Below are 174,986 nucleotides of genomic sequence, written 5' to 3'. Positions count from 1 at the left end.
GGTCGATGTATCTTACAGCAATTGTTGCCAATCGCCCGCAAGGACACCGCCGCCTACGCTTCTCTTCCCCTCTCAACAATGTCAAAGAGCATGTCTCAGTAGAGACTGGAAAGAACCTCACGCACCCCGGCTCTCCTTGTAGGAGACCAGAGCCTGAAGCTTTCCCGGCAGCAACTCCTCAGAACCGCGCCGTCGATGAACCCTATTTAGGCGAAGTCAGGACCGATGTCAACAGCATTCGACAAGAATTTGAGAGCTCTTCTCGAACCAATACTGCAGCCGCACAAGTACAGACACAGAATTCCCGTTCACAGAAATGACATCATCTCTGCGCTGACCTTGCTGCCAGGCTCAACACCCGCAGCCCATGCCGGACAAGAACCGCCAGAGGAGCCGAAAAGCGGCTTCGAAAACCTTCGAACCACCGATGCTCATGGCAAGGCCGGAGAAACCCTCCAGGCCACACACCAACACGACCAAAACCCGGAGCTTCACGCTCCAGGTCGAACAAACCCGCCATGCTGGAAAACAACCCCTCAGACCCAAACAGCCCAAAGGAAGCGCCGATATAAACAACCCCAGACAGTTTGCAAGACCTTTGTCAAAAATGGCCCTGATGCAAACAATCTCATAGAAGGAGAGTGAGATGTTCCCGTCGGAATTCCCTTAAAAGATATGGTGTTTCTTTCAGCAGTTGCAAGATGCAGCCCCATAGCTGACGCCGTGCCGAGCTTCTAAATGTGAACAGGAGTATCTTGCTGGCTGCATCGCGGGACAGTGCAAGGCGGATGATGTGTTTGTTATATGAGCGAGGCAGTAATGGCTGCTCGGGCGCAGCTAAAGAGTTATACTGGGCACCCCAGGAGATGAGGCTTCCTTGACATATAGCGTTCCACCAACTGATCACCCTGCACTGAATAGCACAATCGCTGAGCTTCTCGTCGAAGCGATCACGGACATTGCTCTTGCTGTTCTCGATGCCGATGGGCTCATTGCCAGTTGGAACAAAGGAGCAGAGCTTATCTATGGCTGGAGCAAAGAGGATGCTGTCGGGAAGCCGGTCACCCTTCTTTATGGACCTGACGCCCCATCGCACGAAAAACTACCCCAGGAGCTTCAGTTGGCCCGAGAGAGAGGACGCTACGAGGCCCAGGGCATAAGATCACGCAAGGATGGCTCCACCTTCATGGCCAGAGTCACGCTCACTCCAATAGAAGGGCCCAACGCCACGAATAGCGGCTTTGCCATGGTCACCCGCGACATTACGGAGTGGATCACGGCCGAAGAAGCCCTCAGAACACGGGAAGCCCATCTGCGGTCCATCCTGGAGACGGTTCCGGATGCTATGGTCGTTATCGATGAGCAGGCTTGCATTCAGTCGTTCAGCGCAACGGCGGTTCGTCTCTTCGGCTATGAGCCGGACGAGCTTATTGGCGACAATATCAAGATCCTCATGCCGAATCCCTATCGGGAACAGCACGACAGCTACATGCACCGTTATCTGAGGACGGGGGAGAGGCGGATCATCGGAATCGGGCGCGTTGTCGTCGGACAACGTAAGGATGGCTCTACCTTCCCCATGGAGCTAGCCGTAGGCGAGATGCGCTCCGGAGGGATCCGCTACTTCACGGGCTTCATCCGGGATCTGACCGAACGACAGCAGACAGAAACGCGGTTACAGGAGCTTCAATCCGAGCTCGTCCATATGTCCCGCTTTACGGCGCTGGGCGAGATGGCTTCTACACTTGCACACGAAATCAACCAACCTCTGACAGCAATCACCAACTATCTGAAAGGCTGCCGCCGGATCCTGGAACGCATGGAAGGAGATGCGGTTCCCACGCTCCGTGACGCGGTCAACGAGGCTGGAGAACAAGCCCTGAGAGCAGGGCAGGTGATCCGGCATCTGCGCGAGTTCGTCGCCCGCGGCGAGAGCGAGCGACATGTCGAGAACCTGCCCAAACTGATTGAGGAGGCAAGCGCACTTTCCCTCGTGGGAGCCAAGGAACAGGGCATCCGGGTCGCCTTTCAGTTCGACCCGGATGCCCCCTACGTTTTAGCCGATCGAATTCAGGTTCAGCAAGTTCTGCTCAACCTGATCCGGAATGCCATAGAGGCCATGCAGGAAAGTACGCGTCGGGAGTTGAAGATTGCGACTGCAGTCGTTGATGATACTCATGTCGAGCTGATCGTCGAGGATACGGGCCCAGGGCTTGCTCCTGAGGTTGCCGCGCAGCTGTTCCAACCCTTCGTGACAACCAAGAAGCACGGGATGGGCGTTGGCCTATCGATCTGCCGAACCATCGTGGAGTCGCATGGCGGAAAGATCTGGGCGGATTCAAAGCAGGGTGAGGGAACGACTTTCCATTTCACCCTCAGAACGATCAAACGGGAGGAGTTGGCGAATGACGAGTGATGTGGCCGTGCACGTGGTCGATGATGATGTTGCGGTACGCAAGTCACTAGCCTTCCTTTTGGCATCGGAGGGACTTCCTGTGCGCCTGCATGAATCGGCTTCCGCCTTCCTTGATGAGGTCTTGAGCGCCGAGGGAGGCTGCATTGTCACGGATGTGCGCATGCCTGGGATCGACGGCATCGAGCTGATCCGGCGCCTGAAAGAGCGTGGCATCACGCTGCCGATCATCGTGATTACCGGTCATGCCGATGTTCCGATGGCTGTCGAGGCTATGAAGGAGGGCGCCATCGACTTCCTGGAGAAGCCATTCGGAGATGAGGTTTTCCTGACAACCGTGCGCGAGGCTCTCTCCCGGCACGAGAAGAGCAGCCACCAAGACGCTCAGGTAGCACAGATTAAGGCCCGTTTCGAGGCGCTCTCGGAGCGGGAGCGGCAGGTTCTCAATGGCCTCGTAGCCGGCAAGGCCAATAAGGTCATCGCATACGATCTTGGCATCAGCCCACGCACGGTGGAGATATACCGGGCTAATGTGATGGCGAAGATGCAGGCGCGAAGCCTGTCGGAACTCGTCCGTCTGGCATTGCTCATAGACGCGAGCTAGTCCCTTAAGGGATATTTCTGAATATAGTTTGGACCCGCATTGTGCATAATCCGCATGTTGGCAGGTTGCGCTCAGCCCCAGCCACATCCAAGGGTCAAGCAGATTTAACGATGTCTCAGCTCACGGGACCTGTCATCGTCGTGGACGACGATGCGGCGGTCCGCAACTCACTGAAGTTTGCCCTGGAGCTAGAGGGCCTGTCCGTGCGCCTCTTCAAGGATGGCGCCGAACTCCTGGCCGCGACCGATCTGCCTCAGAACGGATGCTTCGTCATTGACTATAACATGCCGGGGATGACTGGAATTGAGCTGGTCGACAAGCTTCGGCAGCGTCACATCGAGAACCCTGCGATCCTTATCGCGTCCCAAGTCAGCGATGACCTCCATGGCCGAGCGGCGCGGTCCGGCTTCCGCAGTGTCCTTGAGAAGCCTCTCCACGACAGCGACCTGCTCGACAGCATCCATGCTGCTCTGGCGTAATCCCTAGAAATAAGCCTTAGCGTTTGCCGTCTTGCTCGTACGGGCAGAGCGCCTTTTCGCGCGAAATCCTACCCATTACGAAAACCCTTGAGCCCTGCAACTCTTCACAGCTGTAGGGCTCAAGGACTCGTTCGTGCCGCATTAGATAGTTAGAGAACCACGCCTCGACTATACGTTCAGACGCTCCAAAGCCGCCTTGTTGCTCAGCACCACGTGGCGGGCTGAGGGAAGCTCGATGACGCCTTGACGCTCGAGCTGTGTGAAGGAGCGGGAAACGGTCTCGATCGTCAGACCAAGGTGGTCGGCAATGTCGGTGCGCGACATGGGCAAATCGAGAGCGTCGTCGTCAGCCGTACGTTCGGCCATATCGAGGAGGAAGGTGGCGATTTTTTCGATAGCCGACTTGCGACCCAGCAGCAGCATGTGGTTCTGGGCCCGGACGAGGGAGCGCATCATGCCCATCGTGATGTCCTGGACAAGCTGGGTGTCACTGCACATCAGAGCGCCTAGGTTGCTGCGCCGGTAAGCAATGACGACGCAGTCCCCGACTGCTTCGGCACAGAACCGAACGCGCAGCCTTGGGTAGGGCAGCCAAAGCCAGGGCAGGGGTGTACATGGCCACGACGTGCTAGGCGACAGTTCCAACCACGGCCTCCGACGGGCGCATCCGATGTCTTGCGAATCTGAGGAGACTTGCCAGGGTGTGCTGGTTCTCTTGCAGGTGCCGCTGCTCTATGTTTCCCGGTGAGGTGTTGGTCCTCGAACTTGGGAGCCGGGCATGAAACCTGTTGTCATTGCCGTCGCGATCACCGGATCGGTTCCGCGCAAGAAGAACAACCCTGCCGTACCGATCACGCCGGCCGAGCAGATCGAGTCGACGCGCCAAGCCTATGAGGTCGGTGCCACGCTCGTGCATATCCATGTACGCGACGACGACGAGACGCCCTCATCCGATCCGGAGCGCTTCGCCGCTGTCAAGGCCGGGATCGCCGAGCAGTGCCCTGGGATAATCATCCAGTTCTCCACCGGGGGGCGAGGTCGAGATCCGAGCCAGCGCAGCAGCGCCCTGTTTCTGCGCCCTGACATGGCATCCCTGTCCACTGGGTCGGTCAACTTCCCGACCATCGTGTATGAGAACCATACGATTCTCGTCGAAGAAATGGCCGGGAAGATGAAGGAGTTCGGGATCCGGCCGGAGATCGAGATCTTTGACCTGTCCCATCTCCATGCCGCAAGGCGGCTGGCCGACAAGGCGCTGTTGGACGAGCAGCCACATATCCAGTTCGTCATGGGCGTTCAGAACGCGCTACCTGCCGAGGAGCGACTGCTCGATGTGCTCCTGAAGGAGGCCAAACATCTATTCCCAACCTGCACCTGGACGGCTGCGGGCATTGGCCGGCATCAAGCCAGGGTCATGGATTGGGCTCTCACGCGAGGCGCCGATGCGGTCCGCACTGGGCTTGAGGACAATATCCGTATATCCAAGGATCGTCTTGCCGTCAGCAACGCCGAACTGGTGGAACATGCGGTGCTTGCGGTTGAGAGGCACGGGCATCGCATCGCCACGCCGGATGAAGCGCGTATGCTCCTCGGCTGCCAGCCACTGGCTGGCAGCTAGAGCATATAGCGCAGCGTCTCACTACTAGAGCGCAACAAGGGCAGGAACCGCCCCTCCATGTCCTCAGCCGAGACGCGCCCGGCCTGCGCGCTGAGATTCAGCGCAATCGTAACCTTGCCGTTTCTGTGAACGACCGGAACGGCGATAGAGCGGAGCCCGTACTCAAGTTCCTCGCTCACCAGGGCATAGCCTTGGGCGCGGGTCGCTTCCAGGACAGCCCTGAAGGCCGCCTTGTCCGTGATCGTCTTCGGTGTGCGAGCCTCCAGCCGAACACGCTGTAGATACGCATCGATTACGTCATCCGGCTGATGCGCCAGAATTGCGCGGCCCAGGGCAGTACAATGGGCAGGGAGGCGACTTCCGACCCCCAGCCCGATTGACATGATCCTGCGGGTAGCCGAGCGAGCGATGTAGACGATGTCGTCCCCATCGAGGATTGCCGCCGAGCTCGATTCCCCAGTTTCTTCGGAGATCCGCTCCAGGAAGGGCTGTACCTGAGCCGAGAGGGAGGCAGAGGAGAGATAGGCGTAGCCAAGCCTTAGGATCCTCGGCGTGAGGCTGAAGTATCGTCCGTCGAACTCGGCGTAGTTCAGCTTTGTGAGTGTCAGCAGATAACGCCGCGCAGCCGCGCGGGTGATCCCGGTCAGCTTCGCCACATCGGATAGAGTGAGCCGCGGCCGGTTAGCATCGAAGGCTTCGATGACCAGCAGGCCTTTCTCGAGGCTTGCAACGAAGTCACGGTCTCCGCTGCCCTGATCTACGATCAACTCGTCCTGCATTCTCTACTCCGGGAAGTGTTCTGGACTTTGGTAGCCTTGACACGCTGTGGGAGAACCGTACTACATGTGCGATATGAATTTCAATGTGCGCTATGCGAACATAGCTGTAGACGATGAGATGAGGCCTCAACCCTGAACAGAGTTGAGGCGTCCCGAGAAGACTGTAGCTTGTGGTAAAAGGCGGAGTCTGCGCGCTGATCATGGCCTTCCGGGCCTAGCGTCGACGCCGGCTCGCTGCATTAAGGTGAGGCATGGCATTTGCACGTGTGAACGGCATCGTTCTCCATCATCAGGTGCTCGGACTATCTGAGAGCCCAGTTCTCGTCTTCATCAACTCTCTCGGAAGCGATCTGCGGATCTGGCAGGAGGTCGTTCCGGCGTTCACCGAGCGGTTTTGGGTCATCCTCTACGACAAGCGGGGACATGGCCTTTCGGACGCGCCGCCCGCGCCGTACAGCATCGACGACCATACGGACGATCTTCTCGCGCTCCTTGATCACCTTGGAATCGTGAAGGCGTCCTTCGTCGGGCTCTCGGTTGGCGGCATGATCGCGCAGCGCATGGCCGTGCGGGTGTCTGAACGCGTGCAATCCATGACCCTCTGCTGCACGGCAGCGAAGATTGGTACGGCGGAGCTTTGGGCGGACCGGATCAGCGCCGTCGAGACGGGCGGCATCGAGCCGATCGCTGACAATGTCCTCCAACGCTGGTTCACTCCCCAGTTTCATCAGGCGCGACGGGACGATCTCGCCGGATGGCGCAACATGCTGGTCCGCACCCCAACCCATGGCTACGCAGGCACCTGCGCGGCGATCCGCGATGCGGATCTCAGGCCGGATGCAGGCCGAATTGCCGTACCGACCCTATGCGTGGCAGGCGACCAGGATGGCTCCACGCCTGCGGACGTGGTCAAAGGGACCGCCGATCTTATCCCGAATGCCCAGTTTGCGCTCATTGGAGGGGCAGGGCACATTCCCTGTGTCGAGAGACCCGCTGAACTGTCGGGGCTTATCAAACAGCATCTTCGGGAGGCGGGACTTGGCTGAGAAGAACGGGAGCGAGCGCTACAAGGCCGGCATGGCAGTTCGCCGCCAAGTGCTTGGCGACGCCCATGTAGATCGGGCGACGGCCCAGATCACGGATTTCGACGCCGACTTTCAGACCTTCATTACCGAAGGGGCCTGGGGATCAGTCTGGTCGCGGCCGCATTTCACCAAACGGGAACGCTCCATCGTCACCATCGCGCTCCTTGCTGCTTTAGGCCAGGACGACGAGGTCGCCATGCATGTCCGCGCGACCCGGAATACGGGCGCGACGAAAGACGACATCAAGGAGGCGTTAATGCACGTGGCCGTCTATGCCGGTGTGCCCGCGGCCAACCACGCCATCAAGATCGTCAAGAAAGTCTACGCGGAAATGGAAGCAGATCCCGAGCCTCGCAAGTAGCAGGTCGGGTTTGGGCGCAGAGCCTTGTCGGGCGCTGCAGGGAGAGCCAGGAATGTCGGATCAAGGATCATTCTATCAGCGGGATCGGAGCTGGCATCCGGCCGCGTTCACGCCTCAGTACAAGACGTCGGTGCTGCGCTCGCCGCAATATCCGCTGCTGTCGCTCGACAATACCATTTCTGAAATGACCGGCCCCCGGTTCGGCCACAACAAGATCGGGCCGCTAGACAACGATCTCATCCGCAACTTTGCGAAGACGGGCGATCCTATCGGGCAGCGCATCATCGTCTATGGCCGCGTGCTGGATGAGAATACCCGCCCGGTTCCAGGCGCACTGGTTGAGTTCTGGCAGGCCAATGCTGGAGGGCGCTACCGGCACAAGAAGGAAACCTATCTCGCCGCCATCGATCCCAATTTCGGCGGTTGCGGGCGCGCCATCACCGATGAGGAAGGTCGCTACTGCTTCCGGACCATCAAGCCTGGCGCCTATCCCTGGCCGAATGGCGTCAACGACTGGCGCCCGGCGCACATTCACTTCTCGATCTTCGGCCACGCCTTCGCCCAGCGACTCATCACGCAGATGTATTTTGAAGGCGATCCGATGATCTGGCAGTGCCCGATCGTCTCGACCATTCCCGACAAGGCAGGCATCGAACAGCTGATCGCCGCGCTCGACCGCAACGCCACACTGCCTATGGATTCGATGGCCTACAAGTTCGACATCGTGCTGCGCGGGCGCCGCTCGACCATGTTCGAGAACCGGATGGAGGGTAACTGATGGTTCAGAAGCTCACGACGTTGAAGGAATCGCCCTCGCAGACGGCCGGCCCCTACATCCATATCGGCGCCATCCCGAACTGGGTCGAGATCACGGGCGTCTGGGAGGAGGACCTTGGCCTCGTCCTCGTTGGCCCGGATACGAAGGGCGAGCGGATCATCATCAAAGGGCGCGTGTTCGATGGCAGCGGAACGCCGCTCAAGGACGCGCTGATCGAGATCTGGCAAGCGGATGCCGACGGACTCTACAACAGCCCTGAAGAGAAGCGCGGCAAGGCTGATTCGAATTTCGTCGGATGGGGGCGCCAGCCGACGGACGGCATCACGGGCGAGTACCGCTTCGAGACGATCAAGCCCGGCCGCGTGCCCTACAAGGATGGGCGCCCGATGGCGCCGCACATCACGTTCTGGATCGTCGCCCGCGGCATCAATATCGGCCTGCATACGCGTCTGTATTTCAGCGATGAAGAGGCTGCCAATGCGGAATGCCCAGTCCTCGCCCGCATCGAGCACAAGCACCGGGTTCAGACCCTGATCGCCACCCGCGGCGACGAAAGTGGGCTGCCTACCTACACCTTCGACATTCACCTGCAGGGTGAGAAGGAAACCGTGTTCTTCGACATCTGATCATCGACCTGAGAGCGCATCATGGCCAAGTTTCAGAGCCTCAAGGAGGCTATCACTGAGAACCTGCGCGACGGCGACACCGTCGCGTTCGAGGGTTTCACTCATCTCATTCCCCATGCCGCAGCCCATGAGGTGATCCGGCAGGGGGTCAAGGATCTCACCCTGATCCGCATGACACCCGATATCATCTATGACCAGGTAATCGGCATGGGCTTGGCGAAGAAGGTGATCTTCTCCTATGCGGGCAATCCGGGTGTCGGCCTCCTGCGCCGGATGCGCGATGCCATTGAGAACAGCTGGCCCCGGGCCATTGAGACCGAGGAGCATAGCCACGCGGCCATGGCCAATGCCTATGAGGCCGGTGCGGCCGGGTTGCCCTGCGCCGTCTTCCGCGGGTATCGCGGAGCGGGCCTGAAGGAGGTCAATGCGTCGATCAAGAGCATCACCTGTCCTTTTACCGGCGAAGAACTCGCCGCGGTGCCGGCCCATCGTCCGGATGTGGCTGTCATCCATGCCCAGAAGGCCAATCAGCGCGGCGACGTGCTGGTCGAGGGCATCATCGGGGTGCAGAAGGAGGCCGTGCTCGCCTCCAAGCGTTCGGTGGTCACGGTCGAGGAGATCGTGGAGGATTTCGACGACCTTCACCCCAATCTCTGCGTGTTGCCGCATTGGACCGTCTCGTCCATCGCTCACGTTCCAGGCGGTGCACATCCATCATACACGCACGGCTATTACGACCGCGACAACGCGGCCTATCTCGAATGGGACAAGATCTCCGCCGACCGCGATCTCTTCACGGCCTGGATGAAGGAGAACGTGCTGGACGCAGGGCCTGAGGCCTTCGCTAACCGGGTGAAGGGATTGTAAGATGACGAGCCTCTCCGACTTCACCCCCAATGAGATGATGACGATTGCGGCGGCGCGCTTCCTGTCCAACGACGACGCCTGCTTCGTCGGCATCGGGGCTCCGTCGGCCGCCTGCAATGTCGCGCGGCTCACCCATGCCCCGGATATCACGCTGATCTACGAGAGCGGCACCATCGGCACCGCGCCCAACGTGCTGCCGCTCTCCATCGGCGACGGCGAACTCTGCGAGACGGCAGTGACCACCGTATCGGTGCCCGAGATGTTCCGGTACTGGCTCCAGGGCGGACGCATCTCCATCGGCTTCCTGGGAGCCGCCCAACTCGACCGCTTCGGCAATATCAACACCACGGTGATCGGCGACTATCATAAACCGAAAGTGCGCCTGCCCGGCGGCGGCGGTGCGCCTGAGATTGCCACCTCCTGCAAGGAGGTCTTCATCACCATGAAACAGGCGACCCGCGGCATGGTGGAAAAAATCGACTTCTTCACCTCCTTCGGGCACGGCGAGGGTGGCAACCATCGCGAGCGTCTCGGCATCACCACCAAGGGCCCTACGCTCCTAATCACCGATCTGGCCATCTGGAAGCCGGACCCGGAGACGAAGGAATTCACGGTGGTGTCGATGCATCGCGGGGTGACCCGCAATATGGTTCAGGAGACCTGCAGCTGGAAGGTGCGCTTCTCCGACCGACTAGAAGAAACACCTCCGCCGTCCGATCTCGAACTCACCACCCTGCGCGAGCTTCAGGCCAGAACCGAGCGGGCCCATGGCGGCAAGAAGGGATCTTAAGATGCGTGAAGCCTTTATCTGCGCCTATGTGCGCACGCCCATCGGCCGTTATGGCGGCTCCCTGTCGAGCGTGCGCGCTGACGACCTCGCCGCAGTGCCCCTAAAGGCGCTTCTGGAGCGCCATGCCAACCTCGATTTCGAGGCGGTGGACGACGTGATCTATGGCTGCGCCAACCAGGCCGGCGAGGACAACCGTAACGTCGCCCGCATGGCAGTTCTGCTGGCAGGTCTTCCTGGGTCCACAGGCGGAACGACCATGAACCGCCTCTGCGGTTCCGGCATGGATGCCGTCATTGCCGCTGCCCGCGCGATCAAGGCGGGCGAGGCGGAGATCATGATCGCCGGCGGCGTCGAGTCCATGTCGCGGGCACCGTTTGTCATGCCCAAGGCAGATTCAGCTTTCTCCCGCAATGCCGAGATTTTCGACACGACCATTGGCTGGCGCTTCATCAACCCGCTGATGAAGCAGCAATACGGCGTCGATTCCATGCCGGAGACGGGCGAGAACGTGGCGGCCGATTTCGGCATCTCTCGCGAGGACCAGGACGCCTTCGCCCTGCGCTCACAGAGGAAGGCCGCCACCGCTCAGGCGAATGGCCGCTTGGCACAGGAGATCGTGCCCGTCACAATCCCTAAGCGAAAAGGCGATCCGGTCATCGTCGACAAGGACGAGCACCCCCGCGGTGACACCACGCTTGAGCAATTGGCAAAGCTACCCACGCCGTTCCGCAAAGAGGGCACAGTGACCGCCGGCAATGCCTCCGGTGTAAATGACGGTTCGGCCGCCTTGATTGTCGCCTCCGAGGATGCGGTCAGGAAGTACGGTCTCGAGCCGATTGCCCGCGTGCTCGGCGGAGCGACGGCTGGTGTGCCGCCACGGATCATGGGCATCGGACCGGCGCCATCCACGAAAAAGCTCTGTGCCCGCCTCGGCCTCAAGCCTACCGACTTCGACGTGGTGGAACTGAACGAGGCTTTCGCCAGCCAGGGCCTCGCCGTGCTTCGCGAACTCGGAATCCCGGAGGATGCCGAGCATGTGAACCCGAACGGCGGCGCCATTGCGTTGGGGCACCCTCTCGGCATGTCAGGAGCACGCATCACAGGCACAGCAGCGCTTGAGCTGAAGCTCCGCGGCAAGAAGCGCGCCTTGGCCACCATGTGCGTTGGTGTGGGGCAGGGCATTTCCATTGCCCTCGAGGCTGTTTAAGCTTCCAGGCCATGATGACACAGACGCTCCCATATCCTTTGCTGCAGGCCCTCGTCGGTGACGAGGAGGTAGGGGCGCTGTTCTCCAACGAGGCTGAACTCTCGGCGATGCTGCGCACCGAGGCCGCCCTTGCTGAGGCCGAGGCTCGGGTGGATCTGATCAGCGATGAAGCGGCAAGGCGAATTGCAGAAGCCTGCGGCTCTTTTCAACCCGATTGGACCGGGTTGGCCGCGGGTCTGGCACAGGACGGTGTCATCGTTCCAGCCTTCGTCAAGCAGCTTCGAACCGCTGTGGGCGAAGCTCACGCCAAGGCAGTGCATTTCGGCGCGACAAGCCAGGACATCATCGACACGGCTCTCATGCTTCGCCTGAAGGGCGTGGTCGAGATCTTTAGGCATCGGCTCGATGTGCTGACCCAAACCCTGCGGGGCCTAAAGGATCGCGATGGTGCGACGCCCCTGATGGCGCATACGCGCATGCAGCAGGCACTTCCTTTTGCGGCCGCCGACAAGATTGATACCTGGATCCAGCCGCTGGAGCGGCACAGGGAGGTTTTGGACGTCCTTGTGCCGCGGCTCCTTGTGGTGCAACTCGGCGGTCCTGTCGGCACCAGGGCCGAATTAAAAAGACGTGGCGATGCCGTTTCCAATTCCATGGCCGAGATCCTCGGTCTCGGCTCAGCGCCATCCTGGCATTCCCAGCGTGATCGGATCGGCGAGTTCGCGGCCTTCCTCTCGCTTCTCTCTGGAACCCTGGGAAAGATCGGCCAGGACGTTGCTTTGATGGCACAGAATGAAGTGGGCGAGGTGCGGCTTGCGACGGGCGGCGGCTCCTCGGCCATGCCGCATAAGTCTAATCCCGTTCCGGCAGAAGTGCTCGTGGCGCTGGCCCGGTTCAATGCAGGTATGCTCGGCACCCTTCATCAGGCGCTCGTTCATGAAAACGAGCGGTCCGGCGCCGCTTGGACCCTCGAATGGATGGTGCTGCCGCAGATGGTCGTCGCAACCGCTGCGGGCTTGAGAAGCGCTCAGGCTTTGGTCAGCGGGATGAGTTTCTGTGCCTCGAAGATCAGGAGTTAACTCCCTTCAAGCATCTCCGACGATGGCAGTGATCCGGCCTGAACCGCCGCAATCCGAACAGGTCTTCTCTCCGAGACGACCGGATCCGCTGCAAGTCGGGCAAATGTTCTCTCCGGTCTGCTTGGTGCCCGGTGCATCCTCGTCGCCAGGGTTCTTTCGGTCTGTGTCGGACATGGGCGCCTCCTTGCGAGTGTAACGTCATGTTGCCTGGGAGGTTTCTGCTATCGTGCTTTGTAAGGACGAGCTTTGGGTCAGTTGAGGCTGTCAGGTCTCAGCCAAAGCGTTTTCATATTGTCCGTTGCACAGCCGAGGTCCATTCTGTCCAGAAAGGGCCGTGGCAGCGGCCATCAGGAGGAGACCGCCATGCGTACGAAGGTTGCCATTATCGGCTCGGGTCCGGCCGGACTCCTGCTGGGACGGCTCCTGGAAAACGCTGGGATCGAAACCGTCATCCTGGAGCGCCGAAGTCAGGAATACGTCCTGGGGCGCATCCGTGCCGGCGTTCTGGAACAGGGCACGGTCGAACTCCTGGACAGGGCGGGCGTCGCCGAGAAGCTGCATGCGGAAGGTCTCGTGCATGAGGGCGTCGAGTTATGTTTCGATGGCGACCGTCATCGCTTCAACTTCCAGGAATTGATCGGCTGCACGGTCACCGTTTATGGACAGACGGAGGTCACCCGCGACCTCATGCAGACCCGTGACCGTTCAGGCCTGACGACCATCTATGAAGCAGAGAACGTCTCCCTCCATGACTTCGACGGCGATGCGCCGAAAGTGCGCTACGTCAAGGATGGCGTCGAGCACGAGCTTGCCTGCGATTTCATTGCCGGCTGTGACGGCTATCATGGAGTGTCTCGCGCCAGTGTCCCTCAGAATGCGCTGCGAACCTTTGAGCGGGTCTATCCCTTCGGCTGGCTCGGCATCCTCGTCGACAAACCGCCGGTTTCCGACGAACTGATCTACGCCCATCACGAGCGCGGCTTTGCGCTCTGCTCCATGAGGTCGCCCACCCGCAGCCGCTACTATGTCCAGGTGACTTCCAGCGACAGGGTAGAGGAGTGGTCCGATCAGCGCTTCTGGGACGAACTTCGGCGACGCGTCGACGAACAAACGGCTGACAAACTGATGACAGCTCCGTCGATTGAGAAATCCATTGCACCCTTAAGAAGCTTTGTGGCCGAGCCTCTCCGTTTCGGTCGCCTGTTCCTTGCAGGCGATGCGGCTCATATCGTACCGCCAACCGGAGCCAAGGGCTTGAACCTCGCCGCCAGCGATGTTGCCGCCTTGGCGGAGGCTCTGGTCGAATACTATGCCGAACGGTCCTCAGCCGGAATCGATGGCTATTCCGCGCGCGTCCTGTCCCGGATCTGGAAGGCTGAGCGGTTTTCCTGGTGGATGACGTCGATCCTCCACACCTTCCCGGATACAGATTCCTTTGGCAGGCGCATTCAAAGAGCGGAATTCGAGTATCTCAGAAGCTCCACGGCCGCGGCACGCTCTTTGGCCGAGAATTATACCGGACTGCCATTCTGAACTCGCTCTCCATGGAAAACCTGTATGAGAGCCGCCGAAGGCCTCATGGAAAGCCGGATAAGGGCAGATATTTAGGCCCCGCATAGACAGGTGGCGGAGGGGGTGGGATTCGAACCCACGGTGGGCTTGCACCCACGGCGGTTTTCAAGACCGCTGCCTTAAACCACTCGGCCACCCCTCCTGATAGCCCGAGGCGGGCTCGGGACTGTGGCAACCTCTAAGGCTGCGAACCCGAGGTCGTCAACTCGTATCGATTCCTATGCAGCGGGGACAGTCTCAAGAAATAACAGGTCTAGCACCTGATTCATTAACTACGTCACGTCGTGCAGGCTGCAGGCCGTGAGTATGGCCAAGCCAGTTGGCCCTACATAGATACAGCGCATCTAAAAGCGCGCCCTTGAGCCAAAATACTGAAATTATTAATTTTTTTTCATGGGTAGGGCCGAATTAGGTCGCATATGGAAGCGAGGCCTCATAGATGACGGCTTTCTCAACTTGGGGCCATCGGAGAATGCAAATAGCTGAAACCGTTGTCTTTTCACGCTCATATGATACTCAGTATCAAGATCACTAGCTTTGCCATTGACAAGCGCGGCTGTTTAACTTTCCTTTAAGGGCTGAAAAGCAGTTTAGCTTGATGTCTGGGGCAAACGTGGACTGGGCCATGCTTCGTGCTGACAACAGGATGCGAGACGACATGCGTTGCAACCGCGCTGAAGCGAACACCGGGCTGAGGGGAACGATCTCATCCTCCACTCAGCGGAATCTGCTCCGCGTTGCAGGCGTTACGGCCATTGCCCTGATGGCGGCCAACTGCTCCTCGAATGTCAGGGGAGGGGTCGATCCGAAGTACGGCGTTGCTCCGAGCCCAAAAGTGGTTGCCGATGGGCAGCCTGTTCCGAAGGGCGGCGGCCGTGACATGGTCGGCAAGCCTTACACGGTTGCTGGCCGCACCTACGTTCCCGATGCCACCCCACGCCCGACTGAGGGCCTAGCCTCGTGGTATGGAGCGAATTTCCACGGACGCATGACGGCGAATGGTGAGGTGTTTGATCGCGCCTCGATCGCAGCTGCCCATACGACAATGCCGCTGCCGAGCTATGCCCGTGTCACGAATCTCCAGAACGGTCGATCCATGATCGTTCGCGTCAACGATCGCGGGCCTTTCCATGGCAACCGGGTGATCGATGTCTCCGAACGCGCCGCCATGGCTCTCGACTTCAAGCAGCAGGGGACGGCCCGAGTGAAGGTGGAGTATGTCGGCCGGGCGTCCACCAACGGGAGCGACGACCGCATCCTGATGGCGAGCCTCAGGACGGACGGCCAGCCCGCCAGTCTCACCAACACGGCTCCGACAATGATTGCCCAGGCGGCTCCGCAGCCGAACGCTCCGCGTCAAGCCATCGCCCTGCGCAGCTACGAGCCTGACAGTGAGGCTTACCAGTCTCCCGCCCGGGCCTCCCAGTCTTCAGCGATGCCCAGTGCGGTCGCCGTCAATGCACCGTTGCCGCCCGAGCGTCCCTTCGATCTCGGCACGATTCCCGGTGCGGCAAGCCCGGTGGCCAGAATCAGCTCGGCAGCTCCGAGCCAGCAGCCGGCCTCCCGCCCGGTGGTCGCCAGCCTTTATGAGACACCTTCCAGCACGGGGCCGTCTGGCTTCCAGAGAGGCGGCTCATCCACAGGTCCCGCTGCGCAGAACTTCGTGCTCCGCTAAGCCGGAAAAACTGTCTCTCCTGAGCTTCGCGCCTCCGCGCACAGCCCAGCGTGGCTGAATGTTGATTTGTTGTTGACGCGCCACAGATTCGGGATCTCCTAGGGGAAGAGCCTGGAGATTTCTAGCTATGCGTCAGCCTCAAGCCGCCCGAATCCTTGCGGCCTTTGTGTTTGTAGTCAGTGGTTTGTCCTTTTCGTCTCACGGGACGCAGGAAGCGCGGGCCCAGGAGTTCCAGACGGCAGCCCCCACGGCCATCCTGATGGATGCCGGAAGCCATGCGGTTCTTTTCGAGAAGAACGCGGATGAGCCGACGGCACCGGCCAGCATGGCGAAGGTCATGACGGCCGAGGTCGTTTTCAACGAGATCAAGAACGGCCGTTTGAATTTCGACAGCGAGTTCGTGGTGTCGGAGAATGCCTGGCGGAAGGGCGGAAGCGGCTCCGGCGGCTCGTCCATGTTCGCCAAAGTGAATACCCCTGTACGCCTTGAGGACCTCCTGCGTGGCCTGATCGTGCAATCGGGCAACGATGCCGCCATCGCCCTTGCCGAAGGCATTGCCGGAACCGAGGAAAACTTCGCCCGCATGATGAACGAGCGGGCCAAGCAGATTGGTCTCTCGAAGTCCACCTTCCGCAACTCGACGGGCTACGGGCACCCCGAGCAGAAGGTCACCGTTCGCGACCTCGCCAAGCTCGCCCTCTATGTCATCGAGACTTACCCGGATCTCTACAAGATGTTCGGTGAGCGCGAGTTCACTTGGAACAAGATCCGCCAGCAGAACCGTAATCCTCTGCTCTTCGCGGATATTGGCGCGGACGGGCTGAAAACCGGTAATATCGACGAAGCTGGCTATGGCCTCATCGGCTCCGCTGTTCAGAACGACCAGCGCCTGATCGTGGTGGTGAACGGCCTGAAGACGGCCAAGGACCGAGCGACGGAATCCAGAAAGCTCCTGGATTGGGGCTTCCGGGCCTTCGAGGCCCAGCAGTTGTTTGCGGAAGGGCAGGTCGTTGGCGAGGCTCAGGTTTTCGGTGGGAACATGCGCTCGCTTCCCCTTGTGGCGAAGAAGCCTGTTCGTGTACTTGTGCCCCGTGGCGACGGCGAGCGGGTGACCGCACGCATCGTTTATACCGGTCCTCTGAAGGCTCCCATCCAGAAGGGAGCCGAGGTGGCCCGGCTTCAGGTCAGCCGTGGTGACATGCAGGCGCTCGATATGCCGCTCTATGCCAACGAGGATGTCCAGCAGGGCACGCTGAGCCAGCGGGCACTCGATGGCTTGCTTGAATTCAGCACGGGTTGGGTTCGCCGCGCATTCTCGAGCCTCGTCGAAAGCATTTAATGGTAGGTTGCTTCATCACCTTTGAGGGCGGGGAGGGCGCAGGCAAGTCGACCCAGATCGAGCGGCTCAAACAACGGCTGGGGGAACTGGCCCAGCCGGCTCTCGTGACGCGCGAGCCGGGCGGATCGCCTCATGCGGAGGAGATCCGCGCATTCATTCTGGGAGGGCACGCCAAGCATCTCGGCCCCTTCGCGGAAGCCCTACTGTTCGCCGCCGCCCGCATCGACCACCTGGACAGGACGATCATTCCGGCCCTTAACCGCGGCACTCACGTCCTCTGCGACCGTTTCGCGGACTCAACCAGGGCCTATCAGGGTTCGGCCGGGAACATCGACACGGCGCTCATCGACCAACTCGAGCGGGTAACGCTTCGGGGCGTCAAACCCGACCTGACGTTCATCCTCGATCTTCCGGCTGAAACCGGCCTCGCCCGCGCCCGGGAGCGCCAGGCGGGCAGGGGCGAGGGTGCGGACCGGTTTGAAGGGGAGGAAGCCTCCTTTCATCACTCCTTGCGCCAAGCCTTTCTATCCATCGCCCGTTCCGAGCCGAAACGATGCGTGGTCATCAATGCCGACCAGGAGCCCGACGAGGTCGGGGCGGCGATATGGGCTTCCTTACGTGAGAGGCTGCCTCAGCTCGCCCAGAACCGCTTGTCGGACAATGCCTTGAGGTCGCTCGATGTCGCGTGACGCTCAGGACGTGGTCGAGCCGGATGGGTTCGAGGGAGCGCCGCATCCCCGGGAGCAGTTCGCCTTCTTCGGCCATCGGGAAGGCGAGGACGCTTTTCTGGAGGGGCTCCAGAGCGGTCGCCTGCACCATGCCTGGCTGATCGGCGGGGCCCAGGGCATCGGCAAGGCAACGCTCGCGTATCGCGTTGCCCGAGCCGTCCTCGACTCCCAGAAAGCGGGCGACAAGTCGCTCGCCAGCCTGGACGTGCCGCCTGAATCCCAGGTGGCGCGTCAGGTCGCAGCCCTGTCCCATCCCAATCTGGCCGTGCTGAGGCGGTCTCCGCCGACAGACAAGAAGGCGGCATCGACAACGATTCCCGTGGACGCGGTGCGTCGGGCGCTCAACATGTTCGGCTCCACAGCCGCTAACGGAGGTTATCGGGTCTGTATCGTGGACAGCGCCGAGGATCTCACCATCTCGAGCGCCAACGCCCTGCTCAAAGTGATCGAGGAGCCACCCCCGCGCTCGCTCTTCCTGATTGTGAGCCATGCCCCGCAACGGGTTCTGCCGACCATACGCTCCCGCTGCCGACGCCTGCTCCTGCGCCCCCTGGAGAACCAGGAGATTAGGGCAGCCATTACCTCGCTTGGCTCACCATGGTCGGGCATTCCGCAGGACGTGGTCGATCAGGCGCTCCGCTATGGAGAAGGGTCCGTCCGCCGGACCCTCGAGCTGCTCGATGCCGAGAAGGTCGCCTTCATCGATCAGGTCACGAAGCTCCTCGACGGGCTGCCAAAGACCGACACCAAGCAGGTCCTCGCCCTGGCGGAGGCTCTCGCCCGGCGCGACGCGGACGACAGCTACGAGCTGACCCTGGAAACCGTCCAGCGCTGGGTGTCCGAGCGTTTGCACGACAGAGCAGGGCTCGGAGCCTCCCGCCTTGCACCTTTGGTGGAGGTATGTGAGAAGATCGGCCGTTCGGCGCGCGAGATCGACGTGTTCAACCTCGACCGCCGGCCCTTCATCCTGACGATGTTCGACGATCTTGCCGAAGCTGTTCGGCGAGCGGCCTGAAGCCTCCGCCGTCCGCAGGAGCCGAAGGGTATTATAGGATCAGGGATTCGACATGGCTGACAAGCAGAAGTTCTACATCACCACGGCTATCTCGTACCCGAATGGGGCTCCCCATATCGGTCATGCCTACGAGGTCGTCGCCTCGGATGCGATCGCGCGGTTCAAGCGCATCGACGGCTATGATGTGTTCTTCATGACCGGCACGGACGAGCACGGGCTCAAGATTCAGCAGACCGCCGACAAGAACGACACCACGCCGAAGGACTTCGTCGACGAGATGGCCGCCAAGTTCCGCGCCATGGCGGACCGGCTCGACTGCTCTTACGACCGCTTCATCCGCACCACCGATGCGGATCATGTGCCTTCGACCCAGGAGCTCTGGCGCCGGATGCAGGAGAAGGGGGACATCTATCTTTCCAAGTATTCCGGCTGGTACTCGGTCCGGGACGAGGCCTATTACGACGAGGCCGAGCTGACCAAGCAGCCCGACGGCAGCTGGCGTGCGCCCACGGGAACACCTGTCGAATGGATCGAGGAGGAGAGCTACTTCTTCCGCCTTTCCGCCTATCAGGACCGCCTGCTCGCCCATTACGAGGCTCACCCGGACTTCATCAGCCCGGAGACCCGCCGGAACGAGATCACCAGCTTCGTCAGGTCTGGCCTGCAGGATCTCTCGATCAGCCGCACGACCTTCAACTGGGGCCTGCCGGTGCCCGGCGATCCGAAACACGTGATGTATGTGTGGATCGACGCGCTCAACAACTACATGACCGGATGCGGCTTCCCGAACCAGGACGATCCGCGCTGGCATTACTGGCCGGCCGATGTGCACATCATCGGCAAAGACATCCTCCGCTTCCACACGGTCTATTGGCCGGCCTTCCTGATGTCGGCCGAGCTGCCGCTGCCCAAGCGCGTCTTCGGTCACGGCTTCCTGCTCAACAAGGGCGAGAAGATGTCGAAGTCGGTCGGCAACGTGGTCGATCCTTTCGACCTCGCCGACACCTATGGCGTCGATCAGATCCGCTACTTCTTCATGCGCGAGGTTCCCTTCGGGCAGGATGGCAACTACTCCCACGAGGCCATCGTCAACCGCATCAACGCGGATCTCGCGAACGATCTCGGCAACCTGGCGCAGCGCTCCCTGTCCATGATCGCCAAGAACTGCGACGCTTCCGTGCCGCAGCCGGGGGAGCTCACCCAGGCCGACCAGGACATGCTCTGGCTCGCCGATGCCCTGCCGGCGAAGACACGGGCAGCCATGAAGGATTTCGCCCTGCATACGACGCTGGCGGAAATCTGGGCCGTAGTGGCCGAGGCCAACCGGTATTTCGCCTCCCAGGAGCCCTGGGTGCTGCGCAAGACCAACCCTGAGCGCATGAACACCGTGCTTTACGTAACGGCTGAGATCCTGCGCGCGGTCGGTATCCTGGCTCAGCCTTTCGTGCCGAACGCCGCGGCCAAGCTGCTCGATCTGCTGGCTGTTCCGCAGGAGGGCAGGGGTCTTGCTGCGGTCGGGCCGGAGCATCGTCTGGCAGCCGGGACGGCCCTTCCGCAACCGGCCCCGATTTTCCCGCGTTATCTCGAAGCGGAGGTGTCCTGACGCTTCCGCTTTGACTGGCCCGAAAGGGCCCCAAGCGGAAGCGTTCCATGTACACCACCTTCATGTTCGCCACCGGGATCGAGAACAGCATCCCGACGATCAACAATGGCCGCACTCGCATCGATCAGATGGAGAAGTGCGGCCATTACAAGCACTGGCGGACCGACTTCGACCTCCTGGACGAGCTCGATATCCAGGTCCTGCGCTATGGGCCGCCGCTTCACACGAGCTTTCTCGGTCCTGGCCGCTACGACTGGTCCTTTGCGGACATGACATTCGGCGAGATCCATCGCCGCAACCTCATCCCCATCGTTGACCTGTGCCATTTCGGTGTTCCCGACTGGATCGGCAACTTCCAGAATCCAGATTTCCCAGATCTCTTCGCAGCTTACGCGGAAGACTTCGCGCGTCGCTTTCCTTGGGTTCAGCTCTATACCCCGATCAACGAGATGTTCATCTGTGCCCAGTTCTCGGCTGCCTATGGCTGGTGGAACGAGCAGATGCGCAGCGAACAGGCATTCGTGACGGCGCTCAAGCACATCGTGAAGGCCAATGTGCTGGCCATGGAAAGGATCCTCAAGGTTCGCCCGGATGCCCTGTTCATTCAGAGTGAGTCATCAGAGTATTTTCACGCCGAGAACCCGGCTGCCATCAAGCCAGCCGAGATCATGAACGCCCGCCGCTTCCTGTCCCTCGATCTGAACTATGGCCGGCGGGTCGACTCGGAGATGTACGAGTTCCTGATGGATAACGGGATGACGCGGGACGAGTATCATTTCTTCCTCAGCCGTTCATCGCTCCGTCACCACTGCATCATGGGAAACGACTATTACGTCACAAACGAGCATAGGGTCGCGGCGGACGGACTGACGAGGGCCGCCGGTGACGTGTTCGGCTACGACGAGATTACCCGACAATATTATGATCGTTACAAGCTGCCGGTCATGCATACCGAGACGAACCTCATGGAGGGTCCAACGGGCCAGGAAGCCGTGGATTGGCTCTGGAAGCAGTGGGCCAACGTGCTTCACGTCCGCAATACCGGCGTGCCGATTGTCGGCTTCACCTGGTACTCGTTGACCGATCAGGTGGATTGGGACGTGGCTCTCCGAGAGGAAAACAACCGCGTCACGCCCGTAGGCCTCTACGATCTCGACCGCAATATCCGTCCCGTGGGGCGCTGCTACAAGCAACTGATCCATTCCTGGTGCGATGTTCTGCCGGCCCAGAGCGTGTGCCTCACTGTTCCCGTCGTTCGGCCACAGGAGTATGATGAGGTTGCAGTTCGCAGACACCAGGAGCGGCTGCGCAAGATGCGGCGCAAGGAAACAAAAGAGGACGATGAGCCTGTGGCAACCGCCCAGGGCGGGCATCGGTAGACGAGAGCGCTGATCCAATTTATGCAGCCGTGCCGCTAGCCGCAGAGGAGGGCTCCTTTACCCATGTTGGTCGACAGCCATTGCCACCTGGATTTCCCGGATTTCCAAAGCCGTTTGCCCGAGGTGTTCTCTGCCGCCACGGCGGCGGGCGTCGGCCGGATGGTGACTATCTCGACCCATGTGGCGCGCTTCGACATCTATCGGGCTCTGGCGGAAGCGCATGAGAGCGTTTTCTGCACTGTCGGCACCCACCCCCACAATGCAGCGCTGGAGCCGGACGTGCCTGCGGAACGGCTTATCGAGTTGTCGCACCATCCACGCTGCGTCGCCATCGGCGAAGCAGGCCTTGACTATCACTACGACAAGAGCCCGCACGACGTGCAACAGCGGGTCTTCCGCACCCATATCGAGGCGGCCCGTGAAACCGGTCTGCCGCTGGTCATCCATGCCCGGAATGCCGACGAGGACATGATCCAGATCCTATCTGAGGAAATGAGGCGAGGGCGCTTCGATGCGGTTCTCCACTGTTTCTCATCCGGCGAGAAACTCGCCCAGGTTGGCGTCGAACTGGGGCTCTACGTCTCGTTTTCCGGGATCCTGACCTTCCGGAACTCGGAGGAGATCCGCCGGATCGCGGCGTCCGTTCCCCACGACCGACTGCTGGTCGAAACCGATGCGCCCTACCTGGCTCCGGTCCCGCACCGGGGCAAAACCAACGAGCCGGCCTTCGTGGCTCATACGGCCCGCGTCCTCGCCGAGGTGATCGGCGTGACGGAACAGAAGATCGCGGAGCTGACGACGGCCAATTTCTACCGGCACTTCGCCAAGGCGGCTGCTGCCGACGCTCGGTACAGGCAGGCGCTCGCATCATGACCTTGCGCCTGACGATCCTCGGCTGCGGATCTTCCGCCGGCGTGCCGCGCGTGGGTGTCGGCTGGGGCGCTTGCGATCCAGCCAATCCCAAGAACCGGCGCAGGCGCTGTTCCGTACTGGTGGAGCGGTTCGCCCCGGGTGGCGCCGTTACCACCGTGCTGGTCGATACTGGTCCGGACGTACGCGACCAGCTGCTCAGTGCCAATGTCCGCCGTCTGGACGCGGTTCTCTACACCCACGAGCATGCCGACCACATTCATGGGATCGACGATCTGCGCCCGCTCGCCCTCGTCCAGCGACACCGGATCCCGGTCTATGCCGACCGGATGACCAGCGAACTGTTGATGATGCGTTTCGGCTACTGTTTCGATACCCCAGCCGGGAGCAGCTACCCGCCAATCCTGAAGATGCACCATCTGCGGCCTGGGGTCTTGACCTCGGTGCCAGGGCTTGGCGGCACCGTCGAGGCGATGCCGTTCAGAATGATCCATGGGGACATCGATACCCTAGGATTCCGGTTCGGGAGCATCGCCTATGCTCCGGACGTGAGCGAGATGCCTGAAGAGAGCTTGCGGTATCTGGAGGGTCTGGACGTCCTGATCCTCGATGCCTTGCGCTACACGCCGCATCCGACGCATTTCTCCGTATCGGAGGCCCTGGGCTTCATCGATAAGATGAAGCCCAAGCGCGCCATCCTGACGAACCTGCATACGGATCTCGACTACGAGACGCTGCGGAGCGAACTGCCGTCGCATATCGAGCCGGCCTATGACGGGCTTCAGATTGAAGCGCCATGACGGGGCGACGTACCGGTCAGTATCCGCACACACCGGATGGTCGCTATTTCGTGGTTCGCGGTCGATTGTGGCGCCTGAGCAATCCAGATCTCGAGCCTCAGGAGCGCGAGCGCCTCGTACACGAGTTGATGTCAGCGCGCCGGGCAGTCCGCAGCGTCAAGGATGATCCTGAGGCCCTGGCCGGAGTTCGTGGCCTGGTTGATGCCGCAAAGCGGGCGCTCGGTGAGCGTGGTCCGGTTTGGTGGAGTGACGGAGCGCCGGATTACAATCGGCAGCTGGTCAGAGACACGCCGTATGCGGAATGGTTTGCCTCGCTCAGCGCAAAACCACATATCGACCAGGAGCGAGAGAGGCCAGGCAATCTACCTATTTAAGTTCCATAATATATCTTATGCGAATTAGATATTGAGCAATGCCAGCCTCTCCCCTCGGATTGGGAGCAGTCTATTCGGAGTTCTTGGCGAGGATTTTGCGGTTGGTGATGAGCGGCTCATCAATGCCGCTCATCGCATGGCGCCAGTCTGAGCATGTTCGATCGAACAAAGTCCGAATGCCGAGCCATCCGAACTCAGCGCCTTAGGATGCCGCCTCCGGCTCTGCCACTTCGTCCAGAGCTGTCCAGCTATGGGTGATATCGGCTACGGCGCCGAGCATGATCGAGGCCGAGCAGTACTTCTCCTTAGACAGTTGGATCGCCCGCTCCACCTTCGCCGGCGCCAGATCCTTGCCAGCGACGCGGTATTCCAGATGGATCTTCGTAAAGACCTTGGGATCGGTCTCGGCACGCTCTGCCGTCACCTCGACCTCGCAATCCGAGACCTGCTCTCGGCCCTTCCTGAGGATCTGCACCACGTCGAAGGCCGTGCAGCCACCAAGGCCGATCAGCAGCATCTCCATGGGGCGGATCCCCAGATTGTGCCCGCCGTATTCAGGTGCGCCATCCATCACGACGGCATGCCCGCTGCCGGACTCGCCCACGAACATCATCCCATCGACCAGTTTGACCCGTGCCTTCATCGTGCTCTTCCCCAATCCTCTCAAAGAGTTCGGCTCTATTCATACACCGCTACACAAGGGACATGGCGCAAATCCCGCTAGCCGCGTGTTTTGTCCTCAGGCTATGAGACTGGCGGAGCGAGCAGGAATTAACCATGAAGCCTTCGACCGACATCACACGCCTTTTGGAGATCATGGCAGCCCTGCGCACACCCGGAACAGGCTGTCCTTGGGACCTCGAGCAGGATTTCGCATCGATTACACCTTACACGCTCGAGGAGGCTTACGAGGTCGTGGATGCCATCGAGCGCGGCGATCTGACGGACCTGCGAGACGAACTCGGCGATCTGCTGCTTCAGGTGGTTTTTCATGTCCGCCTGGCCGAGGAGCAGGGTGCCTTCGCCTTCGGCGATGTTGTCGAGGCAATCACGAAGAAGCTTATTCGGCGGCACCCCCACGTCTTCGGCAGCACCAGGGATCTGTCTCCCGAGGATGTGAAGCACCTTTGGGATTCGATTAAAGCCGACGAGAAGGCGGAACGAAAGGCAGAGCGCGCAAAGATGGGCTTGGCGCCGGAAGCGAATGAGGCCGGTTTTCTCGGCGGCATACCGACAGCCCTGCCCGCCCTGACACGAGCCCAGAAGTTGACGGCCAAGGCCGCCAAGGTCGGCTTCGACTGGCCTGACGCCACTCAGGTGATCGACAAGATTCATGAAGAATTCGATGAGGTTAAGGAAGCTGCTTCATCTAAAGAGAGAGACAGAATCGAGGACGAGATCGGCGATCTGCTCTTTTCCGTCACCAATCTCGCCCGGCACTACGGAATCGATCCGGAGCGGGCCCTGCGCCGCACCAACGCCAAGTTCGAGCGCCGCTTCAGGGCTGTCGAGCAGGGCCTTGTCGAGCAGGACCGAAGCCTCGACGAAGCCACGCTCGAAGAGATGGAACGTCTATGGGTTGCTGCCAAGATGGCCGAGCGGGAGCCCGGCGCGCCCTCATAGGACGCGGGCTTCGGGAAACCGATTCAGGAACCGAGGCTCTTTGCCGGCGACGAGGCGCACCTGAAGCACGGTGTGCCCATTGTCCTTCGTCTGGCGATCGAGGATCTCGGTGTTCTCATGAAGCCATGCGAGCCCCTGCCCGTCTTCCGCCGCAACGTTGACCTCGTAGGTCAGCCGTCCCAACGCCAGATGCTGCTCGATGGTGGCGAGCAGCTCGGGGATGCCGTCTCCGGTCAAGGCCGAGATGAGGATCGGCCGCCTCTCCTCGCCGGTTCGCTCTGAGGTCGCGGCGAGTCGTTCCCGATCCTCCTTGGAGAGAAGATCGGCCTTGTTCCAGACCTCGATGATACGCCGCGTGTCATCCGGATCGATCCCGAGTTCCCGCAGAACCACGGCCACGTCGCCTGCCTGGGCCTCCGTCTCCCCATGCGAGACGTCACGGACGTGCAGCAGCACGTCGGCCTCGACGACGTCCTCAAGAGTGGCCCGGAAGGCCGCCACGAGCATGGTGGGCAGATCCGAGATGAAACCGACGGTGTCCGATAGGATGGCCTTCTCGCCGTGGGGCAAGTCGATGGCCCGTGAGGTGGGATCGAGCGTCGCGAACAGCATGTTCTCCGCGAGGACGTCCGCCTGCGTCATGCGGTTGAAGAGCGTGGATTTGCCGGCGTTAGTATAACCGACCAGCGCGATGATCGGATAGGGCACCCGTCGACGGCTTGTTCGATGCAGGGACCGGGTCTTCACGACGCCTTCGAGATCTCGCTCGATCCGGCTCATCCGTTCCTGGATCATGCGCCGGTCGGCTTCGATCTGTGTTTCGCCAGGGCCGCCGAGGAAGCCGAAGCCGCCGCGCTGACGCTCAAGGTGGGTCCAGGAGCGGACCAGCCGACCCTTCTGGTAGGACAGGTGCGCCAGCTCAACCTGAAGGGTGCCCTCCTTTGTCCTGGCACGTCGCCCGAAGATTTCGAGAATCAAGCCAGTCCGGTCGATGACCTTGGCACCCCAGGCTTTTTCGAGATTGCGCTGCTGCACGGGACTCAGCGCGCAGTCCATGACGATGAGCCCGATCTCCTCCGCTCGGACCATTCCCGCCAACTCTTCAACCTTGCCGCTCCCGATGAAGGTGGCAGGACGGGGCGAGGACAAGGGAGCGATGAACGAGTTGACGATGGCCAGGTCAATGGCAAGAGCGAGGCCCGAAATCTCGTCGAGACGAGCTTCCGGGGGGCGAGGATTGCCCCCCTCGCCATCGGTGCCCGTGAGAACACGCCGCTTGCGCGTCAGGTATGGCCCAACAACGAGCGTCCTTGTCCCCGCCGCGACCTCTTTCTCAGGTTCGGCAAGCTGAGCGAGACGTTCTTCCCCCGGCGTGCGTGGTTCGGTCACCTCAAGCCTTCTCGCCAGCCTCGTCGATCTGGTCAAACAACTGAACGGGCTGTCCCGGCATGATGGTGGAAATGGCGTGTTTGTAAACCAGCTGTGAATGACCATCCCTGCGCAGCAGAACGCAGAAATTGTCGAACCAGGTGACCACTCCCTGGAGCTTCACTCCGTTCACGAGAAATATCGTCAGGGGTATTTTCTGCTTCCGGACATAGTTGAGAAAGGTGTCCTGAAGATTCTGCGCGCGATCGCCCGCCATTGAAGTTGCCTCGCCAGCCCATCGCCGCCGGTCTTGGCTATGGGGCCGCCTGAATATGGTTGTCCGCTTTCGTGCGGTCGGTGACCGGCGTTCTTATTACAGGGCGAACAGCCGCGTTCGGCAAGGGGGACGCAACGGTTCTACCCACTCGGAGCGCATTTTCCCGTGGATTTGTAGGTTTTAGTTCCGGACTCGACGAAGGTGCCAAGCCTTAGGACCATCGCCAGCGGGTGTCAGCCGCCGATGCCCAGGGATTTCAGCTTCCGGTGCAAGGCCGAACGCTCCATGCCGATGAACTCAGCCGTCCTGGAAATATTGCCGCTGAAGCGGGCAATCTGCGCCAGGAGGTATTCACGCTCGAAGATTTCACGGGCGTCGCGGAGCGGCAGGCTCATGAGCTTCTCGCCCCCTGCCCCGCCAGGCGTGCTCGGAACGAGCGCGCCGATCTCGGAGGGCAGCATGTCGGCCGTGACCTCTGCGTCGGGATCGCCGGACGTTAGGATCATCAGGCGTTCGACGTTGTTCCTCAACTGACGCACGTTTCCGGGCCAGTCATGCGACTGCAGCACCGCCATGGCGTCCTCGGCGATACGCCGCCTTGGCAGGCCTGTGGTCGACGTGATCTGCTCCATGAAGAACTCGATGAGTTCCGGCACATCCTCCCGGCGCTCGGCCAGGGACGGAACCCGAATCGGAATGACGCCAAGGCGATGGAACAGATCTTCGCGGAATCGACCGGTGGCAATCTCGGCCGGCAGATCGCGACTGGAAGATGAGACAATTCGGACGTCCACATGCACCCGGGTCGTTCCGCCAACGCGCTGGAAGTTCTGGTCCACGAGAACGCGCAGAATCCGGTTTTGAGTCTCCCGCGGCATGTCGGCGATCTCATCGATGTAGAGGGTGCCGCCATGGGCTTCCTCCAGCGCGCCAACGCGACGTCCCCCGCCTGCGCCACCTTCCGTACCAAAGAGTTCAGCCTCCATGGTGTCCGGCGTGATGGTAGCGGCCGAAAGCACCACGAAAGGGCCATTAGCGCGGGTGGAGAGGCCGTGAAGCGTCCGGGCCGTCAGCTCCTTGCCGGAACCAGGCGCCCCAGTGATCAGGATGCGAGCATTCGTCGGAGCTGCCCGCTCAACGGCTTGCCGAAGCTGGTTGATCACGATGGATTTACCGGCAATGCGGCTGGCCTGAACGGAACGAGTGCGCAGGTCGCGCACCTCACGCTTGAGACGAGACGTCTCGAGGGCCCGCTCGGCAACCAGTACGAGCCGATCTGCCTTGAACGGCTTTTCAATGAAATCGTAAGCGCCGGCCTTGATAGCCGAGACTGCGGTCTCGATGTTACCATGGCCAGAGATCATCACCACGGGCAGGTCGGGATGCTGGCTCTTGATGATCTCAAGCACCTGGAGGCCATCCAAGCGGCTTCCCTGCAGCCAAATATCCAGGAAGACGAGGTGTGGACGCCGCGTCTCAATGGCAGCCAGGGCCTCATCGGACGTTCCTGCCGTGCGTGTTCGGTGCCCCTCATCCTCAAGGATGCCGGCCACGAGTTCGCGAATGTCGACTTCGTCGTCGACGACGAGAATATCAGCGCTCATAAGCTTGCCCTGCGAGAGTCATTTCGGTTGGAAATGGCCGATGCCTCTTCCGATGAAATCTGTTTCGTCTTTGGGATCCACATGCGGACTTGGCCACCCCGTCCAGCAGGATTGTCGGCCAGTTCCATGCCACCCCCATGATCTTCCAGGATCTTTGCGACGATCGGCAGCCCTAAGCCGGTTCCACCCTCGCGGGTCGTCATGTAGGGCTCCAGAAGGCGTTGCCGCCCTTCGACCGGAAATCCCTTGCCGTTGTCGGTGACGGCCAAAATCAGATAATCTGGATGCGTATCGTCCAGAAGGACAGAAATCTGCCCCTGCCCTCTCTCAGAGTCCGGCACCGCTGCAACGGCTTCCGTGGCGTTCTTGACGATGTTGGTCACGGCCTGAGACACGAGCCGGCGGTCGAACGGCGCCACAAGGGGGCCTTCCGGCAGCCGATCGACAAACTCGATCTCAGGATGGGCGATCTTCATCATGAAGACCACCTGCCGGATTGTCTCGGCTAGGTCTTCATTGCCGATGGTTGGCTTGGGCATGCGGGCGAAGGATGCGAACTCGTCGACCATGCGCTTGATGTCATCGACCTGCCGCACGATGGTGTCCGTGCATTGATCGAACACCTCGCGATCGGTGGTGATCACCTTGCCGTACTTCCGGCGGATCCGCTCGGCCGAAAGCTGGATCGGCGTCAGAGGATTCTTGATCTCGTGCGCGATCCGGCGCGCCACATCGGCCCAGGCGGAGGTCCGCTGCGCCAGCACGAGATCCGTGATGTCATCGAGGGTGATCACGAGATCCCTCTTTTCGCTGCGAGTCTGCTCGCTGGTCACGCGGACGTTGATGGTGCGCTCCTTGCCCCTGCGCGCGATATGGATCTGCTGCTGCATCAGCCGCTGGCGCCCATGGCTCATCTCCTCAACGAGCGCAGTGACCTCCGGCAGAATCGTGGTGATCGGCTTGCCGAGCAGCTCCTCCCTGGAGGCTCCGAGCAGGGCCTCCGTCGAGGGATTAACGATGGTGATGACACCGCGCGCATTCACGCCGATCACACCGGCCGAGACACCGGCGAGAACCGCTTCGGTAAATCGGCGCCGTCGATCCATAAGCTCGCTGGCCGTGGTGAGGCCATCATGCTGGCGGCGCAGCTCCGAGGTCATCTTGTTGAAGGTCTCACCCAGATGGCCGAGATCCCCCTCGCCCCTTTTGACTGGAACCTGGACGTAAAAATTACCGGTGGCCACCTGGTCCGTCGCATGGATGAGGCGTCTGATCGGCGCCACGAGGCGGTTTGCGAAGTTCAACCCGAACCAGACTGCGGAGAGCAGAACGATCAAGGCGATGAGCGCGAACATGGACGCGAAGGCGATCTGGATGCCTGCCTTCTTCTGATCGAGCGCCTCATAGAAAGCCACCCCGGTCTCAGCCACCTGGGGGAACTCGATGGCGCGCGGATCCACTTCTCTGGCCACATAGAGGATACGCCCGCCATGGGCATCAAGCTTCAAGGCGGAGCGGAAGATGTTGCCGCTGGCCCGCGTGAAAAGGCACAGGGCCTCCTGGGAGCTTGCCTCCTGAAGGTCTGCCTGGGTTGGCTGAGGGATGTTGTCAATCTTCTTCACTTCGATCCGCTCGACCACCGTACCATCCGGATCGACGAGCATGGCGAGCGGGAAGCCCAGGAAGACCGCCCGGGAGTTCATGAACTCCCGGAACAGATTGCGATCCGCGTCGAAGAGAACCTTCGCGCGATTGAGATCCGCCGCCATCAGCTGGGTTTCGCGCGCGAGTGTCCGGCACTGCAGCTCTCTATAGGAGCGGGCGATGGACACCGTGTTGTTCATAATGTCCTTGAGCGCTCCCGTAAACCAAGGGTCCAGGCCGCGCTCCAGCGTTACCGTCGCAACACCGGCAACGAGAATGGCCGGCAGGACGGCCACCAGGCTGAAGAGCCCGACGATTCGCACGTGGAGGCCGGCAGCTGCAGCCCCTGCCCTGCGTTCCCGCACCAGCTTTCGCGTCTGCCAAGCCACAATCCCAAGAAGGACAGCAATGAGGACGCCGTTCAGCGTGAACACCCACACGACAACGTTGTGCGTCGGCAGGATGGGCGTGGCGCCGGCAAGGATCAGGAACGTGGCAAGAGCCGACGCCAGAGCCGACAGAACGGCTCCGTAGCCCAGCCAGCCGAGACCGGTCTGGGACGGTTCGACCGCCTGACGCTGTGCAATGGTGTCCTGGTTGATCAAGACTGAAGCCCCGCGAGATCGAATGCCCTAAGAATGGCACTCTGTCGTGGGGTGATGCACCAACACAACACTGTGGTCAAATTATTACAGCTCAGGCCAGTCAGGTTCTATTCGAGCGCACAACCATGAGATCGAGGTCCCGTACCTTCTTGCGCAGGGTGTTGCGGTTGACCCCGAGGAGCTCCGCTGCCCGGATCTGATTACCCCGGGTCGCCGCCAAGGCCGCGCCGATCAGCGGGCCCTCGATCTCGCGCAGAATCCGGTGGTAAAGGCCGGGAGGCGGAAGAGAATCCCTGAATCCGGAGAAGTATTCGTTCAGGTGCCGCTCGACGGCATCCGACAGGCCTTCCGACGCCTGCAGCGCAGACTGGTTGGATTTTCCAGCAGGCTGCGGTGTCAGGAGGGGCTGGGAGTCGAGTTCGGCATCTATGATCGCTCCGGTGATCATGTCCTGAGGGTAGAGTGCAGCCAAGCGCCGCACCAGATTTTCCAACTCACGGACATTGCCCGGCCAGCGGTAGCGCTTCAGCCGGTCCATGGCTTCCACGTCGAGCTGCTTGCGGCCGAGCCCCTCCTTCTCCACCAGCACGAAGAAGTGACGGACGAGGTCCGGGATATCCTCGACACGTTCGCGCAGGGGCGGAAGCCGCAGCGGAACCACGTTCAGGCGAAAGTACAGATCCTCGCGGAAGAGGCCCTGCTGGATGAGAATGCGCAGATCCTTGTTCGTGGCAGCCACGATACGGACGTTGGTCTTGATCGGCACACGGCCGCCGACCGTCGTATACTCGCCCTGCTGGAGAACCCGCAGAAGGCGGGTCTGAGCCTCCATCGGCATGTCGCCGATCTCGTCGAGGAAGAGTGTCCCCCCTTCGGCCTGCTCGAAGCGCCCCGTGCTGCGGGCGGTTGCTCCGGTGAAGGCACCCTTCTCGTGGCCGAACAGTTCGGATTCGATGAGCTCCCGCGGGATCGCGGCCATGTTCACGGCCACGAACGGGCCCTGCCGGCGCTTGCCGTAATCGTGGAGCGCCTTGGCGACCAGCTCCTTGCCCGTGCCGGATTCGCCCGTAATCATCACGGTGAGATCGGTGGGCATGAGGCGGGCCAGTGCCCGGTAGATCTCCTGCATCGCCTGGGAGCGTCCGACGAGCGGGATGTCCTCGTTTTCCGGCGCTGGCTGCGCGCCGGCGGGCACGCTGCGCGGGCGGGAGAGCGCCCGCCCGACGACGGCCACCAGCTCCTTGAGGTCGAAAGGCTTGGGCAGATACTCGTAGGCGCCGCGCTCAGAGGCCTTGATGGCCGTCATGAATGTGTTCTGGGCGCTCATGACAATGATCGGAAGCTCCGGACGTATCTTCTTGATGCGCGGCAGGAGATCGAAAGCATTCTCGTCGGGCATCATCACGTCGGTAATGACGAGATCGCCCTCCCCTTGAGACACCCAGCGCCAGAGGGAGGCCGCATTGCTCGACGAGCGGACCTCATAGCCTGCCCGCGAGAGCGCCTGGTTCAGAACGGTGCGGATGGCCGCATCGTCATCGGCGAGGAGAATCTGTCCGCTCGGCATGGGTCAGCCCTATAAATCGGCCCCGCGTCCGTCGCCGGCGCGGTGCATGGGGAGGAGAATCCGGAAGGTGGTCCGCCGGGGCGCCGGCTCGCATTCGACGATGCCCCCGTGGTCGCCCACGATCTTGGCAACGAGCGCAAGCCCAAGGCCGCTGCCCTGGACCTTCGTGGTCACGAATGGGTCGAAGAGATCGCTCATCAGTTCAGGCGGAATCCCAGGGCCGTTATCCATGACGCTCAGTTCGATCGGCAGACTCAGCCGCTCCTGCGAGCCGGGCACCTGGAGCCTGACGCCGGTGCGGAACGCCGTCGATAGAATGATCTCCCCGTCCGACGCATCGATGCCGATGGCCTCGGCGGCGTTCTTGACGAGATTCAGGATGACCTGGATCAGCTGGTCCCGATTGCCGAGCACGGGCGGCAGCGATGGATCATAGTTTTCCGCGAACCTGATGTGGCGGGCGAATCCCGATTGCGTCAGACGCTTCACATGGTCCAGAACGCCGTGGATGTTGACGGGTCCCCGCTCCACGGGCCGCTCTTCGCCAAACACTTCCATGCGCTCCACGAGCTTCACGATGCGGTCGGTCTCGTCGCAGATGAGCCGGGTCAGCAGCCGGTCATCCTCGTTCGCCGATTGCTCGAGCAACTGGGCGGCGCCGCGGATGCCCGACAGTGGATTCTTGATCTCGTGTGCCAGCAGGGCGCCCAGCGCCGTGATGGACCGGGCGGCTCCGCGATGGGTGAGCTGACGGTTCATCTTGTCGGCGATCGTCCGCTCCTGGAGCATGACGATCACGTTGTCGCTGTCGTCACCCAGAGGGCATGCTGAGACGTCCACGATGCGCTCCGCGCCGAGGCGCGGGCTGCCGATATCCACCCGGTGCTCGCTGACGCTGGAGCCCCTGTGGCGAACATCCTCGACCAGCGCCATCACCGGCGAACCAAAGGGCAGTAGATCGCTGAGCTTCTGGCGCTGCATCATGCGCAGGCTCATCTCGAAGAACGACTCGGCAGCCGCATTGGCGTGCGCAATCCGATGCTCCGGCCCGACCGTGAGGACCGGTATCGGCAGGGCATTCATGATCAGGTCGTTGATGGGAAGAGCCGTCATGCCGCCTCTCGCTCCCGCCGGCTGTAGAGCGAGCGCAGCAAGGCGATCACCGTTCCGGGCTCCTCCGATGTGACGAGCGCCGTGCGAGCCCCGGGAGCCACCTGGAACCCTGAGGCCATCGCCACATCCGCATATGCCGCAAGGTGCTTGCGGGCGTGGCGAATGCCGGTCTTTTCCCCATAGAGGGAGAGCAGTCCCTCATAATGCTCGATGGCAATGGCCGTCATCTCCTCCGGCGATGGGTCGGGGATGGTACGGCCCTGCAGGGCGGCACCGATCTGGCCGACGAGCCAGGGGCGTCCGACAGCCGAACGTCCGATCATCACGGCAGCGGCCCCTGACGCGGCCAGACAGCGCCGAGCTTCCTCTAGGGTGCCGATGTCGCCGTTGGCGATCACCGGAATGCCGACCGCCTCCACGACCGGCGCGATGGCGCTCCAGTCAGCCTGTCCTTTGTAGAATTGCTGGCGGGTGCGACCATGGACCGTCACCGCCTTGACACCGAGAGCCTCGGCCCTGCGGGCGAGTTCCGGCGCATTGATGCTCTGGTGATCCCAGCCGAGCCGCATCTTCACCGTCACGGGAACGCTGGCGGCCTGCACCGTCGCCTCGATCAGGCGGGCCGCGTGATCGAGGTCGCGCATGAGCGCGGAACCGGCATAGCCGCCGATGACGCGCTTTGCCGGGCACCCCATGTTGATGTCGATGATGCGGGCCCCTGCTCCTTCGGCCACGCGGGCAGCCTCAGCCATCCAGCGTGGCTCGCAGCCGGCGAGCTGGACGACATGGGGCTCGATTCCCGCGCCCTCGGCACGCAGCTGCGCTTCCTCGGAACCTTGAACCAGTTCGTCGGAGGCCACCATCTCGGATACCACGAGACCAGCCCCCAGGCGCTTGGCGATGCGCCGGAAGGCGACATCCGTCACGCCGGACAGCGGGGCCAGGATGGTATTGCATCCGACTTGTAACGATCCGATGCTGAAACCAGGGGAGCCTATTTTTTGATCAAGTTTCATTATGCCTATTTAATAGCCATTTCGAACTGAGGCGCAAGGTCTTCAGCGCGGGTATTTGTCTTCTCCCGCCGCCGCGCTAAGGAGAGAGCCTGTTGCGGAGAGCCTTCCCTATGTCAGTTGCCGCCCTCATCGTTGCCGCAGGACGTGGATCGCGAGCGGGAGAAGGGACCCCGAAGCAGTACAGGGATCTCCAGGGACAATCGGTCCTGACTCGGACTATCGCTGGTTTCCTTTCGCATCCGGGTGTCGATCGCATCCTCATTGTGATCCACCCCGACGACCGGGATCTCTATGAGGCAAGCATTGCGGCCTTTGCACCCCTACCATCAGCACTTCTGCCATGCGTTCACGGCGGCGATACGCGCCAAGATTCGGTGCGGAACGGCCTTGAGGCTTTGACCATTTCAGACCCCGACATCGTTCTCGTCCATGACGCAGCCCGTCCCTTCGCGAGCCCGGAACTCATCGACAGGGCTATCGAGGCAGCCAGGCGCTGGGATGCGGCCGTTCCCGGAACACCCGTGACCGACACGATCAAGGTGATCGGGCCCCAGTCCGAGGTTGTCTCGACCCCTGACAGGGCCACCCTCAGGGCCGTGCAGACACCGCAGGCCTTCCGGTTTGCCTCGCTGCTCGATGCACATCGCAAGGCCGCTTCGGCTGGTCTCCACGACTTCACCGACGATGGCGCTCTTGCGGAATGGGCCGAGCTGCCGGTTCACGTGTTCGAGGGCGAGAGCGGCAACATCAAGCTCACCCATCCGGCCGATTTCATGGAGGCCGAGCGGCGACTGAAAGGCTCACCGATGAGATATATCACCAAGCTGGGCACAGGGTTCGACGTTCATGCCTTCGGAGATGGAGACCATGTCTGGCTCGGCGGGATCAAGGTGCCCCACGACCGGGGCGTGATCGCCCATTCGGACGGGGACGTGATCCTGCATGCCCTCACCGATGCGATCCTCGGCGCCTTGGCCGATGGAGACATCGGCACCCATTTTCCGCCGAGCGACCCGCAATGGCGCGGCGCCTCCTCCGACCATTTCCTGGCCCATGCGGTCAACTTGGTGCGGGAACGCGGCGGCATCGTCGACCATCTCGACACCACGCTTCTCTGCGAGAGGCCACGGCTCGGGCCCCATCGGGAAGCCATGCGCCAACGCATCACCGAAATCGCTGGGCTCCGTCTCGATCAAGTCTCGCTCAAGGCCACTACCACTGAGAAACTGGGCTTCACCGGCCGCAGCGAGGGCATTGCCGCCCAGGCCGCAGCAACCATCCGCCTGCCGGAGGTGAACCCATGATCCCGGACCTGAGAGACCGTGCCGCCGCTCTACTCAATGCGTACCGCCAGAAGGGGCTGAAGATCGCCACAGCCGAATCCTGCACCGGCGGCTTGGTCGCCGCCTTGCTGACCGAGATTTCCGGTTCCTCAGCCGTGGTGGAGCGAGGCTTCGTCACCTATTCGAACGAGGCCAAGACGGAACTTATCGGCGTGCCCGCCGACCTGATCGCCGCCCATGGGGCGGTGAGCGAGCCGGTCGCCCGCACCATGGCCGAGGGCGCGCTCGCTCATTCGCTCGCCGATGTGGTGGTGGCGATCACCGGTGTGGCGGGTCCGACCGGCGGAACGGCAGCGAAGCCCGTCGGCCTTGTTCATTTCGGCTTGGCGCGGAAAGGAACCTCGACTGTTCACCTGGAGCGCCGCTATGGCGATCTCGGGCGGGAGAATGTGCGCCGCCGGGCGGTTGAGGATGCTCTGTTGCTGCTGGAGCAGGCCATCGGCTGATCAGGCGCGCGCCCTGGAGGGCACGCCATAGATCTCGTCCGCCCGCTCCTCGAAGGCCTCCGTGAACTTGCGGAAGGCCTTGTCGAAGACGTTGCCCATCAGGAGCCCGAGGGCGAAGCTCTTGAACTCGTAGTTGATATAGAACTCGACGTCGCACCCTCCGGGGATTTCGCGGAAGGTCCAGCGGTTCTCTAGGTACTTGAACGGTCCGTCCACATACTCGACCGTGATCTTCCGGCGGGGATCGTCCAGGGTCACGCGGGTGGTGAAGCTCTCGTTGATGGCCTTGTAGCCCACCGACATGGTGGCCACGAGCGTCTCGATGCCCTCCCCGCTCTGGACCCGGCGCATGACCCTTAAGCTCTCGCACAGGGGCAGGAACTCCGGATAACGCTCCACATCGGCCACAAGGGCAAACATCTGATCGGGCGTATGCTTCACGGTCCGGGTGGTGCGGAAGGTCGGCATGGCTCAGGCGGCCTCTCTGAAGGTTGCAAGCTCGGCCTCCAGGGCCGGAATGTCGGAGCGGGAGCGCAGAATGTAAACGCGCTGGTCCGGACGCAGGCGCTCCAGCATGTGGGCGGTCTTCGGTCGCATCTTGCTCGGATAGGACCAAATCCAGCGCATGAAAGACCAGTCGAAGCGCTCCGGTCCGGCGGAACCGAGGTCGAGCCGCGGTCTCCTGTAATATCTAGCCACCCGCCAGAGCACGCTCAGCATGCATTGCCAGCGCGGCAGGTCGAGCCAGACGATGACTGTTGCACGCGGCACGCGGATGTCGAAGGTGCTGGCGTAATTTCCGTCCATAATCCAGGCCGGGCGTGCGGCGAGCGCCTTAACGCGCTCGCGCCATTCGGGCTTTGTCGGCGTGGTCCAGCCGGGCCCGAAATATTCCCGGTCGAGGTGGATCAGCGGCAGGCCAAGACACTCGGCAAGGCGGCTCGCCAGCGTGCTCTTGCCCGCGCCTGGGCTGCCGATGACCAGAATGCGCTGCATGCCTCGTCCGGTTCGTTAGCCGAGCTTCGAGAGACGGGCCGCCTTCAGCTTGGCAAAATCCTCGCCTGCGTGATGCGAGGAACGCGTCAGCGGGGTCGAGGAGACGAGGAGAAAACCCTTGGCATAGGCCGTGGTTTCATAGGCCTTGAACTCGTCCGGCGTGACGAAGCGGATCACTTGATGGTGCTTCTTCGTTGGCTGCAGGTACTGGCCGATGGTCATAAAGTCCACATCCGCCGAGCGCAGGTCGTCCATGAGCTGGAGCACCTCGTTCCGCTCTTCACCCAATCCAACCATGATACCCGACTTGGTGAAGATGGTCGGGTCCAGATCCTTGACCTGCTGCAGCAGGCGGATCGAGTGGAAATAGCGGGCGCCAGGGCGGACCTTCAGGTACTTGGACGGCACCGTCTCAAGGTTGTGGTTGAACACGTCGGGCTTGGCCGCGACCACGATCTCAAGGGCGCCGGGCTTCCTGAGGAAGTCGGGGGTGAGGATCTCGATGGTGGTCTTAGGGCTCCGGGCGCGGATGGCGTGGATGACATCGGCGAAGTGCTGCGCACCGCCGTCGGCAAGGTCGTCCCGGTCGACGGAGGTGATGACCACGTGCTCCAAGCCGAGCTTCTCGACCGCAATCGCTACGCTCTCCGGCTCGCTGGGGTCGAGGGCCTGCGGCAGGCCGGTCTTGACGTTGCAGAAGGCGCAAGCTCTCGTGCAGGTGTCGCCCATGATCATGAAGGTCGCGTGCTTCTTCTCCCAGCACTCGCCGATATTGGGGCAGCCGGCCTCCTCGCAGACCGTCACGAGCTTGTTCTCGCGCACGATCCGGTTGGTCTCGGCCCATTTGGGCGAGCCCGGCGCCTTCACGCGTATCCAGTCGGGCTTGCGCTGCTGAACCGGCTGGTCCGGCCGGTGCGCCTTTTCCGGGTGGCGGGGGCGCTGATCCTTGTTCAACAGGTCGAGAACGACGGCCATGAAGCTAAACCTTTGGGGCGAAGGGATCCCGCCCCTTCCTGACATGCGCCTGATTTAAGGCTTCCGCGGCTCAATCGCAAATGCTCAGATTGCGGGACAGGCTTTCCTTTCGATGTGCGATGTCTCCGCCTCGCGGGGCTCAGAAACAGCAGATTCCGCGATTATTTGACAAAGTCGGTCAGGTATAGGAGCCTCGATCCATCATGTTGAGCTTCGCATATCACCGTCGCGGCCTGCACAGGGCAGGCAACCTCATCGCGGGCAAGTAGCCCCGGGCTCGACGTGCATCCGCACCCCGAGTCCGGGGCGCTCCAAGATCGCTAGACCATCCACTGGACATCTTGTGAGGCCGGATGCTTGAGCATCCGGAGCGGCGACATGCTTCGTGACATCTTCAAACATGTATTCGGCTCGGCAGGACCGGAATCGGCTCAGCCCAACCGTTCATCGGGAAATCTGGATCTACTCGGGGCGGACCCAAAGCCAGAGAATCCATCACCAGAGCTTCTGGCTCGGATCCTCGGCTCAGCCTTTATCGTCAATAGCATCCTGAAAAATCGGGGAGCAGAAGCGAGCCTGCCATCCCACGAGCCCATGGCACAGAACCACCAAGCTGCAGACCAGGCCGGCGGGACCGTCGTCTACCTGAACCAGCGCCGCCGGCTGCCCAGCAAGACCCATGCCCAGCAGGGCATTGATGACGACACAGGGCCGACTGCAGCCTGAATGCTGCAGCGCCTTCATGAACAGGAGACATGACATGGCCAAGAGAACGCTCTCTGCCGTAAAACCGCGGATCACCCTGACCGCAACTGACTACGAGAAGCTTTCGGCACTCGCCGACGCCGCGGCGCATACGATGCCTGACGTGGCGGCGGAACTCGCCGATGAACTCGACCGTGCACACGTCCTGCCGCGAGGCAAGCAGCGTGCCGATGCGGTCCACATGGGCTGCGAGGTGGATTTCCGCGGCGACGTCACGGGACGAGTGCAGTCGGTGACCCTCGTCTATCCCAACGAAGCGGATATCTCGAAGGGAAGAATCTCCGTGCTCACGCCGATCGGGACCGCTCTCATAGGCCTCCCGGTCGGGCAGTCGATCGACTGGACCACGCGAACGGGAGAGTCGAAGCGCCTGACCGTCCTTGGGGTCCGTGAGCCGGCCGCGATGGAGCATCAGAGTGCTTGACTCATGAAGTCCGTCTCATCGGGCATCCGCGCATGATATCCTTCGATTCAAAGGCGCGGATGCGCTGACTGGCGCGCAAACTCCGTTACCAACTCCATAAACCGTTCATCCGAAGGATCCGTCTCAAAGCTGTGAAGTGCCGGGGTTTTGGCCCACGGCAGCGCCTCGCTGGTGTAGGACTCGATAAAAGGGCTGAAGCTTTTCGTATCGTCCATCATCGTGGCGCGCACGTTGACGAACTCGTCCAAGCCTTCAGGACGTGTGAAGAGCCAGCTCATGCAATGCGGGCAGAAGAAATGCCGGGTAGGTCCGTGAAGCCCGCCGATGACTGGCTCACCCTGCCCCACTTCGAACCTGTCGCTCGGATAAAGAGCACTCAGGGAAAAAGCACTGGAGGTCATGCGCTGGCAGCCAGTGCAATGGCAGGCCATGGTCATGAGAGGCGCGCCGGTGACGCGAATCCGCACCTGACCGCAACGGCATCCGCCCTCATGAACGATATCCTGATCGGCCATTGCTTCCTCCCTGGCGCACGTTCTCTGAACGCTCTCGCGGTCATGCGAACCTGTCAAGGCGAGGACTGTAAAGCATCCTATTGCAAGACGCCTCTGTCGAACGACAGGAACTTGTCAGGCTTTCCCGATGCTGTGATGGGAACCATCAGGCCTTCTGGCGGCGCGTTCTCGCCAGCGCTGTCGGGATCGATGACGATGCGCACTGCACCCTCCCCGGCCGCTTCGACGGAGCGTGGGACCGGAAAGGCATCAGCTGTGAGAAATCGTATGACCCCGCAAGGCATGAGGGCCTAGGCGGACGGTATAGACACCTGCCGTCGTTGCGCCGCAGCCCTGACGCTCGATGGACCAGACAAGGCTGCGCCCTGCGAGAACGCCCTGCCCGGTCTTTTCCGACGCGCACATCAGTCCTGAGAAGGCAGCGACGAGACCAACCGGGATGGCGAGCGCTCCTGCCACCACGCCAACAAGAAAGCTCAGTCGGCCATAGGGACGACTGAGCTTTCGGGAAACCAGCAATGCCACAGAGGCCACAAGGCAGCAGAGAAGGAAGAGTACACCCCACATGGCCGATGTGGCCTCAAATGTGAATCACGCGCCCGTAGGCATCCATGACGCTCTCGTGCATGGTCTCGGAGAGGGTCGGATGCGGGAAGACCGCGTGGATCAGCTCCTCTTCCGTGGTCTCCAGGTTCATGGCGATCACGTAGCCCTGGATCAACTCGGTCACTTCCGCGCCGATCATGTGGGCGCCGAGCAGCTGGCCGGTCTTCTTGTCGAAGATCGTCTTCACGAGGCCTTCGGGCTCACCCAGCGCAATCGCCTTACCGTTGCCGATGAACGGGAACCGGCCGACACGGACGTCGAAGCCCTGTTCCTTCGCCTTCGCTTCCGTGAGGCCCACGGAGGCGATCTGCGGGTTGCAATAGGTGCAGCCAGGGATCTTCGCCTTGTCCATGGCGTGGGTGTGCATGCCCTTGATGGTCTCGATGCAGATCACGCCCTCATGCTCGGCCTTGTGCGCCAGCATGGGAGGGCCTGCCACGTCGCCGATGGCGTAGATGCCCGGCACGTTGGTGCGGCCCAGACCGTCCGTCACCACGACACCACGCTCGATTGTCACGCCGATCTTCTCAAGGCCGAGATTCTCGATGTTGCCGACGACACCGACCGCAGAGATCATCCGCTCGGCAGTGATCGTCTGCGTGGTCTTGCCGTCGTCGATGGTGGCGGTGATGGAGTTCGTTCCTTTCTCCACCTTCGTGACCTTGGCGCCGGTGAGGATCTTCATGCCCTGCTTCTCGAAGCGCTTGCGGGCTAGCCCTGCAATCTCCGCGTCCTCGACGGGCAGGATCTGCGGCATCACCTCGACCACCGTCACCTCAACACCCATGGTGCGGTAGAAGGAGGCGAACTCGATGCCGATGGCGCCCGAACCCATGACGATGAGGGATTTAGGCATGGCGGGCGGCACCATGGCCTCGAAATAGGTCCAGATCAGCTTGCCGTCCGGCTCAATGCCAGGCAGCGCACGGGGACGTGCGCCGGTGGCCACGATGATGTGCTTCGCGCCATATGTGCCGGGCTCCAGCACGCCCTTCGGCACCGGATTCTGCGGCTGCATGGCGGGCTTCTTCGGCGCCGTCACCACAACCTCGCCGGGCTTGGAGATCGCCGCCTCGCCCCAGATCACATCGACTTTGTTCTTCTTGAGCAGCATGCCGACACCGCCGTTGAGCCGGCCCGAGACGCCGCGCGAACGCTGCACGATGGCGGCCGCATCGAAGCCGATCCCTTGCGCGGAGAGGCCGTAATCCTTGGCATGCTCCATAAAGTGGTAGATTTCCGCCGAGCGCAGCAGCGCCTTGGTCGGGATGCAGCCCCAGTTGAGGCAGATGCCGCCGAGATGCTCGCGCTCCACGACCGCAGTCTTGAACCCGAGCTGCGCCGCACGGATCGCGGCCACATAGCCCCCCGGCCCGCCGCCGATGACGATGATGTCGTATTGGTTTGCCATTGAAATCCCCCGTCATGCCCGGGCTTGGCCCGGGCATCCACGTCCTCGTGGAGCGGGCCGTTGAAAGACGTGGATGGCCGGCACGAGGCCGGCCATGACGATCGATTACACCAGCATCCCCATCGGACTCTCGATGAGCTGCTTGAAGGCTGCGAGCAGTTCCGCACCCAGCGCTCCATCGACCACGCGGTGATCGCAGGAGAGCGTCACGGTCATCGCCTGGATGACGGCGGGTGCGCCGTTCTTCACCACAACGCGCTGCTCGCCGGCGCCGACCGCCAGAATCGTGCCCTGGGGCGGGTTGATCACCGCCTGGAAGTTCTTGATGCCGAACATGCCGAGATTCGAGACCGCCGTGGAGCCGCCCTGGTATTCCTCCGGCTTCAGGCGGCGGTTGCGGGCGCGGCCCGCCATGTCCTTCACCTCGGCCGAGATGGCGGTGAGGGTCTTGGCTTCAGCCTTGCGCACGACCGGCGTGAACAGGCCGCCCTCGATGGCAACCGCCACGCCCACATCGGAATGCTTCATCTTCAGGATGCGGTCCTCGGCCCAGACCGCATTGGCGGCGGGCACGCGCTGGAGCGCGATGGCAAGGGCCTTGATGACGAAGTCATTGACCGAGAGCTTGTAGGCGGGCTTGCCGTCCTTGTCCTTAGCCGCAGCCGCATTGATCTGCTCGCGCAGGGTCATCAGCGTATCGAGCTCGCAATCGAGCGACAGGTAGAAGTGCGGCACCGTCTGCTTCGATTCGACCAGGCGCTTGGCAATGGTCTTGCGCATGCCGTCGAGGGGTACTTCCTCGTAAGAGCCGGCCTCGAACATGGCCTTGACCTGCTCTGCCGAGGCGCTCTGGGCGAGCTGAGGAGCTGCAGGCTTCGCCGCAGGTGCAGATGCTGCAGCCGCAGGAGAAGCCGGAGCAGCCGCAGGCTTCGTGCCACCGCCCTGGAGGGCTGCGCGCACGTCCTTCTCGACGATGCGGCCATGGGGGCCGGAACCCTTGACCGATCCGATGTCTATGCTGGCCTCACGGGCAATGCGCTTGGCAAGCGGCGAGGCGAAGACGCGGTTGCCGCCACCCTGCGACTGCCCTGCCCCATTGGGCTTTGCTGCCGTTGCAGGCCCCTGAGGAGCCTGATCGACGCGGGCGTAGGACATGTAGGCGTTAGGGGCACCCTGCACGGTGTTGGCCTGCGGCTGCGGCGCGGCTGCGGGAGCAGCCGGAGCCGGAGCGGCTTCCGCCTTCGGTGCAGCCGCCGAGGTGACGCCGGATGCCGGAGCTGTGACGCTCTTCGGATCCTCGCCCTCGGCGGCGATCAGCGCGATGAGTTCGTTGACGGGAACGTCCGCCGTTCCTTCCGGCACCACGATCTTGGCGAGGATGCCTTCATCCACCGCCTCCACTTCCATGGTGGCCTTGTCGGTCTCGATCTCGGCGATGACGTCACCGGACTTTACCGTGTCGCCTTCCTTCTTCAACCACTTGGCAAGGTTGCCCTTTTCCATGGTGGGAGACAGGGCGGGCATCAGGATGTTGATGGGCATGGCGTTCTGGAATCCTGACTAGAGGGAATTTAGTTGATGGCCTGCGTCGAGCCGGGATCGCTCGGATCGTCTAGCTCGGCCTGAATGCCGGCGGCGATCTCGGCCAGAGCCTCCTCCTCGGAGAACTCCGTTTCCATGGCGTAGACCCGCGCAGCGTGGCGGGCGAGATCCACCAGGAGCACGCCCCAGGTGAACGGATCGTCGAAGGCGCGGCGCAGCGCGATGCTCACCTCGCCCTCGACCACCGAAGCCCTCAGGATCTCAACGCCGCCCTTTTCGAGGACGTCAGGCGGAACGTTGAGAGCTTCGAATTTCCGCTCAGTCATGCGTCACCTGTAGCAAACGGACTTGGCCGCCTGCACGACTTCGGCCACGTTCGGCAGCGCGAGCTTCTCAAGGTTGGCCGCATACGGCATCGGCACGTCCTTGCCGGTGATGCGGATCACGGGCGCGTCGAGATAGTCGAACGCGTTCTCCATGATGCGCATGGCGATCTCGACGCCGACGCCCGATTGCGGGAAGCCCTCTTCCACCGTGATGCAGCGGCCGGTCTTCATGACCGAGGCGATGATGGTGTCCGTATCCATCGGACGGATCGTGCGCAGGTCGATGACCTCCGCGTCGATGCCCTCCTTCTCCAGTTCCTGGGCGGCCTTGAGCGCGTAAGTCATGCCGATGGAGAACGACACGATGGTGACGTCCTTGCCCTCACGATGAATGCGAGCCTTGCCGATCGGCACCGTGAAATCGTCGAGCTTCGGCACCGGGAAAGATTGCCCGTAGAGGATCTCGTTCTCCAGGAACACGATTGGGTTCGGATCGCGGATGGCGCTCTTGAGGAGGCCCTTCGCGTCGGACGCCGAGTAAGGCGCGACGACCTTGAGCCCCGGAACGTTGGAGTACCAGGCCGAGTAGTCGTGGCTGTGCTGAGCGCCCACGCGAGCCGCAGCGCCGTTGGGACCGCGGAACACGATAGGGGCGCCGAGCTGACCGCCGGACATGTAGAGGGTCTTGGCCGCCGAATTGATGATCTGGTCAATCGCCTGCATGGCGAAGTTGAAGGTCATGAATTCGACGATGGGGCGGAGGCCTGTAAACGCCGCACCGACGCCGACGCCGGCAAAGCCGTGCTCGGTGATCGGCGTGTCGATCACGCGCTTTGCGCCGAATTCCTGCAGCAGCCCCTGGGTCACCTTGTAGGCGCCCTGGTACTCGGCCACCTCTTCGCCCATCACGAGGACTTTGTCGTCCCGGCGCATTTCCTCGGCCATGGCATCGCGAAGAGCCTCGCGCACGGTCATGTTGACCAGCTCTGTGCCCTCGGGGATTTCCGCCATGGCGTTGTAGCTGATGCGGTTGGTAATGACCGAAGGAGCCGCCGGGGTGGAAAGGTCCGCCTGTCCGGGTAGCTCGGCGGGAGCCGGGCGGTCTGCCAATCCTTCCGCCTGCATGTCAGGCGTCGGTGCCGGTTGGGATTCCGGTGCAGGAGCGGCGGGCGCCTTCGCTGAAGAGGCTGCAGCCGAGACGTCCTCGCCCTCGCCTGCGAGAATCGCGATGGGGGTGTTTACGGCCACATTGTCGGTGCCGTCGGAGACCAGGATCTTGGCGAGGACACCCTCGTCGATTGCCTCGACCTCCATAGTCGCCTTGTCGGTCTCGATCTCGGCCAGCACGTCGCCGGGCTTGACCTGATCGCCCTCTTTTTTCAGCCACTTGGCCAGTTTGCCCTGCTCCATGGTGGGCGAGAGGGCAGGCATGAGAATATCGATCGCCATTAAAAGACCTGTTTTGATTGTCGCAGCGGCGAGATTCAGGGAGAAGCGGCGCGAGCGCGCTGCTTAGAGAAGGATGTCGGTGTAGAGCTCGGACGGATCGGGCTCGGGATCGTGCGTGGCGAACTCGGCCGCCTCGTTGACGATCGCGCGCACCCGGCTATCGATGGCCTTCAGCTCGTCTTCCGACAGCTTCCAGCTCTCCAGCAGACGGCGGCGCACCTGCTCGATGGGATCGTGCTCCTCGCGCATGCGGGCCACCTCGTCCTTCGTGCGGTACTTGGCCGGGTCGGACATGGAGTGGCCGCGATAGCGATAGGTCTGCATCTCGAGGATGTACGGCCCCTTGCCGGAGCGGGCATGCTCGATGGCGCGCTGGCCGGCGGCGTAGACCGCGCGGATGTCCATACCGTCCACCTGCTCGCCCGGAATGCCGAAGGACACGCCGCGCTTGGAGAAGTCGGTCTGCGCCGATGCGCGGCTCACCGACGTGCCCATGGCGTAGCGGTTGTTCTCGATCACATAGACAACGGGCAGCTTCCAGAGCTGCGCCATGTTGAAGCTCTCGTACACCTGACCCTGGTTAGCGGCGCCGTCACCGAAGTAGGTCAGGCAGACATTGCCGTTCTCGCGGTAATGGTTGGCGAACGCGATGCCAGTGCCCAGCGACACCTGCGCACCGACGATGCCGTGGCCGCCATAGAAATGCTTCTCCTTGGAGAACATGTGCATGGAGCCGCCCTTGCCTTTCGACAGGCCACCGCGGCGTCCGGTCAACTCAGCCATGACTCCCTTCGCGTCCATGCCGCAGGCAAGCATGTGACCGTGATCACGATAACCGGTGATCACCTGGTCGCCATCCTTCGTCGCCATCTGCATGCCGACGACGACAGCTTCCTGGCCGATATAGAGGTGGCAAAAACCGCCGATCAGGCCCATGCCGTACATCTGACCGGACTTCTCCTCGAAGCGGCGGATCAGAAGCATCTCGTTGTAGGCAGACAGATCCTGGTTCTTGTCGAATTGTGGAGAATTGGGAGCAGCTCCGCGCGTGGAGCCTTTAGTGGAAGTGGTCTTGTTAGCCGCGCCTGCAACAGCACGGCCCGCCTTGCGGGCAGCAACAGCCATCGAGTCCTCCGAAGGGTTTCCTCGACGAAAGTTGTAGCGCAGACGCCACGGGAAATCGAGTGGGCCAAAAGCCGTTTTGCGTTGCACAATGAAACGCACAAGCTAATGATAAGATTATATAATTAAAGATTAACTCGAATTCAGTTAAGCAGAACTTTCGGGCTATGCTTAATTATGGGCCTGTGATGATGATGAGGTCGTTCTTATGCACACGTCCTAACATTACGCGTGCTCTTTCCTCGAGCAGATCCCGGTCGATCTGGTCGCTCCGCAGCAGGGCGATGCGGCGCTCCCAATCGGAGCGCTGTGTCTTTAAACCCGCAAGCTCGCCGGAAAGTTCGGCCACCTGAGCCTCATATTTCTGTCGGGCCTCGATACCCCGCGCGCCGCTATGAGCATGATGCACGAAGTAGCCGGCCACAGCCGCCGAAATGCTATAAAGCACCAGCGGGATCAGGAATCGTCGTGCGCGTCTGCGGATTACCATGCCCTTGAGTCCTACAGCAGCATGGTTAAGGAGACGTTGAGGATCGCAAGCGCGATGCTGCTGCCATCCTCGGCGTCATGCCCGGCCGTGTGCCGGATACCCACGTCCTGAACCCTCTAAAACGTGGATGGCCGGGACAAGCCCGGCCATAACGTAGAGTGAAGACTCACTGCTCGATCAAATCAAGCCAAGGCCTTCAATGCCGCGCGGCCTGCGTATCTCGCCTGCGGGCCCAGCTCCTCCTCGATGCGGATGAGCTGGTTGTACTTAGCCAGTCTGTCCGAACGGGCGAGCGAGCCGGTCTTGATCTGTCCGCAATTCGTCGCGACGGCGAGATCCGCGATAGTTGAATCCTCCGTCTCGCCCGAGCGGTGGGACATGACGGCGGTGTAGCCGGCGCGGTGGGCCATATCGACGGCGGCGAGCGTCTCGGTGAGCGAGCCGATCTGGTTGACCTTCACCAGGAGCGAGTTGGCCACCCCCTGCTTGATGCCCTGCGAGAGGCGGTTCACGTTGGTGACGAAAAGGTCGTCGCCGACGAGCTGACACTTGGAGCCTACAAGATCGGTCACAGCCTTCCAGCCCTCCCAGTCGTCCTCGGACATGCCGTCCTCGATGGTGGCGATGGGGTAGGCGGAGACGAGCTTCGCGAGATACTCGGCCTGCTGCTGTGGGTTCAGCTTCTGGCCGGTGCCCTCATAGACATAAGTGCCGTTCTTGAAGAACTCGGTGGCGGCGCAATCGAGGCCAATCACCATGTCCTTGCCGGGCTTGTAGCCGGCCTGCTCGATGGACTTCATGATGAAGTCGAGGGCCGCTTCAGCCGACGGCAGGTTCGGGGCGAAGCCGCCTTCGTCGCCCACATTGGTGTTATGGCCGGCATCCTTCAGCGCCTTCTTGAGGGTGTGGAACACCTCGGCGCCCATGCGCACGGCTTCGGCCAGGGTCGGCGCGCCGACCGGCAGGATCATGAATTCCTGGAAATCGATAGGGTTGTCCGCATGCGCTCCGCCGTTGATGATGTTCATCATCGGCACCGGGAGAACACGGGCCTGTGTGCCGCCCACGTAGCGGTAGAGCGGCAGGGTCGAGGCTTCCGCCGCAGCCTTGGCGACGGCGAGCGACACGCCGAGAATCGCGTTGGCGCCGAGGCGGCCCTTGTTCGGGGTGCCGTCGAGCTCGATCATGGCCTCGTCGATGGCAACCTGCTCTTCCGCATCCATGCCGCCGATGGCGTCCAGGATCTCGTTGTTGACCGCATCGATGGCCTTGAGCACGCCCTTGCCGAGATAGACCGACTTGTCGCCGTCGCGCAATTCGACCGCCTCATGAGCGCCGGTCGAGGCACCGGAAGGCACGGCCGCGCGGCCCATGGAGCCGTCTTCGAGGGTGACATCCACCTCGACGGTGGGGTTGCCTCGGCTGTCGAGGATCTGGCGGGCGAAGACGTCGATGATCGCTGTCATAAAGCAGGCTCCTGCTGGCTGAAGTGCGGCCGGGGCAGCCCGGGAGCGGGTGCGGCCTCAAGTCATGGATTGGCTTATTGACCGAAATACCCAGGTGAGCAAGGACGGCAAGAGCCCTATTCTATCGATCCAAGGCGAAATCATATGACGGAAACCACTCTCCAGCTCGGACAGTCGAGCGCCCTCCCCGACTCGCCTGAGACGGCGCAGCTCGATCGGGTGCCGAACCCGCATCCCGACACCGACTACCTGGCGCGCTTCACCGTGCCGGAGTTCACCTCGCTCTGCCCAGTGACGGGCCAGCCGGATTTCGCGATTCTCGTGATCGATTACGTGCCCGGGACTTGGCTTGTCGAATCGAAGTCGCTGAAGCTCTACATGCACAGCTTCCGCAACCACGGCGCCTTCCATGAGGACTGCACGGTCGCCATCGGCAAGCGCCTCGCCGACCTGCTGGAACCCCGCTATCTGCGCATCGGCTGCTATTGGTATCCGCGCGGTGGCATCCCCATCGACGTGTTCTGGCAGACAGGCAATTTGCCGAAGAACCTCTGGCTGCCCGACCAGGGCGTAGCCCCCTATCGGGCGCGCTGAGCGGCTGGTCGCGTCAGCATGATGGACGCGGCAAGGCCGACGCCAAGGATGATCAGGGCGGCAACAGATGTTGCCCCGGTCAGTCCGATGTGGCGCAGGCCGAACCCCATCAGAACGACACCGAGCGCTTGACCGCAGAAAAACGAGAAAGCGTGGAGCGCCACGGCCGATGCGCGGGCGCCCGGCGCCACCTCGGTCACCTGGGCCTGGAACGTGTTGTGGAGCATGTAGAAGCCGAGGCCCATGAGGAGCATGGCAGCGGCATCGAGTGTCCAGTCGCCGCCCAACCCAAGCATGACGTGTGCAGCGCCCGCGAAGAAACCGCCGCCCAAGAGAATGCGGCCGATGCCGAGCCGCTTCAGCATCCAGGCGACGAGCGCGGAATAGACGAGCCCGCCGATGGCAAACCCGCCAAGGGCAAAGCCGGCCTCAGCCGCCCCGCCCCCGCCCCGTTCCTCGAGCAGGGGCGCTACATAGGGGAAGATGCCGAAAATCGCGATAGCCTCGACGAAGACGAGGCTGAAGAGGGTGAGCGCCCGCGGGTTGGAGAGGATGTCCCGATAGCGCAGGAGCGCGCTGCGCAGATCGAACCGGCCTCCCGGCAGCGCTCCCCTGAACCCGACGACAGTGGCGGCAAGAGCCAAGGCGACTATGATGGTGGACAGGGTGAAGACACCGCGCCAGCCGATCCATTCGGCGAGCAAGCCCGCAAAGGACGAGCCCGCCAGCTGGCCGATGATGACGGCAATGAAGTAGCGGCTCAGGGCCACCTGGCGCTGCGCCATCTCCACCCGGTCGCCGATCAGCGCGATAGCGAGCGGAATGGATCGGCCGGCAGCGGCGCCAGCAATGACGCGAAGCGTGAAGAGCGTCGAAGGATCGGGCGCGAAGATCGAGCAGGCCAGGGCCAGGAAGAGCACGGCCAGGGCGACCTTCATCACACGCTCCTTGCCGAGAGCATCACCGACAGGCCCGAGGACAGGCTGAATGAACGCATAGGGCAGCGCGAAAGCAGCCGAGAGCAGCGCAATGGTCTGAGGCGTGGAGCTCAGGTCCCGGGCGATCACGCCGACCATAGGCTCGACGGCGCGGCCGGAGAAGGTGCTGGCAAAGCCGCTGGTGGCGAGAATCAGGATCAGGTTGCGAGACGACATGGGCGCCTGACGGAGAAACCGTGGAGAAAGCTTCTGCTTCCTACCACGGACACCCCGTTATGCGAGCGGCACGGATGCAGACCTGCCCTCGCGCTGGAACATGGACCGGATCAGACCTTAAGCCTGCCGGTTCTTGGCCAAAGCATCGAAAGTCTTGAGCTGGGCGAGCAGCGCCTCAAGCTCTTTCAGCGGCACCATGTTGGGGCCGTCGGAGGGCGCTTTGTCCGGATCCTGGTGTGTCTCGATGAAGACGCCGGCAACGCCCACCGCAACGGCCGCACGGGAGAGAACCGGGACGTATTCCCGCTGACCGCCCGAGGTCGAGCCCTTGCCGCCGGGCTGCTGCACGGAATGCGTCGCGTCGAAGATCACCGGAGCGCCGGTCTCGGCCATGATCGGCAGGCTGCGCATGTCGGACACGAGGGTGTTGTAGCCGAAGGAAGCGCCGCGCTCGGTGAGCATGACATTCGGGTTGCCCGCCGCCTTCACCTTCTCGGCGACATTCGCCATGTCCCAGGGAGCGAGAAACTGGCCCTTCTTCACGTTGACCACCCGGCCGGTCTTGGCCGCCGCAACCAGAAGATCGGTCTGGCGGCAGAGGAAGGCCGGAATCTGGAGGATGTCGACGACCTCCGCAACGGCAGCGCAGTGGTCGTTCTCGTGAACGTCGGTGAGCACCGGCAGCCCATATCTCTCCTTGACCTCGGCAAAGATGGCAAGCGCCTTGTCGATTCCGATGCCGCGAGCGCTGGAAATCGAGGTCCGGTTCGCCTTGTCGAAGGAGGACTTGTAGACGAGCCCCAGGCCCAGCCTGCCGGCCATCTCGCTGAGGGCAGCGGCCATTTCCAACGCGTGGTCGCGGCTCTCCATGGCGCAGGGCCCGGCGATGATGCTGAGCGGCAAGTGATTCCCGAAGCGGACGGAGCCGGCCTCGACGACGGCAGGGTGCTGTTTGGTATCGGTCATGCGTCGTCACTAGCCGTTTTGGCGCCAAAGGCAAAGTGTCGATGTGGCTTGCCGGCCTCGGAAGCAGCGAGACGGGTCAAGCTGCCAATGCCGAGTGCTTAACTAAAGCATCAACACGGCCTCATTGATCAACAGGAGTAACTTTACTTTAGGTAATTAGCTAAAGAGTATAGAAGAACCAACAATCGTTAAGAAAAATTGCCTGCTGGCAATCAATAAAGAACGACAAGTTATACTGAACGGCGCGCGGGAGGCGCTTTGATGTCAGATCAGGATAAAATGCAGGAACTCGTAGCTATTCGAACTGCCCTTGGATTCACCCAGAGCCGGATGGCGCACGAGATCGATATGAACCTGCGGGACTATCAGGCCTTCGAGTGGGGCGAAACCGAGATTCCGGATCTCTATCTCAGGGCGATCGAGCGGATCGCGATGCTGTACGCGGTCCGCCACAAGAACCCGATGCTGGTTCCACCCTCCATGCGAGCAGAAGCCCTGCAATTCGCCCGACTTGTCGAGATGGAGGTCTGAACCTTAGAACGTCATGGCGGCGGCATTGATGATGCCGGCCGAGAGTGATGAGGCGCCGAGAAACAGGGCAGCGGCCATCTCGCCGGCGGCGATGCGCTGCGAGAGATTGGGCATGACGATCCGCACGAGCCAATAGACGACGATCTGCACGGCAAGCGCGACGAGGCCCCAGACGAGACAGTCGACGATGGTCTGGGCGTGCACGATGGCGCTGGCGAGCGGCAGGGCGAAGCCGACCAGGCTGAAGCCCAAAGCTGTGGCCGCCGAGATCACGTTCTCCCGGATCAGGGCGAACTCGTTGTGCATGGTCGCGAGGGTGTAGATGGCGAGATACAGCCCCACCAGAAAGACGGCGAGCACGAAGAAGATCAGGAAATCGGGCAAGCCCGCGAGAGAAGTAGCCACAGGTTCAAGTCCCCCACCGGTTGGTTATCTTTCAACCGCTTAACGGGACATGGTTAATATTACGTTGGTTCGAACGCGATCGCGACGCCGAAGGCGGCGCTGGCCGGAACGATGAGCCTGCTGCCGATATGCTGGTAGGGGATCTCCGCCGCATCGAGCCACCTCGCCTGCCGCTGGATGTCCTCGACACGGATGGCAAAGGCCACGAGGGACGGCTGGTCGAGTTCGGCCTCGATCGAGCCGTATATCTCGGCGGCATCGTCGGGCGTCAGGACGTCGATATGGTCTTCATTCAAGCGGAAAGACAGGTCGTCTCCGTCCGGGCTTCCGGGCTGCACGCCCGTGAAGGCGGCAAGGAAGCCGCGCAACTGCTCCGGCTCAGGAGCAGCCAGAGTAACGGATGAGATCCGGGTCGCCTGATTGTCGTGGCGTTGGAACTCCGGGTTCCAGAAATTCTCCGGATAATGCTGCTGGCAAACGAAGAAGGCTGCCTTGGGAGAACGCTCGGCTGACGTGAAAGCCAGCGTGAAAGCGACCTTGGTCTCGCTGCCGTCGGGCCGGCGTCCGGTTCGCTCGAAATGGAACGGCTCGAAGGATCCGATGCCTTTCGCAGTGAAGAGTACGGCGTCAGCCTTTGCGTCCTGACTGTCGAGGACCAGCATGGCCAGACCTTCACGGGCCCGCAGGTAGTCCTGAACAAAGGCCCCGAAGCTGAAGGCGCTGGCTGTATGGGGTGCGATGGCCGCGCCCTCGCCCAGGCTGATCAACTCGATGAAGGAGCCGGGAAATTGGATGATCCGGTTCTCGGTGCCCCAAGGGTGTCGGTTGCGCGATCCCACCTGGAAGCCGAGGCGCTGGTAGAAATGTCCGGCCTGGTCAAGATCCTGAACGGCAACAACGAGATGGTCGATCCGGCGGGTCATAGAACTCTTCCCTGTCGGTCGCACCCATGAAATCCGGACGCGACGGTTCAGGTTAACATCAAACCAGCCGGCTTTGCTCCACGGCCGCATGGATGAAGCTCTTGAAAAGCGGGTGCGGCTCGAACGGACGCGACTTCAGCTCAGGATGATATTGCACGCCGATGAACCACGGATGGTCCTCGTACTCCACGATTTCGGGCAGGATGCCGTCCGGCGAGACGCCGGAGAAGCGCAGGCCCTTGGCTTCCAGCTGGTCGCGGTAGGACATGTTCACTTCGTAGCGGTGACGATGGCGCTCTGAGATTTCGGTGCCGCCATAGATCTCCGCCACCTTGCTGCCGGACTTGAGAGAGGCCTGATAGGCGCCGAGTCGCATAGTGCCGCCGAGATCGCCGCTGGCATTGCGTTTCTCGAGTTCGTTGCCGCGCAGCCACTCGGTCATGAGGCCGACGACCGGCTCCGAGGTCGGGCCGAACTCGGTGGAGCTGGCGTCCTGGATGCCGGCAAGGGAGCGGGCCGCTTCGATGACGGCCATCTGCATGCCGAAGCAGATGCCGAAATACGGCACCTTGCGCTCGCGGGCGAAGCGAGCTGCCCGGATCTTGCCCTCGGCGCCGCGCTGGCCGAAGCCGCCGGGCACCATGATGCCGTGTATGCCCTCCAGGAACGGAGCCGGATCCTCGCTCTCGAAGACCTCGCTCTCGATCCATTCCAGGTTCACCTTCACCTGATTGGCGATGCCGCCATGGTGCAGCGCCTCGATGAGCGACTTATAGGCGTCCTTGAGGCCGGTATACTTGCCGACCACGGCGATGTTGACCTCGCCCTCGGGGTTGTGGACGCGCTCGGAGATGGTGGTCCAGCGCGACAGGTTCGGAGTTTTCGCCGTATCGAGGCCGAAAGCCGCCAGAACCTCGCTGTCGAGTCCCGCCTGGTGGTAGGCCAGCGGCACATCGTAGATCGAGCGGGCGTCCCGCGCCTCGATCACAGCCGTTTCGCGCACGTTGCAGAACAGGGCGAGCTTGCGGCGCTCGTCCTTCGGAATCTCGCGGTCGGTGCGGCACAGCAGGATGTCGGGCTGGATTCCGATGGAGCGCAATTCCGCCACGGAGTGCTGGGTTGGCTTGGTCTTCAGCTCGCCGGCGGAAGGGATGAACGGCAGCAGGGTCAGGTGCACATAGATCGCCTGCCCTCTCGGCAGATCGTTGCCGAGCTGACGGATGGCCTCGAAGAACGGCAGGCCCTCGATGTCGCCCACCGTGCCGCCGATCTCGACCAGGACGAAATCGAAGCCGTCATTGCCCGTGAGCACGAAGTCCTTAATGGCGTTGGTGACGTGCGGGATCACCTGGATGGTCGCGCCGAGATAGTCGCCGCGGCGCTCCTTGGTGATGATGTCGAGATAGATGCGTCCCGTCGTGATGTTGTCGGCCTTGGTGGCCGGCACGCCGGTGAAGCGCTCGTAATGACCGAGATCCAGGTCGGTCTCAGCGCCGTCGTCAGTCACGAAGACCTCGCCGTGCTGATAGGGACTCATCGTCCCCGGATCAACGTTGAGATATGGGTCGAGCTTGCGAAGCCGGACCTTGTAACCGCGTGCTTGGAGAAGCGCTCCCAGAGCTGCCGAAGCCAGCCCCTTGCCGAGCGAAGACACCACGCCGCCGGTGATGAATACGTACCGCGTCATGGACCCCTATCCATAAGTATCGGGCTCCGATTCGCAATCGCGAACCGGACCACCCGAAAGCCATCCACAAAAAGAGAGGGCCGGAAGCACCGGCCCTGGTATCATTTACTGCTGAGGCGCTGCGGGCGCCGGCGCCGGGGCGCCTGGAGCGGGAGCCGCCGGTTGATCGCCCTGGAGACGCTGCAACTGCTCGAGCACGTTGCCGCCCTGCGGAGCCGCCGGAGCCTGCTGGCCCGGAGCCGCCGGCGCGGTGCCGTCGAGAATCGAGCGCGGAGCCCGGGTCGAGGTCGCCATGACGGTGAGCGCGATGCTCGTCACAAAGAAGAGGCCGGCCAGAATTGCGGTCGCACGGGTGAGTGCATTGGCCTGGCCGCGCCCGGTCATAAAGCCGGAGACACCGCCGCCACCTCCACCGCCACCGAGGCCCATGCCGCCGCCCTCGGAGCGCTGCAGGAGAACCACGCCGATCAGGGCAAGCACGATGATCAGGTGGATGATGATGAGAACTGTTTGCATCGTTTCCAAAAACCTCAAGCGGCTGCGCACAGGGCGACAGCCGCTCGCAATCCGTTCGTTGCGGCGGCCTGTAGCATAGGTGGGCTCAGGATCAAAGACCCGCAAGCCGCCTTTTCGCACTTACCCCAGATAAGCCCCTGCAATGCCCAGGAAATCGGCTGCCACGAGGCTGGCGCCTCCGACGAGGGCGCCATTGACGTTGTCCACCGCCATCAGCTCGACGGCATTGGAGGGCTTCACTGAGCCGCCGTAAAGGATGCGGACCTTGGGGGCATCCGCCTTACCGACGAGGCGCTTCAGCTCCTCACGGATCGCGGCATGGACCTCTGCCACGTCGGCGGCCGTCGGGGTTAGGCCCGTGCCGATGGCCCAGACGGGCTCGTAGGCGACGACGAGGTTGTGGCTGTTCGACTCGACCGGGATCGAGCCGCGCAGCTGCTTCTTGACCACCGCAAGAGCTTTGCCGGCTTCACGCTCCTCCCGAGTTTCGCCGACGCAGACGATGGCTGTGAGGCCGGCCCGGTGGGCCGCCATGGCCTTGGCGCAGACATCCGCGTCTTTCTCCCTGTGGTACTGGCGGCGCTCCGAATGGCCGACGATCACGTAGGTTGCCCCGGCATCGGCCAGCATCTCGGCCGAAAGGTCACCGGTGAAGGCGCCTGATTCCTTCGCATGGCAGTCCTGCCCGCCTATCGCGACCCGGGAGCCGACCGAGGCTTGCGCGAAATGGCCGACCAGGGTCGCGGGCGGACAAACGGCCAGCTCGACCTTTGCCTTGAGGCCTGGGGTATATCCTGCGTGAATCTCCTCCAGCACCCTGGCCGAGTTCCTCAGACCATTCATCTTCCAGTTGCCCGCAACCAGCGGGCGTGGCCTATCGACGCTCATATCGGGCACTCCTGTCACGCTTGATAACTTGGCACTAGCAGAGGCTTGAGCCTTCTTTCAACCAGACTTGCCCTTTTCGTAGAGCCCATGATCGTTTATCGGCAGGTTTAACGAATTTTTGGGAAACGGGTTCACGATGCTTCGGAACATGCGCAAGGCTGGGCAGACAATCGTCGGCAAAGTCATCGCCACCATCTTTTTCGGCGCCCTCATCGTCAGCTTCGCCATCTGGGGCATCGGCGACATCTTCCGCGCAACGCCCGCTTCCACAGTGGCCGAAGTCGGCGACACGACGATCACGGTCGACCAGACCCGCAACGCCTACACCAACGAGCTGCAGCGGCTCGGGCGCCAGTTCCGCACGGTTATCAGCCCCGAGCAGGCCCGCGCCTTCGGCCTCGACCAGCAGGTGATCAACAACCTGGTGACCGATGCCGTCCTAGCCGAGAAGGCCAGAGAAATGGGTCTCTCCGTCTCGGACCAGCTTGTTGCCGCGGCGATCATGAACAACCCGGCCTTCAAGGGTGCCGACGGCCAGTTCAACCGCGCCCTGTTCGATCAGGCCCTGCGCAACGTCAACCTCTCCGAAGCCGGCTTCGTGCAGGAGCAGCGCTCCGCCATGGCGCGCCTTCACCTCGCCGAGGCCCTTGCCGGGGACATCAACGTGCCCCTGGCCGCCAAGGAGGCCTTGAACCGCTATGCCACTGAGCGCAGGGCCGCATCCTACCTTCTCCTGACGGCAGCCATGGCGGGCGAGGTTCCCGCTCCCACGGCTGAACAGCTCGAGACCTTCTTCAACGAACGCAAAAGCGCCTTCCGCGCCCCTGAGTACCGGGCCGTGTCGGTTATGGCACTTGATGCCGCGGCCCTCGCCAAGCCCGACACCGTCTCAGAGGCCGACGCCCGCCAGCGCTACGAGCAGCAGAAGGCGAGATACGGCACTCCCGAGCGCCGGACGATCCAGCAGATCACCTTCCCGTCTCAGGCCGAGGCCGAGGCTGCCGCCATCAAGATCAGGGAAGGCGCAACCTTCGAATCCGTCGCAGCGGAACGCAACGTGTCGCCGCAGGATCTTGAGCTCGGCACCTTCACCAAGGCCGAGATGCTGGATCCGGCCGTGGCGGATGCTGCCTTCGGCCTGGGGCAGGGAGCGGCAAGCGCTCCGGTCGCCGGCCGTTTCGGCCCTGTGCTCCTGCGGGTGACGCAGATCCAGCCGGAAGCCGTGCGGCCGTTCGAGGAGGTTGCCGCGGAACTCCGCCAGGAGGTCGCAACGGAGCGGGCCCAGGGACAGATCGAGCGGATCCATGACGAGATCGAGGATCTGCGCGCCGGCGCCAAGCCTCTGGCGGACATCGCCAGGGAGAAGGGCCTGATCCTAGTCCAGGCCCCGGCGGTTGATGCCAATGGTCTCGACAAGGCCGGCACCCCGGTCGACCTTCCCCAGAAGGATGCGGTGGTGAAGGCCGCCTTCGCGTCGGATATCGGCGTCGACAACGAGGCTTTGCGCACCGGCACCGGCTATGTCTGGTACGACGTGACCGGCATCGAGGCCTCCCGCGAAAAGAACCTCGACGAGGTTCGCGATCAGGTCGCTGCCCAGTGGCGTGAGGATCAGGTCGCCCAGCGTCTCTCTGAGAAAGCCCGTGGGCTGACGGAGCGCCTGGAAAAGGGCGAGGCCATCGAAGCCTTGGCCCAGGAGGCCGGCGCAAATGTGCAAACCGCCACCGACCTTGCCCGGAACGCTGCCAAGAACGACCTGACCACTGAAGCCGTGAACCGCATCTTTGCCGTTCCGGTCGGCAAGACAGGAAATGCGGCCAATGGCCCGGATGCACGCGCCGTGTTCAAGGTTACCTCCGCGACGGTCCCTCTCCTGGTCACTTCCACCCAGCAGGCACAGAACACCGAGAACCAGCTCCGCACAGGCCTCGGCGACGACCTGATCGGCCAGTACATCGCTCAAGTCAGGCAGGATCTCGGCGTCACCATCAACCAGCAGGCGTTGCGTCAGGCCACAGGCGGTGAACTGTAAGCCATGACGCTCACGCCCGATTTCGACACGTTCGCCACAGCCTATGAGGCTGGCGAGGCGGGCGTTCTGCGCGCCACCCTGGTGGGCGATCTTCTCACCCCTGTCGCAGCCTTCCTGAAGCTGCGGCACGGGCGGAAGGGCTCGGCCTTCCTGCTGGAATCGGTCGAAGGCGGGGCGACCCGCGGCCGCTTCTCCATGATCGGGCTCGATCCGGATCTCGTCTGGCGCTGCCAGGATGGTGTTGCGTCCATCGACCGACAGGCGCTAAGCCGGATGCAGGAATTCAGGGTGGAGGACCAGCCTCCTCTGGAAAGCCTGCGGGCCCTGATCAAGGAAAGCGCCCTGCCCCTCTCGGACGACCTGCCGCCCATGGCGGCCGGGCTCTTCGGGTATCTGGGGTACGACATGGTGCGGCTCATGGAGCGCCTGCCCAAGCCCAACCGCGACGTGCTGAAGGTGCCGGACGCCATCCTCATCCGGCCCACCGTGATGGTGGTGTTCGATGGGGTAAGGGACGAGATCTCGCTCATCACACCCGTGCGCCCTCAGTCGGGCACCTCCGCCAAGGCAGCCTATGAAACGGCATTGGCGCGCCTCGACGAGGTGACCGCGGCGCTGGAGCGCCCGCTGCCCATGGATGACCGCACAGACCCCACTCACATCCACTTCGAGCCGCCGGTGTCCAACACCACGCCGGACGAGTTCGAGGCAATGGTCGCCAAGGCGAAGGACTACATCCGCGCAGGCGACATCTTCCAGGTGGTTCTGTCCCAGCGCTTCGAGGCAGCCTTCCCGCTCCCTGCCTTTGCGCTCTATCGCTCCCTGCGCCGGGTCAATCCGGCGCCGTTCCTCTGCTATCTCGACTTCGAGGACTTCCAGATCGTCTGCTCAAGCCCTGAGATCCTGGTGCGGGTCCGCGACGGCAAGGTTACGATCCGCCCCATCGCTGGCACCCGCCCGCGTGGCGCCACGGCCGCCGAGGACCGGGCCCATGCGGAGAGCCTGCTGGCCGACCAGAAGGAACGCGCCGAGCACCTGATGCTGCTCGACCTGGGGCGCAACGATGTGGGCCGTGTGGCCGAGATGGGCTCCGTGCAGGTCACAGATTCATTCTTCCTCGAATACTACAGCCAAGTGATGCACATCGTTTCGAACGTGGAAGGCCGCCTGGACTCGAGCTTCGATGCCCTCGACGCTCTCATCGCGGGCTTTCCGGCCGGCACCGTTTCAGGCGCGCCGAAGGTGCGCGCCATGCAGATCATCGACGAGTTGGAGAAGGACAAGCGCGGTCCTTATGCCGGGTGCATCGGCTATTTCGGCGCCAATGGCGAGATGGACACCTGCATCGTGCTGCGCACCGCCGTCGTGAAGGACGGCCGCATGGCCGTGCAGGCAGGCGCCGGGATCGTCTACGATTCAGATCCGGCCTCCGAGCAGCAGGAATGCATCAACAAGTCGAAGGCGCTCTTCCGAGCCGCTGAAGAGGCCGTGCGCTTCGCCAGTCAGGCGAGGGTTGGGCAATGAGCTTCCCGTCAATGCTTCCCTTGACCAGGGGCGGCGCATACGCGAACGTCGGCTCGCCATGACCCGCGTTCTCGTCATCGACAATTACGACAGTTTCACTTGGAACCTGGTGCATCTGCTTGGTCCTCTTGCCACGTCGGTAGACGTGGTCCGCAACGACGCCATCACTACGGATGAGGTGATTGCCTCCCGGCCGGATGCGATCGTGCTCTCCCCCGGGCCTTGCACTCCGAATGAGGCGGGGATCTGCCTTGATCTCGTGAAGCGGGCCTCACCTGAGATCCCGACCTTCGGCGTGTGCCTCGGCCTGCAGAGCATCGGTCAGGTCTTCGGCGGCACCGTCTCGCGGGCGCCGCTTCCCATGCACGGCAAGGTGTCCGAGGTTGAGCACAGCGGACAGACGATTTTTCGTGGCATCAACGGCTCGTTCAAGGCCACCCGTTACCATTCCCTGATCGTGGATCGGGAGACCTGCCCGGACGACCTTCTCGTGACCGCGGAGACGGCAGACGGCCTCGTGATGGGCCTGTCCCACCGATCATTGCCGGTCCACGGCGTGCAGTTCCACCCCGAGAGCATCCTGTCGGAGCATGGGGTGACGATCATGCGCAATTTTTTCGACCTCGCGGCGGATTGGAACGCCAAGCACCGCGCGACTGGCGGCGCAGCCGCACCAGCAGGACAGTAAAAGCGATGGAATCCTTTAAATCGTACCTCGCCAAGGTCGCCACCGGCGCGTCGCTGACGCGGGATGAGGCACGGGATGCATTCGACGACCTGCTCTCCGGCGAGGTGACGCCAGCCCAGGGCGGTGCCTTCCTGATGGCCCTCAGGGTTCGGGGCGAAGCGCTCGACGAGATCGTCGGCGCCGTCACCGCCATGCGCGGGCGCATGCTTCGCGTTAACGCTCCCGAGAATGCCGTCGACATCGTCGGCACCGGCGGCGATCACAAGGGCAGCTACAACATCTCGACGCTTGCCTCGATCATCGTGGCATCCTGCGGTGTTCCCGTTGCCAAGCACGGCAACCGGGCGGCGTCCTCCAAATCAGGAACGGCCGATGTTCTGGCAGCGCTCGGGGTGAAGCTCGGCCTCGATGCGACCGGCCTGGAGCGCTGCCTCGCCGAGACCAAGCTCTGCTTCATGTTCGCCCAGACGCACCACGCCGCCATGCGCCACGTGGCGCCGGTCCGCGTCGAGCTTGGCACAAGAACGATCTTCAATCTGCTCGGGCCTCTCGCCAATCCGGCCGGCGCCAAGCGGCAGCTTCTCGGCGTCTTCTCAGAGTCTTGGCTCGAGCCCCTCACGCAGGTTTTGAAGGAGCTCGGCTCCCACAAGGTCTGGACCGTGCATGGCTCGGACGGGCTCGACGAGATGACCACCACAGGCCCGACCTTCGTTGTCGCGTTGGAGAATAGCGCCATACGCCGGTTCACCGTCACACCCGATGAGGTTGGCTTGCCGACAGCATCGCTGGACGAGCTTCGGGGCGGAGATCCCGAGCACAACGCGGCCCAGTTGCGTGCTGTATTGGACGGTGCCCGCACGCCCTATCGCGACGTCGCATTGCTCAATGCCGCTGCCTCCCTCGTGGTGGCTGACGAGGCTGCCAATCTGCGTGACGGCTTGGAGCGGGCATCGCGTGCCCTCGACAGCGGCGCCTCGAAGGCGACTCTCGATCGCCTCGTTCAAGTATCTAACAGTTGAGCGGCTAAGCCATGAGCGATGTTCTCAGCCGGATCGAAACCTATAAACGCCAGGAGATCGCAGCCGCAAAGGCCGCCGTCCCGCAAGCTGAGATCGAGCGCCGCGCCCGTGAGGCCTCACCGCCCCGCGGCTTTGCCAAAGCCATCGAGCGTCACCTCGCTGCAGGGCGGCCCGCGCTGATCGCCGAGGTCAAGAAGGCAAGCCCCTCCAAGGGGCTGATCCGCGCCGATTTCGACCCGCCGAGCCTCGCCCGCGCCTATGCCGAAGGCGGCGCCACCTGTCTGTCGGTTCTGACTGACGAGCCATCTTTCCAGGGCAGACCCGAATATCTCGGCCAAGCCCGCGATGCCTCAGGCCTTCCGGCCCTGCGCAAGGACTTCCTGTTCGAGCCCTACCAGGTCTACGAGGCCCGCGCCTGGGGCGCGGACTGCATTCTTGTGATCATGGCGAGCGTCACGGACGATGAGGCTCGCGCCCTGATCGACACTGCCCACACCCTCGGCATGGACGTGCTCATTGAGGTGCATGACCGGGAGGAGCTGGAGCGCGCCCTTCCGCTCAACACGAAGCTAATCGGCATCAACAACCGCAATCTTCGCACCTTCGAGGTCTCGCTCGGGGTCAGCGAGGAGTTGGCGCCGCTGATCCCATCCGACCGCATCATCATAGGTGAGAGCGGCATCTTCGCCCTCCAGGACATCGAGCGTCTGACGAAGGTGAACATCCACACCTTCCTCGTGGGCGAAAGCCTGATGCGCCAGGCGGACGTGGCGGCAGCCACCCGCAGGCTCCTGTTCGGCGAGGCCGCATGACGAGGCTCACGCATCTCGATGCGGCGGGCGAGGCCAACATGGTCGACGTCTCGGACAAAGACGTCACGAGCCGCACGGCGGTCGCTGAAGGATGCGTGGTCATGCTGCCTGAGACGGTGGCCCTCATTCGCCAGGGCGATGCCAAGAAGGGCGACGTGTTGGGAACTGCGCGCCTCGCCGGCATCATGGCCTCGAAGCGCACACACGAACTCATCCCCCTCTGCCACCCTCTCCTGATTTCGAAAGTGAAGGTGGACTGCACTCTCGACGAGAGCCTTCCCGGCGTGCGTGTGAGCGCCGAGGTGAAGGTGTCGGGTCAGACCGGCGTCGAGATGGAGGCGCTGACCGCTGTCTCCGTCGCGTGCCTGACGATCTATGACATGGTGAAAGCCGCCGATAAGGGCATGCGGATCGAGAACATCCGCCTGCGCCGGAAAAGCGGCGGACGATCTGGAGACTTCGAGGCGCCATGAGCCTGATCTCGGTTGAGGATGCCCTGTCGCGGGTGTTGGCGAGTGTGGAGAAACCGCTCGAAACCGAGCATGTCCCCCTCGCCTCCTGCGCCGGGCGCACTCTCGCCGAGGATCTCAGCGCCCTGCGCGACCAGCCGCCCTTCCCGGCCTCGGCCATGGATGGCTATGCAGTGCGCAGTGCCGACTGCACCCAAGCTCCCGTAACCCTGCAGGTGGTCGGCACCAGCGCTGCTGGGTCACGGTTTACTGGAACTGTCGGTACCATGGAGGCTGTTCGGATCTTCACGGGCGCACCCATGCCCGATGGCGCCGATGCGGTGGTGCTGCAGGAGGATACTGAGCGCGAGGGCGATCAGGTGACGGTGAAGGAGGCAGCTCGCCCTAACCGCCATATCCGGCCGGCGGGTTTGGACTTTCGTGCCGGCGACATCCTTCTGCAAGCAGGCCTGCGCCTCGATTCCCGTCATATCGCCCTTGCGGCAGCCATGGGCCACGGGAGGCTCCCTGTCCATCGGAAACCCAAGGTCGCTATCCTTGCCACTGGTGACGAGTTGGTGCGGGCTGGTGAGACGGCTGGTTCCGACCAGATCTATGCATCAAGTCTCCCGGCTACCATCATGATGGTGGAAAAGGCCGGTGCCGAGGCCATTGATCTCGGCATTGCCCGCGACACGCTCGAATCCCTCGACGACCGGATTCAGGTGGCTCGCGATGCAGGCGCCGATATCCTCGTCACCCTAGGAGGAGCCTCGGTAGGCGAGCACGACCTCGTTCAGAAGGCTCTCAGCCGCCAGGGCATGGATCTCGGCTTCTGGCGCGTGGCCCTCCGACCTGGCAAGCCGCTCATGCACGGGCGCCTCGGCTCGACCCTCCTCCTGGGCCTTCCTGGCAACCCTGTCTCTTCCCTCGTCTGCGCCGTCCTGTTCCTCGTGCCGGCCATCCGTGCCTTCCTGGGCGACCAGCGGGCCTCAGAAGATCCGGCGGAGGATGCGATCCTCGGGGCGGATCTGCCGTCCAACAAGGAGCGGCAGGATTACATGCGCGCCTCGCTTGCCCTGCAGGACGTGCCGTTAAGCCTTGCCCAAGGCACTGCGCGGCTGATGCTGCCTGTTGCGACGCCGCACCTCCTGCAGGACTCCTCCATGCTGAGCATTCTTGAGCGCTCCGACGCCCTGCTTGTCCGACCTCCCCATGCCCCCGCGGCGACAGCGGGGGAGCCTTGTCGAATTATTCGGCTGGAGCGGTTTTGCTAATGAAAACATAGCGGCTCTTTCAAGCCCTACCCCTCGGCAATATCAGAGGCCTTTGGATTCAAGCGATATTAGCTCCCGGCGCGAGAACTATTATTGCAAGCTGCAAGTGTGCCTCCGAGACAATGTCAGTTGCCTGATTATCGATCTTGTGCAACTATATACCATTAAGTAATGCTAAGCCTTTTCAGGCTTCTAGGGGGTTAAAAGTGGCAGTCGAAATTATCAATGGCACTGAGAATGGCGAGCAATTCAATGTTGTCGCCCTCATACCGGGTCAAGACGGTCTTATCTACAATGGGTTGGGTGGCAACGATGTCTTCGTTGTCAACGCAGGTGTGTCGCAAACCAGCATTTATGGCACGAATGGCGCTGGCGACTTCGCGGACGCGCAATTTGATACCATCCAGCTTTTAGGCTCTGCTCATCTTAATTCTGTTGTCGGAATCGACGAACTAAGATTTGCGTCCCTGAATCTTGCGACGACGCTCAGCTACAATGCCAACAGCTCCTTTGGTGTATCGAAGGTTGTCGGATCTGCCGCTGGCATTGACACCATTCACTTCAGCAGCGCTTCGGAACCTGTCGACCTCGACCTTTCTAAGACAGTATTTGAAAACTGGGGCCGCGCCAATCAGACCATTCTGGTCGAGATGAACACCGACGCTACGAGGATCAACGATGACCGCTTCGTTGGCAGCACGGCTGGCGAGCGCGTCACAGCAGGCGTGGGTCGCGATCTTCTCTATGGCAATGCTGGCAACGACTATCTCGACGGCGGCGACGGCATCGACGTGCTCGACGGCGGCGAAGGCAATGATACCCTGATCGGTGGCGGCGGCGAGGGCCCGAATATCCTCAAGGGCGGCAACGGCAACGACGTCTACAAGTTCAACGAGAAGGTCGATATCATCATCGATACGGGCGGTCTCGACAGTCGTATGGTGTCCAAGACGACGGCGATGTCATCCAAGGATAAACTTGAAGGGTTAGCCGCCGACGAGGCCGTTGGAGGCAAGTCGATCAATCTGACCGGAAATGACAAGGCTAACCTGCTCGTCGGTCACGCTGGGAAGAACATGCTGAAAGGTATGAACGGCAACGATATCATCGAAGGTCGGGGTGGCAATGATCAACTCGATGGCGGCGCCGGCAACGACCAACTCTTTGGTGGACAGGGCAATGACAAACTCACCGGCGCCGCAGGAAGGGACACCTTCCATTTCGATACGGCTTTGGGCGGGAATGTAGACAAGATTGTCAGCTTCTCGGCCAAAGATGACCGGATCGCGCTCGACAGGGACATTTTTACCGCCCTCAGTGGGAGCAAGCTATCCACTTCAGCCTTCTATATTGGAGCGAAAGCTAAAGATGCTGGCGACCAGATCATCTACAATAAGGCATCGGGCGCGCTTTATTACGATGCGGATGGTACTGGCACCTCTGCGGCAGCCATTAAGTTCGCTACGCTCGATAAGAACCTCAAGCTGTCAGCTTCTGACTTCATCATAATCTAGGAGCTGGCAAGCACTACTCCTTGAAACCCGCTGCGGCTCGAGCCGCAGCGGGTTTCTTTGTTTTTCATCAGGGGGCTGTGCGTATGAACACCCTTTTGACGGGGTAATTCACTTGAAGCTTGGCACCATCGAGGTGGCTCTTCTCACCCATGATAATATCAATATGCCGTACAAGGCAGAGATGAACCTCGATCATAAGCCTTGATGACGCAGGTACATGCTTGTGCGCCGGAGCTTTCATTACAAGAGGCCATTAAAAAACCGGCTTCCCAAAGAGAAGCCGGTTTCTTTTCTATTATAACGTGTCAGCGCTTAGATAAAGAACAGCTCTGTAACCTTGAAGTTCTTCAATGCCGTATTGTTGGTAAAGGTTGCCATCTCGATCGCAGCCTTCGAACCCGAACCGTCGGCATCATAGTACAGCACGCGCTTCTTGGCATCATAAACGAAGTAGTCGTCGCTATCCTTCGCCTTGTCATTGACTGTGAAGAACTTGCTAGCCAGTGCCTTAGGCCTGGCCTCCGTTCCGCTCTTGATTGCGGCATAGAGCGTCTTGTTGCTCTTGAACAGGGTGTTCTCGAGCCAAATCGAGTCGTCCTTGACGCTGTAATCCTTGATCGTATCGAAGTTTACTCTCCGATCAGTCGAGGATGTCCCCAGCTTCCCGTCGAACACGAACTTGTCCTTGCCTGTGCCACCCCACAGGGTGTCGTTGCCATAGCCGCCCCAGAGCTTGTCGTCTCCAGCACCGCCGTAGAACGTGTCCTTAAAGTTGCCGGTGTTGCTACCCTTGATAACGTCATTGAGCGGGCTGGCGCTACCAAACGCCATCGTCTCAACCGCTAGGTCGGAGACGTTAATGGCGAAGGTCTGCCGCGAGGCCCCGCCCCTGCCGTCGCTGACCTCGATCGTCACTGAGTGCTGCTGGGCCTGCTCAAAATCGAACAGCACCCCGTTAGCAACCTGAAGCTGATTGCCGACGACTTGGAAACGGCCATCGTTTTCGACGAGCGCTCCACTCGCCGACACAATCTTATAAGTTAGCGCGTTGCCATCCGGATCGGCAGCAGAAAGCGTACCAACTGGGGTGTTATTAAGAGCGAGTTCTTGAATTGTCGGATTGCTGAGCGTAGGCACGCTCGGAATACGATTGGGAACGTTCTCAGCAACATCGTCGACCCTGATCGTGAAATCCCGAGTCGAGGAACCGCCCTTACCGTCAGTCACGATAACCTTCACCACATGCTGGTGATTGGGTCCTGAATTCTCATAGTCGAGGCTTGCACCAGCCCGGAGCTTCAGAACCCAGACATCTGGATTCGTTTCGACAATCTCAAACTTCCCGCTTTGATCACCGTTCGGAGCGATTGCAAATTCTAGCTGATCGCCTGGATCTTGATCCTTTGCCTTGAGGATCCCCAAGACGCTTCCCGCCGTGTTCTCAGCGATTGCAGATGTTGCTGTTCCATCTGCAAATTCCAGATCATACGGATCATGATTCCCGGGCGTCTTGGCGGTGATCGTCGTCTCGACCTTGATCTGCCTGTTAGTGACGGGCGTGGTGCCATCATCCACTACGATGCGGAATTCGGTCGTCTTGATGCTGGGCTGCGTAGCGCCTGGACGATCTGTCGGATTAAACTCGATACCCTTCAGAATGAGGTTCAGGAAATCTTTCGACCCACTGAACGTATACGTCCTGTTCCCGAGTTCGTCTTCGAACGTTGGATTGGCGCCAGTTGGGAATGTAAGGGCACCATCATCCTTTGCAAATGTGATCTTGACGGTCAGATTGTTAGTATCTTCGTCACTGACGGTGACACCGGCAAACGGATTGACAACGGATCCTGTATCTTCGGCTGGGAATTCCGTGGTTCCAGTGACCGTTATGACCGGTGCCTTGTCTACGTTATTGACGATAATAGAGACTGCCGTAGGGGTGCCTGACTGCAATGAGCCGTCGGTGGCTTTCACTTCATAGCTAAAGGTCTTGCTGGTGCCTGAGGTGACCTGAATCTTGGTCGGGTCGTTCACCCGCACCTGCCAGACACCATTCACCAGTTCGATCTTGAACGCGCCGTCACTGCTGACACGCCCGCTCGAGCCGGTCTGAGCGTTGACGAACTCAAAGCTTGGCGTCGTGCCGTCGGGATCGGTGGCCGCAAGGGTACCCACGACTGCATTGAGTCCGGCATTCTCGTTGATCGGATTGCCAGCCGTGTACGTTGCGGTGTTGGGCGCCTCATTGACGTTGTTCAGGTAGACCTTGATCGTGGTCAGGCCTGACTGCAGACCGCCCGTACCGGCTTCGGTCGCCCGCACCGTCAGGGTGAAGAACTTGCCGCCCTGATCGCTGCCCAGGTTCGGGTTGTTCTCGAAGTCCTGCGCCGAACCTGTGAAGGTGATCTGACCGTTGCCGCTGTTGATCGAGAACAGGCCGCCTGGATTGCTGGCCAGAGAATACTGCAGCGTGGCCGTGCCTTCCGGGTCGGTCGACAGCACAGTGGCCACCACCGTGCCGGCGGAACCGGCCTGGTTCTCGTTGATCGTCGCCACCTGCCCCTGCACCACGGGGTCTGACGGCGGCTGGTTCACGGCAACCGGATTGACGGTGAAGGTCACCTGTTCGCGGTGGGAGCCGCCGCTGCCGTCGCTGACCCGCACATAGACCGTCACCTGGGTCGGAGTAGCGACATCCGGCAGCCCGCCCGGTCCGACCGTGATCACGCCGGTGGTGGCGTTGATCTGGTAGTTGGTGCCCGTGTAGGTCGAGCCGTCCTGGTTCACCAGGGCATAGCTGAAGGTGCGGAACGCTGGATTGGTGTCCGGATCTGTGACGTTGGCGCCAGTGGCGATCACCGCGCCCTGTGCGGCATTCTCATTGACGGTGTTGATCGTGGTGTAGGACAGGTCCGACGGCGCCTCGTTTACGTCGGTGACGTAGACCTTCACCGTCGTGGTGGCGGACTGAGCGCCCGGCCCGTCGGTAGCGCGTACCACCACCTCGAAGTACTTGCCGTTCTGGTCGCTCTTCAGGTTCGGGTTGGTCTCGTAATCCTGAGCCCCGCCGTTGAAGGTGATCTGGCCGCTGCCGCTGTTGATCGAGAACAGGTTGCCTGGATTGCCGCCAGTGACAAACGAGTACGAGACCGAACCACCACCGATGCCATCGTCATTCGACAGCACGGTAGCGACCACCTTGGAGGTGCCGTCGTTCTCGACAATCGCCGTCACCTGCCCCTGCACCGCAGGCGCCGACGGAGGCTGGTTGACCGGAGCCGGGTTGGTCGAAGTCACCGTGATCGTGTTGTCGTTGGTGTCGCTCAGACCGGCAGAGTCCGTTACCCTGACCGTGAAGGTCGTATCCACGGACCCATAGGTGGTGCCGCGGTCGGCCGGGTTGAACTGCAGCGCACGGATGGCGGTATTCACCTGAGCCACTGTGCCGCTCACCGTGTACACACCAGTGGCGGGATCGAAGCTGCCGGCCACACCCGCCGGAATGATGATCGCACCCTCAGAGGCTGTGTCGAGCGTGATTGTCACCGTTACAGTCGCACCGTCATCGGCAATCGTCACGCCGCCAAACGGCGTCGGCAGGCCCGTGGTGGCATTGTGCGCGATGCTGCCAGTAAAGACGGCGTTCGTTACCGACGGCGCCTGGTTGACTGGACCTTCAGGCTCAAGATCATTCAAGGCCACGTCATAGATGCCTGTATGAACGACCCCACCAGTTGAGTTAACTGCTTCTATCCAGATCTGCTGGTGAAAATTGCCGACCTCGGTTTCATCCTCATAATCAAACAAGGTACTGCCGCCGTTAGCGACGGCAAGGTAATAGTCATTGCCGACTTTCACGATCTTGTAGCGTCCGCCGATGTTCTGGTCCACGCCACCCTCTTGGTGGAACTTGAAGGTCACATTTGGGATACCTTCCCATCCTGTGATCTTCCCGACGAGAGTGTCGGCTCCAACGTTTTCGTTGATGCGGACAGTGAAATCGTCGATCTGCGCTCCACCATTCGTAGAAACAGCCTCAATCTTAAGGGTAGCCATGATAAAACCTCACGTATTAGCTCTGATATAATATGTCTTTTAGGGCTGAGTAAAGGCCTCGTATCAGCTACTTCAGAGAATGAAGAAGCTTTGATTGGTGAGGTTAAGACCAGCGCTTAGTGCGGTGATCTCTCTCGCTCCAGCTGAACCTGTGCCGTCAGCGTCGTACAGAAGCACTCCGCGGGTTGCGTCATATATGATACGATCCGTGGCGTCATGAGCTGCAGATCCAACCCAGAAAGCCTCTTCCGCAAGTATCCCTGACGATCCTAGTGCCTGATAGGCAACTACGGTCTTGATGAAGCAGATCCGATCACCCTCTTGCACATTGAAGTCGACGATCTGATCCCGATGGAGCGCCAACGGATTTTGGTTGAATTCGAACACATCCGCTCCGGTGCCACCAGTCAGCCTGTCAACACCGGCGCCTCCATTGAGCGTGTCATTTCCACCCCCGCCGCTGAGCCTGTCACCTTGAGCACCACCAACAATCTTGTCGTTGTCCGCTTGCCCGTTTACGTTGTCGATATAGGCATTCCTGATCTCGATGGTGAAGTTGGCTGTAACAGTCTCATATCCATCAGAGATCTGCACTGACACTGCCCAATCCCGTTTCTGCTCGAAATCAAGTTTGAGACCACTCTTGACCTTAAGCTCGTTAGTGGTCGCATCTATCCAGAAGACATCATTGGCAGCACCGAGGAGCGTATAAGTTAATACGTCTCCATCCGTATCCGTCCCAGAGAAGCGTCCAATCGGAGCGTTGTTGACCGACGCCTCTCGGATGCTCGTACCGCTGAGAAGGATGCTAGTCGGGGCATGGTTGTCAGCAATAACGATGTTCTCGATCCCCTGAGTGCCTAGGAATGTCTTGTAGGCGCGGAGCTCATCCGTCGTCGCGAAGTCCGAGCGGTAGATATAAGCTGTATCTGTGCCTCCAATAGCCTCACTGGCATCTTCAATGATCTGATGCCCGTTCTCGCCAGCGATGTAGCGGATGTAGTAAACATCGTTACCCGCTCCACCTTCCAGCACGTCACCAGCATCCGAGCCGCCGTGGAGAGTGTCGACGCCTTTACCGCCATCGAGCCAGTCGCTGCCGGTGCCGCCATCGAGGAGGTCGTCATCCTCGCCGCCATTGAGCCAGTCTTCGTCGCTTCCGCCAAGAAGGACATCGTTACCCAAACCGCCGAAAAGGCTATCCTCTCCTACTCCACCATCGAGCAGGTCGGCGCCATTTCCGTCGGGCACACCATCCGCCTCGTCATCGGAGATGAGATCATTGCCCGCACCGCCTCTGAGTGTGTCATCACGAAGGCTGCCGTAGATGGTGTTGTCCTGACCATTGCCGATGATCTCGACATTGAAGTCAAGCCCGTCAGCCACCGAGAGGATTTCTACGCCGACAGTGTCCTGAAGCGTGTAGCTTGCGACGTGGATGTTCGCTCTATCGATGCCACCTTTACTCTGATCCAGATCCTCGACGATGGGCGTGCTGTCTGGGAAGACATCGTAGATGTGATCCTCCCCCTCACCCTGGCCGCCGTCATAAAGCACGCCATCGACATAAACGCCCTCGATGCCGTTATCCCAAAGTTCGGCGACGTAATCTTGAAGCGCCTCCTCATCGAGCACACCGCCAACCAAGAAATTGGCTGAGAGAATGTAAGCTTTGTCCAACAAGCCTTCATCCTTGGCTCCACCGAAGTCGATCACATCACCCGCGTCGACGAGGTAATAAGTGTCATTACCTGCGCTGGCACGAAGCGTATCGGCTGCCCCGTCGCCGATAGCGTTATCGTCGTTATCGAAAGTACCGCCATTCAGGATGTCGTCGCCTTCGCCGCCATCGAGCCTGTCGCTACCATTCCCGCCAACGAGTACGTCGTTGCCGGCGCCGCCATCGAGAGAGTCATTCTGATCGCCACCGTCAAGGATGTCATCATCGTTGCCGCCGCGAAGGATGTCGTTATTGCCACCACCTAGGAGCGTATCATTACCAATGCCACCCTCAAGAAGGTCGTTGTTGATACCGCCATCGAGATTGTCGTTGCCAGCACCCCCGTAGAGAGAGTCGTTGCCGAACTCCCCTTGCAGAACGTCATTGCCTTCACCGCCGACAAGTGAGTCAGCGCCGCCTGCACCCTTAAGGGTATCGTTGCCGTCTCCACCAGAAAGTGTATTGGCAGCACTGTTGCCGGTCAGCTCATTGTCAAGACCGTTACCAATCAGACTGACCGCGCCTGCCTGCCCTCCTGCTTTAGCATTCTCGATATCGCTTCCCAGCATGTAAACTCCGGAAACCCCGGCCGACATAACGACCACTGTATCCGTGTCTTCCGTGCTACCTGAATCGCTGACCGTATCGTTTTCATCGATATAGTAAGTGTCGTTACCCGCGCCGCCGTCCATGACATCGCTGCCGAGGCCGCCGTCGAGCGTATCGTGGCCACCGTTGCCGGTAAGGTTGTCGTTGCCATCGTTACCATTCAGCGCGTCGTTGCCGGCGCCGCCGATAATTGTATTGGCTAGGTCGTTTCCTTTGATGGAGGCGCCGTTATCGTTCTTCACCTCGAGAATTTCTACGCCAACCTCGTTGAGCAACTCGTACTCATCGATGAAGATGTAGGCTGTATCGATCCCGCCTATTGCAGGGTCGCGATTCTCTATGATGACGTCGCCTTCATCACGGATGTAATAAAGATCGTTACCAGGGCCACCATCCATGGTGTCGTTACCAGGGCCGCCATCAAGGGTGTCGTTGCCTTCACCACCGGACAGTGTGTCATTCCCGTTGCCGCCATCGAGCGTATCGTTGCCATCGCCGCCGGTCAGCGTATCGTTACCATCACCGCCGGTGAGAGTGTCGTCACCTTCACCACCATCGAGCGTGTCATTGCCTTCACCGCCATCAAGAGTGTCATTACCATCACCACCGGTCAGTGTATCGTCGCCTTCACCACCGGTCAGTGTGTCGTTGCCCTCCCCACCATCGAGCGTGTCATTGCCGCCACCTCCGTCGAGCGTGTCGTTGCCGCCTCCGCCGATGATCGTGTCGTTGTCCCCACCGCCGTTGAGGGTGTCATCTCCAGGAGTTCCTTCGATGACATTCTCCACGTTGATGCGGATGGTCTGCGGCTTGGAGGTGCTCGTGCCGTCCGTCGCCGTGATCACCAGGTCGAGGTACTTGGTGTTGGCACCCAGAGCCTCGTAGTCCAGCTCCTTGCCCGCCTTCACCCGGATCACGAATGCCGTGCCATTCCAGTGCACCTCGAAGATGCCGGTCGGATCACCGCCCGTGATCGTGTAGCCGGTGATCGGATGGCCATCGTCATCGTGCGCGCTCAGCGTGCCGATCACGAGCGTGTTCTCGCTCACCGTCACGACTGTCTCACCGTTCAGGCGGATCGTGTCCGGCGCGTCGTTCACGTTCTCGACGTTGACGCGGATGGTCTGCGGCTTGGAGGTTGCGGTGCCGTCCGTCGCCGTGATCACCAGATCGAGGTACTTGGTGTTGGCACCCAGAGCCTCGTAGTCGAGCTCCTTGCCTTCCTTCACCCGGATCACGAACGCCGTGCCGTTCCAGTGCACCTCGAAGATGCCGGTCGGATCGCCACCCGTGATCGTGTAGCCGGTGATCGGGTGACCATCATCATCATGCGCGCTCAGCGTGCCGATCACGAGCGTGTTCTCGCTCACCGTCACGACTGTCTCACCGTTCAGGCGGATCGTGTCCGGCGCGTCGTTCACGTCATTGATGGTAACCGTGATGTCCTCTTCCCGCTCGAGTCCATCGCCATCCGTGACTTTTACCTTAAGGACGTACGATCCTGTGTCTTCGTGGTCGAGAACAGCACCGTCGTTGACGCGGATTTCCCAGACGCCATTGCTGTTGCGGACAATCCGGAAGAGACCGGTCGAGTCGACGAGTCCATCAGGGGCTCGGCCATCAACGAAGCTAAACGTGAAAGTTTCACCCTCCGTATCGACAGCGCCCAGGCTGCTGACAAGTTCTCCGGGTTCTGAGTTCTCATCAACGGAATTCCCACCAAAGGTGATATCCGTTGGCGCCTTAATCAGCTTCCCGTCGATATAAACATTGTCAATGCCTTTGGAGTACAGATCTTGGGCGACTGTTACGGCTGCAGCCCTATTTCCTCCATAGACGGAGAGCTGCAGATGCGCCGTATCATCGGTGCCACCAGTATCAGTAACAACAACGTCGCCAGCATCCGTGATGTAGTAAGTGTCGTTGCCGCCACCACCTTCGAAGATGTCGTTGCCGCTGCCGCCCCTCAAGATGTCGTTGCCGGAACCACCTACCAGGGAGTCGTCGTCTAGACCGCCCTCCAGGATATCGTCGCCGCCATTCCCTTTCAGAGTGTCATTGCCGCCACCGCCAACAAGGGAGTTGGCGCCGGAATGACCGGTGAGCTCGTTGCGGTCTTCGTTGCCAGTCAGGTTGACCTGCTGCGTGGGGTCAACACTGGCATCGACCGCTGCATCCTCCACGGGCTTGCCGACCAGCGTATAGTCGATGGTGGTGATCACCTTGTCCCGGCCGCCCGCATCCGTGATCTTGTCGCCGGTGCTGTCGACATGGTAGGTATCGTTGTCAGCGCCGCCTCGCATGTCATCGTTGCCGAGGCCGCCTTTGAAAACGTCGTTGCCGCCACCGCCGATCAGCGTGTCGTTGCCATTGCCGCCGTCGAGCAAGTTGATACCGGCATGCCCTGTGAGAATGTTAGCAAAACCGTTACCTGTCAGATCAACCTGATCTTTGGAGGCAACGCTGGTATCAACCTCCATATCCTCCACGTTTGTGAACGCGATCGAATAGGTGGCTGTGGTAATCACCTTGTCCTTATCTTGGTTACCACCAGTATCAGTGATCGTGTCGCCGGCGCTGTCGACATAGTAGATGTCGTTGCCCGAGCCAGCCCTCATGTCGTCGTTGCCGGTGCCGCCGTTGAAGACGTTGTTGCCGCCACCGCCGATCAGCGTGTCGTTGCCCGCGCCACCGTCCATGGCGTCGTTACCGGTGCCACCCACCAGAGAGTCGTTGCCAGCGCCACCTTCAAAGAGATCGTTGCCGCCGCCACCAACCAGCGTGTCATCGTCGGCGCCGCCCCTCAGGGTATCGTTGCTGGAACCGCCGACCAGAGAGTCGTTGCCGGTCCCGCCATCGAGAGTGTCGCTGCCGCCGTTGCCGATCAGTGTGTCGTTGCCGCCACCGCCGACAAGCGAGTTGGCGCCCGCATGGCCCGTGAGCTCGTTGCCATCTTCGTTGCCAGTCAGGTTGATCTGCAGCATGGAGTCCACGCTGGTATCAACCGCTGCATCCTCCACGGGCTTGCCGACCAGCGTGTAGTTGATGGTGGTGATCACCTTGTCCCGGCCGCCCGCATCCGCGATCATGTCGCCGGTGCTGTCGACATGGTAGGTGTCGTTGCCGGTGCCGCCTCGCATGTCGTCGTTGCCGGTGCCGCCGTTGAAGACGTTGTTACCGTTGCCGCCGATCAGCGTGTCGTTGCCATCGTCACCCTTGAGGTTATAGGTGCCGGTACCGCCCACCAGAGAGTCGTTGCCGGCGCCACCTTCGAAGACGTCATTACCGCCGCCACCGATCAGCGTGTCGTTGTCGGCACCGCCTCTCAGGGTGTCGTTGCTGGAACCACCTACGAGGGAGTCGTCGCCGGTGCCGCCGTCAAGGGTGTCGCTGCCGCCGCCACCGATCAGCGTGTCGTTGCCGCCACCGCCAACAAGCGAGTTGGCGCCCGCATGGCCGGTGAGCTCGTTGCGGCCTTCATTGCCGGTCAAGTCGATCTGCAGCTTGGCGTCCACACTGGAATCGACCGCCGCATCCTCTAGGGGTTTGCCGACCAGCGAGTAATGGATGGTGGTGATCACCTTGTCCTTGGTGCCACCGGAATCCAAAATCGTGTCGCTGGTGCTGTCCACATAGTAGGTGTCGTTGCCTAAGCCGCCATCCATGGCGTCGTTGCCGGTGCCGCCCACCAAGGTGTCGTTACCGCTGCCGCCATAAAGGGAATCGTTGCCGGCGCCGCCGGCAAGGCTGCTCACCGCCGTCAGGAAACCATAGAGCTTGTCGTCAAATCGTGTGCCGATAAGGCCCTCAATTCCGTAGTACTGGTCGCCCGCAGCCCATCCCGTATTAGTTGCCCTGGTGCTATCCAAAGATACCGTGAGGCCCTCTCCGAGGCCAGTGTAGTCTTCATAGGAAGCCATATCGAAGCCGGTGTCGGGCCTCGACGGGTCAATTAGATGAGTATGGCCACCGATCAGAACATCGGCACCGCTGCCGCCGATCAGAGTATCGTTACCTGCATCACCCCTGAGATAGTCGCTAAAATTCCCTCCTCCGCCAAAAGCACCCGCACCATCACCACTCAGAACGTCATCTCCATCGTGACCGTAAAGCTCATTAGCACGGCTGCCACTTCCGTAGATCGTGTCGCCCAATTTCGAGCCTTCGAAGGCGTTGACACTGATATAGACGTCACCCCGGGCTTCACCGGTGCTCCGGCTCGTGTGTAAAGGATCGTCCCTGAGATCAATGACAAGACCAGTCGTCGCCTTGGAGTACCAGTAGGTGACCATGTCCCAATCACCGCCGCCATCCAGCGTGTCACCACCCTCACCTCCATAAAGGCGATCAACGCCGTCGCCGCCTTCAAGGCTGTTGGCATCGTCGCTGCCGATCAGGGTGTCATTGAACTTCGAGCCGCGAGCATACTCGATAGAGATGAGGGTGTCGTCTGCGGCGTCACCTGTGCTCTCAAGCTTGTCCCGCAGGCTGACGATAATGCCTGCATTGTCTGGACCAGTTGAAGCGGCACTGGTGTAATCGACCATGTCGTTGCCGAAGCCGCCATCCAGAATGTCACTTCCGCCGCCGCCCTCAAGGGTATCGTCGCCGCCTCGCCCTTCAAGCCTATTGGCACCTGCATTGCCGACGAGCCTGTTGTTCGTCAAACTGCCAGCAAGGTTGATCGGGGCCGTGCCGGGAGCTGCGACCAAGTTCTCGATACCGTTGTCGACGAACGCGTCCAACTCATAGCTGAAGGTCGTGACGATGGTGTCGGACTTATCGGAGCCGGTTTCAACAACGACATCCAAAGCCGAGTCGATATGATAGGTGTCGTTACCCGACCCGCCTTCCATGCTGTCGGCGCCACCGCCGCCATCGAGCGTGTCGTTGCCCCCTGCACCAATCAGCGTGTTGTTGCCGTTATTGCCGATCAGAATATCGGTAGCGCCACTGCCGATGATGCCTTCGATGCCGCTGAATGTGCCGCCGCGGCTATCGGAATTGGTTGCAAGGCTTGCCGTGACCCCAAACTGCCCGCCTTCGCCACCGCCGTAGCTCACAAAGTCGTTGCCGGCACCTCCGTGAAGTTGATCGCCATCACCACCTGTTAAGACGTCGTTTCCGTCTCCACCCCGAAGAACGTCGTTTCCGTTTCCACCATCAAGAGTGTCATCGCCCTTGTAGCCATCCAGGGTGTCGTTCCCATTATTCCCGTCTAGGTCGTCCCTTCCCGTCGTGCCGATATATTTGTCGCTATTAGAGGTTCCGCCCCATTGGAAGTATCGATTACCGGTAGGCTCATCTAACGCATTGGTAGTGCGCGAATCCAAGGTTTGGGTGATCAGAGCATTATTTTTATGCCAGGTGATCGTATAGCGCCCGTCGCCAAGTGAAACAATATTCGCGGCCTTCTGATCGACATTTGTCGCAACGACGAATTCATTGATAATTGAATTCGCAATATTACGCACTTGGACGCGGAGGTTATTCTGTCCGTTCGAAACATCTATCCAAGATGTAACAACTGTGTAGTTGATGAGATGCGTTGTAGTAGGGAGAATTTCTGTTCCTGTATTTTCTGGGCTTATTAGAAACCCTTCTCGCTGACTAGGATCATCGAAGGAAAACACACGGCCGCGCATTTGGCCGTTCTCAGACCATGTAAAATAATAGCCCCCATCTAGAAGAGCGGCAACAGCGGCACCGGTCGTGACCACATCTGCTCGCAGGGTGAACGCCTGACCAATCGTGCCATCGGTATTGATGAAGCGATAAATCAGCCCGGAGGTTTCAAAGTCGCCGGTCTCGGGATCGTTGACCTGCGCGTCGTACCGGTACAGCATGATGCTGCGCCCGTCGCTGAGCTTCGTGATGACGAGCCCGCTCTCCTGGGTGCTGGTGATCTGCGAATCTACGGGCGTGTTGACGCGGAATTCGGTGCCTATCTTGTTCCCGTCTGCCCCATAGGCCTGCCCCTTGACATCGCCTTTGCCTTCCCAGAACACGGTGTAAGCACCGTTCAGGTTGTAGACGATCTTAGAGTTTCCAGGCGATCCGGTGACAACATTGTTCACCTGGTGCTCGGACCCTACGAAACCGCCACTCTGGTTTAAGTGGGTTCTGTAAACACGCCCGTCAGTCGAGGTGCCGCCAGTATACGTAACAACATAAGTTGACCCCACCCAGGCAATCGAGGGGTTTTCGAGGCCGGAACCGACGTTGGTGCTGCTGATGATGAAGGTATCCTTCACAATCGCCCCGAACTGATCGACAACCCTGCCTTTGATGACCTTGCGACCGATATTGTCCAACTCGGACCAGACAGTGATGTAAGTGCCGTCCGGTCCAGCCGCTGAAACGGGGCCTGCCTGTGCGCCGGACGAGGGAGCGAGAGGCGCCGCATCGTTCCAAAAGGTCAATCCGCCAGACATGGTAGTCTCCAATCAGCATGGTTACTAAACGTTATATTAGATCGTTATGCCATCAATCTGGAGGAGAATGCAACACCTTATCAATTCGAATCGTCAGAATGGTTTACGCGCTCGAATAGATGAGGGCCATAATCAAAAGGAAAATATTCGATAAATAACACTAAGCATAAAAAATCGCCCTATATAGATCTGCCGATATTACCTCTTCATATGGGTAGTATTTACTAGCGAACTTTAGCTGCTCATCCTTTGACTTGTCTACGAGAGCGTCCCGATACATTCTTTCCTAACGGAAGCTATCAATTCAAACTCTCGCAATCTCTACGCATCGACTAAATCGCTCTTCTGAAATCTTTTCATTCCTGCATGTCCTGAATAGGATTCTTTCATTATTGATCCCCTATCCCTTCCATGTCGTACCTTGACGGTAGTTGTCGCTTTCGCGGGATTTCAGGGGATGCCGGGGGATCTCGTGGGATAGTGGGCATAAGCCCCGCTCTACCGGTGCGGGTGGGACCTTGGCCATTCTCCTAAAACGCGAAAAGCCTTAGAATTACTATGTTTCAGACGTGATCTGATTCGGTAGCTAAGGAGTTCTTATTGAGCAGTTCGGAAAAGCCTCACAATTCTAACCTCCCCGGCCGGAAGTATACGCGGGTCAAGATCCCCAACCTTTCCGATACGGAACTTCGTGAACGCTCGTTTCGGATCCCAGATCCTCTGCTCTTACCCAACTTGATTGAGCGGCAGCACCCGCCCCTCGACCAGGAACTCACCTATGAAGGGAACTACGAAGTAGGAACCAAGCTCCCTTGCGCTTTCGGTCACCCTCACAAGAAGGGGTATGTGTTCTGTGACGAAGGCGGACAAAGGTATCTCATCGGCCATCAATGTGGCGCTTCTCACTTTGGCCTAGGTGATTGGGCGGTCTTCACGAAAGGTCTGAAGCAGCTTGAGGACAAGGCCTCTTACCTGCGCAACATCAAAACCTTAAGAGAGATCCTATCACAGCATCGCGAATGGATCGCCGGACTGGAGCGGCACAAAGCCTTTAAAGCCTTTGACCAGCTGCGGCAGGAACTCCGCTGGCGTTACCCTCAGCTCGTTACAGCTTGTGATCAAGTGTTCCACCGGGCAGACGGGCAGCTGACACTTAAAGGAAGAATGAGGGATATCCAGGCCGAAATCCGCCGTGACGAGCGGGAGGAAGTCGAGGCCGAGCGGCAAGGTCGTCCCGCTCGGAAGTTCGATAGTCCCATGTTCAAGCCCATCTCTATCGACGGCGGTCGGCTCGTCGGAAAGGCACTCTTCATAAATCGTGCCCCTGTAGTCTCGATGGTGCGAGATACAGTTAGAAATATCGACACCTTCCTCGCCAGCGATAAGATTATCACCCAGGTGGGGCACCTAATCGCGGTTTCTCGGAATGCTCGCCAGCTTGTCACCAACTTGGCTGAGGCTCGCTATTCCGTAGCGGAAGCGGTTGCGTTCTTTCAGCAGGATAATCTCGAGCTTTTCGCTCGCTGGGCAAACGAAGGAGCCTTTGATCGGAAGTCTTTCAAGGCCGAAGTAGGTCGGGTCAGGATTTCTGACGAGGTTAGCAATCCCTACGTTCTTTCACGGCCCGATGCCTTAGAACCTATCGAGGACGAACGGTTCGACGAGATCCAAGCCGCCGTCGTCAGCTTCGACAGCCAGTTCAAAGGTGCTCGGAAAGGCCAAAAGCGCTAAGCCGAGACCTTCTCTAAGAGGGCTCTGAGAGGTGTCTCAGAGCCCTTTGATTCTGCTCTTAGGCGCTGCCAGAACCTGTGAACGGAAGACCGGGATGGTGCCCGCTCGGCGCCGAAAAGTGTACGGCATTCGAGAACAATGTCCCGGAGGGGCTGCTTACCAAGGCGGCGGATCAAGAAAACGGCAAGCTCTTCGTCCCTCTCGATGGGTGAATGAGGAAGCGGAGAAAAGGGTTCTCCCTTCATCAGTTGCAGGGCCTTCAATCGGTCCCGGCATTCACACAGCTCCGCATACTCGGCGACCGATATTGTCACGACTGGATCAGTCATTCACACGTACTCACGATGTCAAAGATCGATACTGCTTGATTGTTCGGCTGGAGGTTGCCGCCCCTCACAGGGCAGCAACCTCTAGGTTCTTCTTGCTGTCGGCAAAAGCCTTGGGATCTAAGCCCATCAGCGTACAGACGTTGAGTTCGTCTTCCGTCAGGCCGTGGTGGGCGTCTTTTCCTCCTGATGGCTGTCGCGTCAGGCCGCCCGCATGAAGGGACGGCAGCTTGCCCATCGCCTCTGTCGCACCCTTGGGATCCTTGAGGTGAAGCTCGATCCAGAAATCCCGCGTTGGCTTGATCGGCCGGCCAGCCTCGATGGCCTCGTCCACAGCCCGCTCGGCTTCCTTACGGGCTTGCTCGGACTGCATAACGCTCATCTGGGATTGCAGCGTGACCAGCTGCTCCAGCAAAGGGGCGGTGCCGCCGATCCCACGCGACTGGAGTTCCGCGACCGCATCCTCCGCCGTGTCCGCCTTGGTCAGGCCGAACGCCTTCCTGATCGTCTCCAGGGCGGCATTGTGAGCGGTCTTTGCTTTTCCGGCGGTCAAAGCCTCCGCCAGGATCACCGCTTCGTCGGCGTCCTCATTCAAACCCAGCGCCTGGCGCAGCTTGTCCAGGAGCGCGGCGTTCGCATCCTTGGCATGGAGCGAGGTCAAGGGCAGGTTCGGATCGTTAGTCAGGGACACCCGCAGGATCTTCATGATGCGTCCAGTCCCCTTCTCGGACATGATGACCGGCGACAGTCCACGATAGGCCTTGTCATCGAGCAGAGATCGGCCCGCCGCGTTCCATTCGACCTTGGCCCAGATGCCGTCCTGACGCGCTTCCATCTGGGTAACCCAGCCTCGTGCCGGGGCCGGGTGCCCGGCCGGAGCAGCTTTATCGGTCGAATGGCTCTCATCGACCGGGATCTTGCCGCCGTCGAGCGAGGCCTTGATGACGCCGTTCGGATCGGCGAGCTGGAAGGGGCCGCGCCCATCGGCTCCGGTGAAGGTGCCGGCCGGGCAAATGTGGATCCATTCCGGCGCACCCATGCCGTCAGGCAGGGAGGAGAATAAAGTAAGAAACGTGTTCATGTGTCGCCTCAAAAAGGAAAGGAGAGCCGGCCCGCCAAAAGCAGCCTGCCGGCTCCAGTGAGGATCAGGCCAGCCACGGCACGACGAGCACGTCCGCCGTACCCTTCCAGGGATTGCTGGTCGCGACAGGAGCGCCGCCGACAACCTCGCTGATCATGTCGTTCGACACGATGGCGCGGGCTGCTCCCTCAAGAGCCGGCGGCACCACCAGCAGGCTCGGCATGACACCAAGCGGACGGCCATGATCGCCTTTCATGCCCATCAGCGCCGCGCGAGCGGTGCCATAGCTCTCGGCGTTCAACGGCTGCTTCGATCCAAAGGCCAGCTGCCACAAGCCGAAGCCGACATTGAAGCGGCCGTCGATGCCATAGACGTACTCTTTGCGGTCAAAGACGTTGCCATCGGTCGGCTGGTTCTTCGCCACAAACTTCCAATCCTTGCGCTCTTGGAGGAGGATGGGCTTCAGAGCGCGTTTGTCGTCGATGAGGAACCACGGGGCTCCTGCGCCACCGTTAGTGTTGGCGACGGATTGCTCGACGCCATTCTCATCGAGCACCTTGTGATCGGTGTCGAAGAAATACTGCCCATCGTAGCAGTTGGTAGCCCAACCCTGCTTCAAGAGGCCGAAGGCCAGCATGTCTTTCTTGGCACCTGCCGTTACGCCCATCTCGTTGAACAGCGGCCTGTAGACGCCGATGTTGTCGTCTTCGATGTCGTTGCGGTCAACGCCGATGGTCAGCTCCCAATCCTTATTGCGGATCGTATAGTCGTGGAGCTGGAGGCCGTGGACGATGCGGTCACCGATCCACTCGCGAACGTTCGGCAGCTTGCCGAGCCAGCCATACTCATTCTCGCGCGTCGTTGACGGCACGATGGTCGCGATGCGCTTGTACTGCGAGGGGCTCTGAGACAACCCCTCCTGAAACGCTGCATTGAACCCGGTGTAGAGGGTTTGCAGGTTAGTTCCGTTGATAATCAAATGCGTTCTCCTAGAGAGGTGTTGGTGCGGTCCTGTCTCCTTGACCCCCGGTTGTGATCCGGCAGGAGGGAGGAGACTTTTCGTTGTTGGGCTGACCGCTTCGCCCTCATCTGAGCCCTGCCGGACATCTCGTTAGACCCTGCCCACGACCATTCCCCGGTTCGGCGTGATCGGCACGGCCGGGTTGTCGGACTGCACGTTCTTGATCGTCGTACCGGGAGCGGCTTCGACCGTGATCTTGCCGCCGACCGTCTGCTCTTTCGCCCCAAGGGCGGTGGGAACGAAGCCTTTGCTGCCGCCGACCGGAGAGATCGGTTTGAAGCCATTGTTCTCACCTCCGGGAGTGATCGGTCCGGCCGGTGCGCCGGCGCCCGCTGCGGGCGGGTTAGCGGCCGGTGATCCGCCCATGCCGAAGAAGCTCTTCACGCCGTCGATGGTGCCCTGGATCTTGGCGATGCCTTCCGTCACATAGGCGATGAACGCATCGAAGGGCGCGCGGATCTGTGTCCACAGTTCGGTGAAGAAGCCGACGAGGCCGCTCCATCCCTGCTTGACCGCTTCGACTGCGCTACCTGCCCAGGCCGTGAGCCAGCCGATAAACTCGCTGCAGCTCGCCTTGACCTGTTCCCACACCTGCACCCATCCGGCCGGGAGGTTGTTGGTGATGAGGTTGTCGAGGCCGGTGACGGCGATGCTGAAGACGTTCTTGATGATGTCCCAGGCAGCGGATGCTGCCGTGGAAAGCCCGTTCATTGTTGCCTCGAAGCCCGCCTTCATGCCGGCGAAGTCACCGGAGAACAGGCTTGAGAAGAACTGCACGACGCCGCTGAACGTCTGCTTGATACCGTCCCACAGCTGGGTGAAGAACGGCGCGAAGGTGCTCCAGTTGGTGATGATAATCGCAGCAGCACCTACCAGCAGCGCGACCAGTATGCCAATGGGCGAGAAGATCGCAGCGATGACACCACCCAGCACACCGAGCGCCGATGTGATGATGCCGAACCCAGCCCCAAGGATGCTGAACACAGGTCCCAACACGCCGAGCCCGCCCGCGAGAAGCAGCGCTCCACCGGCCAAGGACAGGAAGCCGTCAATCGCGCCGGGGAAGTTCTGATCGACCCAAGCAACACCTGCGAGAACGGCTTCGAGCGTCTGCATCATCCACGGAAGGTTGGTCGCGAAGGCGAGACCGACGCGCCGCATGGCCTGATCGCCGATCTCGGCAAAGCGCTCCAGTTTCTTTTCGAGGCCGGCCATCCGGGAGGCGAAGTCGTCATCGACCACCTTGAGGGTGGAGCGGTTGATCTCGCCTTTCAGGTCCTGATACTTCTCCAGGTTGGCGAGCATCGGGAGCAGGAAGCCGATGACCTGCTGGTCCTGGAACAGCTCGCCAATCTTCGTGCCGCGCGTCACCTGCTCGATGCGCTGGCGCACCTGGTCGAGAGCCTCGGCATCGTTCGCGCCGCCGGCCTTGGCCTTCCTGATGATGCCGTCCACTTCCTTCCGGGAGACGCCGGTCAGCCGGTTGATCTTCTCGACCACCGCTTCCATCGGGTTGATGCCCTTGGCGGTCGCGTCCTGCATCACCTTGGCGATGTCCACGCCCATATCGGCGAAGTTCTTCTTTGCCTCAGGTGAGGCCATCTTGGAGAGGAAGTTCTTCAAGTTGTTGGCGGCCGCCTTCGGGTCCGAGGTGCCCTTCATGGCAATCTGCAAGGCGGCCCCTAAGCTCTCCACCGCCTCCATGCCGGTGACACCGAGCGCCGCCATCTGCTGGGTCAGCTCCGGGAACTCACCGGCCATGTTCTTGAACTCGAACCGCCCGAGCTTGCCCGCCGTCACCAGCTTGGCGAGGGCCAGCTCCATCTGATCCGGCTTGATCTTCAGGGCGTCGTTGAGGGCAAATGCCGTCTGAGACACATCGGCAACGGCGGCGTTGGCCGCCGTCGAGATCCGGCCGATGGTGGGCATGAGCCGGTCGATAAGACCCTGCTCCATGCCGGCCGCGACGAGGAGCTGACCGCCGGCCGCAAGATCGCGCGACCGCTGACCGACTTCCAGGGCAAGCTTCTGATAGCGCTTGGCCTGCTCGGCAATCGACAGCTCCACGGCCGCCCCGGTCCTGCCGGCCGTGATGGCGATGTCCCTGAGCTGACTATCGAAGGCGGCGGCCGATTGCAGCGGCGCGGCAAAGGAGAGAGCCGCCAAGGCTCCACCCAGTACACCGACTTCACGGCCAAACTTGCCGATGGAGGAACCGAGCGCCTTGAGCCGCCCACCCATGTTGGACAGGCTGCGCAGCCGGTTGATCAATCCGCCGATGCCGGAGGAAAACATGTCCTTCAGCCGCACGACGACGGAGACGGCCATGGAGCGTCCGTTCATGGGCTTGCCTCCGTTGTAGTCTGTTTGGCGGCTTCAATATCCTCCTCGGACATGCCGCCGATCCGCGCGGCCTGCGCGATCTGGTAATTGCCGATCTCGATGCAGTCGCTCTCATCGGCTCTGTCGAGAGCAGTCACAAGCGCCGTTGCCGACTTCCGATCCAGGCGGAGCATCAGGGCTACCGCCAGCAGCGAGGCTCCATCGCCGTCACCGGCCCGCGACAGGCGCACGACGGCCGCGATGTCGGCATCCCGCAGCGGCTGGAACCGTAATTCCTCAAACCGCGTCGACCGTTTGCGCATGAACCGGTCGCGGATCTCTACAGACACCACTTTGCGCAGAGGCAAGGTCACGGATCCATCGGTATGGATGACGGTTTGAGACGGAAGGGCGGCCGTCATCGGGCACCGCCGCCGCGATCCCGCTCGCTGCGAACGGCGATGCTGGCCATGTCGATGGGCGGCTTTGGGCCAAGGGCGTTGAGAACGCCTTGTTCGGTAATGCGGACTGCCTTGGCAATGGCACCAATGCTCTGCCCCTCGATCCAGTAGAGGAATTCGATGCAGAACCCTCGTGCGATGGGCATCTTGATGTAATTGCCGCCGAACTCGTCAATGAGCGGCTTCAGTTCCTCGTCCGTCAGGAACGATGACAAGCGCCCGCCGATGCCCAATCCAACTCTGACGGGCACGTAATGGCGCAGGCCTCCCAGCTCCATGACGATCTCGTAGGCGCGGCGCACGCCATACCACTCGATAAGCAGACCAATGGTCGGATTGGAAAGTCGGTTCTTCACATGTGCCCCCGTAGCATCCTGACTGTTGACCAGTTAGGATGCCCGCATTGGTGAGCATCATGCCCGAGCCTACGGGTATGGCGTCATGCCCCATAAGTGGGGCGTGGGAGATGGTTGAGGTGGCAATGATGAAGGAAGCTGACGGCATCATGTACGATCCGCCGCATCTGGCCTCGCCGACCGATGCTCTGATCGAGGCCGTCCGGGAGCTGAAGTCTCTGCCACAAACGTTCGGCCGTCAACAGGCTTTGGCAGAGATTGAAGAGGAGCTGCGGCTCCGCGAGAGCGGCGATCTGACCGCCGTCGTCTCAGGGTCAGGCAAGCGCCGCTCCGTCTGACGGGGTACTCCTTCGGACTAGTATGGCCATTGAGAGCGTTTAAGAGCCCTAAGAGCGGCCTTCGGCCTGCCGCCCCTACCACCGGAGCCCTCAGGCGGCCGCGCCCTTTCTCCGGCGCACCATGGCGCGAAGGCCGGTGATAGCCTTGCCGGCCTCATTCTGCTTCAGGAAGCGCAGGGCGGACACTCCATAGCTCTTCTCGAGCCAGCGGCCGAGGGCGGCTGCATCGTCGGACCCGTTCCAGTCCCGCCAGAGCCCCTGGATCAATTCGACTTGGGCCGGAGTCGCCATGCCCTTACGATGGCCGAAGCCGGCCTGCGGCTTCGCTGGAGATTGCCTCTTGTTGGGGACGAACCCCATCACCTCGAAATAGACCAGCAGGCGGTCGAAGCCGCGCTGGTCGAGATCGGCCGCACTCGCAACCCCGCCGCCATAGGTCCGCAGCGCAGCCGCGAAGCTCACGTCGTTGAAGTCCAGCTCCCGCTTGGCGACGTGGAGCAAAGCGAGCTGCTTGCGGGTCATGACGGACCTTGCAAGGCTCGTTCTGCTCCCACAGCCGTTCATCAGGAAGAAGTTCACCACTCTGCCGAACGAGACGCCATCCAGCTCCTCCGGCTGCCGCACGAAGCCGCAGGCAAAGAGCAGCGCCTCGAAGGCCTTGTCCTGCATGTTCATGCTCATCTGCCAGCGCCGCAGCAACGCGATGTAGTCCGATGAGATCAGCGGCAGCCGCCGGTCGCGAAAACCCGCCACCGACAGGAGATCCAGCAGCCGGACGGCCGCGCTTCTGTCCAGCTCCTCAACTGTCCCGACATTGCAGAAGCGGTAGAGAATGTTCTTCCACTCGGCAGGATCGACGAAGCAATGCAGCCGGCCGCACTCGATCAAATCAAGCTGCTCTCGCGTCAGCATATCGTTCTCCTCAGCTCTTAGCAGGCGTGGTCATCCGACGCTCGGCTTCGGCCTCCAGGTCCTTCATGCAGCGATCCACGTAGTCCAGGACCGCAATTCCGAGATCGATGAGAGCAAGGTTCTGGCCGGCATCGGTCGTGCTGGCGGCATCCCGCGCAATCCGCTCGTAAGCCCAGGCCATGCCCCTGACCCGGCGGGCCAGGTCGAAGCATTCTGTGTTCATGTCGCTGGCCGACCCCTCGAAAGGTTGCGCCATGCGACCCGCCCCGGAAGATGTGTCGGGGTTGGCGCTGCGGTCGGATGCGGGATGGAAGCACATAGGAAAACCTCGTTCGTCTCTTGGGTGCGGAAAAGGGTTTTTGCGGTTACGCAGGTACGCGGTCGAAAATTCTTGCGGGATGCAGGGCGGGACTGCTCTCCTGAGCATCGCCCCGCCGGACATTACTGGACGCTCTGGCCATCCCGGCCGGAGACGAGATCTGAGACGAATGCAGTCACCTGATGGTCCAGTTGGTTCAGGTGAGCGCTCCACTGATTGACGATATCCCGCACCTCATTACCGACCTTGGCGCTCACAAGAGCAGCAACGAGAAGGTTGTTGGCCACATTGATCTGGTCGGTGAACCCCCACAGGCTGACGCACAACGCTTCCAGCCGCTCGCGGCTCAAGGTGGACAGGTCGAATGGGATAGCTTCGTTGGGATTTGACATCATGACCTCGCGATGAGTTTGCGGCGGCCTTGGCCGGTGAGGGCCGCCTGGAACTGTGGAAAGAGATTGAGAGAAGCCTTCAGGTGCTCGATCCTGATGACGCCCTTATCGCCAGCCTGGGAGCGGGCTTCCTGGAGAAGCGTCACGACCCCATCGGCATGGAAGGCCTCACCCACGGCGCGGCACAGGGCAAAGGCGTCATCGTCTTTGATGCCGAAGGATCTGGCGAGCAGGTCGGTGTCGTCATCCAGGATGCAGCTCACCGTCTCCCGGATCGGCAGGCGGCGGCCGATCTGCTGGATAGCCGCCTGCCCGGAGTTCACCAGCTTGAGCACCTCGTCATTGCCGCAGAACATCATCCGCACTTGCGCTTCCTCGCTGATGTGGAGCAGCTCGCGAGCCGCCTTGAGGGTCAGGTTCTGCGCCTCGTCGATGATCACGACCGGTCGGAACATCGCCTGCTTCGACAGGCGGCGCAGGGTGGCCGCGATGCTCGTCGCGGGCTGGACGCCCAGGTGCGGGCACATCTCCTCGAAGATCGCCATCACGGACGCGCCGATCACGCCCGTGATGGTGATGAGCGCAGCCTCCGGTCCTTCCAGGTGCTCAGAGCGCCGGACGATCTCTCTCAGGGTCTTTGTCTTGCCGACGCCCGCCGCGCCGATGACGAGGCCGTTGCGGCCGGTGCGCCACACGCGATCAAAGACAGCGAAGATCAGCCGGGAAACCGTGGTCTCCACGAAAGGAATGTCGGCCACTGTCGGCGGCTGCGGCCGGTGGTAGTTGGCATTGCTTGCCATCATACCCATAGCGGCTTTGAACGCGGCCTGCTGCCGTTCCTCTTCCGTTTCCAAGAAATCGCCGATCATCAAACAACCCCCTTCTTATCCAAGCCGAGCTGCTGCAGCCGCTTCAGGTGCGCCCGCTGGGCTTCCGTGATCTTGCGGGCACCCCGCTCCTCGGATGTTTCCTTGACCTCGCGGCCCATGAAGGCGGCTTGATCGCTGGCGCCGATGATCGCGCCTGTTGGCGGGATGGGTCCGGGATCGAACTTCGCGCCGGATGCGATGATGCGGTCGGTGAGATCGATGGTCTCGACTTCCTTGGAAAGGACATGAACCGAGCGCTTGGCGACCTTCTCCAGCCGCGCGGCCTCTCGTGCGCCGCTCGTGTCGTCGAAACCAAAGATGCGCTGCGGCTTCGCAGTGCCGAGATAACGCCCATCCTTGGACAGCACCGGAATGACATTCCATTCCTGGTACTTCGGGATGACCACCTGAACGGTCTCGCCGTTGACGACCGCCAGAACGTCGTCGGTGTAGGTGATGCCTTCGACCTCGATGCAGCCTTGGCGGACCTTGCGGGTGGCGCGGGTGCTGAACGCCATCACCAGGGCATTCTCATCGACCGTAATGCGCTCCCATCCGGCATCGGCGGCACGACGGAACATCTCCAGCGGTGAATGCCCCTTGAGTTCTCCATGCTGCGGCTGCGTGTTGTAGTACTGGAGCAGCCCTTGGGCGCGCTCGCAGAAGTCCTCGAACGTGCCGGGGAACGGAGCGACCGAGCGGCCGACATTGGCCGTCCGCTTGCGCATTCGGTTGCCGCCGATATATCCCGGCATAGCCGAGAGAACGGTTCGCTCGAAGACCCCGAAGAAGCCTTCGATGCTCTTGGCCGGAGCGTTGTATGGGCGGGCGCGCTGGATCGGAGACTTGCGGTCCAGATATTCCACACGGCCACCGAGCCGCGTCAGGGCAAGCGCATCGGCAACGAAGTCGGCCCAAAGGTATTCCGAACCGTTGTCGATGTAGAGGGTGCTCGGAACGCCCCAATAGGGGTCCTTCGACATGGCGATGAAGCTCTGGATCAGATGGACGTTCTTGATCATCTCGCCCTTATCCATGAGGAAGATATCGAACCGCACCCTCCCCGTTCCGACATCCATCCAGGCCACCGCCTTCGGCGTCGCCGTCGTTCCGTCCGGCCGCCGGACCTCCACGTCCATGTGATGCACGTCGCCGAAGACGATCTGCATGGGCGCGATGCCCGCGATGGTGCGCTTGATGCGCGGCCGGTTGTCTTCGAAGGTCTTTCGATCCGTGCGGAACTCGTGGACACGTCGGTATTGGCTGAACTGTCGGATCAGGTTCTCCGGGAGCCGGCAGATGTGCTTGAGCTGTTCCGCGCCGGGGTCGAAGCCGGCTGCCCTGGTCCAGTCGGCAAGATCCTCGGAGGCCAGCCGCTGCACGACCGAGAAGGCGGCACCGTTGCCCCACAGGTTGCGCAGGTTCTGATGAACCTTCTGCACCAGGCGGGCCTTGGTCTCGGGATCGAACGGCACAGCCCGGTCCCACTCGGCGGACAGCAGGACTTTTGCCTGACCGGCATCGACGCGCTTGCGGCGGGTCAAGCCACCCAGGCCGTTGCCCTTCTCGTAGGCTGCGAGCTTGCGCTGGATGGTCCGTTCCGTGATCTCCACCCAGCGGCCGTCCGGCCGCATGTGCTTACGCTCGGCAATATCGCGGACGGCTTCACCGCGTTCACGGGAGTGGCGTGGATGGGCCAAGGCCGGTTGGATGATGCCGTACCACCACTCCCGTTCGATGCGGGCCGGATCGTCCGTTCTAAGACGGTTCTCAGAGATCTCTGAGAGCGCTCTGAAGCGCTCTTGAAGATCGAGAGGGAGGCTATCGACGCGGACCTCAAAGCTGACGCCACCTCGCCCTCCACGCCCGCGAACCTCTCGGACCATGAGGACTGCATCACGCCACGTATGGGTTTGTGATGTGGTGGCGATGCTGGCACTCTTTCGAGCTGCGCGCCTGGTGATACCAGCTAAGACGGCAAGCTCATCGGTTTTGATCCACGCGCTTGTCATCAAGCAGCTTTCGCGAGGATTGTGTCTATGATCCGCTGCCGAAGGGCTTGCGCAGTTGGACCATTCCGCTGGCCGGTGAGAACCGCAGTTACCCACTGGCGTGAGACACCGTTTTCACTACACCACTTCGATAATGAGCTTCCTTGTTCTACAAGAGAGGCTCGAATTGTCCTGAGCAGATCCTGCGAAGGCACGTCCATACTTTGTGACCATAAGGGTTGCAGTCAGGTTGCAATCTAGATTGCAACCTGACTGCATGTCAAGAGCAATGACGAGTACAATCGCGGGCGCGTACATAGATAAACTCAAGGCACACTTCTCCGTAAGAAAAGACGAAGAATTGGCTCAAAGAATTGCTGTTGGCAAAAGTACAATTGCGTCTTGGCGACAAAGAGGGACAATTCCTCTTACATCGAGGATGAAGTTAGAAGAACTAACTGGGGTGTCCTACCAGGAAACACAGCGTGAATTTGTTGCTGATGTCGGCGAGATATCTCATTTAATTGAGGCAGGTCTCAATCTTGCTCTAATCAGGCTTGGTTCAAAGCTCTCGCCTGACTCTTACTCGGCATGGGCAATCTGGCTTTCACTCAACAGGCGAAAGCTTCTTGATCTGATATTTGAAGACCAGAACGAAGGATCAGGGGAACGAAATATGGAGGGTGCGGTCACACGGACCTTCCTAAGAATAGCCAACAATCAACTCCTAACCCCTGAGCAGTTGCTTCAACTCCGAGCATCCGCATCAGAAGACTAGTTCCCCAATCAGTTCCCCAATCATTGGCGGACGCTGGAGATTGAGGAACTGAGTTCCCCATTCCACATGGCTGAAATTCAACGGGAGAAAGGACCTTCGGTGAGTGCTAGTTAGAAATTTGTCGTTTTTAGCCGGAGCCGCTTTTGTCGTCTGATTGGGCAACCGAGTTTTGCTTAGTTTATAAGGGTTTGTGAGCCAAACTCCGACAAATATCGATACCAGCGCTCCGACAAATATAAATTCGCCCCCCATTATCAATAGCTGAGCAGCAGACTTGCGGAACACAGCAAGAACAGCTACCTTGTTCTTGATTTGTTTCAGAATCGCCTTTTTCAAGGCAGTAAGGGCCAGCCATGCTGACGCGCAAACAGCACGAATTGCTCCGCTTCATTCATGAGCGGCTGCGTGAAACCGGGGTTCCGCCGTCCTTCGACGAGATGAAGGACGCTCTGGATCTCAAGTCCAAGTCCGGCATCCACCGCCTGATCACTGCGCTCGAGGAGCGCGGCTTCATCCGCCGCCTGCCGAACCGGGCCCGGGCGCTGGAAGTGATCCGTCTGCCCGAGAGCACCAGCGGGGCCGGCACCCAGCGGCGCTTTACGCCGAGCGTGGTCGAGGGTGGCTTAGCTGGCAAGGCCAAGGCTGCGCCCCAGCCAGCTTCGGATCCGCGAGATCGGGAAATGTCAATTCCGGTCATGGGCCGGATCGCGGCCGGCACACCGATCTCCGCGATCCAGACCCGCAGCCACTCCATCACACTCTCGGGCGACTTCCTGGCCCAGGGCGATCACTTCGCTCTCGAGGTCCGTGGCGACTCGATGGTGGAAGCCGGCATTCTCGACGGCGACCTCGTGGTGATCCGCCGGCAGGACAATGCCAATACGGGCGACATCATCGTGGCTCTCATCGACGATGAGGAAGCGACCCTGAAGCGCTTCCGCCGCCGGGGCTCCTCTATCGCTCTGGAGGCCGCCAATCAGGCCTATGAGACCCGCGTGCTTGGTCCCGACCGGGTCAAGATCCAGGGCAAGCTCGTCAGTCTGGTTCGCCGGTACTGATCTCGTCTTCGGGAAAATCCTGCTCAGGGACAGGCCTTGCAGGCCTCGGCCTCCCCTGAGCGAGAACCCCATCAGTCGGGATTGACCGGCTATCAGGCCAAGCCATCGCCTCGCGCCCTTTCCTTACGGATGTGACTTCGACCGTGTCGGGGCTGAAGCGCAGTGTCGTTGCTCCGCGCTCCTTCAGCGCAGCACCGTCCACAATGAAAGGCCGGCGGCATGTCGGCGGGGCTTGCAGTCGCGTGACGATCACGTTCGCCCGACGGCAATCCTCCTCGAATGCCGCGTAGTCCTGAACGAAGGCAATCCGCCGTCCATCTCCGGCAATCACAATGCAACCGGCGCTGTCGCAGCGTGCCTCGCGCCTGAGGCTGGCATCATCCGCATTCCTTGCATCGCCATCGGCGCGCATCCATTGCTCGGTCACGAAGCCCGATGGCCGCCCGACAAGGGTGAGCTGTCCTCGAGCGCCGCGAATGGCAGCCCCTGCCCCCTCCCGGTCGATGAAGATGTCGTAGCGATCCGGGACAGTCGTGAAGGCAAGCCCAATTCCGGCCGGCAGCAGAGCTATCCATCGCAGCGACGAGGCTGGGATGGCCATAACGAGCAGGCTCAGGCTCAGGAACGCCAGTGCGCCGATGCTCAGCGCCGGCACCACCATGGTCGAGCCGCTGAAGGATCCGACCCAGGTCGAAACCGCAAGCACCTGCTCGACAGCCGCTCCCATCACCTGCCAGATGGGTCGGTCGAGGCCGAACGGATAGGCCAGCACGCCCAGAACGGCCGAGGGCATGACCACAACCGAGACCAGCGGCAGGGCGAGCGCATTGCCGATGAGACCGTATGGGTTGAGCGACTGGAAGTGATAGGCGGCAAAGGGCGCCGTAGCGATGCTGGCAACCAGGGTCGTGGTCACGAGCCCGAGCATCACCCGTCCGACCCAGCGGAAACCTCGTTCGAGAATAGTTGTAGGTGTCCCGTCGCCAGGTTTTCGCTGCATCAGAGGCACCAGGGCCATCATGGCGGCGACTGCTCCGAACGACATCTGAAAGCTCGGACCCAGCAGCGCCTCGGGCTCGCGGGCGAGAACGATGAGAGCGGCGATCGAGAGATTGCGGATGCTCAGCGCAGGACGGTCCACCAGCACCGCGCCGAACATCACGAGGGTCATGATGAGCGAGCGCTCGGTCGCCACATCGGAGCCCGAGAAGATGCAGTAGATCGTCGCGCCGATCATCGCCGCCACGGCGGCAATTTTCTTCACCGGCCAGAGCAGCGCAATTGTCGACCCCAGAGACAGAAATGACCGAACTAGCCAGAAGAATGTGCCGGCGGCCAGCACCATGTGGAGACCGGAGATGGACACGATGTGATAGATCCCGGCTCCGCGCAGGATGTCATTCGTAGCCTCCGGAATGAGCCCGCGCTTACCGGTCACCAAGGCGGCCCCGACACCACCGGCCGCACCGCCGATGGACGTTGCAATGCGTTGGGTCAACGCATTGCGAGCTTCGTCCACTTGCGCTGCTACCTGCAGCGACCAGTCCGGCAGCTTCGGCGGATCGACGACCCGCCGCACCTGCCCCACCATCGAGCCGACGGCACCTATCCCCTTGTAATAGGCGTCTCGGGCGAAATCGTAGCCGCCGGGCCACGCCGCTTCCGGTGGCGGCAGCAGGCGAGCGGTGCCGGTGACGAACTGCCCGGCCGTCAGCCCTGCCCCGGCGCGCACCGACACGCGCACGAGACGCGGACGCTCAGTCTCCGCAACATCCTTCATCTCAATGATCCGGATGAGAAGCCTCTGTCCCTCCTCCCGGTCCTCCACAGCCTCGACGGAACCTTTGATCGTCGTGATGGTGATGCGGGTGAGAGCCGGAGCCGCGACGATCCGGGTACGGATTACGCCAGCCGAAAAGCCTGCGAAGACGGCAGAGAGAGCGATCATGGCGACCAGCACCGTCATGTTCCGGCGCAGGGCGATGCCTGCCACACCGCAAACGGCAAAAGCTCCCAACGGCGCCCAAAGGGCGGGTGCGCCATCGGCTTGGAAGAACAGAAGGATGCCGACGCCGAAACAGACGGGGATCCAGGGGAAAAGCCGGCGCTGCTCGATCTCGTGAACGACGGCCTTCAACAGCCAGCCGCGCCCATCGAGGAGCCTCCACTCGATGCTGGCGTTCCAGGACCGGTGCAACGCCATGGCCCGCGCCGTGCTGCGCGGGATCCTCACGGGTTCTCCTTGGTTGTCTTCCATCATGGCTTCGGCTTAACGCGGGTTCGGTTGCATGCTAGACGACCGCACGCTCCGGCCCAAGCCGCCCTGTGGATTGAGTCGGACGGCCGCGGATTGAAACGCGCCCATTCAAGATTTCTTAGTCAAGGTTCCCCTGCGATGACCGTCGTCACCCGCTTCGCCCCCTCTCCCACCGGCTTTCTCCATATCGGGGGGGGACGCACGGCCCTGTTCAACTGGCTCTATGCCAAGCGGCATGGGGGCAAGATGCTGCTGCGCATCGAGGACACGGACCGGGAGCGTTCAACGGACGCGGCCATCGCGGCCATTCTCGACGGGCTGCAATGGCTCGGCCTCGATTGGGACGGTGACGTGGTCTATCAATTCTCCCGCGCGGCCCGTCACAAGGAGGTGGCCGAGAGCCTGCTGGCCCAAGGCCGCGCCTATTACTGCTTCGCCTCCCAGCAAGAACTGGAAGAGATGCGCGAGTCCGCCCGCAAGGAGGGTCGGCCCCTGCGCTATGACGGCCGCTGGCGTGATCGGGACCCGTCCGAGGCGCCGGCTGGCGTGAAGCCGGTAATCCGCCTGAAGGCGCCCACCGAGGGCGAGACGGTGGTAGAAGACGAAGTTCAAGGCCGCGTGGTTTGGCAGAACAAGGATCTCGACGACCTCGTGCTCCTGCGTTCCGATGGCACGCCCACCTACATGCTTGCCGTGGTGGTGGACGACCACGACATGGACGTCACCCATGTTATCCGAGGTGACGATCACCTGACCAATGCGGCGCGCCAGACGCAGATCTACCAGGCGCTGGGCTGGGATGTGCCCAAGATGGCGCATATCCCGCTCATCCACGGGCCGGACGGGGCCAAGCTCTCCAAGCGCCATGGCGCATTGGGCGTCGAGGCGTATCGCAGCATGGGTTACTTGCCCGAGGCTATGCGCAACTATCTCGTGCGCCTCGGCTGGAGCCATGGCGATCAGGAGATGTTCTCCACCCAGGAGATGATCGATGCTTTCGATCTCGGCAGTATCGGCCGTTCCCCGGCCCGCTTCGACTTCGCGAAGCTCGAGAACCTCAACGGGCATTACATGCGCCAAGCCGATGACGAGCGGCTGGTGCAGGCTTTGGAGGATCTGCTGCCGGAATTGGACAAGGACGAGCACCATCTCGGCCGCACCTTCAAGCCTGCTCTACGGCAGAAGCTGATCGCCGCGATGCCGGGCCTCAAAGAGCGCGCCAAGACTCTCGTGGAACTGCTCGACAGCGCCTATTACCTCTATGCCCAGCGGCCGCTTCATCTCGACGAGAAAGCCGCCAGCCTGTTGGCTGATGGCCGCACACGCCTCGATGGGATTGCGGAGAAGCTTGAGGCTGTTTCCGGCTGGTCGGCCCAGAGCGTGGAAGCCGTCGTGCGCGAGCATGCGGAAGCTCTCGGGGCGAAGCTCGGGCAAGTGGCGCAGCCGCTCCGGGCGGCACTGACCGGGCGCGCGACATCGCCAGGGCTCTTCGACGTGATGGCGGTTCTTGGCAAGGATGAAACCCTGTTGCGACTGCGCGACCAGACCAAGGATGCACCCGCTGCATAGCGGGCAAATCTCACCTTTAGACGTGCTTGCCCCCTCCCTATGGATAAGCTACCGAAGGCGCCATAAACCGACCGACCGGCAAACCCTGGTTCGGCAACCCCGAGGGTCTACTCCGCTCCCCCGGTTGCTCTAGGTTCTGCCCGGCCTCCTTTTGAAAGGGCCATGACGCATGAGTTCCAGCTCCAGCACCATTTCTGTCGACGGGAAGTCCGTGGAACTGCCGGTAAAAGAAGGCACCATCGGCCCGAGCGTCGTCGATATTTCCAAGCTTTATGGCCAGACGGGGATGTTCACCTACGACCCCGGCTTCACCTCCACGGCGGCCACAGAGTCGAAGATCACCTATATCGACGGCGACAAGGGCATTCTGCTCTATCGCGGCTACCCGATCGATCAGCTCGCCGAGCATGGCGACTTCCTCGAGACCTGCTACCTGCTCCTCTACGGAGAGCTGCCGACCGCCGCCCAGAAGGCCGATTTCGATTACCGCGTCACGCGCCACACCATGGTGCACGACCAGATGAACCGGTTCTTCACCGGCTTCCGGCGCGATGCGCACCCGATGGCGATCATGGTCGCCTGCGTCGGGGCCCTGTCGGCCTTCTACCACGACTCCACGGACATCTCGGATCCGCACCAACGCATGATCGCGTCCATGCGCATGATTGCCAAGATGCCGACGCTGGCTGCCATGGCGTACAAGTACTCCATCGGCCAGCCCTTCGTGTATCCGCAGAACGACCTGGACTACACCTCCAACTTCCTGAAGATGTGCTTCGCGGTTCCGGCCGAGGAGTACAAGGTCAACCCGGTGCTCTCGCGGGCGCTGGACCGGATCTTCATCCTGCACGCCGATCACGAGCAGAACGCCTCGACCTCGACCGTGCGTCTCGCCGGCTCTTCGGGTGCAAACCCGTTCGCCTGCATCGCGGCCGGCATCGCCTGCCTGTGGGGACCTGCCCACGGCGGCGCCAATGAGGCGGCCCTCAAGATGCTGGAGGAGATCGGCACGCCGGATCGCATTCCGGAATACATCGCAAAGGCGAAGGACAAGAACGATCCGTTCCGCCTTATGGGCTTCGGCCACCGGGTCTACAAGAACTACGATCCGCGCGCGCGCATCATGCAGAAGACCACCCACGAGGTGCTCAACGAGCTCGGCATCAAGGACGACCCGCTCCTCGACGTGGCCGTGGAACTCGAGCAGATTGCCCTCAAGGACGAGTATTTCGTCGAGAAGAAGCTCTACCCGAACATCGACTTCTACTCGGGCATCACCCTTAAGGCGATGGGATTCCCAACCTCCATGTTCACCGTGCTGTTCGCGCTGGCCCGCACGGTCGGCTGGATCGCCCAGTGGAGCGAGATGATCGAGGATCCGTCCCAGCGCATCGGACGTCCCCGCCAGCTCTACACGGGTGCGGCAGAGCGCGACTACGTGACGGTCGCCCAGCGCGGATAAGAACTTGTCCGAGATGAACAGAAAAGGGGCCGAAAGGCCCCTTTTTCATGTCTGACGGCAGGTGTCAGCATTGTCCCCGCTCGCTTAGAGCAGCTCAGATGCGAGTGGACAGAACCTCTTCCACGATCCGGGCAGCCCGTTCGCTCGGTACTTCATCGCCAATCTTCATGAGAGTATCGAGCTTGCCGAATGCTTCGATCTGCCTTTGGCGTTCCGGCGTATCGCTAAGCAACGGCAGGAGCGCCTCGGTCAGCTTCTCCGGAGTGCAGTCCCACTGGATGAGTTCCGGAATGACGCTCTCACTGAGCACCAAGTTTGTAAGCACGATGGAAGGCGCCTTGATCAGATATTTCAACACTTCCTCGATCTTCGAAACCCGGTAGGCCACCGCCATCGGCACGCCAGAGAGCCCGAGCTCCAGCGTGACGGTGCCTGAAGCGGCCAACGCTGCATCGGCCTGCCGGAAAGCAGCCCATTTGGCCGCTTCTCCCTCGACGATCTGCGGCTTCACGCTCCACGACTCCGCCCGCGTTCTAATCTCATGAGCGAGATGGGACACAGCCGGAATGGTGACCTCGAACGGGCGCGGAGAATGCTCCTTCAGCAGGGCCAGGGCTGCACCGAACGGCTCCATGAGACGGCTCACCTCGGAGCGGCGGCTGCCAGGGAGAACGAGCAACTTGATCGGTTCGCCCGCACTGCCACCGCGCTCCCCAGGAGCGGGCCTGATCTCGGCAAGGCGCTCGATGAGCGGGTGGCCGACATAGGTTGTGGGAGGGCCGCCAAGACGCCGATGCGCCTCAGGCTCGAAGGGCAGCAGGGCCAGGAGGTGATCGACATAGGCGCGCATTTTCGGAGCGCGTCCCGGACGCCATGCCCAGACGGAGGGGCTGACGTAATCGACAATGGGAATGTCGGGCGCGCGCCGGCGCACGGCTTTGGCGACACGGTGGGTGAAATCCGGGCTGTCGATGATGACCAGCATGTCGGGCTTTGCCGCCACCGCTGCATCTGCCGTCATCCGTATGCGTTTGAGAATAGCAGGCAGCCGCGCAATCACGGCGGAAAAGCCCATGACGGCGATCTCCTCCAGGGGGAAGAGAGAGTTCAGACCTTCTTTCGCCATGGCGTGCCCACCGACGCCGCCGAAGCGCAGGCGCTCAGCTCCGAGACGCGCCTTGAGGGAGCGCATCAGCTTGGCTCCGAGCTGGTCGCCTGACTCCTCGCCCGACACGATCCAGATCGTCAGCGGCTTCCTGTCAGCCAAGAGGCTTCTCCATCCAGGGCAGATCGACGGCAACGACGAAGAGACCGAGGCGGTCGGCCGTCTGCAGGGTGTCCTCCTGCTCCAGCACGAAGGTGGATCCCGCGCCGATGGCAATGCCGGCAAGTCCTGCCTTCGCCGCCTCTGCAATGGTGCGTGGGCCAATGGTCGGCATGTCGACACGTAGATCCTGACCGCGCTTGGCGGCCTTGATCAGCACACCGCCTTCCTCGCGACGGCGAAGGCCGAACCAGGACTGGCGCAGGCCCCTCACCCGGCGGATCATGCGGTCGGTGCCTTCGGGTCCCTCGATGGCCAGGACATGCCTGCGGTCGACGACGGCTCCTTGCCCAATATCGAAATCCGACAGGGAGGCGAGAAGCTCTAGCCCGAAGGCAATGGCCTCATGATCATCGATTCCCGGCTGCCGCGCACCGGAGAGCGTATTGGAGGCCACGAGATCAGGGGCAAGCTCGTGGGCACCCACGACCCGGTGCCCTCGCTCCTCCAGGAGCATCACGGCACCGCGCAGCACCTGATCGTCCCCGCGGGCGATAACCTCCCTCACCTCATGCCTGTTGCGAAGCAATGAGTAAGCGCTCAGCAGCGCGGAGAATCCGGGTCGACGCACAGCTCCGACGAGGGAGACGGCCTGCGGCCGCCAGCTCTCGAGGGTGCTCATGATGGTCTTGAGATCGAGAAGATCGACAGTGGCGTTGGCGCGGCGCTGCAGCTCGGCCTCCGCAAAGCCGCGAAAGGCCAAGACTCGGACTTCCTGCCCCGTCCGCTCCAGATGGCTCAAGAGCTGGATGGGAAGCTGCCCGGCCCCGGCGAGGATTGCGATGGGGCCTTGGGGCATCATCCGGCTGAACTAACGGGATCCCGCGGCGTGCAGACCGCCCTGTCGCCACCCGCACGGATGAAATCGAGAATCTCGTGCACGAAGGGGTGGCTTTCGAACTCGCCGGCAACGTCCTCGACACGCTCGGCCAGGGTTCCTTCATCCGCGAAGAGAAGCCGGTAGGCGCGCCGGATCTCGTGGATCTGCTCGCGGGTGAAGCCGCGACGGCGCAGGCCGATGATGTTGAGGCCGGCGAGATGCGCCCGGTTGCCCATGGCCATGCCATAGGGGATCAAGTCGTTCTCCAGGCCCGACATGCCTCCCACAAAGGCGTGGGATCCGACGCGGGCGAACTGGATCACCGCGGAGGCGCCGCCGAAGATCACGAAATTGCCCACCGTCACGTGGCCCGCGAGCATGACGTTGTTGGACAGGATGCAGTCGTTCCCGACCTTGGTGTCGTGACCCACATGGGAGCCGGCCAGGAAGGCGCAGCGATCGCCGATAATCGTACGAAGGCCGCCGCCCTCGGTGCCGGGATTCATGGTCACGCCTTCGCGGATCATGCAATCGGCACCGATCTCAAGCGTCGAGGCTTCGCCCTTGTATTTCAGATCCTGCGGGATGTGGCCAATTGAGGCGAACGGAAAGATCCTGGTCCGGGGACCGATGGTGGTGCGTCCTGCCAGAGCCACATGGCTCAGGAGCTGGCAGCCCTCGCTGAGTTCCACCTCGGGACCTACCGTGCAGAACGGGCCGATCTTCACGCCCGGACCGATCTTGGCGCCGTCCTCGATGACAGCGCTCGGATGAATCACTGTTTCCATCAGTCGTTCACCAGCATGGCGCTGACTTCGGCCTCGCAGACAAGCACACCATCGACCTTTGCCTCGCCCCTATACCACCACATGTTGCGGCGGTTGTTCAGCTTGCGCATGTGGAACTCGACCCGGTCCCCCGGCTCCACCGGCTTGCGGAACTTCACCTTGTCGATCGTCATGAAAAACACCTGCTTAGGCTTGGCCATCTGGGCCATCTTGGCCTTCACGCAGATGGCCCCCGCCGTCTGAGCCATCGCCTCGATGAGAAAGACGCCCGGGAAGATCGGACGCGAGGGGAAATGGCCCGTGAATTGTGGCTCATTGAAGGTGACATTCTTGATGCCGATGCACGAATTGTCGCCGTCGATCTCGATGATCTTGTCGACTAGGAGAAAGGGATACCGGTGCGGCAGCAACTCCAGGATCTCCATAATATCGGCGGTTTGAAGCGTGGTGGGCGCTTCGGACATGACGGGAACTCCGAACGGTAAGAAATGCCTTCAAAAAACGTTATGAAGACGCGTCGTCGTCTTTGGCGGAATCGCCCTGGGATGCAAGCTTTTTCAGCGCCGTGATCTCGCGGAACCACTCTCGCATGGGCCTTGCGGGAATGCCCCCCCAGCGGGCTCCCGCCGGGACATCACCGTTGACGCCGCTGGTGGCCGCAATCTGGGCGCCCATGCCGATCCGGACATGGCCCTTCACGGCCACCTGGCCGCCGATGGCAGCATAATCCTCAACGGTGGTCGAGCCGGCGATGCCGACCTGAGCCACGATCACGCAATGACGGCCGATCACTACGTTATGGGCAATCTGGACAAGATTATCGATCTTGGTGCCCTCGCCGATCACCGTATCGCGGCTCGCACCCCGGTCGACCGTCGTATTCGCCCCGATCTCCACGTCGTCCTGGATGATGACGCGCCCGACCTGCGGCACCTTCAGATGCCCCTGCGGCCCCATGGCAAAGCCGAAGCCATCCTGACCGATCCGGACGCCCGGATGGAGAATGACCCGGTTGCCGAGATAGGCATGAGTAACGGTCACGTTCGCCGCGATGGAGCAGTCCCGTCCGATCCTCACGCTGGGCCCGATCACCGAATGGGCGCCGATCAGGGTGCCCGATCCAATCTCAGCATGCGGCCCGATGACGGCGCCCGGATCGACGCGCACGCCATGCTCGATCCTTGCGGAAGGGTGGACAAAGGAGCCGGGAGACACTCCGGCCGCAGCAAAGGAGGATTCCGGCTTCATGGCGGACGGGAACAGAATTGCCAGGACCTGAGCAAAAATCCGATAGGCCTGAGGTGTGACCAGAGCAACCGTGCCGGGCGGCACCTTGGAGGCATAGCGTGGCGTCACCAGGCAGGCTGTGGCTCGGGTTGCCGCCAGAGCCCCAACATAAGCAGGGTTATCCATATAGGCGAGATCGCCGGGACCTGCATTCTCGAGAGGGGCGACTCCACGAAGCAAAAACTCCCCGTCGGTGCCGTCGGGGAGCGCTACATTGGCCATCTCCGCCACCTGACGCAGGTTCAACGTCTGGCTTTGCGGGAAGAAGTGCGATTCAGCCATGAAAATTAAGTGAGGGCGCCATTCGGCGCCCTCCCCGATTAGAAGCGCGTGCCACCCGTGAAGCGGAAGGCCTGGGTGCGGTCGCCGCCGATCCTGGTGCCGTCCGCAAGGGCGATACCCTCTTCCTTGGTGAGGGCGAACGCATAGTCGAAGCGGATCGGGCCAAGGGGCGAGGTCCACAGGATCGAAGCACCCACCGACGAGCGCAGCTTGCTGCTGTCGAAGACATCGATGGATTCATCGTCGAACGTGGTTGGGCCGTCATAACCGAAAAGCGTGCCGGCATCGGCGAAGACAGCACCTCTCAAGCCCAACTCACGCGGCAGAGCGGGAATTGGGAACTGCACTTCAAGCGAACCACCGAAATAGGTGGTGCCGCCGAGCGCATTCGCCTTGCTGTCAGCGGTCGAGATGTCACGTGGGCCGATGCCGTTCGGTGCGAAACCACGCACCAGGGATGGGCCCATGAAGAATTGGTCGATGATGCGCAGATCACCACCTTCACCACCATTGTCGCCGAAGCCCATGATGTGACCGCCCTGAACGCGGGCAATACCGACCACGTCCTCATAGAGTTCGCGGTAGTAGCGAGCGTCGCCGGTCACACGGAAGTAGTGGGAATCACCGCCGAGTCCGGCAAAGTCCGTCTTGACCTCGCCATAGAAGCCGTTGCGGGGATTACGGGTGCTGTCGAGGGTGTTGTAGTTGAAGGTCAGGCCCGCCAGGGAGGTAATCGTCTCGCCCTGCGCGTCCTTGATAGCGAGGGATGCCTCACCATTCCCCTCACAGAATGAACGAACAGGATTACCGGCGCCGTCCACTTGGGTGTAACCGGGGATCGGGAACGAGCAGTCGTTATACGGACGATCCTCATCGTTCGGGATCGTAATTTCCTGCTGGTAGAGCGAGTACCGGGCCGTGACCGTGAACTCTTCCGTGATCGGAAGACCCAGGCGCAGCGTGCCGCCGGTCATGCGATTTTCGTAGCGGGAGTACTGAGTTTGGTCGCTGAACTTCGAGAACAGGTCGATACCCGCCGACATGCGGTAGCCCAGGAAGTACGGCTCGGTGAACGAGAAGTCGACACCGTGGGCGCGCTGGCCGAGCTGGCCTGCAAGGCGCACAAACTGGCCGCGACCCAGGAAGTTGGTCTCGGTCACGGAGACTTCGCCGATGAAGCCGTCGGCCGTCGAATAGCCGCCCGAGATCGAGAATGCGCCGGTGGACTGATCCTCCACATCCACGTTCACGACGACGCGGTCAGCCGACGAGCCAGGCTCGTTGGAGATGCGGACCCGCTTGAAGTAGCCGAGATTGTTCAGGCGGCGCTCGGCCCGGTCGACAAGAACCTGGTTATAGGCGTCGCCCTCGCCGAGCTCGAACTCGCGGCGGATGACATAGTCGCGGGTGCGGCTGTTGCCACGCACGTTGATCCGCTCGATGTAGATCCGCGGAGCCTCCTCGACCACATAGGTGAGGCTGATCGTGCGGGTCGACGGATCGCGGGCGCCGACCGGTCGCACTAAGGCGAAGGGATTGCCCTGACGTGCGACATTAGCGGTAAGATTTTGAACCGACTTCTCGACGGCGTCAGCATTGTAAACAGAACCTTCCGAAGTCGAGACTCCCCGGCGAATAGCCTCGGGATCCACTCCGGGAAGCCGGGGATCGACACTTACGCTGCCGACCCGGTACTGCTCACCCTCTTCCACTGCAATGGTGATGACATAGCCACCGCCATTGGCGTCGAACGCGACGTCGTTGGAGACGATGCGGAAATCCGCATAACCGTTCTTCAGGTAATAGCGGCGGACCAGTTCCAGATCGTTCGCGAGGCGGTCCGGATCATAAACGTCAGTGCTCTTCAGGAAGCTCAGGAGGTTCGTCTCGGTCGTCTGCATCACGCCGCGCAGGCGGCTCGACGAGACCTGGTTGTTCCCGACGAACCGGATTTCCTTCACGCCGGTCTTGTCACCTTCGACGACCGTGTAGACCACGTCCACCGTGCCGTTGGGGAGATCGACCACACGGGGCGTGACCTGGGCAAGTCCCCGGCCCGACTGCCGGTAAATCTCAAGAATGCGCCCAACGTCGGCATCCACGGCGGCCTGGTTGTAGGGAGCTCGGGCACGGGCCTGGAACTGATCCTGGAAGGCTGCGCTCTCGATCTTTTTGTTCCCTTCGACCACCACGCGGTTGACGATAGGGCCCTGCGCGGCCGAAGCACGGCGATTCCTTGGGGCCACCTGCTGCGCGAAGGCGCTCTCCGCGACAGTAACTCCGGCCATCAGCGCGCTGATGGCGATAACGGCAGTGGTGGCCGGCTTCTTCCGGCGAGGCGTGGTCGTCGACATCATCAACTGGCCCGTTCTTTGTCTTTAATCCCTAGCGAGGGTATCCCCGCAGGCTGGAGACGAGTGCCCCCAACCTTATCCATGTGAAGCGCTTGTACAAACTTTCGCCGCTATTGCAAACGGCGCGTCCACAACAGAGTAGCGATTTTTATCCTGCGTGGCGTCCTTGTCACGATCCCGGGCTCATAAAACTGGTGCCAAGGTGAACAAGATCATTCCAAGTGGCGAACAGCATGAGCATCGCCACCAGGGCAAATCCGATTCTGAAGCCAATTTCCTGGGCTTTCTCACTCAGAGGACGGCCGCGCACGGCCTCAATGGCATAGAACAGAAGGTGGCCGCCATCCAGCAGGGGAATGGGAAAAAGGTTAATGAGACCGATGGAAACCGACATGAAGCCGATCAGGCTGACAAGGCTGTAGACCCCGCCGATGTCAAAAGCGGTTCCGGAAGCCCTGGCGATTCCAATGGGCCCCGAGAGCTGATCGGCCGATTCCACCCCCATCACCAGACGGCGGATAAAATTGATTGTCCGCTCGACGAGGTTCCAGGTCTCGACCACGGCAGCCTTCACGGCACCCCAGGGAGAATAGGTCAGGCGCTTGACGGCCGAAGGGTCTCGGGACACCTCAACGCCTAGGAGGCCAATCCGCTGCTTGCCGAAAGGACTGGTCCGTTCGACGAAGTTCGGCGTTGCCGTCAAGGGAACCGTTTGCCCATTGCGCTCCACCGTGAACGCGAGCGGCTCGCCCCCGCTGGAGCTCACGATGAGCTGCATGTCGGCAAAGGTCTGGATGACCCTGCCGTCGACGGTCAGAATCAGGTCCTTGGGCTGAAAACCAGCCTTCTCGGCCGCGCTGCCAGCCTGAACCGCCTCGATCCGCGGCTCCAGAACCGCCCGTCCATTGAAGTAGTTGAAGCCCGCAAAGATCGCGATCGCCAGGATGAAGTTGGCGATCGGCCCCGCCGCCACGATGGCAGCCCGCTTAGCGACATTCTGGTGAGGGAAGCTGATGGCACGCTGCTCGACCGGCATCTGATCGAGCTGGCCCTGGTCCGGCACGCTGGCGGCGTTGAGATCGCCAACGAACTTCACGTACCCTCCCAGAGGAATGGCACAGAGCTTCCACCGCGTCCCCTTCCTGTCCGTCCAGCCTGCCAGTTCGGGTCCGAAGCCGATGGAGAAGGCGGTCACGCCAACCCCGCACAGGCGACCGACCCAGAAATGGCCGAACTCGTGGACGAAAACCACGACCGTGAGCACGACGAGGAAAGCGATCAGAGTCAGGAACAGGGAGCCTGTTGCACCACCGATCATCGAGAGAAAGTCCATCTGTGTTCCTTTCGCGCCCTATCGAAGCTGCACGGCTTCGACAGGGGCTGGAATGAGCCTGCGCGCCATCGCCCGGGCCTCCTGATCGATAGCCAGGGCCTCCGCGACGGTCGACAGGGTTGAAATCTGTCTTCCGGAAAAAGTCGAGCAAACCCGCTCAACAATTTCGGAAATATCGTAAAATCCGATTGCGCCCGCCATATAGGCCCCGACGGCGATCTCGTTGGCGGCATTCAAGACCGTGGGCATAGCCCCTCCGGCCCTGAGCGCCGCCTTTGCCAAGGACAGGCACGGGAAACGGTCGTCATCGGGCCGCTCGAAGCTTAAACGGCCAATCGCGGCAAGATCGAGACGAGGCAGGTCCATTCTCAGGCGCCCGTCGCCCCGCAGAGCATTGGCAATCGGTACCTTCATGTCGGGCAGGGCGAGCCCTGCCGTCACGGCGCCATCGGTCCATTGAACCAAGCCGTGGACGATGGCCTCCGGGTGGACAAGCACGTCGAGACGGTCTGCGCCGAGACCGAACAGATGATGAGCCTCGATCAACTCGAGGCCCTTGTTCATCAAGGTCGCGGAGTCGATGTTGATCTTCGAACCCATGGACCAGACCGGATGGGCCGAGGCCTCTTTGGCACTGGCCTTGGCAATCTGCTCTCTCGGGGTGTTGCGGAACGGCCCGCCTGTCGCGGTGATGATTGCCTTTTCCACATCGCCATTGCGGCCGGCCGCAAGGGCTTGGTCCAGGGCGTTGTGCTCGGAATCGACCGGCATGATCTCGGCACCGACGCGGCGCGCATCGGCCATGAAGGCGTCGCCGGCACAGACGAGGCTTTCCTTGTTGGCGAGGGCAATCCGCCTCCCCGGCTTCAGAGCGGCATGGGTCGGGGCGAGGCCTGCGGTTCCGCTGATGGCAGCGAGAACAATGTCCGCCTCGCGCTTGGCAGCCTCCAACACGGCCGTCTGCCCTGCTCCACTGTCGATTCCGGTGCCGGAGAGTGCCTGTCGCAGGGCTTCACCGCCGCGCTCGTCGGCAAGGGCTGCAAACTTTGCTCCGAGCCGACGGGCGACCTCCGCCAGGGCTAGGGCATCGCGGCCGCCCACAACAGCCTCAACCCTGAACGCGTCGCGGTGAGCCAGCACAACATCCGCCGTCGAACGGCCGATCGAGCCGGTTGCTCCAAGGATCGTGAGGGAACGGGTCATCAAGGCCTATACGGTGGGATCAAGGGTCAACAGACCAAGGGCGACGATGAGACAGACAGCCCAGAAGCCATCAAGTCGATCCATGACTCCGCCATGGCCCGGAATGAGATGGCTCGAATCCTTGACCTGGCAATGGCGCTTGAGTGCCGACTCGCCTAGATCGCCAACCTGACTGCAAATGGACGCAACAATGGAAAGAGCGGCAATGCCAGGAAACGTCAGAGGCAGGGTGATGTCATAACGCTGACCGATCCAGGCTACGAGGAGCCCGCCTGCCGTTGCCGCAACGACCCCGCCGATGAAGCCCGACCAGGTTTTCTTGGGGCTGATTGGAGGGCAGAGCTTCGGCCCCCCTAAGGTACGACCCGTGAAATAAGCCGCGATATCGGTGGCCCACACCACGGCGAACATCCAAAGGAGACCGAGGATCCCAAGATCAGGATGAGCGCGCACGATGGGTGGGATGAGGACAATCGGGGCTGCATAGATAAAGCTGGAAACGGTCCATATTCGCTTCTGAGCACCGGACACCACAAAGGCGCCGATGGCCAGGAAGGCGAGGCTTACGGCAAGGGAAAGCCACAACCTGACATCGAGCAGGAACAGAAGTGTCATGGCTGCAAGGCCGAGACCGAGAATGACCTGAACAAGCCGCCGGGGCTCAATCCCCGTCATATCGGTCCATTCCACCACGATGGCGATCCCAGCCGCCAGCCAGAACAGGGCAAAGGCCCAGCCGCCAAGATAGGCCGTGAGGAGCGCGGCAGCCACCATGACGAGAGCGGACAGAACTCTGGTCGTCAGCTCCTTGGAGGGGACCGGCTTGGGGTGAGGCGGCGATGAGCCTTCGTCCACAACCATCGTCAGACAGCCCGAGCGCTCAGCCCGCCAAACCGGCGGTCGCGCCTGCAATACTCGTCAATGGCGGATTGGAAGGCGGTCTCGTCGAAATCAGGCCAGTAGCACGGCAGGAAGACAAACTCGGAATAGGCTGTCTGCCAAGTCAGGAAGTTCGAGACCCGCTGCTCGCCGGATGTCCTGATGACGAGATCCGGATCCGGTATGCCATGGGTATCGAGAGCCGCCTCGACGGAATCCATATCGATATCGGCTGGATTGAGGCTGCCGTCCTTCACCCTTCGGGCCAGCGCCCGCATGGCGCTCACGATCTCCTGCCGCCCACCATAATTGAACGCGATCACCAGGGTCAGACCCGTGTTGGAACGGGTGAGCTGTTCGGCCTCGTCCAGGAGGAGGCGGATGTCCGATGCCAGGCCCTCTCGCTCGCCGATGATCCTGACCCGGATGTTGTTGGCGTGAAGCTCGGCCAGATCGTGCCGGACGAAGCGCTTGAGGAGGCCCATGAGATCTGAGACCTCTTCAGCCGGGCGCCGCCAGTTTTCAGCGGAGAAGCTGTAGACGGTCAGGTACCGGATCCCCAGGGCTCCCGCCGTACGGACGGCGCGGCGGATCGCCTCGACACCGCGCCGGTGCCCCTCAAAGCGCGGCAGGCCCCGTTGAGCAGCCCAGCGGCCATTCCCATCCATGATGATGGCAACGTGGGCCGGCATCCCCTCGCCTGCTTCCCTGCAGGCAAAGGCTGGATCCAACCGTTTGGCTTCGCCGCTCATGATGTCCTGTTCCGATGCACGCCTTAAGGATCAGACGTGCATGATTTCCTTTTCCTTGGCGACCAAAATGCTGTCGACCTCGGCCACGAACTGATCCGTTGCCTTCTGCACCTGGTCGGCATGACGCGTGCCGTCATCCTCGCTGATCGCGCTGTCCTTCTCAAGCTTCTTGAGGAGGTCGAGACCGTCGCGGCGCACGTGCCGAACGGCGATCTTCGCCTCTTCGGCATATTTGTGCGCGACCTTCACCATTTCCTTGCGGCGCTGCTCGTTCATCTCAGGGATGCGCAGGCGGATCACTTGGCCTTCCGTCTGGGGATTGAGGCCAAGATCCGACTCGCGGATCGCCTTTTCCACGGCGGCGACCATGCCTCGGTCCCAGACCTGGACGCTGAGCAGGCGCGGCTCCGGCACGTTGACGGTGGCCACCTGCGAGATCGGCATCGATGCGCCATAGGCATCGATCTGGATCGGATCGAGCAGGTTCGGGGAGGCGCGTCCCGTCCTGAGACTGGCCAAGTCGTTCTTGAATGCGTTGATGGCGCCCTGCATGCGGCGCTTCACATCGGCGATATCAAAGGTCGTAGCCATCGGTTTTGTCCTTACGCGAACTATCTAAACGGGCTTACGCCCCCCAGGGTCCAGCATCAAGACCCTTGGATCAAGGGGCGACAACCGTGGAGGGCACTTTCCCCTGGAGAAGAGCCGTCACGGAGCTGGGAGCATGCACCGAGCCCACAATAATCGACAATCTGCTCTCGCGAGCCAACGCGAAGGCGGCCGTATCCATCACCTTCAAGTCCCTGGCGATCGCCTCGTCATGGGTCAGGCGGTCGAATCGCACCGCATCCGGGTCCTTCTTGGGATCGGCCGAGTAGACGCCGTCCACCTGTGTCGCCTTGAGCACCGCATCGCAGCGCAGTTCCGCGGCACGCAGGACAGCGGCGGTGTCGGTGGTGAAAAACGGGTTGCCGGTCCCGCCGGCCAGAACCACCACCTGGCCTTTGTCCAGGTGGTGCAGGGCGGGCTGGCGGGCATAGGTCTCGCAGATCGTCGGCATGGAAACCGCCGACATGGTGCGGGCCGGAACGCCGGCGGCGTTCAGGGCCGTCTCGACGGCGAGAGAGTTCATGACCGTGCCGAGCATGCCCATGGAATCGGCGGTGGGACGGTCGATCCACCCGGCGGCGCTCATGCGGGCGCCGCGAATGATGTTGCCGCCGCCGATGACGACGGCGATCTCGAAGCCGGCGCGTGTGGCCTGGGCCAGATCCTCTGCCAGAGAGGTCAGGATCTGAGGATCGAGCCAGTAGCCGTCGGGGGCCATGAGGGCCTCGCCTGAGAGCTTCACCAGGATGCGCCGGAACGTTGCCATCATCAGACCTTTCTTTTCGAACCCTCTCATGAAAACGGCGGCTGAGGAGCCGCCGTTTTGCTTAAGGTCGACTTAGGCCTTGAGACCGGCCTGGGCTGCGACTTCCGCCGCGAAGTCCGGAGCCTCTTCCTTCTCAATGCCCTCGCCGAGGGCATAGCGGACGAAGGCCTTCAGGGTGACCGGCTTGCCGGCCTTGGACTCGGCTTCCTTGAGCACCTGGGTCACGGTCTTGGAAGGATCGTGCACGAAGGGCTGCTCAAGGAGCGTGACTTCCTTGAAGTAGCTCTTCAGTCCGCTCTCGATGATCTTCTGCATGACATTGTCGGGCTTGCCGGCATTCTTGTCACGCAGAATGGCGCTCTCGCGCTCGATGGTGGTTTGATCAACGCCGGAAGCGTCAAGAGCCAGCGGGCTGGTGGCAGCCACGTGCATGGCGATCTGGCGACCGAGGGCGCCGAGAACGGTCACGTCACCTTCAGACTCAAGTGCCACGAGCACGCCGATCTTACCGAGGCCCTCGGTGACAGCGTTGTGGACATAAGTGGCGATCACGCCCTTCGAGACTTCGAGCTTGGCGACGCGACGCAGGGTCATGTTCTCGCCGATGGTGGCGATGAGCTCCTGCAGACGGTCCTTCACGGTCGTCTGCGAACCCGGGAAGTGGGCAGCCTCGAGCGACTCGATGGTGCCGTTGCCCATGAGGCCGATTTTGGCGGCTTCACGGACGAAAGCCTGGAACCCGTCGTTGCGGGCAACGAAGTCCGTCTCGGAGTTCACCTCGAGGATCGTGGCGGTGTGGCCCGACGATTCGACGGCCACAAGGCCCTCCGCGGCCACGCGGCCAGCTTTCTTGGCAGCCTTCGAGAGGCCCTTCTTGCGGAGCCAGTCGATCGCGGCCTCCATGTCGCCATTGGTCTCGGCGAGGGCGGCCTTGCAGTCCATCATGCCGGCGCTGGTCGTCTCGCGCAGCTCTTTCACCATCGCAGCGGTAATGTTCGCCATGGCTGTTCCTTTCAAAGGTTTCTGCATAGAGGGAGCCCGGCGCTCGTGGAACGCCGGGCTCGGTCAATCGTTCAAGCGGCGCTGCAGGGTGCGGCGCCGTAAGGCTTACGCAGCAGCGGCTTCGATCATGGAGCGGGCCTGGTTGATCCAGCCATCGCGCTCGAGGCGGCCGTTCAGCTTCAGGTCCTTGTCGAGCTGAGCGGAATCGGCCGGCTGCATGGCGGCAAGCTGCCAGTAGTGGAAGATGCCGGCTTCGTTGAGCTTCTTCTCGAGCTGCGGGCCAACCCCGTTGAGCTTGGTCAGGTCGTCCGGAGCGCCGCGGGGAGCCGCCAGACGTTCGAACTGCTCACCCTCATAGGCAGGAGCCGGCGCCGGAGCCGCAGTGTCGTTGGCCGGGAGTTCCTCGGCCATCGGGTTCTCGGAAGCACCGATGTCGATACCCATGTCGCCGGCACCGCGAGAGATGCCGTCAAGGGCAGCACGGGCAACCAGATCGCAATAGAGCGCGATCGCACGGCCGGCATCGTCATTGGCCGGAACCGGGAAGGTGATGCCGTCCGGATCGCAGTTGGTGTCGACGATGGCCGCCACCGGGATACCGAGGCGCTTGGCCTCCTGGATCGCCAACTGCTCCTTGTTGGTGTCGATGACGAAGATCAGGTCGGGCGTGCCGCCCATGTCCTTGATGCCGCCGAGAGCGCGCTCGAGCTTTTCCTTCTCGCGGGCAAGCATGAGGCGCTCTTTCTTCGTGAGGCCCTGGCCGCCGCCGGCGAGGATCTCGTCGACCTTGCGCAGGCGCGAGATCGAGCCGGAAATCGTCTTCCAGTTGGTCAGCATGCCGCCGAGCCAGCGAGCGTTCACGTAATACTGCGCCGAGCGCTTAGCCGCATCGGCGACAGCATCGGCTGCCTGACGCTTGGTGCCGACGAACAGCACGCGGCCGCCCTTGGCCACGGTGTCGCTGACGGCCTGAAGGGCGCGGTGCAGCATCGGGACCGACTGAGCGAGATCGATGATGTGGATGTTGTTGCGGGTGCCAAAGATGTATTGACCCATCTTCGGGTTCCAGCGGTGGGACTGGTGGCCAAAGTGAGCGCCAGCCTCAAGAAGGCTGCGCATCGAGAATTCAGGAAGCGCCATAGTCTATTCTCCGGTTAAGCCTCCGCGGAACAGTGGACCGGACTTTCCGGCCACCGGGGGTTCCTCATGGATTCATGAGGGGATTCCGCGTGTGGGATGCGGGCGCATATAGGCGGAAAGTGGGAGGAATGCAAGCGCGACTTCCCCCTCTCCCGCAATGGGGAGAGGGGGGAGGCGGCTCAGTTCATATGCACGTCCACAACCCCCGGCACAGCCCGGAGAGCTCCGGCGATCTGAGGCGAGGCCATGTATTTGCCGGGAAGCTTGACCTCGACCTCCCGGTCGCCGTCGTCGAGAATCAGGACCAGGGAGACCTCGCCCTCTCCTCTCGCCTTCAGGCGCTCCTGCACGCTCGAAATGGGCCGCTCGTCCCGCAGAAAGATCCGCATGCCCTTCTGGTGCTTGGCGAGAGCCTCTTCGAGCGGCTCAGCAATGCCGATTCGCGCCCTCACCTCCTCGCCCTCCATCCCGGCCTGCAGCATCAGGACCACGGCGGCGCCGGGCTCGAGCACTTCGCGGAACCGCATGAGGCCTTCCGAGAAGATGATGGCTTCGAACTGCCCCGTCTGATCGGAGAGGGTGAGGATGCCCATCTTGTTGCCGGTCTTGGTCCGCCGCTCCTGACGGTCGAGCACGGTCGCGGCCACCCGCCCGACGGAGTTGCCGGCCTTCACCGAACGGCAGAACTCAACCCAGGTCTGAACCCGCAGCTTCTTGAGAAGGTCGCCGTATTCGTCGAGCGGATGGCCCGAGAGGAAGAAGCCGACCGCGTCGTATTCACGCTGCAGCCTCTCGGCCGCCGGCCAAGGCTCGTACGGTCCGATGCGCAATTGGACATCGGCCGAGGCGACGCCCCCGAACATGTCGGCCATGCCGCCATTGGCTGCCTCATGGGATTGCTGGGCAAGGCTCATCATGGCGTCGATGGACGCACAGGCCCTGGCCCGGTCCGGCTCCAGCTCGTCCAGGGCGCCGGCGGCGATCAGGTTCTCCAGCGTGCGCTTGTTGAGCATGCGCGGATTGATGCGCCGGGCGAAGTCGGCGAGATCCTTGAACGGCTTGTCCCCGCGGGCCTCGATCACGCTCTCGATGGCATGCCGGCCGACGCCTTTGACGGCGGCCAGCGCGTAGAGAATCTGCCCCTGGCCGTTCTCGTCGTACTGCACGTCGAACACCACGCCAGACCGGTTGATGGACGGCGGGATCACCTTGAAGCCAAGGCGCTGGGCCTCGCGGCGGAATTCCGACAGCTTGTCGGTGTTGTCGAGATCGAGCGTCATGGACGCGGCCAGGAACTCGACCGGATGATTGGCCTTCAGATAGGCCGTCTGGAACGCAACGAGCGCGTAGGCCGCCGCGTGGCTCTTGTTGAAGCCGTAATCCGCGAACTTGGCGAGCAGGTCGAAAATCTCGTTGGCCTTCGCCTTGTCGAGACCGCCCTCCTTCGCACCGGACACGAAACGCTCGCGCTGGGCGTCCATCTCGGCCTTGATCTTCTTGCCCATGGCGCGGCGCAGAAGGTCCGCGTCGCCGAGCGAGTAGCCGGAGAGGACCTTTGCCACCTCCATCACCTGTTCCTGATAGACGATGATGCCGAAGGTCTCGCGCAGGATCGGCTCGAGCTTGTCGTGGGAATACCAATCCTTCTTGTTGCGCTCGTCCTTTCCGAGCTTGCGCGCGCAATAGACCGGGATGTTCGCCATCGGGCCCGGACGATAGAGCGCCACGAGGGCGATGATGTCCTCGAAACGGTCCGCCTCCATCTCGACGAGGGCTTTCCGCATGCCCGCCGATTCCACCTGGAACACGCCGACCGTCTCGCCGCGCTGGAGCATCTCGTAGGTCTTGCGGTCGTCGAGGGGCAGTGCCGAGAGGTCAACTTCGATACCCTTGCGGCGAATGAGATCGATCGCCGCGCGCAGGACGGTGAGCGTCTTGAGCCCCAGGAAGTCGAACTTCACAAGGCCTGCCTGCTCGACCCATTTCATGTTGTACTGGGTCACGCGCATACCGGTCTTCGGGTCTCGATAGAGCGGCACCAGTTCCTGCAGCGGACGGTCGCCGATCACAACGCCGGCCGCGTGGGTCGACGCGTGCCGGTGCAGGCCCTCGAGCTTCTGCGCGATATCAAGCATGCGCTTGACGACGGGCTCTTCGTCGATGGCCGCCTGCAGCTTCGGCTCGCCTTCGATGGCCTGGGCGAGCGTCACCGGATTGGCCGGGTTCTGCGGCACGAGCTTGGTGAGTTTGTCCACCTGGCCGTAGGGCATCTCTAGCACGCGACCGACGTCGCGTAGCACGCCACGGGCGAGCAGCGTACCGAAGGTGATGATCTGGGCGACCTGCTCCTCGCCATAGCGCTGCTGCACGTATTGGATCACGCGCTCGCGCCCATCGACGCAGAAGTCGATGTCGAAGTCCGGCATCGACACGCGTTCCGGATTCAGGAAGCGCTCGAAGAGAAGGCTGAACCGCAGGGGATCGAGGTCGGTGATGGTGAGTGCATAGGCAACGAGTGAACCCGCACCGGAACCACGGCCCGGGCCCACCGGGATGTCGTGATCCTTCGCCCACTTGATGAAGTCGGCCACGATCAGGAAGTAGCCGGGGAACTGCATCTTGCGGATGATGCCGACCTCGAAGGCAAGGCGGTCGCGATATTCCTGCTCCGTCAACCCAGGCGCTGGGCCATGGGCGGCAAGGCGCTTGGCAAGACCTTCTTCCGCCTGACGCTGCAACTCCTCCCCTTCGTCGAGAGTGGCGGCATCGGGGCCAGTGCCGAAACTCGGCAGGATAGGCTTGCGGGTCTTCACGCGCGTCGCGCAGCGCATGGCGATCTCAACGCTCGCCTGCAGCGCATCCGGCAGGTCCGCGAACAGTTCCATCATCTGCTGACGGGTCTTGAAGTGGTGCTCCGGCGAGAGGCGGCGGCGATCCGGGTTGGAGACGATCTGCCCTTCCGCAATGGCGAGCAACGCATCATGCGCCTCGTAGTCCTTCGTCGCCGAGAAGAAGGGTTCGTTGGCGGCAACGATGGGCAGACCATTGCGGTCCGCAAGCGTCAACAACTCGCCCTCGATCAGGCGCTCGTCTTCCAATCCATGACGCTGGATTTCGACATAAAGCTGATGGCCGAAAGCTTCCTTCAAGATATCGAGCCGAGCCTGCGCCAGATCTTGACGTCCACCAGTGCGCAGGGCGCTGTCGAGGGGGCCCGTGAAGCCACCTGTTAGCGCAATGATTCCTTCGCTGTGAACTGAGAGGGCGGGGGCGGCAACGCGCGGGTTTTCTCCCAGCGGCACACCGAAATAGGCGTGGCTCACGAGGCGCATGAGGTTGCGATAGCCCTCCTCGTTCTGCGCCAGCAGCACGATGTTGGCGGGCTGGGGCACCACGCGAGCCGCCGGGTCCGCCTCCTCGAAGCAGACCGAGAGCTGAACGCCGGCGATGGGTTGGATGCCGGAGCCCGCCATCTTCTCGGAGAACTCGAGGGCGCCGAAGAGGTTGTTGGTGTCGGTGAGCGCCAATGCCGGCTGCTTGTCGGCGGCAGCAAGTTTCGCCAGTTGCGCGATCTTCAGGGCACCCTCGAGCAGCGAATACGAGGAGTGGACGTGCAGATGAACGAAGCCAATATCGTGAAGAATGCGCGCCATGAAACTCTACTCACTCAATGGCACGCATAGTGACACGATTCTTGCTAAGGAAGCCTAACCCTGGACGTTGAGGAACATGTTCCTGTGAATCAGCGTGGGTTGTTGTGGATTCCGGGTATCAAGCGATGGGAGAAAGAACCAGAGCCCAGATTGCCACGGCCGATCCGAACATAGCTAGCGAAGCGATTTCGGCGGTGGTCTCGATGATGAAGCGAAGCATGGTTTGATCTCCGTGTTCCCAATATGTTCATATTTGTTCATTGGATGTTCTGTGTAAAGCCTGTGCAGAGCCCGGCTTCGGGACGGAGTCAATAAAGCGTAAAGGCGCGATCAAGCGCAGATAGGCGCGCTTAGAAGACGCCTATTCCGATCTCGGAATGAGAGAGTGAAAACTCAGGGCAGCTGAACGATCAGCCCATCGCGGATGGTTACGCGCCGATCCATGCGGGCGGCGAGATCCATGTTGTGAGTGGCGATGAGGGCCGCGAGCTTCGAGGCGCGAACGATGGCCACGAGGGTCTGGAAGACCCGGTCGGCTGTGTTCGGGTCGAGGTTGCCGGTGGGTTCGTCTGCCAGCAGCAGGCGCGGGGCGTTGGCAACCGCGCGGGCGATGGCGACGCGCTGCTGCTCGCCGCCGGAGAGTTCGCCAGGGCGGTGGTCGAGGCGTTTGCCCAAACCCAAGAAGGTCAGGAGCTGCCTGCCCCGATCCTGTGCTTCAGACTTTGACAGGCCGCGGATGAGCTGCGGGATCACCACGTTTTCCAGAGCAGAGAACTCCGGCAGGAGGTGATGGAACTGGTAAATAAAGCCGAGTTCTTCACGCCTGACGCGGGTGCGGTCCTGGTCGTTCATGGCGGCTGTCTGCTTCGAGCCGACGGAGACCTCGCCGCCGTCCGGCTTTTCAAGGAGGCCTGCCACATGAAGCAGGGTCGACTTGCCCGTGCCGGAAGGCGCCACGAGCGCCACGATCTCGCCCGGCCAGATTGCAAGGTCTGCGCCGCGCAGCACTTCAAGGAAGCTGTCCCCTTGCGGGTAGCGGCGCTCGACTTTCGACAGGAACAAGGCGGGTTGGGACTGGACTGGCGACATACTCAACCGTAACGCAACGCTTCGACGGGATCGAGTTTGGCGGCCCGCCAGGACGGATAGAGGGTCGCGAGCAGCGACAGCACCATAGCCATGATTAGGATGGTCGCCACTTCAGTCGGATTCACATCAGCCGGAAGGCGGCTCAGGAAGTAGAGTTCGGCCGGAAAGAGATTCGTGCTCGTGAGCCGCGAGATGACATCGCGGATGGTCTCGACATTGAGCGCCAGCAGAAGACCGAGGCCGAAACCTGCGATCGTTCCCACGATGCCAATGGAGGCGCCCGTGATGAGGAACACGCGCATGATGGAGCCACGTGTGGCGCCCATCGTCCGCAGAATAGCGATGTCCTCAGACTTGTCTTTCACCAGCATGATGAGACCGGAGATGATGTTGAGCGCCGCCACCAGCACGATGAGCGTGAGGATCAGGAACATAACGTTGCGCTCGACTTCGAGGGCGCCGAAGAACGTGCGGTTGCGCTGGCGCCAGTCGGTCATCAGGATCGGGCGGCCCGCCGCCTCATCGATGGCCATGCGTGCTTCGTCCACCCGGTCGGCATTCTCGAGGTAAACCTCGATCAGTTGCACGTCGCCCTGGCGGTTGAAGTAATTCTGCGCTTCCGTGAGCGGCATGAACACGAAGGTGGAGTCGAACTCCGACATGCCGATCTCGAAGATCGCCTTCACCGGATACCCCTTCACCCGCGGCGCCGTGCCGAAGGGCGTGGAGGCACCACGCGGCGTGATGAGCGTAAAGGTATCGCCCGCCTGGAGTGACAGCGCATCGGCGAGACGCCGGCCGATCGCAACCCCCTCGCCTTCCTCGAAGTTCTCGAGCGTGCCTTGGCGAATGTTGCCGGAGATATGCTCGATCTTCTGCAGGTCCTCAGGGCGAATGCCGCGCACGAGAACGCCGCTGCCGTTGTACTGCGACGAGCCGAAGGCCTGCCCCTCGACCAGCGGAATGGCGCGCCGGACACCCGGCACGGCGGCAATGCGCGCAGCCACCTCCGGATAATCGGTCAGCGGGCTTTCTATCGGTGCCACGAAGATATGGCCGTTGATGCCGACGATCTTGTCGAGCAGCTCCTTGCGGAAGCCGTTCATGACCGAGAGCACTACGATCAGCGTAGCGACCCCGAGCATGATCCCAAGAAACGAGAAACCGGCGATGACCGAGACGAAGCCTTCCCGCCGACGCGTGCGCAGGTAACGCCCGGCGAGCATCCACTCGAAGAGTGAGAAGGGTTTTGTCCCTGACGGTGTTGCTTTGGCTTCCGGTGCCTTGGCCATGGGGGCTTATTTATGTCCGCCTAGGCGGGCGGCCACATCCTCAAGGGAAAGTGTCTCACGCTCGCCGGTGGCGCGGCGCTTCAGTTCTACCTTGCCTTCCGCAAGCCCCTTAGGCCCGATCACCACCTGCCACGGCACGCCGATGAGGTCGGCGGTGGCGAACTTGCCGCCGGGACGTTCGTCGCGGTCGTCATAGAGCACGTCGCGACCGGCGGCGGAGAGCTCGTTATAGAGCTTCTCACAGGCGGCATCAGTGCCGGCATCGCCAGCCTTCAGGTTGAGAATCGCTACCTCGAACGGCGCCACACCTTCAGGCCAGATGATCCCGTTCTCGTCGTGGCTGGCCTCGATGATCGCGGCGATCAGGCGGCTGGGACCAATGCCATAGGAGCCCATATGGACCGACCTCTCCTGGCCGTCCGGCCCCATGACCTTCGCGCCCATGGGCTCGGAGTATTTGGTGCCGAAATAGAAGATGTGGCCGACCTCTATGCCGCGCGCGGACATTTTCTTGTCGGCAGGCACCGCATCGAAGGCACCCGCATCGTGCATCTCCGATGTGGCTGCATAGAGCGACGTCCACTTGTCGACGGTGCTCTGGAGGCCAGAAATGTCGTCGAAATTGGTGTCGGCCACCGGGATGTCGAAGTTCAGGTAATCCGCGTGGCAGAACACCTCGCTCTCACCCGTCGAGGCCAGGATGATGAACTCGTGGCTCAGGTTGCCGCCAATGGGGCCTGTATCTGCCCGCATCGGGATAGCCTTCAGGCCCATCCGGGCGAAGGTGCGCAGGTACGCTACGAACATCTTGTTGTAGGAATGGACGGCGCCGGCTTGATCGAGATCGAAGGAATAGGCGTCCTTCATCAGGAACTCGCGGGAGCGCATGACGCCGAAGCGCGGGCGCACCTCGTCGCGGAACTTCCACTGGATGTGATAAAGGTTCAGAGGCAGATCCTTATAGGAGCGCACATAGCCCCGGAAGATCTCGGTGATCATTTCCTCGTTGGTGGGGCCGAACAGCATCTCGCGCTCGTGGCGATCCTGGATGCGCAGCATCTCCTTACCGTAGGCGTCGTAGCGGCCCGACTCGCGCCATAAATCCGCCGACTGGATCGTCGGCATGAGGAGCTCGACGGCGCCGGAGCGGTTCTGCTCCTCGCGGACAATGGCATTGATCTTGTTCAGGACCCTCAGGCCCAGCGGCAGCCAAGCGTAGATGCCGGCCGCTTCCTGGCGGATCATGCCCGCGCGCAGCATCAGGCGGTGGGAGACGATCTCCGCCTCCTTCGGCGTCTCGCGAAGAATGGGGAGGAAGTAGCGGCTCAAACGCATAGGACGCCTTTAAAAGTCTCGATCTGAACAGAAGCTGAGTAACGACTCGTTTCCAGCACACAACACAGGCCCTGGGTAAAAGACAAGCTGTCATCAGTTCGCAGGGCCTGCGGCGAGATAAATTAGACCAAAGATGAATACCTGAAATGCCGAAATTTGCACCATCGGCTGCCTAAGAAAGGTGACACCCCAACGGAAGGTGACTATAAACAAAGTCCTAATGTCTTAAGGCCTTCAAAGGTCAGAGACTGCGGTCCGAGTTTCGGGAGGAACAAGATCCCCAAGCGCCAGACAGAGGCGCTGGCCTGAGAAAGCCAGGGATTAAAAATTGCCAAAAGGCAGTTCAGGCAAGGCGAAAGCCTTGCTTTTTCTTTTGGGGCTTTCGTCGGAGACTCTTCAGAGCCCCGCCAGTGGGAAGACAGCAGCGACAATCACCAGCACCACCGAAGCGACCAGTGTGGTCCAGATAGCCTTTTCACGCAGGGCGGGAAGCGCAGGCGCTCCCGGCTCGCTCCCCCGGACCACCTCGCCGGTCTCCACCTGGCTACGAACGCCGAAAGGCAGAACGGCAAAGAGCAGGATCCACCAGATCACGAAATAGAGGGCCAAGCCGCCGCTGACCTGCAGGCCGAAAGCATTGACAGCCACAGCAATGGCGATCGCGGAGATGACGACGACTACGGCCAGGGTCGACCAGAATCCTCCGGAGAGGGCTTTGACTAGGTTTATCAACAGCTTGTCCTCAGGCTTGTTCGAGTTCGATGAGGGTGCCGTTGAAATCCTTGGGATGCAGGAAAAGCACGGGTTTTCCATGCGCTCCGATCTTCGGCTCACCTGAGCCGAGGACCCTGGCCCCGGATTTCACAAGCTGGTCTCGGGCAACGTTGATATCGTCCACCTCATAGCAGATGTGATGCATACCGCCGTCCGGGTTCTTCTCCAGAAATCGGGCAATTGGAGACTCCACGCCGAGAGGCTCCAGCAGCTCGATCTTGGTGTTGGGCAGGGAGATGAAAACCACCGTGACGCCGTGCTCCTCGAGTGGCTCAGGGGCAGACACCTGGGCCCCGAGGCTGCTGCGGTAGAGCTCGGAAGCCGCCGCTATATCGCGCACGGCGATGGCGACATGATTGAGACGTCCGATCATCATGGTCCCCTTTACCCTATGGCGTCTTATGCCTCGATAACGAGCACGTGGCAGGCCGGCTTCTTGCCCCATTCCTGGTTCACGGAAGCGCGGACTGCCCTATGGACGGCATTCTCGACTGCCTCCGGATCCCGGCGCTTGGCTTTCGAAAGGCCATCAAGCAGGTCAGCCACCGTATCTGCAATGATGTCGGTCAAGTCACGACCCTGTCGGTTCTTGTCCGGCAGGCCCATGGCATCGATGACCGGATCGCCCACGAGTTCGCCCCGGTCGTTGATGGCAATTGCGACCGTCACGATGCCGGCGAAAGCGAGCTTGCGACGCTCCGGGAGTGCCCGATCACCGGCCCCGGTCACGATGTTACCGTCGCGATAGAGACGTCCTGCCGGAATTGTGTCGACAATCTCGGCGGGACCAGGAGCAAGGCGAACCATGCTGCCGTTCTTCGCACGGACAACTTCCTGCACGCCCTGCTGGCGTGCGAACTTCGCGTGCTCGCTCAGGTGCAGAGGCTCGCCGTGAGCCGGGATTGCGATGCGAGGGCGGGTCCACTGGTACATCTGGGCGAGTTCGCCCCGGCGAGGATGGCCCGAGACGTGAACCAACTCCGTGCGATCCGTAATGATCTCGACCCCCTGGTCGATGAGGTTGTTGATGATGGAGCCGACCGCCTTCTCGTTCCCTGGGATGGCGCGGGAAGAGAAGATGACCCTGTCGCCGGGGGAGAGCGCGATATCCGGGTGCTCGTCCTGGGCGATGCGAGCGAGAGCGGCACGGGGCTCTCCTTGAGACCCTGTGAGAATAGCGACGATTTTATCGCGCGGCATGTAGCCGAAGTTCTCAGCCGAGCGGAATTCGGGCAAATCATCGAGGTAACCGCATTCCTTCGCCACATCGACGACGCGATCCATCGCACGACCGACAACCACCACTTCGCGCCCGCATTCCCGTGCGGCCTCAGCCACGGAGCGGATGCGGGCGACATTGGATGCGAAGGTCGTGACGGCAACCCGGTGCGGTGCATCCTTGATCAGTGCAGCCAAATTCTTGGAGACGTCCGCCTCGCTCGGGCTCGTACCCTCGCGCACCACGTTGGTTGAATCGCACACAAGGGCGAGAACACCTTCGTCGCCAAGAGCGCGGAAGGTCTCCTCTGAGGTCAGGCTGCCGAGATAAGGCGTGCTGTCGAGCTTCCAGTCGCCAGTATGGACCACGAGGCCGTGCGGCGTCCGGATGGCAAGGGCATTGGACTCAGGGATCGAGTGAGCGACGGGCACATACTCGATGTCGAAGGGGCCGAGCTTCAGGCGCTGGCCTGGGGCAATCTGGTTGAGGTCGACCTTGGGCGCGTTGGGCTCCGACAGGCGGCGCGTTTCCAACAGCCCGATGGCGAATTTCGTCGCATAAACCGGCGCGTTAAGGCGAGGCCACATCTCGACGAGGGCGCCGATATGGTCCTCGTGGGCATGTGTGATGAAGATGCCTAGAAGATTGTGGCGCTCCTCCTCGATGAAGCGCAGATCCGGATAGACGACGTCGATGCCAGGCAGGTTCTCCTCACCGCCGAACCCCATGCCGCAATCGACGAGAATCCACTGCCGGTCCCTCTCCGGCCCGAAGCCATAAAGGGCAGCGTTCATGCCGATCTCGCCGAGTCCGCCGAGAGGGAGGAAAATCAATTCGTCCTGGTGGGAAGCCATCAATGTTGAGACCTTTTTGCGCCAGCGCCGGGCTTGGCTATATCGTGCAGCAAATTGGGAAAATAAAGGTCGCCCGCATCGATGAGTTCCACGCCGGCGGCGCCCTTGAGTTGCAGGCGCCCGAACCGGTCGAGCCCTTCGAAGACGCCACGCGTCTCACCAGAGGGTAGCCGGAGGGTGACCTCCTGCCCTATTCCGGCGGCGCGCTCGAGCCAGAGCTTGCGAATGGCGCCAAAGGGATCGGACATATTCATGCGGGACGATGCCCGCCAGGCCGCGAACGTCCTGGCAAAGGCCGAAGAGAGAGCAAGGAAAACCTCATTGCGGGTCAGGTTCGCCTTCACCTGCTGCAGGCTCGTTGCAGGATATGGCGTACCGGACGGAGCAAACGACACGTTCACGCCGAAGCCGATCACTATGGCGAGCGCTCCCTCGGACTTAAGCCTGTGCCCTTCAAGGAGAAGGCCCGAGACCTTGGCTCCGTCGAGCAGAAGATCGTTCGGCCATTTGAGGGCGAGACGTGGGGCGCCGAGACCTGTGACGGCCTCGACCGCCTCGTGCAGGGCAAGTCCAGCCACGAAGCCGAGTTGTGGCGCGGACGCCACTTCACAAGGATCGATCAGCAATAGGCTGGCATAAAGATTGCCGCGCGGCGACGACCATTGCCGGCCGTGGCGCCCCCTGCCCGCAAGCTGCTCGCCGGCGGTGATCCAGATCTGGCCCGGATCGCCCGACCGGGCTGCCTGGAGGGCGTCGTCGTTCGTCGAGCCTGTCGCCTCGAGGGAGAGCAGCCTGTATCCGGCAGACTCGGTCTCAGGCGACAGCTGCACGATCAGAACAGTGAGCTTGCGGCGGCGCGTGCCGCCGCCACCAGCGGCGCCGGAACGATGCCGAAGAGGACGACGAAGATGCTGCAGAGGGCGAGCACAAACTTCACACCCGCGGGCATGGCATCGTAGCGCTCAGCAGGCTCGTCGAAGTACATCACCTTCACGATACGCAGGTAATAGTAGGCGCCGACTACGCTGGTCACGACGCCGATGATCGCAAGCGCCACCAGATTGGCCTCGATGGCTGCGTTGAACACCGCGAACTTGGCGAAGAAGCCGGCGAGCGGCGGAATGCCAGCGAGCGAGAACATCATCATGCCGAGGCAGAAGGCGAGCACCGGATGGGTGCGTGCCATCCCGGAGAGATCGTCCACCGTCTCGTACATCACGTTGCCGCGGCGCATGCCGAGGATAACCGCGAAGGTGCCAAGCGTCATGGCGAGATAGATCGCCATATAGACGATGACACCTTGGATACCCTCGGCTGTGCCGGCTGCGAGGCCGATCAGCGCATAGCCCACGTTGCCGATGGAGGAATAGGCCATCAGGCGCTTGATGTTGCGCTGGCCGATCGCCGCGAAGGAGCCGAGCACCATGGAGGCGATCGAGATGAAGACGATGATCTGCTGCCACTGCACCAGGATGCCCGGGAAGGCATCGATGAACACGCGGGTCGCCATGGCCATGCCGGCCATCTTGGGAGCAGCGGCGAAGAAGGCGGTGACCGGCGTCGGCGAGCCTTCATAGACATCGGGCGTCCACATATGGAACGGCACGGCGGAGATCTTGAAGGCAATACCAGCGGCCACAAAGACAAGGCCGACGATGGCGCCGATGCTCACGTTGCCCTGAAGGACCGTGGCGATCACCGGGAATGAGATGCTGCCGGAGAAGCCGTAGACCAGGGACGAGCCGTAGAGCAGCATGCCCGACGAGAGCGAGCCGAGCACAAAGTACTTCAGGCCGGCCTCCGTGGAGCGGACGTTGTCCCGGTCGAAGGCGGCGATCACGTAGGAGGACAGGCTGAGCAGCTCAAGGCCGATATAGAGGGCGATCAGGTCGTTGGCCGAGATCACCATCATCATGCCGATGGTCGAGAGCACGATCAGGATTGGATACTCGAAGCGGCTGATGCCCTCGCGGCGCATGTAGTCCAGCGAGAGGATGACGCCGCCGGCAGAGGCGATGAGCGTCAGGGCCTTCATGAACTTGGCGAACCCGTCGATCACGAAGGAGCCGCCCATGGTCTCAACACGCTCGCTCGGCAACATCAGTACCGCCACGAAGGTCGCGGCCAGAAGCGCCAGGGCGATGATGTTCATACCGTAGCCCGGCCGCTCGTCGCGGATGGCGCCGAACAGGACCATGACGAGGGCTCCAGCCGCCATAAGAATCTCTGGCAGCAGGGGACCGAAATCAGGAATGGTGAAGGCGGGGTTCATCATGACCTCAGTGTGCAGCGGCAGCGGCCGTTTTCACGGTGGCGAGCGCGGCCTGAACGTTGTTGAGAAGCGACTCCGTCGGCGCCGCGAAGGCGTCGAGGATCGGACCGGGCTGCACGCCGTAGTAGATGATGAGCAGGATGAGCGGCGCGAAGGTGATGATCTCGCGGCGGTTCAGGTCCGTGATCGTCTGAAGCGCCGGCTTGTCGAGCTCTCCGTAGACCACCCGACGGTAGAGCCAGAGCGCATAGGCGGCTGAGAGGATCACGCCCGTGGTCGCAAAGAACGCCACCCAGGTGTTGGACCGGAAGGCTCCCATCAGGGTCAGGAACTCGCCGATGAAGCCCGAGGTGCCTGGCAAGGCCACGTTGGCCATGGTCAGGATCAGGAACACCACGGCATACATGGGCATCCGGTTTACCAGGCCACCATAGGCCTTGATCTCGCGGGTGTGCATCCGGTCATAGATCACGCCCACACTCAGGAAGAGAGCGCCAGAGATAAGACCGTGGGAGATCATGGTGAACATGGCGCCCTGGATGCCCTGCTCGTTCATGCTGAACAGGCCCATGGTCACGAAGCCCATATGCGCCACGGAGGAATAGGCAATGAGCTTCTTGATGTCCTCCTGCATCAGGGCGACCAGCGAGGTGTAGACGATCGCGATGACCGAGAGGGCGAAGACCAGGGGAGCGAAGTACTCAGAGGCCTCCGGGAACATCGGCAGCGACACACGGATGAAGCCGTAGCCGCCCATCTTCAGCAGAACGCCAGCCAGGATCACCGAGCCTGCCGTCGGAGCTTCCACGTGGGCGTCTGGCAACCAGGTGTGAACCGGCCACATGGGCATCTTCACCGCGAAGGAGGCGAAGAACGCCAGCCAGAGCCAGGTCTGCAGGTTCGACGGGAACTTGAACGCCAGAAGCGTCGGGATGTCCGTGGTGCCGGCCTGCCAGTACATGGCCATGATGGCGAGCAGCATCAGCACGGAGCCGAGCAGCGTGTAGAGGAAAAATTTGAAGCTGGCATAAATGCGCCGCTTGCCACCCCAGATGCCGATGATGAGGAACATCGGGATCAGACCCGCCTCGAAGAACAGGTAGAACAGCACGAGGTCGAGGGCGCAGAAGACGCCGATCATCGTGGTCTCGAGGACCAGGAAGGCGACGAAGTATTCCTTCACCCGATGCCCGATCGATTCCCACGAAGCCAGGATGCAGAACGGCATCAGGAACGTGGTGAGCAGAATGAGCGGCATGGAGAAGCCGTCGACGCCGAGCTTGAACCGGATGGTGTCGGTCAGCCACACATGGCTTTCCACAAGCTGGAAAGACGCCGTAGCCGTGTCGAACCGCGACCAGGCGACGAGCGAGAGCAGGAAGGTCGCAATCGTCGTGGCAAGCGCAGCCCAGCGGGCGTTGGAGCGAGCAGCCTCGCTGTCGCCGCGCAGGGTCAGGATGAAGGCCGCACCGACGAGCGGGAGGACGAGAAGGCCGGAGAGGATGCCGAAGCCGAGCATTAGTGGGCTCCCCTGAAGAGATAGAAGGTCACGAGAGCCGCAACGCCGATCAGCATCGCGAAGGCGTAGTGATAGACATAGCCCGTCTGAATCCGAACCACCCCACGCGTCACGTCGAGAACGCGGGCGGAGATGCCATCGGGACCAAGGCCGTCGATGATGCGCTGGTCGCCCATGCGCCAGAAGAACCGGCCGATGGCCATGGCGGGACGCACGAAGATCGCGTCGTACAGCTCGTCGAAGTACCACTTGTTGAGCAGGAAGCGGTACAGGATCGGGTGATCGGCCGCGAGCTTCGCCGGCTGCTTGGTATCGACGATATACATATAATAAGCGAGTGCCAGGCCAAGGGCCATCATGATGGACGGCAGGAGCGGCACCCAACCCGGGAGATGATGCATCGCCTCCAGGATGTGGTTCTCAGGCCGGGTGAACAGGGCGCCCTTCCAGAATTCCTGATAGCCTTCGCCGATGAAAGCATCGTGGAAGACGATACCGGCAACGACCGCTCCAATGGCGAGCACGATCAGCGGCAGCAGCATCACCAGCGGGCTCTCATGGGGCGTGTGGTCCCCATGGTGACCATGCTCATGCTGGGCATGAATTGCCGGCTCGGCATCGCGGTTGTGATCGTCATGCTCCACGCCCTCATGGTCATGAGGAGCATGAGCAGCATCGCCATGATGGCCGTGCCCCCAGCGCGCGCTGCCTTCGAAGGTCAAGAAAAACAGGCGCCAGGAGTAGAACGAGGTCATGAATGCGGCAACAACTGTTGCCAGGAAGGCGAAGGAGCCCGCGGTCGAGTGAGCCGCATAGGCCGCCTCGATGACCGCGTCCTTCGAGTAGTACCCTGCCGTGAATGGGAAGCCGGTCAGGGCCAGATTGCCGATGAGCATCATCGCCATGGTGATGGGGATGTAGCGGCGCAGGGCACCCATGTGGCGCATGTCCTGCTCGTGGTGCATGGCGTGGATGACCGAGCCGGCGCCCAGGAACAGCAGGGCCTTGAAGAAGGCGTGCGTGAAGAGGTGAAACACGCCAGCGCTATAGGCCCCAACACCCAGAGCGACGAACATGTAGCCGAGCTGCGAGCAGGTTGAATAGGCGATAACGCGCTTGATGTCGTTCTGCACGAGGCCGACGGTGGCCGCGAAGAAGGCCGTGATGCCGCCGATGACGGTGACGACGGTCAGAGCCGCCGGTGCGTACTCAAAGATCGGCGACAGGCGCGCCACCATGAACACGCCCGCGGTCACCATGGTGGCGGCGTGAATGAGGGCCGAGACCGGGGTCGGGCCTTCCATAGCGTCTGGCAGCCAGGTGTGGAGCAGGAACTGAGCCGACTTGCCCATGGCGCCCATGAACAGCAACAGGCAAGCGATGGTAAGGGCATGCCACTCAATGCCGAGGAAGGTGAAGTTGGCATTGGCGAGTTCAGCCACGCGCGGGAAAATCGAGTCGAAGGTCACGCCGTTGAACAGGACGAAGACCGTGAAGATGCCGAGCAGGAAGCCGAAATCTCCGACACGGTTGACGATAAAGGCCTTCATGGCCGCCGCGTTGGCGGAATCCTTCTGGTACCAGAAGCCGATGAGCAGGTAGCTCGCGAGGCCCACACCCTCCCAGCCAAAGAACATCTGGACGAGGTTGTCGGCGGTCACCAGCATGAGCATGGTGAAGGTGAAGAGCGACAGGTAAGCGAAGAAGCGCGAGCGGTGCGGGTCCTCGTGCATATAGCCGATGGAGTAGAGGTGCACGAGAGCCGAGACGGTGTTCACCACCACCAGCATCATGGCCGTCAGCGTGTCGATCCGGAACGCCCAATCGACCTGGAGGTCGCCAACCGACATCCAATGGGCCACCTGGATGCGCTCGACGAAAGGTCCGGCACCAGGTTCCATGTTCACGCCGAAGCCGACCTGAATGAAGGACACCCAGGACAGGACCGCCGCCACGAAGAGCAGTGCGGTCGTGATGATCTCGCTCGGACGGGGACCAAGCACGCGGCCGAAGAGGCCTGCGATGAGGAAGCCGACGAGCGGCAGGAAGACGATTGCGTGATACATGTGCGTTTACTTCGCCGATCGTGCGGGCGTTAGCCCCTCATCATGTTGACGTCTTCAACCGCGATGGAGCCGCGGTTGCGGAAGAAGACCACCAGGATCGCCAGGCCAATGGCTGCTTCCGCCGCTGCGACCGTGAGGATCAGCATGGCGAAAATCTGGCCGACGATGTCGTTCAGGTGGGTCGAGAAGGCGACCATGTTGATGTTCACGGCGAGCAGGATCAGCTCGATGGACATCAGGATGACGATCACGTTCTTCCGGTTGATGAAGATGCCGAACACGCCAAGCGTGAAGAGCACGGCGGCGACGGTGAGGTAATGACCCAGTCCGATAACCATGGCGTGCCTCCTTAGATGCCCTGGCGGAAGGGAACCTTCCGCACCTCGACGGCCGTTTCCTGCGTCCGGGCGTTCTGCTTGGAAATGTCCTGGCGCCGCACGCCCACCCGCTCGCGCAGTGTCAGGACGATGGCGCCGATCATCGCGACCAGCAGGATCAGGCCGGCGGCCTGGAAGAAGTAGAAGTAGCGGGTATAGAGCACCTGCCCGATGGCCTCGGTGTTGGTCATGACGTCGGCCGACGGGATCGGCACGGCCGGGGACCGGACCAGACCGGGGTCGATGGTATAGGTGCCGACCACGAGGATCAGTTCCAGCAGGAGGATCAATCCTATGAGGCCGCCGATGGGCAGATACTGCAGGAAGCCCTGACGGAGCGCCGCGAAATCCACGTCGAGCATCATGACGACGAAGAGGAAGAGCACCGCGACCGCGCCCACGTAGACGATCACCAGGATCATCGCCAGGAACTCGGCTCCCATCAGCAGGAACAGGCCCGCCGCATTCACGAAGGCCAGGATAAGGAACAGCACCGACTGCACGGGATTGCGGGAGGCAATCACCATGAAGCCGGAGGCGATCGTGATCGTCGCGAACAGGTAGAAGAAGGCGGCGGTAACCGTCATGCTCAGTTCAAGCCGCCTGAGGCGGCCCCTTCCGACGTGGCCCCGGACAACCCGGCGACCTGTCTATAAATTCCGAATCCGGCGGGGACAACCCGCCGGAGCTGCTAGCCCCCTGCCCTTGTCGGGCCAGAGGCGCTATTACCGATAGGGGGCATTCTTCGCGTGGTTCTTCGCGAGCTCGCGCTCCCAGCGCTCCCCGTTCTCAAGAAGCTTGGCCTTGTCGTAGTAGAGCTCCTCACGGGTCTCCACGGAGAACTCGAAGTTCGGCCCCTCCACGATGGCATCCACCGGGCAGGCCTCCTGGCACATGCCGCAATAGATGCACTTCACCATGTCGATGTCGTAGCGGGTCGTGCGGCGGGTGCCGTCGTTGCGGCGCGGGCCGGCCTCGATAGTGATGGCCTGCGCCGGGCAGATCGCCTCACAGAGCTTGCAAGCAATGCAGCGCTCTTCCCCGTTGGGGTAGCGCCGCAGGGCGTGCTCGCCGCGGAAGCGGGGCCCGCGATGGCCCATCTCGAACGGATAGTTGAGGGTCGCCTTCGGCTTGAAGAAGTATTTCACCGTCAGGATGAAGCCCGAGATGAACTCCTTCAGCAGGAGGGATTGGGCAATGCGGTCGAGCTGCATGGCCGATCTCCTTTAGCGGACACCCGGCGCATTGCCGGTGACCATCAGGACGGTTGCCACGATCACGACCATGGCGAGCGACAGCGGCAGGAACACCTTCCAGCCGAGGCGCATGAGCTGATCGTAGCGATAGCGGGGCACCAGGGCTTTCACCATGGCGATGAGGATAAAGAGGAAGCTTGCTTTCAGCACGAACCAGATCACGCCCGGCACCCAGGTGAAGGGCGCGAACGGGATCGGCGACAGCCAGCCGCCGAGAAACAGGATCGTGCCGAGCGCGCACATGGTTATGATGGCCACGTACTCGCCGAGCATGAACAGAAGGTACGGCGTGGAGGAATACTCCACCATGTAGCCGGCCACGAGCTCGGATTCGGCCTCCGGCAGGTCGAAGGGTGGGCGATTCGTCTCAGCCATGGCCGAGATGAAGAACACCACGAACATCGGGAAGAGCGGCAGCCAGTACCAGCCCAGGATGCCGAGGCCATTGTTCTGCGCTTCCACGATGGCCGACAGGTTCAGGGTGCCGGCGCACATGAGCACCGTCACGATCACGAAGCCGATCGACACCTCGTAGGACACCATCTGGGCTGCCGAACGCAGCGCCCCGAGGAACGGGTATTTCGAGTTCGAGGCCCATCCCCCCATGATGACGCCGTAGACGCCGAGCGACGAGATCGCGAAGATGTAGAGGATGCCCACATTAATGTCGGCAATAGCCCAGCCGGCATTGAGCGGGATCACCGCCCAGGCCGCAAGCGACAGGGTGCACATCAACAGAGGCGCCAGCAGGAACATGCCCTTGTTGGCAGGAGCCGGAATGATCGGTTCCTTCAGCACGAACTTCAGCAGATCGGCAAAGGACTGGAGCAGGCCCCAGGGACCAACCACGTTCGGGCCGCGGCGCAGCTGAACCGCTGCCCAGACCTTGCGGTCGGCATAGAGCGCGTAGGCGATGAAGATGAGAAGCGCGACCAGCATGAGCAGGCTCTTGCCCAGCATGATCGCGACCGCGAGGAGGATGTCCCCAAATTCCATGATCCGTTCCTCTTACTCAGCCGCCTCGAGCTTCAGCTCACGGGCAAGCGCGGAGCACTCGGCCATGACGCCGGAGGCGCGGGCAATGGGGTTCGTCAGATAGAAGTCCTTTACCGGGCTCACGAAAGGCTCACGTCCCAGGGAGCCGCCGACATTCGCAAGCGCCTGGATGGCGGCAAAGCCGTCAGCCGGCTGAACCGTCTCGACCGCGGCGAAATGGGGATAGGCCGAATAGAGCTTCGCCCGCAGGGCATTCAGCGAGTCGAACGGCAGGCGGTGACCCAGCACATCGGAGAGCGCGCGCAGGATCGCCCAGTCTTCGCGAGCCTCGCCGGGAGCAAAGGCGGCACGGTTGGCGAGCTGCACCCGGCCTTCCGTGCTCACGTAGGTGCCGGACTTTTCCGTATAGGTGGCTGCCGGCAGGATCACGTCGGCCCGGTGCGCCCCACGATCGCCGTGGGTGCCCTGATAGATGACAAAGGTCCCGGGAGCGATGTCGATCTCGTCCGCGCCGAGATTGAACAGCACGTCCACCTCGCCCTGCGCCATGGTCTGAGCGTTCAGGCCCCACTCGCCCGGCACGAGGCCGAGATCGAGAGCACCGACGCGGGAGGCGGCGGTGTGTAGAACCGCGAAGCCATTCCAGCCGTCCTTCACGGCGCCCACGTCACGGGCAAGCTGAGCCACGGTAGAGAGAACCGCCAGCCCGTCCGGACGGGAGAGAGCACCCTGCCCCACGATGATCAACGGACGCTCGGCGCCGCGGAGTTTCTCGATGAAGCTGTGGCGGCCTGCAGCGACTTCGGAGAGCGTTTCGGGACCTGCCCCGAGATACTCGTAGGGGTAGGTCAGGTCCGCATGCTCGCCGATCATGGCGATCGGCGGCGGAGCCGCGCGCCAGCGCTTGCGAATGCGCACGTTGACGAGCGAGGCCTCGATGCGTGGGTTCGAACCCACGATCAGGATCGCGTCCGCATCCTCAATGCCAGTGATGGTGGTGTTGAACAGGTATGAGCCACGGCCATAGACCGGAGTCAGCACGCTGCCGTCCTGGCGGGCGTCGATATTGGTGACCCCGAGGCTCTCCATGAGGAGCTTCAGAGCGTACATCTCCTCCACGGCGGCCAGATCGCCGACAATGGCGCCGATGCGCTTCGGGTCCGTGCCCGTCACGCGGTTAGCGATTGTGGCGAAGGCCTCCTGCCAGGAGGCGGGACGCAGGCGACCGTTCTCCCGCACGAAGGGGCGGTCGAGGCGCTGGAGGCGCAGGCCGTCCACGATCTGGCGGGTTTTGTCGGTGATCCACTCCTCGTTCACCGCCTCGTTCACGCGCGGCAGGATGCGCATGACCTCACGGCCGCGGGAATCGACGCGGATCGAGGAGCCAACCGCGTCCATCACGTCGACGGAATCGGTCTTGGTGAGCTCCCAGGGGCGATAATGGTAGGCTTCCGGCTTGTGGGTCAGAGCGCCGACCGGGCAGAGATCCGCCACATTGGCCTGCAACTCGGAGCCGAGGGCCTTCTCGAGATAGCTCGTGATCTCCATGTCCTCGCCGCGCCACAGGGCGCCGAGATCCGGCACGCCGGCCACTTCGGCCGTGAAGCGCACGCAGCGGGTGCAATGGATGCACCGGTTCATGGAGGTGCGCACGAGCGGGCCGAGATACTTGTCGGTGACCGCCCGCTTGTTCTCGTGGAAGCGGCTGCTGTCGACCCCGTAGGCCATAGCTTGGTCCTGCAGGTCGCACTGGCCGCCCTGGTCGCAGATCGGGCAGTCGAGCGGGTGGTTGATGAGGAGGAACTCCATCACCCCTTCCCGTGCCTTCTTCACCGTCGCCGACTTGGTGGAGATCTCCGGCGGCTCGCCGTTCGGGCCCGGACGGCAGTCGCGCACGCCCCAGGCGCAGGAGGCGACCGGCTTCGGCGCGCCCTTCACCTCGACGAGGCACATGCGGCAGTTGCCGGCAATCGAGAGCCGCTCGTGGTAGCAGAAGCGCGGAATTTCCGCCCCGGCCATTTCGGCGGCCTGGAGCAGTGTGTACTCCGCAGGAACGTCGACCTCGACGCCATCAACGATGATTTTCGTCATCTTCTATCTCACTCCGCCGCGATCATGACGGATTCGGAATGCGGGTTCGCCGCGTAATCGTCGATCCGCTTCTCGATCTCGTGACGGAAGTGGCGGATCAGACCCTGAACCGGCCAAGCCGCCGCGTCGCCGAGCGCGCAGATGGTGTGGCCTTCGATCTGGGTCGAAACTTCGAGGAGCATGTCGATCTCGCGCTTCTGGGCGCGGCCTTCGGCCATGCGGGTGAGCACGCGCCACATCCAGCCCGTACCTTCGCGGCACGGGGTGCACTGGCCGCAGCTTTCGTGCTTGTAGAAATATGCGAGGCGCGCGATGGCGCGGACGATGTCGGTGGACTTGTCCATGACGATCACGGCGGCGGTGCCGAGGCCGGACTTCAGATTCCGCAGCGTGTCGAAATCCATATAGGCATCGGCGATCTGCTCGGCCGGAACGATCGGAACCGACGAGCCGCCGGGGATGACGCCTAGCAGGTTGTCCCAGCCACCGCGGATGCCGCCGCAATGGCGGTCGATCAGTTCGCGGAAGGTGAGGCCCATGGCCTCCTCCACGTTGCATGGCTTGTTCACGTGGCCCGACACGCAGAAGAGCTTGGTGCCGACGTTGTTCGGCCGTCCGATGCCCGAGAACCAGGAAGCACCGCGACGCAGGATCGTGCCGGCGACTGCGATGGACTCGACGTTGTTGACCGTAGTCGGGCAGCCGTAAAGGCCCATATTGGCCGGGAACGGCGGCTTCAGGCGCGGCATGCCCTTCTTGCCCTCCATGCTCTCGATGAGCGCCGTCTCCTCGCCGCAGATGTAGGCGCCTGCGCCGTGGTGGACGTAAAGGTCGAAGGGATAGCCGTGGATATTGTCCTTGCCGATGAGCTTGGCCTCGTAGGCTTCGTCCACCGCACGCTGGAGCGCATGGCGCTCGGCCACATACTCGCCACGGATATAGATGTAGGCGGCATGCGCCCCCATGGCGAATGAGGCGAGGAGGCAGCCCTCGACGAGAAGATGCGGGTCGTTCCGCATGATCTCACGATCCTTACAGGTGCCGGGCTCCGACTCGTCGGCGTTCACGACCAGATAGTGCGGACGACCGTCCGACTGCTTGGGCATGAAGGACCATTTCAGGCCCGTAGGGAAGCCTGCGCCGCCGCGGCCGCGAAGGCCCGACGCCTTCATCTCGTTGACGATCCAGTCGCGGCCCTGCTCGAGGAGGAACTTGGTTCCGTCCCAGGCGCCGCGCATCTTCGCGGCCTGAAGGTCCGGCGAATGGAAGCCGTAGAGATTGGTGAAGATACGATCTTTGTCCTGAAGCATTCCCGATTACTCCATCAGGACGTCATGTTGTCTTTGTCGACGGTCACGCCCGGCTTGCTCTCGCTGCCGTCGCGGCGTGTCTCGGCTTGGGCAGGCGGCGTACCGGCTTCCGGCGTCGTCGGGCTGTTAGGCACAGCCTCGCCGTCCTTCGTCGGGGATGCCACGTAGGACTTGCCGCTCTGCGGAGCCGGGCGAGCGCCTGATTCCGTGTGCGAGTCGCCCTTGGTGGCTTTCGACGGATCGGCGGCTTCTTTTTGGTCAACCGGATTGATCGGCGTCTCGCCTTCCTTGGCCCGTTTGGCCGGTGTATCGGCAGCGCTGGTTTCGATAGCCCTTCCTGCCCCAGGCTTAGCGGCCCTGGCCTGCTCCGGGACACTCGCGACGGCGGCTGCGGCTTCACCAGTTTCGGCGACCTTCGCCTGCTCCTCGAAACGGTTGCGCCAAGCACCGACGAGTGAGCCGTCATAGAGTGTCGGGTCCTGCAGAGTGTTCACGGCCTCGAAAGGCTCCGACCGATTGCGGCCGATCTGGGATCCCGTCTTCACGGAACGCCCGGCGGCAAGGTCATCGAGGAGTTTCTCGAAGTTCTCGGTCGTCAGATCCTCGTAATAGTCGTCGTTGATCTGCACCATCGGGGCGTTAGAGCATGCGCCAAGGCATTCGACCTCCAACCAGGAGAAGGTGCCGTCGGCAGAGACATGGTTCTGCTCGCCGACACGGCTTTCCAGGACCTTCCTGATGTCCCCGGCACCGCGCAGGACGCAGGGCGTCGTGCCACAGAACTGGATGAAATACTTTCCGACCGGCTCGAGGTTGAACATCGTGTAGAAGGTCGCCACCTCCATCACGCGGATGACCGGCATGTCGAGCTTCGCAGCCACGGCCTCGATGGCCTTGCGCGGCAGCCAGCCGCCTGCCTGCTCCTGAGCCTTGCCCAGGAGAGCGATCACGGCCGAAGCCTGCCGGCCTGCCGGATACTTGGCGATTTCCTTGTCCGCGAAAGCGTCGGTCTCCGGGGAGAGAACGAAGTTCTCGGGCTGCATGTCTTCAGGCGCGAGCTTGCGAACGGCCATACACTCTTCTCCTCATCGTCATAGCCGGGCTCGAGGCCCGGCCATACGACTTGAACCATTTCAGCACGCTTCAAAGAGCGTGACTTCCTGCTCCGGCTTCGGGGCAGGTATTCTTTAGCGGTCGACCTCGCCGAACACGATGTCGAGGGAACCAAGGACACCCGCGACGTCGGCCAGCATGTGGCCACGGCACATGAAATCCATGCCTTGCAGATGGGCAAAGCCCGGGGCCCGAATCCTGCAGCGATAGGCCTTGTTGGTGCCGTCCGACACGAGATAGACGCCAAACTCACCCTTCGGAGCCTCCACGGCGGCATAGACCTCGCCAGCGGGGACGTGGAAGCCTTCCGTGTAGAGCTTGAAGTGGTGGATCAGCGCCTCCATCGAGCGCTTCATGTCCTTGCGCGAAGGCGGAGCGACCTTGCCGTCGAGCGTCGTCACGGGCCCCTGCCCGTCCGGCGCCCGCAGCTTGTCGAGGCACTGGCGCATGATCCGGACGCTCTGGCGCATCTCTTCCATGCGGATGACCTGACGGTCATAGTTGTCACCGTTCTTGCCGACAGGAATGTCGAATTCCATCTCCTCGTAGCACTCGTAGGGCTGCGACTTGCGCAGGTCCCAGGCAACGCCGCAGCTGCGGATGATCGGACCCGAGAAGCCCCAGCGGAAGCAGTCGTCCAGGGTGATGGTGCCGATGTCGACGTTGCGCTGCTTGAAGATGCGGTTGCCGATCACGAGGGTATCGAGATCGTCCAGCACCTGCAGGAACGGGTCGCAAAAGGCCTCGATATCGTCGATCAGCTCCGGCTGGATATCCATGTTCACGCCGCCGGGCCGGAAATAGTTGGCATGCATCCGCGAGCCTGAGACGCGCTCATAGAAGATCATGAGCTTCTCGCGCTCTTCGAAGCCCCAGAGAGGGGGCGTGAGCGCGCCGACGTCCATGGCCTGCGTGGTCACGTTGAGGAGATGCGAGAGAAGACGGCTGATTTCCGAGAAAAGGACGCGGATCAGCTGGGCACGCCGGGGCACCTGGATACCGAGGAGCTTCTCGATCGCAAGGCAGTAGCCATGCTCCTGGTTCATCGGCGCGACGTAGTCGAGCCGGTCAAAATAAGGATTGGCCTGAACGTACGTCTTGTACTCGATCAGCTTCTCGGTGCCGCGGTGAAGCAGGCCGATATGCGGATCGACGCGCTCGACCACCTCGCCGTCCAGCTCAAGCACGAGGCGCAGCACGCCGTGTGCCGCCGGGTGCTGGGGCCCGAAGTTGATGGTGAAGTTGCGGATGTTATGCTCGCCCATGGGTCGCCCTTTCCGCTCCTTTAAGCCTTGGCCTTCTCGTCGCCCGGCAGCACGTAATCCGTGCCCTCCCAGGGCGAGAGGAAGTCGAAGTTGCGGAATTCCTGGCTGAGCTTCACGGGCTCATAGACCACGCGGCCCTGCCCGTCGTCATAGCGAACCTCGACATAGCCGGTCATCGGGAAGTCCTTGCGGAGCGGATGTCCCTCGAAGCCGTAGTCCGTGAGGATGCGGCGCAGGTCCGGGTGGCCCGAGAACAGGATGCCGTAGAGATCGTAAGCTTCGCGCTCGTACCAGTTTGCCGCCGGGAAGAGGCTGACGAGCGAGGGAACCGGCGTCGCCTCATCCGTCATCACCTTCACCCGGATACGGCGGTTATGGTGCGGCGCCAGGAAGTGGTAGACCACGTCGAACCGCTCTTCGCGCGCCGGGTAATCCGCGCCGCAGAGGTCGATGAAGCAGACGAACCGGCATTGGGGATCATCCCGCAGGAAGGTCACCACCTGCACGATCTCCTCGCGACGGGCGACGATGGTCAGCTCGTCGAAGGCAATCGCACGATCCACGACGGCCGCGCCGAGGGACGAGGCGATATGGTCGCTCAGGGCTTGGAGCTCAGCACTCATACAATGACCTTTGCTCAGCGCTCGATGGTACCGGTGCGGCGGATCTTCTTCTGCAGAAGGAGCACGCCATAGAGGAGTGCCTCAGCCGTGGGCGGGCAGCCCGGCACGTAGATGTCGACCGGCACGATGCGGTCGCAGCCACGAACCACGGAGTAGGAATAGTGATAGTAGCCGCCGCCATTGGCGCAGGATCCCATGGAGATGACATAGCGCGGCTCCGGCATCTGGTCGTAGACCTTGCGGAGCGCAGGAGCCATCTTGTTGGTGAGCGTACCGGCCACGATCATCACGTCCGACTGGCGCGGTGAGGCGCGGGGCGCAAAACCGAAGCGCTCGGCGTCGTAGCGCGGCATGGACATCTGCATCATCTCGACCGCGCAGCAGGCCAGGCCGAAGGTCATCCACATGAGCGAGCCGGTGCGAGCCCACGTAATGAGATCCTCAGTCGAGGTGACAAGGAAGCCCTTGTCGGACAGTTCCTCGTTGATGGAGACGAAATAAGGATCCGTCGAGCCGACCGGCTTGCCGGTATTCGGGTCGATAATGCCGCGAGGGGCGGGAGCGACCATGGTCGACTGGTTGTCGGAGATCAATCCCATTCGAGGGCTCCCTTCTTCCACTCGTAGATGAAGCCGACCGTCAGGACTCCAAGGAAGATCATCATGGAGGAGAAGCCGAACCAGCCGAGATTCCCGAACGTAATGGCCCAGGGAAACAGGAACGCCACTTCGAGGTCGAAGATGATGAAAAGAATGGCCACAAGATAGAACCGCACGTCGAACTTCATGCGGGCATCGTCGAACGCATTGAAGCCGCACTCATAGGCAGACAGCTTCTCCTGGTCCGGACGGCTATAGGCGACGATGAACGGCGCCACGAGCAACGCCACCCCGATCAGGAGCGAGACGCCGATAAAGATGACAAGAGGCAGGTAGTCGGCGAGGAGATTCGTCATACGACACCTAGAGGGACAGGAATCCGGCCCGGGGCCGGCAATCTGCAACGCATTTAAGCCTCAGAAAGGCCTAAAACACCCCCCTGCGACATCACGCTGATTGCGCCGGAGCCTTAGCCGAGATCCCCTTCCGTGACAAGTGTTTGCACTGCCGCAAAAAGAACCATTCCAAACTAGGATATGGCCTTCTCGGCGGCTTTGGCTGCCTTTCGGTTGGCTGCTGCCTCGGCGCGGCTGGCGGCAGCCCATCAGGCTGGTGCGGAACCACGGGCAGCCATACGGCCCCACAGGGTTCGCCTTGATTCTGATTTTCGAAAGGGAAGAAAGTGGCGCGGGCGACGGGGCTCGAACCCGCGACCTCCGGCGTGACAGGCCGGCACTCTAACCGACTGAGCTACGCCCGCGCATCGGACCGCCGAAGCGGTGTGGGTGCGGTTTAAGAGCCGCCCATCCCCCTGTCAAGGGTACAACGCATTCATTTTGGATTGCTCTGCCAAAACGGGCATAGCGCAAGGCCAATTGCCCCGAAGCCGATTGCGGCTGCCTGATGGGCCGCTACTCCGAGGCCGCGACATCTCCGGAACTCCTCAAGGATGTCAGCACCCGGTCGCATTCGTAGAGTTCCTCCAGAGCGCCCTGGAGAGTGCGGAGCGCCTCGCGAGACAGTTCCCGTTTTGGCGGGAGCGGGAAGCCGTCCTCTTCGGGCAGTGAGCTCTCGGAGGCCGAACCGTCCTCATCAGGATGCGCCGCCCCGTTATCCTCGGGCTGAAGCGCCGCAAGGCTCTGCTCTCCCCGACCGATCCCCTGGACGAAGCGAACGCCCTCCTCCTTCAGGATCCGCTGGACTCCCTTGATCGTATAACCTTCACCATAGAGGAGGTGGCGGATGCCTTTGAGCAGATCGACGTCATCCGGGCGGTAATAGCGGCGCCCGCCTCCACGCTTGAGAGGCTTGATGTGGTTGAACCGGGTTTCCCAGAAGCGCAGCACATGCTGAGGTACGTCGAGATCCTCGGCGACCTCGCTGATCGTGCGGAATGCGTCGGGGCTCTTGTCCATGACGCCGCTCGCCATCCGGATCAATCCTCGCCTTCGAAGGTCTCACCGTTGATGTGCGCCTTCAAGACATTCGAAGGCTTGAAAACCATGACCCGGCGCGGGTCGATTGGAACCTCGACCCCGGTCTTAGGGTTGCGGCCGACGCGCTCACCCTTGCTGCGCACGATGAACGAGCCGAAGGAAGACAGCTTGACCGTCTCGCCGGCAGCCAAGGAGTCGCAGATCTCGGCCAGAACTCGTTCCACCAGCTCCGCTGATTCCGTCCGCGACAGGCCCACCTTCTGGTAAACCGCTTCGCTCAGATCCGCTCTTGTTATCGTCTTGCCAGCCATTGAGCTCCCCGGCGCACTTGAGTTCGTTGGTCCTGTCGTCATGTGACGACGCTATGCAGATGGCTCCCTACGGTCAACCGCCAAGGTGTGAACCATCGATACCACCAGAGTTCAATTGCCTCGATCCTACCAGCGGATCAAGGCACTTCCCCAGGTGAAGCCACCCCCGATTGCCTCAATCATGACGAGGTCGCCGTCCTTGATCCGGCCGTCCTTTCGGGCCGCGTCCAGAGCTAACGGGATCGAGGCTGCCGAGGTATTGCCGTGCTTGTTGACGGTGATGACCACCTTCTCAGGCGCGATCCCGAGCTTGTCGGCGCTGGCCGTGATGATGCGCTTGTTCGCCTGGTGCGGTACAAACCATTTAAGGTCGTCCGCAGTGGTTCCAGTTGCCTTAAAGGCGTCCTGCACCACGTCCGCCACCATGCCGACGGCAAACTTGAAGACCTCGCGGCCCTCCATCTTGAGCACGCCGGTGGTCTTCGTGGAACCTGGGCCGCCATCCACGTAGAGTTTGTCCCGGTAGCGTCCGTCGGAACGGAGGTGGGACGTCAGAACCCCACGGTCGGCGGAGGTGCCCTGCCCCTCCTGGGCCTCGAGCACGAGGGCGCCCGCGCCGTCGCCGAAGAGCACGCAGGTAGTACGGTCGTTCCAGTCGAGGATTCGCGAGAAGGTTTCCGCCCCCACCACAAGAGCACGCTTGTGCGAGCCGGATTGTAGGAACTTGTCCGCGGTGGCCACGGCATAGACGAAGCCCGTGCAGACCGCCTGCAGGTCGAAGGCGGCGCCATGGGTCATGCCGAGGCCGGTCTGGATCATGGTGGCTGTCGACGGGAAGGTATAGTCGGGCGTCGAGGTCGCACAGATAATCAGGTCGATGTCGTTGGCCGTCAGCCCGGCATCGGCCAGGGCAGCCTCCGCCGCCTTGATGCCGAGAACCGACGTGGTCTCGTCGTCCTCGGCGATATGCCGCTCTTCGATGCCGGTTCGCTGCACGATCCAGTCGTGCGAGGTATCTACCAGCTTCTCGAGATCATGGTTCGTCAGCTTGCGCCTCGGCAGATAGGAGCCGACGCCGCGTACGATGGAACGGGTGCGTTTCAAGATGCGCCTTCCTACAGCATGATCCGGACAAGGGGGAACCGGTTGTCCGAAAAGATCATGCTATTCCAAAAATTTAAGAGCATGCACATGCTCTAAACAGCCTGCCCGACCGGATCATGATCGAGCATGCTCCGGATTGTGTTCATCAATTCAAAGTGCGCCATGTCATAGGCGACATCGATGGCGCTGGCGAAGCCGAGATCGTCGGTTCCACCGTGGCTTTTCACCACAACTCCCTCAAGGCCCAAGAACACGCCGCCGTTGACTTTGCGGGGGTCCATCTTGTCCCGAAGAGCGTTAAAAGCCTGTTTCGCGAAGAGATAGCCGATCTTGGCCATCAAGGTCCGGCTCATGGCTAAGCGGAGATACTGGCCGATCTGCTTGGCGGTGCCCTCGGCCGTCTTCAGGGCGATGTTGCCCGTGAAGCCCTCGGTGACGACCACATCGACGGTTCCCTTGCCGATATCGTCACCCTCGACGAAGCCGTGATAATTGAGGTTCGGGAGGTTCGTCTCCTTGAGGATCCGACCGGCCTCCTTGACCGCTTCGATTCCCTTGATCTCCTCCGTACCGACATTGAGAAGCCCGACGGTCGGGCGCTCAAGGTCGAAGACGATCCGGGCCATGGCTGCACCCATGATGGCCATATCGACCAGGTGCCCCGCATCGGCGCCAATCGTCGCCCCCACATCGAGCACGATGCTCTCGCCACGCATTGTCGGCCACATGGCAGCGATCGCCGGGCGCTCGATATGCGCCATCGTCTTCAGGCAAACCTTGGCGGTCGCCATGAGGGCTCCGGTGTTGCCGGCGGACACCATCGCGTCCGCCTCCCCGTCCCTCACCGCCTGAACGGCGCGCCACATGGAGGACTTGCCCCGGCCCATCCGGATAGCTTGGCTGGGCTTTTCGTCCATGGAGATCGCCATCTCGGTATGGCGCAGCTCCGTGGCTGCTTTCAGCCGGGGGTGTGCATCCAACAGAGGCGCGATTAGAGTCTCGTTGCCGAACATCAGGAAGCGCAGGTCGGGGTGGCGCTCCAAGGCCAAGGCAGCGCCTGGGATCACAACGGACGGACCGTGGTCGCCCCCCATCGCATCAAGCGAAATACGCACCGACTTCGGCATGAACGGTTGTTCTTTCTTTTAAGTCATTCGACAGGGGGCGGAAAATAGCGGTTTGCGGGGGCGCCGCAACTGAATTCTGAATTCCCTGGAGAAGGTCAGCGGCAAGCGAAAACCGTGACGCAAGGACCTCGGAGCCGCCCTCTATTTGCCTTCCTTCAGCTTGTTGAGGGCCGCAAACGGCGAGTCCTTCCCGTCCGCAGGATCCCGATAGTCGAAGTCGACGCCCGGCTTACGCGGGTAAGGGTCAAGCCCAAGGGCTAGGAACTCGGCCGTGAGGGCGCCCAGGTCGATCTGGCCGTTCATGATTTCATCCGGGGGCTCATACTCGTTGATATCCGTCGGCGGCTCTGCCGGCATGCCTGAGGACTCGGCGAAGTCCACGTCCACCTTCTCCTCGACGGCAGAGTCGAAGGGCTCCAGGGTCGTGACGCAGATCTGGGTGATCGAGGCCTTGAGAATCCCTTTCACATTGATCCCCTTGGCCGAGGTCTTCAGATGATAGTCGCCGCTGAGCGACTGGATCGCCGGAATTCCGAAATCCCGCGCGAGGGCTGCGCATTCCTCGGCGGTTGCTTCCACATGCACGTCCTGCCCCCGAGGCGGGACCTTCATGACGTCGATAAGCCGCGACAACGGCCCCACGGTTTCAGGTGTCATCAGGTTCCTCCTTATGCGAAGGTTTCGGGCTTGGGAAAGGCCGGGCCGGTCTCCAGAAGCACGTCGAGGCTGACCGTCTTGCATTCCTGATCGGCCGCGAGAGCATAACGCGCAAGGGCAGCAGCCGGTGCCTCGCTGCCATAGGCATTCCGGCCAAGAGCCGATGCGAGCCCCGCTTCGTCGGAGGCGCTGAGCGGCCCGTCATAGGACTGGGCCCTCCCATAAAAAGATTCGGCAATCTTCTTCATCCGCTTGGGGACGACGGTATCGCCCACTCCCATCTCCCTCAAGGAAGCATCCATGTCCCGGAAGAAGGCGTCGGTCAGGTCCTTGGCCACCTCATCGGCCGGCGGTGGCAATTGGCGCAGAGCCCGGAGCACCAGGATCATGTGGAGCGAGAGAGCCTCGAACCGTCCCTCGAGGGTGTCCGGCATACCAAGTGACGCGTAGAGCCCTGGCTCACGGGATGCAGTCGCAACCCTCTTATAGAGCGTTGCGATGGTTGTGCGCCGGGGGTCCTTGCGGAAGAGACTGAAGATCACAGGCCCTGCCCTTCCAAAGCTTGTCAAAATCGTAGCCTCGGGTTACGCCATCACGGTCCATAGGCGCAAGCTTATCCGCGCCGCATTTCTGGAAGAACCGTACGATGCGTCGATATCATCCTCTTTTGGTGCGCCTGGCTGCTGCAACCTTTCTCGCTTCGTCCCTGGCGGCCTGCACCGGCGTGGGCGAGGAGTTCCAGCGTGGCTACGTCGTGGATGAGCGCGCTATTTCCCAGGTGAAGAAGGGCATGAGCGCCGAGCAGGTCCTTCAGACCCTCGGAACGCCCTCGACCGTTTCCACTGTCGGAAACCGGAACTGGTACTACATCAGCCAGAAGTCCCGCCGCTCCCTCCAATTCATGGGCGAGCAGGTTGTGGATCAGCAGGTGACGGCGGTCTATTTCGACAGCGGCCTCCGCGTCGAGCGCATCGCGCTTTATGGATTGCAGGATGGCCGGGTCTTCGACTTCATCAGCCGCACCACCCCTGCGGGCGGCGAGGAATCGAGCTTCCTCGGACAGATCTTCCGCGGCGTGAACAGCTTCAATCCCTTCGGCACCTAAGCCGGATCGGTTGGAACCCTCGATGGCCGGGCTCGTCCCGGCCATTTTCATGTCGAACGTCTCATGAAAAAACCCGCGGCTCTCGCCGCGGGTTTCGTGCATTCAGGGCTGCCGCTCTTACGAATGGGCCAGGATGGCCAGGAGAAGCAGGGCGATGATGTTGGTGATCTTGATCGCCGGGTTCACGGCAGGGCCTGCCGTGTCCTTGTAGGGGTCGCCGACGGTATCGCCGGTGACGGAGGCCTTGTGAGCCTCCGAGCCCTTGTGGTGGGTCGTGCCGGAGGCATCCGTGAACCCATCCTCGAAGGACTTCTTGGCGTTATCCCAGGCGCCGCCGCCCGAGGTCATCGAGATGGCGACGAAGAGGCCCGTCACGATCACGCCCAGCAGCATGGCGCCTAGGGCCGAAAACGCTTCGGATTTGCCCGCTACCCAGTAGATCACGAAGTAGGTCACGATCGGTGCCAGCACCGGCAGGAGCGAAGGCACGATCATTTCCTTGATCGCGGCGCGGGTCAGCATGTCGACGGCGCGCCCATAATCGGGACGGTCCGTACCTGCCATGATGCCCGGCTTTTCCCGGAACTGACGGCGAACCTCCTCAACGACCGCGCCGGCTGCCCGGCCAACGGCCGTCATGGCGATGCCGCCGAAGAGGAACGGGATGAGGCCACCGAACAGGAGACCGACCACCACGTAAGGGTTGGTCAGGGAGAAGTTCGGAGCCACGCCCTGGAAGTACGGGTATTGCGCGGCGTTCTGGGTGAAGTAGTTCAGGTCCGAGGTATAGGCCGCGAAGAGCACCAGAGCACCGAGGCCCGCGGAGCCGATGGCGTAGCCCTTCGTCACTGCCTTCGTGGTGTTGCCGACGGCGTCGAGGGCATCCGTGGACTTGCGGACCTCCTTCGGCAGGCCAGCCATCTCGGCGATTCCGCCTGCGTTGTCCGTCACCGGACCGAAGGCGTCGAGAGCCACGATCATGCCTGCAACGCCCAACATCGCCGTCACCGCAATGGCGATGCCGAACAGGCCGGCCAGCTTGAAGGCCACGATGATGCCCGCGATGATGACGATGGTCGGCAGCGCGGTGGATTCCAGCGAGACCGCGAGGCCCTGAATCACGTTCGTGCCGTGGCCGGTCACCGAGGACTGAGCGATGGACCGCACGGGACGGAAGCCGACGCCCGTGTAATACTCGGTGATGACCACGATCAGTGCCGTTACGGCAAGACCGATGGTGGCGCACCAGAACAGGTCCTGACCCGTGAACTCCGCCCCTGCGACAGGTCCAAAGCCGATCATCTGCCAGGTCACGAGACCTATGGCGATGGCGGACAGAACGCCGGTAACGATCAGCCCCTTGTAGAGCGCGCCCATGATGGACTCGTTCTGACCGAGCTTGACGAAGAAGGTGCCAATGATCGAGGTCACAATGCAGGCTGCGCCGATGCCGAGCGGGTACAACAGCATGGTGTCGAGATTTGCCTGACCGGCGAAGAAGATCGCCGCGAGAACCATGGTGGCGACCACGGTCACCGCATAGGTCTCGAACAGGTCGGCGGCCATGCCGGCGCAGTCGCCGACATTGTCACCCACGTTGTCGGCGATGGTGGCCGGATTGCGCGGATCGTCCTCCGGAATGCCGGCTTCGACCTTGCCCACGAGGTCGCCGCCCACGTCGGCGCCCTTGGTGAAGATGCCGCCGCCGAGACGGGCGAAGATGGAGATCAGCGAGGCGCCGAAGCCCAACGCCACAAGGCTGTCGATGACCACACGGTCGGATGGAGCCAAGCCGTCGATCCGGGTGAGATAGCCGTAGTAGAGAGCCACACCGAGGAGAGCGAGACCGGCGACCAGCATGCCCGTCACTGCACCGGACTTGAATGCCACGTCAAGGCCGCCGCCCAGAGACTGGGTTGCAGCCTGGGCCGTGCGCACATTGGCGCGAACGGACACGTTCATGCCGATGAAGCCAGCCAGTCCCGAGAGGATGGCCCCGATGGCAAAGCCGATGGCGACCCGGATACCGAGCAGATAGGCCAGGATGGCAAACAGAATCACGCCGACGATGGCGATCGTCATGTATTGCCGGCGGAGGTAAGCCTTCGCGCCCTCGGCAATCGCCCCGGCGATTTCCTGCATGCGCTGAGAACCGGCGTCCCGCTTCATCACATCGCTGATGGCCCAGAAGCCATACGCGATCGAGAGAAGCCCGCCCAAGATAATTAGGGTGAGTGCCATCATGCCATCCTTGTTATGGGAAAGCAGAAAGCCGCTCCTCAAGGCTCGTTTTCTGGCCCTGAGTGGCCCCTACCCCCAGCAAACTTTATACTTGGTGGCAAAAAACTAGGCAGTTCGCAACAATCCTGCGGAAAGAACCCACAGAAAGCCGTTTATACTTTAGCGGGTGCGCTCACCTTTATTCTCTGCTGCCACGCCAGGAGAGCTAGGGCAATGACGACCGGCGGGAAGACCAGCCAGTTCACGCTCTCCCATCCGCTGGCGCTCAGGAGCTTTCCTGACGAGAACGAGGCCAGCGCAACCGACCCGAATATCAGGAAGTCGTTGGCTGCCTGCACCTTGGCGCGCTCCTCCGGACGATAGCAGTCGGTCACGAGGGCTGTGGCTCCGATGAAACCGAAGTTCCAGCCGAGGCCGAGCAGGATAAGCGTGATCCAGAAATGGGCGATGGTGATGCCCAACAGCCCGATCACGGCGGAGACGGCAATCAGCACGAGCCCCGCCGCCGTCACCGGCCCTTTGCCGTAACGCGAGATCAGGCGGCCGGTGAAGAAGCTCGGGCCGAACATGGCCAGGATATGCCACTGAATGCCGAGTGCGGCGGCTCCGACCGAATGGCCGCAATCGATCATCGCCAAGGGAGCTGCCGTCATCATGAATGTCATGAGGCTGTACGACACCAGACCTGTGACCGCCGCTACGATGAAGCGCGGCTGCCGCACGATTTCGAGCAAAGGCCTGCCGCCTCCGGCCTTGGTGGAGGCAATGCTCACCGGCGCAGGCCGCAGGAACCACACGACGATCATCGACATAAAGGCAAGGGTTGCCTGTCCCAGGAAGGCCCCGGCAAAAGGAGCGCCCTCAACCACATCCCGGGTCCAGATAACAGTCTGTGGCCCGACCACGCCGGCGACCAGCCCGCCGGTCATGACCCAGGAGATCGCCTTCGGCTTGAAGGCCTCGGAGGCAGCATCGGTCGCTGCGAACCGGTAGCTCTGGTTGAAGGAGCCGTAGCTGCCGATGATAAGGGTTCCGAGGCAGAAGAGCACGAAGCTGTAGGAGGCGATGCCGAAGGCAGCCAGGCAGCCGCCGGCGAGACCGATTCCAGCGCCGACCACATAGCCGATGCGGCGTCCCGCCTTGCGCATCAGCATGGCGGCCGGAATGGTGCCGATGGCCAGCCCGAGATTGAGCAGGCTCACGGGAAGCGTCGCCAGTTCCTTGTTCGAGGCGAGCGCCTGACCGACCAGACCGCCGAGCGAGACCACGATCGCGGGACTCGACCCGCCCAACGCCATGGCAACGGCCAGCACGATAGCGTTGTGCTTGGCGACAGAGTCGCTGGAAGGCGCCTGGAAGGAAGTGTCAGAAATGTTGATAGGAGCCGACATCGTAGCGTCTTTCGAGACCGTTGATCCGAAAGACCGGCCGGTCATGTCCTGAGACGACTCGGCCGATGACGGACAGGAGGATCCCGACCCTATCGGCCTCTTGGCGAAAGCTGTCGAGGGTCTTTTCCGGGACAGTGCAGAGAATCTCGTAATCGTCGCCGCCGGTGAGGGCCAGATCCATCAGGTCAGGCGACGTCCGGACAGCTTTGGCTATTGCTGACGAGAGCGGCACCTTATCCGCCTCGACCAAGGCCGAGACGCCGCTGGCCCGCATCATCTTGGCAAGGTCGCCTGCAAGTCCGTCCGAGACGTCCATGGCGGCGCTGGCGTGATCGCGCAGGGCGGCAGCAAGCTGATATCGGGGCTGGGGGTGGAGGTAGCGGTCGGCGAGATGGGCCTTCTCGTCCGGCGAGAGGCCATCGCTCCAGGGCGGAGCGGAGCGGAGCTTGAGCCCCAAGGCTCCATCACCAATGGTGCCGGTGACGCAGATGAGATCGCCTACCTGCGCCGTGGTCCGCAGGACCATGCGGCCGGTCGGCACCTGGCCAACGGCGGTGACCGACAAAGTCAGCGGTCCCCTGGCCTTCACTGTATCGCCGCCGAGAAGCGGGCATGCGAAATCGCGGGAGGCTTCTCCGAGGCCGGCCGCGAAATCGGCGAGCCAATCCTCGGTCCAGCCGTCAGGCAGGGCGAGGCTCAGGAGGAAGCCGGCCGGATCGGCGCCTTTTGCGGCGAGATCGGAGACGTTCATGCCCAGCGCCTTGCGGGCGATGGAGCCGGGAGCATCATCGGGCAGGAAATGGACGCGCTCGACCAGGGCGTCCGTCGTGAGGACGAGGTCGTGACCGGGCTTCGGCGTCAGGTGGGCAGCATCGTCCTTGAGGCCTAAGGCTCCTTCGCCGGCAATGGGTGCGAAGAAGCGCGCGATGAGGCTGTCTTCAGAAGGTCGTTGCACACTCATAGATAGACGCGGCTCCTTCCCTCCCCCTTGTGGGGAGGGCTAGGGTGGGGGTGCTGGCGCTGAACTGGACCAGCGCTGCGCCCACACCCCCACCTCCAACTCCTCCCCACAAGGGGGAGGAGGGCTTTCATCACGTATACTAGAGTAAGTCAGAGCTTTTACCGCCCGCCCTGGCCGGCGGCCTTCTTCTCCAGCTCGCCGGGGCGGACTTCGCGGGCGACCTTGTCGAGGACGGCATTGACGAGGCCGGGCTCATCGTCACCGTAGAAGCCGTGGGTCACGTCCACGTATTCGGTGATGACGACGCGGGCCGGTACATCCTTGCGGAACATCAGCTCGTAGCCGCCCCCGCGCAGGATGGCACGCAGCACCGCCTCGATGCGCTTGAGGGGCCAGTCGGTGGCAAGAGCGTTGTCGATCCTGACGTCGATGTCGCGCTGGTTCTTGACCACGCCCGACAGGATATCGCGGAAGAAAGTGGTGTCCGACGGCTTGAACTCGATGCCCTCGACCTCACGGCCGATCCAGAAGGCCTCGAACTCGGCGAGGGCGTCGACCACGGTCTTGCCCGAGATGTCCATCTGGTAGAGTGCCTGGACGGCAGCGAGGCGAGCGGCCGAGCGCTCTGCTGGCTTCGTCATGATGAGGCCTCCAGTTTCTGTTTGATGCGCAGGACGGCGAGCGCCGCTTCGACTGCGCCCCCACCCTTATTCAATTCATTCACGCTCGCGCGGGTCCAGGCCTGCTGATCATTCTCGACGGTCAGGATGCCGTTGGCGAGCGGGATGCGGCGCTCCACCGACAGGTCCATGAGAGCGCGGGCGCTCTCGCCGGCAACGATGTCGTAGTGGCCGGTCTCACCGCGGATCACGCAGCCGAGCGCCACGACGGCATCGTAAGGCCTGCCGGCCTTCTCGGCGGCGTCGAGCGCGATGGCGATGGTGGCAGGGATTTCGAGCGCGCCGTCCAGCGTCAGCACGTCCATACTGGCCTGCGCCGCCTCGACGGCCCCTTGCGCCCCGCGCAGAAGCTCATCGGCGATGTCGTCATAGAAACGGGCTTCGACCACTAGGATCCGGGCACCGGGAACCGGCGAACGAGGACTTTTCGGCTTGTCGGAATGGGCGACCATGAGAAATCCGTTCAGAACTCTGACAGCCCCTCTGCCTCATCCTGAGGAGCCTGCAGAGCAGGCGTCTCGAAGGAGGTTCCAGAGAGAACTGGAAACGCCCTGATCCTTCGAGACGGCCTGGCGGCCTCCTCAGGATGAGGGCTGCGTATGGAATACGGGAAACGTTAGGCGTTCCCCTACCCCGCCCGGCGTGCATCCGCAAGCCGCGCCGCGTAACGGGCCATGAGGTCGACCTCCAGGTTGAGCTTGTCGCCCACCTGCCGGTCGCCCCAAGTGGTCACAGTGAGCGTATGCGGAATGATGAGCACGGAGAACATGTCGTCGTTGACCGCGTTTACGGTGAGCGACGTACCGTCGAGGCAGACGGAGCCCTTCTCGGCGATGAACGGAGCGAGCGCCGGCGGCACTTTGAGGGTGAAGCGGGCCGTCGGGCCCCAAGGGTCGTCACCGGCGGTGATCGCCTCCTTAGCCACGATGGTGGCGACACCATCCACGTGTCCGGTGACGATATGGCCGCCGAGTTCGTCACCGATCTTCAGGGAGCGCTCCAGGTTGACTCTCGTGCCCGCCTGCCACTCGCCGACGGTGGTGCGCTCCAGGGTCTCGGCGGCGGCATCCACGTCGAACCAGCAGCCGCCCTCCCGAGGCCCAAAGCCCACGACTGTCAGGCAAGGTCCGCCGCAGGCGATGGAAGCGCCGAGCACGATGGTGGCGGGATCGTAAGCGGAATGGATGCGCAGGCGCTTGAGGGTGCCTTGAGACCCTTCCACCGCTGCGACTTCACCGACATCGGTGACGATACCCGTAAACATCAGGGTCTCTCCCAAGACATGAAAAGATCGGGGCCGATCTGCTCCTCGGCCCACAAGCTAAGATGATCCATGCGGTCCTGCAGCGATGCTCCGAGCGCCGGAATGTCACCCTGGCCACGCGCGGAACGGCCCGTGATCAGGACCAGATCGTCGATGAGGTCGGCTTTCGCCAGTGCATCCGCCAGTTCCGGGCCACCCTCGCAGAACACCCGCGTGACGCCGCGTGCGCCGAGAAGCTGCAGGGCTTCTGGCAGCGTAACGCGGCCGGTTTCATCGGCAGAGACCCGCAGAACCTCGACACCCTGCGCCGTGAGCGCCTTCTCAGTTTCGACGGGCGCCTCCACCGTCGTCACGACCCAGGTCGGGACTTCGCGCGCGCCGGCCGCGATCCTCGATGTCACCGGAATTCTCAGTTGAGAATCGACGATGATGCGGACCGGCGAGCGATTTTCCAGACCCGGCAGGCGCACGTTCAGGAGCGGATCGTCCGCCAGCACCGTCCCGACGCCGACCATGATCGCATCCACATGGGCGCGCATCAGGTGGACCTTCGCCTGGGCCACCTCCCCCGTGAGGATCAGGCGCGCGCCATTCCGCGATCCAGCAAAGCCTTCCGTGCTCCGGGCGAGCTTCACGGTCACGGCGGGGCGCCCCTTGGTGACACGGGTGATGTGGCCGCGATGGAGCCTTGCGCCTTCCTCCGCCAGGCAGCCGACAGTCATGGGAATGCCTGTAAGGTTGAAGCGCTCCGGTCCCTGACCGGCAGCATGTGGGCTCGGGTCAGGCACGCTGACGACCAGCCGGCCGATACCGGCCGCCACGATAAGATCGGTGCAGGAGGGGCCGTGATCCCGGCTGCTGCGGGTGGCGCAGGGCTCAAGGGTGACGTAGAGCGTCGCACCCCGTGCGCGCATTCCGGCCGCTTCCAGAGCCATGCGCTCCGCATGGGGCCTGCCGCCCGGTTGCGTCACACCTTGCGCAACGATAACCGGCACCTCGCCGCTCTCGTCGACCAGCACAGCCCCGACGGACGGGTTGGGCCAAGTCAGGCCGCGATGGCGCTCGCCCAGCGCGATCGCGAGGCGCATAAAGCGTTCGTCCTGGGGGGATCGTTCAGGAGGCTGCCCCTGCGCGCCGCCGGCATTCATGGTTCGCTCGGAGCGCGCTTTTTCTTCGGCGGCGGAGGCAGGTCGTCCTCGGTCTCGCCCTCGGCCAGTTTGCCAAGAATCTCCTCGAAGTCCCTGGCCTCGCGAAAATTTTTGTAGACGGAAGCGAAGCGCACATAGGCCACGTCGTCGAGGCCCTTGAGACCTTCCATAACGAGCTCGCCCACGGTCTCGCTCGGCACCTCGCCGTCGCTCATACTCTCGAGCTGGCGAACGATGCCGTTGATCATGCGCTCGACGCGCTCGGGATCGACCGACCGCTTGCGCAGGGCCACGTCCACCGATTGCTGGAGCTTGTCCCTGTCGAAGGGCACGCGCCGGCCGGAGCGCTTCAAAACCGTCAGCTCGCGCAACTGCACGCGCTCAAAGGTCGTGAAGCGGCCGCCGCAATCAGGACAGATGCGGCGGCGGCGGATGGACGATGAATCGTCCGTGGGGCGGGAATCCTTCACCTGGGTGTCCAGGCCCCCGCAATAAGGGCAACGCATGGATCAGCTTAAACCTCAGGCGTAGATCGGGAAGCGGCGGGTCAGCTCATGAACGCGAGCCTTCACCGATTCCTCGACCGAGGAATTGGCCTCGTCGCCGTTCTTCGCCAAGCCGTCCAGGGTCTCGACGATCAGCTCGCCCACCTTCTTGAATTCGGCCACGCCGAAGCCTCGGGAGGTGGCGGCGGGGGTGCCGAGGCGCACGCCGGAGGTCACCATCGGCTTCTCGGGATCGAACGGCACGCCGTTCTTGTTGCAGGTGATATGGGCGCGGCCCAATGCTGCTTCCGCCGCCTTGCCGGTGAGCTTCTTCGGACGAAGATCGACCAGCATCAGGTGGTTGTCCGTGCCGCCGGCCACAATGGCATAGCCGTTGGCGAGCATGGTGTCGGCCAGCACCTTGGCGTTCTCGACGACCGAGCGGGCATAGAGCTTGAACTCGGGGCGCAGGGCCTCAGCAAAAGCGACAGCTTTTGCCGCGATCACATGCATGAGCGGGCCGCCCTGGAGGCCGGGGAAGATGGCCGAGTTGATCTTCTTGGCGAGGTCTTCCTCATTGGTGAGGATCATGCCGCCGCGCGGGCCGCGCAGGGTCTTGTGGGTGGTCGTGGTGACCACATGGGCGTGCGGGAACGGTGACGGATGAGCGCCGCCGGCGACGAGCCCCGCGAAATGCGCGATGTCCACCATGAAGAAGGCACCGACCTCGTCGGCAATCTCGCGGAAGCGGGCGAAGTCCCACAGCCGAGAATAGGCTGAGCCGCCGGCGACGATCACCTTCGGCTTGTGCTCGCGGGCCAGCTGCGCGACCTCGTCCATGTCGATGATCTGGTCGCTCTCGCGCACCTTGTAGCTCACCACGTTGAACCACTTGCCGGACATATTGACCGGAGAGCCGTGGGTCAGGTGGCCGCCGCAGGCGAGATCCAGGCCCATGAAGGTGTCGCCCGGCTTCATGAGCGCCATGAACACGGCCTGGTTGGCCTGGGAGCCGGAATTGGGCTGGACGTTGGCGAACTTGCAGTCGAACAGGCGCTTGGCGCGTTCGATGGCGAGCTCCTCGGCGATATCCACGAACTGGCAGCCGCCATAGTAGCGGCGGCCCGGATAGCCCTCCGCGTACTTGTTGGTCATCACCGAGCCCTGCGCTTCCAGAACGGCGCGTGAGACGATGTTCTCGGAGGCGATCAGCTCGATCTCATCGCGCTGGCGGCCGAGTTCCAGCCCGATGGCGCGGGCGATCTCGGGATCGCTGTCGGCGAGGCTTGCGGAAAAGAAGCTGTTGGAGAGATGGCTGTGTGCCGCTTCACTGGCGCTCATGGGTACCCTCGCCTTCCTGTGAGCCCGCCGGAGGCGGGCCGCTCGATCCTAGTTGCCTTGGCCTTTATCATGGCGGGCTTCGCCGCGCCAACCCGCTCTCAGGACATGCCTACCCGGCTCCCGAAACGCAACAGCCCGCCGGAGGGCGGGCTGTCAAAGCTTGGTGAGAAAAGAACCTCAGTTCTGCAGGAACATCTCTTCGTCCGGCTCGGTCGGGACCCGGCTTGCGACCGGGATGGCGTTGCCGAGGCCGTCCTTGTTGTAAATGTCGTCGCGGAACTGCACGAGGCCGTCCGGGGTCGCCCAGGCGGTGACGTAGATCCAGTGGATCGGAACGGCCTGCGCCAGACGGGCGTCGATGCGCTCGCCGGACTTGAAGGTGGCGTCGATCTGCTCGCGGGTCCAGCCGGGGGTGTCCTTCAGGAGCCACTCGATATAGTCGCGCACGTTCTGAATGCGGATGCAGCCCGAGGAGACGAAACGGAAATCATCGCCGAAGATGCCCTTGGAGGGCGTGTCGTGCATGTAGACGCCGTGCTGGTTCGGGATGTTGATGCGCACGAACCCCATGGAGTTCAGGTCGCCGCCTGGATCCTGGCGGAAGCGGTAGCGGGTCGCCTCGTCCGAGAACCAGTTGATCTGGCTGGAGGGAATCTCCTGACCAGCACCATTGAAGATGCGGATCTTGTTCTCGGAGAGATAGTTCGGCTCCTTCTGCATCTTCGGAATGAGGTCCTTTTTGACCACCGAGGCAGGAGCCGTCCAGAACGGGTTGAAATTGACCTCGACCACCTTCGAGTTCAGCAGGGGCGACTGGCGGTCGCTCTTGCCAACGCCGGCCGCGTGGCGGGTGTGAACCACGCCACCCTCGACCGCCTCGACGAGAGCAGCCGGGATGTTGGCAACCGCATACCGGCTGGGCAGCCCGGCGCCGACGTGGCTGCGCAGGCGGGCGACGTTGATCTCAAGCTGGCGGATCCGCAGATCGACCGGCACGTTCATGGCGACCACGGTTGGAGGCGTCACAGTGCCCGTGGAGCTGATGCCGTGGCGGGCCTGGAAGCGGCGAACGGCCGACTCGACGTAAGAGTCGTAGATGGGCGATTCGCCTGCGGACGGATCGAGATCGCCCGTGATGATGAGGCGCTGGCGCAGGGCCACGACGGCCGGGTTCTTGGAGCCGACGCGCAGGCCCTGGACGCCCTGCACGGGCTGCCAGCCGCCGCGGGCGGCGATATTGCGGTAGTACTCGATCATCTGCTCGGTGGCGGCGAGAGACTCGGCCGAGAGCATCGGAGTCGAGGTCCGCTGGACGCGGGTGCGGGAGACCGCCTCGTAATTCTGCGACCACTCGGCCTGGTTCTGGGCAAACTGCTGCGCCATGGCCCCGGTGGCCGGCGTGAAGATCAGGGCGAGCGATCCAGTCAGGAGTGTACGGCGTGACAACATGAGCGCAGGCTCTTCCCGGTTAGAAGTGGTCATGGCGGGAGTGGCGGACAGACGCCCGGCTCCCTCTCTCCCAGCGATAAGTGCCGGGATAGGATTAAAGAACGGTATCGAAAACGAGGAACAACAGGGCCGTTTTATGGCAAAGCGACCGACCGGCCGCCCCTCACCCTTCGAAACAGCTCCTGAGGGCGATGTAACCTTGAACTGTTGTCTTGAGGAGACACTTCTGCGTGAGGAGCTTGGCGGTTGGAACCGACGTCACTGCTCTTCCCGGGCTGCAAGCCAGGAGATGGCCAGGTAGACGGCCATGAGCGTGAGGAAGAAGGCCACCGTCATCACCCCGCTGGAGACGATCCCTGGAAAGAAGGCCGCCAGGATCAGATGGCTCATGAGGGCGAGAAGCCACATGATTCCGCCCCAGGTGCTCGCCATCCACAGGCCGACGGCGGCGATCAGGTCGATCAGGGCAAAGTAGATGATCGTTGCCTGGTAACCCGTGGAGCGCGCCTCGAACTGGCCGACCGGGGTCCAAATCCCGAGGATCACGGCCCAGGCACTCAGGCCCTTCATGATCCAGAGAATCGCCAGGATGCGCATGAAGCAGGTGAGCACGAAGCTCCAGCGCATGAAGCCTTGAGGTGTAGGCCGCTCCTCGATCCGGTCGGACAGGTACTCCCGTGCCGCGTGGGCGGACGACTGGCTGCCGTTGCGGGGCATCAGGCGGTCTCCAACTCGCGGTCCCCGAGGCTCGCGAAGTGATGCTCGACAACGGCTTTATCCACCTGTTCAAGCGATGACGGCTGCCAGCGGGGCTGGTTGTCCTTGTCGATGATAACCGCCCGGACGCCCTCGTAGAAATCGTGGCCGTCGCCGATGCGGGATACAATGCGGAACTCGACCTTCATGGCCTCCTCGAAATCGAGGGAGGCGCCCCGGCGCACCTGCTCGAAGGCGAGGTTCATGCTCGTCGGCGACTTGGTGCGCATGCCGGCAGCCGTCTTGGCGGCAAAGTCCGAGCCCTTGGCGGCGGCCTCGTCGAGGCGCTGCAGGATGGCAGTGACACTCTCTCCAGAGAAGCAGGAATCGATCATTGCCCGATGTGCCTCCAGCGGCGCGGGGCCGGGGTCGGCAGCTGCTTGGGCAAGGGCCTGGTCCACCAGCTCGCCGGCGATGAGCGCCTCGCGCAAACCCGGAATGCTCGCGCTTGCCACCGAGTGCGTCGCCAGCCCCAGCATGACCGCGTCCGCCCGCTTCACCCGCTCGCCGGTGAGCGCGAGGTACATGCCGGTCTGGCCGGGCAGGCGCGGCAGGGCGTATGTGGCGCCCACATCGGGGAAGAAGCCGATGCCCACCTCGGGCATGGCGAAGAGGTAGCGCTCGCCCGCCACCCGGTGCGAGCCGTGCAGAGACACGCCGACCCCGCCGCCCATGACGATGCCATCAATGAGGGCGATATAGGGCTTCGGGTAACGCTTGATGCGGATGTTGAGCTGGTATTCCTCGCGCCAGAAGGCGAGCGCCTCCTCGCGCTTTCCGGCCTTCAGGTCCTCGGTGAGCTGCCGGATGTCCCCCCCGGCGCAGAAGGCTTTCTCGCCGGCTCCCTGAACGACGATCCGGGTGACGGACGGGTCCTGCTCCCAGGCGTCCAGCGCCCGGCGCATCTCGCGCACCATGGCGAGGTTGAGGGCGTTGAGCGCCTTGGGACGGTTGAGCGTGATGAGCCCGGCCTCCCCCTGCTTTTCGCAGACGACTTCGACGCTCTCGTCCATGGACCACTCCTTCGCTTCACGGCGGCTTAACACGAGGCGGGGGCCTGCCGTCAATGCATTGCCGGGTTGAGGGCAATGTCCCACGGATCCTGAGCATGTGCGACCGTGAACCCTTTTTTAGAGCGATTTAAATGTGCTAACCCTCTCGAAAGCCGCCGGCGCAGCGAAGCCGGCATTGGGATGAGGATTATGTCGAAGCTGTCGCCGTTCCCCCGCCCCTCTTCGGAGGAAGCCCTTTCGCCTTCCTTAAGCCTGTCACACCGCCCGCGGCGCAACCGCAAGGCCGAGTGGGCGCGGCGGCTGGTGCGCGAGAACGTTCTGACGGCCAACGACTTGATTTGGCCGATCTTCATCGTCGAGGGCGCGAGCGGACGCACGCCGGTCGCCTCCATGCCGGGCGTCGAGCGGCTGACCATCGTTGAAGCCGTGCGCGAGGCCGAGCGGGCCGCATCGCTCGACATCCCGGCCATCGCGCTCTTTCCCTATACCGACCCGAGCTTACGCGATCCGACCGGATCCGAGTCGCTGAACAGCCGTAATCTCGTCTGCCGCGCCGTGCGCGAGATCAAGAAGGCGGTGCCGAATATCGGCATCATCTGCGACGTGGCCCTCGATCCCTATACCAGCCACGGCCATGACGGCGTGATGGCGGGCGAGCGGATCCTCAACGACGAGACCGTGGCCCTGCTGGTGCGCCAGGCCCTGCTCCAGGCCGAGGCCGGGGCCGATATCATCGCGCCTTCCGACATGATGGACGGACGGGTCGCGGCGATCCGCGCCGGGCTTGACGAGGCCGGGTTCCAGGACGTGCAGATCATGGCCTATGCGGCGAAATACGCCTCGGCCTTCTACGGCCCTTTCCGCGATGCCATCGGCACCAGCGCCTGTTTGGTCGGTGACAAACGCACCTACCAGATGGATCCGGCCAATTCGGACGAGGCCATGCGCGAGATTGCTCTCGACCTCGAGGAAGGCGCCGACATGATCATGGTCAAGCCCGGCATGCCCTATCTCGACATCGTGTGCCGGGCAAAAGACACCTTCGCCGTTCCGACCTTCGCCTACCAGGTCTCCGGCGAGTATGCCATGATCCAGGCCGCAGCTGCCAATGGCTGGATCGACGGGGAGCGGGCGATGATGGAAAGCCTTCTGGCCTTCAAGCGTGCAGGCGCGGACGGCATCCTCACCTACTTCGCCCCACAGGTTGCCGAGAAGCTGAAGAACCAGGGCTGACCGCCGACAACAATCCAGGCCCTTCCATGTCAGGCTCACGGTCCCGTAGCGGTTGGCGCTTAGCCGCCTGCCTGCTGGGTATGAGCCTTTTTGCGGCTTGTGGGATTGCCATCGATGCGGAGCAGACGCGGGTCTGCCGCTCGACCCTGCCGGCCCTCAATCCCGGCGCGGTGATCGCCGTCGAGCGGGTGCGCGAGGGGCCGGTCGCGAGAAGCCTGCGGATCGACTATATCGCCCAACATCCCGAACGCCCGGTGCTGGAGCGGTTCGCCATCTGCCAGTTCGCCGCCGAGGGGCTCTCGCCCAACAAGGCGGAGCTGACGGGCCTCGGCACCGAGGAGGGTCCGCTCTCCGGCGCCAGCCTCTACATGCTCAAGCGTTATTATCTCGAAACGCCCGAGGGCGCAGCGGGCGATCCTGGCGGCCGTCCTGACGTGGATGTGGCCGAGATCCCGATGGCTCTCGCCTATTGGCTGCAGCAGATCCTCGTGAGTCTGCCGCGAACCACCATCTACGCCCTGCTCTCGGTCGCCTTCGCGCTGGTCTTCGGTCTCAGCGGCCGCATCAACCTCGCCTTCGGGGAGCTTGCCGCCATTGGGTCGGCGGCCACCATTGCCGGAGCCTCGGTGGTACTGGCCTCCGGCGCCAGCGCGCCCGTGCTCGGGCTTGCGGCAGGCCTTGTCGCTGCGCTCTTCGCAGGCGCGATCCACAGCACGGTCGGAGGCACCTTCACCATCAGCCGCATCACCGCCGAGAGCCCCCAGCCGAGCCTGATCGCCACCGTGGGCCTCTCGCTGTTCCTCATGGAATATCTGCGGCTCGTGCAAAGTCCCGTGACCGTCTGGCTGCCGCCGATCTGGTCGGAGGCGTGGCCCATCGCCCGTGCACAGGATTTTCTCGTCAGCCTCACACCGATTACGGCCATTACCAGCGGCATAGGCCTGATCGCGGCTTTAAGCCTGCTCTGGCTCGTCCAGGCCACCGCCTTCGGACGGGCCTGGCGGGCGTACTCGGACGACGCGAAGGCGGCAGCCCTCATGGGCGTAAACGGCCCTCGCCTTCTCGTGCAGACCTTAGGCCTTGCCGGCGCCATGGCAGGGCTGTCCGGCATGCTGATCGTGGCGCAATACGGGGGCTTAGGCTTCGCCGGGGGCTTCCAGTACGGGCTCAAGGCGCTGATCGCCGCCATCATCGGCGGGATTGGCTCCATCCCCGGCGCGATGTTAGGAGGTTTCGCCGTGGGCTTGTTCGAGACCCTGTGGTCGGCGTATCTGCCCATCGAGATTCGCGACATGGCGCTTTATGCGGCGCTCGTCGTGTTTCTGATCTTCCGGCCCGGCGGTCTGCTGGGTTTCAAGGATCCAACGCCAAGACCCGTTTAAGGGCGTATAGTAAGAGTTCGGAGGATACAGTGGCCGATTACGCCATCACCGTCGACGACGTGACACGTGCTGCGGAGACGATCCGGGGCCAGGTGCTACGAACGCCGCTCGTTCCCGCTCCCCGCCTGTCGCAGCTCACCGGCGCCACGGTCTGCGTGAAGCATGAGAACATGCAGCCGACCGGCTCCTTCAAGGAGCGCGGCGCGGTGACGAAGCTGGAAAGCCTCTCACCTCACGAACGCACCCGCGGCGTCATCGCCATGTCGGCGGGCAACCACGCCCAGGCCGTTGCTTACCACGCGAGGCGTCTCGGCATCCCGGCCACCATCGTCATGCCGGAGGGCACCCCCCTGGTGAAGGCGGAGAACACGCGCTCATACGGCGCAAAAGTCATTCTGTTCGGGGAGACGCTCTATGAGGCGGCCGCCCGCGCTCGCGAGATCGCGGAAGCCGAGGGCCTTGTCTTCGTGCATCCCTATGACGACCCGAAGGTCATGGCCGGTCAGGGTACCATCGCCCTTGAGATGTTGGCCGATGCGCCGGATCTCGACCAGATCGTCGTGCCGATCGGCGGCGGCGGGCTGATTTCGGGGATCACGGTTGCCGCCAAGGCGCTCAAACCCTCCATCGAGATCATCGGCGTGGAGGCAGCTCTCTACCCCTCCTTCAGCAACGCCATTCGTGGTGAGAACCAGCCCATTGGCGGCGCGACGCTGGCTGAAGGCATTGCGGTTAAAACCGTCGGGCAGCTGCCCCTGCCCATCGTGCACGATCTGGTGTCCGACATCATTGCCGTTGAGGAACAGCTCATCGAGCGCGCGGTGAACGCCTACGCCACCCTTCAGCGGACCATGGCGGAAGGTGCGGGCGCTGCGGGACTCGCGGCCATGATGGCTCAGCCCGAACGCTTTGAGGGCAAGCGCGTCGGCCTCGTGCTCTGCGGCGGCAACATCGACGCCCGGATTTTGGCATCGGTGATGGTGCGCGAATTGGAGCGCGACGACCGGATCACATCCTTCCGCATCACCTCCAACGACAGGCCGGGCCTGCTCGGGCGCGTGGCGAGCCTGCTCGGCCAGCTCGGGGCCAACATTCTTGAAGTTTCCCACGGGCGCCTGTTCCTGGATGTGCCGGCCAAGGGTGTTTCCATCGACATCACTATCGAAACGCGCGACAGACAACATACATTGGAGGTGTTCGAGGCTTTGGCAGCCGAGGGACTCGCTCCGCAGCGGATCGTGTCCCGCAGCCTGCCCGCGACCGCCTTCTGAGGAGAGACCGATGGTCAACCAACCCTACCCGCCGACCCTGAACTACCCGTCCTACGAGGTCGACCGGGTGACGGAGGGCGTCATTTCCCGCCGCTTCTGGGCCTACCTGATCGATCTCGTGGTGATCGCCCTCTGGGTCGTGCTGATCTCCATCGGGATCTTCTTCCTCGGCATCATCACGCTTGGCCTCGGCTGGGGGCTGTTTTTCGCGCTTCCGCTCACGGCGCTGATCTTCATCGTCTACAACGCAGTGACCATCGGCGGCGCGGCTCAGGCGACGGTCGGCATGCGCTACATGGGCCTGCGGGTGATCGACCCGCGCACCGGCCGGGGCGCGTCCCCGCTCTCGGCTGCCGTCCATGCGCTGTTCTTCTACGTGGCGATCTCGACCTTCCTGCTCTGGGCCTGCGACGTGTTCGTGGGCTTCGTGCGCGACGACCGGCGCTTCCTGCGCGATCTGCTCACGGGGATGATGATCGTCAGGGCCTGAATCAAAGGGCTGTGACATTCGCCCTCTTTTCCTGGACGTGCGGGACACCAATGTTATCCTTGAGCGTTGACGAAGCGCTCAAGGTTTCTCCACAAGGCTTTCCCGATTGACGAGCCAGCCCCGCGACGCACCGCAGTTCTACCTCACCTCTCCGTCAGCATGCCCCTACCTGCCGGGCAAGGAGGAGCGAAAAGTCTTCACGCACATCGTGGGGCGGCGCGGGCGGGAGCTGAATGAAATCCTCACGCAAGGCGGCTTCCGCCGGTCGCAGACCATCGCCTACCGGCCCGCCTGCGATACCTGCCGGGCCTGCGTGTCGGTGCGGGTTCTGGTGGATGAGTTCGAGCCGTCAGGCAATCTCAAGCGCGTCCTGAAGGACAATGCCGATCTCATTGGCAACGCCCTGCCCAACCGTCCCACCTCCGATCAATATTCCCTGTTCCGCCGCTACGTGGATACGCGCCACGCGGATGGCGGCATGGCCGACATGACGGTGCTCGATTATTCCATGATGATCGAGGACAGCCATGTGGACACGCGGCTCATCGAGTACCGCCGGCGCGGGATCGACAGCGGCATCACCGGCAAGGGCTCGGGCGATCTCATCGCCGTCTGCCTCACCGACGAGATGAGCGACGGCCTCTCCATGGTCTATTCATTCTACGAGCCGGACCAGCACCACCGCAGCCTCGGCACCTTCATGATCCTCGACCACATCCGCCGCGCCAGGGCGATGGGCCTGCCTTACCTCTATCTCGGCTATTGGGTCGAGGGCTCGAAGAAGATGGGCTACAAGGCCCGCTTCAAGCCGCAGGAGCGGCTGCTGGCAAACGGCTGGGCGCGGGTGGAGTGATTTCTAAACCCGTCATCCCGGACAAAGCGCAGCGCAGATCCGGGATCGCGAAAACCAGCCCAGCACTGTCATTCCGGGGCCGCGGAGCGGAGCCCGGAATCCATAATCACTAACGATGCAGAAAGAGGCGCAACGCAGTTCGCCCTCTTCTGAGACGTCAGCGGTTATGGATCCCCGCCTTCGCGGGGATGACAGTGTCGAGTTTTCGGTGCCACATCCTGACAGCGATCCCGGATCGGCTTGCGCCGTCCGGGATGACGTTTCTTGAGGCTCACTCCCCGAATTTGTTCGACTTCGGGAAGCCCTTCGGCGGCAGGCGGCCCGCTTCCGTGCGGTCGCCCATCCAGTCGCGCAGGTCTTCCTTGGCGACCGTCCAGGTCCGGCCGGACGTGTCCTTCCAGGTCAGGCCTTCCTTGAGCTTGAAGACCTTGGCGTCGGAGACACCGCCGTCCTTGTAGCGCTGGAGGCGCACGCCCTTGCCGCGGGTCATCTCCGGAACCTGCTTCATCGGGAAGATCAGGAGCTTGCGGTTCTCGCCGATGATCGCGACGTGGTCGCCCTCGGCCTCGGTGCAGACCACCATCTTGGCGGGCGCGTCGAGGTTGAGGATCTGCTTGCCCTTTCGGGTGTTCGCCGTGACCTCCTCCGTCGGCACGATAAAGCCGCGACCGTCCGTGCCTGCGACGAGCAGCTTCGAGCCTGCCCGGTATGGGAAGGCCGCGATGAAGTCGGCGCCTTCTTCCAGATCGACCATGAGGCGGATCGGATCGCCGAAGCCGCGGCCGCCGGGGAGCTTGGAGGCTTCCAGGGTGAAGAAGCGCCCGTTATTCGTCGCAACGACGATCTTCGACGTGGTCTCGGCGAAGAAAGCCGTTTTAAGCGCATCGTCACCCTTGAACTGCACGGCGGAGAGATCCGCCTGATGGCCCTTCATGGCACGGATCCAGCCCTTCTCGGACACGATCACCGTGACCGGCTCGCGCTCGATCATGGCCTCCGCGAAATCGATGTCGGAGGTGTCCGGCGCCTGATCGAAGGTGGTGCGGCGCTTGCCCAAAGCCGTCTCGGGCCCGAAGGTCTTGCGAACCTCCTTGATCTCCCATGAAACGGTCTTCCACTGCACCTTCTCGGATTCGAGCAGGTTCTCGACCGAGGCCTTCTCGTCCTGCAGGTTCTTCTGCTCGCGCTTGAGCTCCATCTCCTCGAGCTTGCGCAAGGAGCGCAGGCGCGTGTCGAGGATGGCATTGGCCTGGACCTCGGTGAGCTTGAAGACGCGCATCAGCTCCTGCTTCGGCTCGTCCTCCTCGCGGATGATTTTAATCACCCGGTCGAGGTCGAGATAGACGATGAGCAGGCCGCCCAAAATTTCCAAACGCCTGTCGATGGCGGCAAGCCGGAACCGGGAGCGGCGGATCAGCACCTCGCGGCGATGGTCGAGCCATTCGCGCAGGCATTCGGCAAGGCTCAGCACCTTCGGCACCTTGCCGCCGGCGAGCACGTTAACGTTCATCGGAACACGGCTCTCGAGCTCGGTGAGCTTGAACAGCGACTCCATCAGGATGATCGGATCGACCGTCTTGGTGCGAGGCTCGAGCACCACGCGAATGTCTTCCGCCGATTCATCGCGCACGTCAGCCAGAAGCGGCAGCTTCTTTTCCTGAAGCAGCTCTGCGATCTTCTCGATCAGGCGCGACTTCGGCACGGCGTATGGGATTTCCGTGACGATGATCTGCCAGTTGCCGCGGCCGAGATCCTCCTTCGCCCAGCGGGCGCGCACGCGAAACGAGCCGCGGCCGGTGCGATAGGTCTCGGCCATGGCGGCGGGCGTATCGACGATGATGCCGCCGGTCGGCAGGTCCGGCCCCTGCACATACTGCATCAGCTGTTCCGAGGTGGAACTCGGCTTCGCGATCAGGTGCAGGGCCGCGTCGCAGAGTTCGGCGGCGTTGTGCGGCGGGATCGAGGTCGCCATGCCGACCGCGATGCCCTGCGAGCCGTTGGCCAGCAGGTTCGGGAAGGCGGCCGGCAGCACTATCGGCTCTTCGTTGGCTTGGTCGTAGGTCTCACGGAAGTCGACGGAGTCCTCGTCGATCCCCTCCAGCAGCAGGCGCGCCACTTCCGTCATGCGCGCTTCGGTGTAGCGCATGGCGGCGGCGCCATCGCCGTCGATGTTGCCGAAATTGCCCTGCCCGTCCGCCAGCGGATAGCGCTGGGCGAAGTCCTGCGCCATGCGCACTAGGGCCTCGTAGATCGATTGGTCGCCGTGCGGGTGGAACTGACCCATCACGTCGCCGACGATGCGGGCGCATTTCTTCGGCGCCGATTTCGGATCGAGCCGCAGGAGCCGCATGGCGTGCAGGATGCGCCGGTGGACCGGCTTCAGCCCGTCGCGGGCATCCGGCAGCGCCCGGTGCATGATGGTGGAGAGCGCGTAGGCGAGATAGCGCTCCTCCAGGGCGTCCTTGAGATTGATGTTCTCGATCTCGCCCCCTGACGGCGGATTGACCGGCTTACCCATGACTCGAAATCCTCAACAGCGAATCGCTTCTTATCATCTGAAAAGAGAACATAACAGAAACAAACCTCATTCGTCCCCAGCCGTAGCCAGTGCGACGAAACGCGCCCGCTCCTCCGGCGCCCGCTGCCCCTGGGGGCCGAAGACGTTCTGATGCAGGAAGAAATCGGTCAGCGCAAATCCGGCCCGGATGTCCTCCTCCCGCGGCCGGTTCTCCTTAGTCTGGCCGATCAGGAAGCCCGGCAGCTTGAGCAGCCGGTCCTTGTAGGGCTCACCGGCCTCGGCCGACACGGCCCGCCCGCTCCGGGGCGACACATAGGTCAGGTCCCGCTCGGTCCCGGTGGCGGCGCAGCTCGTGAGATCGAGGCCGAAGCCGAGTTCGGTGAGGATGGCGAGCTCGAAGCGCACGAACAAAGCCGGGGCGAGATCGGGGTCGTCCAAGTGGTCCACCAGGACGGTGAGCGTCTCGAAGAGGGCGAAATGCGGGTCCCGCTCCGGAAAGTTGCGCAGGAGATGGGAAAGCGTCGCCAACCCGTAGAGCGCCATGGACGAGCCCATGAGGCGCGCGGCGCGCAGATTCAGGCCTTCCACCTGATAGGTGCCCAAATGCTCGTCGAGCCGCGCCCTCCAAGTCGCCTGCACCGTATTGCCGGGCTGGAGAACGGCCTGGAGAGTCTTGGAGCGCCCGCCATGGACCAGCCCCAGATGACGGCCGTGCTCACGCGTCATCAGCTCGAGGATGATGCTGGACTCGCCGTGCTTGCGGACGCCGAGAACGACGCCTTCGTCAGTCCAGTGCATCGGTCGCGGTGGCCTTCGGAAAAGAGATCTGCCGGAATGCTGATGTAAGCATTCAGGGGGCATTCATCCATGTTTTTCAACGATATCCGGCAACTTCTAAAATTCTGTTGCAGACGCCGGAATGCGCCGCAGGGGGAACCAAACCGCCCCCTTCACATTGTCGAACACCTTAGTGTGTCTAGTGATGAATTGAGAACCATGAAACTCTCCAACCTGTTTCTTGCGAGCACCGCCCTTCCCCTGATGCTACTGCCGGCGAACGTATCGGCCTTCCAGCCGGAAGCCGCGCCCCCCATTGTCGTCGCCCAAGCCGGGCCGAGTGCCGAAGAGGAGCTCCCGCCTGGTGCCCGTCCAAGGCGGCAGGGCCAGCAGGATGGCGACTCGCCCCGTGGCGGACGTCAGGGTCAGGAACGCAGACAGGGTGGCCAGGATGCGGGCGGCCCCGGCGCTTCCGAGGAGCGCGGTCAGCGCCCGCCTCGTGGCGCAGGCCCGGCGGAACGTGGCGGCCCTGGCGCGCCGGGCGGCTCCCGGGCAACCGAGTCCGAAGATGCTCCGCCTCCGCGGCGCGGCGCGGCACAGCCCGCCGAGCGGCCCGCCCCGCCCTCCGGCACGACACCGGCCACGCCTGCACGCCCTGCTCAGAGCGCACCCGCAGAGCGCGCGCAGCCGTCCGCCGAGACGCCTGAGCGCCCTGCCCGTCCGGCCGCTCAGGAGCGCGAACGGAACCGTGATCGCCCCGCCGGCGAGCGTCCGCGGCAGCAATCGCCTGCGGCCGAAACGCCGAGCACGCCGGCTCCGGCTGCTCCGGCTCCGGCAGCTCAGCCGGCCACACCTCCAGCCCCGGCTCAGCAGCGGCCTGCCGCAGGCGCCCCGCGCCCGACCGATGCAGAGCGCCCCGCCCGTCCCGGCGACACCGAGCGACCGGACCGCCAGCGCGCCCGTGACCAGCGTCCCGGCCAGGATACGCCCGCCACGACCACAGCCCCGACGGCGCCCGCACCAGCCGCGCCAACGGCTGCACCGGCGGCTCCCACACCTGCGCCGACGGTGCCGGCAACCCGGACCCAGCCGGCTCCGGCAGCTCCCGCAGCTCCTGCCCCCGCAACGCGCGCCCTGCCTACGGCTCCGGCTGCACCGGTCCAGACGGCGCCTCAGCAGGCAGCTCCTGCCGCAGGCCAACCGCTGGATGCGTCCCGCGTCCGCATCGAGGACCTGCGCCGCGAGCGCCGGGAGCGTCGTGAGGGCGCGCGGGTCATCATCGAGGAGCCGGGCAACCGCACGATCATCCGCCAGGGCAATGAGGTCATCATCCGTCACGATGAGACCCAGCGCTTCCGCCGCGCCTATCACGATGCCGATGTCCGCGTGGAGCGGCGCGCCGGCAACGAGGAGGTCACGATCGTGCGCCGTCCCGACGGCTCCGAGATCCTGACCGTGCGCGACGAGGACGGAAACCTCATCCGCCGCGTGAGGCGCGCGCCCGCCGGACAGGAGGTCGTGCTCATCGAGAACCGGCGCAGCGGCGTCGAGCGCCGTCCGGGATACGGCTATATGGAGGAGGAGGTCATCCGCCTGCCGCCTGCAAGGGTGACCATCCCGCGCGAGGAATACATCGTCGAGACGGAACGGGCCTCCCGGGCCGATATCGTCGAAGCCTTCACGGCTCCTCCGGTCGAGCGCGTCGAGCGGGCCTATACCCTCGACGAGGTCCGCCGCAGCCAGCCCCTGCGCGAGCGCATGCGGCGGGTGGATCTCAACGCGATCACCTTCGAGTTCGGCTCCTGGGAACTGCCCCCGGACCAGATCGATGCCCTCAGCTCGATTGCAGAGGGCCTGCGCGAGGCCATCTCCCGCAATGCGAACGAGATCTTCCTGGTCGAAGGTCACACGGATGCGGTCGGCCCGGATGAGGACAACCTCACCCTCTCCGACCGTCGCGCAGAAACCATTGCAACGATCCTGACGGAGCGCTTCCAGATTCCGGCCGAAAACCTGACGACGCAGGGCTATGGCGAGCAGTATCTGAAGGTCGCCACGGAAGCTCCTGAGAGGGAAAACCGCCGCGTGACCCTGCGCCGGATCACGCCGCTCCTACAGGGCCAGAACTAGCAGCAGTAACATCAAAGGCCGGGAGGGCCCTTACCCTCCCGGCCTTTCCATTTGCAGCCCTCATTCCGGCAGGCCCGCCTGCCGCAGACCTTCCGCGAATCGACTCATCACTTCCATGCTGAAGGCCATCGCTTGGCGAATGTCGAGGATCCGGATCCCGGGATACCCCTTCACCAGTTCTGCGATGCCTTCGCGCGCCTTGTCCGCTTCTCCGGCTAAGGCGTAGGCCGGCGCGAGTGTGCGATGTATCCAGGCGGCGCTCGGCTTGGCCGCGAGAGCCTTTTCCTGCCATTGCGCAGCAAGATCGTAGCGTTTTGCGATGAAGTGAGCGCAGCCGATGCCAATCTCGCAATTGAACGCCATCGGATCGAACGGACTCAGGCGCAGGGACCGTTCGAAATGCTGGATCGCAACCTCCGGATCATCCTGGTAGTTGTGCAGCCAGCCGCTGCGATTCCAACCCCAGGCCGAGTTCGGATCCTGCGACAACGCGCGGTCCAGCATCGATTTGGCTCGCTGGTACTCGCGCGTGATCGTCAGGGCCGCGCCGAGCACCGTGAGGATGAAGGGATCGTCGTTGGCTAAGGCCGCTGCCGCCTGAGCTTGGCGCAGGGTCTCGCGCTTGTCCTCCTGAAGGTTCTTCGACCAGTTGTAGAGGATCCGCTGACCACGGCACCAAGCGGCCAAGGCCATGGCGAGCGGATAGCCCGGGTCGAGGAGTAGCGCCTTGTCCAAAAGCCGGGCCGCTTCCTTGTTGGCCTCGTATTCCAGAGCCCAGACCTGGGGAAGCGCCCGCATGACGAGGTCATAGGCGTCGAGATTCTCAGGTCGCTTGCGTCTGGCCCGCTCGATCTCGGCCGTCCTGATCGATGGCTGGATCGACCCGATGACACTGGCCGTGATCTGATCCTGAAGATCGAAGACGTCCTCGACGACGCCGTCGTAATGCTCGGCCCAAAGATGCATGCCGGTGCTCGCATCGACAAGCTGCGCCGTGATCCGAATTCTGGGGCCTGAACGCCTGACGCTGCCCTCCAGCACATAGCGGACGCCGAGTTCCCGGCCGATCTGCTGAACGCTGACGGAACGGCCCTTGTAGGCGAAGGTCGAGTTCCGGGCGATGACGAAGAACGACTTGAACCGTGACAGGGCCGCGATGATGTCTTCGACGATGCCGTCGGCGAAGTATTCCTGCTCAAGATCCTTGCTGATGTTGACGAAGGGCAGAACCGCGATGGAAGGCCCTTCTCTTTGGGAGTTGGAGGACCGGCGCTCCCCTGACACCTGTACCGTGTCCATTCCTTCCAGGAGACAAAAAACCCTTATCGGCCGCCCGATATTCTTGAAACGATGCTCTCCCCGGTCCTCGAACTCGTAGGGAAGCTTGCCCCTGACCTCCTCGTAGACTTTTTCGGAGAGGCAGATGCCGCCGGGCAACGCCATCTTCTGCAGCCTGGCGGCGACGTTCACACCGTCGCCGAAGATATCGCCATCCTCCTCGACCATGATATCGCCGAGGTTGATGCCGACCCGAAGCTGAAGAGGCTTGGCATCCGCCTTCCCGTAACGAGCTGCAACGGCTTCCTGGAGATCGACGGCGCAGCGGACTGCCTCGACGGGGCTTGCGAACTCGACAAGGAATCCATCGCCAATCGTCTTCACCAGCCGCCCATGATGGGAATTGATTTCTGGCTCGATGATCTGACGCCGAAGATCCCTGAGGCGGCTGAGCGTTCCCTCCTCGTCTCTGGACATGAGATCGGAATAGCCCACCACGTCAGCGGCAAGGACAGCAGCAAGACGTCTTTGCGCCGTGTGATCAGAAGGGCTGCTCATGGCCTCTCCAGGACGTCGACGCTGATACGGCTTGAACGCAACGTCAGGAAGGCTCAGTCGGGAACCGAACCGGCTTTCCCTCACCTGTCATAATAAAGCCCTACGGATCATCTGGTTGCGTCGCAAAAGTGCATGAACCCATGTAAATCAAAGGATTTGGTGCTCTCAGCTGTTCATTTCGGGCTAGAGCGGCGGCCCCAGCCTGAGTGCACGGGTGCGCCCTACGACGATCCTAGAAGGAATACCGCTTGGCATTTTCCCTTCATTAACGTTTCCAGGTGACGCTGGGTTAAGCACGAAAAGAATGGAAGCCCGGCGATGTTTGGTATTCTGCGGCGCGCTCCACAGGCAGATGACCTGAACGAGACGGTTCAGGTCGCCTCGGAGGAAGAGACGCCCCCGATCACACGCGAGAGCCGCCTCGACACCGAGGTGGTGGACACGCTTGAAGCCGATGTTCTGAAGGCCATCGAGGGCGTCACACGGGCCATTGCGGTCGCGGCATCCGACGTGGCAGCGGTGGAGAAGGATCTGGCCGAGATCCGCAGCCACGCCGGAGAGCTCGCCTCCTCCGGCAGGACCGCGTCGGCCGAGAGCCTGTCGCTGGCCTCGTCGACCGAGGAACTCGCCGTCACGTCGTCCGAGATCGGCCGCTCCATGGAACATGCGAGCACGCGGATCGACAACGCGATTCAGGCGGCACAGAAAGCCAGCGATCTGATCATGCAATTGTCCGCTGCGACGGCCGAGATCGTCGGCATCGTGGACACGATCTCGACCGTGGCGCGCCAGACCAACCTCCTGGCGCTGAACGCCACCATCGAGGCGGCGCGGGCCGGTGAAGCAGGTCGGGGCTTTGCCGTCGTGGCGAGCGAAGTGAAGGTGCTGTCCACCCAGACCGGCAAGGCCGCCGACGACATCCGCCAACGCATCGACCGCCTGCGCGAAACGGCCCAGGCCTCGACGGGCGCCGTGACGGAAGTGGTGGAGGCGGTTCAGGGCGTCCGGCCAGTCTTCGATACGGTGCGCAACGCCGTCGGAGAGCAGAATTCGGCCATCAGCGAGGTGTCGCGCCTCGCCGGGGTGACCTCGTCCAGCGTCGCCAAGGTGAGCGACCGTGCGGGTGACGTGGATTCTACCTCCCTGAATGCAAGCGCCAGGGCCGATGAGGCCGATCAGGCCACCCGGACGGCGGACGGGTTGGCAAAGGCTCTCGGGCAGCGTTTCGTCACCGTCATCCGCCAGAGCGAGATCGGCGACAGGCGTCGGGCGGACCGGTTTCCCGTCGAACGCTCGGCAACGCTCTGGATCTCCCAGCGCAGCGTTTCGTCCCGGCTGATCGACGTCAGCTCCGGTGGCCTTCTCATAGCGGCCGCACCGGATTTACACGTTGCGCCCGGCCTGTCGGTGGAGATAGACATCCAGCACTTGGGCCGCGTGAGCGCCAGGATCGTCGCTCTCAGCGCCATGGGCATCCATTGCTGCTTCGACAGGCTCAACGACGAGGCGCGCATCCGCATCGACGGCTTCGTGGCGCAGGTGGAGGCAAGCTACCGGCCCCGCATCCTGCTCGCTCAGGAGACGGCCCGTCAGATGGAGACGTTGATCGAGCAGGCCGTCGCCGACGGGCGGGTCTCGCGGGAGGACGTCTTCGACACCGATTACCGGCTGCTTCCCGATACAGATCCGGTCCAGTACGGCACGGCCTATCTCCCGGTCTTCGAGAAGCTCCTACCGCCGATCATCGAGAAGGTCCTGGCCACGGATTCCGCCATGGCCTTCTGCCTCGCCATCGACCGCAACGGCTACATCCCGGTTCACAACCGGATCTATTCTCAAGCCCAGCGGGCGGGTGATCCGGTGTGGAACGCGGCGAACGCCCGCAACAAGCGCGTCTTCGACGACCGCGCCGGCATCACGGCGGCCCGCTCCACCCGCCCCTTCATCGTGCAGGCCTATGCCCGCAACATGGGCGGCGGCAAGATCGTCATGATGCAGGAGGTGGATGCGCCGATCCGCGTGCTCGGCCGCCACTGGGGCGGACTAAGAACCGCGTACCGTGCTTAGCCCCCCCGCGGGAACTCCAGGCCCATCTCGCGATAGCGCTCCGGATCGTCGCTCCAGTTCTCGCGCACCTTCACGAACAGGAACAGGTGTACTGGTGTCTCGGCGATCTCGGCGATCTCCTTGCGAGCGGACTGGCCGATGGCCTTGATGGTCTGGCCGCCCTTGCCGAGCACGATCATGCGCTGGCTGTCCCGCTCCACGAACACGGTCTGCTCGATGCGCACCGACCCGTCGGGACGCACCTGCCACTGATCGGTCTCGACCGTCGACTCGTAGGGCAGCTCCTCGTGCAGGCGCTCGTAGATCTTCTCGCGGGTGATCTCGGCCGCCAGCATGCGCAGTGGCGCGTCGGAGATCTGATCCTCCGGATAAAGCCACGGCCCTTCCGGCATCATCTGGGCGAGTTGGCGCTTCATGGTCTCGATGCCGTCGCCCTTGAGGGCCGAGATCATGAAGGTATGCGCAAAGGCCACCTGCTCGTTGAGCTTGGCGGCCATCTCCAGAAGCCTGGAGCGCTCGATCAAATCGATCTTGTTGAGGATCAGGACCTTCTGGCGTTTCAGTTCGGACAACTTGGCGAGGATCGCCTCGGCCTCCTCGTCGATGCCCTTGCGCACGTCGAGCAGAAGGGCGATCACATCCGCGTCGCCTGCTCCGCCCCAGGCCGAGGTGACCATGGCCCGATCGAGGCGGCGCTTCGGCTTAAAGATGCCGGGCGTGTCCACGAAAACAATCTGCGCCTCGCCCTCGATGGCGATACCGCGCACCAAGGCGCGGGTCGTCTGCACCTTGCGCGACACGATGGAGACCTTGGAGCCGACGAGCGAATTCAGCAGCGTCGACTTGCCTGCGTTCGGCGCGCCGATGAGAGCGACGAAACCGGCCTTCGTTTTGGTTTGCTCAGGCTGTTCCATGCTCTTCCTCCGTCCAGACGCCCTCTCTCATTAGAAGGCTTCGCGCCGCCGCCTGTTCCGCGATGCGCTTCGATGTTCCGAGGCCGAACTCGGTTTCCGCTCCCTTGACCTTCACCATCACCCTGAACCTGGGTGCGTGATCCGGCCCGGTCTGCTCGACGATCGAGTAGGTCGGTGGCGGCAGGCCGCGTCCTTGAGCCCATTCCTGCAGGGCGCTCTTGGGATCGCGCAACGGACGGCGGGGTGCCTCCAGGAGCGGCTGGAACGCGCGCTCGACGAGGCCGCTGGCAGCCTCGTAGCCGCCATCCATGAACACGGCGCCGATGATGGCTTCGGCTACATCCGCCAGGATTGTCTGGTTGCGCCGCTCACCCGCATGCGCCTCTCCGGCGCCGAGCTTGAGATAGGGCCCGACATCCCACGTGATCGCAATCTCGGCGCAGCTCTCGCGCCGCACCAGTTCCGCCAGCCGTTGGGAAAGCTCGCCCTCGGGAGCGCCCGGAAAGGTGCGGTAGAGAAGCTCGGCGATGGCGAGACCGAGCACACGGTCTCCAAGGAACTCCAGGCGCTGGTAGCTTTGTCCATCAGCCTTGGGCGCGCTGACATGGGTCAGCGCTTCATCCAGAAGTTCAGGCTTCTCAAAGCGGTAGTCGAGCTTGTTCAGAAGCTCATCGAGGTTCGGCTTGCGGCGTGCCACGGGTCAGCGGATCCCCTCGAAGAGACGGTTCCAGCGGATCTTCTGCGGCCATTCCCACGGACGCCACAGGGACGCGGTCTCGTCGATCGAGAAGAAGATGATTTCGGCGCGGCCCACGAGATTCTCGAACGGCACCTGCCCGACGCTCGCCTCGTCGCGGGAATCGGTGGAGTTGTCCCGGTTGTCCCCCATCATGAGAAAGTGGCCGGGCTGAACCGTGTACACGTTGGTGTTGTCCCAGTAGCCGCGGTCGCCGTCGCGCTCGATGACATTGTAGGTCACGCCGCCGGGAAGGGTCTCCCGGAACTGGGGAACGCTGACGGTGCGGCCGTACAGGTCAGTGGTCTTGTAATCCTCGACCCGCTCGCGCTGAACCGGCTGGCCGTTGATGTGCAGCACGCCGCCGGTCACCTGGATCTTGTCGCCGGGAAGCCCGATCACGCGCTTGATGTAATCCGTCGAATTGTCCTTCGGCAGCTTGAACACCGCGATCTCGCCGCGCTTGGGCTCGGAGCCGAAGATGCGTCCGGAGAAGATGCCCGGGCTGAAGGGAATAGAGTGCTTGGAATAGCCGTAGGAATACTTCGAGACGAACAGGTAGTCGCCAATCAGCAGGGTCGGGATGAGAGAGCCCGATGGGATGTTGAAGGGCTGGAAGAGCACGGTGCGCACGACCACGGCGATCAGAAGGGCCTGGATGATGACCTTGATCGTTTCCCAGAGGCCGCCTTCTTCGTTCTTCACGGTGCTACCTACGTATTTGCCGGTTTTTTCGCTCACGTCACTCGACCTATGATCTCTAGATAGGGCAGCTTCTGCCGCCTTCCTGTGCTGTGACAGTCGAGAGAGGTTTGCACTCAGCCCCGGGTGCAAGCCTCTCTCGATATCGTCGTCTCGGCACCTGGTTGCGACCGGGAAGGCCGCTTTGCCGCGCCATGCTCTAACCTAAGCCGCGTCCTGCCGCAACGCAGCCCCGCCTCACACCGGCAGCGCCTCGATGATCACGAAGGCCTGGGCCATGGGCGGGTCGTCCGTCAGGGAAACATGGACAACGGCCCTGTGACCCTCAGGCGTCATGGCCTGCAGGCGCTGCAGGGCTCCTCCTGTGAGGCGCATGGTCGGGCGCCCACCGGGCAGGTTGATCACCTCCATGTCGCGCCAGAAGACGCCGCGGCTCAGGCCCGTTCCCAATGCCTTGGCGCAGGCCTCCTTGGCGGCGAAGCGGCGGGCATATGAGGGAGCCCGGGCGGCCCGCCGGTCGCTTCTGGCGCGCTCGCCTTCCGTATAAATGCGGTGGGTGAAGCGGTCGCCGAAGCGCTCGATGGATTTCTCGATCCGCCGGATGTCGCAGAGGTCTGATCCGATGCCGAGGATCATGCCGGCACCTGCGCCCGGCCCTCGTCCATGGCGGCCCGCATGGCCCGCACGGCTTCGTCGAGCCCCATGAAGATGGCATCGCCGATGAGGGAATGGCCGATATTGAGCTCCACGATCTGCGGAATGGCCGCGACAGATCGGACCGAATTGAGATCGAGCCCATGGCCGGCATGGATCTCAAGGCCGATCCTCGCCCCATGCTCGGCCGCCCGACGCAGGCGCTCCAGCTCATGGGCAATCCGGGCTTCGTCGCCCTCGGCCACGGCCTCGCAATAGGTGCCGGTATGGAGTTCGACCACGGGAGCCTGCAGGTCGCAGGCGGCATTCATGACCTCCACCTCCGGCTCGACGAACAGGGACACGCGGATGCCCTCGCCTTTCAATTCCTTGATCACCGGACGCAGATGGGCATGAGCCCCGATGATGTCGAGCCCTCCTTCGGTGGTGCGCTCCTCGCGCTTTTCCGGCACGAGGCAGGCCGCGTGAGGATGAAGCCGCGTGGCGAGGCCCACCATCTCGGAGGTGGCCGCCATCTCGAAATTGAGCGGCACGAAGAGCTGGCGCTTGAGGCGCTCCATGTCCTGGTCGCGGATATGGCGACGGTCCTCACGCAGATGAGCCGTGATCCCGTCGGCACCGGCGAGAACCGCTAGGTGGGCGGCCCGGATCGGGTCAGGATGGATGCCGCCGCGGGCGTTCCGGACGGTGGCGACGTGGTCGATATTGACGCCGAGGCGTAAGGGGGGAGCGTTCATAAAGGTGTTTTAACGCAACAATTATCGATTCCAAAAGCGCTCAGCATTGACTCTAAAGGTTGTATCAAAACATATTGCTACTTGTGGTTTAGGTAAAACAGTCAATTCCGGTGAAATCATGCGTTCAATGATAATCGTTGCGGGCCTTACCTTTCTTTGCTCGGGCTCCGTTGAGGCCAAGCAGATACAACCGCCATACT

Annotated in this window: 158 protein-coding genes and 2 tRNA genes; 52 read left to right on the top strand and 108 right to left on the bottom strand. The window is 62.2% G+C overall.

The genetic code is table 11. The annotated features are described in order from the left end of the window. The 4 genes from VB618_RS10165 to VB618_RS10150 form a co-directional block, all read left to right on the top strand. Positions 1-320, top strand: a 320-nt coding sequence (locus VB618_RS10165; RefSeq protein WP_329796506.1) for a hypothetical protein, incomplete at its 5' end; no start/stop codon positions are given. Positions 321-877: 557 nt separating this feature from the next. Beyond that, positions 878-2,416: a PAS domain-containing sensor histidine kinase gene (locus VB618_RS10160; protein ID WP_442931736.1), complete on the top strand. Its 1,539-nt coding sequence runs from the start codon at positions 878-880 to the stop codon at positions 2,414-2,416. Next, positions 2,406-3,017, top strand: a complete 612-nt coding sequence (fixJ, locus tag VB618_RS10155) for a response regulator FixJ (RefSeq protein WP_329796505.1) — start codon at positions 2,406-2,408, stop codon at positions 3,015-3,017. Before VB618_RS10160 ends, fixJ begins: the two co-directional genes overlap by 11 nt. Positions 3,018-3,127: 110 nt before the next feature. Then, on the top strand, positions 3,128-3,496 hold the full coding sequence (locus VB618_RS10150) for a response regulator transcription factor (RefSeq protein ID WP_329796504.1): 369 nt from the start codon (positions 3,128-3,130) through the stop codon (positions 3,494-3,496). A 168-nt stretch (positions 3,497-3,664) separates the two neighbouring features. Here VB618_RS10150 and VB618_RS10145 read toward each other — a convergent pair whose 3' ends face one another. Next, complete coding sequence (locus VB618_RS10145) at positions 3,665-3,994, bottom strand: helix-turn-helix domain-containing protein (RefSeq protein ID WP_329796503.1); 330 nt, start codon at positions 3,992-3,994, stop codon at positions 3,665-3,667. Positions 3,995-4,274: 280 nt separating this feature from the next. On the opposite strand from VB618_RS10145, the gene VB618_RS10140 reads away from it, so the two are divergent. Further along, entirely contained in the window at positions 4,275-5,114 is an 840-nt protein-coding gene (locus VB618_RS10140; protein ID WP_329796502.1) for a 3-keto-5-aminohexanoate cleavage protein, read from the top strand. Here the strand turns inward: VB618_RS10140 and VB618_RS10135 are convergent. Beyond that, positions 5,111-5,893: an IclR family transcriptional regulator gene (locus VB618_RS10135; RefSeq protein WP_329796501.1), complete on the bottom strand. Its 783-nt coding sequence runs from the start codon at positions 5,891-5,893 to the stop codon at positions 5,111-5,113. The two genes, VB618_RS10140 and VB618_RS10135, sit on opposite strands and share 4 nt — an antisense overlap. A gap of 251 nt (positions 5,894-6,144) precedes the next feature. Here VB618_RS10135 and pcaD point away from each other — a divergent pair, with 251 nt between their 5' ends. The 8 genes from pcaD to VB618_RS10095 are packed head-to-tail and all read left to right on the top strand — an operon-like array spanning position 6,145 to position 12,686. Then, positions 6,145-6,939 (top strand): 3-oxoadipate enol-lactonase, encoded by a 795-nt coding sequence (gene pcaD / locus VB618_RS10130; protein ID WP_329796500.1) that lies wholly within the window; start codon positions 6,145-6,147, stop codon positions 6,937-6,939. Positions 6,940-6,970: 31 nt separating this feature from the next. After that, positions 6,971-7,339, top strand: coding sequence for a 4-carboxymuconolactone decarboxylase (gene pcaC, locus VB618_RS10125; RefSeq protein ID WP_442931745.1), 369 nt, complete (start codon positions 6,971-6,973; stop codon positions 7,337-7,339). 52 nt (positions 7,340-7,391) lie between these two features. Further along, the gene (gene pcaH / locus VB618_RS10120) at positions 7,392-8,117 is read left to right on the top strand and encodes a protocatechuate 3,4-dioxygenase subunit beta (protein ID WP_329796498.1); all 726 of its coding nucleotides are present in this window, start codon (positions 7,392-7,394) and stop codon (positions 8,115-8,117) included. Continuing rightward, the gene (pcaG, locus tag VB618_RS10115; RefSeq protein ID WP_329796497.1) at positions 8,117-8,743 is read left to right on the top strand and encodes a protocatechuate 3,4-dioxygenase subunit alpha; all 627 of its coding nucleotides are present in this window, start codon (positions 8,117-8,119) and stop codon (positions 8,741-8,743) included. The genes pcaH and pcaG overlap by 1 nt, the downstream gene beginning before the upstream one ends. 21 nt (positions 8,744-8,764) lie before the next feature. Next, on the top strand, positions 8,765-9,610 hold the full coding sequence (locus tag VB618_RS10110; RefSeq protein WP_329796496.1) for a CoA transferase subunit A: 846 nt from the start codon (positions 8,765-8,767) through the stop codon (positions 9,608-9,610). A 1-nt stretch (position 9,611) separates the two neighbouring features. Further along, positions 9,612-10,400, top strand: a complete 789-nt coding sequence (locus tag VB618_RS10105; RefSeq protein ID WP_329796495.1) for a CoA-transferase subunit beta — start codon at positions 9,612-9,614, stop codon at positions 10,398-10,400. Position 10,401: 1 nt separating this feature from the next. After that, positions 10,402-11,607: a 3-oxoadipyl-CoA thiolase gene (gene pcaF / locus VB618_RS10100; RefSeq protein ID WP_329796494.1), complete on the top strand. Its 1,206-nt coding sequence runs from the start codon at positions 10,402-10,404 to the stop codon at positions 11,605-11,607. Between the two features lie 11 nt (positions 11,608-11,618). Next, entirely contained in the window at positions 11,619-12,686 is a 1,068-nt protein-coding gene (locus tag VB618_RS10095) for a 3-carboxy-cis,cis-muconate cycloisomerase (protein WP_442931735.1), read from the top strand. Positions 12,687-12,692: 6 nt separating this feature from the next. On the opposite strand, the gene VB618_RS10090 is transcribed toward VB618_RS10095, so the two are convergent. Further along, on the bottom strand, positions 12,693-12,860 hold the full coding sequence (locus VB618_RS10090) for a hypothetical protein (protein WP_329796493.1): 168 nt from the start codon (positions 12,858-12,860) through the stop codon (positions 12,693-12,695). 189 nt (positions 12,861-13,049) lie between these two features. Here VB618_RS10090 and pobA point away from each other — a divergent pair, with 189 nt between their 5' ends. Continuing rightward, on the top strand, positions 13,050-14,219 hold the full coding sequence (pobA, locus tag VB618_RS10085) for a 4-hydroxybenzoate 3-monooxygenase (RefSeq protein WP_329796492.1): 1,170 nt from the start codon (positions 13,050-13,052) through the stop codon (positions 14,217-14,219). Between the two features lie 91 nt (positions 14,220-14,310). Here pobA and VB618_RS10080 read toward each other — a convergent pair. After that, a tRNA-Ser gene (locus tag VB618_RS10080) sits at positions 14,311-14,400 on the bottom strand. A 516-nt stretch (positions 14,401-14,916) separates the two neighbouring features. On the opposite strand from VB618_RS10080, the gene VB618_RS10075 reads away from it, so the two are divergent. The 9 genes from VB618_RS10075 (at position 14,917) to VB618_RS10035 (ending at position 24,041) form a co-directional block, all read left to right on the top strand. Beyond that, positions 14,917-15,933 carry a septal ring lytic transglycosylase RlpA family protein gene (locus VB618_RS10075; protein WP_329796491.1) on the top strand — a complete coding sequence of 339 codons (1,017 nt, stop codon included), beginning with the start codon at positions 14,917-14,919 and terminating at the stop codon, positions 15,931-15,933. A gap of 127 nt (positions 15,934-16,060) precedes the next feature. After that, complete coding sequence (locus VB618_RS10070; protein ID WP_329796490.1) at positions 16,061-17,272, top strand: D-alanyl-D-alanine carboxypeptidase family protein; 1,212 nt, start codon at positions 16,061-16,063, stop codon at positions 17,270-17,272. Then, positions 17,272-17,961: a dTMP kinase gene (tmk, locus tag VB618_RS10065; RefSeq protein ID WP_329796489.1), complete on the top strand. Its 690-nt coding sequence runs from the start codon at positions 17,272-17,274 to the stop codon at positions 17,959-17,961. The genes VB618_RS10070 and tmk overlap by 1 nt, the downstream gene beginning before the upstream one ends. Then, positions 17,951-19,015, top strand: coding sequence for a DNA polymerase III subunit delta' (locus VB618_RS10060; protein WP_329796488.1), 1,065 nt, complete (start codon positions 17,951-17,953; stop codon positions 19,013-19,015). The genes tmk and VB618_RS10060 overlap by 11 nt, the downstream gene beginning before the upstream one ends. A gap of 52 nt (positions 19,016-19,067) precedes the next feature. Beyond that, on the top strand, positions 19,068-20,618 hold the full coding sequence (metG, locus tag VB618_RS10055) for a methionine--tRNA ligase (RefSeq protein ID WP_329796487.1): 1,551 nt from the start codon (positions 19,068-19,070) through the stop codon (positions 20,616-20,618). A 47-nt stretch (positions 20,619-20,665) separates the two neighbouring features. After that, positions 20,666-21,997, top strand: a complete 1,332-nt coding sequence (locus VB618_RS10050) for a family 1 glycosylhydrolase (RefSeq protein ID WP_329796486.1) — start codon at positions 20,666-20,668, stop codon at positions 21,995-21,997. Positions 21,998-22,060: 63 nt separating this feature from the next. Next, complete coding sequence (locus VB618_RS10045) at positions 22,061-22,870, top strand: TatD family hydrolase (protein ID WP_329796485.1); 810 nt, start codon at positions 22,061-22,063, stop codon at positions 22,868-22,870. Further along, positions 22,867-23,667, top strand: a complete 801-nt coding sequence (locus VB618_RS10040; RefSeq protein ID WP_329796484.1) for an MBL fold metallo-hydrolase — start codon at positions 22,867-22,869, stop codon at positions 23,665-23,667. The genes VB618_RS10045 and VB618_RS10040 overlap by 4 nt, the downstream gene beginning before the upstream one ends. Continuing rightward, complete coding sequence (locus tag VB618_RS10035; protein WP_329796483.1) at positions 23,664-24,041, top strand: hypothetical protein; 378 nt, start codon at positions 23,664-23,666, stop codon at positions 24,039-24,041. Before VB618_RS10040 ends, VB618_RS10035 begins: the two co-directional genes overlap by 4 nt. Positions 24,042-24,243: 202 nt before the next feature. Here the strand turns inward: VB618_RS10035 and VB618_RS10030 are convergent, their stop codons facing one another. Further along, positions 24,244-24,684: an OsmC family protein gene (locus tag VB618_RS10030; RefSeq protein WP_329796482.1), complete on the bottom strand. Its 441-nt coding sequence runs from the start codon at positions 24,682-24,684 to the stop codon at positions 24,244-24,246. A 134-nt stretch (positions 24,685-24,818) separates the two neighbouring features. On the opposite strand from VB618_RS10030, the gene mazG reads away from it, so the two are divergent. Beyond that, entirely contained in the window at positions 24,819-25,664 is an 846-nt protein-coding gene (mazG, locus tag VB618_RS10025; protein ID WP_329796481.1) for a nucleoside triphosphate pyrophosphohydrolase, read from the top strand. On the opposite strand, the gene hflX is transcribed toward mazG, so the two are convergent. The 7 genes from hflX to dusB form a co-directional block, all read right to left on the bottom strand. Then, complete coding sequence (gene hflX, locus VB618_RS10020; protein WP_329796480.1) at positions 25,659-27,053, bottom strand: GTPase HflX; 1,395 nt, start codon at positions 27,051-27,053, stop codon at positions 25,659-25,661. The two genes, mazG and hflX, sit on opposite strands and share 6 nt — an antisense overlap. 1 nt (position 27,054) lies before the next feature. Next, positions 27,055-27,309 (bottom strand): RNA chaperone Hfq, encoded by a 255-nt coding sequence (hfq, locus tag VB618_RS10015; RefSeq protein WP_009491222.1) that lies wholly within the window; start codon positions 27,307-27,309, stop codon positions 27,055-27,057. 233 nt (positions 27,310-27,542) lie between these two features. Then, positions 27,543-28,913, bottom strand: a complete 1,371-nt coding sequence (gene ntrX, locus VB618_RS10010) for a nitrogen assimilation response regulator NtrX (RefSeq protein ID WP_329796478.1) — start codon at positions 28,911-28,913, stop codon at positions 27,543-27,545. Beyond that, positions 28,910-31,162: a sensor histidine kinase NtrY-like gene (locus VB618_RS10005; RefSeq protein ID WP_329796477.1), complete on the bottom strand. Its 2,253-nt coding sequence runs from the start codon at positions 31,160-31,162 to the stop codon at positions 28,910-28,912. Before VB618_RS10005 ends, ntrX begins: the two co-directional genes overlap by 4 nt. Positions 31,163-31,262: 100 nt before the next feature. Next, positions 31,263-32,729: a nitrogen regulation protein NR(I) gene (gene ntrC / locus VB618_RS10000; protein ID WP_329796476.1), complete on the bottom strand. Its 1,467-nt coding sequence runs from the start codon at positions 32,727-32,729 to the stop codon at positions 31,263-31,265. 9 nt (positions 32,730-32,738) lie between these two features. Continuing rightward, positions 32,739-33,842 (bottom strand): two-component system sensor histidine kinase NtrB, encoded by a 1,104-nt coding sequence (locus VB618_RS09995; RefSeq protein WP_329796475.1) that lies wholly within the window; start codon positions 33,840-33,842, stop codon positions 32,739-32,741. Beyond that, a complete protein-coding gene (gene dusB / locus VB618_RS09990; RefSeq protein WP_329796474.1) occupies positions 33,839-34,858 on the bottom strand; it encodes a tRNA dihydrouridine synthase DusB in 1,020 nt (339 codons plus the stop codon). Before dusB ends, VB618_RS09995 begins: the two co-directional genes overlap by 4 nt. Positions 34,859-34,968: 110 nt before the next feature. Here dusB and VB618_RS09985 point away from each other — a divergent pair, with 110 nt between their 5' ends. Beyond that, positions 34,969-36,162, top strand: a complete 1,194-nt coding sequence (locus VB618_RS09985) for a bifunctional 2-C-methyl-D-erythritol 4-phosphate cytidylyltransferase/2-C-methyl-D-erythritol 2,4-cyclodiphosphate synthase (RefSeq protein WP_329796473.1) — start codon at positions 34,969-34,971, stop codon at positions 36,160-36,162. Further along, on the top strand, positions 36,159-36,647 hold the full coding sequence (locus VB618_RS09980; protein ID WP_329796472.1) for a CinA family protein: 489 nt from the start codon (positions 36,159-36,161) through the stop codon (positions 36,645-36,647). The genes VB618_RS09985 and VB618_RS09980 overlap by 4 nt, the downstream gene beginning before the upstream one ends. Here VB618_RS09980 and VB618_RS09975 read toward each other — a convergent pair whose 3' ends face one another. From VB618_RS09975 to lipA, 3 genes are read right to left on the bottom strand one after another with little or no spacing between them, the layout of a single operon-like run. Continuing rightward, positions 36,648-37,115, bottom strand: coding sequence for a type II toxin-antitoxin system RatA family toxin (locus VB618_RS09975; protein WP_329796471.1), 468 nt, complete (start codon positions 37,113-37,115; stop codon positions 36,648-36,650). It abuts the gene before it with no gap. A 3-nt stretch (positions 37,116-37,118) separates the two neighbouring features. Next, positions 37,119-37,643: a hypothetical protein gene (locus VB618_RS09970; protein ID WP_329796470.1), complete on the bottom strand. Its 525-nt coding sequence runs from the start codon at positions 37,641-37,643 to the stop codon at positions 37,119-37,121. Between the two features lie 15 nt (positions 37,644-37,658). Beyond that, a complete protein-coding gene (gene lipA, locus VB618_RS09965; RefSeq protein ID WP_329796469.1) occupies positions 37,659-38,618 on the bottom strand; it encodes a lipoyl synthase in 960 nt (319 codons plus the stop codon). Between the two features lie 594 nt (positions 38,619-39,212). Here lipA and VB618_RS09960 point away from each other — a divergent pair. After that, the gene (locus tag VB618_RS09960) at positions 39,213-39,344 is read left to right on the top strand and encodes a hypothetical protein (RefSeq protein ID WP_329796468.1); all 132 of its coding nucleotides are present in this window, start codon (positions 39,213-39,215) and stop codon (positions 39,342-39,344) included. A 34-nt stretch (positions 39,345-39,378) separates the two neighbouring features. Then, complete coding sequence (gene rnk, locus VB618_RS09955) at positions 39,379-39,807, top strand: nucleoside diphosphate kinase regulator (RefSeq protein ID WP_329796467.1); 429 nt, start codon at positions 39,379-39,381, stop codon at positions 39,805-39,807. A gap of 47 nt (positions 39,808-39,854) precedes the next feature. On the opposite strand, the gene VB618_RS09950 is transcribed toward rnk, so the two are convergent. From VB618_RS09950 to eno, 10 genes are all read right to left on the bottom strand, one after another. After that, positions 39,855-40,322: a GFA family protein gene (locus VB618_RS09950; protein ID WP_329796466.1), complete on the bottom strand. Its 468-nt coding sequence runs from the start codon at positions 40,320-40,322 to the stop codon at positions 39,855-39,857. A gap of 77 nt (positions 40,323-40,399) precedes the next feature. Beyond that, complete coding sequence (locus VB618_RS09945) at positions 40,400-40,525, bottom strand: hypothetical protein (RefSeq protein ID WP_329796464.1); 126 nt, start codon at positions 40,523-40,525, stop codon at positions 40,400-40,402. Positions 40,526-40,571: 46 nt separating this feature from the next. Then, on the bottom strand, positions 40,572-40,847 hold the full coding sequence (locus VB618_RS09940; RefSeq protein ID WP_329796463.1) for a hypothetical protein: 276 nt from the start codon (positions 40,845-40,847) through the stop codon (positions 40,572-40,574). Positions 40,848-40,902: 55 nt separating this feature from the next. Next, entirely contained in the window at positions 40,903-42,339 is a 1,437-nt protein-coding gene (gene lpdA, locus VB618_RS09935) for a dihydrolipoyl dehydrogenase (RefSeq protein ID WP_329796462.1), read from the bottom strand. Between the two features lie 105 nt (positions 42,340-42,444). Continuing rightward, complete coding sequence (locus tag VB618_RS09930) at positions 42,445-43,881, bottom strand: pyruvate dehydrogenase complex dihydrolipoamide acetyltransferase (protein WP_329796461.1); 1,437 nt, start codon at positions 43,879-43,881, stop codon at positions 42,445-42,447. A 29-nt stretch (positions 43,882-43,910) separates the two neighbouring features. Further along, positions 43,911-44,207: a DUF5076 domain-containing protein gene (locus VB618_RS09925; protein ID WP_329796460.1), complete on the bottom strand. Its 297-nt coding sequence runs from the start codon at positions 44,205-44,207 to the stop codon at positions 43,911-43,913. 3 nt (positions 44,208-44,210) lie between these two features. Continuing rightward, entirely contained in the window at positions 44,211-45,656 is a 1,446-nt protein-coding gene (locus VB618_RS09920) for a pyruvate dehydrogenase complex E1 component subunit beta (protein WP_329796459.1), read from the bottom strand. A gap of 63 nt (positions 45,657-45,719) precedes the next feature. Further along, on the bottom strand, positions 45,720-46,781 hold the full coding sequence (gene pdhA / locus VB618_RS09915) for a pyruvate dehydrogenase (acetyl-transferring) E1 component subunit alpha (protein WP_329796458.1): 1,062 nt from the start codon (positions 46,779-46,781) through the stop codon (positions 45,720-45,722). A gap of 172 nt (positions 46,782-46,953) precedes the next feature. Beyond that, entirely contained in the window at positions 46,954-47,268 is a 315-nt protein-coding gene (locus tag VB618_RS09910) for an FtsB family cell division protein (RefSeq protein WP_329796457.1), read from the bottom strand. Between the two features lie 182 nt (positions 47,269-47,450). Next, positions 47,451-48,734 carry a phosphopyruvate hydratase gene (eno, locus tag VB618_RS09905; protein WP_329796456.1) on the bottom strand — a complete coding sequence of 428 codons (1,284 nt, stop codon included), beginning with the start codon at positions 48,732-48,734 and terminating at the stop codon, positions 47,451-47,453. 144 nt (positions 48,735-48,878) lie between these two features. On the opposite strand from eno, the gene queF reads away from it, so the two are divergent. Further along, the gene (gene queF / locus VB618_RS09900; RefSeq protein WP_329796455.1) at positions 48,879-49,328 is read left to right on the top strand and encodes a preQ(1) synthase; all 450 of its coding nucleotides are present in this window, start codon (positions 48,879-48,881) and stop codon (positions 49,326-49,328) included. Here the strand turns inward: queF and VB618_RS09895 are convergent. Continuing rightward, positions 49,313-50,482, bottom strand: coding sequence for an MFS transporter (locus tag VB618_RS09895; RefSeq protein WP_329796454.1), 1,170 nt, complete (start codon positions 50,480-50,482; stop codon positions 49,313-49,315). The genes queF and VB618_RS09895 overlap by 16 nt on opposite strands. A 117-nt stretch (positions 50,483-50,599) precedes the next feature. After that, the gene (gene kdsA / locus VB618_RS09890; RefSeq protein WP_329796453.1) at positions 50,600-51,448 is read right to left on the bottom strand and encodes a 3-deoxy-8-phosphooctulonate synthase; all 849 of its coding nucleotides are present in this window, start codon (positions 51,446-51,448) and stop codon (positions 50,600-50,602) included. A 261-nt stretch (positions 51,449-51,709) separates the two neighbouring features. Here kdsA and VB618_RS09885 point away from each other — a divergent pair, with 261 nt between their 5' ends. Beyond that, positions 51,710-51,979, top strand: coding sequence for a transcriptional regulator (locus tag VB618_RS09885; RefSeq protein WP_329796452.1), 270 nt, complete (start codon positions 51,710-51,712; stop codon positions 51,977-51,979). A 3-nt stretch (positions 51,980-51,982) separates the two neighbouring features. Here the strand turns inward: VB618_RS09885 and VB618_RS09880 are convergent, their stop codons facing one another. The 5 genes from VB618_RS09880 to tpiA form a co-directional block, all read right to left on the bottom strand. After that, entirely contained in the window at positions 51,983-52,384 is a 402-nt protein-coding gene (locus tag VB618_RS09880) for a DUF350 domain-containing protein (RefSeq protein ID WP_329796451.1), read from the bottom strand. Positions 52,385-52,443: 59 nt separating this feature from the next. Beyond that, on the bottom strand, positions 52,444-53,307 hold the full coding sequence (locus tag VB618_RS09875; protein WP_329796450.1) for a VOC family protein: 864 nt from the start codon (positions 53,305-53,307) through the stop codon (positions 52,444-52,446). A 58-nt stretch (positions 53,308-53,365) separates the two neighbouring features. Continuing rightward, a complete protein-coding gene (locus tag VB618_RS09870; RefSeq protein WP_329796449.1) occupies positions 53,366-54,994 on the bottom strand; it encodes a CTP synthase in 1,629 nt (542 codons plus the stop codon). A gap of 105 nt (positions 54,995-55,099) precedes the next feature. Further along, the gene (gene secG / locus VB618_RS09865) at positions 55,100-55,510 is read right to left on the bottom strand and encodes a preprotein translocase subunit SecG (RefSeq protein WP_329796447.1); all 411 of its coding nucleotides are present in this window, start codon (positions 55,508-55,510) and stop codon (positions 55,100-55,102) included. 120 nt (positions 55,511-55,630) lie between these two features. Next, positions 55,631-56,398 carry a triose-phosphate isomerase gene (gene tpiA / locus VB618_RS09860; RefSeq protein WP_329796446.1) on the bottom strand — a complete coding sequence of 256 codons (768 nt, stop codon included), beginning with the start codon at positions 56,396-56,398 and terminating at the stop codon, positions 55,631-55,633. Positions 56,399-56,534: 136 nt separating this feature from the next. On the opposite strand from tpiA, the gene VB618_RS09855 reads away from it, so the two are divergent. From VB618_RS09855 to VB618_RS09820, 8 genes are all read left to right on the top strand, one after another. Next, complete coding sequence (locus VB618_RS09855; protein ID WP_329796445.1) at positions 56,535-58,430, top strand: peptidylprolyl isomerase; 1,896 nt, start codon at positions 56,535-56,537, stop codon at positions 58,428-58,430. Positions 58,431-58,433: 3 nt separating this feature from the next. Beyond that, positions 58,434-59,954 (top strand): anthranilate synthase component I, encoded by a 1,521-nt coding sequence (gene trpE / locus VB618_RS09850; protein WP_329796444.1) that lies wholly within the window; start codon positions 58,434-58,436, stop codon positions 59,952-59,954. Positions 59,955-60,012: 58 nt separating this feature from the next. Then, positions 60,013-60,642 carry an anthranilate synthase component II gene (locus VB618_RS09845; protein WP_329796443.1) on the top strand — a complete coding sequence of 210 codons (630 nt, stop codon included), beginning with the start codon at positions 60,013-60,015 and terminating at the stop codon, positions 60,640-60,642. Positions 60,643-60,647: 5 nt separating this feature from the next. Continuing rightward, entirely contained in the window at positions 60,648-61,661 is a 1,014-nt protein-coding gene (gene trpD, locus VB618_RS09840) for an anthranilate phosphoribosyltransferase (RefSeq protein ID WP_329796442.1), read from the top strand. Between the two features lie 11 nt (positions 61,662-61,672). Then, on the top strand, positions 61,673-62,473 hold the full coding sequence (gene trpC, locus VB618_RS09835; protein ID WP_329796441.1) for an indole-3-glycerol phosphate synthase TrpC: 801 nt from the start codon (positions 61,673-61,675) through the stop codon (positions 62,471-62,473). Further along, on the top strand, positions 62,470-62,946 hold the full coding sequence (moaC, locus tag VB618_RS09830; protein WP_329796440.1) for a cyclic pyranopterin monophosphate synthase MoaC: 477 nt from the start codon (positions 62,470-62,472) through the stop codon (positions 62,944-62,946). The genes trpC and moaC overlap by 4 nt, the downstream gene beginning before the upstream one ends. Then, positions 62,943-64,199: a molybdopterin molybdotransferase MoeA gene (locus tag VB618_RS09825; RefSeq protein WP_329796439.1), complete on the top strand. Its 1,257-nt coding sequence runs from the start codon at positions 62,943-62,945 to the stop codon at positions 64,197-64,199. The genes moaC and VB618_RS09825 overlap by 4 nt, the downstream gene beginning before the upstream one ends. 206 nt (positions 64,200-64,405) lie before the next feature. Continuing rightward, positions 64,406-65,713: a calcium-binding protein gene (locus VB618_RS09820; protein ID WP_329796438.1), complete on the top strand. Its 1,308-nt coding sequence runs from the start codon at positions 64,406-64,408 to the stop codon at positions 65,711-65,713. A 312-nt stretch (positions 65,714-66,025) separates the two neighbouring features. Here the strand turns inward: VB618_RS09820 and VB618_RS09815 are convergent, their stop codons facing one another. After that, positions 66,026-69,769, bottom strand: coding sequence for a VCBS domain-containing protein (locus tag VB618_RS09815; RefSeq protein ID WP_329796437.1), 3,744 nt, complete (start codon positions 69,767-69,769; stop codon positions 66,026-66,028). A gap of 72 nt (positions 69,770-69,841) precedes the next feature. Beyond that, positions 69,842-78,532, bottom strand: coding sequence for a hypothetical protein (locus tag VB618_RS09810; protein ID WP_329796436.1), 8,691 nt, complete (start codon positions 78,530-78,532; stop codon positions 69,842-69,844). 600 nt (positions 78,533-79,132) lie between these two features. On the opposite strand from VB618_RS09810, the gene VB618_RS09805 reads away from it, so the two are divergent. Next, a complete protein-coding gene (locus VB618_RS09805; RefSeq protein WP_329796435.1) occupies positions 79,133-80,263 on the top strand; it encodes a hypothetical protein in 1,131 nt (376 codons plus the stop codon). Positions 80,264-80,656: 393 nt separating this feature from the next. Here VB618_RS09805 and VB618_RS09800 read toward each other — a convergent pair whose 3' ends face one another. From VB618_RS09800 to VB618_RS09780, 5 genes are all read right to left on the bottom strand, one after another. Continuing rightward, on the bottom strand, positions 80,657-81,670 hold the full coding sequence (locus tag VB618_RS09800) for a phage protease (RefSeq protein WP_329796433.1): 1,014 nt from the start codon (positions 81,668-81,670) through the stop codon (positions 80,657-80,659). Positions 81,671-81,734: 64 nt separating this feature from the next. Further along, the gene (locus tag VB618_RS09795; protein ID WP_329796432.1) at positions 81,735-82,649 is read right to left on the bottom strand and encodes a Mu-like prophage major head subunit gpT family protein; all 915 of its coding nucleotides are present in this window, start codon (positions 82,647-82,649) and stop codon (positions 81,735-81,737) included. A 132-nt stretch (positions 82,650-82,781) separates the two neighbouring features. Then, a complete protein-coding gene (locus tag VB618_RS09790) occupies positions 82,782-85,034 on the bottom strand; it encodes a phage tail tape measure protein (RefSeq protein ID WP_329796431.1) in 2,253 nt (750 codons plus the stop codon). Then, the gene (locus VB618_RS09785) at positions 85,031-85,435 is read right to left on the bottom strand and encodes a hypothetical protein (RefSeq protein ID WP_329796430.1); all 405 of its coding nucleotides are present in this window, start codon (positions 85,433-85,435) and stop codon (positions 85,031-85,033) included. Before VB618_RS09785 ends, VB618_RS09790 begins: the two co-directional genes overlap by 4 nt. After that, entirely contained in the window at positions 85,432-85,830 is a 399-nt protein-coding gene (locus VB618_RS09780; protein ID WP_329796428.1) for a hypothetical protein, read from the bottom strand. Before VB618_RS09780 ends, VB618_RS09785 begins: the two co-directional genes overlap by 4 nt. A gap of 125 nt (positions 85,831-85,955) precedes the next feature. Between VB618_RS09780 and VB618_RS09775 the strand changes: the two genes are divergently transcribed. Further along, on the top strand, positions 85,956-86,168 hold the full coding sequence (locus VB618_RS09775; RefSeq protein ID WP_329796427.1) for a hypothetical protein: 213 nt from the start codon (positions 85,956-85,958) through the stop codon (positions 86,166-86,168). A gap of 90 nt (positions 86,169-86,258) precedes the next feature. On the opposite strand, the gene VB618_RS09770 is transcribed toward VB618_RS09775, so the two are convergent. The 5 genes from VB618_RS09770 to VB618_RS09750 form a co-directional block, all read right to left on the bottom strand. Beyond that, positions 86,259-87,080 (bottom strand): regulatory protein GemA, encoded by an 822-nt coding sequence (locus VB618_RS09770; RefSeq protein WP_329796426.1) that lies wholly within the window; start codon positions 87,078-87,080, stop codon positions 86,259-86,261. A gap of 10 nt (positions 87,081-87,090) precedes the next feature. After that, on the bottom strand, positions 87,091-87,336 hold the full coding sequence (locus VB618_RS09765) for a hypothetical protein (RefSeq protein WP_329796425.1): 246 nt from the start codon (positions 87,334-87,336) through the stop codon (positions 87,091-87,093). A 185-nt stretch (positions 87,337-87,521) separates the two neighbouring features. Continuing rightward, positions 87,522-87,791, bottom strand: coding sequence for a hypothetical protein (locus VB618_RS09760; RefSeq protein ID WP_329796424.1), 270 nt, complete (start codon positions 87,789-87,791; stop codon positions 87,522-87,524). Continuing rightward, positions 87,791-88,660 carry an ATP-binding protein gene (locus VB618_RS09755; RefSeq protein ID WP_329796423.1) on the bottom strand — a complete coding sequence of 290 codons (870 nt, stop codon included), beginning with the start codon at positions 88,658-88,660 and terminating at the stop codon, positions 87,791-87,793. The genes VB618_RS09760 and VB618_RS09755 overlap by 1 nt, the downstream gene beginning before the upstream one ends. Beyond that, positions 88,660-90,546 (bottom strand): Mu transposase C-terminal domain-containing protein, encoded by a 1,887-nt coding sequence (locus VB618_RS09750; protein WP_329796422.1) that lies wholly within the window; start codon positions 90,544-90,546, stop codon positions 88,660-88,662. Before VB618_RS09750 ends, VB618_RS09755 begins: the two co-directional genes overlap by 1 nt. 394 nt (positions 90,547-90,940) lie before the next feature. Between VB618_RS09750 and VB618_RS09745 the strand changes: the two genes are divergently transcribed. Together VB618_RS09745 and lexA are read left to right on the top strand one after the other, a co-directional pair. Then, the gene (locus VB618_RS09745; protein ID WP_329796421.1) at positions 90,941-91,429 is read left to right on the top strand and encodes a helix-turn-helix domain-containing protein; all 489 of its coding nucleotides are present in this window, start codon (positions 90,941-90,943) and stop codon (positions 91,427-91,429) included. A 353-nt stretch (positions 91,430-91,782) separates the two neighbouring features. Further along, complete coding sequence (lexA, locus tag VB618_RS09740; protein WP_329796420.1) at positions 91,783-92,487, top strand: transcriptional repressor LexA; 705 nt, start codon at positions 91,783-91,785, stop codon at positions 92,485-92,487. Here the strand turns inward: lexA and VB618_RS09735 are convergent. Next, the gene (locus VB618_RS09735; protein WP_329796419.1) at positions 92,465-94,720 is read right to left on the bottom strand and encodes a ComEC/Rec2 family competence protein; all 2,256 of its coding nucleotides are present in this window, start codon (positions 94,718-94,720) and stop codon (positions 92,465-92,467) included. The two genes, lexA and VB618_RS09735, sit on opposite strands and share 23 nt — an antisense overlap. 162 nt (positions 94,721-94,882) lie before the next feature. On the opposite strand from VB618_RS09735, the gene gltX reads away from it, so the two are divergent. Then, positions 94,883-96,313, top strand: coding sequence for a glutamate--tRNA ligase (gene gltX, locus VB618_RS09730; protein ID WP_329796418.1), 1,431 nt, complete (start codon positions 94,883-94,885; stop codon positions 96,311-96,313). A gap of 169 nt (positions 96,314-96,482) precedes the next feature. Continuing rightward, positions 96,483-97,775, top strand: a complete 1,293-nt coding sequence (gene gltA, locus VB618_RS09725) for a citrate synthase (protein WP_329796417.1) — start codon at positions 96,483-96,485, stop codon at positions 97,773-97,775. A gap of 94 nt (positions 97,776-97,869) precedes the next feature. Here the strand turns inward: gltA and lpxB are convergent, their stop codons facing one another. From lpxB to VB618_RS09510, 43 genes are all read right to left on the bottom strand, one after another. Continuing rightward, the gene (lpxB, locus tag VB618_RS09720) at positions 97,870-99,042 is read right to left on the bottom strand and encodes a lipid-A-disaccharide synthase (protein WP_329796416.1); all 1,173 of its coding nucleotides are present in this window, start codon (positions 99,040-99,042) and stop codon (positions 97,870-97,872) included. Then, positions 99,035-99,898: an LpxI family protein gene (locus tag VB618_RS09715; protein ID WP_329796415.1), complete on the bottom strand. Its 864-nt coding sequence runs from the start codon at positions 99,896-99,898 to the stop codon at positions 99,035-99,037. Before VB618_RS09715 ends, lpxB begins: the two co-directional genes overlap by 8 nt. Beyond that, positions 99,898-100,710 carry an acyl-ACP--UDP-N-acetylglucosamine O-acyltransferase gene (lpxA, locus tag VB618_RS09710; RefSeq protein ID WP_442931744.1) on the bottom strand — a complete coding sequence of 271 codons (813 nt, stop codon included), beginning with the start codon at positions 100,708-100,710 and terminating at the stop codon, positions 99,898-99,900. Before lpxA ends, VB618_RS09715 begins: the two co-directional genes overlap by 1 nt. Continuing rightward, entirely contained in the window at positions 100,707-101,171 is a 465-nt protein-coding gene (fabZ, locus tag VB618_RS09705) for a 3-hydroxyacyl-ACP dehydratase FabZ (protein ID WP_329796413.1), read from the bottom strand. Before fabZ ends, lpxA begins: the two co-directional genes overlap by 4 nt. A gap of 40 nt (positions 101,172-101,211) precedes the next feature. Then, complete coding sequence (gene lpxD, locus VB618_RS09700; protein WP_329796412.1) at positions 101,212-102,276, bottom strand: UDP-3-O-(3-hydroxymyristoyl)glucosamine N-acyltransferase; 1,065 nt, start codon at positions 102,274-102,276, stop codon at positions 101,212-101,214. 38 nt (positions 102,277-102,314) lie between these two features. Then, the gene (gene bamA / locus VB618_RS09695; RefSeq protein WP_329796411.1) at positions 102,315-104,633 is read right to left on the bottom strand and encodes an outer membrane protein assembly factor BamA; all 2,319 of its coding nucleotides are present in this window, start codon (positions 104,631-104,633) and stop codon (positions 102,315-102,317) included. A gap of 166 nt (positions 104,634-104,799) precedes the next feature. Continuing rightward, positions 104,800-105,963 carry an RIP metalloprotease RseP gene (rseP, locus tag VB618_RS09690; RefSeq protein WP_329796410.1) on the bottom strand — a complete coding sequence of 388 codons (1,164 nt, stop codon included), beginning with the start codon at positions 105,961-105,963 and terminating at the stop codon, positions 104,800-104,802. Positions 105,964-105,981: 18 nt separating this feature from the next. Beyond that, positions 105,982-107,166: a 1-deoxy-D-xylulose-5-phosphate reductoisomerase gene (gene dxr, locus VB618_RS09685; protein ID WP_329796409.1), complete on the bottom strand. Its 1,185-nt coding sequence runs from the start codon at positions 107,164-107,166 to the stop codon at positions 105,982-105,984. Between the two features lie 6 nt (positions 107,167-107,172). After that, positions 107,173-108,027 carry a phosphatidate cytidylyltransferase gene (locus tag VB618_RS09680; RefSeq protein ID WP_329796408.1) on the bottom strand — a complete coding sequence of 285 codons (855 nt, stop codon included), beginning with the start codon at positions 108,025-108,027 and terminating at the stop codon, positions 107,173-107,175. 2 nt (positions 108,028-108,029) lie between these two features. Continuing rightward, a complete protein-coding gene (locus VB618_RS09675; protein WP_329796407.1) occupies positions 108,030-108,737 on the bottom strand; it encodes an isoprenyl transferase in 708 nt (235 codons plus the stop codon). A gap of 90 nt (positions 108,738-108,827) precedes the next feature. Beyond that, entirely contained in the window at positions 108,828-109,388 is a 561-nt protein-coding gene (gene frr / locus VB618_RS09670) for a ribosome recycling factor (RefSeq protein ID WP_329796406.1), read from the bottom strand. Between the two features lie 70 nt (positions 109,389-109,458). Further along, on the bottom strand, positions 109,459-110,172 hold the full coding sequence (gene pyrH / locus VB618_RS09665) for a UMP kinase (protein ID WP_442931743.1): 714 nt from the start codon (positions 110,170-110,172) through the stop codon (positions 109,459-109,461). Between the two features lie 72 nt (positions 110,173-110,244). After that, entirely contained in the window at positions 110,245-111,174 is a 930-nt protein-coding gene (gene tsf, locus VB618_RS09660) for a translation elongation factor Ts (protein WP_329796404.1), read from the bottom strand. Between the two features lie 105 nt (positions 111,175-111,279). Then, the gene (locus VB618_RS09655; RefSeq protein ID WP_329796403.1) at positions 111,280-112,314 is read right to left on the bottom strand and encodes a 30S ribosomal protein S2; all 1,035 of its coding nucleotides are present in this window, start codon (positions 112,312-112,314) and stop codon (positions 111,280-111,282) included. 179 nt (positions 112,315-112,493) lie between these two features. Continuing rightward, a complete protein-coding gene (dnaE, locus tag VB618_RS09650) occupies positions 112,494-115,967 on the bottom strand; it encodes a DNA polymerase III subunit alpha (RefSeq protein ID WP_329796402.1) in 3,474 nt (1,157 codons plus the stop codon). A gap of 393 nt (positions 115,968-116,360) precedes the next feature. After that, entirely contained in the window at positions 116,361-117,056 is a 696-nt protein-coding gene (locus VB618_RS09645) for an ABC transporter ATP-binding protein (RefSeq protein ID WP_329796401.1), read from the bottom strand. Between the two features lie 2 nt (positions 117,057-117,058). Further along, on the bottom strand, positions 117,059-118,348 hold the full coding sequence (locus VB618_RS09640; RefSeq protein ID WP_329796400.1) for a lipoprotein-releasing ABC transporter permease subunit: 1,290 nt from the start codon (positions 118,346-118,348) through the stop codon (positions 117,059-117,061). Positions 118,349-118,354: 6 nt separating this feature from the next. Further along, the gene (gene proS, locus VB618_RS09635; protein WP_329796399.1) at positions 118,355-119,683 is read right to left on the bottom strand and encodes a proline--tRNA ligase; all 1,329 of its coding nucleotides are present in this window, start codon (positions 119,681-119,683) and stop codon (positions 118,355-118,357) included. Between the two features lie 396 nt (positions 119,684-120,079). Further along, positions 120,080-120,415, bottom strand: a complete 336-nt coding sequence (locus tag VB618_RS09630) for a DUF1467 family protein (RefSeq protein WP_329796398.1) — start codon at positions 120,413-120,415, stop codon at positions 120,080-120,082. Positions 120,416-120,425: 10 nt separating this feature from the next. Next, entirely contained in the window at positions 120,426-120,830 is a 405-nt protein-coding gene (gene mce, locus VB618_RS09625) for a methylmalonyl-CoA epimerase (RefSeq protein ID WP_329796522.1), read from the bottom strand. A 26-nt stretch (positions 120,831-120,856) separates the two neighbouring features. Continuing rightward, positions 120,857-122,530, bottom strand: coding sequence for a ribonuclease J (locus VB618_RS09620; RefSeq protein WP_329796397.1), 1,674 nt, complete (start codon positions 122,528-122,530; stop codon positions 120,857-120,859). Further along, entirely contained in the window at positions 122,530-123,360 is an 831-nt protein-coding gene (locus tag VB618_RS09615) for a biotin--[acetyl-CoA-carboxylase] ligase (RefSeq protein WP_329796396.1), read from the bottom strand. Before VB618_RS09615 ends, VB618_RS09620 begins: the two co-directional genes overlap by 1 nt. A 2-nt stretch (positions 123,361-123,362) precedes the next feature. Further along, on the bottom strand, positions 123,363-124,802 hold the full coding sequence (gene nuoN / locus VB618_RS09610) for an NADH-quinone oxidoreductase subunit NuoN (RefSeq protein ID WP_329796521.1): 1,440 nt from the start codon (positions 124,800-124,802) through the stop codon (positions 123,363-123,365). 7 nt (positions 124,803-124,809) lie between these two features. Beyond that, positions 124,810-126,321, bottom strand: coding sequence for an NADH-quinone oxidoreductase subunit M (locus VB618_RS09605; protein WP_329796395.1), 1,512 nt, complete (start codon positions 126,319-126,321; stop codon positions 124,810-124,812). After that, positions 126,321-128,387, bottom strand: a complete 2,067-nt coding sequence (nuoL, locus tag VB618_RS09600) for an NADH-quinone oxidoreductase subunit L (protein WP_329796394.1) — start codon at positions 128,385-128,387, stop codon at positions 126,321-126,323. Before nuoL ends, VB618_RS09605 begins: the two co-directional genes overlap by 1 nt. Before the next feature lie 29 nt (positions 128,388-128,416). After that, the gene (gene nuoK / locus VB618_RS09595) at positions 128,417-128,725 is read right to left on the bottom strand and encodes an NADH-quinone oxidoreductase subunit NuoK (protein WP_027316571.1); all 309 of its coding nucleotides are present in this window, start codon (positions 128,723-128,725) and stop codon (positions 128,417-128,419) included. Positions 128,726-128,736: 11 nt separating this feature from the next. Beyond that, the gene (locus tag VB618_RS09590) at positions 128,737-129,351 is read right to left on the bottom strand and encodes an NADH-quinone oxidoreductase subunit J (protein ID WP_329796393.1); all 615 of its coding nucleotides are present in this window, start codon (positions 129,349-129,351) and stop codon (positions 128,737-128,739) included. A gap of 138 nt (positions 129,352-129,489) precedes the next feature. Further along, the gene (nuoI, locus tag VB618_RS09585; RefSeq protein WP_329796392.1) at positions 129,490-129,978 is read right to left on the bottom strand and encodes an NADH-quinone oxidoreductase subunit NuoI; all 489 of its coding nucleotides are present in this window, start codon (positions 129,976-129,978) and stop codon (positions 129,490-129,492) included. A 12-nt stretch (positions 129,979-129,990) separates the two neighbouring features. Further along, the gene (gene nuoH, locus VB618_RS09580) at positions 129,991-131,016 is read right to left on the bottom strand and encodes an NADH-quinone oxidoreductase subunit NuoH (RefSeq protein WP_329796391.1); all 1,026 of its coding nucleotides are present in this window, start codon (positions 131,014-131,016) and stop codon (positions 129,991-129,993) included. Positions 131,017-131,028: 12 nt separating this feature from the next. Continuing rightward, positions 131,029-133,107 (bottom strand): NADH-quinone oxidoreductase subunit NuoG, encoded by a 2,079-nt coding sequence (nuoG, locus tag VB618_RS09575; RefSeq protein WP_329796390.1) that lies wholly within the window; start codon positions 133,105-133,107, stop codon positions 131,029-131,031. An 8-nt stretch (positions 133,108-133,115) separates the two neighbouring features. Continuing rightward, positions 133,116-134,417 carry an NADH-quinone oxidoreductase subunit NuoF gene (nuoF, locus tag VB618_RS09570; protein ID WP_329796389.1) on the bottom strand — a complete coding sequence of 434 codons (1,302 nt, stop codon included), beginning with the start codon at positions 134,415-134,417 and terminating at the stop codon, positions 133,116-133,118. A 14-nt stretch (positions 134,418-134,431) separates the two neighbouring features. Beyond that, complete coding sequence (gene nuoE, locus VB618_RS09565; protein ID WP_329796388.1) at positions 134,432-135,490, bottom strand: NADH-quinone oxidoreductase subunit NuoE; 1,059 nt, start codon at positions 135,488-135,490, stop codon at positions 134,432-134,434. A 114-nt stretch (positions 135,491-135,604) separates the two neighbouring features. Continuing rightward, positions 135,605-136,795 (bottom strand): NADH-quinone oxidoreductase subunit D, encoded by a 1,191-nt coding sequence (locus tag VB618_RS09560; protein WP_329796387.1) that lies wholly within the window; start codon positions 136,793-136,795, stop codon positions 135,605-135,607. A gap of 20 nt (positions 136,796-136,815) precedes the next feature. Then, complete coding sequence (locus tag VB618_RS09555; protein ID WP_329796386.1) at positions 136,816-137,418, bottom strand: NADH-quinone oxidoreductase subunit C; 603 nt, start codon at positions 137,416-137,418, stop codon at positions 136,816-136,818. Between the two features lie 14 nt (positions 137,419-137,432). Beyond that, on the bottom strand, positions 137,433-138,017 hold the full coding sequence (locus tag VB618_RS09550; protein WP_201860192.1) for a NuoB/complex I 20 kDa subunit family protein: 585 nt from the start codon (positions 138,015-138,017) through the stop codon (positions 137,433-137,435). After that, positions 138,008-138,373, bottom strand: coding sequence for an NADH-quinone oxidoreductase subunit A (locus tag VB618_RS09545; RefSeq protein WP_201860193.1), 366 nt, complete (start codon positions 138,371-138,373; stop codon positions 138,008-138,010). Before VB618_RS09545 ends, VB618_RS09550 begins: the two co-directional genes overlap by 10 nt. 327 nt (positions 138,374-138,700) lie before the next feature. After that, a tRNA-Asp gene (locus VB618_RS09540) sits at positions 138,701-138,777 on the bottom strand. Between the two features lie 151 nt (positions 138,778-138,928). Then, a complete protein-coding gene (locus tag VB618_RS09535; protein ID WP_442931741.1) occupies positions 138,929-139,432 on the bottom strand; it encodes a MerR family transcriptional regulator in 504 nt (167 codons plus the stop codon). A 20-nt stretch (positions 139,433-139,452) separates the two neighbouring features. Then, positions 139,453-139,764 (bottom strand): integration host factor subunit alpha, encoded by a 312-nt coding sequence (locus tag VB618_RS09530; protein WP_009491113.1) that lies wholly within the window; start codon positions 139,762-139,764, stop codon positions 139,453-139,455. Between the two features lie 126 nt (positions 139,765-139,890). Next, positions 139,891-140,868 carry a beta-ketoacyl-ACP synthase III gene (locus VB618_RS09525; RefSeq protein WP_329796384.1) on the bottom strand — a complete coding sequence of 326 codons (978 nt, stop codon included), beginning with the start codon at positions 140,866-140,868 and terminating at the stop codon, positions 139,891-139,893. Between the two features lie 92 nt (positions 140,869-140,960). Beyond that, on the bottom strand, positions 140,961-141,995 hold the full coding sequence (gene plsX, locus VB618_RS09520; protein ID WP_329796383.1) for a phosphate acyltransferase PlsX: 1,035 nt from the start codon (positions 141,993-141,995) through the stop codon (positions 140,961-140,963). Between the two features lie 141 nt (positions 141,996-142,136). Continuing rightward, positions 142,137-142,652 carry a YceD family protein gene (locus tag VB618_RS09515; RefSeq protein ID WP_329796382.1) on the bottom strand — a complete coding sequence of 172 codons (516 nt, stop codon included), beginning with the start codon at positions 142,650-142,652 and terminating at the stop codon, positions 142,137-142,139. Positions 142,653-142,663: 11 nt separating this feature from the next. Beyond that, positions 142,664-143,194: a ubiquinol-cytochrome C chaperone family protein gene (locus VB618_RS09510; RefSeq protein WP_329796381.1), complete on the bottom strand. Its 531-nt coding sequence runs from the start codon at positions 143,192-143,194 to the stop codon at positions 142,664-142,666. 104 nt (positions 143,195-143,298) lie between these two features. Here VB618_RS09510 and VB618_RS09505 point away from each other — a divergent pair, with 104 nt between their 5' ends. Then, the gene (locus tag VB618_RS09505; RefSeq protein WP_329796380.1) at positions 143,299-143,757 is read left to right on the top strand and encodes an outer membrane protein assembly factor BamE; all 459 of its coding nucleotides are present in this window, start codon (positions 143,299-143,301) and stop codon (positions 143,755-143,757) included. A gap of 117 nt (positions 143,758-143,874) precedes the next feature. Here the strand turns inward: VB618_RS09505 and VB618_RS09500 are convergent, their stop codons facing one another. The 12 genes from VB618_RS09500 to VB618_RS09445 form a co-directional block, all read right to left on the bottom strand. Continuing rightward, entirely contained in the window at positions 143,875-146,001 is a 2,127-nt protein-coding gene (locus tag VB618_RS09500; RefSeq protein ID WP_329796379.1) for a sodium-translocating pyrophosphatase, read from the bottom strand. Positions 146,002-146,150: 149 nt separating this feature from the next. After that, positions 146,151-147,389, bottom strand: coding sequence for an MFS transporter (locus tag VB618_RS09495; RefSeq protein ID WP_329796378.1), 1,239 nt, complete (start codon positions 147,387-147,389; stop codon positions 146,151-146,153). Further along, positions 147,364-148,350 carry a thiamine-phosphate kinase gene (thiL, locus tag VB618_RS09490; protein ID WP_329796377.1) on the bottom strand — a complete coding sequence of 329 codons (987 nt, stop codon included), beginning with the start codon at positions 148,348-148,350 and terminating at the stop codon, positions 147,364-147,366. The genes VB618_RS09495 and thiL overlap by 26 nt, the downstream gene beginning before the upstream one ends. Positions 148,351-148,508: 158 nt before the next feature. After that, the gene (nusB, locus tag VB618_RS09485; protein WP_329796376.1) at positions 148,509-148,991 is read right to left on the bottom strand and encodes a transcription antitermination factor NusB; all 483 of its coding nucleotides are present in this window, start codon (positions 148,989-148,991) and stop codon (positions 148,509-148,511) included. Then, entirely contained in the window at positions 148,988-149,482 is a 495-nt protein-coding gene (gene ribH, locus VB618_RS09480) for a 6,7-dimethyl-8-ribityllumazine synthase (protein WP_329796375.1), read from the bottom strand. Before ribH ends, nusB begins: the two co-directional genes overlap by 4 nt. A gap of 176 nt (positions 149,483-149,658) precedes the next feature. Further along, positions 149,659-150,294 carry a riboflavin synthase gene (locus VB618_RS09475; protein ID WP_329796374.1) on the bottom strand — a complete coding sequence of 212 codons (636 nt, stop codon included), beginning with the start codon at positions 150,292-150,294 and terminating at the stop codon, positions 149,659-149,661. Beyond that, positions 150,294-151,442: a bifunctional diaminohydroxyphosphoribosylaminopyrimidine deaminase/5-amino-6-(5-phosphoribosylamino)uracil reductase RibD gene (gene ribD, locus VB618_RS09470; RefSeq protein WP_329796373.1), complete on the bottom strand. Its 1,149-nt coding sequence runs from the start codon at positions 151,440-151,442 to the stop codon at positions 150,294-150,296. Before ribD ends, VB618_RS09475 begins: the two co-directional genes overlap by 1 nt. Then, positions 151,439-151,948 carry a transcriptional regulator NrdR gene (gene nrdR / locus VB618_RS09465; protein WP_329796372.1) on the bottom strand — a complete coding sequence of 170 codons (510 nt, stop codon included), beginning with the start codon at positions 151,946-151,948 and terminating at the stop codon, positions 151,439-151,441. The genes ribD and nrdR overlap by 4 nt, the downstream gene beginning before the upstream one ends. 15 nt (positions 151,949-151,963) lie before the next feature. Further along, positions 151,964-153,268, bottom strand: coding sequence for a serine hydroxymethyltransferase (glyA, locus tag VB618_RS09460; RefSeq protein ID WP_329796371.1), 1,305 nt, complete (start codon positions 153,266-153,268; stop codon positions 151,964-151,966). Between the two features lie 177 nt (positions 153,269-153,445). After that, the gene (locus VB618_RS09455) at positions 153,446-154,717 is read right to left on the bottom strand and encodes a L,D-transpeptidase family protein (protein ID WP_329796370.1); all 1,272 of its coding nucleotides are present in this window, start codon (positions 154,715-154,717) and stop codon (positions 153,446-153,448) included. A gap of 258 nt (positions 154,718-154,975) precedes the next feature. Continuing rightward, the gene (locus VB618_RS09450) at positions 154,976-155,434 is read right to left on the bottom strand and encodes a DUF6163 family protein (RefSeq protein ID WP_329796369.1); all 459 of its coding nucleotides are present in this window, start codon (positions 155,432-155,434) and stop codon (positions 154,976-154,978) included. Further along, positions 155,434-156,486 carry an enoyl-CoA hydratase/isomerase family protein gene (locus VB618_RS09445; RefSeq protein WP_329796368.1) on the bottom strand — a complete coding sequence of 351 codons (1,053 nt, stop codon included), beginning with the start codon at positions 156,484-156,486 and terminating at the stop codon, positions 155,434-155,436. The genes VB618_RS09450 and VB618_RS09445 overlap by 1 nt, the downstream gene beginning before the upstream one ends. 189 nt (positions 156,487-156,675) lie before the next feature. Here VB618_RS09445 and hemB point away from each other — a divergent pair, with 189 nt between their 5' ends. The 5 genes from hemB to VB618_RS09420 all read left to right on the top strand — a co-directional run bounded on the left by hemB (position 156,676) and on the right by VB618_RS09420 (position 161,715). Next, the gene (hemB, locus tag VB618_RS09440; RefSeq protein WP_329796367.1) at positions 156,676-157,719 is read left to right on the top strand and encodes a porphobilinogen synthase; all 1,044 of its coding nucleotides are present in this window, start codon (positions 156,676-156,678) and stop codon (positions 157,717-157,719) included. A 26-nt stretch (positions 157,720-157,745) separates the two neighbouring features. Then, the gene (locus tag VB618_RS09435; protein ID WP_329796366.1) at positions 157,746-159,101 is read left to right on the top strand and encodes a branched-chain amino acid ABC transporter permease; all 1,356 of its coding nucleotides are present in this window, start codon (positions 157,746-157,748) and stop codon (positions 159,099-159,101) included. 29 nt (positions 159,102-159,130) lie between these two features. Next, the gene (locus VB618_RS09430) at positions 159,131-160,372 is read left to right on the top strand and encodes a threonine ammonia-lyase (RefSeq protein ID WP_329796365.1); all 1,242 of its coding nucleotides are present in this window, start codon (positions 159,131-159,133) and stop codon (positions 160,370-160,372) included. A 10-nt stretch (positions 160,373-160,382) separates the two neighbouring features. Then, positions 160,383-160,862 (top strand): RDD family protein, encoded by a 480-nt coding sequence (locus VB618_RS09425; protein ID WP_329796364.1) that lies wholly within the window; start codon positions 160,383-160,385, stop codon positions 160,860-160,862. Between the two features lie 106 nt (positions 160,863-160,968). Beyond that, a complete protein-coding gene (locus tag VB618_RS09420) occupies positions 160,969-161,715 on the top strand; it encodes an arginyltransferase (RefSeq protein WP_329796363.1) in 747 nt (248 codons plus the stop codon). A 271-nt stretch (positions 161,716-161,986) separates the two neighbouring features. Here the strand turns inward: VB618_RS09420 and parC are convergent, their stop codons facing one another. Both parC and recO read right to left on the bottom strand, forming a co-directional pair. Continuing rightward, entirely contained in the window at positions 161,987-164,233 is a 2,247-nt protein-coding gene (parC, locus tag VB618_RS09415) for a DNA topoisomerase IV subunit A (RefSeq protein WP_329796362.1), read from the bottom strand. A 66-nt stretch (positions 164,234-164,299) separates the two neighbouring features. Further along, a complete protein-coding gene (gene recO, locus VB618_RS09410) occupies positions 164,300-165,031 on the bottom strand; it encodes a DNA repair protein RecO (RefSeq protein ID WP_329796361.1) in 732 nt (243 codons plus the stop codon). Between the two features lie 198 nt (positions 165,032-165,229). Between recO and VB618_RS09405 the strand changes: the two genes are divergently transcribed. Then, a complete protein-coding gene (locus VB618_RS09405; RefSeq protein WP_329796360.1) occupies positions 165,230-167,140 on the top strand; it encodes an OmpA family protein in 1,911 nt (636 codons plus the stop codon). Positions 167,141-167,200: 60 nt separating this feature from the next. Here the strand turns inward: VB618_RS09405 and VB618_RS09400 are convergent, their stop codons facing one another. Further along, a complete protein-coding gene (locus VB618_RS09400; RefSeq protein WP_329796359.1) occupies positions 167,201-168,976 on the bottom strand; it encodes an adenylate/guanylate cyclase domain-containing protein in 1,776 nt (591 codons plus the stop codon). Positions 168,977-169,294: 318 nt separating this feature from the next. On the opposite strand from VB618_RS09400, the gene VB618_RS09395 reads away from it, so the two are divergent. After that, a complete protein-coding gene (locus VB618_RS09395; protein ID WP_329796358.1) occupies positions 169,295-171,043 on the top strand; it encodes a methyl-accepting chemotaxis protein in 1,749 nt (582 codons plus the stop codon). On the opposite strand, the gene era is transcribed toward VB618_RS09395, so the two are convergent. The 5 genes from era to VB618_RS09370 all read right to left on the bottom strand — a co-directional run bounded on the left by era (position 171,040) and on the right by VB618_RS09370 (position 174,786). Then, entirely contained in the window at positions 171,040-171,957 is a 918-nt protein-coding gene (era, locus tag VB618_RS09390) for a GTPase Era (protein WP_329796357.1), read from the bottom strand. The two genes, VB618_RS09395 and era, sit on opposite strands and share 4 nt — an antisense overlap. Then, positions 171,944-172,654, bottom strand: a complete 711-nt coding sequence (rnc, locus tag VB618_RS09385) for a ribonuclease III (protein WP_329796356.1) — start codon at positions 172,652-172,654, stop codon at positions 171,944-171,946. The genes era and rnc overlap by 14 nt, the downstream gene beginning before the upstream one ends. 3 nt (positions 172,655-172,657) lie before the next feature. After that, entirely contained in the window at positions 172,658-173,434 is a 777-nt protein-coding gene (gene lepB / locus VB618_RS09380) for a signal peptidase I (protein WP_442931726.1), read from the bottom strand. A 198-nt stretch (positions 173,435-173,632) separates the two neighbouring features. Further along, entirely contained in the window at positions 173,633-174,031 is a 399-nt protein-coding gene (gene acpS / locus VB618_RS09375) for a holo-ACP synthase (protein WP_329796355.1), read from the bottom strand. Continuing rightward, positions 174,028-174,786, bottom strand: coding sequence for a pyridoxine 5'-phosphate synthase (locus tag VB618_RS09370; protein WP_329796354.1), 759 nt, complete (start codon positions 174,784-174,786; stop codon positions 174,028-174,030). Before VB618_RS09370 ends, acpS begins: the two co-directional genes overlap by 4 nt. Positions 174,787-174,986 lie beyond the last annotated feature (200 nt).

It is taken from the genome of Microvirga sp. CF3062 (assembly GCF_036314045.1).
In the GTDB taxonomy this organism is placed as follows: Bacteria; Pseudomonadota; Alphaproteobacteria; order Rhizobiales; family Beijerinckiaceae; genus Microvirga.
This window is presented reverse-complemented; position numbering and strand designations above follow the sequence as displayed.

Excerpts from the sequence above, each read along its gene's own strand:
- mce (WP_329796522.1), bottom strand. The coding sequence starts at position 120,830 with ATGATCGGACGTCTCAATCATGTCGCCATCGCCGTGCGCGATATAGCG.
- gltX (WP_329796418.1), top strand. The coding sequence starts at position 94,883 with ATGACCGTCGTCACCCGCTTCGCCCCCTCTCCCACCGGCTTTCTCCAT.
- kdsA (WP_329796453.1), bottom strand. The coding sequence starts at position 51,448 with ATGACCGATACCAAACAGCACCCTGCCGTCGTCGAGGCCGGCTCCGTC.
- proS (WP_329796399.1), bottom strand. The coding sequence starts at position 119,683 with ATGCGTTTGAGCCGCTACTTCCTCCCCATTCTTCGCGAGACGCCGAAG.
- mazG (WP_329796481.1), top strand. The coding sequence starts at position 24,819 with ATGAAGCCTTCGACCGACATCACACGCCTTTTGGAGATCATGGCAGCC.
- rseP (WP_329796410.1), bottom strand. The coding sequence starts at position 105,963 with ATGGACTTTCTCTCGATGATCGGTGGTGCAACAGGCTCCCTGTTCCTG.
- nuoG (WP_329796390.1), bottom strand. The coding sequence starts at position 133,107 with ATGACGAAAATCATCGTTGATGGCGTCGAGGTCGACGTTCCTGCGGAG.
- frr (WP_329796406.1), bottom strand. The coding sequence starts at position 109,388 with ATGGCTACGACCTTTGATATCGCCGATGTGAAGCGCCGCATGCAGGGC.
- VB618_RS10135 (WP_329796501.1), bottom strand. The coding sequence starts at position 5,893 with ATGCAGGACGAGTTGATCGTAGATCAGGGCAGCGGAGACCGTGACTTC.
- VB618_RS09995 (WP_329796475.1), bottom strand. The coding sequence starts at position 33,842 with ATGACGGCTCTTCCCATCAACGACCTGATCATGAATGCCCTGCCGATA.
- gltA (WP_329796417.1), top strand. The coding sequence starts at position 96,483 with ATGAGTTCCAGCTCCAGCACCATTTCTGTCGACGGGAAGTCCGTGGAA.
- lipA (WP_329796469.1), bottom strand. The coding sequence starts at position 38,618 with ATGGCCGTCGTTCTCGACCTGTTGAACAAGGATCAGCGCCCCCGCCAC.
- pcaC (WP_442931745.1), top strand. The coding sequence starts at position 6,971 with ATGGCAGTTCGCCGCCAAGTGCTTGGCGACGCCCATGTAGATCGGGCG.
- VB618_RS09425 (WP_329796364.1), top strand. The coding sequence starts at position 160,383 with ATGGTCAACCAACCCTACCCGCCGACCCTGAACTACCCGTCCTACGAG.
- era (WP_329796357.1), bottom strand. The coding sequence starts at position 171,957 with ATGGAACAGCCTGAGCAAACCAAAACGAAGGCCGGTTTCGTCGCTCTC.
- VB618_RS09875 (WP_329796450.1), bottom strand. The coding sequence starts at position 53,307 with ATGACCCGCCGGATCGACCATCTCGTTGTTGCCGTTCAGGATCTTGAC.
- pcaF (WP_329796494.1), top strand. The coding sequence starts at position 10,402 with ATGCGTGAAGCCTTTATCTGCGCCTATGTGCGCACGCCCATCGGCCGT.
- VB618_RS09845 (WP_329796443.1), top strand. The coding sequence starts at position 60,013 with ATGACCCGCGTTCTCGTCATCGACAATTACGACAGTTTCACTTGGAAC.
- VB618_RS09750 (WP_329796422.1), bottom strand. The coding sequence starts at position 90,546 with ATGGTCCGAGAGGTTCGCGGGCGTGGAGGGCGAGGTGGCGTCAGCTTT.
- dxr (WP_329796409.1), bottom strand. The coding sequence starts at position 107,166 with ATGACCCGTTCCCTCACGATCCTTGGAGCAACCGGCTCGATCGGCCGT.
- lpdA (WP_329796462.1), bottom strand. The coding sequence starts at position 42,339 with ATGGCAAACCAATACGACATCATCGTCATCGGCGGCGGGCCGGGGGGC.
- VB618_RS10145 (WP_329796503.1), bottom strand. The coding sequence starts at position 3,994 with ATGTGCAGTGACACCCAGCTTGTCCAGGACATCACGATGGGCATGATG.
- VB618_RS09605 (WP_329796395.1), bottom strand. The coding sequence starts at position 126,321 with ATGCTCGGCTTCGGCATCCTCTCCGGCCTTCTCGTCCTCCCGCTCGTC.
- VB618_RS10060 (WP_329796488.1), top strand. The coding sequence starts at position 17,951 with ATGTCGCGTGACGCTCAGGACGTGGTCGAGCCGGATGGGTTCGAGGGA.
- ribH (WP_329796375.1), bottom strand. The coding sequence starts at position 149,482 with ATGGTCGCCCATTCCGACAAGCCGAAAAGTCCTCGTTCGCCGGTTCCC.
- pcaG (WP_329796497.1), top strand. The coding sequence starts at position 8,117 with ATGGTTCAGAAGCTCACGACGTTGAAGGAATCGCCCTCGCAGACGGCC.
- nuoF (WP_329796389.1), bottom strand. The coding sequence starts at position 134,417 with ATGCTTCAGGACAAAGATCGTATCTTCACCAATCTCTACGGCTTCCAT.
- VB618_RS09970 (WP_329796470.1), bottom strand. The coding sequence starts at position 37,643 with ATGCAGCGCATTCTGGTCATCGGCAGCCCAGGCGCGGGCAAGAGCACG.
- fabZ (WP_329796413.1), bottom strand. The coding sequence starts at position 101,171 with ATGTCCGAAGCGCCCACCACGCTTCAAACCGCCGATATTATGGAGATC.
- VB618_RS09435 (WP_329796366.1), top strand. The coding sequence starts at position 157,746 with ATGTCAGGCTCACGGTCCCGTAGCGGTTGGCGCTTAGCCGCCTGCCTG.
- nuoH (WP_329796391.1), bottom strand. The coding sequence starts at position 131,016 with ATGGAATTTGGGGACATCCTCCTCGCGGTCGCGATCATGCTGGGCAAG.
- VB618_RS10040 (WP_329796484.1), top strand. The coding sequence starts at position 22,867 with ATGACCTTGCGCCTGACGATCCTCGGCTGCGGATCTTCCGCCGGCGTG.
- VB618_RS09370 (WP_329796354.1), bottom strand. The coding sequence starts at position 174,786 with ATGAACGCTCCCCCCTTACGCCTCGGCGTCAATATCGACCACGTCGCC.
- VB618_RS09495 (WP_329796378.1), bottom strand. The coding sequence starts at position 147,389 with ATGTCGGCTCCTATCAACATTTCTGACACTTCCTTCCAGGCGCCTTCC.
- dnaE (WP_329796402.1), bottom strand. The coding sequence starts at position 115,967 with ATGGCGCGCATTCTTCACGATATTGGCTTCGTTCATCTGCACGTCCAC.
- nuoE (WP_329796388.1), bottom strand. The coding sequence starts at position 135,490 with ATGGCCGTTCGCAAGCTCGCGCCTGAAGACATGCAGCCCGAGAACTTC.
- pcaD (WP_329796500.1), top strand. The coding sequence starts at position 6,145 with ATGGCATTTGCACGTGTGAACGGCATCGTTCTCCATCATCAGGTGCTC.
- VB618_RS09645 (WP_329796401.1), bottom strand. The coding sequence starts at position 117,056 with ATGTCGCCAGTCCAGTCCCAACCCGCCTTGTTCCTGTCGAAAGTCGAG.
- VB618_RS09715 (WP_329796415.1), bottom strand. The coding sequence starts at position 99,898 with ATGCCCCAAGGCCCCATCGCAATCCTCGCCGGGGCCGGGCAGCTTCCC.
- VB618_RS10050 (WP_329796486.1), top strand. The coding sequence starts at position 20,666 with ATGTACACCACCTTCATGTTCGCCACCGGGATCGAGAACAGCATCCCG.
- lpxD (WP_329796412.1), bottom strand. The coding sequence starts at position 102,276 with ATGGCTGAATCGCACTTCTTCCCGCAAAGCCAGACGTTGAACCTGCGT.
- VB618_RS09445 (WP_329796368.1), bottom strand. The coding sequence starts at position 156,486 with ATGGACGAGAGCGTCGAAGTCGTCTGCGAAAAGCAGGGGGAGGCCGGG.
- VB618_RS09395 (WP_329796358.1), top strand. The coding sequence starts at position 169,295 with ATGTTTGGTATTCTGCGGCGCGCTCCACAGGCAGATGACCTGAACGAG.
- VB618_RS10095 (WP_442931735.1), top strand. The coding sequence starts at position 11,619 with ATGATGACACAGACGCTCCCATATCCTTTGCTGCAGGCCCTCGTCGGT.
- hemB (WP_329796367.1), top strand. The coding sequence starts at position 156,676 with ATGTCGAAGCTGTCGCCGTTCCCCCGCCCCTCTTCGGAGGAAGCCCTT.
- VB618_RS09545 (WP_201860193.1), bottom strand. The coding sequence starts at position 138,373 with ATGACGAATCTCCTCGCCGACTACCTGCCTCTTGTCATCTTTATCGGC.
- VB618_RS09785 (WP_329796430.1), bottom strand. The coding sequence starts at position 85,435 with ATGACGGCCGCCCTTCCGTCTCAAACCGTCATCCATACCGATGGATCC.
- VB618_RS09980 (WP_329796472.1), top strand. The coding sequence starts at position 36,159 with ATGATCCCGGACCTGAGAGACCGTGCCGCCGCTCTACTCAATGCGTAC.
- VB618_RS09790 (WP_329796431.1), bottom strand. The coding sequence starts at position 85,034 with ATGAACGGACGCTCCATGGCCGTCTCCGTCGTCGTGCGGCTGAAGGAC.
- trpC (WP_329796441.1), top strand. The coding sequence starts at position 61,673 with ATGAGCGATGTTCTCAGCCGGATCGAAACCTATAAACGCCAGGAGATC.
- VB618_RS09515 (WP_329796382.1), bottom strand. The coding sequence starts at position 142,652 with ATGACACCTGAAACCGTGGGGCCGTTGTCGCGGCTTATCGACGTCATG.
- ribD (WP_329796373.1), bottom strand. The coding sequence starts at position 151,442 with ATGAATGCCGGCGGCGCGCAGGGGCAGCCTCCTGAACGATCCCCCCAG.
- VB618_RS10150 (WP_329796504.1), top strand. The coding sequence starts at position 3,128 with ATGTCTCAGCTCACGGGACCTGTCATCGTCGTGGACGACGATGCGGCG.
- VB618_RS09555 (WP_329796386.1), bottom strand. The coding sequence starts at position 137,418 with ATGAGTGCTGAGCTCCAAGCCCTGAGCGACCATATCGCCTCGTCCCTC.
- metG (WP_329796487.1), top strand. The coding sequence starts at position 19,068 with ATGGCTGACAAGCAGAAGTTCTACATCACCACGGCTATCTCGTACCCG.
- plsX (WP_329796383.1), bottom strand. The coding sequence starts at position 141,995 with ATGCCGAAGTCGGTGCGTATTTCGCTTGATGCGATGGGGGGCGACCAC.
- lexA (WP_329796420.1), top strand. The coding sequence starts at position 91,783 with ATGCTGACGCGCAAACAGCACGAATTGCTCCGCTTCATTCATGAGCGG.
- pyrH (WP_442931743.1), bottom strand. The coding sequence starts at position 110,172 with ATGGCAACGTTCCGGCGCATCCTGGTGAAGCTCTCAGGCGAGGCCCTC.
- VB618_RS09770 (WP_329796426.1), bottom strand. The coding sequence starts at position 87,080 with ATGCTGACGCGAGAGCAGCTTGATTTGATCGAGTGCGGCCGGCTGCAT.
- VB618_RS10045 (WP_329796485.1), top strand. The coding sequence starts at position 22,061 with ATGTTGGTCGACAGCCATTGCCACCTGGATTTCCCGGATTTCCAAAGC.
- recO (WP_329796361.1), bottom strand. The coding sequence starts at position 165,031 with ATGCACTGGACTGACGAAGGCGTCGTTCTCGGCGTCCGCAAGCACGGC.
- pcaH (WP_329796498.1), top strand. The coding sequence starts at position 7,392 with ATGTCGGATCAAGGATCATTCTATCAGCGGGATCGGAGCTGGCATCCG.
- nuoL (WP_329796394.1), bottom strand. The coding sequence starts at position 128,387 with ATGTATCACGCAATCGTCTTCCTGCCGCTCGTCGGCTTCCTCATCGCA.
- VB618_RS09960 (WP_329796468.1), top strand. The coding sequence starts at position 39,213 with ATGGCACAGAACCACCAAGCTGCAGACCAGGCCGGCGGGACCGTCGTC.
- VB618_RS09885 (WP_329796452.1), top strand. The coding sequence starts at position 51,710 with ATGTCAGATCAGGATAAAATGCAGGAACTCGTAGCTATTCGAACTGCC.
- eno (WP_329796456.1), bottom strand. The coding sequence starts at position 48,734 with ATGACAGCGATCATCGACGTCTTCGCCCGCCAGATCCTCGACAGCCGA.
- VB618_RS09475 (WP_329796374.1), bottom strand. The coding sequence starts at position 150,294 with ATGTTTACGGGTATCGTCACCGATGTCGGTGAAGTCGCAGCGGTGGAA.
- nrdR (WP_329796372.1), bottom strand. The coding sequence starts at position 151,948 with ATGCGTTGCCCTTATTGCGGGGGCCTGGACACCCAGGTGAAGGATTCC.
- VB618_RS09505 (WP_329796380.1), top strand. The coding sequence starts at position 143,299 with ATGCGTCGATATCATCCTCTTTTGGTGCGCCTGGCTGCTGCAACCTTT.
- VB618_RS09925 (WP_329796460.1), bottom strand. The coding sequence starts at position 44,207 with ATGACTGAGCGGAAATTCGAAGCTCTCAACGTTCCGCCTGACGTCCTC.
- rnk (WP_329796467.1), top strand. The coding sequence starts at position 39,379 with ATGGCCAAGAGAACGCTCTCTGCCGTAAAACCGCGGATCACCCTGACC.
- VB618_RS09930 (WP_329796461.1), bottom strand. The coding sequence starts at position 43,881 with ATGCCCATCAACATCCTGATGCCCGCCCTGTCTCCCACCATGGAAAAG.
- VB618_RS10110 (WP_329796496.1), top strand. The coding sequence starts at position 8,765 with ATGGCCAAGTTTCAGAGCCTCAAGGAGGCTATCACTGAGAACCTGCGC.
- trpD (WP_329796442.1), top strand. The coding sequence starts at position 60,648 with ATGGAATCCTTTAAATCGTACCTCGCCAAGGTCGCCACCGGCGCGTCG.
- VB618_RS09950 (WP_329796466.1), bottom strand. The coding sequence starts at position 40,322 with ATGGCCGATCAGGATATCGTTCATGAGGGCGGATGCCGTTGCGGTCAG.
- VB618_RS09855 (WP_329796445.1), top strand. The coding sequence starts at position 56,535 with ATGCTTCGGAACATGCGCAAGGCTGGGCAGACAATCGTCGGCAAAGTC.
- hfq (WP_009491222.1), bottom strand. The coding sequence starts at position 27,309 with ATGGCGGGCGATCGCGCGCAGAATCTTCAGGACACCTTTCTCAACTAT.
- VB618_RS09675 (WP_329796407.1), bottom strand. The coding sequence starts at position 108,737 with ATGCCGGCCCACGTTGCCATCATCATGGATGGGAATGGCCGCTGGGCT.
- VB618_RS09530 (WP_009491113.1), bottom strand. The coding sequence starts at position 139,764 with ATGGCTGGCAAGACGATAACAAGAGCGGATCTGAGCGAAGCGGTTTAC.
- secG (WP_329796447.1), bottom strand. The coding sequence starts at position 55,510 with ATGCAAACAGTTCTCATCATCATCCACCTGATCATCGTGCTTGCCCTG.
- VB618_RS10075 (WP_329796491.1), top strand. The coding sequence starts at position 14,917 with ATGCGTTGCAACCGCGCTGAAGCGAACACCGGGCTGAGGGGAACGATC.
- VB618_RS09400 (WP_329796359.1), bottom strand. The coding sequence starts at position 168,976 with ATGAGCAGCCCTTCTGATCACACGGCGCAAAGACGTCTTGCTGCTGTC.
- VB618_RS09910 (WP_329796457.1), bottom strand. The coding sequence starts at position 47,268 with ATGGTAATCCGCAGACGCGCACGACGATTCCTGATCCCGCTGGTGCTT.
- VB618_RS09760 (WP_329796424.1), bottom strand. The coding sequence starts at position 87,791 with ATGTCAAATCCCAACGAAGCTATCCCATTCGACCTGTCCACCTTGAGC.
- VB618_RS09550 (WP_201860192.1), bottom strand. The coding sequence starts at position 138,017 with ATGGGATTGATCTCCGACAACCAGTCGACCATGGTCGCTCCCGCCCCT.
- VB618_RS09825 (WP_329796439.1), top strand. The coding sequence starts at position 62,943 with ATGAGCCTGATCTCGGTTGAGGATGCCCTGTCGCGGGTGTTGGCGAGT.
- nuoI (WP_329796392.1), bottom strand. The coding sequence starts at position 129,978 with ATGCAGCTCGACCGCATTGCCCAATCCCTCCTGCTGAAGGAGTTCATC.
- VB618_RS09655 (WP_329796403.1), bottom strand. The coding sequence starts at position 112,314 with ATGGCGCTTCCTGAATTCTCGATGCGCAGCCTTCTTGAGGCTGGCGCT.
- VB618_RS09775 (WP_329796427.1), top strand. The coding sequence starts at position 85,956 with ATGATGAAGGAAGCTGACGGCATCATGTACGATCCGCCGCATCTGGCC.
- glyA (WP_329796371.1), bottom strand. The coding sequence starts at position 153,268 with ATGAGCGCCAGTGAAGCGGCACACAGCCATCTCTCCAACAGCTTCTTT.
- VB618_RS09450 (WP_329796369.1), bottom strand. The coding sequence starts at position 155,434 with ATGCCCCGCAACGGCAGCCAGTCGTCCGCCCACGCGGCACGGGAGTAC.
- VB618_RS09680 (WP_329796408.1), bottom strand. The coding sequence starts at position 108,027 with ATGGTTGTGGACGAAGGCTCATCGCCGCCTCACCCCAAGCCGGTCCCC.
- moaC (WP_329796440.1), top strand. The coding sequence starts at position 62,470 with ATGACGAGGCTCACGCATCTCGATGCGGCGGGCGAGGCCAACATGGTC.
- ntrX (WP_329796478.1), bottom strand. The coding sequence starts at position 28,913 with ATGAGCGCTGATATTCTCGTCGTCGACGACGAAGTCGACATTCGCGAA.
- VB618_RS09765 (WP_329796425.1), bottom strand. The coding sequence starts at position 87,336 with ATGGCGCAACCTTTCGAGGGGTCGGCCAGCGACATGAACACAGAATGC.
- VB618_RS09755 (WP_329796423.1), bottom strand. The coding sequence starts at position 88,660 with ATGATCGGCGATTTCTTGGAAACGGAAGAGGAACGGCAGCAGGCCGCG.
- nusB (WP_329796376.1), bottom strand. The coding sequence starts at position 148,991 with ATGACGAAGCCAGCAGAGCGCTCGGCCGCTCGCCTCGCTGCCGTCCAG.
- acpS (WP_329796355.1), bottom strand. The coding sequence starts at position 174,031 with ATGATCCTCGGCATCGGATCAGACCTCTGCGACATCCGGCGGATCGAG.
- queF (WP_329796455.1), top strand. The coding sequence starts at position 48,879 with ATGACGGAAACCACTCTCCAGCTCGGACAGTCGAGCGCCCTCCCCGAC.
- nuoN (WP_329796521.1), bottom strand. The coding sequence starts at position 124,802 with ATGAACCCCGCCTTCACCATTCCTGATTTCGGTCCCCTGCTGCCAGAG.
- tpiA (WP_329796446.1), bottom strand. The coding sequence starts at position 56,398 with ATGAGCGTCGATAGGCCACGCCCGCTGGTTGCGGGCAACTGGAAGATG.
- VB618_RS10140 (WP_329796502.1), top strand. The coding sequence starts at position 4,275 with ATGAAACCTGTTGTCATTGCCGTCGCGATCACCGGATCGGTTCCGCGC.
- tmk (WP_329796489.1), top strand. The coding sequence starts at position 17,272 with ATGGTAGGTTGCTTCATCACCTTTGAGGGCGGGGAGGGCGCAGGCAAG.
- VB618_RS09640 (WP_329796400.1), bottom strand. The coding sequence starts at position 118,348 with ATGGCCAAGGCACCGGAAGCCAAAGCAACACCGTCAGGGACAAAACCC.
- nuoK (WP_027316571.1), bottom strand. The coding sequence starts at position 128,725 with ATGGTTATCGGACTGGGTCATTACCTCACCGTCGCCGCCGTGCTCTTC.
- thiL (WP_329796377.1), bottom strand. The coding sequence starts at position 148,350 with ATGAGTGTGCAACGACCTTCTGAAGACAGCCTCATCGCGCGCTTCTTC.
- VB618_RS10105 (WP_329796495.1), top strand. The coding sequence starts at position 9,612 with ATGACGAGCCTCTCCGACTTCACCCCCAATGAGATGATGACGATTGCG.
- VB618_RS09920 (WP_329796459.1), bottom strand. The coding sequence starts at position 45,656 with ATGGCGATCGATATTCTCATGCCTGCCCTCTCGCCCACCATGGAGCAG.
- VB618_RS09815 (WP_329796437.1), bottom strand. The coding sequence starts at position 69,769 with ATGGCTACCCTTAAGATTGAGGCTGTTTCTACGAATGGTGGAGCGCAG.
- VB618_RS09560 (WP_329796387.1), bottom strand. The coding sequence starts at position 136,795 with ATGGGCGAGCATAACATCCGCAACTTCACCATCAACTTCGGGCCCCAG.
- VB618_RS09500 (WP_329796379.1), bottom strand. The coding sequence starts at position 146,001 with ATGATGGCACTCACCCTAATTATCTTGGGCGGGCTTCTCTCGATCGCG.
- VB618_RS09590 (WP_329796393.1), bottom strand. The coding sequence starts at position 129,351 with ATGACGGTTACCGCCGCCTTCTTCTACCTGTTCGCGACGATCACGATC.
- VB618_RS09975 (WP_329796471.1), bottom strand. The coding sequence starts at position 37,115 with ATGCCGACCTTCCGCACCACCCGGACCGTGAAGCATACGCCCGATCAG.
- VB618_RS10030 (WP_329796482.1), bottom strand. The coding sequence starts at position 24,684 with ATGAAGGCACGGGTCAAACTGGTCGATGGGATGATGTTCGTGGGCGAG.
- VB618_RS09800 (WP_329796433.1), bottom strand. The coding sequence starts at position 81,670 with ATGAACACGTTTCTTACTTTATTCTCCTCCCTGCCTGACGGCATGGGT.
- bamA (WP_329796411.1), bottom strand. The coding sequence starts at position 104,633 with ATGATGTCGACGACCACGCCTCGCCGGAAGAAGCCGGCCACCACTGCC.
- pdhA (WP_329796458.1), bottom strand. The coding sequence starts at position 46,781 with ATGGCTGTTGCTGCCCGCAAGGCGGGCCGTGCTGTTGCAGGCGCGGCT.
- dusB (WP_329796474.1), bottom strand. The coding sequence starts at position 34,858 with ATGAAACTTGATCAAAAAATAGGCTCCCCTGGTTTCAGCATCGGATCG.
- tsf (WP_329796404.1), bottom strand. The coding sequence starts at position 111,174 with ATGGCGAACATTACCGCTGCGATGGTGAAAGAGCTGCGCGAGACGACC.
- ntrC (WP_329796476.1), bottom strand. The coding sequence starts at position 32,729 with ATGCCGAGCGGACAGATTCTCCTCGCCGATGACGATGCGGCCATCCGC.
- VB618_RS09810 (WP_329796436.1), bottom strand. The coding sequence starts at position 78,532 with ATGTCTGGCGGATTGACCTTTTGGAACGATGCGGCGCCTCTCGCTCCC.
- VB618_RS09895 (WP_329796454.1), bottom strand. The coding sequence starts at position 50,482 with ATGTCGTCTCGCAACCTGATCCTGATTCTCGCCACCAGCGGCTTTGCC.
- VB618_RS09535 (WP_442931741.1), bottom strand. The coding sequence starts at position 139,432 with ATGGACAAGAGCCCCGACGCATTCCGCACGATCAGCGAGGTCGCCGAG.
- VB618_RS10090 (WP_329796493.1), bottom strand. The coding sequence starts at position 12,860 with ATGTCCGACACAGACCGAAAGAACCCTGGCGACGAGGATGCACCGGGC.
- trpE (WP_329796444.1), top strand. The coding sequence starts at position 58,434 with ATGACGCTCACGCCCGATTTCGACACGTTCGCCACAGCCTATGAGGCT.
- parC (WP_329796362.1), bottom strand. The coding sequence starts at position 164,233 with ATGGGTAAGCCGGTCAATCCGCCGTCAGGGGGCGAGATCGAGAACATC.
- VB618_RS09745 (WP_329796421.1), top strand. The coding sequence starts at position 90,941 with ATGACGAGTACAATCGCGGGCGCGTACATAGATAAACTCAAGGCACAC.
- VB618_RS09620 (WP_329796397.1), bottom strand. The coding sequence starts at position 122,530 with ATGGCTTCCCACCAGGACGAATTGATTTTCCTCCCTCTCGGCGGACTC.
- VB618_RS10035 (WP_329796483.1), top strand. The coding sequence starts at position 23,664 with ATGACGGGGCGACGTACCGGTCAGTATCCGCACACACCGGATGGTCGC.
- VB618_RS09985 (WP_329796473.1), top strand. The coding sequence starts at position 34,969 with ATGTCAGTTGCCGCCCTCATCGTTGCCGCAGGACGTGGATCGCGAGCG.
- VB618_RS09405 (WP_329796360.1), top strand. The coding sequence starts at position 165,230 with ATGAAACTCTCCAACCTGTTTCTTGCGAGCACCGCCCTTCCCCTGATG.
- pobA (WP_329796492.1), top strand. The coding sequence starts at position 13,050 with ATGCGTACGAAGGTTGCCATTATCGGCTCGGGTCCGGCCGGACTCCTG.
- VB618_RS09455 (WP_329796370.1), bottom strand. The coding sequence starts at position 154,717 with ATGTTGTCACGCCGTACACTCCTGACTGGATCGCTCGCCCTGATCTTC.
- VB618_RS09870 (WP_329796449.1), bottom strand. The coding sequence starts at position 54,994 with ATGACGCGGTACGTATTCATCACCGGCGGCGTGGTGTCTTCGCTCGGC.
- VB618_RS10070 (WP_329796490.1), top strand. The coding sequence starts at position 16,061 with ATGCGTCAGCCTCAAGCCGCCCGAATCCTTGCGGCCTTTGTGTTTGTA.
- fixJ (WP_329796505.1), top strand. The coding sequence starts at position 2,406 with ATGACGAGTGATGTGGCCGTGCACGTGGTCGATGATGATGTTGCGGTA.